Genomic DNA, 230,686 nt, shown 5'->3' with positions numbered 1-230,686 from the left:
GTGCCCTCCCGGCGGACGGCCGCGCCCTCGAGACCCGGGAGCGGTCCACCCCGGGCCTGCGGACCCTCAGTTCCAGATCGTGACGTAGACCGGCGGCCGGAACCGCGACGGCGACACCCCGGCTCCCGGCTCCCGGAGCAGCCGCATGGCCTCCGGGGTGCTGAGGAAGTTCCGCAGTGACCCGGCGCCGGCCGAGCGCCGGTCGATCGGCAGCATCGTGACGAACCAGACGACCTCCATCGGGGTCCCCGGCACGTCCAGCGGCACCAGCTCCCGGCGGCGGGTGCGGTGCACCGCCAGGTGCGCCAGCGACGGGGTGACGCCCGCCCCGCCCGCGGCGGCGTCCCAGGCGGCGGTCTGGTGCGGGAACACCCGCATCCGCGACTCCGGCACTCCGAGCGCGCGCAGCAGCCGCGCGACGTCGCTGCCCGGGTCGGTCGCGTCCGCGTCGACCAGCCACGGCCACTGCCGGGGCGAGCCGCGGAACCGGGCGCCCGGCGCGCCCAGCACCACCATCCGGCTGCGGAAGACCGGTTCGCTGACCAGCGGGATCCCCCGCTGCCCGGAGAGGTCCGGACCGAGCGCGGCGTCCGCCAGCCGCTGCGAGACCAGCGCCGCCATCTCCGAGGTGACGGCCACGCCGACCGACACCTCCACGGTTCCGGACGAGCGGGCCCCGAACGCGTCGGCCAGCGGTCCGCCGGCGAATTCGACGACCGTGTTCGACCCGATCAGCCGCAGCGGCTCCGGGGCCCCGTTCGCCGAGCGGACGGCCGCCTCCGCCTCCGCCCCGAGCGCCACCATCTGGGCGGCGATGGTGAGCAGCCGGTTCCCGCCCGCGGTCATCACCATGCCGGTCCCGCCGCGGGTCAGCAGCGGATCACCGAGGTACTTGCGCAGTGCCGCGATCGCCTGCGAGACAGCGGGCTCACTCACCGAGAGCGCGTCGGCGGCGGCCTTCACCGAGCCCAGTCGGGCCACCAGGACGAACGCGGACAACTGCGTCAACGTCATGCCGGTCAGTCTGGACCCCTGCCCGGGTCGAGCACACCTAAGTGATCGGTTATCTGCCGCTGGTCGTGCTCCGCCGGGTGCACGACGATGGGCTCCGCTGCAGGGACGCAGGAGGGAGCGGGCATGTCGTCGACGGACCACACGCACACCGGGCAGGAGGCCCGTTCACTCGAGGTGCTCCGCGACATCTGGTCGGCCAATGCGCGCACCGGTGACGAGATCGAGGACCAGCTGCGCGGGAACCGGCCCAAGGTCTGCCGCAACATGCGCTCGATCGGGTTCGGCGGGATGGACCCGGAGGTCGTCGCCCCCGGTGAGGGCACGAACACCCCGGTGGACACCGACATCCGCAGCGCCTGGCGGGCGACGCTGGAGCGCGAGGGCAAGCTGCATCCGCGGGGCACCGTCGTGGGCGAGCCGTTCGAACCGCGCACCGATGGCTGAACCCGCGACCTCGCCCGGCGCGCCCGGATCGGTGGCCGGGCTGACCGGCCTGCTGCGCGACGGCGGCTACCTGGCCGATCGTGGGCTGGCCACGGCCGTGCACGTGGCCCTGTCGCTGCGCAGGCCGATCCTGCTCGAGGGCGAGGTCGGCGTCGGTAAGACCGAGCTGGCCAAGACCCTCGCGACGGTGCTCGGGCGCCGGTTGATCCGGCTGCAGTGCTACGAGGGCATCGACACCGGCCAGGCGATGTACGAGTGGGACTACGCCCGTCAGATGCTCTACATCCGGGCGATGAGCGAGCGGGACGCGGCGTCACCCGGTGAGGTCGTCTCGGCGCTGTTCGGGCCCGACTTCCTGGTCGAACGACCGTTGCTGGACGCGGTGCGGGCCGGTTCCGGGGCGGTCCTGCTGATCGACGAGATCGACCGCGCCGACGACGAGTTCGAGGCGTTCCTGCTGGAGCTGCTCGCCGAGTTCCAGGTGACGATCCCGGAGATCGGCACGATCCGCAGCACCGATCCGCCGCTGGTGCTGCTCACCTCGAACCGGACCCGCGAGCTGCACGACGCGCTCAAGCGGCGCTGCCTCTACCACTGGCTCGGCTACCCCGACGCCGAACGCGAGATCGAGATCGTGACGGTCCGCGAGCCCGGTGTCCCGGTCGAGCTGGCCCGCAAGGTGGTGGCCGCGGTGCACCGGCTGCGCGAGCTGGACCTGGCCAAGCCGCCGGGGGTCGCCGAGAGCATCGACTGGGCCAGGACCCTGGCCTTCCTCGGCGAGGACCTCGATCCGGACGGCGCCGATCTCACGCTGGGCTGCGTCGTCAAGGACCACGACGACGCCGAGCTCGTCCGCAGCAGGCTCGACGACCTGACCGCCGGATGAGCGGAGCCGGGACGGACCTGGTCCGGGTGCTCGTCGCGTTCACCCGGCGGCTGCGTGCCGAGGGGATCCCGGCCGGCTCCGGCGACCTGCTGACGTTCACCAGGGCGGCGGCCGTGCTCGACCCGACCGATCTGACCGACCTGTACTGGGCGGGGCGGGTCTGCCTGGTCACCCGGCGCGAGCATCTGGCCGTCTACGACCGGGTGTTCGCCGCGTTCTTCCTGGACCGCTCCGATCCGGTCGACGAGCTGGTCCGGGTGCACGCGGGCGCCACCGCCGCCACCGACTCGGCCGTGCAGATCCCGGCCGCCGAGCCCGGCGACGACCGCGAGGAGGACGAGGCCGCCCGGCTCGGGCCGGTCGCGTCGAACGTGGAGCTGCTGCGCACCCGGTCGTTCGCCACCTGCACCGAGGACGAGCTGGCCGCGATCCGCCGGATCATGGCGGCGGTCCGGCTGTCCCCGCCGCGGCGGCGCACCCGCCGGACCCGCCCGGCCCGCACCGGGCCCGTCCCGCATCTGCGCGCCACGCTGCGGCGCAGCATGCGCTCGCAGGGGATCCCGATCGAGCCCGCCTGGCGGCGCCGCCGGATGCGGACCCGTCCGCTGGTGCTGCTGCTGGACGTCTCCGGGTCGATGGCCGACCACTCGCGGGCGCTGCTGCAGTTCGCCCACGGCACCCAGCACGCCGCCCGGTCGCTGTTCCGGGTCGAGGTGTTCTGCTTCGGCACCCGGCTCACCCGGCTGACCGCCGCGCTGCGCACCCGGCGTCCGGACGACGCCCTGCGACGGGCGGCCGACGAGGTCGTCGACTGGGAGGGCGGGACCCGGATCGGCGACGCGGTGGACGAGTTCGTCCGCAGGCACGGCCGGCGTGGTCTCGCCCGCGGCGCGGTCGTCCTGATCTGTTCGGACGGCCACGACCGCGGTTCGCCGGCCGTGCTGTCCGCGGCGATGGAACGCCTGGCCCGGCTCTGCCACCGGGTGGTCTGGGTCAGCCCGCACCCGGCTGCGGTGGACGGGCACGGCCCCGTCCCGGTGGGCATGATGGTGGCCGAACCGCACGTGACCGCCGTGGTGGCGGGTCACGACCTGCGCAGCCTGGAGCGGCTGGCCGAGCTGCTGCCGACGCTGCGATGACCGGAACGAGGAGCCGGGACGTGCACTGGAGCGTGAGCATCCGGACCCAGGGCGATCGGACGATCACCCACGACGAGGTGCTGCGGCTGGCCGACGCCGTCGCGGCGCACCGGGGCGTGGCCAGCGGTATCGGCACCCCGGGTTACGGCGCGCAGATCGTGGTCACCGCCGACGACGAGGAGCAGGCGCTCCGGCGGGGCCGGGAGGTGTTCGCCGAGGTCGTCGAGCGGGCCGGGTTGCCCGCCTTCGAGGTCGTCGGGGTGGACGCGGTGAGCGAGGAGGACGACGCGAACCCGGATCCGCTGCCGTGATCAGGCTCGGCTCGCTCGCCGGATACGCCTTCTCCGGCCCCCGGCTGCTCGGCGGATGGACCCCGCCGCCGCTGCCCGCGGTGTACGCGATCCTCTACCGGCCGGATCCCGATCGGGAACGGTTCGCGGTGACCTGGGTCGGGCACAGCGAGGACCTGAGCGCGGAGGGCCTGCCGTTCCGGCACCGGCGCAGCCCCTGCTGGGTGCAGCGGGCCGGATCGAAGTGGGCACTGCACATCGCGACCCTGGAGGTGCCGGGCGGCGGGCCGGGGCACCGCAGGGCGATCGCCGAGGAACTGATCGGGATGTACGAGCCGCGCTGCAACACCGAGCGGTTCGATCCGTCGTGGCGAGCCGAGTGGATCGGCGAGTACTCCGACGCGCCGTCCACCGCGCCGCTGCCCGCGCCGCAGCTCCGGAGCCCGGCCGCGGACACCGACGGGGCGCCCGGGGCGGGATGACCTCCTCGCGGGTTTCCGCTCACCAGGTGAGCGGAAACCCGCGAACAGAGTCCCGTGGGGCCGGGCCCCGGGCGGGCAGCGGCGGACAGCAGTCCGGGGCGGGGCGGGCCGGGCTCAGCCGATTCCGGCCCGGGCGGGCGATACCCGTATGGGCAGCGCCCCGGCCCGACCACCGGCACCGGCCCACTCTCACCCGGCCGGGCGGTACCCGACGGCGGCGGTGAGCCGGGAGCGGCGCCGGCCGGACGCGGGCACGGCGACCGCCGGGCGCTCCGGGACCGGGCTCGCGCCGCGCACGATCTCCTCGGCGAACCCGTAGAGCAGCGGCAGCGCCCCGGCGACCGTCCCGGCCGAGCGGTTGACGTGCCCGAGCCCGGGGCCGATCCGCTCGGCGTCGGCGTCGATCCGGCGGACCGACTCCGAGCACTCCTCCAGGATGGTCGCCACCCTGCCCAGCAGGGTGCCGACCCAGGCCAGGTAGAAGGCGAGTCCCGCGATCAGCGCGACGACCGCGAGCACCGACAGCACGATGAGCAGGGTCATCACCGACCACCTCCGTTCGTCACCGCGGCGGACCGGTCCAGCGGGACGCGGCCCAGGAACAGGTGGTGTGCCAGGCCCTCGGCCAGCACCCGGTCGACCGCGTCACCGGTCTGCGGGATCAGCGTCGTCGACGCCGTGTTCCCGGTGATCGCCTGCAGGGTGTCCCGGATCCCGGCGACCCGTCGCTCGATGATCTTCACGAACCACACCAGCAGGCTGAGCAGCGCCGCGACCGCGAGCACCACCACGAATCCGGCGATGACCGCGATCCACCACGCGGTGATCTCCTCCGACGACATTCCAGCCGCTCCGGTCATCCTCAGCCTCCCAGTCGCCCGCGACCACGCCGCAGCCCTGCGGTGATCACGTCGGCGTGCTCGACGGTCGTGGCCAGGTCGGCCAGCGGCCGGGTGTTCCGTTCGGCGTCCTGCAGTGCGGCGTCGATCGCCGGTGCCTGCTTCCCGATCCGGTGCGCGAGCACCAGGATCGGGACGACCAGTGCGACCACCACCAGGACCACCGCGATCCCGATGGCGAACCCGACGTACCAGCCGGTCATACCGACTCGCAGAAGTCGCGGACCGGCTTGAGCTCGGCGTTCACCGATCCGACCACCGCGGGAACGGTGGCGGTGGACACGGCGATCGCACGGACTCCCCCGGTCAGGTCGGCAAGCGTCCGGCTGACGTGACGCAGGTGCAGGATGACCCGGAGCAGGCCGATCCCGGTGACGGCGATGATCAGCGCCGCGATGATGAGTGTCGCCCAGGCGGCAGCGGGCATCAGGGGGTCCCTTCTCGTTCGGGGGCGCTCGGCAGCAGCGTCGCGACGCTGCCGGCGTAGCGGGTGGCGCCGGTCGCCACCTGCGCCACCGTCGCGTCGGTGGTGGCGAGCAGCTCCGGGACGGGTTCGAGCCGCCCGGCGAGCCGCACACCATCGGCCAGGATGTCGTCGGCGGCCCAGCGGATCCGCTCGACCGCGGCGAGCACGCGGTTGAGCAGCGCCACGACCACCGGGAACACGACCAGCAGCAGGATCGCGTTCCCGATCCACCAGAGAGTCATCGTCGTCCTCCTAGGAATGTCCGGGTCGGGTGCTCGGCCCGAAGAAGCGGCGCAGCACCCGCTTGAGCGCCATCACGGCGGCCGCGACGCCGATGCTCAGACCGCTCGCGGGTTTCGCCCGGACGGCGGTGGCCGTCCCCCCGCCGCCGCTGTTGATCTTCGCCTCGACGCAGTCGGCGAAGCTGCGCATCAGCACCCCGGAGACGTCGGCGATCATGCCGCGGCCGAACTGGGCCGCGGCACCGGAGACCTGCAGGTCCTGGGCGACCGAGACCTCGGTCCGCCCACCGGTCCCGGTGGACAGCCGCATGGTCATCGTCATGTCGGCGGTGCCCTTGCCCTTGTCCTCGGAGCCCGAGGCGTGCAGCACCAGGCGCCGCCCCGCCTCGTCGGCCTCGACGAGCTCGGCGACGCCGGTGAAACGCAGTGCGACCGGCCCGAGCCGGGTCACCACCTTGCCCTCGTAGCGGTCGTCGCCGAAGTCCCGGGTGAGCTCGGCCCCCGGCAGGCAGGGGACGAGGCCCGGCAGGTCCTGCAGTTCGGCCCAGACCCGGTCGGCCGGGGCGGCCACGGTGAAGCTGTTCTCGATCAGCACGGCTCAGTCCCCCTTCACCGGCGGTGCACCGGAGTAGTCGTGCCCGGTACGCAGCGCCTCCCAGACCCGGTCGGGCAGCAGCGGCATGTCGACGTTGCGGACCCCGGTGTGCCGGATCGCGTCGTGCACGGCGTTGACGAACGCGGCCGGGCCGCCCACCGTCGCGCACTCCCCGATGCCCTTGGCACCGATCGGGTGGTGCGGGCACGGGGTGACGACCTCGTGCAGCTCGAAGCCGGGTGTCTCCCAGGCGGTGGGCAGCAGGTAGTCCATGAAGTTCGAGCCGACGATGTTGCCCTCGGCGTCGTAGGTCTGGAACTGCATGCTGGCCATCGCGTAGGCCTCGGTCAGCCCGCCCATGATCTGTCCCTCGACGATCATCGGGTTGATCCGGACGCCGCAGTCGTCGACCGCGACGAACCGCAGCACGTCCCACACCCCGGTCTCCGGGTCGACCTCGACGATGGCGATGTAGCAGGCGAACGGCCAGGTCAGGTTCGGCGGGTCGTAGTAGGCGTTGCCCTCCAGGCCGGGCTCCATGCCGTCCGGCATGTTCGTGTACGCCGCGGCCGCGCACTCCTGGATGGTCACCCCGCGCTCCGGCGCGCCGCGCACGTGGAACCGGCCGAGCTCCCACTCGACGTCCTCCTCGGACACCTCCAGCAGGTGTGCGGCGAGCTTGCGCGCCTTCGCCCGGATCTTGCGCGACACCATCGACACCGCGGCCCCGGCCACCGGGGTGGAGCGCGACGCGTAGGTGCCCATCCCGTACGGCGCGGTGTCGGTGTCACCCTCCTCGACGACCACGTCGTCGGCGGGCAGCCCCAGCTCGTGCGCGACGATCTGCGCCCACGTCGTCTCGTGCCCCTGGCCCTGGCTGCGGGCACCGGTGCGGAGCATCGCCTTGCCGGTCGGGTGCACCCGCAGCTCGGCGGAGTCGAACATCTTGATGCCGAGGATGTCGTACTCGCGGCTGTTGCCGGCCCCGAGCGGCTCGGTCATGGTCGAGATGCCGATCCCGAGCAGCCTCCCGCGCGCGCGGGCCGCGGCCTGTTCGGCGACGAAGTCCTGGTAGCCGATCGCATCCAGGCCCAGCTGCAGGCACTTGCCGTACTGCCCGGAGTCGACCAGGAACCCGAACGGCGTCCTGGCCGGGAACGCGTCGTCGTGCAGCAGGTTGATCCGGCGGAACTCGGCCTGGTCCATGCCCAGGTCGTCGGCCGCGGCCTGGACCATCCGCTCCTGGAAGTACATCGCCTCGGTGACCCGGAACGAGCACCGGTAGGCGACGCCACCGGGTGCCTTGTTCGTGTAGGCCCCGTGCGCGCTGATGTGCCCGACCGGGACGTCGTAGCAGGCGAACGCCGAGTGCAGCAGGCCCACCTTGAACTTGCTGGGCTGGGCGTCGGCGAAGAACGCGCCCTGGTCGGTGGTCACGTGCATCCGGACGCCGAGGATCCTCCCGTCGCTGCGCAGCGCGAGCTCGCCGTCGAGGTACATGTCGCGGCCGAACCCGGTGGAGCTGAGGTTGCTCGACCGGTCCTCGACCCACTTGACCGGTTTCCCGGTGAGGATCGAACAGAGGATCGAGCACACGTACCCCGGATAGACCGGGACCTTGTTGCCGAACCCGCCGCCCAGGTCCGGCGAGATCACCCGGATCATGTGCTCGGGCAGCTCCGCGACCAGCGCCACCGCGGAGCGGATGATGTGCGGGGCCTGCGAGGTCATGTAGATCGTGAGCTTGCCGGTCGCCACGTCGAAGTCGGCGATCGAACCGCACGGCTCCAGCGGGGACGGGTGGCTGCGCGGATAGTGCAGCGACAGCGTCGACACCGTGTCCGCCTCGGCGAAGGCACGCTCGGTCGCCGCGGCGTCGCCGACGTCCCACCGGTAGGTCAGATTGTCGGTCTGGCCCTCCTTGTCGTCCCGGATCACCGGGGCGCCGGGTTCCATCGCCTGCTTCGGGTTGACCACCGGCGGCAGCGCCTCGTACTCGACGACGATCGCCTCCACCGCGTCCCGCGCGATGTAGGGATCGTCGGCGACCACGCAGGCCACCTCCTGGCCCTGGAAGCGCACCTTGTCGGTGGCCAGGACCGCCTGGGTGTCGTAGGACAGCGTCGGCATCCAGGCCAGGTTGCGCTGGGCCGCCATCTCCCCGGTCAGCACCAGCCGCACACCCGGGATCGCCCACGCGGCGGAGGTGTCGATGCTGGTGATCCGGGCGTGCGCCAGCGGGCTGCGCAGGATCTCCATGTGCAGCATGCCGGGCAGCACCACGTCGTCGACGTAGGTGCCGCGGCCGCGGATGAACCGGGCGTCCTCGGCCCGTCTGCGGCTCGCCCCGAGACCGCCGATCCTGACCTCGTCCAGTGTGTCGGTCATGGTCGTCGTCCCCTCAGCCGGCCGCGCCGGCGCGCTGCTTCTCGGCCGCCCAGAGCACGGCCTTGACGATGTTCTGGTAACCGGTGCAGCGGCAGAGGTTGCCCGACAACGCCCACCGGACGTCCTCCTCGGACGGATCCGGATTGCGGCGCAGCAGCTCCGTGGCGGCGAGCATCATGCCCGGCGTGCAGAACCCGCACTGCAGGCCGTGCTCCTCCCGGAACCCCTCCTGGATCGGGTCGAGCTCGCTGGGCGTGCCCAGCCCCTCGACGGTGGTCACCTCGTGCCCGTCGGCCTGGACGGCCAGCATCGTGCAGGACTTGACCGGCTCGCCGTCGTAGAGCACGGTGCACGCCCCGCAGTTGGTGGTGTCGCAACCGATGTGGGTTCCGGTCAGACCGAGTCCCTGGCGCAGCAGGTGCGCCAGCAGCAATCGCGGCTCGATCTCGGCCGAATGCGGTTCACCGTTGACCGACAGCGTGATCCGGCGCTGTTCCACGCCGTCCTCCTTGGTGGTTCGGGTGTTCTGGATGCTCATCAGGCGGCCATCCCGGCCGGCGCGAACCCGGCCAGCGCACGCCGGGTGAAGGTCGCGACGACGTGGCGCTTGTACCCGGCGCTGCCCCGGTGGTCGCTGCGCGGACGGGCGATGCCCGCGGCGAGCTCGGCGGCCCGCTCCACCGCCTCGGGCTCCAGCCGGGTACCGATCAGCGCCGCGGCGGCGTCGGTCGCGGTCAGGGTGGTCGCGCCGACCCCGGTGAGCGCGAGCCCGGCCCGGGTGACCCGGCCGTCGTCGGCGATCTCCAGCGCGACCGCGAGGCCCGCGGTGGCGAAGTCACCGACCCGGCGCTCCAGCTTCAGGAACGCCCCGTACCGGGTGTCGCGGGCCGCGGGCACCCGGGCGGCGACGGCGATCTCGTCGTGCTCGAGTGCGTTCTGGAACGGTCCGGTCGCGAACTCCCCGACCGGGATCCGGCGCTCGCCGCGGGTGCTGCGGGCGACGACCTCCCCGTCGAGGGCGATCATCGCCGCGGCCCAGTCGCCCTGCGGGTCGGCGTGACACAGCGACCCGACCAGGGTGCCGCGGCTGCGCACGATGGGATCGGCGACCAGCGGCGCGCAGGCGGCCATCGTGGGATACCGGCCGGGCAGCAGCTCGGAGCGCTCCAGGTCGACGTGCCGGCACAGCGCGCCGATCTCCAGCGCGCCGTCCGCGGTCTCCCGGTGGTGCCCCAGCCCTGGCAGGCCGTTGATGTCGACGAGCAGCGCCGGCTGGGCGAACCGGAGCTTGATCAGCGGGATCAGGCTCTGCCCGCCGGCGAGGACCTTCGCGTCGTCGTCGGCGAGCAGCGCGAGCGCCTCGTCCAGCGTCCGGGGTGCCTCGTAACGGAAGCGTGGTGGGTACACGGCGTCTACTCCTCGTGCCCGGCGCGCCGGGTGGGTCGGTCGAGTCCGGGATCCGGCGGTTCGGGGATCGCCACCGGCCCGGCATCGTCCTCCGGATCGGGTCGTGGGTGCTGGTGCGGGGGCCACGGGCCGGCCACCGGCTGGCCCGCCACCTTCATGAACTCGACCACCGCGGGGAAGGCGAAGACGGTCGGGCTCGCACCGGGGTCCGGGGAGCCCGGCGGCGCGCCGAACAGCTCGGCCATCCGGGGGTTGCGGTGGCTCCCGTCATCGGGTTCCGTCGTCATCGTCGGTCCCGCCCTTCCGGCGCGCGTACGTCATGATCAGCGGCACTCTGCCCGGACGTGGCCCAGAGCACACCCGGCTCTTAAGCGAAGGCTTAAGGTCACTTGCTCCGCGATGTGGCCGGGGACACGATGGCGCGGTACGCGCCGTCCCACCCGATCGCCACCGCACCGAGCCGGAGCCGTCCCGATGCAGGTCCCCGCCCATTTCGAGTACCGCAGGGCCACCGACGTCGATCATGCCGTCGCGCTGCTCGGCCGCTTCGGCCCGGAGGCCAGGGTGGTCGCGGGCGGGCACAGCCTGATCCCGATGATGAAGCTCCGGCTCGCCCAGCCCGAGCTGCTCGTCGACATCAACGAGCTGACCGAGCTGTCCGGGGTCCGGCTGCACAACGGGCCGGACGGGCCGGAGCTGCGGATCGGCGCGCTCACCCGGCACGCCGAACTGCTGGACTGCGCGCTCGTCGGCGAGCACGCGGCGATGCTGCACGACGCGGAACGGGTGATCGCGGATCCGGTGGTGCGCAACCGCGGGACCGTCGGCGGGTCGATCTGCCAGGCGGACCCGTCCGAGGACCTCTCCGGTGCCTTCACCGCGCTGCGCGCGGTCGCGGTGATCCGCGGCGCCGACGGCGAGCGCACGGTGCCGGTGCGGGAGTTCTTCCACGGCCCCTACGAGACCGCGGTGGGGCCGGCCGAGGTGCTGGTCGAGCTGCGGGTACCGGTCCGCGCCGGCAGCGGCAGCAGCTACCTCAAGGTCGACCGCAGGGCCGGTGACTGGGCGGTCGCCGCGGCCGGTGCCGTGCTGAACCTGCAGAACGGCCGGGTGACCGCGGCCGGTCTGGGCCTGACCGCCGTCGGCGCGCCCGGCTTCGGCGCCCCCGACGCCGAGGAGTACCTGCTCGGGCGGAGCACCGACGCCGGGACCTTCGCCGAGGCGGGCCGGATCGCGGCCCGGGCCTGCCGGCCGGTGGCCGACCAGCGCGGCCCGGTCGACTACAAGCTGCACCTGGCCGCCGAGCTGACCGCCAGGGCCCTCACCGCGGCGGCCGCGCGTGCCGCGGACCGGTGAGCCGGCCGTGCAGATCCGGGTCAGTGTGAACGCCGCCGAGCGGGTGCACGAGGTCGAGGCGCGGCTGTTGCTGGTGCACCTGCTGCGCGACGAGCTCGGCCTGACCGGCACCCACTGGGGCTGCGACACGTCCAACTGCGGGGCGTGCACCGTGTGGCTCGACGAGGTGCCGGTGAAGTCGTGCACCGTGCTCGCGGTGATGGCCGACGGGCACCGGGTGCGCACCGTCGAGGGTCTGGAGGGCCCTGGCGGCCTGGACCAGATACAGCAGTCGTTCATCGAGTGCCACGGTCTGCAGTGCGGCTTCTGCACGCCCGGGATCCTGATGACCGCCCGGTGGCTGCTGGACCGGGTGCCGGACCCGACCGAGCAGGAGATCCGGGAGACGATCAGCGGGCAGGTGTGCCGGTGCACCGGCTACGAGAACATCGTCCGGTCGGTCCGGCACGCGGCCGAGTCCGAGCAGGCCGGGTGGTCCGACGCCGAGCAGGCCGGCCGGTCCGAGGCCGGGCAGTCCGCGTGGTCCGAGCAGGCTCGGACCGGGCAGTCCGGGTGGGCCGCGTCGTGACGCCGGTCGGGTTCGGTCCGCTGCGGCGCAAGGAGGACCTGCGGCTGGTCCGCGGCCGGGGCCGGTTCGTCGACGACATCGCGCTGCCCGGGATGCTGCACGGCGCGATCCTGCGCAGCCCGTACGCGCACGCCCGGATCGTCTCGGTCGACACCAGCGCGGCCGAGTCGCACCCGAAGGTCAGGGCGGTGCTCACCGGGGCGGACCTGGCCGCCCGGGACATGGCCTGGATGCCGACCGCGTCGCACGACGTGGCAGCGGTGCTGGCCTGCGAGAAGGTGCACTTCCAGGGCCAGGAGGTGGCGTTCGTCGTCGCCGAGGACCGGTACGCGGCGCGCGACGCGCTCGCCCTGATCGAGGTCGAGTACGAGCCGCTGCCGGCCGTCGTCGACGCCCGGACCGCGCTCGATCCGGACGCCCCGCTGGTCCGCGACGAGCAGCCCGGATGCACCGACAACCACATATTCGACTGGGAGAGCGGGGACGCCGCCGCCACCGACGCGGTGTTCGCCGCCGCCGAGCACGTGTCGGACTGCGACCTGGTGTACCCACGGGTGCACCCGGCGCCCCTGGAGACCTGCGGGATCGTCGCCGACGCCGACCGGATCGAGGGCCGGCTCACCGTGCACGCCACCACCCAGGCGCCGCACACCCACCGGGTGCTCTACTCCCGGATCGCCGGGGTGCCCGAGCACCGGATCCGGGTGGTCGCGCCCGACATCGGCGGCGGCTTCGGGAACAAGGTCGCGATGTATCCGGGGTACCTGTGCGCGGTCGTCGCGTCCACCGTCACCGGGCGCCCGGTGAAGTGGGTCGAGGACCGCTCGGAGAACCTGATGGCGTCGTCGTTCGCCCGCGACTACCACATGCGCGGCGAGATCGCGGCGACCCGCGACGGCCGGATCCTCGCCGTCCGGGTCCGGGTGCTCGCCGATCACGGCGCGTTCAACGCGACCTCCCAGCCGTCCCGGTTCCCGGCCGGGTTCTTCGGCGTCTTCACCGGCTCCTACGACCTGCGGGCGGCGCACTGCCGGGTCACCGGCGTGCACACAAACAAGGCGCCCGGCGGGGTCGCGTACGCCTGCTCGTTCCGCATCACCGAGGCGTCCTACCTGGTGGAACGCCTGGTCGACGTGCTCGCCCACGATCTCGGGCTGGATCCGGCCCGGCTGCGGATGGACAACCTGCTGCGCGCCGAGCAGTTCCCGCACCCGACGCCGACCGGCTGGGAGTACGACTCCGGCGACTACCCGGCGACGCTGCGCCTCGCGCTGGAGATCGCCGGCTACGACGAGCTGCGGGCCGAGCAGGCCGCCACCCGGGCGGAGTACGAGCGCACCGGCCGGGGACGGCTGCTCGGGATCGGCCTGAGCTTCTTCACCGAGGCGGTCGGTGCCGGGCCGCGCCGGACGATGGACATCATGGGCCTGGGCATGGCCGACGGCGCCGACCTGCGGGTGCACCCGTCCGGCGGTGCGGTGCTCGCCGTGTCCTGCATGAGCCAGGGCCAGGGACACGAGACCACGTTCGCCCAGATCATCGGACACGAGCTCGGCATCCCGGCGGACCAGGTGCAGGTCGTGCAGGGTGACACCGACCGGACGCCGTTCGGGCTGGGCACCTACGGCTCGCGGTCGACCGCGGTGTCCGGGGCCGCCACCGTGGTCGCGGCCCGGCGGGTACGGGAGCGGGCCCGCCTGGTGGCCGGCGCGATGCTGGAGATCGACCCGATCGATCTGGAGTGGGTGCCCGGCCGCTGGCAGGTCCGCGGCGATCCCACCGCGGGTGCCTCGCTCACCGAGATCGCCGCCGCGGCGCACTCCGGCCTGGAGCTGCCCGACGGTGTCGAGGGCCACCTGGACGCGTCCTGTGTGTACAACCCACCGAACCTGACGTTCCCCTGCGGCGCCTACCTGTGCGTGGTGGAGGTGGATCCGGTGACCGGGGAGGTCCGGGTCCGCCGGTTCGTCGCCGTCGACGACTGCGGGGTGCGGATCAACCCGATGATCGTGGCCGGGCAGGTGCACCGCGGCCTGGCCGACGGCATCGGGATGGCGCTGATGGAGCTGATCACCTTCGACCCGGACGGCAACCACCTCGCCGCCTCGTTCATGGACTACCTGCTGCCCACCTCGATGGAGTGCCCGTCCTGGGAACTGGGAGAGACCGTGACACCCTCACCGCACCATCCGATCGGCGCCAAGGGCGTCGGTGAGTCCGCCACCGTCGGGTCCCCGGCGGCCGTCGTCAACGCCGTGCTCGACGCGATCGGTGTCCGGCACGCCGACATGCCGCTGACGCCCGCGCAGGTGTGGCGGGCCGTGCAGGGCCGTCCGCTGCGTCCCGACCTGGCGATCCGGTGAGCCCGGTGACCAGCGGCGAGATGCTGGAACGGGTCAACGACCTGCGCGCGCACCGGACACCGTTCGTGCTCGCCACCGTGGTCCGCGCCGAACGCCCGACCAGCGCGAAGCCCGGCGACCGTGCGGTCGTGCTGGCCGACGGCACGATCGACGGTTTCGTCGGCGGATCGTGCGCCGAGTCGACCGTCCGGTCGGAGGGGCTGCGGCTGCTGCAGGCCGGCGAGTCCGGGCTGCTCCGGATCACCCCGGACGGCGGCGACGGCGGCGATCCGGTCGAGGGGCTGCGCACCGTCGGCAACCCGTGCCTGTCCGGCGGGACCCTGGAGATATTCCTGGAGTCGATCGTCCCACCGACCACGGTCACCGTGCACGGCGAATCCCCGGTGGCTCGCGCACTGGCCCGGGTGGGCCGCAGCCTGGAGTTCGAGGTCACCACCTGGTCGGCGCCCGAGCCCTCGGTCGCAGCGGACACCGCGGGGGTCGTCGTCGCCTCGCACGGCCGCGACGAGATCCCGGTGCTGCGCGCGGCGCTGGCCGCAGGCGTGCCCTACGTCGCCGTCGTCGCGAGCCGGCGCCGGGCGGACGCCGTCCGCGCCGAGCTGGTCGCCGCGGGCGTCGACGAGCAGGACGTCGCCCGGCTGCACGGCCCGGCCGGGCTGGACCTCGGGTCGCGCACCGCCCCCGAGATCGCGCTGTCGGTGTTCGCCGAGCTGCTGGCCGGGCGGGCCACCGCGACACCCGCGCCCACCCCGGCGGTCACCGTCACGCCGGGTACCGCGGTCGATCCGGTGTGCGGCATGTCGGTCACCGCCGCGCCCCCGACGCTGTCCGCCGAGCAGGACGGGACGATGCACTGGTTCTGCTGCGACGGCTGCCGCCGGGCTTTCCTGGCCGGTTCCGGCGGGGCAGCCGGATGAGCACGCCACCGCCGGGCCCCGGGCCGCCGGACGACGTCGACCGGCTCCGCGCCGACCTGGACGCGGCCGGCTACCTGGCCGACGGCCCACTGGGCACCGCGATGTTCCTGGCCGTCCGGATGCGCCAGCCGCTGCTGCTCGAGGGTGAGCCCGGCGTCGGCAAGACGCACGCCGCGCGGGCACTCGCCGAGGTGCTGGACACCCCGCTGCTGCGGGTGCAGTGCCACGAGGGGATCAGCGCGGCCGAGGCGCTCTACGAGTGGAACTACCCGCGCCAGCTGCTGTCCATCCGGCTCGCCGAGTCCCGCGGGGAGCATCTGCGCGACGACGACCTGTTCACCCCCGAGCACCTGCTGGCCCGGCCGCTGCTCGCCGCGGTCGAGCATCCCGGCCCGCAGCCGGCGGTGCTGCTGATCGACGAGATCGACCGGGCCGACGACGAGTTCGAGGCGTTCCTGCTCGAGCTGCTCGCCGAGGGATCGGTGACGATCCCGGAGCTGGGGACGCGGCGGGCCCGTGTGCCGCCGGTCGCCGTCCTCACCTCGAACCGGACCCGGGACCTGCACGACGCGCTGAAGCGCCGCTGCCTCTACCACTGGATCGCCCATCCCGCCCCGGAGCGGGTCGCCGAGATCGTCCGGCGCCGGGTGCCGGGTGCCGCAGCGCCGCTGCCCGAGCAGGTCGCGATCGCGGTGCACCGGTTGCGACGGCTGGACCTGCAGAAACCGCCGGGGGTGGCGGAGGCGGTGTCCTGGGCGACGGCGCTGCACGTGCTGGGCCGGTCCGGGCTGGACACCGCGGCCGCCGAACGGACGCTCGGAGCGGTCGTCAAGTACGAGGAGGACACCGAGACGGTCCGGGCGGCCGGGCTGTCCGAGCTGGTCACCGGTGGCTGAGCCGGAACAGCCCGACGTCGCGACGCTCGCCGCGCGACTGGGGGCGGCCTGCCGTGCGGCCGGGCTGCCGGTCGGCCCGGACCGGGCCGCACGGTTCGCCGCGGCGCTGGCCGAACTCGCTCCGGTGACGGCGGAGCGGTTCCGGGACTGCGCCCGGGCGACCCTGGTCGCCGATCCGGCGGACCTGGCCGTCCTGGACCGGGTGCTGGCCGGGGCGGGCGACCAGCCGGACGTGCCCGGGCGGGACCCGGCGGCCCAGGACGCGGCCGGACGACCGGACGGGTCGGGCCCGTCCCGGTCCGGGCCGGCGGGTGCATCCGGCCGGCGGACCGTCCGGACCGGCAGGCAGGCGCCCGCACCGGTGTCCGCGACCGTGGCCATGACGGCGAGCCCCGCGGAGCGGCTGGCCGAGCGGCCCTTCGACGAGCTGACCCCCGAGGAGCTGGCCGGGCTCGCCGCGGCGATGGCCGCGTTCCGGCTGGTCACCCCGTCGCGGCGGAGCCGGCGGACGCGGCCGCACCGGCGTGGGCGGGAGATCGATCTGCAGGCCACGCTGCGCGTCGCCCGGCGCACCGGCGGTGATCCGGCCCGGCCGGTACGCCGGGCCCGGCAGCTCCGGCCGCGCCGGCTCGTGGTGCTCTGCGACGTGTCCGGATCGATGGAACCGTGGACGCGGATGCTGCTGCAGCTGCTCTGGTGCGCGCGGGCCGGGAGCCGGGCCGAGGTGTTCGCGTTCGCCACCAGACTGACCCGGCTGACCGCCGCGCTGGGCCGCGGCACCCCGGCCGTCGCACTGGACCGGGCCGCCCGCGCGGTGCGGGACCGCTCCGGCGGGACCCGGATCGGCGACGCGCTGGCGTCGTTCCTGGACGGTCCGGGTGCCCGTGGGACGGCCCGCGGGGCCGTCGTGCTGGTCGTGTCCGACGGCTGGGAGACCGGCGACCCGGAGCGGCTCGGACGGCAGATGGCCCGGTTGTCCCGGCTCGCCCACCGGATCGTCTGGTGCAACCCGCGGACCAGGGTGCCGGGTTACCGGCCGCTCGCCGGTGGGATGGCGGCGGCCTGGCCGTACTGCGACGAGATCGTCAGCGCGCACAGCCTGGACGCGCTGGGGGAACTGCTGGCCGCGCTGGCCGCGCCGCGCCCGGCCCGCCGGGGTCGCTGACCGCGCCGATCAGACGACCTCCTCCCAACCGAGCCGGTCGATCCAGCGTTCGCCGCTCCCGGCGGTGCCGTCGTGTTCCGGCTCGCGGGATGTCTCGGGCTCGGTGCCGGCAGGCACAGCTCTGTCGGGCACAGCTCTGTCGGGCACAGCGCTGCCGGGCTCGGTGCGGGTGGGCGCGATGCTTCCGGGCACGGTTCCTCCGGGGGTGCGGGTCCCGCCGTGCCCGGGGTCGAGGGCCCGGGCACGGCGGGTGTTCGGAGCCACGACCGGGGACGACGACGCCTGCCGGGGAATGTCCGGCGGCGGGGAGCAACGCCGGACGGCGGCGCCGGTGTCCGCCGCGACCCCGTTCGGGGAGCGGGTCGCGGCACCGACGGGGCAGGACGTTACGAGGTCGTGGCGGGGTGGGTTCGCTTCCTGAGAGCCCGCTCCGTCGAGCGGGTCCGGCGGGACGGCGGGCGGGTAGGCGTTCGGCCCCTCGGCGCACCGGTACCGGCCGGACGCCGCATCACCGCTCACGAGGCGGATCACCGTTCAGGCCAGCACGATCCGGTCGTTCTCGACGCGGACCGGGCGGGCCGCCAGCGGGGCGCCCGCCGGGCCCTCCAGCGGGGCACCGCCGTCGATGTCGAACACGCTGCCGTGACAGGGGCAGCTGATGCCGGTGTCGGTGACCTGGTCGACCAGGCAGCCGGCGTGCGGACAGGTTGCGTCGAACGCGGCGAACGTCCCGGCCTGCGGCTGGGTCACGACGACGCCGTCCTCGGCGAACACCCGGCCGCCGCCGACCGGGATGTCGGACGCGGCGGCGATGCCCTGCTCGGCTGCCTGCGGCTCGGCCGAGGGGACCGCGGGATCCGCTGCTGCCGGCGCCGGGCCAGCACCGGTCTCGGCCGGGCCGGCGGCTCGGGGCGTGCCGTAGGTCGAACAGCCCGCGGCGCAGCACGCCGCTGCGGCGGTGCCGACGCCGGCGAACAGCCTGCGGCGGGTGATCGGGGGCATGCGGGATCTCCTCGGGCGGATCAGGATCGGGATCGGGGCTGTGTCGTCGGCGGAGTCGGAGTCGGAGTCGGAGCTGTATCGGGGGCCGGCTGTATCGGAGTCGGGACCGGGTCGAGGTCGGGTTCGGAGCCGGATCACGAGCCGGGGCCGGGCGGGCCGGGGCCGGAGCCCGGGCCGGGCGGCCGGGCGGATCCGGGAGGTCGGCAGCCTCAGAACACGAGGCCCTGGCCGGTGAAGAACCACAGCGCGGAGGTGAGCCACACCCCGGCCAGTACGGCGAGCAGCACACCGCCGGCGACGCCGAGCACCCAGCTGGGCACCCCGCGCCGGTGCAGGAGCAGCATCTTGGTGACGAAGGCGCCGTAGAACACGCAGCCGAGCACCGAGTGCAACAGCACCGACGGGGTCGCGCCGGACCAGCCGAACGCGTACAGGCACTGCGCGGCGACCGGGACGGTCACCAGCACCGCGATCCGGCCGGACCACCGGTGCACGGTCCCGACCGACGGGTCGGCGTAACCGCGGCGCAGCATCCGGCCGGTGACGCCCTGCAGGATCGCCAGCAGCAGGGCCGCGGAGCCGAGCCACGCCTTCGCCGCGGCACCGCTGGAGAACCCGGCGAGGTTCACCGCGACCCCGGTCCCCTCGTGCTGGCGGGCCCACACGCCGAGCGCGACCGCGACCAGCGACCCGATCACCACCGGGAGGATCACCGCGCGCAGCGACGGTCCGGCCCGTTCAGTCAGGTCCGCGGGGCTCCCCCGGTGCCCGGCGGTGGCCGCGCGCCGCCGGGCACCGGTCCCGGCCGGGGACCGCTCGGTGCCGGCGTCCCGGGGCGGGCGGCCGGGCGCGACGGCTCCGGCGTCCCGCACCGGGCGGCGCGGCGGGTCCCCGACCGGTTCCTGCTCCCCCGTCCGGATCCGCGGGTCGGCGCGGTCGTCGGCCGGGTATCCCGGTGGAGCGCTCCGGACCTGCGGTTCGAAGAGCTCCGCCGGGACGCTCACGCGCCGCCGCTCGGCGGTACCCGCCCAGCGATCGGCGTCGTCCGGCGGGCCGGGGGACCACCGGTCGTCACGGGCGGGATCGGGCCAGGCGGCGCGTGGCGGGCGACGCCGGCCGGGCGCCGGTTCGAGCCACTCCCGCGGGGCGGGGACGCCCGGACCGGAGTGACCGCCGGTTTCCGGAGTCCGCGGGTGCGGGAAGCCCGGGGCCGAGCCACCGCTGGCCTCCGGGCTCCGCTGAGGCGGGACGAGGGGGGCGAAGCCGAACGGATCGGTGGTCTCGCGATCGGCATGCCGCGCGCCGCGCGCCATCAGTACCCGCCCCCGCCGTAACCGCCGCCGGTCACCGCTTCCGGGGCGGGAGCAGCGGGTTCGGCCGGCGCGGCCGGTGCTGCCGGCGAGACCGGGGCGGCTGGTGCGGCTGGGGCCTCGGTGCCGGACGAGGCCGGGGTCGGCGGCTCGGTGCCGACCGGAGCCACGGTCGCGGTGAACTCCCAGGTCCGGCCGCCGGTCGCGGCGGTGCCGGTGGCGATGCCGTCCTGCACGGTGTATTCGACGAGGCTGCCGTCGGCGGCGGTCAGCCGGGTGGGGCCGTCCTGGGCGACCGGGCCCTTCGTCCACGACTCGATGTTCGCGTCGTCGCAGACGTAGGCCTTCGCCAGGCCGTCCTCAACCATGATGTCCACGCTGACCTCGCGGTCCGCCGACCATCCCGCGTAGTGGACCGGGGCGGCCGGTGCGGCTTCGGGCAGCGGCGAGCCGAGTGCGAGCGCACCGGTGGCCTGTTCGACGGCGACCGGTTCCTCGGGCGGGGCGGTCAGGACGACGTTCGCGGTCGCCACCCCGGCACCGACGGCGGCCACCGCGGCCAGCGTCAGCAACGGTCCGGTGATCCGCATGTCAGCCCACCTCGATCCGGACCGAGTCGAACGCGGGGGTCTGGTTGGCCCGCTGCATCATCGGCGTGCGGTGCGAGCCGTCGCCGGCCCACGACGAGCACTGCAGCTCGCCGGCCTGGTCGAACCCGGGGACCTCGATGGTGACGCTGTCCGGGGTGTCGCCGCCGCCACCGTCCTCGGTGGCCTCGAAGAACAGCGGGTCGGGGGCGGAGTCGGGGGCCTCTGCGGGGTTCGACAGGATCCGGCAGGCGGTGTGGAAGTGGCCGCGCTGCAGACCCTGGCCGTCGAGCAGCGACGACTCGACGTAGTAGCCGCCCTGTGCGGCGGGCAGGAACCGGTCCCGGACCAGGTTCCGGGTGCTCACGGTCAGCGAGAACGCCTCGCCCGGGGCGACCTGGTCCGGTGCCTCGGTGATCAGCAGCGACGGGCTGCGCTCGGCATCGGCGACCTCACCGAACGCCGTGCCCACGCAGCGCGGCGCCTCCTGGAAGCCGTTGTGCGGGGTGAGCCGGCTTGCGGAGCAGTCGGACGCGAGGATCTCCAGCGCCTCCGCGGCGTCCTGGTCGGGGCCGTCGTTGTTGCCGGCGTCGTCGTCCTGGCCGTTGCCGTCGTCCTGGCCGTCCGGGGCCTGGTCCTGCCCCTCGGCCGGGGCGTCACCGGAGCCGGAGCCGTCCGAGCCGTCTGTGCCATCGGTGCCGGAGCCGCCGGTGCCGTCGGAGTCGTCCTCGGTGCCGGAGCCCTGCCCCGGCGACGACGACGTCCCGTGGTCGTGGCCGCCCGATGTCGAGCCGGAGCCCGATCCGGAGCCGGTGAGCCCGGTCCCGGTGAGCGACTCGGCGATGTTCTCGGCGGCCGGGCCGTCCCGGTCGGCGGTCGCGGCACCCGCCGCGTAGGCGGCGGGTCCGGCGACGAGCAGACAGGCGACGAAGGCGGCGGCCGCGGCCACTCGGCGGCGGTTGGTGGTGGACGGGCTCATCGGTGACGACTCCTCGGGGAGGTCCGGTCGCGGTGCGAGCCGGTGGATCGGGACCCGCGGCGGCCGAACGCGTGATCACGTTCGCGGGCGTCGGGGCCGGACGGGTGGGCGTCCTGGTCGGGATCGAGGGGATGCGCACCGGAGGCGCCGGTGCGCAGCGGATCCGGGTCGGGCGGGTCCGTGTCGGGCGGGTCCGTGTCGTAGGCATCCGGGTACCGGGCGTCCTGCGCCTCCGGGTCGTACGGGTCCGGGGCGAACAGGTCCGCGGCGTGGTCGTCCGGGCCGTACCGGCTCCCGGCGGACGGGCCCGGCGGGGAACCGTCGGGGTCCTCGGCGAGCGGGTCCGGGGCGTAACCGTCCGGTCCGTACCGGCTCCCGGCGGACGAGCCCACCGGGTAGCCGTCCGGGTCCCCGGCGAGCAGCTCGGGGTTCGTGTCCTGCCGCCCCACGGTCCGGTACGGATCCGGCTCGAGCAGGCCGGTGACCGTGTCGTCCGGCCGGGCGGCGTGCGCCGGGCCGTCGTCGGTCCGCGGGCGCACCTGGGGGGCGCGGGCGAGCTCGTCCCATGGGTCGGGCGGGCCGACAGCGAGCGCGGCCCGTGCCGGCGCCGCGCCGTCGTCCCGGGCCCGCCGCGGCCGCGGGATGCCCGCACCCGCCGGGAGCAGCCGGGACACCTCGGCCAGCGCGGACGCCCCGGCCGGACGGCCCCGCCGGTACAGCGTCATCAGCAGCCCACCGGCGGCGAGCAGCGCCACCCCGACCACGAGACCCGGGACGACCAGGTCGGACGCCGTCCGCGCGCTGTCCGGCAGCGGCGGCGCCGGCAGCGCGTCGTAGTCGACCAGGCCGGTCGACTCCAGGTAACCGATGTGCCGGGTGACGTAGGTGTCGGCCTCGGTCGCGAACTGACGCATCAGCTCGTTGCGGGTGCCGACCCGGACCTCGGTGATCACCGGCAGGACGCTGCCGTGCGCGGCCCGCAGGACCTGCACGAACTGCCGGTCGTAGTCGGTTCCGGTGCGCGCCGTCAGATCGTTCATCCAGCCGATCTGCTGGTCGTTCGGGCGGCTGGGGAGCGCGACACCGAGCTGCTCGGCGACCGTACGGACCTCCGCGTCGAGATCGTGGTGCTCGACGCCGAGCTTGCGGGCGACCTCCCGGACGGCGGGCGAGCTGGCCTGCTGCTCGCCCTGCTGCCCGGTCGGTGCCTCCCACAGGCCGGCGAGTCGGACCTTCTCCAGCAGGTCGCGATCGGCGGGGCCGAGTGGGCCCCACTGGGTCTGGGTCCACCCCTGGGCGGCGGCGAACGGTGCGGCGGCGACCCACGACTGGGCCACCGCGACGACGACGACACCGGCCAGCGCGACCAGGATCGACCAGCGAAGCGGGCCGGGAATCCGGCGGGACATCAGCTTCTCCTCGTGTTTCTCAGACCTGGGCGAACTGCTCGGTGTGCACCCGGTCCTCCGGGACGCCGAGCGAGTGCAGGGTGTCCAGCACGTCGGACACCAGCTGCGGACGACCGCAGATGAAGTAGTCGTGCCGGCAGGTGCCACCGGCGCCGTCCAGATCGGTCAGCACCGCCGACAACAGTGCGGTGTCGATCGGCCCGGTGGCGCCGGCCCAGTCCCGCGACGGACGGCGCAGGACCTCGGTGACCTGCAGGTCGAGCAGGGTCCGCAGGTGCGCGAGCTCGGCCCGGAACAACAGGTCGGCGCGGTCACGGGCGTGCACCACGAGCCGGTACGGGCGTCGGTCACCGCGATCCGCCGCGGTGCGCAGCATGCTCATCATCGGCGTGATCCCGACGCCACCGGCGATCAGGACCAATCCGGTCGAGGGCACGGCGTCGGGGGTGAAGGAACCGTACGGACCGTCCACCCACACCGGTTCGCCGCGACGCAGCTCGCGCAGCCGGGAGGCGAAGTCACCGGTGTGCCGGACGGTGAACTCGACCCGGCCGCCGTCCACCGCGGACGAGGCGATCGTGAACGGGTGCTCCTCGACCGACATCCGCTCCAGCCGCAGCCAGGCGAACTGGCCGGGCCGGAACCAGGGCCCGGAGTGCCGCCCGCGCCGCTGCAGCACCAGCGTCGACACCGTTGCGCTCTCCGGCCGCACGACGTGTACCCGGAACTCGCCGGCGTCGCCGACCGCACGCGCACCCCAGCGGATCAGGAGCACCGCGACCAGGAGCAGGCCGAGGGTCCCCAGCACCGGGCCCATCACGGCGTCGGTCACCAGGTTGTTCAGCCACAGCACGTGCAGCGACGAGGCTCCGACGACGAGCGCGGCCAGGCTCAGGTGCACCCACCGCCACACCTCGTGCGTGCCGGAGCGGACCCCGCGCACCGCGAACAGCAGCAGCACCGCGATCGCGATGGTCCCGATCGTGGCGGCCTGTCCGCGGGCCGGTGCCGACATCGGGACGAGCAGCCAGACCCGCTCCGGGTGGTCGGCGACCACGCACGCCAGGTGCAGCGCGACGAGCGCACCGGCCAGCATCCCCAGCTTGCGGTGCAGACCGAGCAGTGTCTCCAGCCCGAGCGCACCGGACAGGCCACGTACCCGGGACGGCAGCACCGCGACGACGACCAGCGCGGACAGCGCGAGCAGCCCGGTGAGCACCGACATCTGGTGCAGCAGCGGCTGCGGACCGGAGCGCAGCATCCAGATCACCGACGGCCCGACCAGGGCCGTGACCAGCACGGAACCCCAGATCAGGCGGGCACGGCGGTGCGCCAGCCACGCGTCGGCTGCGGGATCGTCGCGCCGGACGGGTGCGGTGGCCTGCTGCGGGACCGGGCGGCTCACGGCGTGCCGGGCACGCGCCCGGCGGTCGTGGCGAGTGCGCTCGGCCGGGCCGGACGCGGATGCCCGGTGCGGGACCGGACGACACGGACGCCCACGCGGGCCCGGACGGCCCGCGGGTGCGCGGTGCGCGGACGGGACGGGGCGACACGCGGGGATCGACCCGCTACGGTCGCGCGGACGTCGGGCACACGTCCGGGCAGCAGGGGACCTGGGTGGTTCATCGGGTCACTTCCGGTTCGGGGAGCGGGCCGGGCGGGGGTTCCCGGCCACCGGAGCGGCTCTGGGGGGAGCGGGCCGCCGACCGGCAGCGTCGAACATAGGAAGTGTGTGGCGCCGAGGTTGCTTTCCTGAGAGACCGCGCCGCCGTCCGGGCGGCACCGTCCGGCGAACGGCAACCGATCAGGCCGCCCGGAGTACCGGCGTCCGTCCAGATGGAGTCTTCACTCTCAGGCACCGCCGTTCACCGACGGTCAGCGCCCTGTCCCCCGCCGAGCCGTGCCGGACACCCGGCGGGCCCGCCTCGAATGCGAGACGGGCCCGGTGATCCGTGCGTCAGGCGGGCGCCGGGGTAGCCGAACGGACACCCTCGGCGAGCTCCGCCGCGAGCTCGCGCACCGCGGACGGGCCGCCGGACTCCAGCGCCTGGACGAACGCCGTCCCGACGATGACGCCGTCGGCGTACCCGGCGACGTCGGCGGCCTGCTCGGCGGTGCGCACACCCAGGCCGACGCAGACCGGCAGCGTCGCGACCTCGCGGACGCGGGCCACCAGCTCGCGGGCCTCGACACCGACCGAGCGGACCCCGGTGACCCCCATCAGCGACGCCGCGTAGAGGAAGCCACGGCTGGCCCGGGCGGTGAGCGCCATCCGCTCCGGCGTCGTCGTCTGGGCGACCAGGAAGATCCGGTCCAGGCCGTGCCGGTCGGAGGCGTCGAGCCACTCCTGGGCGTCGTCGGGCAGCAGATCCGGGGTGATCAGCCCGGAGCCGCCCGCAGCGGCCAGGTCGGCGGAGAACCGCTCGATGCCGTAGCGGTCGATCAGGTTCCAGTACGTCATGACGACGGCCGGCGCTCCGGCCTCGACCACCCCGCGGACGGCGGTGAACGCGTCCCGGCTACGGGCGCCGTTGTCCAGCGCCTGCTGGGTGGCGCGCTGGATGACCGGGCCGTCCATCAGCGGATCGGAGTACGGCAGCCCGACCTCGGCGAGGTCGACGCCGCCCTCGATCATCGCCTGCATCGCCTCGACCGATCCGGCGACGTCCGGGTAGCCGACCGGCAGGTAGCCGATCAGCGCCGCCCGGCCCTGCTCGCGGATCTCGCCGAGCCGCTGCGCCACGCTCCGCACGCCGGTCATCGGACCTCCCCGTCGGCCACCGTCTCGTCGGTGACGGCCCGGCCCTCGTCGTCGATCAGCTGGAAGTACTTCGCGGCGGTGTCGACATCCTTGTCGCCGCGGCCGGACAGGTTGACCAGGACGATCGCGCCATCACCGAGCCTGCGGCCCTCGCGCAGCGCCCCGGCCAGCGCGTGCGCGCTCTCGATCGCCGGGATGATGCCCTCGGTGCGGCAGAGCAGCCGGAAGGCCTCCATCGCCTCGGCGTCGGTGACCGACTCGTAGCGGGCACGCTTCATGTCGTGCAGCCAGGAGTGCTCGGGCCCGACGCCCGGGTAGTCCAGTCCGGCCGAGATCGAGTGCGAGTCGCGGGTCTGCCCGTCCTCGTCCTGCAGGATGAAGCTGCGCGAGCCGTGCAGCACCCCGACGTCGCCACCACCGATCGAGGACGCGTGCCGCGGGGTGTCGACGCCGTCGCCGCCGGCCTCGAAGCCGACCAGCTCGACATCGGTGTCGTCGAGGAACGCGTGGAAGATGCCCATCGCGTTCGAGCCGCCGCCGACGCAGGCGCACACCAGGTCCGGCAGCCGCCCGGTCAGCTCCTGGACCTGCTCGCGCGCCTCGACGCCGATGATCCGCTGGAAGTCGCGGACCATCGCCGGGAACGGGTGCGGCCCGGCGACCGAGCCGATCAGGTAGTGCGTGTCGGCCACGTTGGTGACCCAGTCGCGCATGGCCTCGTTCATCGCGTCCTTGAGGGTGCGCGTGCCGGAGGCGACCGGACGGACCTCGGCGCCGAGCATCCGCATCCGGGCGACGTTGAGCGCCTGGCGCTCGGTGTCGACCTCACCCATGTAGACGACGCACTCCAGGCCCATCAGCGCCGCGGCCGTGGCCGAGGCGACGCCGTGCTGGCCGGCACCGGTCTCGGCGATCACCCGGGTCTTGCCCATGCGCTTGGTGAGCAGCGCCTGGCCCAGCACATTGTTGATCTTGTGCGAGCCGGTGTGGTTGAGGTCTTCGCGCTTGAGCAGGATGCGCGCGCCACCGGCGTGCGCGGCGAACCGCGGCGCCTCGGTGATCAGGCTCGGCCTGCCGGAGTAGGTCCGGTGCAGCTCGGCGAGCTCGGCCTGGAAGGCCTCGTCGGTCATCGCCGCGTGGTAGGCCTTCTCCAGCTCGTCCAGGGCGGCGACCAGCGCCTCCGGGACGTAGCGGCCACCGAAGCGGCCGAAGTACGGGCCGGTCTGGTCGACCAGCCGCTCCGGGCCCCCGGCCGGGGGGCGGGCGGTGTCGGTCACGAGTTACTCCCTGACGGATGTGCGGAGCCCACGATCGCCGGGCGCCGCACGTCGGTGACGGACCCCGGCCCGATCGGGTGCGACCCGACCGTACACCGCGCCCACCACCGACTTTGCGCCGCACGGACGCCGCCGGGCCCGGTCGCCGGTGGTCGTCACACGAAGCGCGGGCGACCGACCACCCAGCCGAGGATCATCTCCGCGACGATCACCGCGGCCAGCAGCGCCAGCGACGCCGTCCAGGTCCCGGTGATCCCGTGCAGCACGCCGAACAGGAACGGTCCGGAGGCGCCGAGCAGGTATCCGAAGCCCTGCGCCATCGCGGACAGGTCGGTCGTCTCCGAGGTCTCCCGGGTGCGCAGCGCGATCAGCCCCAGCCCGAGCGGGAAGACCGCCATCCCGACGCCGAGCAGCACCGTCCACAGCCAGGGGGCCGCCGCCGGCGCGACGGCCAGGCCGACGATCGCCGCGAGCGAGCAGGACGCCAGCCCGACGATCCAGCCGGACTGCGAGTTGCGGTTCAGCGCGATCGGCGGGATCAGGAAGCTCAGCGGGATCCCGATGATGTTGATCAGCGCCAGCATCAGGCCTGCGGTGGTGCGCGGGATCCCCTCGGAGACGAACAGCTCCGACAGCCAGCCCATCGCGACGTAGGCGACACAGGCCTGCAACCCGAAGAACGCGGTGACCGCCCAGGCCAGCGGGCGGCGCAGCATCGACCGGCGCTCGCCGTCGGCGATCCGCGACGCGGGCGTGGCGCCGTGCCGTGCTCCGGTCGCCCAGACGACCAGCGCCCCCGCGGACAACGCCGCCCAGGCGCCGACCGCGCCGCGCCAGCCGAGCAGCGGTTCGAGCATCGGGGTGAAGGCGGCGCCGAAGCCGCCGCCCGCCGCGAGCGCCGCGGTGTAGATCCCGGTGACCCGGCCGACGGCGTGTGGGAACGACTCCTTCACCACGACCGGGATCAGCACGTTCCCGATCGCGATGCCCGACGCGGCGATGAAGGTCCCCCCGAGCACCACCCACGGCCCGTCGACGACCCGCAGCACCAGGCCCACGGTCAGCACGGCCATCGCGACCCCGATCGCGCGGGCCACGCCCAGCCGCCGCCCGAGCAGCGGTGCGATGATCGCGGCGAGACCGAAGCAGATCGTCGGCACGGCGGTGAGCAGGCTGGTCCACGACGCGGAGGCGCCGAGACCGTCCCGCACCTCCCCCAGCACCGATGACATGCTGGTCACGGCGGGACGCAGGTTCATCGCGGCCAGCGCCACGCCGACGACCAGGAGCGGAGTTCCGACCAGCGCCCCGGTCCGGCGGGACGCGGCCCGGCCGGTGGCGTCGGTCTCGTTCGCGGGTGCCCCCTGATCAGCAATGCTCACGAAACGGTATTGTTACAGACGTAGGATGTTCCGATGAAAGGATGACCCGGTGCCTCTCGTCACAGCACGTCGCGGCAGCCTCGTCGACCAGGTCATCACCCAGCTCCGGAATGCCATCTCGTCCGGGCAGTGGCCGGTCGGTCATCGCATTCCGGCCGAGGCCGAGCTCACCGCCCAGCTCGAGGTCGGCCGCAACACCGTCCGCGAGGCGGTCCGCGCGCTCGCGCACGGTGGTCTGCTGGAGGTGCGGCAGGGCGACGGCACCTACGTCCGCGCGACGTCGGAGCTGTCCGGGGCGCTGCGCACGCTGTGCGGCCCCGAGCTGCGCGAGGTGCTCGAGGTCCGGCGGACCATCGAGGTCGAGGCGGCCCGGCTGGCCGCCGCCCGGCACACCGACGAGGACCTGGCCCTGCTCCGCCGCTCGCTGACCGACCGGGACGTCGCCGTCGAGGCGGTCGCCGCCGCCACCCGCCGCGGCGAGGAGCCCGGCACCGCCGAGCTGGAACGCGCGGCCCGCGCCGACACCGACTTCCATCTCGCCGTGGTGCGCTGCTCGGGCAACAGCCTGCTCGTCGAGCTGTACCGCGGCGTGGTCGAGGCAGTCGCCGGGAGCGTCGTGACCACGATGCCCGCCACCGTCGGCACCGAGGACGACGTCTCGCACACCGGCATCGTCGAGGCGATCGAGGCGGGCGACGTGGAGCGCGCCGCCCGCGAGGCGGGCGACTTCCTGCAGCGGCTGATCGACCGCCGGGACTGAGCCCGACCGGCTGAACCCGGCCATCCGCGCGGAGCGGAAATGGTCACACGGCGCACTTCGACACATCCGCACGGGCGATGATTGGCCGGATCACGGGAGGCCTCGATGACGGTGTCGATCTCGCAAGCGTCGCTGCACGGACGCCCGGTCCGGAAGGTGCGGCTGCCGGCGATGCTCTTCGCCCTGGGCCGGGCCTGCGCCGCGGCCGGTACGCCGGATCGCGGGCCGGTTCCCGGCAGCTCGTCCACCGCTCACCGAGCCGGCGATCCACCCCGCCGAGCGACGCAGGCGGAGGGCCCGGCGGGCCGGGCACCGGAGCCGGAGCGCGGTTAGCCTGCCTCGCCGGACGCGATTCCGCCCCCGAACGACATCGAGGAGTGCTCCGGCGTGCTCAAGGGTTTCAAGGAGTTCCTGCTGCGCGGGAACGTCATCGATCTCGCGGTCGCCGTCGTCATCGGCGCCGCGTTCACCGCGGTGGTCACGGCGTTCACCAGGTCGTTCCTCGAACCACTGCTGCGGCTGTTCTCCGGCGGCGAGAACGCGGTCCCGCCGGGCACGATCCCGCTCACCGACGAGGTGCAGCTGGACTACGCCGCGTTCCTGAACGCGGTCATCCAGTTCATGATCACGGCCGCGGTGATCTACTTCCTGGTCGTGTTCCCGATGAAGTGGCTGCAGGAACGCCGGAAGAAGGACGACGAGGCCGCCCAGCAGACCGACGGCGAGCTGCTGGCCGAGATCCGGGACCTGCTCAAGGAACAGGCCGAGCGGGACCGCGACCGCGCGACGGCACTCACCCCGGCCGCCCCGGCCGGGCCCTGGTCGCCACCGGCCCCGCCGCAGGCACCGGGTCAGCAGACATCGGGTCAGCAGGCACCGGTCCCGCAGGCACCGGGTCAGCAGGCACCGGGCCCACAGGCCCAGCCGCAGCCGGTCCCGCAGGGGCGCCCCGGCTTCGCGCCGTACTCGCCGGAGGGCGCACACCGGTCCCGGCACCGCGGCTGACCGCGCGCCGTACGCCCCTCGACAGCACCTCGCAGGCGCCCCCACAACCCGCCGGCACCCCGCAGTCGCCCCCACAACCCGCCGGCCCCGCAGCCGCCTCACCGCAGCCCCATCGGCGTCCCACAGTCGCCCGACCGCAGCCCCACCGACGGCCCCCCGGCAGCTCACGGTCGCCGGTCGGCGACCTGCCGGCAGCCCGATCGCATCGAACGAGATCGGGGCGAAACGGTTTCGATTCGACACGGTGACAGAGGGCGACGAGGCTGAGCCGGTCGCGGAGGACGCCGGTCCACCGCGGGAGGGGGCGGGACCGATGGCCGAGGCCACCACGAGTGCCGGGGAGGACCCGCCCGCCCTGCGGCGGGTGATGGGCCCGAAGCTGCTGCTGCTGTTCATCATCGGCGACATCCTCGGCACCGGGATCTACGCCCTGGTCGGCCAGGTCGCCGAGGAGGTCGGCGGGGCGGCGTGGCTGCCGTTCCTGGTGGCCTTCGCGGTCGCGATGGTCACCGCGTTCTCCTATCTGGAGCTGGTCACCAAGTACCCGGCGGCCGCCGGCGCTGCGCTGTACGCGCACAAGGCCTTCGGCATCCACTTCCTGACCTTCATGGTCACCTTCGTGGTGATGTGCTCGGGGATCACCTCGGCGTCGACGGCGTCCCGGGCGTTCGCCTCGAACCTGAACGAGGGCTTCGGCCTGGACCTGGGCAACGGCGGGATCGTGCTGATCGCGCTGGCCTTCATGGTGCTGGTCGCCGCGGTCAACTTCCGCGGCGTCGGCGAGAGCGTGAAGGTCAACGTGGTGCTCACGCTGGTCGAGCTCTCCGGCCTGCTGCTGGTCATCCTGATCGGGGTGTTCGCGATCGCCGGCGGCAACGCCGACTGGGGGCGGGTGATCGCCTTCGACACCCCCGAGGACAAGGGCGTGTTCCTGGCGGTCACCTCGGCGACGTCGCTGGCGTTCTTCGCGATGGTCGGCTTCGAGGACTCGGTGAACATGGCCGAGGAGTGCCACGAACCGCGCCGGATCTTCCCGAAGATCATGATCACCGGCCTGACGATCACCGGGATCATCTACGTGCTGGTCGCGATCTGCGCCGTGGCGCTGGTTCCGGTCGGCCCGCTCGCCGCGAGCGAGACCCCGTTGGTCGAGGTGGTCCGGGCCGGCGCGCCGGGCATCCCGGCGGACGCGGTGCTGCCCTTCATCTCGATGTTCGCCGTCGCGAACTCGGCACTGATCAACATGCTGATGGCGTCCCGGCTGCTCTACGGCATGGCCAACCAGGCGGTACTGCCCAAACAGCTCGCCCGGGTGCACCCGTTCCGCCGCACCCCGTGGGTGGCGATCATCTTCACCACGCTGATCTCGTTCGCGCTGATCACCTACGTGTCGCTGGACGACGACTCCGACGTCGTGTCCGCGCTCGGCGGCACCACGTCGCTGCTGCTGCTCGCGGTGTTCACGATCGTCAACATCGCGGTGCTCGTGCTGCGCCGCGACCGGGTCGACGCCGATCACTTCCGTGCCCCGCCCGGCCTCCCGGTCGTCGGCGTGATCACCAGTGCGTACCTGGTGCTGCCGTTCTCGGGGCGGGACGCGATCCAGTACGAGCTGGCCGGCCTGCTGCTCCTGCTCGGCCTGGTCCTCTACGGCATCACGCTGCTGCTCAACCGCAGGCTGGGCGTGCGGACGAGCACTCTGGACCCCGCCGAGCTCGACGGCTGAGGGATCGGGAGGTGAGGTCGTCCGTATCCGCTCGCCAGGTGAGCGGATATCGGCGAACCGGACCCTCCCTGCTGCCGGGGGATGCACCGGGTCCGGCCGGCCCTCCTCAGACGGCCGGACCGCCCCTTTCCCGAAACCGCTCACCAAGTGAGCAATATCGGCGAACCGGACCCTCCCTGCTGCCGGGGTGTGCACCGGGTCCGGCCGGCCTTCCCCGGGCAGCCGCACCCACCCCCTACGAGGAACCGCTCACCAGATGAGCGGTTCCTCGTGGCAAGGGGTCCCAGGAGAAGCCCGGCCGGCCGGTGGCCCGGCGGCCGGCCCCGCCGGTGATCAGCCCAGGTCGACGATCGCGGCGACCGGGCCGCCGCCCTCCGGGCCCTGGTGCGCCGCGGAGACCGAGACGAACGCCGCCGGGTCACCGGTGACCGACGCGGTCACGCCGCCGACGCAGGCCTTGATCTGCCGGTGCCAGTGCACGTCGGAGTCGTCGAGCATGGCGTTGCGGCGGCCACGGACGGTGCCGTCCTGGGACGCCTCGCACTTGAGGAACACGTTGACCAGCCGGCCGTCCAGATCCGAGGTGTGCGCGCGCTCGGGCAGGTCCAGCCCGGCGTCGCGGATCGCGTTCCAGATGCCGTCGGCGTCGAGCGCGTCGGTCATCACCGAGTGCCCGATCCGGTAGCGGCCGCCGACCCCGCGCGCGTTCCCGACCACGACGACCTGCGCCCGGTCCAGCTCCACCCCGGACGAGCAGGACGCGACCGCCGAGTACAGCTCCCGGCTGTGCATCACGTCGTCGTCGGCCGGCATCTCGATCTCGCCGAGCGCGACGGCGACGCCGAGCGCGGTACAGCCGTTGGACAGGTCCATCGACTCGTGGGTGTGCTCGGTCCACACCGTCTTCCCGCGGGACTTGGCGTCGCGGATGGTGGAGATGGTGAGCAGCGGGGTCTTGGTCTGGACGTAGTGCACGTCGGCCGGGTCGGTGATGCCGGCCCGCTTCATCGCCGCCTGCACCGCGTCGGCCACCTTCGTGATCATCGGTGTGCGGCCGATGTCCTCCGGTGCGAGCTGCTCGCTCATCGCGAAGCCGACGGTCAGCCGCGGCTCCTCGGACGGCGTGACCTCCTCCGGCGGCACGGTCGCGAAGATCGTCGCGTGCGGGCTGAGCACCCCGTCGGTGCCGCCGGACCAGACGATCGGCACCTCGCGGACCTGCTCGGCCGGGGCGCCCTTCTCGATGAGCACCTCGCGGAACGCGCGATCGGCGATGATCCGGGTGTAGTCGTTCACCCCGCCGTTGCCCTCGGTCTTGCCGATGATCGCGACGACCCGTTCGGCCCGCAGCACACCCTGGTCGATCAGCGCCGCGAGCTCGCTCGCGTCGGCGACGGAGTGGATCGGGACCTTGCGTACCTCGATGGCGTCGGGCATGACGGCTCCTTCCGGTTGACGGATTTCAGTCGGGGACGACGACGGTCCCGGCCGCGCCGGCGGCGGCGTCCGGGAGATGATCGAGATCGGTGATGACGGCCCGGGTCCCGCCGGCCTCGACGAACCGGCAGGCCGCGTCGACCTTGGGGCCCATCGAGCCGCCGGCGAAATGGCCGCCGGCGGCGTGCGCACGCATCGCGCTCACCGCGACCACACCGAGCGGCTCCGCGTCCGGGGTGCCGAACCGCAGTACCGCCTGCGGCACGTCGGTGCCGATGACCAGCACGTCGGCCCGGACGGTGCGGGCGAGCAGCGCGGCACCGAGATCCTTGTCGATGACGGCCTCGACGCCGGTGAGCGATCCGTCCGGCGCACGGACGACCGGGATCCCCCCGCCACCGTTGGCGACGACGACGAAACCTGCGTCGACCAGCGCCCGGATCGCCGAGCCGTCGACGATCTCCAGCGGCTCGGGCGAGCCGACCACCCGGCGCCAGCCGCGCTCGCCGCGGTCCTCCCAGTGCTGGCCGTGCTCGACCAGCACCGCCGCCTCCGCGGCCGGGAGATAGCGCCCGATCGGCTTGCTGGGCCGGATCAGACCCGGATCGTCCCCGGCCACCACCGTACGGGTCACCACGGCGGCGCTGCGCCGGTCGATCCCGGCGCGGGTCAGCGCCGCGTCCAGCGCCGTGGTCAGGACGAACCCCAGCGTGCCCTGGGTCTGCGCGCCGCACCAGTCCAGCGGGACCGGCGGGACGACCGCCGCCGCCAGCTCGTTCTTCACCAGCAGGTTCCCGACCTGCGGGCCGTTGCCGTGGGTCAGCACCACCTCGGTGCCGGCCGCCAGCAGCCCGGCGACCGCACCCGCCGCCCGCCGCGCGGCGGCGACCTGGTCCTCGGGCCGGGCACGCCCGTCGGGCGCGGTCATCGCGTTGCCGCCCAGCGCCAGCAGCACCCTCATGACGCCCGCCCCAGCAGCGCGTCCAGGGTGCGTGTCCCAGCGGGCAGCCCGTGCGCGTCGTAGTAGCGGAACATCGCGTCGAACCAGGCACCGCGGCCGGACGGGCCGGGCACCCGCTCGGCGGTCGTCCCGGCCTCGGCGGCCAGCTGCGCGACGGTGCCGGTACGCGAGGCCAGCTCGTAGGTCGCGCCGTCGTGGCCGGGTTCGGTGAGCACCGTCGCGGCGACCGTGGCGACCTCGGCCAGATCCGCGAACCCGAACGGGGCGTGCACGTCATAGGGCACCCGGACCGGGCCGCCGAGGTCGAGATTCTGCAGGTAGGCGCCGGGCTGCAGGATCGTCCAGCGCAGCCCGGAGCGACGCACCAGATCCTCGGACCGGGCCTTGCCCAGGTGGTGCGGCATCGCCGGGACGTACGGCGACGCCACCGAGTGGTAGACGACCCGACCGACGCCGGCCGCCCGCAGCTCGTCGAGCAGGCCGGCGACGAGCGCGGGCTCGTCCGGGTGCATGTTGGGGGCGATCAGGTAGGCCGCGTCGCAACCGGCGGCCGCGTCACCGACCCGGTCGGCCCGGCCGAGCGGCACCGGTTCCGCACCGCGCTCGCGCAGCGCCGCCGCCACCGCCCGGCCGGTCACCCCGTTCCCCCCGGGGATCGCGACCCGCATCTCGGCGCCCGTCATCCCGGCGCCCCTCATCTCAGAGCCGGTCCACGTCGGCGTGCGCGGCGCCCGCCAGGGTGGCGTAGCCGGGCCCGCGGTCGAAGAACGCGTCGTCGGTCGGCGACCAGGCGGCGCGCCCGGCTCGCTCGGCGAGCGTGCCCGCGGCGTCGAACGCAAGCGTGTCGTCGTCGATCGAGCCGGTCAGCACGACGCCGTAGTCGGCCAGCGCGGACGCGGCGGAGACCTTGTGCCACAGCACGTCCCGCACGACGGCGGCGGGATCGCGGGCGAGCGGGTCGCCCCATCCCCCGCCACCGGTGGTGCGCACCCGGATGACCTCGCCCGCCGCGACGGGCTCGGCGTCGGCGAGCGCGTCGACCTCCCGCTCGTTCGGGCCGCCCGGGTCGATCACGACCTCGAACGGCCGGCCGGCCTTCCCGCCGCGCACCCCCCAGCAGGACAGGATCGAGCGGTCGGCGATGGACATGAAGTGCCCGTCGCGGAGCATCCGGATGTGCTTCTCGTAGCCGAGGCCGCCCCGGTACTCGCCCGCACCGCCGGAGTCGACGGCCAGTGACAGCGACTCGACGAGGAACGGGAACCGGGCCTCGGTGAACTCGGTCGGTAGGTTCCGCGAGTCCGGGACGACGTGGATGGTGTCCTCTCCGTCGGCGTAGTAGCGGCCGCCCGAGCCGCCGCCGAGCACCTCGCGCATGAGGTACGGGCGGCCGTCGACGTCCTCGCCGTACACCCCGGTGTAGCGGATCGTCTCCTGGTCGGCGGGCATCCGGCCGTCGACCGCCTTCGCGACGACCCCGGCAAGCACCCCGAGCAGCCGCAGGATGACGAACGTGCGGGCGTTCGTCGGGGCCGGGAACACCGGGGTGAGCAGCGTGCCGGGCGGCGGGAACCGCATCTCGATCAGCGGGACGATGCCCTCGTTGACGTCGAGCTCGGCCATCCGCTCCGGGGAGTCGGCCAGGTTGCGCAGGATCGGGGCGAGCCACTTCTTGAGGAAGACGCCGTCGGAGTAGTCGCCGCAGTGGTTGATCGGGCCCTTCGCCTGCGCGGACGTGCCGTCGAAGTCGATGATCAGGCGCTCGCCGTCCGGGTCGTCGGCGGCGGTGCGGGTCAGCGTGATCCGCTGGGTGTGCAGCCGGGGCGCGTCGACGCCGTCGTGCTCGGCGTAGTCCTCCCAGGTCCAGCTGCCGACCGGGATCCGGCCGAGGATCTCCCGGCGGTAGGTCTCGGTGGTGCGGGAGATGATCGCGTCGAAGCAGGACTCGACGGTCCGCACGCCATAGCGGTCGAACAGCTCACCGAGCCGGCGCGCACCCATCAGGCAGGCGGAGCACTCGGCGTCCAGGTCGGCCGAGAGCGACTCCGGCATCCGCGAGTTCCGGGTCATGATCGCCAGCGCGGCCCGGTTGGGGACGCCCGCGTCCCACAGCCGGATCGGCGGCACCATCAGCCCCTCGGAGAACACGCTGGTCGCGTTCGACGGCATCGAGCCGGGCACCGCGCCACCGATGTCGTCGTGGTGGCCGAACGCCTGCACGAACGCGACCACCCGGCGGTCGGAGTCCGGGCCGGCGAACACCGGCACGGTGACGCACAGGTCGGGCAGGTGCCCGATGCCGCCCTCGGAGCGGTAGACGTCGTTGTGGAAGAAGACGTCGCCCTCGCGCATCTCCTCGAGCGGGAACTCGCGGGCGATCGGGTGCACCAGCGCCGAGTAGGAGCGGCCGGTCAGCTTGCGCAGCCTGCGGTCGTGGATGCCGGCCCGGAAGTCGTGCGCGTCCCGGATCATCGGGCTGCGGCTGGTCCGGGCGATGGCGGTCTCGACCTCCATCTCGACGCTCGCCAGCGAGCCCTGGACGATCTCGACCAGCACCGGATCGGCACCGGCGCCCGCGTCGTCGGCGAGGGCACCGAACGGGAACTGGGTGGGGGCGCGACGGGAACCGGTCACGACTGGTCCTTCCGGGTCACGATGATGTTAAGGAACTCGTCGATCCGGGCGGCGAACCCCGGGTGCAGCGGGACGGTGGAACCGAACTCCTCGACGATCGCCGGGCCGTCGACACTCGCGCCGGGCACCAGATCGGTGCGCCGGTACACCGGGGTGTCGACGAAGCCGTCGGCCGCGTCGAAGCAGACCGGGCGCCGGGAGACCGCGGTGACCGACGCCGCCAGTGCCGCCGGATCGGTCACGAGCTCGTGCTTCGGGATCTCCGGGCGGCGGATCGGCCCGATCCCGGACACCCGCAGGTTGACCCACTCGACCTGCTGGTCGTCGTCCCCGGCGAAGTCGTAGCCGTAGAGCGCGCGGTGCGCGGCGTGGAACGCGGCGGCGACCTCGTCCAGGGTGGCGGCGGTGACCGGGCCGTCCGGCACCGGGACGCGCACCTCGAACGCCTGGCCGAAGTAGCGCAGGTCGGCGGAGCGGACGAAGCCGTGCTGCGCGGCGCCGAAGCCCTCCCGGGTCAGCGCGGCGGCCGCCTGCCCGGTCAGCTCGTCGACGATCCGGGCGACGTCGGCCGGATCCAGCCGGTCGGCGAGCGCGACGTGCGTCTGCACGTAGTCGTTCTTGACGTCGACGGTGAGCAGGCCGAACGCGGAGACGTTGCCCGGGTTCGGCGGCACCAGCACGGTCGGCACGCCGAGCACGTCGACCAGCCGGCACAGCAGCAGCGAGCCCGAGCCGCCGAACGTGGTGAGCGCGAAGTCCCGCACGTCCAGTCCGCGTTTCACGGTGACCTGGCGCAGCGCGTTCGCCTGGTTCCAGGCGGAGATCTCCAGGATGCCGGTGGCGCACGCCTCCGGGGACAGCTCCAGCTCCTTGGCGAGGCGCTCGATGCCGGCGCGGGCAGCCTCGACGTCCAGCGGGATCTCGCCGCCGAGCAGGTGCGGCGGGATCCGCCCGAGGAACACGTGCGCGTCGGTGATGGTGACGTCGGTGCCGCCGCGGCCGTAGCAGAGCGGGCCCGGATCGGCGCCCGCCGAGTGCGGGCCGACCTTGAGGGTCCCCTCCGGGGAGATCCAGGCGATCGAGCCGCCACCGGCGCCGACGGTGACGACGTCGATCATCGGGATCTTGGACGGGAACCGCCCGACGGTGCCCTCGGTGGTCAGCGTCGGCTCACCACCGACCACCACCGAGACGTCGGTGGAGGTGCCGCCGCCGTCGGAGGTCAGCACCTTGTCGAAGCCCGCCTCGCTGGCGATCAGTCCGGCGCCGAGCGCGCCCGCCGCCGGCCCGGAGAGGACGGTGGTGATCGGCTGGTGCACGACCTCGTCGGCGGAGAGCACGCCGCCGTTGGACTTCATCACGTAGAACGGGATCTCACGGTCGTCGTACGCGGTGAGCCGGTTCTTGATGTTCGAGACGTAGGCCGAGAGCCGGGGCTTGACCGCGGCGTCGACGAGCACGGTGGTGGCCCGCTCGAACTCGCGGTACTCGCGCAGCACCTGGCTGGACAGCGACACCACGGCGCGCGGGTGCTCCTCGGCGAGGATCTCGCGCATCCGCTCCTCGTGCGTCGGGTCGGCGTAGGCGTGCAGGAAGCAGACGCCGAGGGTGTCGACGTCGTGATCGCGGAACCAGCGGGCGACCGCGCGGGCACCGTCCTCGTCGAACGGGCGCACCTGCGCGCCGGTGTGGTCGAGCCGTCCCTCGACGCCCTTCACCAGGTCACGGGGAACGATCCGGTTCGGCTTGACCCAGAAGTAGGAGTTGCCGTAGCCGTCCGGGACGGACTGCCGGGCGATCTCCAGCATGGCCTCGTAGCCGGCGGTGGTGATGAAACCGAGCCGGCCGACCTTGCCCTCGAGCAGCTGGTTGGTCGCGACGGTGGTGCCGTGGCTGACCGCCTCGATCTGCGATCCCTCCGAGCCGAGCAGCTCCAGGACCTTGTCGATCCCGGCCAGGAAGCCGTCGGCCGGATTGGCCGGGGTGGAGGGTGTCTTGGTGGTGACGAGCTCGCCGGTCTGCTCGTCGAAGGCGACGACGTCGGTGAACGTGCCACCGGTGTCGATGCCGATCCGGATCCGCCGGGTCATGGGACTCCTCCCGCTCACGCGTCGCTGGATGAGATTCAACCGGCCGTCGCGCCGGGCTGACATGGCAACCAATGCCGAAGAACCACCGATCAACTGACAGGTTCTGCCGATGGTCGCGCGGCGCTGCCGTTCAAGATCCGCGTCTTGGGAGCGGAGGTGTTCCCCAGGTACTCGTACACTCCCAAGACGCGGATCTTGGTCGGGCGGGAGCCCCGGGATGTCGGGCGGGAGCCCCCGGCATCAGCCGGCCAGTGCCTCGACGGCGGCCGCGACCTCCAGCAGGTACCGGTCGCCGCCGTGCCGGGTGACGATCTGGATGCCGACCGGGAGCCCGTCGGGGGTCGTGCCGAACGGCACCGAGATCGCCGGGCAGCCGGTGACCGTGATCAGGTACGCCGAGCGCATCCAGTCCAGGTAGGACTCCATCGGACGGCCGTCGATCTCGGTCGGGAACTCCTGGTCGGCCGGGAACGGCGGCACCTGCGACACCGGCAGCACCAGCACGTCGTGATCGGTGAAGTACTCCCGCATCCGCTGCGCCAGCGCGGTCCGCTGCCGGTAGGCGAGCGCGACGTCGGCACCGGTCAGCGACTCGCCGGCCCGGATGTTCGCGGCGAGCGATGCCTTGAGGCCGTCCGGGTGCGCCGCGAGCAGCTCACCGAACCTGGCCTGGAAGTGCCAGGCGCGCAACGTCCGGAAGCACTCGTCGGCACCGGACAGGTCCGGCGCGGCGGCGGTGACCGACGCGCCCGCCCCGGCCAGCGCCGTCCCGGCCGCCTCGACGACGGCCGCCACCGCGGGATCGACCGCGAACGCGCCGCCCAGGTCGGTCGAGAGCGCCACCCGCAGCCCGCCGAGCGGCACCGGCACCGGCGGCGGCGCGAACACCGATCCCGGGTCGCCGAGCGCGTGCGGCGCCCGCGGATCGGGCCCGGCCAGCACCGACAGCAGCAGCGCGAGATCACCGACGGTGCGGGCCATCGGGCCACCGGTCGACGTCGTCTCCCACATGTTCTGCGACGGCCACTCCGGCACCCGCCCCCAGGACGGCCGCAACCCGACCACCCCGCAGAACGACGCCGGATTGCGCAGCGAACCGCCCATGTCCGAGCCGTCCGCGAGCGGCACCATCCCGGCGGCCAGTGCGCAGGCGGCGCCACCGGAGGAGCCGCCCGCGGACCGGGACGGGTCGTGCGGGTTGCGGGTCGTCCCGAACACCGGGTTGAACGTGTGCGAGCCGGCCGCGAACTCCGGCACGTTGGTCTTGCCGATCGGCACCGCCCCGGCCAGCCGGATCCGCTCGACGATCAGGTCGTCGGTGTCCGGGACGTGCTCGGCGTAGAGCGGCGATCCGTAGGTGGTGCGCCAGCCGGCGGCGGCGTGCGTGTCCTTGAAGGCGAACGGCAGCCCGTGCAGCGGCCCGATCCCGGCGCCGGCGGCGAGCCGCTCGTCGGCGGCCGCCGCGCCGGCCATGGCGCGGTCGGGATCCAGCGACACGATCGCGGTGAGCTCCGGGTTCCGCTCGGCGATCCGGTCCAGGTGCAGGCCGGTCAGCTCGCGGGCGGAGATCTCCTTCGCGCGCAGCGCGGCGGCCTGCTCACGAGCGGTCGAGTCGACCGACAGCCCGCTCACCGGCGCCGTCCGATCACGGCGCCGACCAGCACGCCGAGCAGCGCCACCGCGGCGCCGACCCCGACGCCCCTGGTGAAGTCACCGGACCCGGAGCCTCCCGGGCCCGGGTCGCTCCCGCCCGGCGCGGTGAACACCCCCACCGGGGCGGCGACCCCGGGGCCGCTCACGCGGCCGGTGCCCCCGGGGCCGCCCGCGAGCACCGGGTCCGCCGCGGCCACCGGCAGCGGGCCGCCGAGCGCTGCGTCCGCGATGCCACCGGGTGCCGCAGCGCCGCCGGGACCGGGCGCGCCCGGCGCGGACAGGGCCGCGCCGACGTTGCCGAAGAATTCCGCCGCCATCCGCTTCGACACGCTCGACAGCATCCGCTGCCCGACCCCGCCGACCATCCCGCCGACGGTCGCGTCGGCGGCGTAGGAGATCCGGGTGCCGGCGTCGCCGAGATCGTCGAACCCGACGTCGACGACGGCGTCGACCGTCCCCGGCCCGCCGGACCCGCGCAGCGTCATCACCAGCGACTCGTGCTCCTTCAGGTCCGACAGCGCGCAGCTGCCGGCGTAGGTGCCCTTGATCGCCGCGACGCCCGCGGTGACCGTCATCGCGTAGGCGTTCTCACCGGTGGCCTCCAGCTTCTCGCAGCCGGGGATCGTCGTGACCAGCACCCGCGGATCGAGCAGCGCCGACCAGACGTGCTCGACCGGGTGCGGGACGACGTCGGTTCCGCTGATCTTCATGGGCGGTGCTCCTCGCGCAGGGTGTGCAGGTCGGACGGCGAGATCGGCATCGCGGTGATCGGGAAGCCCTCGGCGTCGGAGATCGCCGCCGCGATCACCGCGGACACCGGGATCACCCCGGCCTCACCGGCGCCCTTGATCCCGAGCGGGTTCAGCGGCGACGGCGTCTCCAGGTGGTCGATGTCGATCGCATCCGGGATCTCGCTGACGTAGGGCATCAGGAAGTCCATGAACGAGGCGTTGAGCAGCTGGCCGGAGTCGTCGTAGGCCATCCGCTCGTACAGCGCGCCGCCGATGCCCTGGGCGACGCCGCCGTGGATCTGCCCCTCGACCACCATCGGGTTGATCAGGTTCCCGCAGTCGTGCACCACGGCGTAGCGCAGGATCCGGATCTCCGCGGTGTCCGGGTCGGTCTCCACGATCGCCGCGTGCATGCCCGACGCGAACGTGGCGTGCTCCGGGCTGTAGAAGTCGGTGCCCTCCAGGCCTGGCTGATCGCCCTCGGCGACCGGCGGCTGCTCGGAGTCCCCGACGGAGAACTGGGTGGCCGCCTTGGACGCCTCGTCGAAGGCGTAGCGCAGCGGATTGGACAGCACCGACAGCGTCCCGAGCGGGATCGACCGGTCGGTGCCGCGCACGCCGACGATCCCGTCGACGATCTCCAGGTCGTCGACCGACGCCTCCAGGGCGTCCGCGGCGAGGCGCAGCGCCTTCTCCCTGGTCCGCCGGGCCGCCTTGTGGATCGCCGAGCCGGACATCACCGCGGCCCGGGACGCGAACGTCCCGACCGCGTACGGCATCCGGCGGGTGTCCCCGGTGACCACCTCGACGTCGTCGAAGCGGACCCCCAGCTCGTCGGCGACGATCTGCGCGAACGCCGTCTGATGACTCTGCCCCTGGGTGGTCAGGCCGGTCGCGACCTTCACCTTCCCGGTGGTCTCGACGTGCACGTGCGCGCCCTCGTACGGCCCGACGCCGGTGCCCTCGACGTAACAGGCCAACCCGATGCCGACGGTGCGGCCCTGCTCGGCGCAGGCCCGCCGGAACTCGGCGAAGCCGTCCCAGTCGATCAGCTTGCGCAGCTTGTCCAGCGACGCCGGATAGTCACCGGAGTCGTACTCCAGCGCCCTGCCGTCCTGGAAGACGAGGCCGTGGTCGTAGGGGAACTCGTCGGGGCGGATGAAGTTCACCGCCCGCACCTCGGTGCGGTCACGGCCCAGGTACGCAGCGATCGCGTCCATCGTGCGCTCCATCGCGAAGCAGCCCTGCGGACGGCCGGCGCCGCGGTACGGCGTCACGATCACGGTGTTGGTGTACAGCGACTCGAACACCACCCGGTAGGCGCCCGGCTTGTACGGGCCGAGCAGCTGGGTGGAGGTGATGATCGGGACGATCAACCCGTACGGCGTGTAGGCGCCGTGGTCGTGCCAGAACTCGACGTCCAGGCCGAGCAGCCGGCCGTCGTCGTCGAACCCGACCTCGATGTGCTGGGTCTGGCCGCGCTCGTGCGCCGAGGACACGAAGTGCTCGCGGCGGTCCTCGGTGAACTTGACCGGCCGGTCCAGCGCGCGGGCCGCCATCGGCACCAGCAGCTCCTCCGGCCACGGGTGGACGATCTTGACCCCGAAGCCGCCGCCGACGTCCGGGGTGATCACGTCGACCCGGCCGATGTCCAGGCCGAGCTTCGCCGCGACGGCGGCTCGCACGCCGGTCGAGGTCTGGGTGGACGACCACAGGACCAGCCGATCGGAGTCGTGGTCCCAGCGGGCCACCGTGCCGCGGCCCTCCAACGGCATGCAGGCGCTGCGCTCGATCTCCAGGTCCAGCGCGAGCCGGTGCGGGGCGGCGGCGATCGCGGCCGGGGCGTCCCCGACGGTCTGCTCCAGGCGGGCGCCGACGTTGCCCGGGACGTCGTCGTGCACCAGCCGGTCCGCGGCCCGGGCGGCGTCCAGCCCGACGACGGCGGGCAGTACCTCGTAGTCGACGACGATCCGGTTCACCGCGTCCTCGGCGAGGTAGCGGTCCTCGGCGACGACGAACGCGATGGCCTCGCCGACGTGGTTCACCTCGTCGCGGGCCAGCGCGTACTGGGTGCGGCCGTGGGTCAGGGCAGGATGCGGGATGAGCACCGGCAGCGGCTCGGCCATCGGGCCGCTCAGGTCGTCGTAGGTGTAGACGGCGTGTACCCCGTCGACGTCGAGCACCCCGGACACGTCGATGTCGAGGATCCGGGCGTGCGCGTGCGGGGAACGCAGCACGGCCGCGTGCAGCACCGCGGGCCCGGCTCCCGGGCCGGCCAGGATGTCGTCGACGTAGCGGCCCTCGCCGTGCAGGAACCGGCGGTCCTCGACCCGCTGCACGGGCTGGCCCATCAGCTTCGTGGTCATCGGGCCGGCTCCTGGGCGGACTCCAACTCGGCCGCACGCTCCACCGCTCGCACGATGTTCTGGTAGCCGGTACATCGGCAGAGGTTCCCGGCGATCATCTCCCGGGCGGCGTCCCTGGTCGGGCAGGGATCGCGGCGCAGACCGGCGGTGACGGTCGTCAGGAAGCCGGGGGTGCAGAACCCGCACTGCAGCCCGTGGCACTCGGCGAACGCGCGTTGCACCGCGTTCGGCTCACCGTCCGGCCCGGCGAGCCCCTCGACCGTGGTGATCTCGTGCGCGGTGGCGGCGACCGCCAGCAGCAGGCAGGCCCGGACCGGTTCGCCGTCGGCCAGGATCGTGCAGGAGCCGCACACGCCGTGCTCGCAGCCGACGTGCGTGCCGGTGAGCCCCAGGTCGTGCCGCAGCGCGTCGGACAGCAGCCGCCGGGCCGGGACCCGCAGCTCGTACGTCACCCCGTTCACCCGCAGCCGGATCTCGTGCCGGGTCTCGCGCCGGATCTCGTTCATGGCGTCCCTCCCTGGGCGTTCGCGGTCGCGGCGGCCACGACCCGGTCGGTCAGCACCCGGACCAGGGTCCGCCGGTAGGCCGCCGTGGCATGGATGTCACCGGTCGGATCGAGCTGCTCGAGCGCGGCCTCGGCCCGGTCGGCGGCCGGCACCCCGGTGAGGTCGACGACCGTGGGCACGTCGCTCACCGACAGGTAACCCACCCGGATCCGCTCCCCCTCGACCAGCGCGGCCGCGCCGACCAGCGCGTAGTCGCCGTGCCGGCGGGCGATCTCGTCGAAGGCGACCCCGGCACCGGGGGGCAGCGCCGGGAAGAACGCCGAGAGCGCGATCTCGTCCGGCGCCACCGACGACTCCAGCGGGCCGACGAACAGCTCCGACGCCGCGATCGTGCGCCGGCCGGCGGGCCCGGAGACCTCGATCGACCCGCCGAGCAGGCTCAGCACCACCGGCATCTCGGCGGCGGAGTCCGCGTGCACCAGCGAGCCGACCGTCGTCCCGCGGTTGCGGACGGTGGCGTGCGCGACGTGCGCCAGCGCCATCGGGACCAGCGGCTGGACCCGGGCCACCTCGGGCGATTCCAGCACCGCGGTGTGCCGGGCCAGCGCGCCCACCTGTACGCCGCCGGACGTCACGGTGATCGCGTCCAGCCCGGGCAGGCCGTTGATGTCGACCACCAGTGACGGCGACGCGAGCCGCATCGACAGCAGCGGGACCAGGCTCTGGCCGCCGGCCATCACCTTGCTCTCCGGCGCGGCGAGCGCGGCGACGGCGTCGGCCAGCCGATCGGGACGGACGTAGTCGAAGGGCGCAGGTTTCACGGCTTCCTCCCGTCCTCCTCGTCCTGCCCCGACACCCCTGACACCTCGGACGCCCCTGACACCTGGGACGCCTCCGACACCTCTGACACGTCGGTCTCCATCCGGCCGGCGGGGACGCCCTCGGCGGGGGCCCCGGAGCCCGCCCGGCGGTCGCGCAGCGCGACGGCGTGGAAGTAGATGATCACCAGGATCGTGCCGAGCGCGATCCCGCCGATCTCGAAGCCGCCGCCGAGATCCAGGGCGACGCCGCCGATGCCGGCGACCATGCCCGCCGCGAGCCCCACCAGGTTGCGCGGCTCACCGAAGTCGATGCCGTTCTCCACCCAGATCTTGGCCCCGACCAGCGAGATCATCCCGTAGAGGACGAGCGTGATCCCGCCCAGCACCCCGCCGGGGATCGCTGCGACCAGCACCCCGAACTTCGGGCACAGGCCGAGCAGGATCGCGACGCCCGCCGCGACGTAGTACGCCGCGGTGGAGTACACCCTGGTCGCGCTCATCACGCCGATGTTCTCGGCGTAGGTGGTCGTCGGCGAGCCGCCGAACATGCTGGCCAGCGCGGTCGCGGCACCGTCGGCGCCGAGTGCGCGGCCCATGTAGGGGTCGAGATCGTCGCCGGTCATCTCGGCGACCGCCTTGACGTGCCCCAGGTTCTCCGCGATCAGCGCGATCACGCCGGGCAGCACCAGCAGCACGAACACCAGCGAGACGTTCGGGCCGTGCACGGCCGCGACGCCGTCGTCCAGGGTGCCGCTGGGCAGCCCGATCCAGGGGGCCTCGGCGAGCCCGTCGAAGCCGACCCGCAGGTGCGGCTCCGGGGTGCAACCGTCGCCGCCGCAGGAGGTGATCGGGCCGAACAGGATGTCGGACAGGTAGGAGATCACGAAGCCGAACACCAGCGCGAGGAACACCGCGATCCGTCCCCAGAAGCCGGGGAACAGCACCGCGGCGAGCACCAGGAACGTCGCGGTGAGCAGCGCCGTCCACTGGTCGACCGGCCAGTAGACCGACGCCACGACCGGGGCGAGGTTGAACCCGATCAGCATGACGACGGCGCCGGTCACCGCGGGCGGCAGCACCGCGTGCACCATCTTCGGCCCGGCGAAGTGCACGAAGACGCCGACCGCGAGCAGCACCAGACCGGCGACCATGATCGCGCCGGTGACGTCGGCCGAGTCGCCGCCCATCGCCCGGATCGCGGCGACGCCACCGACGAACGCGGCGCTCGTGCCGAGGTAGCTGGGGACCCGGTTCTTGCAGACGACCAGGAACAGGATCGTGCAGAGCCCGGAGAAGAGGATGGCGAGGTTCGGGTCGAGCCCCATCACCACCGGGAACACGAAGGTGGCGCCGAACATGGCGACCACGTGCTGGATCCCCAGCCCGGCGGTCTTCCCCCACGGGAGCCGCTGGCGGGCTCCGACCGGCTCACCGGGTGCGGGATCGACCACCTCCCACTTGAACATCGACATGATGATCCCTCCGGTCCGGTGCCTCGCGACCCGACTCAAGCTAATGAGACCCAGGTCGCACCTCGACGGCGATCCTTGCCGATCGTCCGCCGGATCCGCTGGCACGAATTGATGACGCGAACACTCTCGTCCCATGCGTTGCCGTGCAGGTTTCCGTCAGATGTCCGAGACGTCGCGCCCGGGGGCCTCAGTTCTCGATCTTGCGGGCCTGCAGCGCCACCGCCACGTCGAGGCGCAGGTTCGGGTCCGTCGACAGCGGCCCGAGGAGCCGTTCCAGCTTCGACACCCGATAGCGCATCGTGTTGTAGTGGAAGAACTGCAGCCGGGCTGCCTCGGCCACGTTGAAGTTGGTGTCGAGCAGGATCTGCAGCGTCTCCCGCAGCTCGGCCGCCTCCGCCGTCGGCTCGGCGAGCGGCCCGAGCGCGTCCCGCACGAACGAGCGCAGCTCACCGGGATCGGGGATCAGCGCGATCAACCGGTGCAGGCCCAGCTGGTCGAAGAACGTGGTGTTGCCCCCGCCCCCGATCCGGCGGCCCACCTCGACCGCGCGCCGCGCCTGCCCGTAGGCCCCGGGCAGGGCGTCGACGTCGGCGGCGATCCGGCTGACCCCGGCCGAGAACTGCCGGCGGCCGCCGCCCTTGTCCCCGGCCACCGCGGTGACCGCCCGCCGGACGATCTCCCGCCCGACCGGCCCGGCGTCGCGATCCGCGGCCACCGGCAGCAGGGTGACCACCTCCGAGGAGAAGTCGACGGTCGGGATCCCGTCCCCCAGGCCGGCGCAGACCTGCCGCCAGGCGGCGGAGAACCGCTTCTGCCAGGCCCTGCGCTGCTCGCCGGACACCGGCTCGTCGATCGGGTCCAGCTCCGCCGACACCACCACCATCGGGCGCCGCAGGTCCCAGCCGAAGGTGTCGGCGTGCTCGGCGACGTAGGCGGCATCGGCCGTGCGGCGCAGCAGCAGGTCGCGCAGGAAGTCGCCCTGGTACTTCGTCTCGACCGCGGTCACCGCCTCCTCCCGGACGATCAGCAACGCGGCGACCGCGGCAGCCCGCTCCAGCGCCCGCACGTCGTCCGGGGCGAGCCGGGCCCCCTGACGCAGGCACACCAGGCGCGCCAGGTTCGTGCCGCCGGCGGCGACCCGCAGCGTGCGGGCCTCGCCGCCGGCGACCGCGACCCCGTCGGCGCCCATCCGCTCGACCCGCAGCCGCCCGGTCGGGTCGACGAGATCCTGCTCCGCGAGCAGCGTGCGCAGCTCGTCGGAGAGCGCGGAGGCGCGCTCGCGGCCGTCGGTCGAGGTGAAGGCGATCCCGACGTCGAGGACCCGGCCGACCTCGGCGGCGATGCCCTCGAGATCCCCGCCCTCGAGGGCGATCTGGGTCAGCCCGGTGTGCAGGGCGTCGACCCTGGCGAGTGCGGCCCGCGCCGGTAGCTCCGGGTCCGAACCATCGCGCTTGAGCAAGAGTTGCCCTCCCTCGGGGCCGAAGGTGGCACAAGTTAACATCGGATCGCGGGATTGCCCAGGCTAGCGTCGGCGTCGTGATCGCCGTCAGCGCTCCCGTCCGGGTCCGGGACCGGCTCCTGGCGGCCGCCGACGGCCCGGTCCGGATCGTGCACCGCGGGCGGGACGCCGTGTACGCCGCGCTCGGCGAGGAGTGCGTCGGGATCACCGCGCGCGACGCGGTTGCCGTCCCGTGTGCGCTGCACACCCGGCTCGGACGGCTCGATGTGCGCGCGGTGGAGCTGCGCGGCGGGGTCCTGCATGTCGACGGCGAGCCGCTGCGGATCCGGCGGTTCACCGACACTCGCGTCCCGCAGCTCCCGGCCGGGGGTCTCGCGCCGGGGTCCTGCTCGGCGCAGCCCGGCTCGGCACAGCCCAGCTCGGCACAGCCCAGCTCGGTGAGGTCCAGCTCGGTGGGGTCCAGCTCGGTGGGGTCCAGCTCGGTGGGGTCCAGCTCGGTGGGGACCGGCTCGATTCCGCGGCCCGGCTCGATTCCGCGGCCCGGCTCGGCGGGGAGCGACCCGATGGTGGAGACCGGTTCGATGGCAGGGCCCGGCTCGGTGGCGGGGCCCGGCCGGGTGTGCCCGTCGACGGTGCCGGACCTCGTCGGACGTGGCGACGGGCTCACCCCGCTCGGCGACGACGTCCTCTGCGGCTGGCTGGCCCTGCACCGCGCCGCCGGTGCGGCCACCCCGGCGGTCGACGCCGCCGTCCGCGCCCACCTGCACCGCACCACGCTGCTGTCCGCGACGCTGCTGCGCTGCGCCCTCGACGGCCAGGTCGTGCCGCAGTTCGCGGCCTTCGTCGCCGCGCTCGGATCGCCGGCCGAGCTGCGCGCGACCGCTGCGCTCACCGCCGTCGGGCACACCTCCGGTGCCGGGATGCTGCACGGCGCCCGGCTCGCACTGGCGGATCTGCGCCGGCACCGCCGGGACCACGGCGAGACGCCGGGCGACCGGCACCACCTGCACCACAAAGACCAGCACCGGGACCACCAGCACCGTGAAGGGGCCGCTGCATGACCACGCACGTCGAGGTACGACCCGGCGCCTATGCCGACTCGGTCACCCTGCTCCGGGTCAGCCGCACCGCGGCGGGCCTGGACGGTGTGACCGCCGCGCAGGTCGCGATGGCGACACCGCTGAACGTCGACGTCCTCACCGGGATGGGCTTCGAGGTCCCGGCCGCGGCCGGCCCGAACGACCTGGTCGTGGCCCTGCGCCTGACCGACGACGCGGCGCTGCCCGCGGCACTGGCCGGGGTGGACACCGCGCTCGCCGAGGCGAACCGGCCCGCCGCAGGCGGGGACACCACCCTCGCCGCGCCGCGGACCACCGGTTCGGCGCTGGACCGGGCGCCCGCACCGATCGCGCTGATCTCGGTGCCCGGTCCGAACGCGACCGTCGAGGCGATGGACGCCGTCGAGGCCGGCAGCGACGTGCTGATCTTCAGCGACAACGTGCCGGTCGACCAGGAGGTCGCGCTGAAGCGGGCCGCCGCCGAGCGGTCGGTGCTGGTGATGGGCCCGGACTGCGGGACGGCCGTCGTGCACGGTCTGGGTCTGGGGTTCGCGAACACCGTGGAGCCCGGGCCGGTCGGGATCGTCGCCGCGTCCGGCACCGGTTGCCAGCAGCTGCTCGCGCTGCTCGATCACGCCGGTGTCGGGGTGACGTCGGCGCTGGGTGTCGGCGGACGGGACCTGTCGGCAGAGGTGCGCGGGCTCGCGACCCGCGAGGCGCTGCGCAGGCTCGACGCGGATCCCGCGGTCGAGCTGATCGTGCTGGTGTCCAAGCCGCCCGCCGACGACGTCGCCGCCGAGATCCGTGAGCTGGCGGACGGACTGGGTACCCCGGTCGAGTTCGCCCTGCTCGGGGCGGGGCGGCCGGATCTGACCGGGGCCGCCGAGGCGGTGCTCGCCCGGCTCGGCAGGCCGGTGCCGGACTGGCCGGTGCACGGTTCCACCCGGGCCGCGACCGGCGGCCGGTACCTGCGTGGCCTGTTCGCCGGTGGCACGCTGGCCACCGAGGCGGCCACGATCGCCGCCGGGGCCCCCTCGGCGGGCCACACCTTCGTCGACTTCGGCGACGACGCCTACACCACCGGCCGCGCCCACCCGATGATCGATCCGACGTTGCGGCTGGAGCATCTGCGCGCGGCGCTGGCCGATCCGGACACCGGCGTCGTACTGCTCGACGTGGTGCTCGGGCACGGCGCCGAGCCCGATCCGGCCGCGACTCTCGCCCCGGTGCTGGCCGGCGCCCGGCCACCGGTGGTCGTGACCGTCGTCGGCACCGCCGCCGATCCGCAGGACCTGCACCGCCAGATCGGCACGCTGGTCGCGGCGGGCTCCGAGGTCCACCTGTCCCAGGCCCGCGCCACCCGCCGGGCCCTCGAGCTGCTCGGCGAGCAGGCACCGATCGGAGCGGCCCAGTGAGCGGAGCGAACACCAACAGCACAGTGAGCGGAGCCGGCACCACGAGCACCCCGGCTTCCGTGGTGAGCACCGGCGCCGATCTGCTCGCCGACGCCGTCGAGGACCAGGCCGTCCCGGTCACCCGGGTGGACTGGCGCCCTCCGATGGACGGCACCGCCGACGACCTGGCGACGGTCGCCACCGACCCGCTGCGGACCGCCGCGAACGAGCGCGCGCTGGCCGCGATGCTCGGCGTGACGGCGACGCTGGTCGACGTCGCCCCGGCCTCCGAGGTGCTCGGTCTCGAACCCGGCCGGTTCCTGCACGCCGGGCCGCCGATCACCTGGGACCGGGCGTCCGGTCCGCTGCGCGGCGCGCTGATGGGCGCCGCGGTGCTCGACGGCCTGGTCGACGACCCGGAGCAGGCACCGGCGCTGTTCGAGTCGGGCAGATCGGTGTCGCTGGAGCCCTGCCACCACCACGCGACGGTGGGCCCGATGGCCGGGGTCGTCACGTCCGGCATGTGGATGTTCGTGCTGGAGGATCCGGCGACCGGGCGGCGCACCCACTGCTCGCTCAACGAGGGCCTCGGCAAGGTGCTGCGCTACGGGGCCTACGGCCCGGAGGTGTTGCAGCGGCTGCGCTGGCTCGGCGACGTGCTCGGCCCGCTGCTGCGGGTCGCGGTGCGTGCGACCCGCGACGCCGGCGACCCGGTCGACGTGACCGCGATCCTGACCCAGATGCTGCAGATGGGCGACGAGGCGCACAACCGCAACCGCGCGGGCACCCTGATGCTGCTGCGCGACCTGTCCCCGGCGATGGTCACCGCCGGGCCGGGCGCCGGGGCATCCGGCGACGACATCGCCGCGGCACTGCGCTTCATCGGCGGCAACGACCACTTCTTCCTGAACCTGGCGATGCCCGCCTGCAAGCTCGCGCTGGACGCGGCCCGCGGCGTCGAGGGATCGACGATGGTCGTCGCGATGGCCCGCAACGGCACCGACTTCGGCATCCAGGTCTCCGGAACCGGCGACGAGTGGTTCACCGGCCCGGCGCAGCTGGCCGACGGCCTGTTCCTCGGCGACTACGGGCCGGCGGACGCGAACCCGGACATCGGCGACTCGGCGATCACCGAGACGGCCGGGATCGGCGGCTTCGCGATGGCGACGGCACCGGCGATCGTCCGGCTCGTCGGCGGCACCGTGCCGGACGCGCTGGCCACCACCCGCCGGATGCGCGAGATCACCATCGGCACGAACCCGCGGTGGACCGTCCCGGTGCTGGAGTTCGCCGGCGTCCCCAGCGGTATCGACGTCACGAAGGTGTGCCGGACCGGGGTCCTCCCGCAGATCAACACCGGGATGGCCGGCCGGGTCGCCGGCGTCGGTCAGGTCGGCGCCGGGCTGGTGACCCCGCCCGCGGAGATCTTCCCGGCCGCGCTGGCGGGCCTCGCGGCCCGGACCAGGGCCCGCGTCACCACCTGAACACGACGGGAGGTTCCGCAGGTCGGAGGCTGGACTTCCGGTCCGCGCTCGGTACCGTGACCACATCATCCGCAGCGCCGTACCGCCCCGGTCGCACGGTCCCGCCCGCTCGGCCCGGCGGGTCCGGCGGACCTGCGCGTCCGCACCGGGGTGTGGCCGGTGAGCAGCCCCGATCCGGCTCCGGAGTGGGGAGCGTCGAAGGTGCGGCTGCGTGATCACGTCCCCCGGCCCGGGTTCACCGTGCTCGAGGTGATCGGCGAGATCGACCAGGCCGAGGCCGAGGTGATCCGGCTCCGGATGGTCGAACTGATGCAGCAGCCCGGCCGCGGGCGGGCGGTGCTCGACCTGTCGGGCGTCGGGTTCTTCGGGTCGCACGGGCTGACCGCGGTGGTCCGGTCGTCGCGCGCCGCGGACGAGCTCGGGGTGCCGCTGTCCGGGGTGACCGGGCCGGCGAACCGGGCGGTGCAGCGACCGGTCCGGATGACCGGCCTGGACCAGGTCATCCGCTGGTACCCGGATCTCGACAGCGCGCTCGCCGACGGTCTCAGCTGAGCAGCGCGACCACGCTCTGCACCCCGACGCCGCCGCCGACCAGGAGCAGCAGCACCGCGAAGGCCCGGGTCAGCGAGGTCGCCGAGAGCCGGTCGGCGACCAGCTTCCCGGCCAGCGCGCCGAGCACGGCGACCGCGACGAACGGGCCGAGCACCGCCCAGTCCGACTCCAGGTGCCCGGCCCTGGCGGCCAGCGAGCCCGCCGCGTTGAGGGTGAGCACGAGCAGCGAGGTGGCGATCGCGACGGGCATCCGCATGCCGAGCAGCACGACCAGCGCGGGCACCACCAGGAACCCACCGCCGACACCGAGGAACCCGGTCAGGAAGCCGACCAGCGACCCGGCGACCGTCACCTTGGCGGCGTGCACCACGAACGCCCGGCGACGCGACCGCACCAGCACTGAAGTACCGCCGGACGGGCCGCCGGACGGGCCGGCCGCGGCCGGTGCCGCCGGTTCATGTCCGGCACCGCCGCGGACCAGCATCAGCGCGGCGACGGCGAGGGTCAGCCCGGCGAACGACAGCATCAGCACCGGCTGCGGCACGACCCGGTTGAGCACCGAACCTGCCCACGCCGTCGGGAGTCCGACGGCGCCGAAGGCGAACCCGGTCCGCCAGTCGACCGTCCGGTCCCGCAGCCTGCTCAGCACGCCGACCACCGAGATGATCCCGACGATGACGATGCTGCCCGCGGTGGCCGCGTGCGCGTCCTGCCCGAGCGCGTAGACCAGCGCCGGGACCGACAGCACCCCGCCGCCGCCCCCGAGCGCGCCGATGACGAGGCCGACGAGCAGCCCCAGGACCCCGGCGATCATCCCGGTCACCGGCGCGGGTCCGCCCGGTCGGGGCTGCCCAGCAGCTCGAGCTGGTAGCCGTCGCGGGTGGCGAAGTCGGCGCGCAGCACGAACCGGTCACCCCGGACGAGGGTGTGCCGCCACTCGACGCGGCGTCCCTTCGCGGTGCCGAGCCGGCGGATCGAGTAGGCCGCGGTGGACGGGCTGCCGCCCAGCAGCCGGTGCTCGGCGGGGGTCGGCAGGGTCGGCCGGATCGTCTCCTCGCCGCCGGTCAGCACCACCCCGCACCGGTCGGCGTAGCGCTCGTAGAGGGCGCCGGTGCTGAAGTCGGCGTCCAGCAGCGGCGCGGCCAGCTCGTGCGGCAGCCAGAGCCGGTCCAGCGCGAGCGGTTCTCCCCCGGCGAGGCGCAGCCGTTCCAGGTGCACCAGCGGGGTGGACTCCTCCAGGCCCAGCCGGGCGGCGACGACGCCGTCCCGCCGGACGTCCAGCGCGCGCACCACGCTGCGCTGCTCGACTCCCAGCGCCAGGACCGACTCGTGCAGGCTGTACAGCGCACCGAGCCGCTGCACGATCTCGACCGGCTCGGCGGTCCGGGAGGGGCGGCCGCGGGTCCCGACGACGAGGCCCTCGTCGCGGAGCACCTTCACCGCCTGGCGGACGGTGTGCCGGCTGACGCCGTACTCCTCGGCCAGCGCGAGCTCGCCGGGGAAGCCGTGGGTGAAGGCGTCGGCGTCGAGGCGGCGGCGGAGGTCGTCGAGCAGCTGACGCCAGAGCTGACGGTCGGGACTGCGGCGCAGCGTCGCCGGTCCGTCGGTTCCCGTCACGTCCTCGAATGTACGGTCATTTGGTGCGGCCGAGCAACATCACCCGGCGTGACGAGCACGACGGTCGCGGATCAGAAGGGGACGTGCGCGGCCCGCGCGGCGCGGGCCGCGACGGCGATCCGGGTGAGCAGGCCGGGACCGCGCCCACCGTCGTCGCCGGGGGTCGTCGGCTCGGCCGGCGGCGGCGGCACCGGCCCCACAGCCGCATCGAACTCGAGACCGGACTCGGGGGTCGGCGCACCCGCGCACGGGGACAGGACGGGATTCACGGTGGATCGGCTCCGGGGGACGTCGCGACAGGGCGGCGGGCGGGGGCCGAACCGCCGTTCCGGCGGCACTCAGCCCGCGCAGGGCTCCCGGCGACAGCGACGATCGTCCACCGACAACAGCTCCACGGCGATCAGGCACACGACGAACGTGCGATCGATCGGCGCGCTGACGGGGGACACGTGTCCACTGCACCACGCTGCGGGCTCCACCGCAACGCTGCGGCGGTCACCTCCTGGACCAGGCACAGCCACCGGCGAAGGTGACGGTCTCGCCGGCGACCAACCGGACCGCCGCCGGGCCGTTCAACACGGCCCGGGCGACCTGCACGCCGTCCGCGCCGACCCGGACGTACTCGCAGGTCCGGCCCCCGTCGGGCCCCGGGGAGCCGTAGATGCCCGGCTCCAGCACGGTCCCGACCGGGAACTCGCCGTCGGCGGTCGCGACGGGTACCGGCGCGGCGGACATCCGGGTGGCGGTGGCCTCGGCCGGCCCACCCGCGACCAGGAACGAGCGGACCAGCAGCAGCGGGACGACGACGGCGAGCAGCACCCACGGCCACAGGACCGTCCGCTCCCCCGCGGCCTTCCGGTCCGCGTAGTAGCGCTCGTACGGTCCGCCGTCGTCCATCCGCCTGCCCGCCGCTCGTCGTCACTCTGCCCATCGAAGTGGCCGGGCGGGCGCGTTACGCGGCAGGTGGGTGACGTCGCAGGTGGGTGACGGCGCAGGACGGCACCGAGGACGATCGGCGACTGGCCGGGATCGTCCGATTCGTCATCGGATTAGTCTCTCCCCGCCACGATCCCGACGGAGAGGCCTCCGGCATGAAGACCTTCACCGGCCGTACCGCGGCGATCACCGGGGCCGGCTCCGGGATCGGCCGCGCGCTCGCCCTGCGCCTGTCCGGCCAGGGATGTCACCTCGCGCTCGCCGACCGGGACGCCGCCGGGCTGGCCCAGACCGCCGCGCTCGCCGGCCCGCAGATCCGGGTGACGACGGCCGAGCTCGACGTCGCCGACGAGAAGGCGGTGTACGGCTGGGCCGACACCGTCGTCGCCGAGCACGGGGTGGTCGATCTCCTCGTCAACAATGCCGGTGTCGCGCTGTCCGGGACGGTCCCCGCGCTGTCGCTGGAGGACTACCGCTGGATCATGGACATCAACTTCTGGGGCGTGGTGTACGGGACCAAGGCGTTCCTGCCGCACCTTGAGGAGTCCGGCGACGGGCACGTGGTGAACCTGTCGAGCGTGTTCGGCATCGCCGCCCAGCCGTTGATGAGCGGCTACAACGCCAGCAAGTACGCGGTGCGCGGGTTCACCGAGTCGCTGCGCCAGGACCTGGAGCTGACCGGGTCCCGGGTGTCGGCGACCTGCGTGCACCCGGGCGGGATCAAGACCAACATCGCGCGGGCCGCGCGGATGGACGCCAGCGTCGCCGAGGCCACCGGGAAGTCCGCGCAGGACGCGTCGACCGAGTTCGAGGCGCTGTTCCTGACGACACCGGACCGGGCGGCCAGGACCATCCTGGACGGGGTGCTGCGCGACCGGCGCCGGGTCCTCATCGGGCCGGACGCCTGGGCGATCGACTCGATGGTGCGCCTGCTCCCGACCACCTACCAGCGGATCGTCACCGGGGTGGTGCGGTCGCGGCGGGGCTGAGCGCCGGCCCGCGACCACCGGGAGTGACCCCACCGACCGGCCCGACCACCAGGAGCCGCACGATGAGCCCCGACCAGCCCCGTCCGGTCACCGCCTTCGGCCCGGACTTCCCGTTCCCGTTCGACGACTGGATCTCCCATCCGGCCGGGCTCGGCCGGATCCCCGCCGACCGCCTCGGCACCGAGGTCGCCGTGGTCGGCGCCGGGATCGCCGGACTGGTCGCCGCCTACGAGCTGATGCGGCTCGGCCTGCGCCCGGTCGTGTACGAGCCGTCGCACCTGGGCGGGCGGCTGCGCTCGCAGCCGTTCGAGGGTGCCGACGGGATCGTCGCCGAGCTGGGCGGCATGCGGTTCCCGATCTCCTCCACCGCGTTCCACCACTACGTGGACCTGCTGGGGCTGCGCACCGAGCCGTTCCCGAACCCGCTGACACCCGCGTCCGGCAGCACCGTGATCGATCTGCACGGACGGACGTACTACGGCACCGGCCTGGCCGATCTCCCGCCGTTCTTCACCGAGGTCGCGGACGCCTGGGCGGCCGCGCTGGAGGAGCGCACCGGGTTCGCTGCGATCCAGGAGGCGATCCGGGCGCGCGACGCGGTCACCCTGAAGCGGCTGTGGGACGAGCTGGTGCCGCAGTGGGACGACCGCACGTTCTACGACTTCGTGTCCACCTCGACGCCGTTCGCCGAGCTGAGCTTCGCGCACCGGGAGGCGTTCGGGCAGGTCGGGTTCGGCACCGGCGGGTGGGACTCGGACTTCCCGAACTCGATGCTGGAGATCCTGCGGGTGGTGACGACCGCCTGCGACGACGACCAGGTGCTCGTCGTCGGCGGGGTCGAGCAGGTTCCGCAGGGCCTGTGGCGGCGTGCCCCGGACGGGATCGCGCACTGGCCCGCCGGGACCAGCCTGTCGTCGCTGCACGGCGGCGGGACCCGGCCGGGCGTCGCCCGGATCCACCGTGTCGATGCGGGCTCCGGCTCGGCCTCGGGTTCCGCGGCGCCCGGCGCGATCCGGATCACCGACGTCTACGGCGGTGTGCGCGACTTCCCGGCCGTCCTCGCGACCTGCCAGGGCTGGCTGCTCTCGACCCAGATCGAGACCGACGAGTCGCTGTTCAGCCAGGAACTGTGGATGGCGATCGACCGGACCCGCTACATGCAGTCGACGAAGACGTTCGTGATGGTCGACCGGCCGTTCTGGCGGGACACCGATCCGGCGACCGGCCGGGACGTCATGAGCATGACGCTGACCGACCGGCTCACCCGCAGCACCTACCTGTTCGACAACGGCCCCGACCGGCCCGGCGTGATCTGCCTGTCGTACTCGTGGATGAGCGACTCGCTGAAGATGCTGCCCTACCCGGTCGAGAAGCGGGTGGAGCTGGCGTTGCGCGCGCTGCGCGAGATCTACCCGGGCGTCGACATCGCCGGGCACGTCATCGGCGACCCGATCACCGTCACCTGGGAGTCCGATCCGCACAGCCTCGGCGCGTTCAAGGGTGCGCTGCCCGGCCACTACCGCTACAACCGGCGGATGTACTGCCAGTTCATGCAGGACGACCTGCCCGCGGCCGAGCGCGGGATCTTCCTGGCCGGCGACGACGTCTCCTGGACGCCGGCCTGGGCGGAGGGTGCCGTGCAGACCGCGCTGAACGCGGTCTGGGGGATCATGCACCACCTCGGCGGGGCCTGCCACGCCGACAATCCGGGGCCCGGCGACCGGTTCGCCGAGCTCGCCCCGCTGGCCCTGCCCGACTGATGCGGCTCGCGCTCGCCCAGTGCGTCCCCGGGCCGCGGGACGTGCCGGGGAACCTGCACCGGCTGGACCGGTTCGCCGCGGCCGGCGCCGATCTCGTCGTCACCCCGGAGATGTTCCTGACCGGCTACGCGATCGACGCCGACGAGGTACGGGAACTCGCCGAACCGGCCGACGGGCCCTCGGCCGCCGCGGTCGCCACGCTGGCCCGGCGGCACCGCACGGCGATCCTCTACGGCTATCCGGAGTACGACGGCGGGCAGGTGTTCAACGCGGTCGCGCTCGTCGGGCCGGACGGCTCCCGGCTCGCCGGGTACCGCAAGACGCACCTGTTCGGCGAGCTGGACCGGGCCCGCTTCGGCGCGGGTGCGGACGCCTGCGCGGTCGTCGAGCTGGACGGCTGGCGGCTGGGCCTGCTGATCTGTTACGACGTCGAGTTCCCGGAGGCGGCTCGCGGGCTCGCCGTCGCCGGGGCGGACGCGGTGCTGGTACCGACCGCGAACATGATCGGCTACGACCGGGTGCCGGACACCCTCGTCCCGGCCAGGGCGTACGAGAACCAGCTCTACGTCGGCTACGCGAACCACACCGGCCGGGAGGGCGGGCTGGTCTACGGCGGGTTGTCCTGCATCGCCGGTCCGGACGGCGCCGACGTCGCCAGGGCCGGGCGCGGCGAGGAGCTGCTGTTCGCCCGGCTCGACCGGGAGGTGCTGGCCGCGTCGCGGCGGGACAATCCGTTCCTCGCCGACCGGCGGCCCGAGCTCTACCGCGGCCTCACCGAGCGCTGATCGACAGCCCGATCCCTGCGGGCGCCTCGCCGGCCACCCGAGCTCCATCGGCGCCGACCGGCGACCCGCGCTCTACCGGGGCCTCATCCGCCGCTGACCGGCGCGATCCGGATGCCGATCTTCGCCGCGCCGTCGCCGGCCCGCCGGGCCAGGTCCAGCGCTGCCGGTGTCTCGGTGAGCGGCAGCTCCCGCTCCAGGCACTGGTCGACCTCGATCCGCCCGCTGTCGACGAGTTCGAGCGCCTCGTGGAACGAGCGCAGCCCCGGCTCGTGCTGCGCGCCGCTGGGCCAGACGATCGTCACGTTGCGCTGGAATGCCAGGTGCGCCGGGAACGCACTCGGCTCGTTGCGCTCGGGATAGCCGAAGAAGCACACGGTGCCCGCCCAGCGCACCATGTCGATCGCGGCGGCCCGGCAGTCGTCGTAGCCGGCGGCCTCGACGACGACGTCGGCACCACGCCCGCCGGTGAGATCGGCGACCAGCTCCTCCGCCCGTTGGCCGGGCACCTGCACGGTGTGCGTCGCGCCGAGCCGTGCGGCGGTTGCCAGCCGGTCGGCGTCCCGGTCGGTGACCACGACCGTGGGGTACCCCAGCCGCCGCAGGTGCTGCACGAAGTAGCCGCCCGCGGAGCCCGCCCCGATCACCACCGCGACGTCGCCCTCGGGGCGGCCGACCCGGCGCATCGCGAACAGTGTGGTGCCGATCTGCTGGGCGGTGACCGCGCGACGCAGGTCGGCGTCCGGCGCGAGCGGGACCAGGTAGCGCTCCGGGACCGCCTGGAACTCGGCGAAGCACTGCCCGACCGGGCCGGGCGGCACGGTGAGCACCGCGGTCCCGGGTGGCAGCAACGCGTCGTCCGGTCCGACGACGATGCCGGTGCCCTCGTGACCGGGGTAGCCGGGGCGGCCGAGCATGTCCGGCCGGTGGAAGCCGTCGAACACCGAGTGCACGTCCGAGCCGCAGACCGAGGAGTACCGCATCTCGACCAGCAGCTCCCCCGGGCCGGGGACCGGGCGCGGGAACGACCCGACGACCAGCTCACCGGGCGCGGCCAGGGTCGCGGCCGTCATCGGTGCGGGCTCCGGGGCGTTCGCCGAGGTGCTCACGGGAACGCATTCCACCACATCATCTGCGCTCCGGGCACGACCTCGCAGGTAATCGACCCGGTGTGTGTGCTCGCCGATCGTGGACGACAGGCACCGGGGACGCGCCCCGGCGAGGTCCAGGAGGCGATCATGAACCACACCACGTATCCCGCCATCGCGATCCGTCCGGCACTGCGGGTCGACGCGCTGGCGTCCGGCGGGCTCGGCGCGATCACGGCCGCCGGGGCGGTCCTGCTGGCTCCGCTGCTCGGGCTGCCGATCGGGCTGCTCGTGGGGGCCGGGGCGTTCCTCGTTCTCTTCGCCGGCGCCCTGCTCGTGCTGGCCGCTCGACGCCCGGTCCCGGACGGTGCGGCGTGGGCGGTGGTCCTGGTGAACGTGCTGTGGGTCGTCGCGAGCGTCGCGCTGGTGCCGATGGCGGCGCCGACCGCGCTCGGAACGGCGTTCCTGCTGGCTCAGGCCCTGGTGGTGGTCGGTTTCGCCGGGTGGCAGTCGGCCGCGCTACGCCGTGGGGCGGTGCCGGTCGCCGGATAGCCTGCCCGACCGGCGAGTCCGGTGGTGATCGTTCTCCGGTGGAGGTCCGGTGCCACCTATGACACCGGACCTCCACGAACTGCCGATCACCACGGGTTGCGGCGCCGGGACGCCGCCGAGCGGGCCTGCAGGAGCGAGCGCGCCCGGTGGAGCAGCTCGCGTGCCTCGTCCGGCTGGAGCACCCCGGCTGCGACCGCCGCCGTCAGCCGGACCGGCATCTCCTCCACCAGCCGCGCGTGCTCGGCCAGCTCGATCTCGTCCGCCACTGCGCACCTCCCGCGGGAGCTACGTACGCCGGCGCCGATCGGTTCACCCGTCCTCGCCGGACGTCGCACGGCACCGCGGCCGGCATCGGGCCCGGAGTGGAGCAACCGGATCCGGCCGCGGGCGGCTCGCGCTACCCCTCGTCGCCCAGCCGGACGTCCGAGACCGCCGTGATGTGTTCCCCCATCGCCGCCGACGCCGCGATCGGGTCACCGGCGCGGATCGCCCGCAGCACCGCACGATGCCCGGCCAGCGACTCGCCGGGACGACCCGGCCGGCTCAGCGACTCGATCCGGGACTCCCGGACCAGCCCGGCGATCTCGCCCATCAGCGTCGCCAGCAGGCCGGAGTGGGCGGCCGCGGTGACGGCCGCGTGGAACTCCTCGTCGGCCGCGATACCGCGCCCCCCGGCCGCGATGTCGTCCGCCATGGCGTCCAGCGATCCCTCGATCCGCCGCAGGTCCTGCTCGGTGCGGCGCTGCGCGGCCAGCGCAGCGATCCGGACCTCGAGCGCCTCACGCGCCTCGATCACCTCGCGGAGCCGGTGCTCCCGGGAGCGCACCGCGGCGAGCACCTGGCGGTCGGCGGGGACCTCGCGGATCACCGCTCCGTCGCCGTGCCGGACGTCGATCACGCCCTGCACCTCCAGCGCGACCAGCGCCTGCACCACCGAGGCCCGGGAGACCCCGAGCTGACCGGCCAGCTCGCGCTCGGGCGGCAGCCGGTCGCCGGGGCCGAGCCGGTGCTCGGTGATGTGCTCCAGCAGCCGCTCGACCAGCTGCTCGTAGAGGCGCGGCCGGGTGAGCGGCTGCAGCGTCGCCGGACGCCGGGGCTCGATGGGCACCGGCACCTCCGCACGAATCGTCCCGATGGATCTCGTCGACACCCACCGTAGCGCGAGTGGATCGCGCATAAGAGTATTGGACTGTCCACTATTCCACTAGGGTCGACCAGCAGGACACCGACCGAAGGGGATCGCATGCCACCGGAACCGGTTCCGCAGCTCCGGCCGGGCCTCGGGACGCCCGGGTCCACCGCTCTGCTCACCGCGCTGCTCGATCCCGGCTCGTTCCACCCGTGGGACTCCCCCGCCGTCCCACCATCCGGTGCCGGGGCGGTATACCGGCGGGAACTCGCCGAGGCGACCCGGACCGCCGGGACCGACGAGTCGGTCGTCACCGGCGGCGGGCGGATCTTCGGGCATGCCGTCGCCGTCGTCTGCAGCGAGTTCGGGTTCCTCGCCGGCTCAGTCGGGACGGTCGCCGCCCGGCGGGTGATCGACGCGGTCGCCCGGGCGACCGCCGAGGAGCTTCCGCTGGTACTCGCCCCGGCGTCGGGCGGCACCCGGATGCAGGAGGGCAACGCCGCGTTCCTGGCGATGATCGAGATCGCCGGCCGGATCGCCGTGCACCGGGAGGCGGGTCTGCCGGTCATCGGCTACCTGCGGCACCCGACGACCGGTGGGGCCTTCGCGTCCTGGGGCTCGCTGGGCAGCGTGGTCCTCGCCGAACCCGGTGCGCTGATCGGCTTCCTCGGGCCGAAGGTCTACCGGGCCCTGCACGGCGAGCCGTTCCCGCCCGGCGTGCAGACCGCCGAGAACCTGCACGCCCATGGCCTCGTCGACGCCGTCGTCGACCAGGGCGGGCTGCGCGACCGGGTGGCCGCGATCCTGCGCACCATCGGCCGGAGCTCCGGTTCCCGGACACGCCTCGAGCCGGCCCCGGAGCCCACCGGCCCGCCGCCCGGCGCGTGGGAGGCGATCACCGCGACCCGGAGTCCCGGCCGGCCAGGGGTCCGCGAGTTGCTCGAACACGGCTGCCGCGATGTCGTCGAGCTGCACGGGACCGGCGCCGGCGAGGTCGCGGCGGCCACCGTGCTGTGCCTGGCTCGGCTCGGTGACACCGGCTGCGTGCTGGTCGGGCAGGACCGCGCCGCCACCCGGGCCCCCGGACCGGCCGATCTGCGCGTCGCGCAGCGCGGGATGGAGCTGGCCCGCGAGCTGCGGCTCCCACTGGTCACGGTGATCGACACACCGGGCGGGGAGCTCAGCCCGGCGGCCGAGAACGGCGGCCTCGCCGGCGAGATCGCCCGCTGCCTGGCCGCCATGACCCGGCTGCCCGTTCCGACCGTGTCGGTGCTGCTCGGCCGGGGCACCGGCGGGATCGCACTGGCGCTGCTCCCCGCGGACCGGGTGCTCGCCGCCGGGCACGGCTGGCTCACGCCGCTGCCGCCCGAGGGCGCGAGCGCGATCGTGCACGGCACACCGGACCGGGCCGCCGAGGTCGCCGCGACCCAGCAGGTGACGGCGTCCGACCTGGCCGGGCTGGGGGCGATCGACCGGATCGTCGCGGAGCTGCCGGACGCCGCCGACGAGCCGGTCCGGTTCGTCCGGCGGATCGCCGGGACGATCGAGGGCGAGATCGCCGTCGCGCGGACCGTGCAGGGGCTGCGCCGGACCCGCTGCGGGGAGAACCCACCCACCTAAGCTCACCGGATGAAGGACGACGGGCAGCGGCCACGCCGGTCGAACGCCGAACGGCGGGCGACGACCCGCGCCGCCGTACTGGACGCGACGATCACCGCGATCGTCCGGTACGGGTACCGCGGTGCGACGTCGGAGCGGATCGCCGAGCTGTCCGGCCTGACCCGGGGCGCGCAGAAGCACCACTGGGCCACCAAGAACGAGATGGTCGCCGAGGCACTGCTGCACCTGCACGACCGGTTGATGGTCGTCACGGTGGCCGAGCTGGAGGGCGCGTCCGGGGTCCGCCCGACACTCGAGGCGCTGTGGCGTTCCTTCCGGTCGGACCTGTTCACCGCGGCCACCGAGCTGCACCTCGCCGCACGTATCGACGACGAGCTGCGCGGCGTGCTGACCGAGGTCGAACGGGAGATCGGCCGCCGGATCCGGCGCATCACCACGCGCGCCCTCGACGACGGGGTGCATCCCCCGGAACGGCTCGACGAGATCGGCGATCACGTCGTCAACGTCATGCGCGGGATGGCGTTCCAGACATCGCTGGGTGCCCGTGCCGATCGCGAGCAGCGGCAGCTGGAGGTGCTGGAGCAGGCGGTCCACGGGCTGCTCCGGGCACATTGACATCCATCCTGGGATGTATTTAAGTTCGCGGTGCCGCCGGATCCCGGCGGTCCCTGCGAACGAGAGGGGCTCCACGGGTGTCGCTCGAACCGACCGGCCGGGAGACCTCGGCCGCCTTCGCCGGCGCCGTCCGGAGCTTCGTCGCCCGAGAGTGCGGCAGCCCCGAGCAGCGCGCGCAGCTCACCGACCACGGCCGGGAGGCGCACAGCTCGCCGATCTGCCACAAGCTCGGCGAGCTCGGCTGGGCCGGCGTGGCCTTCCCGGAGCGCTACGGCGGCAGCGGCGGCGGGGTCGCCGACGCCTGCGTGCTCCTCGAGGAGCTCGCCTACGGCCAGGTTCCGGTGTTCGGCCTGGGCATCTCGATGATCGTCGGCCGGACGGCGTTGCGGTTCGGCACCGAGCAGCAACGGCACGAGATCATCGGCAGCGTCAGCCGGGGCGAGGTGTCCGCGATCGCGATGAGCGAGCCGGAGGCGGGTTCCGACGTCGGGGCGATGCGTTGCGCAGCAAGGCACACCGGGGACGGCTACGTCGTCGACGGCCAGAAGACCTGGATCTCGTGTGCTCCGTACGCGGAACGGATCCTGCTCGTCTGCCGTACCGGCGCGACCGGCCGCAAGCACGACGGCGTCACCATGCTCGAGGTCCCGCGGGACACCCCGGGAGTCGAGATCCGGCCGATCGACACCCTGGGCGGCCGGGAGGTCAACGACGTCTTCTTCACCGGCGTCGAGGTGTCGGCCGACCGGGTGATCGGCGTCGAGCACCAGGCGTGGCGACAGCTGATGGCCGGGCTGAACTTCGAGCGACTCGTGTGCGCGGCGACGTTCCTGGGCAATGCGCGGCGCGCGTTCGACGACACGCTCGCCTACGTCAGCGGGCGCCGGCAGTTCGGTCGCCCGGTCGGTTCGTTCCAGGCCCTGAAGCACCGGCTCGCGGACCTGGCCACCGAACTCGAGTGCTGCTCGCTGCTCGTGCACGACATCGCCCGCAGAACCGACGACGACCCGGAACGACAGCTCCCCCGGGAGGCCTCGATGGCCAAGCTGAAGGCGACCGAGCTGGCGAAGGCGGTCACCGTCGAGGGGATGCAGATGATGGGCGCCGCCGGCTACACCACCGAGTACGACATGGAGCGCCAGCTACGGCAGAACATCGTCGGCACCGTCTTCGCGGGCACGAGCGAGATCCAGCGCGACATCATCGGCTCCTCCTACGGCCTGTAGCCCCGTCCGACGATCCACCTTCCCCCCACACCGAATCGAGGAGCACCCATGACGACGACGAGGTCGATCACCCGGCTCGCGACCGGCGGCCACTACTTCGAGGCACCCCGCTGGCACGACGGGCGATGGTGGGTCTCGGACATCTATGCCGGGGTGCTCTGCACCTACGACGAGGAGGGCACCCGGACCGAGGTGCTGCGGGTGGAGGGCAACCCGTCCGGTATCGGTTGGCTCCCGGACGGCTCGATGCTGGTGGTCTCGATGCACGACCGGCGGCTGCTGCGCCGCTCGCCGGACGGCGAGGTGACGGTGCACGCCGACCTGTCGAGGGTCTGCGAGCACGAGATCAACGACCTGGTGGTGACGTCCGACGGCCGGGCCTTCACCGGCACGATCGGTTTCGCGGTCGCCGCGGGTGACCCGCCGCGACCCGGTGCGGTGTTCCGCGTCGATCCGGACGGTTCGGTGCACGTCGCGGCCGAGGACGTGATCTGCCCCAACGGCATGGTCGTCACCGGCGACGGCAGCACGTTGCTCGTCGCGGAGTCGTTCGCCGGCCGGTTGACCGCGTTCACCATCGGTGCGGACGGCGAGCTGACCGACCGGCGGCTGTTCGCGCAGCTCGCCGAACCCCCGGAGCTGGGCCCGCTGCCGGAGGTCATGGCCGCGCTCGCGCTGATTCCGGACGGCTGCGCGATCGACGCCGAGGACGGACTGTGGGTGGCCGACGCCGGCCACCAGCGGGTACTGCGGTTCGACCGCACCGGCACCCTCGTCGAGGAGATCGCCGACCCGCACGGCAACGGCGTCTACGCCTGCGCGCTCGGCGGCGACGACGGCCGATCACTGCTCATCTGCACGGTGCCGGACTTCTTCGCCGCGGCCACCGGGGTCGACACCGACAAGGCGAACCTCGAGCTCACCCGGGTCGACGTGCCACACGGCACGGGCCGGCCGTAGAGGGACGCTGTGGACCCGGCGAACCTGCTCCGCAAGAGCGCTCGACTGTTCGGGCGCAACACCGCCTTCGTCTGCGAGGAACGCTCGCAGACCTACGACCAGCTGCTGGAGCGCGCGATCAGGCTGGCGAACGCGTTGCGCGCCGCGGGCGTGCAGCCCGGTGACCGGGTCGCGCTCCTGGGCGACAACGCGTTCGAGAGCCTGGAGCAGATCGCCGGGACCGCGATCGGCGGCTACGTCCGGTGTGCCCTGTACGGACACGACACCGCCGACCGGCACCACTACCTGCTCGGCCTGGTCGGTGCCCGCGCCCTGATCGTGCAGGACCGGCACCTCGCGGCGCTCCGGCCGATGCTGGCCGACCTTCCGGAGCTGACCACCGTGCTGGTCACCGGACAGGGCCCGGCCCACGGGGTGACCGGCTACGAGGACGCGCTGTCGGCGGCATCCACCGAGGACCCGCAGGTGCCACTCACCGACGATGATCCGCACGTCATCCGGTTCTCGGCGGGGACGACGGGCAAGCCGAAGGGGATCCTGCACACCGTCCGCGGCTGGATGGACATGGGCACCGAGATGGCGCTCGTCATTCCGCGCTTCACCGAGCGGGACCGCTATCTCGCACCCGCCCCGCTGAGCCACGCCGCCGGGATGTTCGCCTGGCCGCTGGTCGCGGCCGGGGCGGCGACCGTGGTCATGCCGGCCTTCGACACCGCCCGGTTCCTGGAACTGATCGAGTCCGAACGGATCACCGTGACGATGACGGTACCGACCTTGATGCGGATGATCGCCGAACATCCGGACTCCCGGACCAGGGACCTGAGCAGCCTGGTCACCGTGTTCTACGGGACCGCACCCGCACCGGAGGCCACGCTGGCCGCCGCGATCGGGGTGTGGGGCAACATCATGTACCAGATCTACGGGCAGAGCGAGTGCCTGCCGCTGACCGTTCTGACCCCGGAACACCACGTCCTCGACGGCACCGACGACCAGCGCAGATGGCTGCGCTCGGCCGGGCGCCCCACCCCGAACTCCGACGTCGCGATCCTCGACGACGACGGCAATCGGCTGCCCGACGGCGAGATCGGGGAGATCGCCGGGCGCTCGCCGGGAACGATGCGGGAGCTCTGGGCCGCCCCGGAGGCCACCGCGCAGCGGGTTACCCCGGACGGCTGGTTCCGCACCCGGGACATGGGCCGGATCTCCGATGACGGGTTCCTCCACCTGACCGACCGCAAGGAGGACACGATCATCTCCGGCGGCTACAACATCTGGCCGACCGAGCTGGAGGACGCGCTGGCCGAACATCCGGCGGTCGCCGAGGCCGCGGTCGTCGGGGTCCCGCACGCCCGGTGGGGCGAGACACCGCACGCCGCGGTGGTGCTGCGGCCGGACGCCCACGTCGACCCCGACGAGCTCATCGCGTGGAGCCGCGAGCGGGTCGGGTCGGTGAAGAAGGTGACGGCCGTGCACCTCGTCGACTCGCTGCCTCGCTCGCCGATCGGCAAGGTCCTGCGCCGCGAGGTCCGCACCATGCTGGCCACACCGGACCGCGACCGGTGAGCGGACGGCTGCAGGGCCGGGTCGCGATCGTGACCGGTGCGGCGCACGGCATCGGTGCGGCCACCGCGCGGTGCTTCGTCGCCGAGGGCGCCGCCGTGGTGCTCGCCGACGTCTCCGAACGCGGGCTGGCCGCGCTGGCCGCCGAGCTCGGCGACGCGGCGCACGCCGTGCGGTGCGACGTCGCGGTCCCGGACGACCTGGTCGCAGCCGTCGAGCAGGCGGTCACCGCGTTCGGCGGGCTCGACATCCTGTTCAACAACGCGGCCGCCGGCGCGGGCGGGCGCATCGAGGAGCTGGATCCGGCGGACTGGGACCGGGTGTTCGCGGTGAACGTCGGCGGCGTCCTGCACGGGATCCGGGCCGCGGTCCCGGCCATCCGGGAGCGGGGCGGTGGCGCGATCCTCAACACGTCGTCGGTCGCGGGTCGTTGTGCCTCGCCGGGGATCGCGGCCTATGCGGCGTCCAAGGCTGCCGTGGAGTCGCTGACCCGCACCGCGGCGCTGGAACTGCGCGCGGACGGGATCCGGGTGAACGCGATCGTCCCCGGACTGGTCAGGACCAGGGCCGCCGAGGCGAGCGCCCCCTTCCTCGTCGACGCGCTCGGCACCGATCCGGACGGTTACGTCGCGGCCAGGCAGGGCCGGTGGGGCGCTCCCGAGGAGATCGCCGCGGTCGCCGTGCACCTGGTCAGCGACGAGGCGTCGCTGACCACCGGGCAGTGCTACGTGCTGGACAACGGCGCGACGTCGAGGGCTTGACCGAACCGGAGGACCCCATGGCCGACACCGTCCGCTACGAGCAGCCGGAGCCCGCGATCGCCCGGGTGGTCCTCGCCCGCCCGGAGAAGCGCAACGCCCAGGACCGGGCGCTGCTGCACGCACTCGACGACGCCTATCGGCGTGCACTCGCCGACGAGCGGGTCCGGGTGATCATCCTGGCGGCCGACGGCCCGGACTTCTCCGCCGGGCACGACCTGGATACCGACTGGTCGATGGCCGATGTGCAACCCCGCACGCTGACCGGCGGGTTCGGCGCACCGGGTGCGGAGAGCTGGTTCGCCACCGAGGAGGAGCTGTTCACCGGGCTGTGCCTGCGCTGGCGGGACATTCCCCGGCCGACGATCGCCGAGGTGCGCGGCCGGGTGATCGGTGCCGGACTGATGCTGGTGTGGCCGTGCGACCTGATCGTCGCCGCCGAGGACGCCAGCTTCGTCGATCCGGTCGTCGCGTTCGACATGAACGGGGCCGAGTACTTCACCCATCTCTGGGAGCTCGGCGCCCGGCGGGCGAAGGAGATGCTGTTCACCGGGGAGCGGATCAGCGCCCAGGAGGCGCACGCCATCGGGATGGTCAACCGGGTCGTGCCGGGCGACCGGCTGGAAACCGCCACCCTGGAGCTCGCCCGCCGGATCGCGACCCGTCCACCGTTCGGCCTGCGGCTGGCCAAGCGCGCCGTCAACCAGGGCCTGGATCTTCAGGGACAGCGGTCGGCCGTGGAGGCCGCCTTCACCACCCACCACCTCGGACACGCCCACAACCAGCGGTTGCACGGCGGGTTCGTCGACCCGCACGGGCGCGCGGTGATCCGGGACGATGCACGGGCTCGCACCGACCGGGGATGACGGTTGCCCGAGGCCTGATCGTCCGGCTCGACGAGCCGCTCGACTCGCCGGCCGGGACCGATCATCCCGACACAGCGAACTCGTCGATACCCGACGGCCGCGCACCCGGTGGGTGACCATGCCCCCGGTCACCGGTGACATCAGGCGAACCGGCCCGGGCCCCGCCGGAACCGCGCCCACGCCTCGAGCAGCTCGGCGGCGGGATCCGTGTCACCCGCAGGCCAGGCCTGTTCCGGGATCGCGGGGCGGCACTCCGGCGACACACCGGGATCGTCCGGGGTGTCGCTGCCGGCGGCGCGCTCGTCAGGCCATCGTCGGTTCACCGGCATCGATCCCTTCGATGACACACCCCGCGGACTCACCCCGGGACCCCTCACCCGTCTTCCGATCCCGTACCGCACGGTGCCAAATTTGTCCTTACGTCTAGTCAAAATATTCCGGCTGTGAAGGTCCCGTCAAGAGATCCGACCGCCGACGTCCACTTCACGGACGGCTGTGCATCGGCCCACCGATCCGCCACCGTCATGTGCATGCGCACGAGGAGAGGCCGGACCGGTGCGGTACGAGGCACGCCGATGACCGCCCGACGGGCACGGAGCCGCGCGGGCGCCGCCGGGGTGGTGCGCGAGGCGGCGTGAGCCGCCGGGTCATCGCGAGCACCGCGCCGGACGGGTGCCGCTGATCGCCCATCGGGATGCTTGTTCCGCGCGGGGTGCGGGAGATCGAGGCACCGGTCCCGCCGCGGTACCGACCGGTCACCGCGCGATCCGCACAGGAGGCCGGAGCCGCGCGGAGGGCGCCGTACGATCGGTCTCGGAATGGTCACGACCCTGGTCCCCAGCAGGGCCGCCGACGTCCCGCTCCCCCACTGTGCGGCGCCGGCTCCTCCGGTCGATCACCGACCCTTCCGAGGAAGGACCGACCGTGCCGAGGCCTCACCCGACCGACCGCGCGACTCGCGCCCGGCGCTCCCCGAGCCGGCCCACCGCGCCCCGCCTGCACCAGCGGCCGGGTCCGCCCCGGACCGGGCGCCACAGCGCGGGCGCGGTCGGCGTGCTGACCTCGGCGCTCGTCGGCGGCGGACTCGTCGCCGGGCACGTCGCGCTCGGCGACGACACCGTGCACGTCGAGCAGCTCGCGCTGCGGGCGTTCGCCACGTCGCCGACCGAGCCGGTGGCCGAGTCCGTCGCTCCGGCTCCCACCGTCGCCGGTCCGGACGACGGTGCGGCCCGCGCACTGGCCGACCCACCACCGCCGCTCGACGTCGACGCCGTCGTCGGTGCCGCGACCGGCGCCCTCGACGACGCGGTGACGGCCCGCCGCGCGGCCGACGAGGCTGCCTCCGCGGCGGCATCGCAGGAGGAGAGCACCCCGGCGGCGGACGTCGGACCGGGCAGCTGCGCCGCCGGCAGCGACGGATTCGGTGCGGTGGCCGCGTCCACCGCCGCCGCGGGCGAGCAACTGCGGTGCATGTTCGGGATCGAGACGGTGCTCGGCGTCGCCGGACGCTCCAACGCCTCGGACCACCCCGCGGGCAAGGCACTCGACTTCATGGCCGACGGGGCCTCCGGCGAGCGCCTGGCCACCTACGCCCGCCAGAACATGGACGAGCTGGGCATCAGCTACGTGATCTACCGGCAGCGGATCGACACCGGCAGCGGCTGGGAGACGATGGAGGACCGCGGCGGCGCGACCGCGAACCACGAGGACCACGTGCACATCTCGTTCGACTGACCCTCCCACCCGCGGAGGCCGGCGGCGGGGCGGGCACACGAATCCGGCATCCGGCACCGCGCAGCGTGTCGTCGACGACCTGCCTGCCCCGCGCCGCGCGACCCGCCCGCGCTCAGCTCCCGGCGAGCGCATCGTCGAGAGCGCGACGCAGGTCGTCGAGGGACTCCGGTTCGAGCCGCTCGCCGTTGACGAAGAACGTCGGGGTCCCCCGCACCCCGAGGGTGTAGCCGTCCTGGCGGTCGGCGTCGATCCGCTCCATCGTCGCCGGGTCGTCGTAGGTCGCGTCGAAGCGCGCCAGGTCCAGGCCGAGATCGCGGGCGTAGCCGCGGAAGCGCTCGTCCATCGGGACCTGCTGCTCGCCCCACTCGATCTGGGTCTCGAACATCCGCTTGTACATCGGCTCCAGCGCACCCTGCTGAGCGGCGGCCTCGACCGCCCGCGCCGCGCGTTCGGCGTTGGCATGGCTGGCGATCGGGAAGTAGCGGATGACGAAGTTGACGCGGCCGGCGTAGTCGGCGCGGAGCTGCTCGACGGCCGGGTGGGCGGCGGCGCAGGCCTCGCACTCGAAGTCGAGGAACTCGACGAAGTCGACGGTGGCGCCGGGCGCACCGGACAGGCGCAGGCTGTTGTCGCGGACCGCGATCGACGCCGCGGCGGCCGGGTCGGAGGGGTCCTCGGCGCCGTAGCGGCTGATGCCGAACAGCACGCCGACGCAGACGACGAAGACGGCGATGATGATGAGCGAGAACTTCCGGTTCGACATCCCACCCGTCGTGGGCAGGGTCGGGTTGCGGCGCTTGCGGGCTGTTCGGGACATGTGGGCCCTTCGTAGGTGGCGGTCCACCGACCGCCGCGGTCGTGACGAGACATCGGGGCGAGGCATGGCGGCCGCTCTCACCACCCGTGTGGGCGGCCGGTCGAGCGGCGGTGATCACCAGGCCCGGTCCGCCGCCGGGCTGACGACGGGGCGACCCGGCTCCGTGGACCGGGCAGCCGGCTCCGGGGTGGTCGGTCCCGACGCCGCGCGGATCCGGCCGGGACCCGTGCCTGCCGCCGATCCGAGATCCGGCCCCGGGCCACTCGCCGCCTCATCCGGCCGGCTCCAGGCCGCGTTCGCGAAGCCATCCGGCGGGGTCGACCCTGTCCCCGGACACCGATCCCTGCCGGATCTCCAGATGCAGGTGCGGACCGGTGGACTGGCCACGGTTGCCGACCTCGGCGATCCGGTCCCCCGCCGACACCTGCTCGCCGGCGGTGACGAACGCCTGGTTGATGTGCCCGTAGACCGAGCGGGACCCGTCGGAGTGCCGGAGCACCACCCACAGGCCGAAGCCGCCGGCCGGCCCGGACTTCTCCACCACGCCGTCGGCGACGGCGAAGATCGGGGTTCCGATCCGATTGGCGATGTCGAGGCCGTAGTGCGTGGATCCCCAGCGCGGGCCCGCCGTCGAGGTGATCCGGCCTGAGACCGGCTGCACCGTCACCTCGTCGCCGTCCATCGCGGCCGCGGGGGCTCCTTCGGCACGTGCCCGGGACAGCAGGGTGGACCGCCGCTGTGCCTCCTCCCCGGCGCGGGCGCCCTTGGCCAGCGCGGCGAGGTCGTCGGACGTGGCCGCCGCCGGCAGGTCGGCATCGTTCACCGATCCGGCGGACCCGGCCGTGCTCGTGATCGGCTGGAAGGACAGCACCGCGACGGGGCGGACCTCGGCGTCGAGGACCGGGGGTGCGAGTTCGTCATAGCTGGTCTGGGCACCGGCGACGAGCGCGCCGGCGGCGAGCGCGAACAGCGCTCCACCGGTCCCCGCGGGCGGAACCGGCAGGGCAGTGGGCAGGGCGGAGAGCAGGGTCGGACACGACGGCATACGGGTATCCCGAATCTGTCAGGGGCTGCGGGCGAACGGGCACGCAGCAGCGCCTAGATCCGGAAGACCTGCAGATCAGCATTGGAGACACGGGACCCCACGACCGGCGCGGGATCGGACGCACCGCGCTCCGGGGTGCGCACCGGAGCGGGCAGCAGGCAGCCCAGGATCGGGCCCGGCGCGACGAGCGGGAGCTCGGCGTCGGCACCGCGGACCGGTGTTGCCGCGGAGTGGTGGACGTCCTGCAGAGGGGCGCCGTGGCACTCGTGGGAATGCTCCCCGGCGGCGACCGCGGCAACCGGAGCCTCGGCGAATCCCGGCCCGGCGGCCAGCACGCCGGCCGCGAGCACGGTGAGCACGACGACCGCGATCGCGGTGGACCACCGGGCGATTCGCCGCACGTGCACTCCCTCCGACGGGTCCGAGGCTAGCGGCCGCCTCCGAGCGGCCGACCGGCCGGCCACCGGTCGCCCCCACGGGCGATGCAGCTCGGCGCTCGCGTCACGCACAGCCACACCCGATCCCGAGGGGTGACAACCTTCCCTCGGGCCGTGCGTCATAGGTTACGGACGATGCCGAGCATCGTTACCCCGAGTGGCGCAGCAGCAGCGACGGACGACGCTTGCGAACAGGAGTACCGATGGTGAACCGCACGGCCGGGCGAACCCGCCGAGCCAAGATCGTCGCCGCCGTGGTGGCGGTGGCGGGCATCGGCCTGGCCGGCACCGCGCTGGCCGAGGTCGAGCAGGGTGACGTGGCCCGGCAGGCGCACGCCGAGGCGCTCACCCCCGGCACCCCGTGCTCGGTCTCGACCCGGGCGTGCGTCGATCTGGAGTCGCAGCGGGCCTGGCTGATCCGCGACGGCAAGGTGACCCGCGGGCCGGTACCGATCGCGTCCGGCGGCGCCGGGCAGGAGACCCCGGTGGGGCACTCGTTCCGCGTCTACCGCAAGAACAAGGACCATGTCAGCGGGGAGTTCAACGGACCCGACGGCAACCCGGCACCGATGCCGTGGTCGGTCTTCTTCGCCGACGGCGGCGTCGCCTTCCACGGTGGCGACCGCGAGCGCGCGTCCGCCGGTTGCGTGAAGCTGGACCTGCCCGAGGCCGAGGCGTTCTTCAACGACCTCGCCCAGGGCGACAAGGTCCAGGTCGTCAACGCCTCCGCCGAGCAGGCCGCCCGGGGCGGGGCACCCGCGAACAGCTGACCGGCAAGATTCGTCGCCGCGACCGGCCCCGGCCTCGCCGGGAGCCGCCGGGACAGTCGGCCCGCCGACTCCCAGGGGGATCGACGCTCACGGGCCGAGGACCATCGCTCCTGAGTGCGCACCACGGCGCGGTCCCTGCCCCGTTTCACAGTATTGCCTGGTGGGGGGCTTGCCACAAGACCCGCCACCGGGCGCAGGATCTGCGCCGTGGCACAGAACGACACCGACTACGACGTCGTCATCGTCGGCGGCGGCCCGACGGGCATGCTGCTCGCACGAGAACTGCGACTGCACGACGTCCGCGTCCTCGTGCTCGAACGCGACGAGGAGCCGACCACCCTGGTGCGCTCACTCGGCCTGCACGCCCGCAGCGTCGAGATCCTCGACCAGCGTGGTCTGCTGGACCGCTTTCTCGCGGCCGGAACCGTGCACCCCGGTCTCGGGAGCCTGGCCGGGATCGCCGCGCCGCCACCCCGGGACCCTGCCACCGCCCACGGCTACATCCTCGGCATCCCGCAGCCCCTCACCGATCGGCTTCTGACCGAGGCCGCGACCGAAACCGGTGCCGAGATCCGCCGAGGTGCCGAGGCAGTCGAGATCGTCCAGGACGACGACACGGTCACCATCACGCCGGCCGACGGCTCCGCCGTGCGTTGCTCATGGGCCGTGGGCTGCGACGGCGGGCGCAGCCTGGTCCGGCGCACGCTCGGGGTCGGCTTCCCCGGCGACGCCGCGACCAGGGAGTGGCTGCTCGGCGAGGTCGAGGTCACGATGCCGTCCGACGAGGTGGCAGCGGTGTCGAACGAGATCCGCAGATCCCAGCTGGGCTTCGGCATCGGCCCGGCGCCGGAGGGGCACTTCCGAGCCGTCGTGCCCGCGGCGTCGGTGTCCGAGGATCGGACGACCGGGCCGTCCTTCGACGACTTCCGAGCCCGGCTGCGGGAGGTGGCCGGAACCGACTTCGGAGCCCACTCGCCGCGCGCCCTCACCCGGTTCACCGACGCCACCCGCCTCGCCGAGCGGTACCGCGTCGGCCGGGTCCTGCTCGCCGGCGACGCCGCACACGTTCATCCCCCGCTCGGCGGGCAGGGGCTCAACCTCGGCATCCAGGACGCCTTCAACCTCGGATGGAAACTCGCGGCGGTCGTCCGTCACCGGGCGGCGCCCGACCTGCTGGACACCTACCACGACGAGCGGCATCCGGTTGCGGCCGACGTGCTGTCGCTGACGCGCGCGCAGAGCGCGCTGATCTCGGCGGACCCCGGGACGCAGGCGGTTCGCCGCCTGCTCGGGCGCCTGCTCGAATTCGACGACGTCAACTCCTACCTGACCGCCCGCATCGCCTCGATCGACATCCGCTACGACCTCGGATCCGAGGCCGACCTGGTCGGCAGGCGGCTCGCGGACCTTCCGCTGTCGCGAGGCCGCCTCTACGAACTCATGCGAGAGGGACGCTGGCTGCTCCTCGACCGGGACGGGACCCGGTCGATCCGGAATCGGGACGGCCAGGTCGACCACGTCGTCGACGACGCTGCCGATCTGACGCCGGCCGCCGTCCTGCTGCGCCCCGACGGACACGTCGCCTGGAGCAGCGACGAGCCGCGCCCGCTCGACGATGCGCTCAGCAGGTGGGAGTTGTGCTGAACCGGCCAGGGACCGTGTCCGGCCCGGCTCGCCGCGCGGGCCCCGAGGGGGACGGATCGCTCGACGCTATCTGTCCCCGGTAGCCGTCGCGCTGAGCGCAGCTGCTGCTCGCTCCGCGAAGACTCGTTGGGCATCGGCCGGCGAACAGCGCGCGGCCCGTAGCAACGTGATCAGCCGAGTGGCGTCAGGGGCGTCGTGGCCGGCTGCGTCGGCACTGCTCATGGTCTCTGCTCCTCTCGCCGCGGCCGCTCCGCGTCGTACCCGTGGGGCACGGGCAGCGGCGGATCGTCTCTCCCCCAGGAGGAATGACACCCGAAAGAGTGAGCTGCGCGCGGCCGTCGATGCCCTCGACGACACCTGACCACCACCGGGTTCGCTCACAGCAGACGCTTCGCCCACCGGCGAACCGGCACCGCCGGACCGGTTCGACGCCCCTACCGTCCTGTGGCGACTACCGCAGTCCGCCCCGAGGAGGACAAGCATGACGGCCCACACCGGCACCGCCGCAGGGGTTCCGTTCACCGCGCTGGCGCCCGAGGGGATCGACGGGCCGGCGCCGCTCCTGCTGACCTGGCACATGCTCGACGCGCCGCGCACCGACGCCGCCTTCGCCGCAGCGCTCCCGATGAGCACCGTGCCGGCCTGGCGGGTCCACCTGGCCATGCCCATGTGCGGCGCCCGGATGGTCGACGGGAGCCTCGACGCAGCCATCGCCCTGGCCCGCGACGACGTGCTCCTGTCCTTCCTCGCCCCGTTCACCCGGCAGGCCGCCGCCGAACTCCCGGACGTGGTCACCGATCTGCGCGCACAGCTGCCCACCGACGACGGCCCGGTCAGCCTGCTCGGCGGCTCCCTGGGTGGTGCCGTGGTCCTGCGTGCCCTGACCGCCGGCGAGGTCCCGGTCCGGGCCGCCGCGCTGGTCAATCCGGCTGTGCGACTGCGCTCGGTCGTCCCCCTCGTCGAGGGGCTCGCCGGCCGGCCCTACCGCTGGACCCCGGAGGCCGACCGGGTCGCGGACGAGCTGGACTTCGTCGCCCGAGCCGGCGAGCTCGCCGACCGGCCACCGCTGCTGATCGTCAGCGGCGAGGACGACCATCCCGCCCTGCGCGCCGACGCCGAGGCACTGCAGGCCGCGGTGCGCACCCGGCACGGCGACGCCCGGCTGGTGACGGTGCCGGGCCTCGCCCATCCCCTCGCCGAGGAGCCGGGCCTCGAGCCCGCGCCGCAGACCCCGGCCGCGCGGGCCGTGGACGGGATCCTCGTGAACTGGTTCAGCTCACAGCTGGAGGACGCGAGCAGTGTTCGTGGATCGTGATCGACCTCGAACCCCAGACCTTCTGATCCGTAGTTGCCGTACCACGTGGGCATGAGCGGCGACACGGGCAGAAGTGGATCGGCCGGCGACTGGATAGGGCAACACGGGCAGCAGTAGGACGCAGTTGGTGGCCAAGACCGTGGTCAGAGATCAACTGAGGCTGGGCTCGCCGTGAGTACGAGGGGGTCACGTCGGCTGACGTGGTGGATGAAGACGGCCCCTCGTGAGCCTTCATCGGTCGATCCAGGCGGTGATCGCGGTTGTAGTCATCACCTCCTGCTCGACTGCTTCGGCCTCGGGTGGTGTGAGCGCGGCCCGGGCCTTGGCCGGTGCGTCGAGGCCGATGTAGCGCCGTCCTTCGGTCCACTCGTCGGTCTGCTCGGCCAGAACGGCGCCGACCAGCCGGACGACCGCGGCGCGATCCGGGAAGATCCCGACGACGTCGGTGCGGCGCCGGATTTCTTTGTTCAGCCGCTTTTGGGGGTTGTTCGACCAGATCTGTCGCCGGACCTCGCGCGGGAACACCGCGAAGGCCGGCAGGTCCCCCTGTGCGTGGTCCAGATGCGCGGCCGCGGCCGGGAACTCGGCTTCGAGACCGTCGATGACCCGGTCCGCCGGTGCGTGCACCGACCCCACCCCGACCACCGAGGAGACCCCGCCCACCCCGACGATCCCGGCGCTGAGCGCCTGCCCCAGCAAGATCACGCGTCAGCCGTCACACACCACGCCACAGGACTTGACCACCCGGCAGCACGACTCACGCTGACCGGCGCTCCATGCCTCTGGTGTTGCCAACGACGAATAGCGGGTGCTGTGCGTTGCCTAATCGAGCTGGCGTCGCTTCAACCGGAACTCTGCGCGCGATACCGGAGGCCATCGAAGAAGATCATGGTGATGCGCACGGCTTCGTGCTGCCAGCCGTCCACCGTGCGCAAGCCACACACGCCCCCCAGCGCACGCAGAACCGTGCGCCCACCGACGTCACCGCGAACGGCGCCGGCCGCTGCAGCCGCCTCGAGCAGCTGGTCGAGGGCGTGAGCCATCTGCGCCCGGGCGTCGTCGAAGACCGGTGACTCCGTGGCCATGATGCTCTCCAGCGCGATGCCCATCCCCCTGCCCACGGCGGCGTGCTCCACGAGCAGGAGCAGGAAGCGGCGCAGCGCCTCGTCAGGGGGGTGGATGTCGCTCAGGGGCACAGCCGCGGCGCACAGTTCGTCGACCTCGTGGCGGTAGACCTCCTCCACGAGAGCCTCGCGCGTGTCGAAGTGGCGGTAGAGCGTCCCGACCGCCACACCGGCCCGCCGGGAGATCTCGTCCACGTTGGCCTCTGCATCGCCGGTGAGGAATGCCTCCCGAGCCGCAGCCAGGAGCTTCTCCCGGTTGCGGCGGGCGTCAGCACGCAGGGGACGTGACGAGGGCAAGGCCACCCCTAAGGTGAGTCGGGTTCATGTTGAGCTAGCGTATCCGGAGTCCGGTTCATATTACCCGGTGAAGGAGTTGCACCATGACGGTTCGCGACGAGGGGCTCAGCGGCCTCCGAGTGTTGGTCACCGGCGGCAGCCGGGGTTTGGGTGAAGCCACCGTCCGTCGGTTCGCCGGGGCCGGGGCAGAGGTGGTGACCGCATCGCGCAGTGCGCCCCCGGCGGACCTGCCGGCCACGTTCATCCGGGCGGATCTGGCCACCGAGCAAGATGTTGAGGACCTGGGGCGCCGAGTCCTCGACAGCATCGGCGGCGTGGACATTCTGGTCAACAACGCGGGTGCCGCCAGTGGGCCGGCCCCGACCCTGGCGCGGTCCGACGAGTCGTGGGTCTCGGATCTGGACATGAACCTGCTCGCGGCGGTGCGGCTCGACCGGGCGCTGGTGCCGGGGATGGTCGAGCGCGGGTCCGGTGTGGTCGTGCACGTGTCGTCGATCGCGAGCCGCCTCCCGCAGCGCGGCGAGGCGTCCTATGCGGCGGCGAAAGCAGCGCTCAACGCCTACAGCCGCGAGCTCGCGACCGAGGTCGGCGGGCACGGGGTGCGAGTGGTGTGCGTCCTGCCGGGCTTCGTGATCACCGACGGCGCGTTGGCTCATCTGCAGACGATGGCCGAGCAGCAGGGCATCGGTGTGGAGGAGGTGAAGCAGCAGATCGTGAACCACCTGGACCTACCGATGGGCCGGCCCGGTGATCCCGAGGACGTCGCGGAGATGATCGCGTTCTTGGCCTCGGATCGCGCGAGATGGCTCTCGGGAGCCGAGTTCCGGGTCGACGGCGGAATCCTCCCGATGGTGTGAGCCCGGTACCGACAGAGCACGAAGGACGACCATGACGACCAGACTTGTTTCAGTGATCATCGACGCAGCCGAATTGGAGCCCGAGAGCGAGTTCTGGCACCAACTGCTGGGTGGCTCCCTCACCAGAACCCCGACCCACCACTTCCTGCAGGTCGAAGGGCTTCCCGTGGTCGTCATCCAGCTGGCGCCTGGGCACGTTCAGCCGGGCTGGCCGGGCGGCGTCTCCCAGCAGATGCACGTGGACCTGGCGACGGACGACCTCATGGCCGCCGACCGGCGGGCACTCCGGGCGGGTGGGCGTCGACTGCAACCCTTGGACGACGTCGACCCTGCCGGCCCGGCGGGTAGCCGCGTCTACGCCAGCCCGGCCGGGCACCCGTTCTGCCTCCGGTCGACCTGAACCTCCTCCACCCCTGTGCGGAACTTCCTCGGGAGCGGATTGCTGATCCATCCAGCGGGAGACTGTCCTCATAGGTCAGGAGTCGACCGGGCCCTGGGCGACCCCGATCCATCCCCAGCGGATTGCGGCCGTGCAGGCACCGGACGGGATGGCGTTGATCGAACGGACACTGGATGCGGCGTAGAGCTTGCAGACATGAGGTCGGCACCCGTCCGCGACACAGTCGTGTGAACCGTCCGCGACGTGGGCCTCGATGAGAGGCTTGCCGTTGCAGAGGCCGCGGCAGCGTCGGAGGTGGGCGTAGAACGGCTCGACCCGCTCGGCGGCCCCGCGAATGAAGAGCACGAGCGGGACGTCGCCCAGCCGGGGCTTGATGTACAGCCGGATCTGGGCGTCGTACGTCATGTGAGTGGTCGGGTCGATCTCGTGCTGCGCCATCCAGCGGTCCAGGAGAGCGTCCACCGTCGCCTTCGTGCGGCCAACCTTCAGAGAGTCGACCTCGGCCTGAAGCCGCGTGAGGATCTTCTCGGCCTCTCTGTCCGCATCACGTTCGGCGCGTTCGCGGGCGGCCTTCGTACGAGCCTCCGCGATCGGCACCGTCTCGTGAAGGATGATCCGCTCGCCGGTGCTCGGATCAGTGCCGGCTGAGACTCGAGCCTGCCAACCGTTCCCGTGCCGACGGATCCCGCCACGTCGTCGGCTCACCGGTGCTTCGCTCGTCCATGGCGCGGAAGCTAACAACGTTTGTGGCCAAGACCGTGGCCAGAGATCCACTTCCGGCCGCTGGAAAAGATCTAGCCCCGACCGTTCGTGCTGGTCAGGGCTAGATCTTGTCTGGTGCGCCCGAAGGGATTCGAACCCCTAACCTTCTGATCCGTAGTCAGATGCTCTATCCGTTGAGCTACGGGCGCCTACTCATTCAGTTGTCGACCCGCCGGATCCGATCGTGCCCGCCGTGCCGCTGCGGAGGCTCCGGGATTTGAACCCGGGATGGGGGGTTACCCCAAACCGCATTAGCAGTGCGGCGCCATAGACCAGACTAGGCGAAGCCTCCTCGGTGCCTTACGGCCACCAGCGAGGACAACACTACACGGCGCCTCCCGGGCGTCGAACCGGGGTCCCCACCCGGGGCCCCGGCCGGTTCCACTCAGCGCTCCGCCAGCTCCACGAACGGGTTCAGCGACTCGGGATTCTGCAGCGCACCTGCGGAGACCGCCTTCTCCGGCGGCGTCCCGGACAGGATCTTCTTGACCGGCACCTCGCACTTCTTGCCGTTCAGCGTGCGCGGCACCGAGTCCACGACGATGAACCGGTCCGGCACGTGCCGCGGCGAGAGCTCCTTGCGCAGGGCCGTCCGCAGAGCGGGCTCGACGTCGTCGAGCGCGTACCCCGGCGCCGGCACGAGGAAGCAGAGCAGCGCGCCCTCCTCGCGGGCGCCCAGCGCGGTGGTGTCGATCACCAGCGAGTCGGCGACGCCCTCGAAGCCCTCCACGACCGAGTAGAAGTCCGCGGTCCCCATCCGGACGCCGCCGCGGTTGAGCGTCGAGTCCGAGCGGCCGTAGATGACGAACGAGTCGCGCGGGGTCCGCCGCACCCAGTCGCCGTGCCGCCAGGTGCCGGGGAAGTCCTCGAAGTAGGCCTCGCGCAGGCGGCTGCCGTCCGGGTCGTTCCAGAACATCACCGGCATCGACGGCGTCGGCTTCGTGATGATCAGCTCGCCGACGTCGTCGAGCAGGTCGGTGCCGTCCTCGGCGAAGGACCGGACGTCGGCGCCCAGCGCCGCGCAGGACAGCTCCCCCAGCCACACCGGCACGGTCGGGGCCGAGGCGAGGAACGCCGCGCACACGTCGGTGCCACCGGACACCGAGCAGATCTGGATGTGGCTCCCGGCCGCCTCACCGATCCAGCGGAATCCCTCGACCGAGAGCGGGGCGCCGGTCGAGCCCAGCGCGCGCAGCGCGGACAGGTCGTTGTCCTCGCCGGGACGCAGGCCGGCCTTCATGCAGGACTGCACGTACGGCGCGGACACCCCGAACAGCGACACCCGGTACTTCGCGGCCAGCGCCCACAGCGCGTTCAGGTCGGGATGGCCGGGACTGCCGTCGAACAGCACGATCGTGGACCCGGCCAGCAGCCCGCCGACCAGGAAGTTCCACATCATCCAGCCGGTGGTGGTGAACCAGAAGAACCGATCCCCCGGCCCGAGGCCGTGCTGCAGACGCATCGCCTTGAGGTGTTCCAGCACGATGCCGCCGTGGCCGTGCACGATGCCCTTGGGCAGGCCGGTCGTGCCCGAGGAGTAGAGCACCCACAGCGGGTGGTCGAACGGGACCGGCGTGAACTCCAGCGGGCCGGTCTCCGCGGTGAACGCGCTCCACGGCGTCGTCCCGTCGAGCGTGGCGTCCGGATCCAGGTAGGGGACGAGGACCGTCTCCCGCAGCGAGGGCATCTGCTGCTGCAGCGACGCCACGTTGGACCGGATGTCGAAGCCCTTGCCGTTGTAGCGGTAGCCGTCGACGGCGACCAGCACCGTCGGCTCGATCTGGGCGAAGCGGTCGTGCACCGCGCGGGCACCGAAGTCCGGCGAGCACGACGACCAGATCGCGCCCAGGCTCGCCGCCGCCAGGAACGCGACCAGCGTCTCGACCGAGTTCGGCGCCAGGGCGACGACCCGGTCGCCCTGCCCGACACCGGCCCGGACCAGCCCGGCCCGGGCGCGGGCGACCTGGTCGCGCAGCTCGGCGTGGGTGACGGTGCGGGTCAGACCGTCCTCCCGGACGAACTCGATCGCCACGTCGGCGTCGGCCCGGCCGGGGCCCGGGGTCAGTGCGTGCTCGGCGTAGTTCAGCGTGGAACCGGGGAACCACTCGGCCCCCGGCATGTCCCGGGAGCCGAGCACGGCGGTGGGCCGGTCGTGGAACAGCACACCGGAGAACTCGGCGACCGCACCCCAGAAGCCCTCCAGGTCCGAGACCGACCACTCGTGCAGCTGCCGGTACTCGGTGACGTCGCCGATCGGTGCGCCACGCTCGTCACGGGCCCACGTCGCGAACCGCACGATCTCGGTGTGCGGCACCTGCTCCGGGTCCGGGCGCCACAGCAGCTCGGGGGTCTCCGGATCGGTCACGGTCTGCACTGACGCCATGGCCTCAGCTTCCCTGACCGAGCCCGCCCGGCACCAGTGGTCGCGCACCACATCCCGGCGCACGCACTGGGGGTGCGCCACACCCGGCCGCGCCCGCCGGCACGGCGGTCACCGTCGGCCGGGAAGGTCCCCGAAGGCCTCGCCGGGTTGGCTCCCGAGTCAGCGCAGGTGCGAGTCGAACCAGTTCAGGACCCGCTGCCAGGCTTCGGCGGCCGACTCCGGGTCGTCGTCGAACCGGTGCCCGGTGTTCGGGTAGACCACCACGTCGGTCGCGACCCCGGAGGACTCCGCGGCGGCCCGCAGCCGCTCGACGGCGTCGCCGTCGGCCTCGGAATAGATCCCCAGCCACGGGCAGCTCAGGTCGGGTGCGGCCGCGACCAGCGCCGAGACGCTCGACGACGGCGACGACTCGATGCCCTCCCCGGCGACCGTGACCGCCGCGCCGAACCTGCGCCGGGCCGCGACCTGCAACGCGACCGTGCCACCGAGGTCGAATCCGAGCACTCCCATCCGGTCGGCCTCGATCCCGGTGTCGGCGAGCCAGCCGAACGTCGTGTCGCAGTCGTCCATCACCTGCTGGAGGGTCAGGCTGCCGACCTTCTTCTCGATCTGCGCGTCGTCCTGCTCGTCGTCACCGGCCTCGGAGTCGTCGTCGCCGCGGTAGAGGTGCGGTGCGACGGCCAGCCAGCCGTCCTCGGCGAGCCGGTCGACGATCCCCCGGACGATCTGGGTGACCCCACGTGCCTCGTGCAGCACGACGACACCACCGCGCACCGGGCCATCGGGCTCGGCGATGCTGAGCCGGAGTTCTCCCCCGTCCGTCAGCGGAACGCCTTCGATCCGGATGCCCGTCGTCATGGGCGTCACTCAACCAGAGCAGGCGTCCGCGTTTCGACCCCCGCCGGTTACCGTTGCCCACATGACGCCGATCCGTCCCGATCTGGACACTCTGCCCGCCTACGTGCCGGGCCGGACGGTTCCCGGGGCGATCAAGCTGGCCAGCAACGAGGTCACCGAACCGCCTGCGCCGCCGGTGCTCGAGGCGATCGCGCGGGCCGCCGCCGGAGCCAACCGCTACCCCGATCTCGGGGTGGTCGAGCTGACCGACCGGCTGGCCGCGGCGTACGACCTCGGGCCGGAGCGGATCGCCGTCGGCTGCGGATCGGTGACGATCTGCCAGCAGCTCGTGCAGGCCACCTGCCTCGGCCCCGGCGACGAGGTGCTGTTCGCGTGGCGCTCGTTCGAGGCGTACCCGATCGTGACCCAGATCGGCGCGGCCGCGGTCCGCACGGTGGGGCTCACCGCGGACTTCCGGCACGACCTGGACGCGATGGCCGCCGCCGTCACCGAGCGGACCCGGCTGGTGTTCGTGTGCAGCCCCAACAACCCGACCGGGCCCGCGGTGCACCGCGACGAGTTCGTGCGCTTCCTCACCGCCGTCGGCCCCGACGTGCTGGTGGCGCTCGACGAGGCGTACGCCGAGTACGTCACCGATCCGGACGCGGTCTCCGGGCGGCCGCTGCTCGACGAGTACCCGAACCTGGTGGTGCTGCGGACCTTCTCCAAGGCGTACCGGATGGCCGGCCTGCGGGTCGGCTACGCGCTCGGGTCCGCCGAGGTGACGACAGCGCTGCGCAAGGTATGCCCGCCGTTCAGCATCAGTGCGGTCGCCCAGGCCGGCGCCATCGCAGCACTGGAGCACAGCGCGGAGATCCTGGCCGGCTGCGCCGACGTCGTGCGCGAGCGGGACCGGGTAGCAGCTGCGCTGCGGGACAACGGCTTCGTCGTACCCGACAGTCAGGCCAACTTCGTCTGGCTGCCGCTCGGCGAGCGGGCCGCGGAGTTCGCCGCGCACTGCGCCGAGCAGAAGGTGATCGTGCGCCCGTTCGTCTCGGACGGCGTCCGGGTCACCGTCTCCACCCCGCAGGAGAACGACGCCCTGCTCGACGTCGCCACCGCGTTCGCGCTCTGAATCACCCCTCCAGCTGGTAACCGGTGCCGCGGACGGTGCGGATCCGCTCGGGGCCGATCTTGCGCCGCAGGTAGGAGATGTAGACCTGCACCAGGTTCGCCGACACCGGCTCCGACCAGGCACGACGCGCGAGCTCGTCGTGGGTGACGACCTCGCCGGATCGCTCGGCGAGCGCCAGCAGCAGCGCGTACTCGGTGGGCGAGAGCGCGATCCGGCGGCCGTCGGCGAACACCTGACCGGAGTCCACGTCAACCGACACCCCGCCCTGGCCGAGCACCGTCGGTGCGGGCAGGCCGACCGCGGCACGCAACCGCAGCCGGATCCGCGCGGCCAGCTCGTCGGGCACGAACGGACGGATCAGGAAGTCGTCCCGGTCGCCGCGCAGCAGCCCGAGCACACCGGCCCGCCGTTCCCGCGGGACGACGGCGATCACCGGTGTCGGTGGCGACTCGGCCTGCACCGCACCCAGCAGCACCATCGGGTCGGGCCCGGGCAGCTCCAGGTCGAGCACCACGAGATCGGCGGTGCCGGCCCGCACCACGTCGAGGACCTCCATCCCGTCGGCGGCCACCGCGAGATCGAGCCCCTCTGCGGCGAGGTCCTGGCGCAGACCACGCCCGAGCGAGGCCGAACCGGCGGACGGCGGCAGGGCGAGTACGACGGTCAGCGGCCGCGACGGGGAGCGCGGCGCCGGGATCGAGGGACGGGAGACGACGGCGCGGGGAGCGTGGTCGTTCACGGCACGGACGGTCGAGTTCGAGAAGGCGGGGAGCACATCGGTGCCACCCTCCCGCGACCGGTAGCCGGTCACAATCGGCTAACGGTGCGACACGGGGGGTCTCCGTAGGTCGAACGGGTGAACCTGAGACCCTTACTCCGCCGTTCGGCGCAGAGATGCTGCCGATTTGGTCGAATTTCGCAGATCGCCGCTGATTCGCTACCTGTCGGCGCGGAGAGGCAACCACCCTTCTCAGCGAGTCTGTTCACACTCGGTCACGCTACATAGAGTCCTCGATCATGCGACGGAAGAGTTCCGCTGCGGCTGATCAGGTCGACCCCCGCGACCTGATCGAGCGGGTCGCCGCAGAGCACAGCTCCCCCTCTGTGCACTTCGACCGGGGCAGGCATGCCGACCCCGCGGCAGCCTCGGCCGTCTCCGTGGCGACCCTGCTCGAGGACGCCCCGGTGACGGCGTCCGGGCGGCACCGCCGCGCAGCGGGCGGCACCGCGACCGCGCTCGCCATCGCCGAACTGCACGAGCCGGACGACCGGCCCGCCGGCGACGGTGGCAGCGGCAGCGGCAGTGGCGGCAGGAGCAGCGGCGACTCGACCGTGATCGAGATCGACCGCGCCGCCTCGGCGCGCCGCTCCCGGTTCCGCCGGCTGGCACCACTCGGTGTGGGAGCCGCCGCGATCCTGGCCGCGACGATGGTGCTCACGCTGCTCCAGCCCGGCACCGAGGACCCGTCGCTCAGCACCGCGTTGATCGACGACTCGTCGCGCCGGTCGGTCTCGGGCAGCACACTCGCCACCAACCCGGCGGTCGGTTCCGGCGGCGGCACCGCCCTGGGCGACGCCGCGCTGGGTGCGACCGACCGGATCGGCGAGGCGATCGCCGCCCGGGAGGCCGCCGAGCAGCGCGCCCGGGAACGCGCCCGCGCCGGCACCGACCGGCAGCAGGCGCCCGCGGGCGGGGGCGGCGGGGGCGATGCCGCCGCCGACGGCTCCGGCAACCGCGCCGCTCCCGGCGCTGCGAGCGCCCCCCAGGTCGCCGGCGACGGCGTACAGGCGGCGCTGGCCCGGGGCTGGCAGGCGGCCGGCGGCGACGAGTTCACCGGTTCGAGCCTGGGCAACGGCTGGTCCGCCTACGACAGCGCCGGCCACGACGGTCAGGGCCGCCGCACCCCGGACGCGGTGTCCGTGGAGGACGGCAACCTGGTGATCCGCGGCGACTCGCAGGGCAACACCGGCGGCATCGCCTGGGGCACCCCGCGCCAGTACGGCAAGTGGGAGGTGCGCGCCCAGTTCCCCGCCGGGGACCGGCAGTACCACCCGGTGATCCTGCTGTGGCCCAGCGAGATCGAGTGGCCGCGCGGCGGTGAGATCGACTTCGCCGAGACCACCAGCGCCAGCGACGACGTGTCGTTCTTCCTGCACTACGGGTCGGACAACTCCCAGGTCGACGCGACCCGCACGCTCGACATCACCCAGTGGAACAACTACGCCGTCGAGTGGACCCCGAACGCGGTGATCGGCTACGTCAACGGCGAGGAGTGGTTCCGCTCCGAGGACCCGCAGACACTGCCGCCGGGCCCGATGCACGCCGCGATCCAGCTGGACTACTTCCCCGGCGGGGGCGCGCCCGCGCCGAGTGAGATGCGGGTCGCCTGGATGCGCATGTACTCCTGACGTCGCACCGGCCACTCCCCCGCCATCCGGCGCTCCCCATCGGATGGCGGGGGAAGCCGTTCAGTCGTCCGCGAGGCCGAGCCGGGCGAGCAGCGGCTCGATCCGCGGGTCCCTGCCACGGAACGTGCGATACGCCGTCATCGCGTCCACCGAGCCGCCGCGGGACAGCACCTCGCGACGGAACCGGTCGCCGTTCTCCCGGCGCAGCCCGCCGTGCTCGCCGAACCAGGCGACCGTGTCGGCGTCGAGCACCTCGGCCCAGATGTAGGAGTAGTAGGCCGCCGCGTACCCGCTGCCGCCGAAGACGTGATTGAAGTACGTCGTGCGGTAGCGCGGCGGGACCAGCGGGTGCGCGATCCCGGCCGCCTCCAGCGCCTGCTGCTCGAACGCGCCGACGTCGACCACCGCCTCGGCCTCCTCCGGGGTCAGCCGGTGCCACGCCTGGTCCAGCAGCGCCGCGGCCAGGTACTCGGTGGTCGCGAAGCCCTCCCCGTAGCCGCGGGCGGCGAGCGCCGCCGAGAGCAGCTCGGCCGGCAACGGCTCGCCGGTCGCGTGGTGCCGGGCGAACGACGCCAGGATCTGCGGGTCCTCCAGCCACATCTCGTTGACCTGGCTGGGGAACTCGACGAAGTCGCGCGGCACCGACGTACCGGAGAACGTCGGGTACTCGACGTCGGAGAACAGCCCGTGCAGGGCGTGCCCGAACTCGTGGAACAGCGTCCGGACCTCGTCCAGCGACAGCAGCGCCGGCTCACCGGCGGCCGGCTTGCCCAGGTTCAGCGTGTTCAGCACCACCGGCGTCGTCCCGAGCAGCGACGACTGCGCGACCAGCGAGTTCATCCAGGCCCCGCCGCGCTTCGAGGACCGCGCCCACAGGTCGGCGCCGAACAGCCCCAGCACCGTGCCGGAGTCGTCGCTGACCTCCCACCAGCGGACGTCCGGGTGGTAGGCGGGCAGGTCGGTGCGCTCGGCGAACCGGATGCCGTAGAGCTCCCCGGCGGCCCGGAACACGCCGTCGGTGATCACCCGCTCGGCCTCCAGGTAGGGCCGCAGCGCGGCGTCGTCGACGGCGAGCCGCTCGCGGCGGTACCGCTCGGCGTGGAACGCCCGGTCCCACGGTTCGAGCCCGTCCCCGGCGAGCTCGGCCAGGCCGGCCAGCTCCCGGTCGGCGTTCGCGACGGCGCCGGGAACCAGCGACTCCAGCATCTCCCGGGCCGCCAGGGCGGTCCCGGCGGTCGCGTCGTCGATCACGTAGGACGCGTGGTCCGGGTAGCCCAGCAGCCGCGCCCGCTCGGCGCGCACCCGCACGATCCGCAGCACCGTCTCCCGGGTGTCGTGCTCGCCGCCCTGCCCGCGGGAGACCGACGCACGGTGCAGCTCCGCACGCAGGTCCCGGTCGGTCAGCGAGGCGAGCGCGGGCTGCCCGGTCGGCAACACCAGGGTGAGCAGCCAGCCGCCGTCGTACCCGCGGTCGGTGGCGGCCGCCGCGGCGGCGGCGACCGCGTCCTCGGAGAGCCCGTCGAGGCGGGACCGGTCGGTGACGTGCACCGCGGCCGCGTTCGCCCCGGCCAGCAGCATCGCGCCGAACGCCGTGGTCAGCCCGGACAGCTCCTCGTTCAGCTCCCGCAGCCGGGCCTGCTCGGCCGGGCCGAGCTGCGCACCCGCCCGGACCATGTCCCGGTGGTGCCGCTCCAGCAGCCGCAGCGACTCGGCGCCGAGCCCGAGTGCGTCCCGGCGGGTGTGCAGCGCGTCGATCCGGGCGAACAGCTCGGGATCGAGCCGGATCGCGTCGGCGTGTGCGGCGAGCAGCGGCGCGACCCGGGCCTCGATCTCCTGGACAGCGGGCGAGGTGTGCGCCGACACCCGGGTGAAGAACAGCGCCGACACCCGGTCCAGCACCGCGCCGGACCGCTCCAGCGCGGCCACCGTGTTCTCGAACGTCGGCTCGCCGGCGCCGACGATCGCGGCCACCTCGGCCCGCTGCTGCGCCATCCCGGCCTCGAAGGCCGGCAGGTAGTGGTCGTCGCGGATCCGGGTGGTGTCGGGCAGTGCGAACGGCAGCTCGCTCGGGGTGAGGAACGGATTCTCCGCGGTCGTCATGCCGGCGACACTACGAGCCGAGATCCCGGCGCATCGCCAGCCGCGGCCAGACGTCGAGGCCGCGGGCGATCTCGTCGTCCCGGATCGCCCGCAGACCCGGGCCGATCTCGATCAGCTCGCGGAACCCGAGCTGCAGCCAGTACGGCCCGTTCCACGGCACGTCCCGGTAGGTGGTGAGGGTCAGCGCGGGCAGCCGCCGGTCGCGGGCCCAGCCGGCCAGGTGCTCGACGAGCCGCTCGCCGATCCGCGACCCGCGCAACCCGGGCAGCACCGACACCTGCTCCAGATGTGCGCAGCCGTCGACGAGCTCGGTGAGCAGGTACCCGGCCGGTCGCCCGTCGCGCTCGGCGACGAACGCGCGCCCGGCCGTGGCGTAGGCGGCCAGCAGCGCCGCGGGCGGCGGTTCGTCGTCGGCGACGACGTCCAGTCCGATCTCCCGGAACGGCTCGCCCGCGGCGCGCTCGATCTCCCGCAGCGCCGGTGCGTCGGCCGGGGTGGCGAGGCGGATCACGACGCCGCCACCAGGTCGGCGGCCCGCTCACCGATCATCACGGCGGTGGCCGCCGGTCCGCGCCGTGGCACCGACGGCAGGATCGAGGTGTCCGCGACCCGCAGCCCGGCCAGGCCGTGCACCCGCAGGTCGGGGCCGACGACGGAGTCCGGCCCGGTGCCCATCGCGGCGCTCCCGGACAGGTGCACCGAGGTCGTCAGCCGCTCCTGGATCCACTCGTCGAGCCGGGTGTCGTTGCCCAGCTCCCAGCCGGCCGGGCCGCCGTCGCCGGGACCGGCCCGGTCCCAGCCGGCGACCCGCAGGATGTCCGCGCCGACCCGCACCGCGGCCCGCATCCGGTGCCGGTCGGAGGTGGTGCGCAGGTAGCGGAAGTCCAGCCGGGGCGGGTCCGCCGGATCCGGCGAGGTGACCGCGAGCATGCCGCGGCTGTCCGGCCGCTGCACGGCACACATCAGGTGCGCGGGACCGCCCGGCGCGAAGGGATGCGCGAACAACAGGACCTCCAGGTCGCCGGCCGGGTCGGTGCCCGAGTCCAGGTTCAGCGCGGCCTGCCCGGCCACCGCGTCCGGATGCGGGTCGGGCAGTCCGCTGCGCAGCGGCAGGAACACCGCGGGATGGTCCGACCAGCCGCGTCCGACGCCGGGCAACTCGTGCCGCACCGCGATCCCGGCCGCGCGCAGGGTGTCCTCCGGCCCGATCCCGGAGCGCTGCAGCAGCGCCGGTGTCCCGACCGCACCGGCGGCGACGACGACCTCACCGGCGTGCAGCTCGTCGCCCCCGATCCGGATGCCGTGCACCCGGCCGCCGGAGTGCAGCAGGGTGTCGACGGCCCGGCCCCCCAGGACGGTCAGCGCGTCGCACCACTCGGCGTCGCCCCAGGGCGGCGGCAGGTAGGCGGTCGCGGAGCTGACCCGCCGCCCGTCGACGGCATTGGTCGGGACCGGGCCGGCACCCGGCGGGCCACCGGCGTTCTTGTCCGGCTCGGCCGGATAGCCGAGTGCCGTGCAGGCCTGCAGGAACGGCTCGGTGACCGGCGCGAGGAGCGGACCGGCCGGGCGGGAGATCCGCAGCGGACCGGAGTCGCCGTGCACGTCGTCGGTGCAGAAGTCCAGGTCGCGCTCCAGCCGCCGGAAGCAGGGCAGGGTGTCCTCGTAGGACCAGCCCGGGACCGCCCAGTCGGCGAAGTCGGCGGGCACCGCACGCACGAAGTAGCCGCCGTTGATGGCGCCGGAGCCACCCAGCACCCGGCCGCGCGGCACCGTGGACTCCCGGCCGTGGGCAAGCGTCGCGTGATAGGCCCAGTTCAGCACGTGTCCCGGCGCGGTGGCGGCGAGCGAGGCGATCGGCGTCGACTCCGACGGGACGACGACGGCCCCGGCCTCCACCAGCGCCGTCCGGATCCCGCGTGCAGCGAGCCGCCCGGCCAGCGCGCAGCCCGCGGACCCGGCGCCGACCACCACCACGTCGAAGCTCTCCGTCATCACTGACAGGATGCCTCACGTGACCGACGCCGCCCGTGATCTCGCCTCGTTCCTGACCGCGAGCCCGTCGCCGTACCACGCGGTGGCCGAGGCCGTGCGCAGGCTGACCGCCGCCGGGTTCGTCGAGCAGCCCGAGGACGGCCCGTGGATCGACGGCACCGGTGGTCGCTACCTGGTGCGGGACGGCACGATCCTGGCCTGGTGGCAGCCCGCCGGTGCGCCCCGCCCGCTGCGGGTGTTCGCCGCACACACCGACTCGCCCGGGTTCAAGGTCAAGCCGAACCCGGACGTCGGGACGGCGGGCTGGCGGCAGGTCGGCGTCGAGGTCTACGGCGGTGCGCTGTGGAACTCCTGGCTGGACCGCGATCTCGGGCTGGCCGGACGGCTCGCGCTCTACGACGGCCGGATCGTCCCGGTGCTGGTGGATCGGCCGCTGCTGCGCATCCCGCAGCTCGCGATCCATCTCGACCGCGGCGTGAACCAGGGCCTCACCCTGGACCCGCAACGTCACCTCCTGCCGATCTGGGGGATCGGCGACCCGGCCGGTGGCGATCTCGTCGAGTTCCTGGCCTCGCTGACCGGTATCGATCCCCGCGACGTCGCCGCGCACGACCTGTTCACCTACGACCTCACCCCGCCCGCCACCCTCGGCCGGGACGACGAGCTGCTGGCCGCGCCGCGGCTGGACAACCTGGCGTCGGTGCATGCGGGGATCTCCGCACTGCTCACCGCGGCGCAGCGGGACCCGGCGACGGTGCCGGTGTTCGTCGGGTTCGACCACGAGGAGATCGGCTCCGACTCGGCTACCGGGGCGGCCGGGCCGCTGCTGGAGACGGTGCTGACCCGGCTCGCCGGCGGGTTCGACGAGCGCCGCACCGTGTTCGCGCGCTCGCGCTGCCTGTCCGTGGACGTCACGCACGCCGCGCACCCCAACCACCTCGACAAGCACGACACCGATCACCTGTCGCTGCCCAACCACGGGCCGTCGCTCAAGGTCAACGCGGTGCAGCGCTACGCCACCGACGCCCCCGGCGCGGCCGCCTGGAAGCGCGCCTGCCGGAGCGCCGACGTGCCGAACCAGGTGTTCGTCTCGAAGAACACCGTGCCCTGCGGATCGACCGTCGGGCCGATCATGGCGACCCGGCTGGGCATCCGGACGGTCGACGTCGGCATCCCGGTGCTGTCCATGCACTCGGCGCGCGAGCTGTGCGGGGTGCACGATCCGGAGCTGCTGGCGCGGGCCGGTGTGGAGTTCCTGACCGACCCCGAGTGAGCCGAGCCGAGCCGGGTCCCGGTGCGGCTCGGCGGCATCGGGATCAGACGGCGACGCGGGAGCCGGGCACGTAGGCGTCGGTGTCGACGATCTGCGAGCCCAGCGGGAACAGCGACACCGGGATCAGCTTCAGGTTCGCCCAGGCCAGCGGCAGGCCGATGATCGTGACGGCGAGCGCGAGCGCGGTGGCGATGTGCCCGATGATCAGCCACCAGCCGAACAGCAGGATCCAGAGCACGTTGCCGATCGTCGACGCCGCTCCCGCCGACGGCCGGCGCACCACGTCCCGGCCGAACGGCCAGAGCGCGTAGAGACCGATCCGGAACGAGGCGATGCCGAACGGGATCGTCACGACCAGGACACAGGCCACGATCCCGGCCGCCATGTAACCCAGGAACAGCCAGAAGCCCGAGAGCACCAGCCAGATGACGTTGAGGATCAGCCGCAGCATGTGTCCAGGATGCCCGGTATACGGAAGCTCGACTCAGGGTTCACCCTGATGTTCGCGCGGGTTGTGCCGGGCGGGCGCCGGCACTGGTCCGCCCGGCTCACCGCACCCCGGCGACGACCGTGTCCTCCCCGTGCTGCCAGACCACGCCCGCGCCGGAGTAGCCGCCCGCCAGCAGGAGCCGGGCGTGGTCGGCGGCGGAGAGCCGGTTGCTGCCGTCGTGGTGCTCGGACTCGCCGGCCGCGTCCTGCACCGCGGACGTCGAACGCCGCCGCCCCGCTGTCACCCCGGCGAGCCGCGGATCGTCGAGCAGCGCGTCCCACCAGTCGGTCCATCCCTCCCGCCCGGTCACGCCGGACCGCAGGGCGCGTCCGGCACCGACGGCGGCGGCCGGGCCGGCGAGCCCCTCGGCGACGGCCAGGTGATCACCGTTGGCCAGCACTCCGCCGGGTGCGGTGTGCGCGGCGAGCGTCCGGTACAGCCCGGCGAGCTGCTCGGGGAGCATCCAGTGCAGTGCGGTGGTGGAGACGGCGGCATGCACCGGTCCGGGCAGCGCGGCCGTCCAGTCGTCGGCCGCGAGATCGGCGACCTCCCAGCGCGCCAGGTCGCCGTACCGGCCGCGGGCGAGCGCGATCAGCAGCGGATCGGCATCCACCCCGATGATCACCGCGCGCGGAACCCGCTCGGCGATCCGGGCCGCGAGCGAGCCCGGGCCGCATCCGAGATCGACGACGACCGGCTCGGCCACCTCCCGCACGGCGTGCTCGACGATGTCGACCAGCACCGCGAACCGCTCCTCACGGTCGGGTACGTATCCCTCCTGCTGTGCGTCCCATCGGTCGATCCACTCGGCGGCGAGATCCGGGGCCACTGTCATCACAACGCTCCTTCAGGACAGTTCCATCACTGTTGTTATCCTGTTCGACAGTGACGACGGTAGGGATCGAGAGGTAACTGGTCAAGTGGACTTCGACAGTCACACCAGCGATGTGCTCACCGCCACGGTCGCCGCGGTCAACCTGCTGACCCCGGGCGAGGCGCGCGGCCGCGCCTACGCCGGCGACGACGAACCGGGAGTGGAGGCCGCACTCGCACCGCGCGAGGACCACTGGTTCGACGAACGGCCACCGCCCGCGGAGATGGACCTGCTGCGCGGGTGGGCCGGCCGGATGTACACCGTGTTCGCCGACGTCGAGAACGGCGATCTCGACGCCGCGGCGGCGACCGTGAACGCGCTGCTGACCGAGACCGGTGCGGTGCCGGTGCTCGCCCGGCACGGCGATCGCCCGTGGCACCTGCACTTCCACGCGGTCGACGCCGGATGGGCGCGCAGCTGGGCCGCCTCGATGGCGACCGCACTGGCGGTCGTCCTGGGCAATCCCGCGCACGAGCGGCTCGGGGTGTGTTCCGCCGACGCGTGCAACCGGGTGTTCGTCGACGTCTCACGCAACGGCACCCGCCGGTTCTGCTCGACCGCCTGTCAGAACCGGGTCAAGGCCGCCGCCTTCCGGGCCCGGCGCAGGGAGGAGGGGTGAGCCCCGCGCCTCAGCCCGGCGCGACCTCCTCCACCACGCTCGCCCCCGCGCCCGGCCGCGACTCCCAGCACCAGTCCTCGTGCGACCGCAGCCGCCCGTCCGGGAGCACCTCGAGCCGAGCCTCGCACCGGCCGGAGCTGGACTCCCCGTCGACCGAGACGTGCACGTAGCGGAACCGCAGAACGTCGCCCTCCCGGGTACCGACGATCCGCCCGAGCCGGACGGCGCCGCCGGCGTACTCGGCCCAGACCAGACCGTCCGCCTCGTGATAGGTGAACACGGTCGCCTGACCGACCTCACCGTCACCGGAGTTGCTGATCCCGGCGAACCGGCGGCCGTCGACACTGGGTGCGCTGCTCACCCGCCCAGCGTGACACGGAAGGATGGCCGCGTGGAGTTCCCCGCGACACGCCGGTGCCCGCTGGTCCGCACCGCGTCCGACACCGGCGAGGGACCGTGGAACGAGCTGCTCGGGATCATCACCCCGGCGGTGTTCGACGTCGTCACCGAGGACCTGTTCGGCGACTGGCCGGTCGATCGGGTGGTGGCGTTCGCCCTGGAGGACGGGGTCGCCGAGCGGCATCCGCTGTTGTTCGTCGTCGACGAGCGCACCCTGACCGATCACGGCTTCCCGGTGGTCGCGGCGGATCTGCGCGACGAGCCGGGCCGGACCCTGCGGATCGCGGCCATCCAGCTCTGGAGCGTCGGGACCGACGTGCCGCACGGTGCCGTGGAGTTCGCCGCGTATGCCGACCAGGCGCAGCTGCAGCCCGACCGGGTCTTCCGCGGGTTCGGCTGACCGAGCCCGGCGAGCGCACACCCGGCGCGAGCCCGCTCGATCCCGGCCTCCCACAACGCCGGCGCCTCGCGTTAGAGGATCGCCATACCGCCGACGCCGGCACCGGGGTCCGACGGTTCCGGCGCCCGCGGCGACCCCGGAGTGATCGCCTCCCGGCACGGTACGAGCTGAATCCGAGTCGCGGCTCCGCATTGGGCCCAGCAGCTCGAATGTTATCGCTAACATAACGCCGGACCTGCACACGTGCGTCGCACTGCGGCACCCACTCGACTCGAACTCGGCGACAGAGCGCTGGCCGTACAGCGAGACGCAACCCTTGACCACCCGTGGTCGAGCAGGCACCATCCGAAAATGTGAGCGCAAACATACCGCGCTCACGCTGCAGCACCGGCGCTGCGCGGCGCCTCGAGCCACCGAAGCCTCGAGACACGGGAGATCCGATGGACCGACCACGCGTCCGACCGACCGAGCGACGGCCCCCCTCCGGCCGGGCCGGGCCGGGCACTCCGAGCGGCCCACTCCCCCGATGAGCGGCCCGGCACTGAGCAGGCGCGGCTTCCTGGGCGCAGCGGGCTTCACCGCGGGGGTCCTGCTCACCGGATGTGCGACCGCGCCCTCGCCGGACGTCACGGTCGCCTACTGGAACTTCTTCGGCGGCGGCGACGGGGAGCGGATGGTCGGCCTGGTCGACCGGTTCCGGGCGGACAACCCGCGGATCGGCGTGAGCGCGACCACCCTGGAGTGGGGATCGCCCTACTACACGAAGCTCGCGATGGCCTGCGCCGGCGGCCGCGCCCCGGACCTGGCCACGCTGCACACCTCGCGCCTGGTGACCTTCGGCCGCGACCTGCTCGAACCCTGGGACCTCGCCGAGCTGGAAGCCCGCGGTGTCCGCCTCGACGACTTCCCGCCCGCGGTCACCGAGCGGCTCGCGGTCGACGGCGAGCTGGTCGGCCTCCCCCTCGACACCCACCCGATGGTCCTCTACTACAACACCGACGTCTGCGACCGGGCCGGCCTGCTCGACGCCTCCGGGGAGCTGCGCCCGCTGCACGGCCCGGACACCCTGCTCGACGCCGGTCGCCGGGCCGCCGAGGTCACCGGCGCGACCGGGATCGCGTTCGCCGCGACCGGGACGAACGAGCCGTGGATGCTGTTCTGGTCGCTGTACAACCAGGCCGGCGGCCGGATGGACCTGCCCGACGGTGGCCCGGCCCGGGTCGACCGGGACGCCATGGTCACCGCGATGGGCTACCTGCAGGCCTTCTGCGACGGCACGATCGCCTCGCCGACACTCGACTCGGACGCCGCGGTGGCCACCTTCGCGAGCGCCCAGTCCGGGTTCCTGGTGACCGGCCCGTGGGAGTACACGTCCGCGGAGACGGCCGGCATCCCGTTCTCGATGACCCGGTTCCCCGCCGTGTTCGGCGACCGGGCGATCGTCCGGGCGGACAGCCACTGCTTCGTCGTCCCGCGGCAGGACTCGGTCGATCCGACGGTCCGCGCCGCCGCCTACGACCTGGCGGTGTCGATGCTCGACGACAGTGTGTCCTGGGCCGAGGGCGGTCACGTCCCGGCGCTGGCCGCGGTGGCCGAGAGCCCCGAGTACCTGGCGATGCAGCCGCAGTCGCGCTACCGGGACGTCGTCGACGACGTCGAGTTCGACCCGGTCGCCTACTACTCCGGATCGGGGTCGACGATGATGAACCGGGCCGCACAGACCCTGCAGGCGGTCGCCGGCGGCGGGCTGACACCCGAACGCGGCGCCGACGACCTGACCGCATGGCTGGACACGCAGCTGCGGCTGGAGTCCCCGCTGTGAGCGCGCCGAGCGAGGTCCGCAGGACGGAGCAGACCGGGCCGGCCGGAGCTGCGGAGCCCGCCTCCCGCCGTCGCCGGGTCCCGCCGGGGGTCTGGTTCGTGCTGCCGTTCATGCTGAGCTACGTCGCGTTCGTGATCTGGCCGCTGACCCGCGGACTGTGGATGAGCTTCCACGACACCAGCCTGGTCCGGTCCGGTTCCGAGTTCGTCGGCCTGGACAACTACACCCGGCTGTTCGCCGATCCACTGGTGTGGTCCAGCCTGTGGACAACTCTGGTGTTCACCATCGGCTCGACGATCCCGCTGGTACTGATCGCACTGGTCATGGCGCTGCTGGTGCATGCGGGCGGGCGCGGGCAGTGGTTCTGGCGGCTGGCCTTCTTCGCCCCGTACCTGATGCCGGTGGCCACCGTGGCGCTGATCTGGAACTGGCTGTTCCAGAACGACGTCGGGCTGCTCAACGGCCTGCTCGGCGTGCTCGGCATGCAGCCCGTCGGCTGGACGAGCGACCCGTCGGTGGCGCTGTGGTCGGTGGTGCTGCTGACCGTGTGGTGGACGGTCGGGTTCAACTTCCTGCTCTACCTCGCCGCCCTGCAGGCGATCCCGCCGGACGTGCTGGAGGCCGCCGCCACCGACGGCGCCGGACGCTGGCGGACCACCCGCTCCATCGTGCTGCCGCTGATCGCGCCCACCACCGGGCTGGTGCTGGTGCTGCAGCTACTGGCCTCGCTCAAGCTGTTCGACCAGGCCTACATCCTGTTCTCCGGCGACGGCGGGCCGGAGGGCTCGGTCACCCCGGTCCTGCAGTACGTCTACGACACCGGGTTCGTCGGCTACCGGCTCGGCTACGCCTCCGCCATCTCCTACGTGTTCTTCCTGCTCATCCTGGTGATCGCGCTCGCGCACGCCTGGCTCGCCGGACGGAGGAGGTCCGCATGACCACGACCCTCGATCCGCCCGGCCCGGCCACGACGTCGCCGCCGGGCCCGGCCCGCCGCCGGATCCGGCGCAACCCGCTGGTCACCGCGACGATCTACTCGGCGCTGGCAGCACTCACCGTCATCTGGGCGGCGCCGCTGGTGTGGGCGGTACTCACCTCGCTCAAGCACGAGGGCGAGACCACCACCGTGCCGCCACAGCTGGTCCCCGACTCCGGGTTCACCGTGCAGGCCTACGTCGAGGTGCTGTCGGTCGGCGACCTCACCCGCTGGTTCGTGAACAGCACGATCGTCGCCGTCGCGGTCACCGCGCTGACCCTGGTGCTCTCGGCGGCTGCCGCCTACGGCTTCTCCCGCACCGAGTTCCGTGGCCGCCGGACGCTGTTCGCGATCACCGTCGCCGGGGTGATGGTGCCGTCGCAGATCCTGATCGTCCCGCTGTACGAGCAGATGCTGGCCGTCGGGCTGGCCGACACCTATCTCGGCGTGATCCTGCCGCAGATCGTCGTCCCGGCGATGGTGTTCATCCTGAAGCGGTTCTTCGACGCCATCCCGCACGAGCTGGAGGAGGCCGCCCGGATCGACGGCGCCGGGCCGCTGCGGATCTTCCTCACGATCGTGCTCCCGCTGTCCCGCCCGATCCTCGCCGCGGTCGCGATCTTCGTGTTCATCCAGTGCTGGAACAACTTCCTCTGGCCCTTCATCATCCTGTCCGATCCCTCGCTGATGACGCTGCCGGTCGGGCTTGTCCAGGTGCAGAGCTCGTTCGGCGTCCGCTATGCGCAGGTGATGGCGGGGGCCGTGCTCGCCGGGCTCCCGCTGGTGGTCGCGTTCCTGTTCTTCCAGCGCCAGATCGTCCAGGGCATCGCCACGACCGGCCTCGGCGGCCGGTGACCACGAGTCCGGCCTCCGAGTCCGTCCCCACCGGTCAGCCCGCACCGGTCCGTCCCGCCTGTCAGCCCCCACCTGCTCAGTCCCAACCTGCTCAGTCCCCACGAAAGGAACTCCATGGCACGCGCGCACCTCTCCGTCGGCGCCGACTTCACGGCGGGCACGGTCCCGCCCCGGCTGTTCGGCTCGTTCGTCGAGCACATGGGCCGGGGCGTCTACACCGGGATCTTCGAGCCCGGGCACCCGTCGGCCGACGAGCGCGGGTTCCGCGGCGACGTCCTCGACCGGGTCCGCGAGATCGGTCCGACCGTGGTGCGCTACCCCGGCGGCAACTACGTCTCCGGGCACAACTGGGAGGACGGGATCGGGCCGGTCGCCGACCGTCCGCGGCGGCTGGACCTGGCCTGGCGGACGATCGAGACCAACGAGTTCGGGCTGCACGAGTTCGTGCACTGGGCGCGGGCCGCCGGCACCGAGCCGATGATGGCGATCAACCTGGGGACCCGCGGCGTGCAGGAGGCCCTCGACCTGGTCGAGTACGCCAACCACCCGGGCGGGACGGCCTGGTCGGACCTGCGCCGGCGCAACGGCGACGAGGACCCGTTCGGCATCCGGCTGTGGTGCCTGGGCAACGAGATGGACGGCCCGTGGCAGGTGGGCCACAAGACGGCCGCCGAGTACGGCCGGCTGGCCGCCGAGGCCGGGCGCGCGATGCGGCTGGTCGACCCGTCGATCGAGCTGGTCGCCTGCGGGAGCTCGCACAGCGCGATGCCGACCTTCGGTGAGTGGGAGCGCACCGTCCTGGAGCTGGCCTACGACCAGGTCGACTACATCTCGGCGCACACCTACTACGAGGAGACCGACGGTCCCGGCGAGTTCCTCGCGAAGGCCGTCGACATGGACTCCTACATCGAGTCGGTGGTGGCCACCGCGGACGCCGTCCGGGCCCGTGGGCGGCACCGGAAGCGGATCCACGTCTCGTTCGACGAGTGGAACGTCTGGTATCAGAGCCGGCACCGCTCCGGCGGCATCCACCAGCAGACCGACGACTGGGCCGTGGCCCCGCGGGTGATCGAGGACGAGTACTCGGTGACCGACGCCGTCGTCGTCGCGACGATGCTGCACGCGCTGCTCCGGCACGGTGAGCGGGTGCGGATCGCCTGCCAGGCGCAGCTGGTGAACGTCATCGGGATGGTGCGCAGCGAACCCGGCGGCGCCGCGTGGACGCAGACGGTGGCGCACCCGTTCCGGGTGATGCGCGAGCACGCCCGCGGGCAGATCCTCGACGTCCGGGCCCGGGGCGACCACTACGACGCCGGCCGGCTCGGTGACGCCCCGGTGGTCGACGCCGCCGGGACCTGGGACCCGGACGGCGGGACGCTCGCGCTGTTCCTGGCCAACCGTGATCTCACCGAGCCGGCCGAGGTACGGATCGCGCTGCACGGCTTCGGGGAGCTGCGGCCCGGCCGGGCCGAGGTGCTGACCGCCGGGCCCGGCCAGGACCGGCACACCGGCAACAACGAGACCGCGCCGGAGGCGGTCGGGATGCGGCCACTGGACGGGGTGCGGATCGAGGGCGGCGAGGTGTCGGTGACTTTGCCGCCGCTGTCCTGGGCGGCCGTCCCACTGGATGTGATATGAATCACTTTCGGCGGGCATCGCCGGCTGGAACCGTGCTGTTTTGGCGCGGTGGATTCCGACGAGATCATCGCCTTTCTGGCGACCTTTCCCGACACCCGGCTGATCGAGGCGAACGGCGACGTGTTCGCCGTTCACGATCCCGATCTCGACTACGAACGACGCCCGCGGCAGGGCTGGGCCACCGTCGTGACCTCGGACGTCAACGACGCCTGTTCCGGCCTGGACCGGCCCGGGGTGTTCCGGCTGAACATCGGGCTGCCCGCGCCGCGTTTCCGGGAACTGTTCGGTGAACCGGCCGAGCACGACCCGGCCGCGCTCGACGTGCTGTTCCCGCATCCCGTCTACGCGTCGTACCGGTGGGTGTCGGTGCTCAATCCGGACACCACCTGGCCGGTGGTCCGGGAACTGCTCGGTGCCGCCCACGGGTTCGCCGTCCGCAAGCACCGCAACGCGAGTTCCCGTTCGTCCACGACATCGGGTCGGCCGCTGCCTACCGTCGGCACGGACGCGACCGGCACGGGCGAGGAGGACGGCGATGGATGAGACGGACCGGGCACCGGTGGTGCTGGGCCCCGGCGAGGGCAACTCCTACGACATGGGGCGGATCGCGGCGGTGTTCAAGGCCGACACCGCGTCGTACTCGATCTCGGAGTGGTGGCTGGAGCCGCACACCGCCGGCCCCGGCGCGCACAGCCATCCCGAGGACGACGTGTTCTACGTGCTGGACGGCACCATGTCGGTGCTGGTCGGCGATCGCTGGGTGGACGCGCCGCGGGGCGCGTTCGTCGCCGTGCCCGGCGGCGTGCGCCACGACTTCGAGAACCGCGGCGACGTGCGGGCCGGGATGCTCAACCTGTCCGCTCCGGGCGGGTTCGAGCAGCACATGCCGGGCATCGTCGAGTGGTTCACCGAGCATCCCGCGGGGGATGCGGGACCTGCCTGACCCGGCCGCCGACGCCGATCCGGTCCTCCGGCAGCAGCCGCGTCCGGATCTCCGAGCCGACGCCCTGCTGCACCGTCAGCGACCGTCCGAGCTCCGCGGTGAGCCGGAGCGCGGCGGCGCCGGTGGCCTCGTCCTCCACGATCGCGTCCCCGCGCCGGGGGAACGCCCGCGCGCGCACCAGCCCGGCCGGCTCGTCCGCCCAGGCCCAGACGTAGAGGAAGCCGCTGCCCGCCGGCGGCCCCGGGAGCGCCTCGACCTCCGCCGGTGACGCGAGCCGCTGGGTGGTCCGGCCGGTGACCCACTCCGGACGGCCGGAGACCCAGCCGAACTCACCCTCCGCCCAGGCCGGGACCGCACCGGCCGCGGGATACAGCACGTCGCAGGCCCCGAGCCGGTTCCGGAGCAGCCACGACGCCCCGACCATCGGATGCCCGGCGAACGGCAGCCGGATGCTCGGTGTGTAGATGTCGGCGACCGATCCGTCGTCGACGAACACCGTCTCGCTGTAGCCGAGTTCGGCCGCCCGGCGCTGCCGGGCCGCGGGATCGGAGGGATCGTCCAGGATCACGGCGAGCCGGTTTCCCGCCGTGTGGCCGGGTCCGCAGAAGACGTCGACGAGCAGTGGTTCTGGCACACCGGCATCCCAGCACGGGCTACTCAGCCGTCGCCCATCGCCCGCAGTGCCCGGTCGACCGTGGCGAACACCGGATCGGCGCCCTCGTCGACCGGGTATCCGGGATCGGCCTGTCCCGGCGCAGGCGCCCACAGCCACCACAGGTTCTGCCAGGGATCGAGCATCCGGCCCAGCGTCGTCTCCCCCCAGAACGGGTGCGGCTCGGTGACCACGGACGCTCCGCGCGTCACCCCGCGCTCCAGCACGGCGGCGACGTCGCGCACCCAGACCTGCAGCAGCCCGGGCCGGGACGGCCACCCGTCCATCCGATCGGCCACCATCAGCGCGACGTGGCCCATCCGCACCTCGGAGTGGATGAGCCGCCCGTCCGGCCGGGGGGTCCGCGCCTCCTCGATCTCGGCGACGCCGAAGACGCCGGCCACGAAGTCGATCAACCCCGGGGCGTCGTCCACGATCAGGAACGGGTTCAGGATGCTGCCCGCGCTCGGCACGGCACCGACCGGCAGCAGGATGTCGTCGTCGTCCATGCGGTGAGGCTCCCGCCGAATGCGGACAGGTACCGCCCGGGTCCGGTGACCCGGGTGCTGGTGCGTCGGTCCCGGCCGCGGATGCCCGGGAGCCGGCTGCGCTCAGCGGACCGTGATGTTCCCGAACCACGTCCCGCCGACGACGACCACGTGCGGCGCCCCCGGCCGGTCCGTCGCGCCCAGCTTGTCCCGGACCGACCCGAACTGGGTCCGCGCCCCGGTGAGGTCGACGGTCGCACCCGGCGGGAGCCTGATGTCCAGGTTGCCGACGGTCAGTTCCGACTCGATCACCACGTCCCCGGTGACGAACCGGGCCCGCCGCATGTCCAGCCGGGCGTTGCCGAAGTACGACCGCACGACGACACGCGGCGGCACCAGCCACTCCCCCGACCGCCGCAGTTCCCCTGCCGTGTTGGTCAGCTCCAGCACCTCGCGGACCGGAACGGCCTCGGCCGCTCCCGGCAGGTCGGCGACCACCCGGTTCAGGTCGGCGCGGGTGACCGCGGCCGTGACCAGGACCAGGCGCTCGGCGAGCTCCGCCCCGTCGAGCCTGCCGTCGACGTGGTGCCGGTCCAGCAGCGCGGAGATGTGTGCGCGGTCGGAGTGGGAGACCCGCAGGTCCCGTGGTGCGACCGATCCGTCGGGCCGTTCGGGTGCGTCCATGATTCCGACGGTATGCGGCCCACCCGCCGGGGGGGACCCGGGTTCCCCCGGACCTCGGTTCAGGGTGCCCCCGCGACGGTCGGTGGACCAGGATCCCGAGCAGCCCGGCAGGTCAGAACAACCCGTGGGAGCCGATGACGGCGACCGGCTCGGCGGCCGGAACCTGATCTCCGAGCTCCCAGCCCGGCAGCTGCTGCTGGAAGTCGCGGCAGGCCTCGATGCTCGGCAGCGGGTTCGGCATGCCGTCGTCGAGCTGGAGGATGTTGAGGAAGCTCACCCCGTCGGCGAGCTTGCAGGCGGCGAAGCGCGTCCCGGCCGGACCCTGCGTCTCGATCGCGGCACACATCCGCTCGAGCGACTGCTCCACCGCGGCCACGTCGCCCGGGTCGACCGAGAACTGAACCATCCGTACGTCCACGTCGCCTACTCCTCGCACACGGTGCCCTCGGGCACCCTTCGGGTGAGCGGTGTCCCGCGCCTGCTGCGCGGACCGTCATCCCCTATGACGGCAACGAGGATCGGGAGGGGACACGTGGACGACGACGAGCTGGCGGCCCGGTTCGAGCAGCACCGCCCGCGCCTGCGCGCCGTGGCCCGCCGCCTGCTCGGGTCCGGGTCGGACGCCGACGACGCCGTCCAGGACACCTGGCTACGGCTGCACCGCAACGGCATCGCCGGCGTCGACAGTCTCGGCGGCTGGCTGACGACCGTGACCTCCAGGATCTGCCTGGACCGTCTTCGTGCCCGCCGGGAGACCCTCCTCGGCGAGGACACTCCGGAGCACGCGTCGCCGGACGACCCCGCATCGGATGCGGTGCTCGCCGACTCCGTCGGTCACGCCCTGATGGTGGTGCTCGACAGCCTGTCGCCGGCCGAGCGGGTCGCGTTCGTCCTGCACGACGTCTTCGCCGTCCCGTTCAGCGACATCGCGCCCGTCCTGGACCGATCGACCGAGGCCACGAAGAAGCTGGCCGCCAGGGCCCGCCACCGCGCGCGTCTCGGTGCGGCGAACCCCGGTGATCTCGACGGGCGACGTCGGATCATCGAGCAGTTCCTCGGCGCCGTCCGCCGCGGCGACATGGCGGCCCTGCTCGACGTCCTCGCCCCGGACGCCGTCCGGCACGTCGACCCGGCCCTGCTCGCGCCCGGCCGGCCCACCGCCGTGCGTGGGGCGCGTTCGATCGTCGACGAGGCTCGCAGCCTCTCCGGTCCAGCCCGCGCCGCGGAGCCCGCCACCGTCGACGGCCGGCCCGGCGCCGCCGTGGTCCGCGACGGAACGGTCACCCTCGTGCTGAGATTCACCATCACCGACGGCCTCATCAGCAGCTTCGAGATCATCGCCGAGCCGGCCCGGGTCGCCGCCGTGGTCGTGCAGCTCGACGCCGGGCCGGGGCCGGAGTCGCGGACCTGAGCGGACGTCCTCACGGTGGAGCGGGCGGTAGCTCGGCATCAGCGGCCGGGGCGAAGATCAACTGCACGCAGTCGTCGTCCTCGATACGTCGCACCGACACCCCGTACACCGGTTCGAGGATCGACGGTTCGAGAACCGCAGCGGTCGGTCCGCTGCTCACGACCCGTCCGTCGTCGAGCAGGACCAGACTGTCGCAGTACCGGGCTGCGAGGTTGAGATCGTGCATGACGATCACCGTGGTGACGTCGAGCCGCCGGACGAGGCTCAGGATGCTGTGCTGGTACCGGATGTCGAGGTGGTTCGTCGGCTCGTCGAGCAGGAGATGGTCGGCCTCCTGCGCCAGGGTCCGGGCGATCAGCACCCGCTGCTTCTCCCCGCCCGACAACGAGCTGAACACCCGATCCGCGAGGTCACGGGCACCGACCCGGGTCAGGGCGGCCGCAGCGGCCCGATAGTCCTCGGCCCGGTATCCGGCGAACATCGACCGATGTGGGGACCGCCCGAGGATGACCATGTCGGCCACGGTCAGCGGGGTGTCCGGGTCGTGCTCCTGGGTGACCACGGCGAGTCGTCTCGCGCGCTCCGCGGCCCTGATCCCGTCGAGCGGACTGTCGTCGAGGGTGACCAGGCCCGCCCGGGGGGCGAGTGCTCCGTAGAGGGCCCGGAGCAACGTCGTCTTACCGCTGCCGTTGGGCCCGATGAGCCCCACCGTCCGTCCGTGGTGGGCGGTGAGCCGGACTCCGTGCAGCACCGGGGTGCCGTCGTAGTCGAACGCCAGGTCGAGAGCGGAGAGCATGGCGGCTACCTCGAAAGGGGATGGAACCGTCGGACGAGGACGAAGAGCAGCGGCGCCCCGACGGCCGCGGTGACGATCCCCAACGGCAGCTCCCGCGGCGCGAGCACGGTCCGGGCCGCCACATCGGCCCAGACCAGGAAGCTCGCTCCGATCAGGGCCGCGACCGGATAGAGGCGCCGGTGGGCGCTGCCGACGCACAGCCGCGCGACGTGCGGGATGACGAGGCCGACGAAACCGATCCCGCCGGCCACCGCGACCACGCCGCCGACACAGAGCGACACGACCACCAGCGCCTGGACGCGGAACCGGACCGGTGAGACGCCGAGCGCCCGGGCGGTGTCGTCGCCGATCGCCAGCGCGTCGAACCGGCGCCCCCACAGGATGAGCAGGAACAGCACCGATCCCACGACGATCGCGGCGGGCAGCGTCGCCTCCCACGAGGCGAGGCCGAGCGAGCCGAGCAGCCAGAACAGCACGTCGCGGGCGCCCTCGGCGGCCGACGAGGCGAAGATGAGGAACGAGGTCGCAGCGGAGAGGACGTACCCGATGGAGACCCCGGCCAGGAGCAGCCGGACCGACGTGATCTGGCCCCCGACCCGTGCCAGCAGGAAGAGTGCCCAGGTCGCCGCCACGGCCCCGATGAAAGCGCTGAGGGTCAGCGAGCCGATGCCGAACACCGCCCCGACGCCGAACCCGAACAGGATGTACGCCGCCGCCCCCGTCGATGCGCCCGCGGTCACCCCGAGGATGTAGGGGTCGGCGAGGACGTTGCGCACCATCGCCTGGAGCGCTGCGCCCGTCAGCGCCAGCCCGGCGCCGACGATCGCGCCGAGCAGCACTCGGGGAACGCGTACCTGCCACACGATGCTGTCCACCGCACCCGTCCAGTACGGCGTCCGGGGTGTGCCGAGCAGGTGGTGGGTCACCACGTCGACGACCGTCCCGGGTGGTACCCGCACCGGTCCCAGCGCGATCGCCAACGGCAGCGTCATGATCAGCGCGATCCCGAGCCCGCCGACCCAGAGCAGGGTGTGCCGCCGGTGCCTGCCGTGCTCGAGATCGTCCGCTGCCTCGTCCGGTTCGCCCGGTATGCGGCCGTTCACCGTCCGGGCACGATCAGTCCAGTGCGGCCAGTCGCTGGGCGAGCATCTCCAGCCCGTCCACGGCCAACGGCCCGCCGGCGAGGTAGCCGCTGTTCATGGCGACGACCCTGCCGTTGCGGACCGCGGCCAGCTGATCCGCTCCGGGGGTCTCCGAGAAGGCCCGCACGGCGTCCTCCTCGGTGTACCCGTGTGACGGGAGGTAGCTCACGACGATCAGATCCGGATCCTTGCCGAGGATCGCCTCGAAACTCACCGTGGGGTTCCGCGCCTCCATGTCCTCGAACATGTTCGTCAGCCCCAGTGCGGTCAGCACCGTGTTGTTGATCGACAGCGCGCCGTAGACGGACGTGACGGTCTCGCGCCCGAGCCATGCGTTCACCACCGTGCGCGGCGGCGCTCCGCTCATCTCCTGCTCGACGGCGGCGACCCGTTCCCGCAGTTCGTCGACGGTGCCGGTGGCGACATCCTCGGTTCCGAACGCCCGCCCGTACTCCTCGATCGTCGCGTAGAGCGCGTCGAACCCGACCGACGCCGCGTCGTCGTTGCCGGGGGCGACCTGGCTGCAGAACCAGGGCGGGACCACCGCCGGAACCCCGACCTGTTCGAGGGCGTCGAGGTAGTCGGCCTGGACCCGCCCCGCGACGACGAGATCGGCCTGCTCACCCAGGACGACCTCACGGTCCGGCGCGGTCATGTCGGTCTCGTTGAGCTGTGGGACGTCGGCGAGGGCGTCGGCGTAGGGGCCGAGCGGCACACCCGCCTCTCCGGCCCGCGCGACGATCCGGTCGGCTCCACCTGCGGCCGCGACCAGGGTCGACATCTCCCGGTGGACCAGGATCCGCGTCGGCGCCGCCTCGAGCGTGACATCACGCCCGCAACTCGAGATGGGTGCCGGTGCCTCACCGGGAGCGGCGGCCTGCGACGCCTCGGGTGCGCCGCAGCCGGCGAGCGCGACGAGTCCGACCACCCCGATCCCCAGAAGGCGTCGGCTGTGCGCTCGCGGACGGGCGAACGGACCTGACATCACGCGTCGTTTCACCATGTGCCAATAGATCCTTTCCGTCTCGGGCGCAACATTCGCACACCTGAACGTCTACTCACATGTGCGCTGAGTCATAGGTTTCCGGACGCGCAGTCGCGCCGAGTGGGCCCGGTTCCTGCCCTCGATCTGTCGGCCGACCTCGTCACGCCGGTCGTCGGAACCGTTGCCGTCCGCACGCGGCAGACGTTGCCTCCGGGAACGGATCCCGACAGCTCCCCGATTCACGTTCGCCGGACAACCGTTCCGGCCGGGGCCGCCCGGAACCCGGCTCTGTGGAGCAGTCGTGGAACCCGGCCGAGTCCCGGTCACGGTGTCGATCGCCCTGGACACCCGTCCGTATCCGTTCCGCCGGGCGTCACCTTCTCCGGTAGACTGCACGCGCGGTTGCGATCGGCGCGCAGTCGGAGAACTCGCACGCGCCGCGTCGATCGTCTCGCTACCGTGCGACCGTGCAGGTCACGATCACTCCTTACCGCCCCGACCATCGTCAGGCGGTCCTCGATCTCGCCATCAGGGCATGGGAGCCGGTTTTCCCGCAGACCGAACAGGCCGTGCCGGCTTTCGTCTACGAGTCCTTCTATCCCGACGGCTGGCGAACGCGGCAGCTCGCGGATCTGTCCACGGTGCTCGACGAGGAGCCGGGCTCCGTCGACATCGCGTTGATCTCCGGACGAGCCGCGGGATGGGTCTGCACCCGGCTACACCCGGAGGACGACATGGGTGAGATCTACATCCTCGCCGTCGATCCGGTTCATCAACGACAAGGCGTCGGCAGCGCCCTCACACAGCGGGCGTTCGAACGCATACGTGCCGCAGGACTTCGGATGATCATGGTGGAGACCGGCGGTGACCCCGGCCATGCGCCGGCCCGCGCTGCATACGAGGCGTCCGGATTCGTGCGCTGGCCCGTCGCTCGATATTTCCGGGATCTGCGCGAGTAGCGCGTCCTGGGACACCCGGTCACGAGTGAGCCTCGCAGCACCGGGCCGAGGCCGGCGAGCTCGGGCCCCGACCTCGTTCGCGCTGCGGTGCTCGACACCCGACTGATGAACAGCAAGGTGGTCGACCGGCGCGACGCGCTCACAGCGGAAGACCCCGGGGCGCTCGTGCAGCGCGCCGCCGATCTGCTCCACGGGCCCGTGAACGACGAGCCTTCGCCGCCAGGACTCTCGACGATCAAGACCTCGGGCGACGCGCGCTGCGCCCCAGTTCATTTCCCGGGGTTCTACGGCCTCGTCCACGCGAGAATGACGTCACGACAGCACAGCCGTGGAGAAAACCGGGGAAATGTCGCCGGTGAACTCGCCGAGCACAGCGAACATCAGGCCGGAGTAAGGACGATCAATGGAATCCGACGATCGGTTCTCGCCTGGTACCTGTCCAGTGCCGGCGTCTTCGCCGCGACGCGTGCCCATACCTCGGTCAGTTCGCTGCCCTCGGCTTCGCGTGCGGTCATCTTGCGTGTGCGGTTCCGCACCAGGATCTCCACCTCCGGGTCGGCGAGGAGGTTGAAGTACCACTGCGGGTTGGTCGGCCCGGCCGCATACGATGCCATGACGACGACCATGTCGTCCTCGACGATCGGCGCCCCGACCATCGAGGTCCGCCGCCGGCCGGACTTCCGCCCGGTCGTGGTCAGAGCCACGAGGTCGACTCCCATCATGCGGGCACCGATACGCCCCCGGCTCGCCCGGAACAGCTTCTGGTGAACCTTGTTGAAGTGTCGAGCGAAGAAGTCCAGCTTCCTGGGCATGAAATTTCTGCCTTTCATTTCCGACCACGATTCAGGCCGCCTGCTCGACGCGCTGCGAAATCGACGGTAGCGTCGTAAGTGGAAGATGAACTCCACTCCTGGAGAAGTGAGAGAAATGGCGCAGGAACCGACTCACATGTCCGGGGGCGGCGAAGGCCTGCGGTCCGACGCCGCGCTCAACCGCACGCGGATCCTGGAGGCGGCCCGCGCGGCGTTCGCGCTACGCGGGATCGACGTCCCGATGGCTGCGATCGCCCGACGGGCCGGTGTCGGCGTCGCCACGTTGTTCCGGAGATTCCCGACCAAGCAGGCCCTGGTGAGCGAGGTGTTCGCAGAGCAGGTCAAAGCCTGCGAGCTGCTGCTCGAGACCGCGCTCGCCGACCCCGATCCGTGGCGCGGGTTCTGTGACCTCCTGGAGTCGGTGCGTGCTGTCCAGATCCGGGACCGGGGATTCACCCAGGCCTTCCTGAGCGCGCATCCCGACGCCGGCCACGCCGCCGAGCGCGCCAAGGCCGAGCGGGACTTCGCCGAGGTCGTCCGGCGTGCCCAGGCCGTGGGCCGGCTGCGCGCGGACTTCTCGCCCCACGATCTGCCCCTGATCATGCTCGCGCAGGTCGGCATCACGACGACCTCCTCGGAGATCGCGGATGTCGCTTCCCGCCGCCTCCTGGCCTACCTGCTCCAGTCCTTCGCAGTGCGTCCCGACGACGGTCCGGCGCGATCCCTGCCCTCGCCTCCGGAAATGGACCTCCGAGCGGTGATCGAACTCCCGGCCGACGGCCGCGAGTGACCGGCGTCAGGGTGCGTCGTCATCCGTTGAGGCCTGGTGCGGCCCTGCGGACCAGGAGGGCGGAGCTGATCGCCAACGCCCAGCGGAAACCGCTCGGTGCGCTGGACGGGACCGATCGGACCGTGCTGGCGAGGGCACTCGACGGCGGTCCCGACGATGTGTCGCCGACTGCATCACGCCTCCCGACGGGCTGACCAGTGGACTTCCCGCGCGGACAGTCACCAGGTAGGGGTCACGGTGGGGTGATGGCGCAGCGACCTTCAGGGGCCGGGGCGATCAGGACCGCCCTTCACAGGGCTTCGCCGTCGAGAAGGGGGTCGAACCTGCGGTAGGAGGTCAGATCCCGGAAGTGACGGCTGTACAGGTCGGCGGGCGAGGTATCGGTCTCGTCCAAGGCGGGTGCTACGTCGACAACCTCCAGCAGGCGGTCCTTGATCTCCTCCCCTGCTTGATTCATGTGGGAGATCTCGGCGGCGCGGCCGTGTCGTTCTGCGCGGTCGCGTGCGCTGCGCAGGGACCGGGCCCGCAACGTGACGATGTCCTCGCGGTAGAGCGGCCGGTGGTCCGGCGCAGATGACGTCGACTCGAACAGGAGGATGGCGACGTACAGCGTTTCGGTGGCCATGTCCGCATCGTCGTCCTGCGTCGGCCGGTCCGCCTCGGGCCGATCCCGGAGGCGCACCCGGGACCGGCTCAGCGTCGTTGCCGCACCTTCGGGCGTTCCGGGGTGCGGTTTTCCCGCGTTTCGAGCTGGCCTGCGGCGAGGTCGACGACGATCACGCGGACCGGTCATGATCGCCGATCACGCCTCTGACCTGTGGCGGAAGCGGGGGGATTCGAACCCCCGGTCCTTTCGGACGCTCGCTTTCAAGGACTGCACACTACTGTTCAGCCAGCCTCGTCTCGCAGCCCCACATCACAATCGTCGTTTGCCCCACCTCCAACCATCGGGGGCGAGCACCGACGACTGCAACCACGAATGCAACCGATGCCAGGATGAGTGACGTTGCTCGGTCCAGCCCGAGTGATATCCATGCCGTGGAGCCGCTGCCGGAGTCCGCCGCGTAGAGACCTGAGCCTCGCCTACTCAAGCGGGCAGGCGACCCGATCGTCGGGCCATCTCCGCGCGGGACGTGCGCGGCGAGCGGGGGCGGTCGCCGCAGCATAGACATCGACGCGACTTATGCCGAGGCTCGGGACCAGCGTGGCCGACCTGCACCTCGGGCAGGTCAAGACCGACGCACTGTCATCGCGCATGGCGACGTTGAGTTCACCCTCGTTCACCCCACGGCAGAGAAGTCCGAGGGGCAACCGCTCATCGCCCGCGCCTGACCCGTTGGCTCGCTGATCACATCACAGTCGGGGATCTCTCTCGTCGCCACGAGGCCGATGAGGAGTCCGGAGTCTGACGAGGAGCCCGGGCCGATCCACACGCGCATCGCTGCAGCGAGCAGTGCGACGAGCAGTACCGCGGCGAGGAGGACGAGTGGCCCGCCGTTGTGCGACCACCAGGACGGTTGTCGTCTCAGCATGGCGGGTCCTCCGTGGCTGAGGCTGGGCCCCGTGCCTCAGGAATGTCGGTATCGGGTCGGAACGGGTGGTCGGTGAGCACGGCCGAGCGGGCGACCATGATCCCGCCCACCGCGGCGGTGACGATCTGCAGGACGACCGCCAGCAGCGCCTTCACGACGTCGGCGACCCCCGGCGCCACGAGCACCGACCCGACGATCACCAGGCTGATGCCGACGCCGGTGGCGGTGGCGACCGAGGAGGCCCGCATGTACACGTCGCCGAAGCGGAGAAGCCCGACCGCGGCGAGCAGCAGCGTGAGCCCCCCGGCGACGGCGACGACCTGTCCGAGGACGGCGAGGATCCCGCTCATCGGCCACCTCCGGTCAGGGCGCGGGCGAACGACACGGCGGCCAGAAACGCGACCATGGTCGCGACGAGCACGAGATCGAAGGTCGACGTGCTGCCCGAGCGGACACCACCGAGCGCGATCAGGCCGACCACGGTGACGGTGAGCAGCTCGGCGCCGATGACCCGGGAGCCGCTGTCCGGACCGCGCACGATCCGCACCACGGCGATCAGTGCGGCCAGCCCGCAGCAGGCGAGTGCGATGTCGAGGCCGATCACGTCGGCACCCCCCTCCGCAGCGGACCGAACGCCCGCAGCATGCGGGCCTCCATGTCGCGCAGCTCCGCCAACGCGGTCTCGGCGTCGTCGTGGTACATCGAGTGGACGAGCAGCTCGTGGTGGCCGTCGACGACACCGAGGGTCAGGGTCCCCGGCGTCAGCGTGATCAGCGCACCCATAACCGCGGCCCGGGAGCCGGTCTCGGAGGCGAGCGGCAGCCGGAGCACCCGCGGCGTCGCGGACGAGCCCGGGGTGAGGACGTCGACCAGCACGTCCCGGCAGCAGATCAGGACCTGGCCGGCGAACCACAGGCCGAACACGAACACGTACGGCACCCGGGCGAGGGACCGGATCATCGGAGTACCGCCTCCACGTATCCGCTGGTGTCGAGCAGGCCGGCCGCCGCCGTGGCGGACAGCCCGTACAGCAGCTCGGCGCCGAGCCCGAGGCCGAGGGTGACGGCGGCCAGCGTGAGCGCGGGCAGGGTCAGCCGCAGCCCCACCCGGGGCACCGGGGGAGCCGCGACGGCGGTCCCCCCGCCGCCGGCCGGTTCGCCGTCCTCGTCGGGCCTGCGCACCAGCGAGTTCCAGATCTTGATCATCGACAGCAGGGTGAGCAGGCTGACCACGATCGCGAGGACCGCGGCGGCGACCTGGCCGGCGTCGAGCGCCGCGAGGATCAGGGTCAGCTTCGCCACGAACCCGGAGAACGGCGGGATCCCGGCCAGGGACAGGGCGGCCACCCCGAACGCGGCGACCAGCAGCGGGTCGCGCCGGGCGACGCCGCGGATCCCGTCCAGCGCGCCGGTCCCGTGGCGCTCCTCGACCGCGCCGGTGGAGAGGAATAGCGACGCTTTGACGATCATGTGATGCAGCAGGTAGAAGATTCCCGCCGCCAGCCCGAGCGGGGTGAACAGGGCGACGCCGAGCAGGATGTAGCCGATCTGGCTGACCATGTGGAAGGCCAGGATCGAACGCATCGTGTTCTCGCCGACCGCGCCGAGGACGCCGACCAGCATCGTCGCGGAGAACAGCAGGACACCGATCCAGAGCCAGCGCGTCTCGCCGTCGAACACGACCGCGTAGATCCGGTAGATCGCGTAGATCGCGACCTTGGTGTGCAGCCCGGAGAACAGCGCCGTGACGGCCGGTGAGGTCGAGGGGTAGGCCCGGGCGAGCCAGCCGTGCACGGGAACGACCGCGGCCTTCATCGACAGCGCGGCCAGGCAGACGCCCACCGCCGCCGCGACGGTCCCGGACTCCTGCGCCGCCCCGGCGAGCTCGGCGAGGTTGACCGTGCCCGCACTGCCGTAGACGAGCGCGACACCGGCGAGGAAGACGGTGGAGACGAACAGGTTGAACGCGACGTAGAGCCGGGTGCCGCTGACCGAGCGCATCGTCCCCTGCCTGCGGTGGGCGAGCACCAGCAGCCCGTACGACGGCAGGAGCATGACCTCGATGAAGACGAAGAGGTTGAACAGGTCCGCGGTCAGCAGGGCCCCGTTGACCCCACCGAGCAGCGCCAGGACCAGGGGCGGGAATAGCCGCGCCGCCCCCGGTCCGGTCATCAGCCCGAAGGCGGTGCAGACCAGTGCCAGCAGTCCGGTCACGGCGAGCATCAGCGACGACAGCGCGTCCGCGACGAACGGGATCGCGATCCCGCCCGGCCAGGCCCCGACCGGCTCGGCGAGCACTGCGCCACCGGAGGTGGCGACGACCAGCGCGATCCCGGCGGCGAGGTTCGCGCCGAGCAGCCCGAGCAGCACCGCGCGTGCCCACGGCGCACCGGCCCTGGCCGGTGCGGTGAGCCCTGCGGCACCCAGCGGCAGCCCGACGAGCAGCGGGAGGAGGGCAGCGGTCGTCATCGGACAGGCTCCGATCGCCCGGCCGGACGTTCCCGGTCGGCCGTGTCGTCGCCGGCCCGCCCGGTCACGGCGAGCACGAGCATGACCACGGTGATCGCGAACGCGATCACGATCGCGGTCAGCACGAACGCCTGTGGCAGCGGGTCGGCCGCCGCGGCCGGGTCGGTGCCCTCCAGGGGCTCGCCGCGGCGCTGGATCCCGCCGGAGGCGAACAGCAGCAGGTTGACGGCGTGGCCGAGCATCAGGAAGCCGAGCACCGCACGCAGGTAGCTGCGGTCGAGCATGAGGTAGGCGGCTCCTGCGACGAGGAGACCGATCGTCAGGGCGAGGACCATCGCGAGGCCTCCTCGGACGCGTGGTCCTGTGCGGACCGTTCGGTCGGGGGATCGGGATCCGGCTCGTCGGCCGGCGGCGACCCGAGCAGGTTCAGTCCGGCGACCACCACTCCCAGGACCGCCAAGTACACCCCGACGTCGAACACCAGCGCGGTCGAGAGGTGGACACCGAGGACGTCGGCGTGCAGCGGCCGCAGGAACGAGCCGTCGAGCAGCCCGAGCAGCCCGGTCGCCGCCGCGACGACCGCCCCCATCCCGGCCACCAGCAGGAACGGCAGCCGGACCCGGCCGGTGGTGTCGGACGGTGCCGCGAGGTAGGCCAGCACCAGCGCCGATGCGCCGACGAGAGCGCCGATGAACCCGCCCCCGGGGGCGTTGTGCCCGCGCAGCAGCACGTAGACCGACGCGAGAAGCAGGAACGGGACGAGCACCTTCGCCGCCGTGCGCAGGAAGATCGCGTTCGCCCGTGGATCGACCACCGGGGCGGCCGGACGGGCGGGCACCTGCAACGGCTGCGAGCGGCGTGCGTCGAGCAGCGCCGTCATCACCAGGGCGGCCAGCGCGAGCACCACGAGCTCGCCGAACGTGTCGAGCGCCCGGAAGTCGACCAGGATCGTGTTGACGACGTTGGAGCCGCCGGTCTGCCCCTCCGCCTCCGCCAGGAACCAGACCGATGCCGCGGACGGGGCCCGCCATCCCGTCATCAACAGCGTCGCGGTCGTCGCGGCGACCCCCGCGCCGACCGCGAGCACGACGCGTGGGACGGCGCGACGGTCCCGGCCGCGAGCCCGGGGGAAGCCACGGGGGAGCCGGCGCAGGATCAACACGATCACGGCCACCGTCAACACCTCGACCAGGAGCTGGGTGAGGGCGACGTCCGCGGCACCGAGTCCGAAGAACCACAGGGCCACCGAGAAGCCGACCACCCCCGCGGCCAGCACCGCGGTGAGCCGGTCGCGGGCGATCAGCACGGCCCCGATCCCGGCAGCCGAGAGCAGCAGCAGGAGCACGTCCGTCGTGCGGGAAGTGTCCGGTGCGGCGGCGATGTCACCGGCCCGCAGCGCGACGGCGGCGGTTCCGCCGACCGCGATCAGCAGGATCGGGACGAGCAGGTGCCGGGCGGGTGCGTCACCGGCGGTCGGGCGGCCGGTCGTGCGGCCGAGGTCGATGATCCCGGCGCGCAGGCGCTGCACCGCGGCGACACCGGTGAACGGCCAGAGCGGACGGTCGAGCAGCCGGTCGACCCGCGCCCGTGCGAGCACCAGCCCAACGCCGGTGGCGACCGCGAGCACGGACACGAGCAGCGCCGGGGCGAGCCCGTGCCACACGTAGAAGCCGTCAACCCCGGCGGGCGGGATCCGGAGCGAGGCCGCCGCGGACGAGGTGAGCAGCGGATCGAGCACTCCGGCCGCCGGTCCGAGCACCGCACCGGCGAGCGCGGTCACCGTGACCGTCCCGGCCATCGCCCGGGCGCCGGCCGCGGGGCGCAGGACGGCGGCCGACCCGAACATGATCGGGACGACCATCCGGGCGCTGTAGGCGACGGTCAGCACCGCGGCCAGACCGAGCCCGACGGCCGCGAGCGTGCCCGGTCCGGTGCCGGCGGACAGCGCGGCGTCGAGCACGTACTCCTTGGAGACGAAGCCCAGGGTGACCGGGATCCCGGCCATGCCGGCCGCGGCGAGAACGATCATCGTCGCGGTCCATGGCATCGCCCGGAACAGGCCGCGCAGCTCACGCAGATCCCGGGTTCCCGCCCGGCGTTCGAGCAGGCCGACCGTCATGAAGCCGGCCGACTTGAACAAGGCGTGCGCCACGACGTGTGCGCTCGCGGCGAGCAGCGCCGTGGGGGTTCCGATGCCGATCACCGCCACCAGTAGGCCGAGTTGGCTCACAGTGGAGTAGGCGAGCAGCTCCTTGAGGTCATGGCGCTGCAGCGCGAACACTCCGCCGAGCAGGGAAGTGACGACTCCGACCGTCACGAGCAGCCATGGCCACACCGGTGCGGCCGCGGCCGCTCCGGAGAACCGCATCAGCAGGTAGATGCCCGCCTTCACCATGGCTGCCGCGTGCAGGTAGGCGCTCACCGGTGCCGGGGCGACCATCGCGTCCGGGAGCCAGGAGTGGAACGGGAACTGCGCCGCCTTCGTCATCGCAGCCACCGCGACGAGCACCGCGACCACCCCGGCGAACACCGGATCGGTTCCCCACGCCGGGTCGGCGAGCGCGACGGACAGCTGCGTCGTGCCGGTCCGCACCACGATCGTGCACACGGCACCGAGCAGGGCGAGCCCGCCGAAGACGGTGATCAGCAGGGTGCGGGCGGCCGGCTGGCGGCCCTTCGGGCCGACCCGCAGGATGAGCAGGTACGAGCAGACTGTCGTGATCTCCCACGCGACGAACAGCAGGACCAGGTCGTCGGCCAGGACCAGGGTCAGCATCGCCGCGGCGAACGCGGTCATCAGCGCGTAGAACCCGCCGGAGCCCCTCCCGGTCAGGTACGACGTCGAGTACGCCATGATCACGGCGCCGATGCCGAGCACGACCAGTGCGAAGAGTGCGCCGAGGCCGTCCATCCGCAGTCGCAGCATCACCTCGAGGGCCGGGATCCAGGGGAGCACCTCGTCCACCGGTTCCGGCGACGAGGCAGGACCGGCGGCGACCACGACGGTGAGCGCGCCCAGCACGGCGGCAGCCACCCAGCCGGTACGTGGTCCGAGCCGTACCGCCAGCACCGGCACGAGCAACACCAGTACCCACGCTGTGACGAGTACGGGGAGCAACGACACGAATCCTCCTCCCGGGTGTCGGGCGCATGGCGAAACAGACCGTCGAACCGGCCGGTCGTCCGACGGAGACGGGCTCGGATCAGATCACGACCGCGCCCACGCGTGTCCGGTCGCTCCAGGCAGGTTTGCCGAGCGGCGGAGTGGAGCTCAGGCGTCCGGAGCGACGCCTGCCAGCATCGGTCCCCAAGACGTCGGGTGACCGTTGGTACCAGGGTGCGAGACGAGCCACTCCATGGCGCGCAGCACGCATGCGGTGCTCATGGCCCGAGAGTGTAGACGGAGGCATCACGGGACGTGGCAGACGCCCGAGAGGGCCGGCGACGACAAGCTGAGGGACCGAAGTTCGGCACCCACGTCCGCGAACTTGTCTGCCGGGTCGCCCGGACCCCACCGCAACAGGCCGGGCTGCCGTTCACCACGTGGAGCCTGACCAAGCTGACCGCCCATCTCACCGCGGCGCACCGGGTCGTGATCAACACCGACACCGTGCACCGGATCCTGTGCGCCGCGGGGTGCGTTGGCAGGCCACCAAGACCTGGAAGGTCAGCCGCGACCCCGAGTTCCGGGCCAAATACGCCGAACCGAAGATTCGACACCATGATCCACAGTCTTGATGAACCATCCACTCCTCAACGAAGGAGCGTCTCCCTAGCATCGAACGCGCGCCGCAGAATACAGCTCCCCGGCGAAGCAACCGGTTCATCTTGCAATAAACGCCCCACGTTCGCCTCATCGAACCGGAGTCCGTCAGTCACGTTGACGACGTCCGACGAGCTGACAAGTGAGCCCTCCGAGTTGACTGAGACGGCCTCCCCGAATAGCTCGTCGAACGCGTCGTCGTCGAACACGACGACGGTCAGGATCGTCGCTGTCAGGGTGAGCGTGTCGAGCCCGACCCCGAAGCAATACGGCGTCACCCGCCCATCCTGCCGCGCTCGCTCCATGTCCCTGTAAAGCTGCCAGCCCTCGTAGACCAGTGGCTCACCGGAACTACCGTCACGCTCCGGGTCACCGAGGATCTCCTCGCTGTACTCGCGCACCATGCTGCGCCAGAGGCTGAAGTCGTTCTCGCGGTCGTGGGTGGCGACGGTCGACGGCTGGAACTCCCCTGCCGGAATGAGTCCGTAGATGCCGGCCGATGTGGCGACCTTGGCCGGGTCGCGCCAGTGCAGCAGGAACGTGGCCTCGCCGGTCTCCCGGTTGCGGCGGAGCGTGAGTGTCTCGATGGCCGGGATGATGTAGCGCCGTTCGAGGTCGAAGGGGTCCCCGATGAGCGCCCGCAACGGCAGCTCGCTCCAGTCGAGCTTCTTCCCGGCGCGCTCGGCGGCGACCGCCATCTCGTGGGCGATGGCTTCGGCGAGGTCGAGTTTGTCGAAGTAGGCGGCGAGCCCGAACGTCATGCGTGGGTCGTCGCGGAGGTCGACGTCAAGGAGGCGGTAGCTGGTGCGGTTCTCGAACAGCTTCGGCGGGTCGAGGTAGCGCACGGCTGAGGTGTAGCGCGGGAATGACTTCCCCGGTGCCCTCAGCGGCAACGTGGCCGCTGCCTCCGGCTCGCTGCCGGTGATGCTGACCGGGGGCGGGTTGTCGCTCCACTCCAGGCGGATGTCGTCGAGCGGGATCGGACGCTCCGGCGTCCACTGCGGCAGCGCCAGGAACGTCAGGTCCCCGACCCGGACGTCGGGTTGGTAGAGGTCGGCGGCCCGCTGGGCCAGCTCCCGGCGGGACCGGTTGAGCGCACGGCGCGTCCGGCGCCACTTCTCCTGGCTCACCGCGACCGGGTCGACGTCGCCGACCAACCGCGAGTCCGACGGCTCGGCCACGGGCCGCAGCAGCTCGTCCGACAGTCCGAGACGGGCCGGCGAGATGTTGAGCTGCTGGGCGATGCGCAACAGCATCTCGATGTCGGTAACCCGGCGCTTGCCTGTCTCGATCTTGGAAACGTAGGACTGATCCAGGTGCAGCAGTTGGGCCAGGTCGGCCTGGTTGATCTTGTTGGCGCGGCGGTACTCGCGCAGGACTTCGCCGAGCAGGTCGGTGTTCAGTTCCAGCTCCGATGACGCGGGGGACGACAGCCACGGCTCGTCTGGCACGAGAATTCTCCGCCTTCCTCTCGGGCGCTGGCCCCGCGGACACGGGCTCCGACCAGTGCTTATGCCTGGTAGTCCTAGCAGGTCACGGGGTAGGTCAGAGGGTCCTTGGACTCATTTGTCCGGAGACTCGATTCTCGGTTCATGGCACCGAGACGAGCACTACGAACCCGAGTCCGAACCAGACGCCGGCGCCCGGTCGAGCATCTCGCCGATGGCCCGTTCGACGTCGTTGAGCGTGGCCTTGGCCCGGCGGACCTGGTCGCGCAGCGCGGCGAGTTCGAGCCGGTCCGCCGCGGTGGTCCGGGTCGCCCCGGCCGGCTCGTCGGCGACGAACGCGCCGCTGCTGGGTCGCACGACGGCCCGGCCGGACGCGACGAGGAGCCGGACAGCCGCCTGTGCGGTGTTCACGGCGATGTCGTGGTCGGTCGCGATCTGCCGGTAGGAGGGCAGCCGCTCCCCCGGCCCGTAGGTGCCGGCGTCGATGTCACGGGCGAGCAGCTCGGCGACGCGGTGGCTCGCGTGGCGCGGCTCGGCGTCGTCGGGCTCGGAGTCGGGCGCAGCCATGCCGGCGAGGCTACTCGCCGTCTCAAGACGGCGGTTGACGTTGCGACGGTCGCGCCTTACCGTCGCAACCACAGCAACCGTATTAAGACGGATCGGAGCGTCATGCACACGGATCGACACGACACCGCCGAGCTGGACGACTGCACCGTGCCCCTGGCCGACGAGCAGCGCGATGTGCTGCACGAGTTCTGGGACCGCGTCATCGCTGAGGAGTGGGGCCCGGCCCCGGTCCCGCGGCCGGCGCCGGTGGACGGGGCGTTGGTGGAGCTGGCCGAGCGCCGGCGCCGTCGCAGCACCCGCCGGGCCATGACCCGGATGACCCGCGCTGCGCAGTCACCGCGACCGCGCCGAGCTACGGGGGTGAGGCGGCGTGATCGCGCTGCGGATCACCGTCGGCTGCGACGACTGCGCGATCGCCCTGGCCGGTACCGATCAGGTTCGGACAACGACCGATGGACTGGCGGCGGCCCGCACGGCCGGCTGGGTGGTCCGGCTGTCCGGCCGGCTGCTGTGCCCGGCCTGTGCCGACCCGGCGCTGTGCCGACTGATCGGTCACGACTTCGGCCCCGCCCCGGTGTGGCGGGCGTGCGCCTGCGACGGCTCGGTGTGGGAGCACTCGACCTGCGAGCCGTGGCAGGACCCGACCTCGTGGGAGGGCTGCGGGTGGGAGTGGCGGACGTGCCGACGCTGCGACCACGTCGACGACCGGCACGTGACCCAGGCCGACGCGGCATCGCGACGAGCCGACGGGCGCGCGGCCGACGCCTACATCGCCGCGCTCGAACGAGGCGAGCTGCGCCCGCAACCGGCACGCCGCAACGGGAACCGCAGTGAGCACCAGCCCGGCGACGGGATCTTGGCGGATGTAGCCGCCGGGCTGGCTCTCCCCCACCAGCAGAACGCACGTGAGGAGACCGCGATGGTAGAGCCGAACCGGCCCCGGCCCGCCACCCCGGCCGGGGGTGAGCAGCGATGAACGGGCAGACGATCGCCGTCGCGCTCGGCGTCCTGGCCGGGCTGGTCCTGATGTGGTCGTGGGCGGCCGGCGCACGCGCCGGGCGCAAGGTGCAGAAGTCGATCCACCACGCCGGCCGTACCGGCAACAACGCCGCCCGAATCCTGGCCACCGCCGCGGTGGTGGTCGGGGTGCAGTGGGCGATCGTGAAGCTCTCGGCCGACCCGGTCGCGTGGGTCATCGTGCTCGGTGTCCCGGCGTTGATCGCCGGGGTGACCGTGGCGCGGATGCTCGCCGGCCCCGACGACGTCGTCCGCGTCTAGTCGCGGGGTGTCCGGTGAGCGCCGCGGTGGAGCGCCTCGCCGATCAGGCCGCGGATGCGGCTCGGGTGCGGGCCCTGACGACCGATCCGGACGTGATCGCGCTGCGGGTCGAGCGGGTGCGTGCGCAGGTGGACGGGCTGCTGTGGGCCGGGATCGTCCTCGGTCTGGCGTTCACGATGGTCAACGTCCAGAGCTTCGCCGCCGCCGGTGCCCCGGCGTGGTCGGCCGCGTGGTGGGTCGCGTGGCTGCTGGACCCGATGGTGTCGCTGGTGCTGCTCGCGGTGCTGCGCGCCGAGCAGGTCACCGCCCGCTACCAGGTCGCGTTGCCGACCTGGGCACGGCGGACGAAGTGGCTGACTTTCGCCGCCACCTACGTCATGAACACCTGGACCTCGTGGGGCCTGGGCGACGCGCCGTTCTCCGCTGCCGGGGTGGTGCTGCACTCGGTGCCGCCGCTGGTGGTGTTCGCGACCGCCGAGACCGGCCCAGTCCTGCGTGACCGGCTCACCGAGGCGGTGCACCGCGCGGTGGCCGCCGGGCCGGCGCCGACCGCCGAGCAGACTCCGGTGGTTCACGACCCGGTCGAGCCGGTCGTTCACGAGCCGGCCGCCGAGCCCGCTCCGCGAATCGCGGCGGCACCGGTCCGGGCACCGCGTGGCGGTGGCCGACGGAAGGCGGCGGCCCGGCCGCGTCGGCTGCTGGCCGACTACGTCCGTGCCGCGTCCGAAGCGCTCGACACCGCCCGGGACGCCGGTGAGCAGGTCGACGTCACGCCGGCGTGGTGCCGGCAGGTGACGGGCTGCTCGGCCGGCACCAGCGTCAAGGTCGCCGCCGCCCTGCGCGCTGCGCCCGCCTCGATCGACTCCGCTCGTTCCCGCGACAGCCGGCCGTCGGCCGGCGAGGAGGTGGCTGCGTGATGACCGACCACCCGCACACCCCGAACCCCGACCAGCAGACCCAGGCGACCGTTCACGAGCCCGCGCCCGACACCGTTCACGACGGGACCGGCGCCCGGGTGCTGAACTTCCGCCCGCGTTCGGCCGACCCTGTCGAGCGCTCGGACCGCCCGACGGTGGTCGACGGCGAGATCGTCGACAGCACCGACGTGCAGCACGTCGCGGTGGACCCTCCCGCAGGCACGGACGTGGCGCTGCCGTGGCGCCGTGAGGTGTCCCGCCGCCCGGTCGTGGAACCGTGGCTGCGCAGCCGGGAGGACATCGCGGCCGCCGCCCGCTGGGCCGCCGGATGGGCGTGGCACTCCACCGGGTTCCACACCGTCCGAGCGCCCCTCTACGCCGCCCGCCTCACGGCCCGCGCCCCGCGCGGCGCGGTGACCGCGGTCGCCGGCGCCGCTCGGTGGGCCGGCGACGCCGAGTCCCGACCCTTGCGGGAGCAGGCCATCCGCTCCGGTGAGCCGGACCAGTACCTGCGTCTGACCGCCGCTCGCGCCGAGCGGATCGCGGTCCGGCGCCGGCTGCTCGCCGCCGCGGTGCTCGGCGGGGCCGGTGCCCTGGTGGCGCTGTGGACCTTCGCGCCGCCGTGGCTGCTCGCCGTCCTGGCGGTCGCCGGGGTGCTGGTGCTCGGCTGGGTCGGGTCGCCGGCCGACAAGCCGGTCACCGGGCGGTCGGTGGTCACATATGGGCCGACGCGGCTCACCTCGGAGATGGTCGTGCGAGCCCTGGGCGCGCTCGGTCTGGGTGAGATGAACAAGGCGCTCGCGAAGGGGCCGAACGGGATCACGTTTCCCGCGCCGATCACCCGTGACGGGCCGGGCTGGCGCGCGGACGTCGACCTGCCGTTCGGGGTGACGGTGACCGACATCGTCGAGCGCCGGGACCGGCTCGCCTCCGGCCTGCGTCGCCCGCTGGGCTGCGTGTGGCCCGAGCCCGCGTACGACGCCCACGCCGGCCGTCTCGTGCTGTGGGTGGGCGACCAGGACATGAGCCAGGCCAAGCCGCGCCCGTGGCCGCTCGCCGCGCACGGCGAGGTGGACCTGTTCAAGCCGGTGCCGTTCGGTGCCGACCAGCGCGGCCGGTCGGTGTCGCTGCTGCTGATGTTCTCGAACGTCCTGATCGGGGCGATGCCGCGGGTGGGGAAGACGTTCGCGCTGCGGGTGCTGCTGCTGGGCTGCGCTCTGGACCCGACAGCTCAGCTGCGGATCTTCGAGTTGAAGGGCACCGGGGACCTGTCGCCGATGGAGGGGTGCGCGCACCGGTACGCCTCCGGTGCCGACGACGCCACGCTGGAACTGGCGATGGAGTCGCTGCGCGAGCTGTACGCCGAGCTCAACACCCGGGCCACGCGCATCCGGGAGCTGCCGCGGGAGCTGTGCCCGGAGAACAAGGTCACCCCGCAGATCTCCGGGCGCCGTGACCTGGGCCTTCACCCGATCGTCCTGGCGGTCGACGAGTGCCAGGAGCTGTTCTCCCACCCCGACTTCAAGGACGAGGCCGACCGGCTCGCGACCGGCATCATCAAGCGCGGCCCGGCGATGGGGATCATCCTCATCCTCGCCACGCAGCGCCCGGACGCGAAGTCGCTGCCCACCGGGGTCAGCGCGAACGTCGGCACCCGGTTCTGCCTGCGGGTGATGGGCCAGACCGAGAACGACATGGTGCTCGGCACCAGCGCCTACAAGAACGGCATCCGGGCGACCACGTTCACCGCGAAGGACAAGGGCATCGGCTACCTCGTCGGCGCTGCCGACGAGCCGCAGATCGTGCGCTCGGCCTACATCGACGCACCCGCCGCGGAGACCATCGCCGCGCGCGCCCGCGCACTGCGGGAGGCCGCCGGCACCCTGTCCGGCCACGCTGTCGGCGAGACGGTCGAGGAGACCGGCGGGCCGTCGCGGTCCGCGCTCGGCGACGTGGCCGCGGTGTTCGCCCCCGGCGAGGACCGGCTGTGGTCCGACGTCATCGCCGCCCGGCTGGTCGAGCAGTGGCCGACCACCTACACCGGCACCACTCCGGCGACGCTCGCCGCCGCCCTGCGCCCGTACGGGGTCGAGCCCAAGCAGGTGTGGGGCACCGACCCGCAGACCGGCGACGGACGCAACCGGCGCGGCTACCACCGCGACGCCATCACGACCGCGTGGGAGACCGCAGAACGGCGGCGCCGCACCGGCACCGACGATGACACCGAGTAGCAGGCCGGGACGGCGCGGCGGCGGGTGCGACTAGCAGTGAGCCCCGCTAGACCTAGCACCCGCCGCTAGCGCGCCACACCACATCTGATCAGCCCGCTAGCAACCTAGCGCCACCAGGGCGAACACACCCGGAATCCCCTCCACACAGCATCCACGCGGGTGCTGCGGCGCTAGACCCATGCCGAAATCAGGAGCCCGAATGTCGACACAGAGTGACCGTTCCGGCAGTCCCACAGACCGTGCTCGTCTCGCCGGCTGGCTCGACCTCGCCGCCCGCGGCTGGCACCTCTTCCCAGTCCTGCCCGGCCGCAAGCAGCCCGCCATCCCGGCGTGGGAGTCCCGCGCCACCACTCACCCGGAGACCATCGTGGACTACTTCACCGCCCACCCCGACCACAACGCCGGCATCGCCTGCGGCCCCTCCCGGCTCCTGGTCGTCGACTGCGACACCCCCAAGCCGACCGACCCCGACCAGAGCCGCGACGGCGCCGCCGTGCTCGCCGGCCTCGCCGCCGGCCGGGGCGGGCTACCCGACACCTGGACCGTCGCCACACCGTCCGGCGGCCGACACCTGTACTTCCGCGCCCCTACCGATCCCGGGGTCCGGCTCGGCAACACCGCTCGCACGTTGGGACCGATGCTCGACAGTCGCGGGCACGGCGGACAGGTGCTCGCCCCCGGCAGCCGGCTCCCGAACGGCTCCTACGAACTGCTCGACGACACCGACCCGCCCCCTCTGCCGGGGTGGTTGGTCTGGCACCTGTCCGTTCGCCCCGCCACGGCCAACTCAGCGCCGTCTGAGCGGCCCACCACCACGCCGCGCGACGCCGGGGCCTACGTGTCGGCGGTGGTGCGGGCCGAGCTGCAGCGCATCGCTCAGGCCGGGCGTGGGGGCCACAACGCCGCGGTGTTCACCGCCGCCCGTGCCCTCGGACAGCTCGTCGGGGCCGGGGTGCTCGACCACCGCCAGGCCGCCGCGGACCTGACCGCTGCGGCCGGGCACATCGTCGACGGGCCGTGCGACTGCACCGCCGGCGACATCGCCGCCACGATCGCGTCCGGACTCGGCTACGGCGCCCGCCGGCCCCGTCGGCTGCCCACCCTGTCGAGCACTCGCTCCCACGGCGAGGGGCGGCGGTCGGCATGAGCACCACACCCGCCGGCCTGCGCGCCGTCCCGGACCTGCCCGCCATCGCCCCGGCCGAGCTGCTCGACCAGGTCGCCGCGTTCGTCTCCCGGTTCTCGGTGTTCCCCGACCGGCACACCGCCCCGATGCTGGCGCTCTGGTACGCCCACACCCACGCCGTCCAGCACTTCTACACGACCCCGCGCCTCATCCTCGACAGCGCCGAGCCCGGCTCCGGCAAGACCCGTGTCCTGGAAGTGGCGCAGTACCTCGTCCGCAAGCCCGAGATGACCATCTCGATCACCACCGCGGCCATCTTCCGGATGCTCTGCGACGGCCCGGTCACGCTGCTGTTCGACGAGATCGACGCCGTGTTCTCGCCCAAGGGCGGCGGGAACAACGAGGACCTGCGCGGGCTGCTCAACTCCGGATACAAGCGCTCGGCCACCGTGTCCCGCTGCGTCGGCGACGCCTCCCGGATGAAGGTCGAGCGGTTCCCGGTCTTCGCCCCGGTCGCGCTGGCCGGGATCGCCGGGGCGATGCCTGCCACGATCACCACCCGCGCGATCACCGTGCACATGCGCCGCCGCGCCCCGCACGAACGCGCCGAGGCGTTCCGCGAGCGCCGGGTCGACAACGAGGCGACGCCGCTGCGCGAGCAGCTCGCCGCCTGGCTCGACATGGTCGGCGAGGACGAGCTGGTCGGTGCCGAACCGGTCATGCCCGAACAGGTCACCGACCGCGCCGCCGAGGTCTGGGAACCCCTGCTCGCCATCGCCGACCTCGCCGGCGGGCACTGGCCCGACACCGCCCGCGCCGCCGCCATGCACTTCGTCGGGCAGGCCACCGAGACCGGCACGTCGGTCGGGACGCGGCTGCTCGCCGACCTGCGCGCCCTGTTCACCGCCCACGAAGCCGAGCGGATGGCGACCAGCGACATCATCGGCCGGCTCTGCGCCGACGAGGAAGCCGGCTGGGCCGACCTCGACGGCCGCCCTCTCGACGCCCGACGCCTCGCCCGCGAGCTGGCCCGCTACGGCGTCCGCCCCGGCCCGCTGCGCATCGGCGGGCACGTCGCCAAGGGCTACCACGTCGACGGAGCACTCTCCGACGCCTTCGCCCGCTACCTCCCACCCACCACCGAACCCGCCCCGGCAGGTGCGGTTACCACGGTTACGCCGGTTACACCGCAGGTCAGAGGCGTAACCGATCCCGACCGCGTAACCGCACCCACGGTTACACCCCCTGTCGAGCCTCTACCCGACGACCCGCCGGAGCAGATCTCCGTAACCGACGCAGCGGTTACACCCCGCTCAGCGGTTATGCCCCTGACCAGGCACGTAACCGCAGTAACCGATGTAACTGCTACCGACGGGGGTGCCCGATGACCGATGACCGCACCGCGCAGATCGGGCAGCTTCTCGCGCAGCTCGCCACCCTCATGGCCGACCAGCCGGCGCCGCGCGAGCCGGAGGCAACGCCCCGACCCAATCGCGTCCTGCTCACGGTCGGAGAAGCCGCGGACCAGCTCGGCATCGGGAAGACGACCGCGTACGCCTACGTCCGCACAGGCGAGCTGGAATCCGTCCTCATCGGCCGGCTCCGGCGCATCCACGCCGACGCCATCGCCGAGTTCGCCGCCCGACTCGTCGCCAAGCACCGCGCCGCCTGAAAGGACCGGACATGACACGCGACAAGCGCACCCGCAACGCCAACGGCCGGTCCAGCATCTACCTCGGCAGCGACGGATCGTGGCACGGCTACGTCACCGTCGGGACGAAGGACAATGGTCGTTCCGACCGACGTCACGTCCGGGGAAAGACCCAAGCCGCAGTCACCAAGAAGGTCCGGGCGTTGGAGAAGAACCGCGACGCGTGCACGATCGCGCAGCCCGGCACGAACTGGACCGTCGAGAAGTGGCTGATGCACTGGCTGGACACCATCGTGGCGCCGCCCGCGATCAGCCCGAATGCGCACGACGCGTACTCGGCCGCGGTTCGGGTCCACCTCATCCCCGGTATCGGCGCGCACAAGCTGGACAAGCTGCAACCGGAGCACCTCGAACGGCTATATCAGAAGATGATGCGGAACGGAGCCGCCCCCGGCACCGCTCACCAGGTGCACCGGACCGTCCGAACAGCGCTGAATGAGGCCGTCCGGCGTCGGCACGCCACGACCAATCCAGCGCTGCTGGCAAAGGCGCCTCGCATTCGCAGCACCGAGGTCGAGCCGTACACGGTCGACGAGGTGTCCCGGATCCTCCGGGCCGCAGCCGCGGAGCGCGAACGGTGCACGCTGGGCTGTGGCACTGGCACTCGGACTGCGCCAGGGCGAATCTCTCGGGCTCCGCTGGCAGGACGTCGACCTCGTCGACGGATTCATCGTCGTACGGCGGAACCGCCTGCGCCCGAAATGGGCGCACGGCTGCGGAGGAACCTGCGAACGGAAGCAAGCCGGCCGCTGCCCGCAGCGACAGGCGCTCCGACCCGAGACCGCAGAGACGAAATCCGAGGCCGGCCGTCGGGGAATCGGCCTGCCCGATCCGCTGGTGAAGTTGCTGCGCGAGCACGCGAACGAGCAGCACGACGAGAAGAGCCGGGCGGCTGATCTGTGGGTCGACACCGATTACGTGTTCACCACCGAGACCGGTTCCGTTCTGCATCCACGGACCGACACCAAGAAGTGGAAGCAGCTCCTCGTCCGGGCCGCGGTTCCGGAACGTCGCCTGCACGACGCCCGGCACACTGCGGCGACGGTCCTGCTCCTGCTCGGCGTGACCGAGCGGGCCGTCATGGGCGTGATGGGCGTGATGGGCTGGTCGAACACGGCGATGGCTGCGCGCTACCAGCACATCACCTCGGCTGTCCGGCAGGACGTCGCGTCCCGGGTCGGCGGGCTGCTCTGGCAGACGCCCGACGGGCCGCCGACGACCACCTGAGGAGGCGAACCGCAACCGGAACTGCAACCGTCGCGGGTTCCCCAACAGCCGGGAACGCGCGGCGGTTGCGTTCTTGCAGATCAGCGCTGGCGGAAGCGGGGGGATTCGAACCCCCGGTCCTTTCGGACGCTCGCTTTCAAGGCGAGTGCATTCGGCCGCTCTGCCACGCTTCCGCCGGGAAGGCTACCGGTCCCCCCGGACGCGCGGATCCACCCCGACGCGCCGAGCGCCCGTGTGCCGCTGAACGGCGTGTGGTGGGATCTTCCCGACTCGTCAGGGGGAGGTCGACGTGCGGTTCGACGAGAACGCTCGGCTGGACACGTCCGGGGTGGACGACCTGCGTGGATCCGGCGGTGGCCGGGCCGGCGGCGGTGTCGGCGGGCGGGTCGCCGGCGCCGGCGGCGGGCTCGGCATCGTCGGCGTGATCATCTACCTGTTGCTGTCGAACTTCGCGGGCGTCGACCTGGGCGGGATGGCCGCCGGCGGCGGTTACCCGAGCCTGGACCAGGTCGGGTCGGGCCAGACCGCGGACAACTCGTCGTTGCAGCAGAACTGCGCGACCGGGGCGTCCGCGAACGACTCGACGGACTGCCGGATGGTCGCCGTCGTGAACTCGCTGGACGACTTCTGGGCGACCCGGTTCAGCTCCGGGTTCGAGCGGCCGCGGACGAACTTCTTCTCCGGCGGCGTCAGCACCGGCGGCTGCGGGGCGGCGTCGTCGGACAGCGGGCCGTTCTACTGCCCGGCGGACTCGGAGATCTACATCGACCTGACGTTCTTCCGGGACCTGGAGACCCGCTTCGGCGCCCAGGGTGGCCCGTTCTCGCAGGCCTACGTGATGGCCCACGAGTACGGCCACCACATCCAGAACCTGACCGGCGATCTGCAGCGCGCCGGCCGGGAGACCGGGCCGGAGTCCGGTCAGGTCCGGGTCGAGCTGCAGGCCGACTGCTACGCGGGGGTCTGGACGCACCACGCGACGACCGTCCCCGGCGAGTCCGGGCGCCCGTTGATCACCGAGCTGACCCAGGCCGACATCGACGCCGCGCTGGACACCGCGTCCCGGATCGGCGACGACTTCATCCAGGAGAACCTCGGCTCCGGCCGGGTCGACGAGTCCCAGTTCTCGCACGGGAGCTCCCAGCAGCGCGAGCGGTGGTTCACGACCGGCCTGGACAGCGGCGACCCCCGGTCCTGCGACACGTTCTCCGCCCGCGACCTCGGATAGCGCCGAGCGAGGGTGAGCCGGCCGCGCTCACCCCCCGCGCGGCGGCTGTGCTCCGAGGAACCCGGCCAGCTCGTCGGTGTAGCCCCGCACGCCCAGCTCCCACCCGGGCCGGACGAACTCCTCCGGCGTGAGCAGCACCCGGTGCTGCACCGTCCGCACCTCGCGGGCCGAGTTCAGCGACGTCCCGTCGGCGCGGTAGCCGAGGCGGCGCGACACCGCGGCCGAGGCGTCGTTGCCCTCGACGTAGTCCGAGCGGGCGGTCGTCGCCCCGAGGTGGTCGAACGCGAACGCCAGCACGGCGGCCCGCATCTCGGTGCCGTACCCCGTCCCCTGGTAGCTCAGGCCCAGGTAGGAGCCGGTCTCCACGCCGCGCAGCAGACCGAACCGGTCGGCGGTCAGGCTCTGCAACCCGATCACCCGGCCCTCGCTGCGCACCACCAGGTGCAGCGCCCAGGACTCCGGCCCGGTCCGGGCCCGCTCGGACCAGAAGTACTGCACGACCCCACGTCCGAGGTAGCGGGGATCGGCGTCGGTCCACGGCACGGAGAACGGCATCGCCGACGCCGGATGGACGCCCGTCGCGTGCAGCATCGTGACCAGCTCACGCAGCGATCCGTCGTCGTCCGGACGCAGTTCGAGTCGTGGGGTCCGCAGCACCAGCCCGTGCAGCGGCCACGGGTCGGGCACCGGGTCGATCGGTGCGGGAAGCCGGTCCACGACGCGTGACCTTGCCGGATCGCCCCCCGTGGTGCGACGGAATACCGTCGTCCCCATGAAGGCGATCACCTTGGCGGAGTACGGCGGCCCCGAACAGATGACCTGGGCGGAGGTCTCGGATCCCGAGCCGGGGCCCGGCGAGGTGCTGCTCGACGTCGTCGCGTCCGCGGTGAACCGGGCCGACCTGCTCCAGGTGCAGGGGAACTATCCGGTCCCGCCGGGTGCGTCCGACATCCTCGGTCTGGAGTGTTCGGGCCGGATCGCCGCGCTCGGCGACGGCGTCACCGGCTGGAACGTCGGCGACGAGGTGTGCGCGCTGCTGGCCGGCGGCGGCTACGCGCAGAAGGTCGTCGTGCCGGCGGTACAGCTGCTCCCGATCCCGGACGGCGTGTCGATCGAGGACGCCGGCGGGTTGCCCGAGGTGGCCTGCACCGTCCGGTCGAACGTGTTCATGGAGGGCCGGCTCGCCGCCGGCGAGACGTTCCTGATCCAGGGCGGTTCGTCCGGCATCGGGACGCACGCGATCCAGGTGGCGAAGGCGTTCGGCGCCCGCGTCGCGGCGACCGCGGGCACTCCCGACCGGCTGCAGTTCTGCCGTGACCTGGGCGCGGACATCGCCATCGACTACCACGACGACGTCGCCGAGGAGCTGAAGAAGGCGACCGACGGGCGCGGCGCCGACGTCATCCTGGACAACATGGGGGCCAAGGGCCTGGCGAACAACCTGTCCGCGCTGGCCCGCGACGGCCGTCTCATGATCATCGGGATGCAGGGCGGCGTGAAGGCCGAGCTGAACATCGGTGCGCTGCTGGCCAAGCGCGGCCACATCTCCGCGATGGGCCTGCGCGGACGCCCGGTGACCGGCCCGAACTCCAAGGCCGAGATCGTCGAGCAGGTCCGGGAGCAGGTGTGGCCGCTGTTCGGGTCCGGGAGCGTCCGCCCGGTCGTCCACGAGCGGTTCTCGATGGCCGACGCCGCCGATGCGCACCGCAGGCTGGCCGATGGCGGCGTCGTCGGCAAGCTGCTGCTGCTGAACCCGGACGCCTGATCCCCGCTGCGGGGTGTGCACCGAGAGGGCCAGAATGGGGAACATGAGCGACGAGCAGGAGACCCCCGGCGAGCGGGTCGTGGTGGTCGGCGCCGACGGCCGCCCGGTGGGCATGGCGACGATCCCCTCCGGCGACGACGAGGTCGAGCAGCAGAGTCCGGCGAGCATGGTCGAGCAGCCCGCGAAGGTCATGCGGATCGGCACCATGATCAAGCAGCTGCTGGAGGAGGTGAAGGCGGCGCCGCTGGACGAGGCGTCCCGCAGCAGGCTGAAGGAGATCCACGAGAACTCCGTGAAGGAGCTCGAGGACGGGCTCGCCCCGGAGCTCCGCGAGGAGCTGCAGCGGCTCAGCCTGCCGTTCACCGCCGACGAGACGCCGTCGGAGAGCGAGCTGCGGATCGCCCAGGCGCAGCTGGTCGGGTGGCTGGAGGGGCTGTTCCACGGCATCCAGACGGCGCTGTTCGCCCAGCAGATGGCCGCCCGCGCCCAGCTGGAGCAGATGCGCCGCGGACTGCCGCCGGGCGCCGGCGGCGGGCCCGAGCAGGCCGGCGTTCCCGAGGGTCTGGGTCGGGGCACCGGTCAGTACCTCTGAGCTGCGCTTCGCGGTGCCCGGCGGGGGGCTCCCCGGCCGGGCACCGCGCAGGCCTCTGAGTACCCTCGTCGGGTGGCCGTGACCGTGACCGACAACGAGCCGGGCGATCTCATCGACCCGTCCGAGGTGTCGAGCCCGCGCAGCTGGCGCCGGGCGTTCGCGGATCTCGCCGCAGGCTGGCGTCAGCGCCCGCTGTGGGGGTACCTCGGCTGGCAGGACATCAAGCAGCGCTACCGCCGCTCGGTGCTGGGCCCGCTCTGGATCTCGATCAGCATGGGCGTCATCGCGCTCGGGCTGGGCATCCTCTACTCGGCGCTGTTCGAGATCCCGATCGCGACGTTCCTGCCGCACGTCGCCGTCGGGCTGCTGATCTGGAACTTCGTGTCCGGCTGCATCATCGAGGGCAGCGAGGTCTTCATCTCCAACGAAGGCCTGATCAAGTTCCTGCCGGCGCCACTGAGCCTGCACATCTACCGCCTGGTGTGGCGACAGACGCTGTTCTTCCTGCACAACCTGGTGGTCTGGTTGGTGCTGATGATCATCTTCCCGCACCCGCTGGGATTCTCGTCGCTGCTCGCGATCCCGGCGTTCGCGCTGCTCGCGATCAACGGCGCCTGGGTGGCGATCCTCGCCGGGATCCTCGCGACCCGGTTCCGGGACATCCCGCCGATCATCGCCAGCGTGACCCAGCTGGTCTTCTACCTGACCCCGATCGTGTGGTCGGTCGACATCCTGCGGGACAACGAGGCGGCCCGTGAGCGGGCCAGCCTGGTCGAGTTCAACCCGGTGTTCCACTTCGTGGAGATCGTCCGCCAGCCGCTGCTCGGTCAGGAGATCGTCGGCCGGTACTGGCTGGTCACCGGCGTCATCACGATCGTCGGCTGGACCGCAGCACTGGTCTGCCTGCGCAACTACCGTTCCCGCGTCGCGTACTGGGTGTGAACACCGTGCCGGAACCGTCCATCCGCATCGACAGCGCCGCCGTCGACTTCCCGATCTTCGACGCGAAGACCCGGTCACTGAAGAAGGCCGTGCTCGGCCGCGCCGGCGGCCGGATCGGCACCGCGTCGAAGGTCCCGATCATCGAGGCCCTCCGGGACATCAACCTGACCCTCTCCAAGGGCGACCGGGTCGCCCTGGTCGGGCACAACGGCGCCGGGAAGTCCACCCTGCTGCGCCTGATGGCGGGGATCTACGAGCCGACCCGGGGCCGGTCGGCGGTGCGCGGCAAGGTCGCGCCGGTCTTCGACCTGGCCGTCGGCATGGACCCGGAGATCTCCGGCTACGACAACATCCTCATCCGCGGTCTGTTCCTGGGCATGACACGCAAGCAGATGGAGGAGCGGATCGACGACATCGCCGAGTTCACCGAGCTCGGCGACTACCTCGAGATGCCGCTGCGGGCGTACTCGACGGGTATGCGGGTGCGGCTCGCGCTCGGCGTCGTCACCTCGATCGATCCGGACATCCTGCTGCTCGACGAGGGCATCGGCGCCGTCGACGCCGAGTTCCTCGACAAGGCCCGCGGCCGGCTGCACGAGCTCGTCGACCGGTCCGGGATCCTGGTGTTCGCCTCGCACTCCGACGAGTTCCTGGCCGACCTCTGCGACACCGCGCTGTGGATGGAGCACGGGACGATCAAGGAGTACGGCCCGCTGCAGGACGTGCTGGACTCCTACAAGGGCCGGACCCCCTCGTGAGCTCACGGCTCGCGCCCGGCTCGGTCGTCGGCGTGATCGTCACCCGGCACCGTGCGGAGATGCTGGTCGACTCGCTGAACGCGATGGCGAAGCAGACGCACCCGCTGGCGCACCTGATCGTCGTCGACAACGGGCCCGACCAGCCGGCCCGCGACGCCGTCGAGGCGTGCCCGCTGCCGACCACCTGGCTGCCGTCGTGGACCAACCTGGGCGGTGCGGGCGGGTTCGCGCTGGGCATGCTGCACGCACTCGCGATGGGCGCGGACTGGGTCTTCCTCGCCGACGACGACGGCCACGCCGCCGACGCCGGCACCCTCGCCACGCTGGTCGACGTCGCGCAGCGGCACGGGCTGGCGGCGGTCTCCCCGGTGGTCGCCGACAAGGCCCGGCCGGACCGGCTGGCGTTCCCGCTGCGGCGCGGCGTGACCTGGCATCGCAACCGTTCCGCGCTCGGCGACGACGATCTGCTCCCCGGCATCGCCTCGTTCTTCAACGGGGCGCTGTTCCGGGCCTCGACGCTCGAGGTGATCGGGGTGCCGGACCTGCGGCTGTTCGTCCGCGGCGACGAGGTGGAGATGCACCGCCGGATGGTGCGCTCCGGGCTGCCGTTCGGGACCGCCCTGCACGCCACCTACCTGCACCCCTACGGCTCGGACGAGTTCAAGCCGATGCTCGGCGGCCGGTTGCACGCGCAGGATCCGGGCGACGCGGTGAAGCGCTACTACACCTACCGCAACCGTGGCTACCTGATGAGCCAGCCCGGGATGCGGCGGATCGGGTTGCTGGAGCTGCCGCGGTTCGCCTGGTACTTCCTGGTCACCAAGCGGGATCCGCGCGGGTTCCGGGAGTGGCTGCGACTGCTGAAGCAGGGGCGTGCCGAGCGCTTCCACCGCGCTCCCTGATCTGCCACCGACCGCACCCCGTCGCATCGGTTCGCACCTGCTGCGGAGGGTGTGAACCGAGGCGTAGGGGTGCGAACCCCTATCTGTCCACAGCCCGGCCGGTTGTCCACAGGTCGACGGACGGTGGCTGTGGGCGCCGCTGGTGGGGTGCACGGTCGGTGGTGTGGACACCTCCTCGCTCCTGAACCCCGACGCCGACGGGCTGCTCCGCCGTACGGAGCTGCGTGCCGCCGGCTTCGACGCCGGTGAGATCGATCGGCTGCTGCGCTCCGGAGTGCTGATCCTCGTGCGGCGCGGGGTCTATCGACTGGCCGGCGAACGGTCATCGCCGTCGTCCCCGGAGGCGGACCACGCGCTGCGGGCACGCGCCGCCGCACCCGAGCTGTCGGCGGGCACCGTGTTCGCTCGTACCACGGCCGCTGCGTTGCTCGGGTTACCGTTGTGGGGGCTGCCGCTGGACCGGCTGCACGTGATCCGGGACCGATCGTCCGGTGGCCGGGTGCGCCGGGGCATGCACGTGCACTGCGCCCGGCTGCCCATCGGGGACGTGCTGGATCTCGGCGGCGTACGGGTGACGACGCCCGCGCGGACCGTCGTCGACCTCGCCCGCTCGGTGCCCCCGGAGCAGGCGCTCGTCGCGGTGGACGGGGCGCTGCACAAGGCGGTCGTCCGTGCCCGTACCGCCGTTCCCGATCCGGGCGCGGTCACGCCCGGCGAGATCGGGGCGATCGTGGCGCGGCTGCCGAGCGCACGCGGTGCCCCCGCCGCACGCAGGGTGCTCGGCCTCGCGGATCCGCTGAGCGAGAGCCCCGGAGAGTCCCGTAGCCGCTTCCGGATGCATCTGGCGGGCTTGCCCGCACCCGTCACCCAGTGGCCGGTTCCGGGCACCCGCTACCGGGTCGACTTCGCATGGCCGGATCACGGCCTGCTCGGCGAGTTCGACGGCCGGGTGAAGTACGGCCGCGCGCTGCTCCCGGGGATGGATGTGGGCGAGATCCTGTGGCGGGAGAAGCGCCGGGAGGACCGGATCCGGGCCGCGGGGTGGACGGCCGCGGGGTGTGGTCGGAGATCGGCTCCCCAGGGCCCGACGGCATGGTCGCGGGCCTGCGACGACGACTGGCGCGGTGAGTTCGCACCCCGTCGCCCCGGTTCGCACCCGCTGCGACCGGTGCGAACCGGGACGAAGGGGTGCGGTCAGTCCTTGAAGATCACGTAGCGGAGCATCACGAAGTTGATCGCCGTGGCGGTGCCCTGGGCGACCAGCCAGGCCAGCGACGTGTCGTGGTCCAGCGGCGGCAGCAGGTACAGCACGAGCGAGTTCATCCCGACGTTCACGGCGAAGGTCGTGCCGTAGAGGGCGACGAAGCCGGCGAAGCGACCCTTGCCACCGGTGTTGGCCCCGGTGAAGGTGAACCGCTTGTTGAGTAGATAGGCCGTCGTGGTGCCGAGGATGAAGCTGATCCCCTTCGACACCGGAACCCACAGGCCCAGGTTCAGCAGAAGGTGGTAGATCCCGAAGTCGACCGCCGCGGCGAGCACGCCGACGACGATGAAGCTCCCGAGCTGGCTGACCAGTCCGCGGCGCGGCGCGGGCACCGCGTCGGGCGCCGGGCTCTCGGCCCGCGAGGGCTCGGTGGCGGTCACACATCGAGGGTAGCGGCGCGCAACGCCCGCCCGTCGGCGACCCACGGGATGCCGCCGTTCGACGGCCCTCCACCTGCGCGGATGCGGTCGCCGGGCCGATCGGGATGGACACCACCAATGACTTTGCGCTACAAAGTAGCTGTGTTCGCAAATCAGTTGGTGCGATCCGCCCAGGGGGAGACGATGCAGGACCCACCGATCACCGGGCCCGACGACGACCCGCCGGCCTCACCGGCCGACGCGCTCGCGATCATCGAGCAGGAGCAGGCCCGGCAGGAGCCGGACGTCGGCCCCTACTTCCTGCTGTGGGGTGTGGCCTGGGCGCTGATGGGCGGCGCCTGGTTCGGGGCGCACCAGGGGCTCTGGTCCGCCGGTACCGCCGGGATCACGACCGGACTGCTGGTCGTCGTCGGGATCGGGACCAGCGCGTTCATGGGGACCCGGATCGGGCGTGGGGTGTCCGGACCGTCCAGCACCTTCGGCGCGATGTACGGCATCGGATGGCTCATCGCGATGATCGGGACCGGGGCACTCGGCGGGGCGCTGGTGGCCACCACCGGGCCGGCCGGCGGGAACCTGATCCCGGCCCTGTTCGTGTTCGTCGTCGGTGTGCTGTACACCGCGACCGGGGCGTTCCATCGATCCACCTTCGACTACGTCCTCGGGATCGTGGTGCAGGTGATCGCCGTCGTCACCGCCTTCACCCCGGTCCCGTGGAACTCGCTGGTGATGGGGATCGGCGGTGGCGGCGCGCTGATCGTCGCCGGGCTGCTGTCCCGGAGGGCGCGGTGACCGAGCTCGATCCGGTCATCCACGCCCAGGCGCGGCTGCGGGTCACCGCCAGCCTCGCGGCGCTGTCCGACGGTGACCGGATGACGTTCCCCCGGCTCCAGGAGCTGCTGGCGATGACCGCCGGGAACCTGTCGACCCACCTGCGGAAGCTGGAGGACGCCGGCTACGTCGCGATCACCAAGACCCACCAGCGCCGCACCCCGGTCACCTACGTCGAGCTGACGCGGGCGGGTCGCCGGGCCTTCGAGGACTACACCGCGGCGCTGCGCACCCTGCTGGCGCCACAGCCCGGAACGGAGGTCGGATCGTGACCGCACCGGTCGTACTCGCGGGGGTGAGCCGCCGCTACGGCGGCACCGTCGCACTCGACGACGTCGATCTCACGCTCGAGCCCGGCAGCCTCACCGGCCTGCTCGGACCGAACGGCGCAGGCAAGTCCACCCTGGTCAACCTGGTCGCCGGCCTCCGCCGGGCCGACTCCGGCACGGTCCGGCTGTTCGGCGGCGACCCGCGGGACGCCGCCAACCGGGTCGCGCTGGGCACCACGCCGCAGCAGACCGGGCTGCCCGAGACGCTGCGGGTCGGCGAGGTCGTCCGCTTCGTCTCCGGGCACTTCCCCGATCCGGTCCCGGCCGGCGAGCTGCTGGAACGTTTCGGCCTCGACGGTCTGGAACGGCGGCAGACCGGCGGGCTGTCCGGCGGTCAGCGGCGCCGGCTCGCCGTCGCGCTGGCCTTCTGCGGGCGGCCCCGGCTGGTGCTGCTCGACGAGCCGACCACCGGCCTCGACGTCGAGGGACGCCGGGCGCTGTGGGACGCCGTCCGCGACTTCCATGCCGGCGGCGGCACCGTGCTGCTCACCACCCACTACCTGGACGAGATCGAGAACCTCGCCGAGCGGGTGGTCGTGCTCGCCGGTGGCCGGATCCGCGCCGACGGCGACGTCGGCACCGTGCGCGGGGCGGTCCGGCGCAGCCGCGTCACGCTGCGCGCGCACCTGCTGCCCGAGCTGCCGGGCGTCGAGCACGCCGAGCAGGACGGGGACCGCTGGACCCTGCACACCCCGGACGCCGACGAGCTCGTCCGGGCGCTGGTCCGCGACGGCGTCGCGTTCTCCGATCTCGGTGTGCAGCGGGCATCGCTGGAGGACGCCTTCCTCTCCCTGACCGGACGGTCGACGACCACCGAACCGGCGACCGGAGGTTCCCGATGAGCACCCTGGCCCCGGCCCGTCCGGCCGCGTCGCTGATCGTGGCGCACATCCGATACCTGGTGCTCGAACAGCTCCGGATCCCGATCGCGGTGCTCTCGTCGGCGCTGTTCCCGGCCCTGACGCTGCTGTTCTTCGTGCTGCCGTTCGACTACTCGCAGGATCCCGCCGCCGCCACCGCGGCGGTCGCCCAGCTGGCGCTGTTCGGGGTGCTGACCGGGTTCCTGTTCACCTTCGGCGTGGGAGTCGCCGACGACCGGGAGAAGCCGTGGGACCCCTACCTCCGGACGCTCCCGGCGCCCGCCGCGGCCCGGATCGTGGCCCGGCTGGTGTGCGGCGCGTTCTTCGCGCTGCTGTCGGTGCTGCCGGTGCTCGTGGTCGGTGCGGTGTTCACCGCGGCGACCGTGCCGGCGGACCGGGTGCTCGGCGGCATCGCGATGCTGGCACTCGGCGGGTTGCCGTTCCTGCTCGGCGGGCTGGCGATCGGCTACTCGCTGCCGACGAAGGCCGCGCTGCCGGTGGTGCAGCTGGTGTTCTTCCCGATGGCATTCGGCGGCGGGCTGCTGCTGCCACCGGAGCTGTTCCCGGACTGGATGCAGATCGTGTCCTCGCTGCTCCCCACCCGCGGTGCCCGTGACCTGCTGATCCTCAGCCTCGGCGGGCCCGCACCCGGACTTCTGACGGTGCTCGCCTTCGTCGGCTGGACGGTCCTGGCGGCGCTGGTCGCCGGCTGGGCCTACCGCCGCGACGAGGGGCGCCGCTTCCGCTGACCGACTCCCCGGCGCGGCTCCGAGGGGGGTCGGGGCCGCGCCGGGGCCCTCGTGTCAGAAGTGTCGGCCGGCGAACGTGTAGCGGGTCCGGACCGTCACCGAGCCGGCGGACGTCCGGCCGTAGATCCGGAAGTGCGGACGGCCGTGCACCGGTCGCGCCGCGATCTTCGAACGGACCGAGCCGAACGACGACTCCAGGCCGTCGACGTCGGCGGTGGCGTCGTCGGGCACCAGCAGCCGGGCCGAGCCCGCGCCGAGCTCCAGCTCCACCTCGACGACGGGCGAGGGAAGCTCGGCCTCGCAGAAGTCCAGCAGGACCGGGCCGAACGAGCTCTGCACCCGCAACCGGGCCGGCACGTTCCACTGCCCGCGCCGCTTCAGTGCGCCGAGCCCGCCGCGCAGCACCGTCGGCGGACCGACCGGGGTGGCGAGGATGTCGGCGCTCAGGTTCAGCGGGTCGCCGGGCAGATCGTCGAGCACCGGCACCAGATCGGCCCCGAACCGGGCCGCGTACACGGTGCGCAGCCGCTCCTCCAGTTCGTCGACCGAGATACGGCCTTCCGCCATGGCCCGGTTGAGCCGTTCGGCGGCGCGCTCACGGTCGGCGTCGGAGATCCTGATCTCGCGCCGCTCGTCGGGAAGCCGCCGACCGTCCACGTGTCCAGGGTAAACGCCGTGCGGTGCTCAGCCGACCGGGGCGGCGACGGGGAGCCGGAACAGCCACGCGCCACCGTCGAAGCGGCCCGGATCGCCGGTCACCCGGCGGGTCCAGTCGACGACGCGGTCCTCGTCGCCGCCGTCGACCGCCCGGCCCGGCACCATCACCACCGCGGTGATCCCCAGCCGGCGCAGCTCGGCGTTCGCCTCGGCCGCGTAGCCGTCGCTGGGGTCGTTCTTCCCGTCGGCCACCCACTGCGCGCCGATCTGGTAGCGGTTCCAGCGGCTCTGCACGACGACGTCGTCGTCGGGATCGGAGGCGATGAAGTAGCCGCCGCGCATCCGGAAGTCCGGCCCGGACGCCGCCTGCCAGCGCAGACCCTGCGCGCCGTCGTCCCAGGCGGCGGTGATCCGCGGATAGATCTCGACGACGTCGGCCGGGCCGAGCCCGCCGGCGCCGGCGGTGAAGAACTCCGGGACCGGGGCCGGACGGACCTCCTGCGCGTCGGCAGGCAGCCAGCTGACGAGTGCGAAACCGGTGAGCGCGAGCGCACCGGCCCGGGTGCCCGGCGAGGTCAGCGGCATCCGGTCGATCCAGATCGCGACCACCGCCGCCACGCACAGCGCGGTGATGATCTGGATCCGCACCGGCTCGACGTCGCTCAGCAACGGCACCCGGGCGAACGCCAGCCACGGCAGCGGGATCCCGGTCTCCCGGTCGAACAGCACCAGCCCGGTGCCGAGTGAGCACAGCCAGGTCAGCGCCGCGACCGCCGCCAGCACCCGCAGCACCGTCGAGCGGACCACCACCACCGCGACGACGACCAGCGCCAGCATCGCCAGGCCGAGGTAGCCGCCCTGCTCCCCGATGTGCCCGCGCAGCTGCTCGCCGGTCACGTCCGGGGTCAGCCGCAACGCCGTCATCCGGGTCGGGACCAGCACGTTCGCCAGGTCCGCCCCGGTCGCGTGCACGTTCCGGATCGCCGAGCGCGGCCGGTTCGGACCGGCCAGCACCAGGAACAGCGGATAGGCGCCGACCACAGCGAACACGCCGATACAGGCCACCCCGGCCCGGAACAGGCCGGGCAGCTGCGCCCGCACCCGCCGTGGGTAGCGAAGCGCCAGCAGCACCGCCGTCAGCACCAGGACGATCACGCCGATCGCCAGCGTCTGGGTGTACAGCACGAGCTGCCCGGCGAACGCCAGCCCGGCCAGCCCGCCGAGCAGCCACGGCCGCGCGACCGGGCCGCGGCCGAACAGGTGGTGGGCGAGCAGGAGCAGCAGCGGCGGCAGCACCGACCAGGTGAGGTTCAGGTGCCCGGCGACGGCGTGCGCGAGATGGAACGGGGAGAACGCGTACAGCGCCCCGGCGGCACCGCGGGCGATCCAGCCGCGCGCCCCGGTGGACGTCACGAACGGGCCGAGCGCGGCGACCAGCAGCAGACCGGACACCACCGGCCCGAGGACGACACCGACGTTGAACGCGGCGATCGAACCGGCCGTCACGGTGACCGGCGCGAGCAGCACACCGAGCAGCGGGACCGCGGTGTTCCACAGCGCGTTCAGCCCGAACGGCCAGTGCATCCAGTCGGTGAGCAGCGGGTTCTCGCCGTGCGCCATCGCGAACGGGAGCCAGTTCAGCCACCAGGCGAACATGTCGGCGTCGGCGGTGACGTGCCCGATGAGCACCCCGCCCGGGTCGGCCAGCGCGCGGCGCTGCAGCCACAGCGAGCCGAGCAGGTAACCGGCGCCGAGCAGCAGGTAGCAGCCGATCGTGGCGGCGCGGGGGCGCCGCGGCGGCAGCGAGCCCAGTGCACGCGGGGCCTGCCGCTCGTCCAGCACCCGCCCAGTGTGGCGCCTCCCGCTCGCGGCCGGTCACCGCGGGCCCACCCGCTGTGCCGGACTGTGCGGTCCCACCGGAGCACCGGACTCCGCAGCGCCGGTCACCGCAGCGCCGGTCACCGCGACCCCACTCCCCCACAGTCGCACCACAGCGCCGCACCGCGCGGTTGCACCACAGCGCCGCACCGCGCGGTTGCACCGCGACGAGCCGGCGCCGGACGGGTGTCTACCCTGGGCCCGGTGACGGACACGACCGCTCCCGGCAGCATCCGGTCCGGGACACCCACCCGCCGGACCACCGCCCTGCACGGCTGGGGACGGACCGCGCCCACGATCGCGCAGCTCGTCACCCCCCGCGGTGTGGAGGACGTCGCCGAGGCCGTCCGCACCGCCGGTGAGCGGGGTGTGATCGCCCGCGGCCTGGGCCGTTCCTACGGCGACCCCGCGCAGAACGCCGGCGGCGTCGTCCTGGACATGCCGGGCATGGACCGGATCCACACGATCGACCAGGGCACCGGCGTCGCCGACGTCGACGCGGGCGTCTCGCTGGACCAGCTGATGCGTGCCGCACTGCCGCACGGGCTGTGGGTCCCGGTACTGCCCGGCACCCGCCAGGTCACCATCGGCGGTGCGATCGGCGCCGACGTGCACGGCAAGAACCACCACACCAAGGGCAGCTTCGGCAACCACGTGGAGTGGCTGCAGCTGGTCACGGCCGACGGCTCGGTGCGCGAGCTGACCCCGGACGGACCCGACGCGAAGCTGTTCTGGGCCACCGTCGGCGGCATGGGCCTGACCGGGGTGATCACCCGGGCGCGGGTGCGGCTGCACCGCACCGAGTCGGCGTACTTCGTCGTCGACACCGACCGGACCGACGACCTGGACGGCCTGCTGGAGCTGCTCACCGACGGCTCCGACGACACCTACGGCTACTCCGCCGCCTGGTTCGACACCACCGCCACCGGAGCACGGCTGGGCCGCAGCGTGCTCACCCGCGGCTCGCTCGCGACCGTCGACCAGCTGCCCGCGAATCTGCGCTGCGACCCGCTGAAGTTCGACGCGCCGCAGCTGCTGAGCTTCCCGGACGCCTTCCCGAACGGGCTGATCAACAAGCTGTCGGTGCGGGCGTTCAGCGAGCTGTGGTTCCGCAAGGCACCCCGCCGCCAGCGCGGCTCGGTGCAGAACATCACGGCCTTCTACCAGGTACTCGACGTCTTCGGCGGCTGGAACCGGGTCTACGGGTCCAAGGGGTTCCTGCAGTACCAGTTCGTGGTGCCGCGCGGCGAGGAGACCGCGCTGCGCCGGATCGTCGAGCGGATCTCGCAGTCGCCGTTCGACTCCGCACTGAACGTGTTCAAGCGCTTCGGCGCGGGCAACGACGCACCGCTGTCGTTCCCCACCGAGGGCTGGACGATCACCGTCGACTTCCCGATCACCAGCGGTCTGTCCCGGTTCTGCACCGAGCTCGACGAGCTGGTGCTGGCCACGGGCGGACGGCTGTACCTGGCGAAGGAGTCGCGGACCTCACCGGAGGCGTTCGCCGCCGGCTACCCCCGGTTCGACGAGTGGAAGGCGATCCGCGACGCTGCCGACCCGGCCGGCGTCTTCGCCTCCGACATGTCCCGCCGCCTCAAGCTCACCCTCTGACCTGGGAGTTCCCGAACGATGATCGACGCCGTGGGCAACCCGCAGAGCATCCTGCTGCTCGGTGGAACCTCCGAGATCGGCCTGGCCACCGTCCGCGCGTTCGCGTCGGACCGCCCGATGCGGGTGGTGCTGGCCGCCCGGCCGGGCCCCCGGCTGGACGCCGCCCGGACCGAGCTGGAGGCGCTGGGCTGCGGGGTGGAGACCGTCGAGTTCGACGCCGCGCAGCTCGACACGCACGCCGAGGTGGTGCGCACCGCGTTCGCCGGTGGTGACGTCGACATCGCGATCGTCGCGTTCGGTCTGCTCGGCGACAACGAGAAGGCCTGGACCGACGTCGAGCACGCCGTCGAGCTCGCCCAGGTCAACTACACCGCGACCGTCTCCACCGGGGTCGCGCTGGCCGAGCGGTTCCGCGAGCAGGGGCACGGCTCGATCGTCGCGATCTCCTCGGTCGCCGGGGAGCGGGCGCGGCGCTCGAACTTCGTCTACGGCTCCACGAAGGCCGGGATGGACGCGTTCTACACCGGTCTGACCGAGGCGCTGCGCGAGCACGGGGTGACCGTGACGATCGTCCGCCCCGGGTTCGTGCACTCGAAGATGACCGACGGCCTCGACCCTGCCCCGCTGGCGACCACGCCGCAGGCGGTCGCGGACGTGATCACCGACGCGGTGCGCAAGCACAAGGAGCTGGTGTGGGCACCGGCGCCGATGCGGTTCGTGATGAGCGCGCTGCGGCACGTGCCGCGCCCGATCTTCCGGAAGCTGCCGATCTGACCCGGCTCACCAGCCGTCGATGTGCAGGACGGTGTCGATCGGTGCCCGCTTCGCGGGCTTGAAGGTGTCCCCGGTGTAGTACGCGACGGGCAGCAGCACGCCCTGACGGACGTGATCGGGGACGCCCAGGAGCTGCGAGATCTCCTTCTCGTAGCGCAGGTGCAGGGTGGTCCACGCGCTGCCGAGCCCGCGAGCGCGCAGCGCGAGCTGCAGGCTCCACGCGGCAGGCAGCAGCGACCCCCACATACCTGCCTGGTTGGACGCCGGCAGCTCGGCCGACGCCGTCAGCGCCCCGATCACCAGAACCGGTACCTCCCCCATCTTCTCCGCGAGGTAGGTCGCGCTGTCGGAGACGCGGTTCTGGGTGGCGTCCCGCTCGGCGTCACCGGTGGACCGGTTCGCGGGGTGTGCCGAGTTGCTCCGGTACGCGGTGTAGGACTCGCGGTAGTACTCGCCGATCGCCTTCCGCTTCTCCGCGTCGGTCACGACCAGCCAGTGCCAGCCCTGCTGGTTGGAGCCGCTCGGGGCCTGCAGCGCGACCTCGAGGGCGTCGCGGACCACATCCAGCGGGACGTCACGGGTCAGGTCGAGGCGCTTGCGGACCGACCGGGTGGTGGCGAGCAGCTCGTCGGGCGTCAGGGGAAGAACGTCGCTCATATCAACCATCCTGCCCCGGTTCCCTCAGCCGGGCTTGCGGAGCACGAACACCGCCCGCTCGCCGCTGCCGACGGCCATGCTCAGGCGTCCGGACGAGCGCTGCGCCCTGGTCGCCGTCAGTCGCGGGTCGAGCAGTGCCGGGACGCCCCCGTAGGGCGGCCGGGTCAGCCCGTCGGAACCCTCGCGGACGACCTCGAACCCGGCTCCGGTGAGGATCTCCCGGATCCGGACGTGCCCCCGTGGGACGCGCGGCGGGACCCAGCGCGCACCGGCGAGCTCGCGGCCCCGTCCCTCGGCGTCGGCGGCGACGACCAGTGCGTGCCCACCCGGCTCCAGCACCCGGAACCAGCCGCCGGGCCCGGTGTCACCGGCCAGCGCGTCGTCCGGGAGCCGGTCCAGCACCTCGACGGCGGTCACCGCAGCCACCGCGCCGGGCAGCTCGTCGATCCGGCGGTGCACCGGGCATCCCGGGGCGCCCGCGCGCATCGCGTCGGCATCCGCGTCGGATCCGGCCAGACCGGACACCGGGCCGAGCCGGGCCAGACCGGCGAGCAGCAGCCCGCCGGCGCCGTCGACGTCGAGATAGGGCCCGCGGCCCAGGTGACGGCGGACCAGGCGCAGGTACCAGTGCAGGGCTGCGTCGTCCGGCGGGAGGTCGGTGCGGGAGGAGCTGGTCGGGATCATCGGTCCACAGGGGTCGGCGGGATCGGGGCGGTCGACCGGCTGGTCGGGATCAGCTGGTCGCGATCGGGCTGATCGCGATCGGGCTGGTCGCCAACAGTCGGTCGCCAACAGTCGGTCGCCAACAGTCGGTCGCCAACATTGTCCCCCGGCTCGGACCCGTTCTCGGGCCCGGCCGCCCACTGTGCGCCGCTCGCCGCGTCCCGGACCCGGCTCGGACCCCGGTTCGGGCCGCTTCCGGCCCCACTTCGGGCCCCACCTCAGGCCCCAGCTTCGGGCCCCGTTTCAGCCCTCACGTCAAGCCCCGCTTCAGGTCTCACTTCACGCCCGCTTCAGGTCCGCTTCAGGCTCCGTGCGAGGGCCGCTTGCGGCGGCGGCGCGCGGCCTCCCCCGAGGCGGCGACGATCGGGGTGGCGGCGCTGCCGTGCGCGACGTCGCGCCGGTGCGACCCGCGGCCGCAGTTCTCCGCCCCGCTGCGGGTCCCCGGCAGCGCCGACGCCGACCGGATCGCGCGCGGCGCGGGCACCACGCCACCGCGCGGGGTGTCCTTCAGCTCGCGGGCCGCCCGCTGCAGCGACCGCAGTCGCTCCACCCGGTCGGCGCCGCTGGACGGTCCCGGCCCGTCGACGACCGGACGGAAAAGTTCCGGGCCGCGCACATCGTCGTTGCGGGCGCGGGTGAGCGCGACGAGATCGGCCGCGACGCCACCGGTGAGCCCGTCTCCGCCCACGGCACGGGCGGCCGCGAGCCGGTCCAGCACCCAGCGCGCCGTACCGACCGGAACGACCTCGCCGGACGGGGCCGGGACCCGGTCGTCGAGCCGGCTCGGGAGCTCACCGTCGACGGTCGCCTCATCCGAGCCGGCCGGGGCCGGTCCGGCCGCCGGTGCCGCGGGCTCCGCGGGCCGCTCGGCACCCCGGTTGACCGGCGCAGCCGCCGGCCGCCCCGCATCCCGATTCGCCGGCACAACAGCCGGTCGCCCCGCATCCCGGCTGACCGGGGCGACAGCCGGACGTTCCGCATCCCGGCTGACCGGGACACCAGCCGGTCGCTCCGCACCGTGGTCCACCGGCGCGACAGCCGGCCGCTCCGCATCCCGGTCCACCGCAGCAACAGCAGGTCGCTCTGCCGCCCGGTTCACCGGGACCGCCGTGGGGCGCACCGCCGCCGGCCGGTCGGTCGCCCGCCCGATCACCGGGATCAGGGCGGTCTCCGGATCGACCCGGGCGTCGTCGGTGGTGACCCGGTGCCGAGCCCGACCGGCCGCAACGGGAGCCGCAACGATGGAAGCCGCAGCGACAGGAGCCGCAGAGCTGGGAGCCGCAGAGCTGGGAGCCGCGATGGCCGCGAACACGGTCGTCTCCGGGTCGCGGCGGGCCGCATCGGAGTCGACAGGCACGCCGACCCGCAGGTCGACCGGCAGACCCGCAGCGGGGCCGCTGCTCGGACCGGCGGGCACCGGCGCCGCGACGTCGGCCTGCGGGGCCGGCTCGGCACGACGGCCGGGCAGCGCCCGCATCCACCGGCGGGCGGGGCGTTCGACGAGCGTGTAGAGCAGGTGTGCCACGGGCAGTGTCCCCACGAAGACGGTGAGCGCGATCAGATGCCCGGTCTCCCCGCCAGCGGGGACGACACCGGAGTCGCTCAGGAACCAGTAGACCTCGAACATCGGGATGTGGACGAGGTAGAGCGCGTACGAGATGCGGCCCCCGTGCACCACAGGGCCCCGGGACAGCAGCCGGTGCACCGGTCCGCGGTCGGCGAGCGCGAGCGCACCGACCAGGACCGGGAACAGCAGCACGGTGAGGCCGTGCAGCCCGTGACCGGCGACGCCGCCGGCGAGCAGGACGAACGGGATCGCGGCGAAGGTGAACGTCGCCACCGACGACGCGACCGACGCGGACGAGCCCGCCGGCCGCCGGCGCAACCTGCGCACGGCCAGCATCGCCAGCACCCCCGCGGAGAACCCGCCGAGGATCCGGACCAGCCAGCTGTACGGGTAGTACGGCGACCCGACCACGACGAACGCCGACGCGAGTGGCGCCACACACAGCAGCGACCCGGCCGCCAGCACCACGAACGGCAGGTTCCGCAGCCGGAAGAACACGACCGCGAGCAGCGGGAACAACAGGTAGGCGAGCCACTCCGCGCTGACCGACCAGGTCGGCCCGACCCAGGACGCGCCGTCCAGGTACGGCTCGGTCCACATCTGGACGAGCAGCACCTGCTCCAGCCAGGCGCCGACGCTCAGCTCCGGCTGCACCGCCTGGTAGGCGATCTCGTCGGTGCCGCCGATCAGCGCCCGAGCCACCAGCCACATCCCGAACAGGTGCAGGACGACCGCGTAGGCCGGCCACATCCGGGCCACCCTGGCCCACACGAAGCCGCCCGCGTCGCGTATCCGCAACCGTGGGCCGAGCTGCTCGAGGTAGGTCCAGGCGATCACGAAACCGCTCAGGACGAAGAACAGATCCACCCCGAGCGCACCCTGCGTGACCAGCGGACCGAGCCAGTTGTTCAGTGCCTCCACGCCGGCCAGCGGGGTGAAGTGGAAGTGGAACGCCACCACCCACAGCGCCGCGACGAGCCGCAGACCGGTGAGCGCCCGCACCTCGGCCCGCCCGCCGGGGGCGGCCGGTTCGGCCCGGTCGGCGTGGGTGTCGCCGGTGCCGGACGCGCCCTGGGCCGGGATCTCCACCGGCCGGCGCTCGGAAGTGCGAATGCTCACGTGAGGGGCCAACGAAAGATCAGCACCACCGTCACCGGTGACACCTGAAGAGGGCCCGAATGTCGCATTCGGTGACAGAGTGTAATTGTCAGCCCGCTTGAGACCTCGGCAGGGCGACATCCAGGAGCGGTCATCACGGGGGTGTCACGGTCGATCTTGGGCGCCCGTCTAGCCTCGGCCGCGTGGTGAGCGTCGAGAGCGAACCCGATCAGCGGGTCGGGCCCGGGCCCGGTGATCGCGGATCCCGTGGCACCGACCGTTTCCTCGCCGCCGCACTCGGGCTCCTCTCCGCGGTGTTCGCACTGCTCATCCCGTTCCTGCCGGTCGTGCAGAGCACCGCGAGCGTGACCTGGCCGACCGCCTCGACCGGTACCGCCCCGATCGACGCGCCGCTGGTCGCGTACCGGCCGGAGGCGCTGCAGATCACCCTCACCTGCGACGCGATCCGCAGCCTCGACGAGCGCACCCCCGGGCCGGCCACGGTCCTCGCGACGGTCCCCCCGCAGGCACCGCACGGCGCGGCCGTCGGCCTGCAGGTCGGTGTCGCCGACGGCGTCCTCACCGTCGACAACCGCGGCCAGCGGGCCGTCACCGAGCCGCTCCCGGCGCCGGGCCCGGGCTGCGCGTTCACGCTGATCTCGACCGATGCCGCGACCACCGCGACGCTCGGCGGCAGCACCGTGATCGATGCGGCGGGTGACGTGCGCCCGCAGGTCGTCGGCGTCCACTCCGATCTGGACGGTGCGCTGGACCCGATGAGCGGAACGTCGGTGTCGTTCGACACCGACAACCGCTACGACACCTCCGCGACCGGGCTGAAGGCGGCGACCGGGGTGCTCGCGGCCGTCTCACTGGCCGGCTGCCTGTGGTTCCTGCGCCGGATCGACGACCGGGACGGCCGCCGGATCGTGCACGGCCGCAGGCTCGCCGGGGTGTTGCGCGGGCGCGACTCGGTGCGCGACGCCGTCGTCGTCGGGGTGCTCGCGGTATGGGCCGTGATCGGTTCCATGACCTCGGACGACGGGTACATCCTCGCGATCTCCCGGGGCAACGACGCGGCCGGCTACATCGGCAACTACTTCCGCTGGTTCAACTCGCCCGAGGCCCCGTTCGGCTGGTTCTACCAGCTCTACTCGCTCTGGAGCGGGGTCTCCGAGGCGGTTCTGTGGCTGCGGCTGCCCGCGCTCGCGATGGGCATCGCGTCCTGGTTCCTGATCAGCAGGGCGCTGCTCCCCCGGCTCGGCACCCGGGTCCGCCGCAGCCGGTCCGCCGGCTGGGCGGCGGCCGGGGTGTTCCTGTGCTTCTGGCTGCCGTTCGACAACGGCCTGCGCCCGGAGAGCGTCGTGGTGATCGCTGCGCTGGTGTCGCTGGTGATGCTGGAGCGGGCGCTGGCGACCCGGCGGCTGCTGCCGGTCGCCGGGGCACTGATCGCGGCGGCGTTCGCGGTCGCGGCGACCCCGACCGGCCTGATCGCGCTGGCACCGTTCCTCGCCGCCACCCGGCCGCTGCTGCGGCTGTTCACCGAGCGCGCCGCGCGGGCCGGCTGGGTGCCGACGCTGGCCCCGCTGCTGGCCGCCGGCCTGATCGTGCTGCTGGCCGTGTTCGGCGACCAGACCTGGGCGACGATCTCCGAGGCCACCCGGGTCCGCACCGAGCTCGGGCCGAACCTGTCCTGGTACCAGGAGCTGTCCCGCTACGACCTGCTGTTCGCCGAGTCCCGGGACGGCTCGCTGCAACGCCGGTTCCCGGTGCTGCTGCTGTGGCTGTGCACCGCGGTCGCCGGTGCCGTGCTGCTGCGCCGTGGCCGGATCCCCGGGGCCGCGCTCGGGTTCTCCCGGCGGCTGCTCGGCAGCACCGTGCTGTCGTTCGCCGTGCTGGCGCTGACCCCGACGAAGTGGACCCACCACTTCGGCGCGTTCGCCGCGCTGGCGGCGGGCGTCGCCGCGCTGGCCGCGCTGGCAACCAGCACCGGTGTGCTGCGCTCCCGGCGCAACCAGGCGTTGTTCCTCGCCGCGGTCCTCGCGGTGACCGCGCTCGCCTTCACCGGCCCGAACACCTGGTGGTACGTCTCGAACTGGGGCGTGCCGTGGTTCGACAAGCCGCCGTCGGTGGCCGGGTTCTCGGCGACCGGAATGCTGCTCGGCCTGGCCGGGATCTCGCTGGTCGTCGGCATGATCGAGCACCTGCGCACGCCCGGTGTGCCACGCCCGGTGCCGCCGTCGCAGGCCGGTGGACGCCGGTCGCGGCGGCGCGGCGGGCAGGCCCGCGCGGTCCGTCTCGGCTCGGCCCCGATCGCGCTCATCTGCGCGTTCATGGTGCTGTTCCAGGTCGCGTCGCTGGCGAAGGGCATGGAGAAGCAGGCGGGCTCCTACTCGCTCGGCGCCGACATCATCGGCGACCCGACGGGATCGCAGTGCGGCCTCGCCGGACGCCTGCTCGTCGAGACCGACCCAGCCGCGAGCGTGCTCCCGCCGGCCCCGCCCGGTGCGCTCGACGAGCCGCCGCTGGAGCAGGGCTTCGTCCGCGACGGTCTGCCGCCCACCGGTCCCGGCTCGCTGCGCGACAACGACGGCACCGGCGAGTCCCAGCCCGGGATCACCGGCACCGGACCACAGGGCGGCCCGGTGAGCGGCAGCTGGTCGCCGGATCCGGAGCACACCGGCGACTACCGTTCCGGCTGGTACACGCTGCCCGAGGCGGCCCGCCGGGGCGAGGCACCGCTGGTGCTCGGCATCGCCGGGACCATCGGCGGCGCCAACTCGCTGACCCTGGAGTTCGCCTCCGGCGACCGCCCGGTGGAGACGATCACGCCGTCCGGCAACGCGGGCACCGTCACCTCGGTGGCCGACAACGCGGGCACCGCGGCCGGCGGGACCGCGTGGCGCGACATCCGGCTCGATCTGTCCGGCACCGCCGCCGCCGAGGCGGACCGGGTCCGGGTCGTCGCGTCCGACCGGGGGCTCGGGCCGAACTCCTGGCTCGCCGTCGCGCAGCCCCGGGTCCCGCAGCTGACGCCGCTGACCGACGTCGTCGGCGGCCGTCCCGGCTACCTGGACTGGCCCACCGCGTTCGTGCACCCCTGCCTGCGCCGGTTCGACGTGAACGGCGGGATCGCCGACGTGCCGGCGTTCCGGCTGCTCGCCGACACCCAGCAGCGCTCGGTCGGCGACGAATGGGGTGCTGCCTCGGGCGGCGGGCCGCGCGGCTGGACGGCACTGGTCGGGGCCGAACGGGTGCTCCCGACGTATCTCCCGGGTGAGTGGGACTTCGACTGGGGCCAGTTCCGGATCTACGAGCCGTACACCCCGCAGTCGGTGCCCGCGCCGGTGGAACGCGGCGAGCGCACCATGTGGGGGTGGCAGCAGGTCGGCGGGATCGGCGCCGCGCCGGGTGACCCGCCGCCGCTGCCCGGCTGACCGGACGGCAGACTCTTCATCCGGCCCACCCGACCGAGAGGCACTCCCGAGACATGCTGGACACCGCGCGTCCCACCCGCGACGGAGACCCCGCTCCCGCCGCACCGCAGGGCGGTGACCCGCGACCCGGCAGGCTCGTGGTGCAACGGGGGCCGTTCACCGGCCCGACCCCGCTGGTCCCCGAGGACCTCTACGCCGAGGTGCTCCGCGGAGCCGCCCGGCGCGAGCGGGACCGGATCGAGCTGGCCCCGGCCACCCTCGTCACCACCAACACCTACTGGGGCCGGCTGCACGCCACCTACTGGCACCGGTGGACGGCGGTGCCGCAGGTCCGGGTGTCGCTGAACGCGGCGGGCCGCGGCCGGGTGTGGCTGATGGCCTCGGACACCAACAAGGTCGGCCGGGCCGTCGCCTACGCCGATGTGGACGGCTCCCGGCGGGTCGAGCTGACCGGTGCGATCGACCGGTTCATCGACGGCGGCGGGCTCTGGCTGGAGTTCGGCACCGACACCGGCGAGCTGGCCGTGTCCGGTGTGGAGTGGACCGTGCAGGTGCCGCGGCCGCCCCGCCCGACCTCGATCACGATCTGCACGCACAACCGGGTCGAGGACTGCCTCAACACCCTGCAGGCGCTGCTCGACGACCCGGCCGCGCTGGCCCGGGTCGCGCAGGTCCGGGTGGTCGACCAGGGCAGCGACCCGCTGGACGCGCACGACCGGTTCGCCGGGATTGCGGAGGACTTCGGCGCGCAGCTCGTGCACCAGCGGCAGCCGAACCTGGGCGGCGCGGGCGGATTCAGCCGCGGCCTGTACGAGGCGACCGCCGGGGACCCGGCCGACGACCACGACGTCCTGCTGATGGACGACGACGTGCTGCTCGATCCCGAGATCGTGGTGCGGCTGACCGGCTTCGCCGCCTGCACGACCACCCCGACGATCGTCGGCGGGCAGATGCTGAACCTGCTGCACCCGGGGCACGTGCACATCACCGCCGAGTACGCCGAGCCGGAGAAGCTGCGGGTCGGCAGGCCGGTGCCGGGCGCGCTCGAGGAGGGCTTCCTGCTCGGCCGCGACGAGCGGCTGCTGCCGATCGTGCAGGAACGCCGGGTCGACACCGAGTACAACGGCTGGTGGTCCTGTCTGATCCCGGCCCCGGTGGTGCGCGCGATCGGCTACCCGCTGCCGCTGTTCTTCCAGTGGGACGACGTCGAGTTCGGCTACCGCGCCCGCGAGCACGGCTTCCCCACCGTCTCCCTCCCCGGCGCCGGCGTGTGGCACGCCGACTTCGGCTGGAAGGACTGGGACGAGTGGCACCGCTACTTCAACCAGCGCAACGGTCTGATCACCGCGGCCCTGCGCACCGGTTTCGACCGGCGCACGGTCGCCTCGACGGTGGCCGAGCTGCTGGCCCAGTATCTGGTGGCGATGCAGTACGGGCTGGCCGCGACCCTGCTGACCGCCGTGGACGACTTCCTGGAGGGCCCGCGGGTCCTCGACGACGGCTCGGCCGCTGCCGCCGCCATGATCCGCCGGATCCGTGCCGCCTACCCGGAGACGACAGCCGTGCCGATCGCCGAGGCCGGGCTGGACCCGCGGGATTCCGTGGTCCACCTGGCTGGCGGCAAGCCGTCCAAGATGATCAGGACGTGGCTCAAGCGGGCCGTGCTGCAGGCGTCCGGACGGGTGCCGTTCCGCAGTGGGATGGTGCCGGCCGGCGAGGCGCACTGGTGGCACGTGGCGCTGTTCGAGCGGGCGATCGTGACCGACATGGCCGAGACCGGCGTCCGGATCCGGACCCGGGACCGCGAGCGGCTCCGCGAGCTGGCCACCCGCGGGGTGCGCACCGTGCGGCGGCTGTACAGCGAGGGCCCGGACGCGGCCCGGGCCTGGAAGGCCGCCGAGCCGCGGCTCACCGCACGCGAGACCTGGGCGCGGTTGTACGGCGAGGCCTGAGCCGACCGGCGCCCACCGGAGCGGGCGGCCCGCGCCACCGGGTCCCGGAGGAGCGGCCCGCGTGTCCCGGTGCCCGGGGTCCCGCAGCACGGTCGTGGTCAGGCCCTGCCGACGGGAGCCCGGCGGCCGTTCCCCATCCGCCCGGTCCACATCCGCCCGGTGAGCACAGCGACCAGCGCGAGCACCGACAGCACCGGCGCCGGGTTCCCGATCACGAGCCCGACGACCAGGTCGGTGACGACCGCCGTGCATCCCACCACGAACATCCACCGCGGCCCCGTCACCGGCTTCGGCCGGCCCGCCGACCACGGCGTGCGGCCCCACGGCTTGTCGATCGAGACCCAGGCCTGGAACCCGATCGCGGTCACCATGAGCAGGGTCGCCGTGAGCAGGCCGGCCGGTGGCACGGCCGCCGGATCGTCGTGCGCGGCGTCGAGGGACGCCGACAGCACGACGATCCCCAGGTAGAGCAGGGTCAGGGTGCTCGCGAACTTCACCGTGGTCCACCAGTGGTGGAAGACCCCGTAGGGGGTCGCGGCGCCAAGCACGATCCCGGTCAGGGCCGAGCCGGTGGCGAGCGGGGCGAGCAGCACCCCGTCGAGGTGGTGCGCGGCGACCAGCGCCGGTGCGCGGGCCACCGGATCGGCCGCGGCGAGCGCGAGCAGCACGGCCAGCGACGCGGCGAGCGCCATCCAGCCGACGGATGTGAGCACGTGCAGCCAGATGGTGATCCGGCGCCAGGTCCTGGTGGTGAGCACGGGTCCACCTCACCCGGCACGCCGCCCCGGCACCTCGGTCCGGGACCCGGACTTCCGCCCGGGGGTGGGTCGTCACACGGACGTAGCCGGACCCGCCGCCGAGCCGGCGGCGAGCGCGGCCCGCACATCGGCAGGTATCCACCGGGAGCCGGGCCGTGCAACCCGCTCCCTCAGCCCAGGAAGTCCCGCCCCGTGTACTCCTTGTTCGCCAGGCTCGGCAACCGCTCCCAGCCCCATCGCCACTCGGTGCCGACACTCAGGTCGTAGCCGTCGGTCGGGTGGTCGTACACCACCCGCTCGACGTGCCCCCAGCCGAACGCGGCCCGCCCGGGCGGCGGGTCCAGCCGGGTCGGCAGCTCGTCGAAGGTCGCGGTCCGCCCGATCCCGGCGAGCACGCCCCCGTTGGGGACGAAGAAGGCGTTGTCCTCGGTGGCGCCCTCCAGGCCGTCACCGACCCGCAGCCGCCACTGCGGGGTCTGCGCGATCCCGTGCCGCACGACGATCTGGTCCTCGCACGGCCACAGCAGCGCCGAGACCTGGTCGGCGAACACCGGATCACCGCGGACGACGTCGGACGCCGGACGTTCCCGGGACGGCAGCGGGGCGCCGACACCGATCAGGGCCCCCGGGGGGTTCTCGACGACCAGCCGGGCCCGGGACACCCCGGACATGCCGGACAGGTCGACCTCCAGGTCGTGCCACTCGTCGGTGCCCGAGCCGGGCAGCTGCGGCCGGATCGTGCCGTCCGTGCCGTCCGTGCCGTCCGTGCCGTCCGTGCCGTCGGCGCCGTCCGTGCCGTCGGCGCCGTCCGTGCCGTCGGTGCCGTCCGTGCCGTCGGTGCCGTCGGCGCCGACGGCGAGCTCGACGGTCACCGACGTGCCGTCGGAGAACTCACCGGTCACCGGGACGAGCAGCGCGGCGGCACCCGGCCGGACGTCGAACCATCCGGTGCGCAGTGTGCCGGCGCCGACGGCGTGCCACACCGGTCCGGGCAGCGGGGGGCGGCCCGGTGGCGGGCCCTCGGCCAGCGCGCCGGTGAGCTCGGCGGGCCCGGTCTGTGGGGGCGGTCCGTCGTCGGGCACCTGCACGGTGACGGCGTCGGCAAGTCCGCACGGCTCGCCGCCCAGCGACGCGAGGTTCATCGACGCGACCGACGCGCCGGGGGCCTGCTGCACCGGTGCGAGCGTGAACACGAGCAGCATCAGCACCACCCCACCGGCGGTGGCGGTGCGCAGCAGCACGCCGTCCGGCCCGGGACCGGACGGCCGTCCGGAGCGCCGTCGCCGGTGCGCCCAGCCCAGCGCGGCCACCGCGACCAGCAGCCACAGCAGCGGGCTGTGCAGGTAGAACGAGCCGAGGTGCGGCGCGAGCACCTGCTGGTGGATGGGCGCGTCGACCACCGAGTGGTTGCCGAACGGCTGCCCCCAGTCCCCGAACGGCCGCCACAGGTTCGGACCGGCGTAGATGACGGCGGCGACCAGGCCGAGCGCCGTCGTCCCGACCGCGATCAGCCGGCCCGGGGCGCCCCGTGGCAGCGGGCCGCGGGCCAGCGCGATCGCGAGCAGCAGGGTGGCGGGGGCGGCGACGGCACCGAAGTGGTTGACCCACTTGGTCGGGCTGAGGGCGACGGCCACCAGGGCGAGCGCGGTCGCGGCGAGCGCGAACCCGAACGCCCGCCCGAGCGGACCACCGGTGCCGCGCCGGGTGGCGAGCCGGACCACCCCCAGCACGACGACGACCACCGTCAGCAGGACCGGCAGCCGCCTGCCCCAGGCGCCCTGGTCGTCCGGGCCGAGCAGGTTGGCGTAGTGCACGATCTCCCGCCACCACGGGTACTGCAGGTAGTACCAGCGGTGCACGGCGACGGATTCCCGCACGTCGGCGAGGGTGGCGTCGGCCAGCCCGAGTGGCACGACGACGCTCGCCGCGGCGAACGCGACCGCGACCGTCGCGAACCGGGTGATCCACCCGGCGTGCACGAGATGCCACCACACCAGCGACAGCGCGAGCAGCAGCGGCACCTCGGCCGCCACCGCGGCGGGCGCGGCGGTCACGCCCAGCACGGCGACGGCCGTCGCGGGGGCGAGCAGGCCGACCGCGCCGGTGCGCAGCGCGGCGGCGACCAGCAGCAGTACCCCGGCCGCGGCGAACGTCCCGACCGGCTCCGGGCGCAGCGTGATCCCGTAGGGCAGGAACCAGGCCAGGTGGGCGACGGCGAGCGCCGCGACCACCCCGGCCCGCGCGCCGATCCGGTCGGCGAGCACCACCATCGTCAGCCGCAGCAGCACCCAGGTACCGAGGCCGAGCAGCACCGGCACGGCCCGCATCGGCAGCAGTCCCCAGCCGGCGAGGCTCCCCCAGAACTGCATCAGGTACTGGCCGGTGGTGAACGGCGCCTCGGTGACGTTGAACTGGTAGATCGCGTTGCCGATCGCGCCGGTCTCGGCGCCCTGGCGGGCCATCAGCGCGTACCAGGAGTCGTCGATGTTGACCGGTCCGAGCACCGCCCAGGCCAGTGTCACCACGACCACGACGGCGTCGGCGATCCCGGGCCGCGGGCGCACCGCGAGGATCCGCCGGGTCCCGGTCCAGGTGCGGACGGCGACCGCCAGGGTGGCCCCCAGCGCGATCAGGTGCGCGACCAGCAGGCCGATCTTGAGCGGGGTCGGCGACGACTCGTAGCGGGCGTCGGTGTCCACCCGCACCCGGAGACCGTCCAGGTCGGATCCGGTCAGCGCGGTGGACAGCTCGGCGATCTGCGGCGGGGCCAGATCGGGCCGGTCCGCGACGACCCGGCCGTCCCGGGTCAGATCGGTGCCGTCGGGACCCGAGTACAGCATCCACATGCAGCCCTCGCCGACCGGGCCGCGATACAGCTCCTCGGGCCCGGACCGGATCACCAGCGTGCCGTCGGAGACGGTCACCGACAGCCCCGGTGCGGTGATCGGGTCGTCGACGGCGGCGGGCATCGTGCGCAGCACGTCCCCCTCGCCGACGGCGCTCGCCGAGGCGCACGACATCGTCACCGTGAGCTGCAGCGGCCGGTACGGCGAGAGCGGCAGCACCGTGGACGGCGCCATCGGGTCGGCGTCGACCGACGGCCAGCTGACGGCCGGGGTGTCCGCCTGCACCGGGGCGAGCGCGGCGGCACCGCCGAGCAGGCAGGTGAGGATGCCCAGCAGCAGCAGGAGCCGCGCCCGGCGTCCGGCCCCGGGATTCACTCGAAGATGTGCTTCCAGCCGTCCCGGCCGGTCAGCGTCGGCTCCGCGGCCCGGTAGCGACCGCGCAGCGTCCCCCAGTCGGCCGCGACCGCGCGGTGCAGCCGCACCGACTCGGTGATCATCTGCTTGAACAGCAGCGGATCACGGCGCCGGAAGGTCACCCCGCGGCCGTCCGGTGTGGACACCGTCGCCGAGTCCAGTCCGGCCAGGACGAACCACTGGGCGTTCGCCCACGGGACGTTGCGCTGCGGGCGCTCGCGCAGCGCAGGATCCGGGGTGCGCAGGTTGCGCAGGACGCCGCGGGCCAGGCCGAGCGCGGCCTTCGCGCGCCCCACCGGCGGCTCCGGGAACAGCTGGGCGCCCAGCGCGTCGAGATCGGCGAGCGGGACGTCGGTGGCCGAGTTCAGCGGCCGGCCGTCGTCGTAGCGGGACCGCAGCTCGCGGATCTCGTCGAGCACCACCGGCAGCTTCGGGAACAGCGCCTCCGGCCCGGCCAGGAAGTCGGTGAACGCCTTGATCTGCAGCGCCACCGCCGAGTACTCCATCAGCATCAGGTGCCGCAGGGTGCGCTTGAAGGTCTCGCGCAACAGCGCACGCGGGTCGTCCGGGCCGCGCAGCGCGGCGGCGACCAGCCGGTTGCGGTAGTGGAAGTAGGCCTGCCAGTCGGACGAGTCGTCCTTCTCGATGAACGACATGTGCCAGATCGCGATGCCGGGCACGGTCGCCGTGCGGTAGCCGGCGGCCCTGGCGCGCAGGCCGTACTCGGCGTCGTCCCACTTGATGAACAGCGGCAGCGGCAGGCCGAGGTCCTCGGCGACCCGGCGCGGGATCAGGCACATCCACCAGGCGTTGTAGTCGACGTCGACCCGGCGGTGCAGCCACGGCGACTGGCGCAGGGTGCGCGCGGCCAGGTCGTGGTGCGACTCGGTCTCCGGCGCGGGCCGCCACATGAACTGGTTGCGGTCGACGACCTCGCCCATCGTGGACAGCTGCGAGCGGGCCTGCAGCGACAGCATCTGCCCGCCGACCAGCATCGGCTCGCGGGCGAACCGGGAGAACGCGACCGCGCGGAGCACCGAGTCGGGCTCCAGCAGGATGTCGTCGTCCATGTAGAGGATCTGCTCGCAGTCGATGCCGCCGGCGTGCGGCCCGGTGCCGTGCAGGACCTCGTACATGATCCGGGCGTAGCCGCCGGACCCGCCGAGGTTGGGCTGGTCGATGATCCGCAGCCGGTCCCCGAGCACCGCGGCGGCCTGCTCGTAGCCGGCCTCGTCGCGGACCTTGCGGGTGCCCTGGTCGGGCAGGATCACCGCGGTGACGGTGTCGAGCACCTGCGGATCGGACCCGAGCGCGGTGAGCGTGGCGACGCAGTCCGCGGGCCGGTTGAAGGTCGGCATGCCGACGACGACAGCGGCCCGGCCGGGTGCGTCGTGCGGGGCGTGCCAGCCACCGCCGTGCAGCTGCAGGCCACCCTCGGCGGCTTCATCGGTGGACAGGTCGAACCAGTACCAGCCGCCGTCCTCGAACGGCCGCAGGTCCAGCTCCAGGTTCACCTGCCTGCGGCCCTGCACGAGCTCACCGGTGACGAAGATCTGCGAGCCGTCGGCCTTGGTGCGGTACACGTCGACCCGGCCGGTGCCCTCCAGGTCCAGGCGCAGCTCGATCGCGCTCAACGTGGACCAGGCGCGCCAGTAGCCGGCGGCGAAACCGTTGAAGTAGGAGCCGAAGGACACCTCGGTGCCCGGCGGGACGGTCGCGCCGGTGCGATCGTGCACCCGGGTCCGGCGCCCGGTGGCGGTCGAGACGGTCAGCGACAGCGGGCGGTCCTGCTCGCCCCGCAGCGGCTCGACCGGGGCCAGCGTGGTGCCGGGACGCTCGTCGAGGTACAGCGCGCGCACCGCGAACGGGTCCGCCGGGCGGGGCATGATCACCCGCTGCAGCAGCGTCTCGCCGGTCGTCGGGGACTGCGCGGTCTCGGACACCTGGTGGCCTCGTCGATCCGTCGGTGCGGTCGTCATCGCAGAAACTGCCTCGGGGGTCGGCTGGTTCCGGTCGTTCCCGTACCCGGGCGGCCGCGTCGCTCGGCCCGGTAGGGGGGTCGCCCGAGCGTAGCCGCGGGCCGCGGGTGCGCCGGGAGGCGGTCGGGCGCGCCGCGCAACCGGAGTGCTACGTCCGGTTCGCCCGGGGCGGTCGTACCGGGAGTTCTCCGGACCCGATGCCCGAGTTCAGGCGCCGCAGCCGTCATGCGTGGCGCCGTCGGTGCAGAACACCAGGGTCCGGTCCCCGCTCCCGAGCAGGACGACGCCCGGCGCGGGCTCCTCGACCGGCAGCAGGTCGCCGACCGGGAACTCCGGCTCGTCGTTGCTCGCCACCACCTCGGCCACCCACGGGCCGCCGCCGACGTCGTAGATCCGCAGGTCGACCCGGCCGACCTGCTGCGGGCCGTCGGGCTCGCAGGGCACGCCGGGCCGCTGCGACGGGCAGGTCTCGTAGGTGCGGAAGGTCATCAGCCCGGTGCCGGACGGGTCGACGTCGAGCGAGCGTCCGTGCCCGTAGGACAGCCCGGCCCAGAACGGCTGCCCGGTCGGCTCCGGGACGCCGGTCGAGGTGCCCGGTGCGCGCTGCCCGACGCCGACGAACGCCAGCCGTCCGTCGGCGGCGAGCCCGAAGCCGTGGTCGCCGTCGCTGAACAGGTACGCGATCTCCGGTCGCGGCTCGGGCGGGTTGCGCAGCGCGGACGCGAGCTTCGCCTGGTTCGCGGGGTCGCTGAGCCGGTCGGCGACGACCGTCCAGGACGCCGCGCCCGGCGCCGGGGTGTAGCGGTCGCGGACCGGGGTGGGATCGCCGGAGGACAGCGCGTCGTCGAGCACCCGGGCGGTCGCGAGCACCGCGGCCGGCAGCGGCGCCCCGGTCGTGTCGGTGGTGGCGATCGCCGGCTCCGGGCTCGCCGGAGCCGCCGCCGAACTCACCGGAGGAGCGGGATCCGCCGCGGGACCCGGTGCCGCACCCGAACACCCCGCAACCAGCAGCACCCCCGCCAGCACGACCCAGCACCACCGCACCCCGGCACCCTAGTGCCCCGCCGCAAGCATCCGAGCCCGAGGTGCTCACCCGCCGAGCGTCACACCAGGGCTGTTCCGGCGGGTGTGAGGAGCGCTGGTGTACCTCTCACCAGGCCTCGGCGAGGATGTCGCGGACCTCGGCCTCGGTCGGGCGGCGCGGGGCGTTGGAGGTGACCGGATCGGCGACCGCGGCGGCGGCCAGTACCGGCAGCAGCTCGCGGGTGGCGCCCAGGTCGCGCAGTGTGCGGCGGACGCCGACGCCCTCGGCCAGCGCGGTGATCGTGCCGATCACCGCGGCCGGGTCGGCGGGGTGCGCGAGCCCCCTGCCTGCGGCACCGGGGTGCGCTGATCCCGAGCCGGCCGGATCCGCGGCGCCGGGGTGCGCTGCTCCCGAGCCGTCGGGCTGTGCGCCGACCGAACGCGCTCCCCCGCCGTCGCGCTCCAGCGCCCACCACACCCGCTCATAGGCCCCCACGGCCGCGTCCGCGCTGTACCGCATCACCTGCTCGTTCACCGCGGCCAGCGCCACCCCGTGCGGGGTGCCGAGGTGCGCCGTGACGGCGTGCGCGATGCCGTGCACGAGCCCCAGCCCGGAGACGGTGAGTGCCTGCCCGGCCAGGTGCGCCCCGAGCAGCAGCTGCGACCGGGCCTCCAGGTCGGCTCCGTGCTCGACGGCGACCGGCAGCCATCGCCCGACCAGCGCGACGGCCTGTGCCGCGGCCGCGTCGGACACCGGGTTCGCGCCGCGCGAGGCGAGCGACTCGACGCCGTGCACGAGCGCGTCGAACCCGGTGGCCGCGGTGACGGCGGCGGGCAGCCCCAGCGTCAGCTCCGGATCGAGCACCGCGATCCGCGGCCGGACCGACGGATGGCCGAGGTAGATCTTGCGCCGGGCGCAGGTGTCCTCGACGACGCCGAACCCGTTCGTCTCGGCCCCGGTCCCGGCAGTCGTCGGGACGGCGATCAGTGGCAGCCCGTCGACGGCCGAGTCCCAGAGCGGGTCGGTGGCGCGCGCGGTGGGATGCGTGGCGAGCAGTGCGATGCCCTTGGCCGCGTCGAGCACCGATCCGCCGCCGAGCCCGACCACCACGCACGGCCCGAAGTCGCGCAGCGCCGCGGCACCGGCCTCGACGACCGTCGTGGACGGGTTCGGCCCGATGCCGTCGAACACCCCGGTGCGCAGCCCGGCCGCGGCCAGCCCGGCGAGCACCCGGTCGACGATCCCGGTGCGGCGCAGGCCGGTATCGGTGACGACGAACGCTGCGTCCGCGGCCAGTCCGGCGACCAGCGCGGGCAGCCGGGACACCGATCCGGGGCCGAACTCGAGCGCGCAGGACGGCTCGATCGAGAACCCGCTCACCTGATCCGCCACCGCTGCACCGCCTCCTCGTCGAGCTCCACGCCCAGTCCGGGCGCGGACGGGACGGCGATCGCGCCGTCCTCCCCCACCACCGGGCCGCCGACGAGCGGGAAGTCCCGGCGGGCCGGTGTCCAGTCCGGCGGGTCGTACGGGAACTCGAACCACGGCCCGCCGCCGACACCGGCCGCGACGTGCAGGTTCGCCAGCACACCGATGCCGTTGGTCCAGCTGTGCGGGGTGAAGGCACGGTGCCGCAGCATCGCCAGCTCGGCGAGGGTGCGGGCCCGGCTCATCCCGACCGACAGGACGACGTCCATCTGGTAGACGTCGAGGACGTCCCGGGAGATCCAGTCCAGGATCTCGGGCACCGAGTGCGCCATCTCGCCCGCCGCGATCCGCAGGCCGGGGTTCTCGGCGCGCAACGCCCGGAACCCGTCGGTGTCGGCGTAGGGCAACGGCTCCTCGACCCAGAAGACGTCGAGCTCGGCGAGCCGGCGCACCAGCCTGCGGGTACCCGCCAGGTCGGTCGCGGGGGCGGTGTCCCCGGCCATCCGCCAGGACTGGTTGAGATCGACCATGATCGTGAAGTCCGCGCCGAGCGCGTCCCGGACCGCGGCGACGGTCGCGACGCCCTCGTCGATCCGGTCCCGGTCGATCCGGATCTTGGCCGCGCGGAAGCCCTCCTCGGCGACCCGGTGCGCGACCTCGACCCGCTCCGGGGCCGGTCGCGGCACGCAGAACGACGCGTAGGCGGGCACCCGGTCGTGGGTGCCGCCGAACAGCGTCGCGACCGGGAGCCCGGCGGCCTGCCCGGCGATGTCCCAGAGCGCGGCCTCCAGCGGCCAGTAGTTGCCGCCGTGGAAGGTGCAGGTCTCGATGGCCCTGACGTGCCGCGCGATCGCCAGCGGGTCCTGCCCGACGAACAGGTCACGGAAGGCGTCGAAGCCGTCCATCGTGTCGCCGGAGCCGATGCCGACGAGGCCGTCGTCGGTGTGTACCCGCACGATCGTGGCGTCGAAGACGCGTCGCGGGACCGGATCCCACGCGGCGTGCAGCGGCGGGTCCAGCGGCAGCCGCAGGCGGTCCAGGGTGATATCGGTGATCTTCATGGTTCCCGGGGGTCGGGCGATGGGCTCCCGGCCGGAGCGCGTTCACCGGGCGTGTGCGCCCCGGGCCGGTCGGGACCCGACGTTAGGTGCCGGCCCCGGCGTCCGACCACCCCGCACGGTGCATCGCAACCGCGGTTGCGCTCCGGGCAACCCCGCACGTCCCGGCTACTGTCGGACGGGTGACGCAGGCGCCGCACACCGGGCACGGCCTGGCCCGCGACATCGAGCTGCTGGAGGCGCTGGCCTCGCCGCAGGCACATCGCACCGGTGGTCTGGGCGTCGCGCAGGTGGCCCGGCTGACCGGGCGGGACAAGAGCCAGGTGTCGCGGACGCTGCGGGCGCTCGCCGACGCCGGGCTGGTCGAGCGGGACGCCGACAGCCTGGTCTACCGGCTCGGCTGGCGGCTGTTCTCACTGGTCGCCCGGGGTACCGACGGCCGGCTCACCGGTGTCGCGGAGCCGGTGCTGCACCGGCTCGCGGTCGCCACCGAGGAGACCGTGCACCTGTGCGTGCTGCGCGACGACGCGCTGCTGACCGTCCGCACCGTGTCCGGGCACTCGTTCCGCACGTCCGGCCGGGAGGGTCACCGCGCGCCGCTGGCCTGTACGTCGGCCGGCGGGTGCTGCTCGCCGACGCCACCCCGGACGAGCTGTACGTGCGGTTCGGCGCGGTCGACGATCTGGTGCCCGGCCACCCGGACGCGACCGTGCGGACCGTCCCGCAGCTGTGGCAGGCGATCCGGGAGGCCGCCGAGCGCGGCTGGGCCGAGGTGCGTGAGGAGTTCGAGCCCGGCGTCTGCGGGGTGTCCGCCCCGGTCCGGGACTTCCGCGGCCGGGTGGTCGCGGCGATCAACGTGATCGGGCCGAGCGGGCGGGTCGCCGACCGGCTCGGCGAGCTGGGTCGGACGACGGCCGCCGCGGCCGGTGCGGTGTCCGCGGAGCTGGGCTGGGCGCCCGGGAGCCGCACCCCCGGACCCTGAACGACCGGCGCCGCCCGGTCTCGCGACCGCTCGGCCGCCGGGGCGCTCGACCCCGACGCACACGAGCCCTCAGGACCACCCAGCCCCCGGGACCGCCCAGCCACCGGGGCCGCCCAGTTCTCAGGACCACCCAGCCCCCAGGACCGCTCAGTCCTCAGGACAGCCCAGTTCTCAGGACCACCCAGCCCCCGGGACCGCTCAGTCCTCGGCGTCGGTCCCGGAGAGCGGCTTGCCCTCGGTGAGGTGCGGGACGATGCGGTTCTCGTACATCGTCAGCGCCGACCCGATGGCCATGTGCATGTCGAGGTACTTGTAGGTCCCCAGCCGTCCGCCGAACAGCACGTTGCGGTTGGCGGTCTCCTTGCGGGCCAGCTCCCGGTAGCGCTCCAGCTTGGCCCGGTTGTCCGGGGTGTTGACCGGGTAGTACGGCTCGTCGCCTGCCTCGGCGGAGCGCGAGTACTCGCGCACGATCACCGTCTTGTCCTTCGGGTAGTCCCGCTCCGGGTGCATGTGCCGGAACTCGAGGATCCGGGTGAAGGGGACGTCGGCGTCGTTGTAGTTGATCACCGAGGTGCCCTGGAAGTCGCCGGTCGGCTCGACCGACATCTCGAAGTCCAGGGTGCGCCAGCCCAGCTCGCCCTCGGCGTGGTCGAAGTAGCGGTCCAGCGGACCGGTGTAGACGACCGGGACGTCGTCCGGGAGCTGCTCGCGGACCGCGAAGAAGTCGGTCTCCAGCACGACGTCGATGTTCTCGTGGTCGGCCATCCGCTCCAGCCACGCGGTGTAGCCGTCGACCGGCAGCCCCTCGTGGGTGTCGTTGAAGTAGCGGTTGTCGTAGGTGTAGCGGACCGGCAGCCGGGTGATGATCGACGCGTCCAGGTTCTGCGGGTCGGTCTGCCACTGCTTGGCCGTGTAGCCCTTGACGAACGCCTCGTAGAGCGGCCGACCGACCAGCGAGATGGCCTTCTCCTCCAGGTTCGCCGCGGTGCCGGTGGCCACCTCGGCGGACTGCTCGGCGATCAGCTCCCGCGCCTGGTCCGGGCTGTGCGCCTTCCCGAAGAACTGGTTGATCAGCGCGAGGTTCATCGGGAAGGCGTAGACCTGCTCGCCGACCCGGGCGAACACCCGGTGCTGGTAGTTCGTGAAGGACGTGAACCGGTTCACGTACTCCCAGACCCGCTCGTTGGACGTGTGGAACAGGTGCGCCCCGTAGCGGTGGATCTCGATCCCGGTCTCCGGCTCCGCCTCCGAGTAGGCGTTGCCGCCGATGTGGTTGCGGCGCTCCAGCACCAGGACGCGTTTCCCGAGGCCCTCGGCCACCCGCTCGGCCACGGTCAGGCCGAAGAACCCGGACCCGACGACGATCAGGTCGTAAGCGGCCGGGTCGTAGCCGGCGAGGTCGTTGCTGGCGAGACTCACGAGCCACGAGGGTAGGGCAGCCGTGATCGAGGGCACCGAGCGGCTTCGGTACCCTCTCAGGCGGGCCGCGGAAGCGGACGTAACCGGCATCCCCGCTGAGTATCGGCCCCTCGTGGCGTCGGAGAACGGGGAGGAGTCGGCCTGCGGTGAGCTGGTTGTCCGCCATTCCCCTGGTTCTGCTCGCCGCGGCCTGGGTGACGCTGCCCGGGCTCGGTGTCGGTGTGGCCGCCGGGCTGCGCGGCATCGCCGCGTGGGGTGCGGCGCCGCTGCTGTCGGTCGGGCTGATCGCCGGCTCGGCGGTCGCCGGGAGCCTGCTGGGCATCCCGTGGAGCGGCGCGGTGCCGATCGCGGCCGCGGTGCTCGCCGCGCTGCTGGTCGTCGGGACCCGGCGGCTGGTGACCCGCCGGCCGCTGCTGCCGGCACCCGCACGCGTCCGGGAGCGGGCCGTCGCCGCCTGGGCGACCCTGCGCACCGGCGGGCCGGACCGGCGCTGGACCGGGCTCGCCGCGTTCGGCGGGATGCTGATCGCCTGGGTGCTGGGCTTCCGGGCCGCGATCAGCGGGATGGACCGGCCGGACGCGCTGTCCCAGACGTTCGACTCGAACTTCCACTACAACGCCGTCGCCCGGATCCTGAACACCTCCGACGCGTCCTCGCTGACCGTCGGAGGGCTGGTGAACTCCCCCGGCTTCTACCCGTCGGCGTGGCACGACGTCGTCTCGCTGGTGGTGCCGCTGACGCCGGGGCCGGGCGAGATCGTCGTCGCGTCGAACGTGGTCGCACTGGTGACCACGCTGCTGATCTGGCCGCTGTCGGTACTGCTGCTGGTCCGCACCCTGGTCGGCCGGTCCGCCGGTGCCGCGCTCGCCGCGCCGGTGCTGGCGCTGGGCTTCATCGCGTTCCCCTGGACGCTGGTCACCTACGGCGCGCTGTGGCCGAACCTGCTGGGCGTCGCGCTGATCCCGGCGGCACTGGCGACCGTGGCCATCGCGGCCCGCCCCGGGCTGGGGCCCGATCCGGCCAGCCCGGCGCGGCGTGGCCCGTACCCACCGGGCCGGGTCGCCCGCTGGCTCCCGGTCGCGGCAGCCGTTCCCGCGCTCGGGTTCGCCCATCCCAACGCGCTGTTCGGGCTGGTCGTGGTGGCCGTGCCGCCGGTGCTGTGGGGGCTGGCCGGCGCGATCCGGCGCAGCTTCCGGTCCGGCCTGCGGGCGAACCTGCGGACGCTGGCCACGGTGCCCGTGGTCGCCGCGGTGGGCGCCGGGCTGGCCTGGTTCATGTTCGTCTCGCCGATCCTCGACGGCATCCGCGGCTACTACTGGGAGCCGCAGGTCGGACTGCTCGGCGCCGCGCGGAACGCGCTGCTGCACAGCCCGGACGGCAACGATCCGGCCTGGTCGATCGCGCTGCTCACCGTCGTCGGGTCGATCGTCGCGCTGCGCCGGTCCCGGACGGCCTGGCTGGTGCCATCGCACGTGCTGGTGTGCACGCTCTACATCATCGGGGCGAGCACGTGGTCCTCGGTGTGGACCGGGGTCTGGTACAACGACGCGCCCCGGATCGCCGCGCTGGTCCCGGTGACCGCGGCGCCGCTGGCCGCACTCGGCCTGGTCGCGCTGTGTTCGCTGGCCCGCCGGGTCGCCTGCGTCGCGCGGGACGCCCTCACCCGGGCCGCCCCCTCGGTGCAGACCCTGCCGCAGCCACGGGCCGCGGTGCTGGTGGCGGTCGGGGTGCTCGCCGTCGTCGTGACCTCGGGTGGGCTCTACCAGCGCGCACACATCGACCAGCTCGCCGGGATCTACCAGACCCCGGAGCAGGTGCTGGTCGGCCCGGAGCAGGCGCAGTTCCTCCGGTACGCAGGCGAGCTGCTGCCGCCGGACGCGGTCGTCGTGCAGAACCCGTGGGCCGGCACCGCGATGCTGTGGCCGCTGACCGACCGGAAGGTGCTGTTCCCGCACCTCACCGGGGTGTGGTCGGAGGACCAGCTGCTGATCGCCGACCGGCTGCGGGACGCCTCGACCGATCCGGCGGTGTGCGCCGCGGTCGCCGAGACCGGCGTCGGATACGTGATCACCGCGCCGCCGACGTTCTGGGAGCCGGATCCGCTGGCGTCGAACTGGCCGGGACTCGACGACCTGCAGGACGCCGACGGCTTCGAGCTGCTCGCCGAGGAGGGCGACAACGCGCTCTGGCGGATCACCGCCTGCGACGCGGGGCGCGTCGTCGGATCATGATCATCTCGATGGGTGTTCCCAGAGCACCCCGCGGCGGCCGCCGGTAGGGTTCCGTCGCCGCCGTACCGACCGGTAGCGGTCTGCACACCGGCGGCTGCGCCGGGACCGGCCGCGGGGAGAGGAGCAGCGACCCCTGATGGCCGCACCCACCTGGCTGTCCGCACTGCCCGCCGCGCTCGCCGTGGTGTTCTGGGTGGTGGTGCCGGGCCTGCTGGTGACCCGGCTGTCCGGGTTGCGCGGGATCACCGCGTGGGGCGCGGCCCCGGTCGTCTCGGTGTCGCTGATCTCGACGTCCGCGGTGCTCGGCACGATCCTCGGGATCAGCTGGGGGCCGTGGGTCCCGATCGGCGCCGCGCTGCTGGTGGCTGCGGCGGTGGTCGTCTTCCACGGGTTCCTCGCCCGGCGCCCGGCCGGGAGCGCGCTGCACCGCGGCTGGGGTCCGGCGCTGCGCACCTGGGAGCCCGCCCGCCGGGCGCGGGCCGCGCTGGTGCGGTTGCGGACTCCGCGCGGCCGGTTCGCCCGCGCCCCCGAACAGGTGACCACCGCGATGCCGCAGGTATGGCGCACCTCCGCGCAACGCGAGGGACCGGACGGCAGGTACGCCGGCACCGCCGCGCTGCTCGGCACCGCGGTCGCGGCCGCGATCTCCTGGCTGACGGTGGTACTCGGGTTCGGCCCGGTGGATCAGCTGTCGTCGACCTACGACGCCGTCTTCCACTACTCGGCGATCGCGCACGTACTGGGGACCGGGGACGCGTCGTCGCTGACCCTGGGCACGCTGACCAGCCCGACCCGGTCGGAGGCGTTCTACCCGGCCGCCTGGCACGGACTGGTCGCGCTGGTGGCGATGAGCTCCGGCTCGGGTGTCCCGGTCGCCGCGAACCTGACCGCGTGGGCGGTGCCCGCGGTGGTGTTCCCGCTGTCGGCGCTGCTGCTCACCCGGCACGTCGTCGGCCGGTCGGCGGGTGCCGCGTTCGCCGCGCCGGTGCTCGCGACCGGGTTCACCGCGTTCCCGTGGGCGCTGATGGCGTTCGGTGTGCTGTGGCCGAACCTGCTCGGCGTCGCGCTGCTGCCCGCGGTGCTCGCCGCGGTGACGGCGCTGCTGGACCTGGCCCGGGATCCGGCGCTGCGCCCCGGGGGCGCGGTCGCGCTCGGTGTCGCGGGCACCGTGGCGCTCGGGTTCGCGCATCCGAACGCGGTGTTCAGCCTGGCCGTGCTCGCGCTGTTCCCGCTGGTGTGGGCGTTGCTGGCGCTGACCCGCCGGCAGTTGTTCACCCGTCGGTTCTGGCAGCCGCTGGCCGGGCTGGTGGTGACCGGCGGCGGGATCGCGCTGGTGGGCTGGCTGATGGTGGCCTCGCCGCTGCTCGCCGGGGTGCGCAGCTTCGACTGGCCCGCCTTCACCACCGCCCCCGAGGCCGTGGCCCAGGTGCTGCTGCACTCCACGAACGTCCGGCCCGCGCTCTGGGTGCTCGCGGCGCTGGTACTCGTCGGGGCGGTCGCGTCGCTCCGCCGGTTCGCGACGTCCTGGCTGGTCCCGGCGCACGCGGCGGCGGGCGCGCTGTACGTGCTCGCCGCGTCCCAGGAGGGCGCGCTCACCGCCGGCCTGACCGGCGCCTGGTACAACGACTCGTTCCGGCTGGCCGCGATGGTGCCGGTCACCGGCGTCCCGCTGGCCGTGCTCGGCGTCCTCACCGTCGCCGGGTTGCTGCGGCGCGCGCTGCAGCGCTCCGGCGGCCCCGCGGCGGTCCGCCAGGCTGCTCCGGCACTGCTCACCGCGGGTGTCACCGCGCTGGTGCTGCTCACCTCCGGTGGGCTGTACGTCTCGACGCACGCCTCGGTGCTGGCCGGCCCGTACCAGCGGCCGGGGGACACGTTGCTCGAACCGGGCCAGCGCGAGTTCCTGGAGCGGGTCGGGACGATCGTCCCGGAAGGCGCGGTGGTCGCCGCCGACCCGTACACCGGGAACTCGCTGCTCTATCCGCTGACCGGCCGCGAGGTCCTGTTCCCGCACCTCATCGGCAGCTGGAGCCCGGACCAGACGGTGCTCGCCACCCGGCTGCGCGACGCCGCGTCCGATCCCGAGGTGTGCGCGGCCGCGGCGGCGACCCGGGTCGAGTGGCTGCTCAGCGGCCCGATCACGTTCTGGCCGTGGCACGGCGGTGCGCGCTGGTATCCCGGACTGCACGACATCGAACCGGTCGAGGGCTTCGAGTTCGTCGCCGCCGATGGCGAAACCACGCTGTGGCGGCTGACGGCCTGCGACGACCCGCAGGGCGTCGCGGAGCCGCAAGGCTGACCCTCGTACGGTGAGTGCCCCGACCGGCCGAACGGAGAGCACCCCCGACGTGGATCCGAACGAGCAGACCGACCTCCCCGAGTACGAACGCTCCCTGCGCATGGTGGAACGCCGCAGGCTCGCCACCGGCTTCGCGAAGCAGATCGCCATCACCACGGAGCCGTTCCTGGACCGGCCGTTCGCCGAGTGCCGGGTGGCCGACATCGGCTGCGGCTACGGGTACACGGCGCTGGAGCTGGCCGGCCTGTGCCGCGAGGTCGTCGGCATCGAGCCGAACGGCGCGCTCGCCGCCGAGGCGAACACGCTCGCGCAGGAGGGCGGTGCCGACAACTTCACCTTCCGCGTGCAGGGCATCGGCGAGTTCGGGCACGGTCCGGACGCCGGCGCGTTCGACGTGGCCGTGCTCGACAACGTCCTCGAGCACCTCGACGACCAGCCGGACGCGCTGGAGCGCATCTCGGCCTGCCTGCGGCCCGGCGGCGTCGCCTACATCCTGGTGCCGAACCGGTGGTGGCCGATCGAGGCGCACTACTCGCTGCCGTTCCTGGCGTGGCTGCCGCTGCCGCTGGCGAACCGCTACCTGCGGCTCTCCGGCCGCGGCAGCGACTACACCGACGCCAGCTACGCGCCCGGTTACCTGCGGATGCGCAAGCTGCTCGCGCAGCGGCCCGAGCTGGACGCCCGGTTCACCGTGCCCGGCGACGTCAGTCTCGCCGAGGGCGGCGGATCCGCGCTCTACTCGACCGGGGTGCGCGCACTGCGCCGGTTCCCCGCACTGTGGGCGATCTCGAAGGCGTTCCTGGTCGTCGCGGTGAAGAAGCCGGCCTGACCGACGTGCCGGGCGACGAGCGGGGCGGAGCGGGTGCCGACGGGTGGGGTGGGCCCCGCCCGGGCGACGCGAGCGGCCCGGGCGCGGCGCCGTGGCCCCCTGTGCAGCGGCGGCCGGCAGCGCCGGCCGACCTGCTCCTCGGCCCGGCGGTCGCGATCGCCGTGGTCGCCGGGATCGTGCTGCTGGTCGACGCCCTCCCGATCCCGGCCGGATCGAACGTCGCGCTGGCGATCACCGCGTCCGGCGGCGCCGCGATCGCCGCGCTGCTCGCCGCCGCCGCGCTGAGCCCGCGGTTCGCGGTGCCGCTGAGCTGGGTGGGGCTGGCCGCACTGCCGGCGTGGCCGCTGGCGTTGTTCCTGGCGAACACGCCGCACTACCTGTTCGGGGTCTCCGGGGACCAGCAGTTCCGGGTCCAGTTCCTGACCCGGTTCGCCGACTCGGCCCGGCTCGCCGACTTCGCCTACGCCGATCTCCCGCCGTACTACCCGGCGGCCTGGTTCTGGATCGGCGGACGCGCGTCGGCCCTGCTCGGGGTGGAGGCCTGGGCGTTCCACAAGGTGTTCTCGCTGGCGACGCTCGCCGTCACCGCGGTGCTCGCGTACGCGCTGTGGTCGCTGGTCACGACGCGGCGCCGGGCGCTGGGCGCCGCGGTCGCGACCACCCTCGCCGGGCTGGCGACGCTCGCCGCGTACACCCCGTACTCCTGGCTGACCGCGGCGCTGGTGCCGCCGCTGGCGGTGCTCGGGATGCGCCTGGTGCGCCGCCGCGCCGGGGTGCCGTGGCTGCGCACCGCCCTGCTGGTCGGCGTGGTCCTCGGGATCGCCGCGATCACGCACACCCAGATCCTGGTGTTCGCCGGGTTCGTGCTGACCGTGCTGGCCGTCGACGGTCTGCTCACCCGGACGGCCCGGCCGGTACCGCTCGCCACGACGGTCGGTGTCGTGCTCGCCGCCGCGCTGCCGCTCACCCTGGTGCACTGGCTGCCCTACCTGATCGCGTCGGCCGGCGAACCCACCCACAGCGCCGGCCAGCACTTCCTCGCCGAGACCGGGTCGCGCTGGCCGCTGCCGATGCTGGAGCCGACCGCGCTCGGCGCGCTGTGCCTGGTGGGGACGGTGTGGATCGTGGCCCGCGCCGATCGGTCGCCGGTGGCCCGCGGGCTCGGCGTGACGGCGGCCTGCGGCTACGCCTGGTACCTGCTGTCGACGCTGGTACTGGCCGCCGGGACGACGCTGCTGGCATTCCGGATCGAGCCGATCATCACCGCGGCGCTCGCCTGCGGGGCGGTGTGGGCAGCGGCCGACGCACTGCGGTGGCTGCGCGGCCGCGGCGGTGCGCCCCGCGCCGCGGCGCCGCCCGGCACCGGTCCTGCGTTCACCGGACCGGCCGCGCTCGCCACCGGTAGGCACCCGCTCACCGGACCGGCCGCGGGTGTACGCCGGGTCACCGGACCGGCCGCGCCCACCGCCGGTGTGCACCCGGGTGCCGGGGCCGACCGGCACCGGGCCCGCCCCGCCGTCGCGGTGGTCGCCGTGCTGGCGGCGATCGCCGTCGTCGCGCAGGTCCAGACCGTCCCGCAGACCTACGCGTGGGCCGGCACCGCGCAGGACCAGCGGCCCGACGGCACCCGGCCCGACGGCAGCCGCGACCCGGCCGACGCGGACGCATGGCTGGGTGAGCTGCGCGGCACGGTCGACGGGCTGACCGGGCGTCCGCCGCGGGAGGTCGTGGTGGCGAGCGCGAACCAGAAGCTGCTCACCTACACCCCCTACTTCGCGTTCCAGACCTCGGTCGCCCAGTACGCGAACCCGCTCGCGGACTTCCCGGCGCGCACCGACGAGCTGCGCCGCTGGGCGACCGCCGCCGGGCCGGGGCAGCTGCTCGCGGCGCTCGACGGGAGCCGGTTCCGCGCACCGTCGGTGTTCGTGTTCGACCGGACCCCGGACGGTGACCTGCAGCTCCCCACGTCGGTGGACCGGTTCCCGGACCCGGACGCCGGGGCCCCGCCCGCGACGTTCGACCCCCGACTGTTCGAGGATCCGGCGTGGCAGCGACGCGACGTCGGGCCGTACGCGGTGCTGGTCCGGACGGACGTCGCACCGGTGCCGTGACCGCGATACCGGCGCGGGACCGACTCGGGGCAGGGGCCCGCACAGCACCGATCCGGACCGGCGTTGCACCGGTGCGCTGACCGAGCCGGCCCCCGACTCCGGCTCGGTGCCCTGCAGCCCACCGCCGCTCGACACCGCCGCAATGCGACCGGTGCAGACTGCACGCATGCTCCGCGTCTCCCGCCCGCCCGCCGAGCGCGATCGCGGCGCCACCTCACGCCCGAGCCGGGCCCGGTCCGCGCTGTTCCTCGCAGCGCTCGCCGCGCTCGGGGTCGGCATCTGGGCATGCTGGTCGGTGACGGTCGACGACGCCTACATCACCTACCGCTACACGACGAACCTCGCCGACGGGTTCGGGCCGACCTGGAACCCCGGCGAGGACCCGGTCGAGGGCTACACCAACTTCCTCTGGATGCTCTGGCACGTCCCGTGGGTGTGGCTGGGTATCCCGCTGCCGATGATCTCGAAGCTGACCGCCGCGGCGTGCGCGGCGGCGATCGTCTGGGTCCTCGCGACCGAACCACGGAGCCGCACCGGCGCAGCCGCTGCCCTCGGCGCGTTCGTGCTCTTCCTCCCGACCTGGATCCACGTCGACAGCGGCCTGGAGACGGCGCCGTTCGCCCTCGTGGTGCTGCGTGCGGTCGTCGTCACCGCACGCCTGCTGCGGGACCGGGACACCGTCGTCCGTCCCGCTGAACTCCCGGCGCTGTTCCTGATCGCCGGGATGCTGCGGCCCGACGGCATCCTCGCCGTCGCACCGCCGCTGGCCGTGTGGCTCTGGCTGCGGCGGCGGGACCGTCGCGCCTGGACCGCACTGGCTGTGGCCGGCGCGCTCGGTGGTGCCTACATGGCATGGCGGTGGTCGTACTTCGGGCACTCACTGCCGAACACCTTCTACGTGAAGGTCGGGGTGGAGGCCGCGACCGACGGCCGCTGGATCCGCACCACCCTCGCGCTGCTGCTGCCGTTGCTCCTGCTGGCCGTCGCCGGGCTGTTCCGGCGGACGACCGCCCCGCTCGTGGCGCTGGCGCTGGCGAGCTGCCTCGCGCTGTACGCCATCCCGGCGCTCACCGCTCCGGCGATGGACTACCTGTCCCGGTTCGCGTGGCACGGGTTCCCGGTGCTCTGTCTCGCCGCCGCATGGACCCTCGATGCGGTGGGACGGCGACGGCTCGCCGTGGCAGGTGCCGCCGTCGCCGTCGCCTGGACGAGCGTCGCAGGCTTCCTGCAGCCGGACGGCCCGACGATGGTGAACTACGGCCAGGACCTCCACCGGGTCCACATCGCCATCGGCCTGGGGCTCGCCGACACCGATCTCCCGGCCGACCGGCAGACCGTCGCCATGAGCGATGCCGGCGCGATTCCCTACTTCTCCGGCTGGCGCGCGACCGACTACATCGGCCTCAACGACGAGCGCATCGGGCACGGCGCGAGCCCCACCGACGTACTGCTCGCCGACGACCCGACGGTGCTCATCGCGACCGGGCCGACCCCGGAGCTGCAAACCACGTCGTGGAACACCGACCTCCCCACCGCGGTCGGCGATCGCGAGCTCGTCGCCGTCGTACGGGCGCGGCCGGCCTACTACCAGCAGGTCTACGCCGACCGGGACGTCGCGGATCAGGTGCGGACCGCCATCGAACGCCGGATCGCCGAGGCCGACGCCGCCACCGACGGGCGGTTCGACCAGACCTACTCCCGCTGGGTGACTCGGCTGCTGGGTCTCACCGGGTGAGCAGGTGCGTCCCCAGCGCGCGCAACGCGCCGGGATCGCGCCGCAGCAGTGCCCCCGGCACCTGCACGGCCGCGTTCAGCCGGGACGACACGTGCACCCGCGCCGCACGCGCGGCCCGGTGCCAGCCACGGGCGGCCATCCGGTCGGCCTCCGCGGCGAAGAAGCGCCGCTCCTCGGCGAACCGGTTCCCGGCAGCCGCGCCGGAGCCGGAGTCGCTGGTGCGGTGCCGCCGGTAGCGGAAGCACACGTGGTCGTCGACGACCATCGAGCCGCCCTCGGCGACCACCTGCAGCGGCAGCGCCAGGTCGAACACGTCCGAGGACTCCGGCATCGTCACCCCGCGGACCGAGGCGGTACGCCAGCACAGTGACGGGTTGTAGAGCCAGTTCCCGCGCAGCAGGCTGACCGCGAGATCCTCGCCCGCGACCTCGCGGGGCCCCGACCCGGACGGCGACAGCAGCGCCTTCACCCGGTCGGCGAGCGGCCGGGCGGCCTGGTCCCGGTCGTCCATCACCGACACCCCCGGCTGGACGACGGCGGCGTCCGGCCAGCGGTCGTGCAGCGCCAGCACGGTGTCCAGGTAGTGCGGCAGCATCAGGTCGTCGGCGCCCATCATCACGAAGTACTCGAGCTCGACGTGCTCGATGCAGTACCGGTTGTTGCCCTGCGCGCCGAGCCGCTGCGGGTTGCGCCGGTAGCGGATGCGGTCGTCGCCGAGACCGGCGAACCAGGGCTCGATGGTGTCGTCGGGGTAGCCGTCGTCGACGACGGTGAGCCGCCAGCCGGCGCGGTCCTGCCGTTGCACGCTGCGGACCGCCCGGCGGAGCAGGTAGGGGTCCCCGAAGAACGGGAGCATCACGTCGACGGTCGGCGCAGGCACGCACGCGACCGTAACGGGCCGCACCGAGGCGGCCCCGGGCCGCCTCGGTGATCCGGTGTCACCCGGTGCGCCCACAGCGCCCCGAGGGCCGGGCGGTGCCTCCTGGTCAGCGGAACGTGCACGGACGGAGCGGCGGCGGAGCTGCAGCCCGGACCCCGTCGTGCCCCGCGGCCGCCGGTCGAGGGCCTCGTTAGGATCGCCCGGCGCCGACCACACCACGACCAGCAGCGATCCGGAGCACGGCCTTGGACATCCAGAACCACTACTACGGCCACTCGGCCGTGCTGGCCGCCTACGCGGGCCTGTCCCGGCCCCGGCACATCGCCGGGCTGCTGCAGCACGGCTGGACGGCGACCAGCCCGGTCGCGGCGCATTTCGCGGACTTCCCGCGCGTCGGTGAGGACCCGCGGCAGCGCAGGCTGCTGGTCTGGTCGCACGGCTGCCGCGGCTGGTCCCCCGACGACGAGACCCGGGCGACCACCGCGGTCGGCGCCCCCGTGCTGTACCTGGAACGGCTGCTGCAGGCGCAGGGCTGGTCGCGCTCGGACCGGCTGGGCCCGGTGTTCGTCCCGTTCCACGGCACCCGGCTGGTCCGGGTCACCGGCGCGCACGCCGACCTGGCCCGGCAGGTCGCGAAGGTCGACGGGCCGTCCACGGTGTGCATGCACCACGAGGACCTCACCGACCCGGAGATCACCTCGGCCTGGTCGGACGCCGGGCATCGGCTGGTCACCGCCGGCCGCCGGGACGATCCGCGGTTCCTGCTGCGGATCATGCACCTGATCGGCAACGCCAGCCGGGTGTCGTCGAACCGGCTGTCCACCGCGGTGCTCTACGCCGCCGCGATCGGCGCCCCGGCGGCCGTCTGGGGCGATCCGCTGACGTTCGGTGCGCAGTCGGCGTCGGCGGTCGACGAGCTGCGTGCGACCTGGCCGGAGTTCCACACCGCCGATCCGGCGAGCGGAGAGCGGCCGGACACCGGGGCCGCCGATGCGGACGACGCGGCGACCGCGCTGGCCCGCCGGGAGCTGGGGGCCGACGCGCTGCTGGAGCCGGACGCACTGCGCGCCGCGCTGGGCTGGGGCCGCACCCCGAACGTGGGCCCCGGAATCCAGTACTACGCGGCGTCGCCGCTGGCCAAGGCCGCGATGGTGCTGGGTCTGACGAAGCGCTCGGAACAGAGCACGCAGGCGATGTCGGCGGGCAGCTTCAGCCCGATGCTGTGGCTGCGCAACCCGCTCGCGGCGCTGCCGCGGCCGCTGCCGAAGGGCCTCCGCACACCGGTGACGACCGAGGACCCGGCGGAGGCGCTGCCGCGCCCGTGAGCAGGACCGGGACCGGGGTCGGGGCTGGGATCGGGACCGGGATCGACCCGCCGCGTCGTGGGCCGGGCGCGCCCCGGGCCGCCTGATCCGGACCGGCCGCCCCCGTCACCGCCGCCAGATCCGCCGGACCAGCCACAGCAGCACGACCCCCAGCAGCACCGCCAGCCCGAACCTGGTCGCCAGCCAGCCGGCACCCTCGGCCGGGAGCAGCGCCGCCCCGCCGCAGAGCACGAACCCGGCGACGATCGGCCCGAGCAGCGCCGCCTCCCGCCAGCGGGTCTCGGACACCCGGCGGCGCAGCAGCGACGTCCCCACGGCCAGAGCCAGGTACGTCACCGGAAACCCGATCGCGACCGCCGTCATCGATCCGGTCCAGGCCAGCGGCACCGCCGCGACCAGCCCGGCGAGCAGGCTGAGCGGGCTCGCGAACGCCAGCCCACCGCTGCGTCCGGACGCGAACACCAGGTGCACGTTCGCCAGGTAGGCGACGCTCACGACGGCGCCGATCGCCGTCACCCCGGCGACCGGGACCAGCTCGACCGGATCGAACTCGGCGGGCGCGAGGAAGCGCAGCAGGAACGGCGCCAGCAGCGCGACGCCGCCGGAGAGCGCGACGGTCACCGCGGCGACGTCCCGGGCGGTCCGCTCCACCGCCGCGCCGCGCTCCTCGGGGGCGGTCCGGTAGACGACCGGCGCCCAGGCGTTGTTCAGCGCGGACACGATCAGCGCCGGGGCCGCGCCGAGCAGCAGCGCGATCTGCATCCGGCCACCGTCCTCGGCGCCGAAGTACCGGGTCACGATCAGCACCAGCGCGTTCTGCACGAGCAGCAGCGCGACCAGGTGCGGCACCGCGGGCAGCCCGACCCGCAGCGCCTTGAGCAGGTCGCCGCGTTCGCTGCGCGGGCGGCCGCCGTGCAGGGCCAGCGCGATCCCGGCCAGACCCGCGGCGAGATAGCCGAGCAGCAGGCCGAACAGGTAGTCGTCGGCGTCACTGGCGTGCCAGCTGACCAGCGCGAGCCCGATCAGCGGGCCACCCAGCGTCGCGACGGCCGACATCACCACGAACGGCACCGGCCGGTCCTGTACCCGCAGCAGCGACTGGGCGTTCAGCACGGCGACGAATCCGGCCGCCGCCAGCGCCGCCCAGGTCAGCCCGGGCTGCCACGGGACGGACAGCACCGGCGGGCCCCACAGCGGCCCGGTGAGCATCGCGGCGACGACGAGCAGGGTGGACAGCGCGGTGCCCTGCAGCACCAGCGCGCGGGCACCGGCGACCCCGGAGCGTTCCAGGATCCCGTGCCGGGTGATCGACGCCGCCAGGCCGAACCCGACGACCATCGCGCCGACCTGCACCAGGATCAGCCCGATGGCGACCACGCCGTACTCGCCGCGGCCGAGCACCCGGGTCACGATCGGGGTGACCAGGACGTTCGCCAGGATCGGCGCGACCGTCCCGAGGGTGTAGAGCGAACCGCGGCCCAGGACCTCCCTGCTCGCGTTCACCGTGCTCACTCCCGGTGCCCGAAGAACTCCCGCACCAGCTGGGCGACCCGGTCGACGTCGGCGTCGGTCAGGTCCGGGAACAGCGGCAGCGAGATCTGCTGCGCGTAGTACTCCTCGGCGTTCGGGCACAGACCGCGGCGGTAGCCGAGATCGGCGAACACCGGGTGCCAGTAGGCGGGGATGTAGTTGACCTGCACCCCGATGCCCTGCTCGCGCAGGTACTCGAACAGCGCCCGGCGGCGGCCGTCGAGCACCCGGAGCGGGTAGAGGTGCCAGGCGGGCTCGGCGCCGTCCCGCCGGGCCGGGGTGCGCACCTCGGCGACGTCGGCGAGCGCGGCGTCGTACCGGGCGTGGATCTCCGCGCGCCGCGCGGTGAACGCCGCCAGCCGGGTGAGCTGGGACGATCCGAGCGCGGCGAGCAGGTCGGGCAGCCGGTAGTTCAGCCCGAACGCATGCACCTCCTGGTGCCACGGCCCCTCGTCCGGGAACCGCTGCGCCGCCTTGTCCCGGACGAGGCCGTGGTTGCGGAACGAGCGCGCACCCGCGACGAGATCGGCCCGCGGCGACACGACGGCGCCGCCCTCGGCGGTGGTGAGGTTCTTGGTCGGGAAGAAGCTCAGCGTCGTCAGGTCGGCGAGATCGCCGACCGGGCGGCCGTGCCAGCTCCCGCCGACCGAGTGCGCGGCGTCCTCGAGCAGCAGCGCGCCCGCCTCGTGCGCGATCTCGCGCAGCGGGTCCGCGTCGATCGGGTGGCCCGCGTAGTCGACCCCGGCGAGCACAGCGGTCGACGGCGTCATCGCGGCTTTCGCGGCGTCCGGATCGAGGTTGCCGGTGTCCGGGCTGACGTCGGCGAACACCACGTTCGCGCCGAGCAGCGCCGCGGCGCTCGCCGTCGCGACGAACGTCAGCGGGGCCACGACGACGTCGCACCCCGGCCCGACCCCGGCCGCGGCGTAGGCGACGTGCAGCGCCGCCGTGCCGGAGGTGACCGCGACCGCGGTGTTCCCGCCGGCGTGCGCGGCCAGGTCCTCCTCGAACCGGGTGACCGCGGGACCGGTGGTCAGCCAGTCGGTGCCGAGGACCGCGGTGACGGCCTCGACGTCCTCGGCCGAGATCGACTGGCGTCCGTAGGGAAGCATCTAGTCGAGCGCCTCGACCATCTCGCGAAGCTGCTGCGGGGAGAGCCACAGGTCGTTGGTGTCGCTGCGGTACGCCTGCCCGTCCGGCACCGGCTCGCCGTCGGCCGGGGAGGTGTAGCCCCAGCCGGCGATGTAGGGCTCGACCACGTAGCGGTCGTCGAGGCGCAGGGTCCGCCGCGAGTCGTCCGCGGCGATCATCTCCTCGTGCAGCTTCTCGCCGGGCCGGATCCCGATCTCGTGGGTGGCCGCGCCGGGCGCGATGGCCTCGGCCAGGTCGGTCATCCGCATCGACGGGATGCGCGGCACGTAGAGCTCGCCGCCCTGCATCCGGTCGAAGGAGTCGATGACGAACTTGACCGCGTCCGGCAGCGTGATCCAGAACCGGGTCATGCGCTTGTCGGTGATCGGCAACGACTGACCCTCGGCGGCCAGCTTCTTGAACAGCGGCACGACCGAGCCGCGCGAGCCCAGCACGTTGCCGTACCGGACGACGGCGAACCGTGTCTCGTAGGCGGCCGCGTAGTGGTTCGCGCTCACGAACAGCCGGTCGGCACACAGCTTCGTGGCGCCGTAGAGGTTGATCGGCGACGACGCCTTGTCCGTCGAGAGCGCGACGACCTTCTTCACGCCGGAGTCGATCGCGGCCTCGACGACGTTCTGCGAGCCCTCGACGTTCGTCCGGATGAACTCGAACGGGTTGTACTCGGCGGTGTCGACCTGCTTCAGCGCGGCGGCGTGCACCACGTAGTCGACGCCGTGCATGGCCCGGCGCAGACGCGCCTGGTCACGGACGTCACCGAGGAACCAGCGCAGCCGCGGGTCGTCACCGAACAGCGACCGGCATTCGTACTGCTTCAGCTCGTCCCGGGACAGAATGACCAGGCGGCGCGGGTCGTAGTGGTCCAGCAGCGTGCGCACGAACGCCTTGCCGAAGGACCCCGTCCCGCCCGTGACCAGGACCGACGAGCCCTTGAGAACCGACATCACGCCTCCAGATCCGCGGATTTCTCCCGCCCGGCATGATGGCACGCGGGTACTCGGAGGAAAGGCAGCAGGTGCGGATCAACGCGGTCGTTCAGGCCAGGACCGGCTCGACCCGGCTCCCCGGCAAGGTTCTGCGGGAACTCGGCGGACGTCCCGTGCTGGACCGGGTCGTCGATGCCGCCCGGGCCGCGCACGGCGTCGACGACGTGCTGGTCGCGACGTCCACCGCCGCCGCTGACGACGCGGTCGCCGAGCACGCATCGGGGCTCGGCGTCGGGGTGGTTCGCGGTTCCGAGGACGACGTGTTGTCCCGGTTCGTGCAGGCCGCCGGCGAGCACCCGTGCGACGCCGTGGTGCGACTCACTGCCGACTGCCCGCTGCTCGATCCCGAGCTGGTCGGCCTGGTCGCCGCGACCTGGCGGTCCGCGCCGGAGCACGACTACGTGGCGACGACGCTGGTCCGCACGCTGCCGCGGGGCCTGGACGTCGAGCTGGCCACGGTGCCCGCGCTGCGCGCGCTGGACGCCACCGCCACCGGCTACGACCGGGTGCACGTGACCTCGGGGCTCTACGGCGACCCGGAGCGGTTCCGCTGCCTCGGCCTCGTCGTCGCCCCCGCCGCCGACGACCTGCGGGTCACCCTGGACACCCCCGACGACCTGCACGCCCTCCAGGGGCTGGTGGAGGCGCTCGACGGCCGCACCGGCTGGCGTTCGGTGGTGTCGGTGCTGCGGTCCCGGCCGGATCTGGTGGAGCGCAACGCGCACGTCCGCCAGAAGTCCCTCGCGGAGGGCTGATCGCGATGCGTCTGCTGCTGCGCTGCGACGCCGGCCCGTCGACCGGTGTCGGGCACACCGTGCGGTGCGCTGCGGTCGCCGAGGCCGCCACCGCGGCCGGACACGAGGTGTTCTGGTCCGGGCGGCTCGACGGCCTGGACTGGCTGTGGGCCGGGCTCACCACCGGCCCGCCCGGCACGGTGCTGCCCCCCGCGGACGACAGCGGTGCGCTGGCCGGGCTCGCCCGCGAGCACCGGATCGACGCCGTGCACGTCGACCACTACCTGCTCGGCGACGACCTGCGCGATCCGCTGAACGCGGCCGGGATCGCGCTGTCCACCGTGGAGGACTTCGCCACCGGAAGACGGCCGGGCGACGTCGTCGTCGATCCCAATCTCGGCGCCGACGAGCAACCCCGGCCCGACGACGGCAGCTCGCTGCTGCTCCGCGGTCCCGCTTTCGCCCCGTTGCGGACGGCCGCCCGGCGGGCCCGGCAGGTCCGGAACGCCGGGGCCCCGGCCGGGGATCCGCCGCGGGTGCTCGTGGTGATGGGCGGGACCGACGCGGCGGGACTGCTCCCCCGGGTCGTCGCCGCGCTCGCCGCGGCCGGTGCGCCCGCCGAGGTCGACGTCGTCGTGCCGCCGGGCCGGTCGCCGGAGTTGCCCGCGGGCGGGGCCGCACGCTTCCGGGCGGTCGCCCCGCTGTCCGATCTGCCCGCCGCGATGGCCGCCGCCGACCTGGTGGTCAGCGCGGCCGGGACGACGGTGTGGGAGCTGTGCTGCGTCGGCGTCCCGATGGCGCTGGTGCTCGCCGCCGACAACCAGACCGACGGGTACCGGACGGTCGTCGCGAGCGGTGCCGCGGCAGGGCTGGGCGGGATCGGCGATCTCGCCGAGCCGGAGCCGGCCGGTGCGGTGTTGCGGGCGCTGCTCACCGATCCCGCCGGCCGGGACGCGCTCGCCCACCGGGCCAGGACGATCGTGGACGGCGATGGGGCCGGCCGGATCGTGGACGCGATCGCCGTCGCCATCCACCGGGTGCGGATCGAGCCGCTCGGGCACCGTCGGGACGAGGCGGGCGATCGTCCGGCGGCCGCGCCCGACGAACGGCCCGCAGCTCTGCCCGCACAAGCCCCGCACTCGCAGGCCCGACCCTCACGAGCCCTGCCCTCACAAGCCCCTCACCCGCAAGCCCAACCCTCACAAGCCCTGCCCTCACAAGCCCCTCACCCGCAAGCCCAACCCTCACAAGCCCTGCCCTCACAAGCCCCTCACCCGCAAGCCCAACCCTCACAAGCCCTGCCCTCACAAGCCCAGCAGTCACCAGCCCAGCACTCACAAGCCCTGGGCTCGCAAGCTCAGCCCGCACCAGCGCTGCGCTCACGCCTGGCGACCCTCGCCGACGCCGAGCTCCTCCTGGCCTGGCGCAACGACCCGGACACCCGTCGCAGCTCACGGTCCGGCGACGAGATCGACCTGGACACCCACCGCCGGTGGCTCGCCGGATCGCTGGACCGCGAGGACCGCCACCTGCTCGTCGTCTCCGACGCCGACGGCCCCGTCGGCACCGTCCGCTGGGACCGCGACTGCACCGGCTGGGAGGTGTCGATCACCGTCGCGCCGGAGCGACGCGGGGGCGGGCTCGCCGGGGCTCTGCTGCGGGCCGGTGAGGACGCCCTGCGGGAACGGACCGGCACCGGTACCCCGCTGATCGCGGTGGTGCACCGGGACAACACCGCCTCGGCCAGGCTGTTCGCCCGCGCCGGATATGTCGACGACGGGACCGGCCCGGACGACGACGGATTCCGTACGCTGCGCCGCATCCTCTGACCGCTGTTTCGGCCCGGTGGGGGCGTGTCGGTGCCCCCGGCCGTCGTCGGGATGGGCCGGTCTTCGTCGCTCTGCCCCTTGCCGGGGCGCCGCTGTGTCGTGCCTCAGCCTGGGATCCCGCCGACCACCTGCGGACGCAGGTTGCACCATTCGAGTGAAGTGCCCCGCGCTCGCTCCCCGACCGCCCGAAACTGTCAGGGGCACCCGCCAGAATCGACCACATGTTCGATACAGGTGCCGCCACCAGCGCTTCGAATCCCGCGACCTCGGCCCACGAGTCCGTCCGTTGGTCGGAGGTGCCACCCGATTCCACAGTGGTGGCGGTCCTCGAGCGATTACCCGAGCCCGGCGCTGCTTCCGCCGAGCGGCTGGAGCGCATCGGCGCGTTCGAGCGGGTGATCAACAGGCTGCAGGCGCTGCAGAACGGCGAGATCGCCGCCCTGGTCGACGGTGCCGAGTCCGCGATGGCCGAGCACCTCGCCCGCCACGATCCCGCCACTGATCCGCCGCTGGGGTTGTTCGACACGGTGCCCGACGCGCTCCAGTCGATCGTCGCGGAACTGCGGCTCATGCTCCGGCTGACCACCGGATCCGCCTGGTACCGGGTCGACGAGGCCCGCGGCCTGGCCGCCCCGGAGCTCGCACCGGCCGCTGAGCTCGCCCGGGCCGGCCTGCTGTCCCGGCCGAAGATCACGCTCCTGGTCGACGCGGCGGCCGATCTGACACCGGAGTTGACCGAGCAGCTCCTCACCCGCGTGCTGCCGAAGGCTCCGGAGCAGACGACCGGCCAGCTGCGTGCGGCGATCCGCCGGTTCCTGACCGGGCTTCCCGAGGCTGTGCGGGCCCGGCGCCGCGAGCGCCGGACCCTCGATCGCGGGGTGCGGGTGCAGGCCGAGGCCGACGGCATGGCCACGTTGCGGGCGTTCCTGCCCGCCGCCGCGGCGACCGGCATTCTCGCCGTGGTCGACCAGCACGCCCGCGCCTGCGGCAGCACCGATCCCCGCAGCATGGACGCCCGGCGGGCCGACGCGCTGGTAGACTTGGTGCTGCACGACACCGGCCGGGTGAGCGCCGGCACCGCACTCGCCATCGGCGCCGCACGAACGGAGCCGATCGAGATCCCTGGGGTAGCCCCCGCCCCCGCTGACGGCAGCCCGTTCGTCCGTAACGCCGTGCGAGTGAACATCCACGTGACCGTCCCGATCGACACCCTCAGCGGAGCCGGCGACGAGCCGGCCGAGCTGGCCGGTTACGGCCCGATCCCCGCCGAGGACGCCCGGGCCCTCGCCTTCGATCCCGGCTCCGTGTGGGATCGGCTCGTCACCGATCCGATCACCGGGAAGGTCCTCGACCACGGAACGCAGCGCTACCGCCCACCGGCCCACCTCGCCCGGCTGGTGCGGTCGCGGCACGGCTGCTGCGCCCACCCCGGCTGCCGGACGCCGGCGCACCGGTGCGACATCGACCACGTCGTCCCGTTCGATCCGGTGCGCGGCACCGGGCCGACGTCCGCAGCCAACACCAGCCCGCTCTGCCGGCCCCACCACCGGCTCAAGCACATGCCGGGCTGGCACGTCGAGCTGCAGCCGAACGGCACCCTCGTCTGGACGACCCCGTCCGGCCACGTCTACGAGGCGGAGCCCTCACCGGTCGGGCCGGTCCGGGCCGACGCGGCGCCGGTCCGTGGGCCGAGCCCGTGGGCCCGCGAGGCGGGCGATGCGGGCGATGCAGCGAAGGCACGGTTCACCGAGGACGTCGCGGAGCCGCCCTTCTGACCGACACGTGGGCTCAGCAGCCCTCACCCCACTCCCCGTCGCGGGGTCCACGGCACGATCGTGACGCGGTGATACCGCCCGCACGAGGTGCCGGTGACACGCCTGTGTGACCTAACCTTCGCGCGTGTCCGGATCCCGCTCCACTTTGCCCGCCGCCGATCTCGCGCGGGTCGTGGTGTTCGCCGCATTCATCGCAGTGCTCGGCCTCTTCCCCGGTTTCGGAGGTGTCGCAGGCGTCCCGATCGTGCTGCAGAACGCGGGCCCGGTCCTCGCCGGTGCCATCCTCGGCTGGAAGCTCGGCACCGCGTCGGTGGCGCTGCTCCTCGCGCTCACCGCGATCGGCCTTCCGCTGCTGTCCGGCGGCCGAGGTGGGCTGGCACCGTTCGTCGGGCCCAGCGCCGGCTTCCTCGTGGGCTGGCTGCTGTCCGCGCTGGTCACCGGCCTGATCGTGCAGCGAGTCAGGACCCGGACGCTCCCGGTGCTGCTGGTCGCCTGTCTCGCCGGGATGCTCGGGTCCTATCTGATCGGGATGCCGGTACTCGGGCTGGTGGTCGGGGACCTGTGGTCCGGCTTCATCCAGTCACTGGTCTTCGTTCCCGGTGACCTGATCAAGATCGTCCTGGCGGCGATCGTCGCCACGCTGGTGCACCGGGCGCTGCCCGATCTGCTGCCGGCGTCTACCTCCGAGCCGCGGGTCCGGTGACGACGGACCCCATCCGGGCGACAGCCGCAGACCTGCCCACCACGGCCCGGATCGCTGCAAGGCCGGTCCCGACGGCAATCCCGGACGTACCGGCCTTCGCCGCGGCCCCGGAGACGGCGCAGGCTGGAACGACCAGGTCGCTCAGGGCGACGAGAACGCCCGGGACGGCAGGGACTCCCCCGCCGACCGAACCCACCGGAACCCCTCCGACAACAGGACCTACCGACACGACAGGGCACCCTCTGACAACTGGGCCCACCGACACGACAGGGCACCCTCTGACAACAGAATCCACCGGAACGACCGGCCCCCCCAGGACGACAGGACCAGCCGGAACGACGGGGATCCCTTCGGCAACAGGACCCGCTCGAACGGCCGGGCGCCCCAGGGCCGCAGGACAGGCCGGGCCCCCCGAATCGACGGAGCCGACCGGAGCGGTCCCGCTCGTCCGGCTCCCACCGGATCTGGCCGCCGCGACGGCCACCGCCGTCGAGCACCTCCGCACCCACGGGATCGGCCCCGGGGACCGGGTGGTGATCGACGCGCCGACGCGGGCACGGTGGAGCGTCCTGCCGCAGCTGCTCGCCGTCGACCGGACCGGCGCGGCGGCGCTGATCGCCGACCCGGGCTGGTCGGACCGGGAACGCGCGGCCGTTCTGGCCGATGCGGCTCCGAGCATGGTGCTCCGCACCGACGGCCCGGTGATGGGTAACAGCGAGTCCGGCAGCGGCAGCGGAGCCCCCGATCCCCACGAACACAGCACCCCCGCCCCGTTCCTGCTCCCCACCACCTCCGGCAGCACCGGACCACCCACCGTCCTCGCCCGCACCCGTGACTCCTGGCTGATCGGCTTCGACGTCCTCGGCGCGCTGCCGGGTCCCGTCCTGATCCCGGGCCCGCCGTCGTCGACGCTCTATCTGTTCGGCGCGCTGCACGCCCTGCACCACGGTCTCCGCCTCGTCACCACCGACCGGTTCGATCCCAGGGACCTCCCCGCCGGTGGCACCGTGCACCTCGTCCCGGCGCTGCTGTCCACGCTGCTCGACGACCGGGAGCGGCATCCCGGCCGTCCGGCCCCGGGCGTGATCGTCTGCGGTGGGGCGCACGTCGCCCCGGCGCTGCGTGAACGCTGTGCGCGACTGCTCCCCGGGACCGTCCTGATCGAGTACTACGGCTCGGCCGAGCACTCGCTGATCGCACTCCGTCGCGACGGTGGCCCGCTCCGCGCGGTCCCCGGCGTCCGGCTCGCGGTGCACGACGGCGTCCTCTGGGTGGACAGCCCGCAGACCGTCCTCGGCCGGCTGCGCGACGGCGTCCTCCAGCCGATCGGCCCCGGTCCCAGCACGGTCGGTGACCGTGCCGATCTCGGCGCCGACGGCACGCTCACCGTGCACGGCCGGGCCGCCACGACGATCTCCTCCGGCGGCGCCCTGGTCGCGGTCGAGGAGGTCGAGCAGGTGCTACGCGCCGTCCCGGGGATCACCGACGTGGTCGTCGCGGGCACCCCGCATCCTGCGCTGGGGATGCTGGTCACCGCGGTGGTCGAGACCCGGGACGGCGTCGGGCCCTCTCGCCGGGAGCTACGGTCGGTGGCCCGCGAAGCGCTCTCCCCGGCGAAACGCCCGCGCCGCTGGCTGCTCACCCCGGCGCTCCCGCGCCTCGGTTCCGGCAAGCCGGCCCGGTCCCTGATCGACGCCGGCTTGCGCGACGGCACCCTCGACGCGCTGCCCCTGCCCGGATCGCCCGGTGGTCGTCCATGATCGGCGATCTCACCCCGGTCGTGATCGACGCCCGCAGGACCCCGATCGGCACCGCCGGCGGTGCGCTGCGGGCGCTCACCGTCGATGCGCTGGCCGCCCCGGTGCTCGCCGCACTCGCGGCGGGTGTCGACGGCGCCAGCCAGATCGACGCCAGCCAGATCGACGGCGTCCCGATCGACGACGTCCTGCTCGGCAACGTCTTCGGCCCCGGCGGCAACCCCGCGCGGGTCGCGGCGCTGCGGGCCGGACTCGGCGACGGGGTCCCCGGGCTGACTCTCGACCGGCAGTGCGCGAGCGGGCTCGCCGCGATCATCACCGCGGCCACTGCGATCCGGGCCGGTGACGGCTCCGCGTACCTGGCGGGGGGCGTCGAATCGCCGTCGACGGCACCGGCGCGGCTCCGGCCGGACGGCACCGCCTACACCCGCGCGCCCTTCGCCCCGGCCGGGTGGCCGGACCCGGACATGGGCCCGGCCGCCGACACGGTCGCCGCCCTGGCCGGCGTCTCCAGGGAGCGGCAGGACGCCTTCGCCGCCCGCAGCCACGCCCGCGCAGTCGCCGCACAGCGGGCCGGACGGTTCGACGGCGAGATCGTGGAGGTCGGCCGGACAGGCGAGACCGGCAAGATCGGCAGGACCTGCGCGACAGGCCGGACAGGCGAGGTCGGCGGGGCCCGCGAGGCAGGCAAGATCGGCGAGATCGGCCGGACAGGCGAGGTGGGCGGGGCCCGCGAGGCAGGCGAGATCGGCGAGATCGGCCAGGCAGGCGAGGTGGGCGGGGCCCGCGAGGCAGGCAAGACCCGCGAGGCCGGCGAGACCCACGCGGTCGGCGGCGTCAGGACCGACGAACGCCCGCGCGACCGCTTCACCCCGGAGCGGCTCGCCCGGTTCCGGCCCGCTTTCACCCCGGACGGCACCGCCACCGCCGCCAACTCCTGCGGCGTCAACGACGGCGCGGCCGCCGTGCTCGTCGTCCCGGAGGCGCGGCGCCGGGAGCTCGGCGTCCCCGGGCTCGCGCTGGAGGCGGCCGCCACCCGGGGCTGCGATCCCGCGCTGCTGGGGCTCGGCGCGGTCCCGGCCATCCAGGCGCTGCCCGGCCCCGCCCCGGACGCGGTCGAGTTCACCGAGGCGTTCGCCGGGCAGGTGCTCGCCTGCCTCGACGCCACCGGCATCGACGAGCAGACCGTGAGCCCGGACGGCGGCGCCCTGGCGCTCGGCCACCCGTGGGGCGCGTCCGGCGCGGTGCTGGTGGTGCGGCTGTTCCACCGGCTCGTCGTGCAGGGTCACGGCGAGACCGGAGTGGCCGCGCTGTCGTCCGGCGGCGGGCTCGGCGTCGCGACCCGGTGGCGGGTCGTCCGGTGAGGGGTAGGCGATGATCGAGTTCAGCCGGGTCGGGCACCGCTACGGCGAGCGGACCGTCCTCGACGGCGTCGACCTCACGCTGCCCGAGCGCCGGGTCGCGCTGATCGGCGCGAACGGCTCCGGCAAGTCGACGCTGGCCCGCACGGTGAACGGGCTCGTCACCCCCACCGAGGGGTCCGTCCGGGTCGATGGCCGCGACCCGGCCCGGCAGGGCTCCGCCGTCCGTCGCCGGGTCGGCTTCGTCTTCAGCGATCCGGACTCGCAGATCGTCATGCCGACCGCGGGCGAGGACGTCGCCTTCTCGCTGCGCCGCACCGTCCGCAACCACGCCGAACGGGCACGGCAAGCCGCCGAGGTGCTCACCGAGTTCGGCCTCGGCGATCACGTCGAGCATCCGGCACACCAGCTCTCCGGGGGACAGAAGCAGCTGCTCGCGCTGTGCTCGGTGCTGGTGCTCGATCCGGACGTCCTGGTCTGCGACGAGCCGACCACCCTGCTCGACCTGCGCAACAAGCGGGCGTTCGCACGGCGCCTGGCAGGGCTGCGCCAGCAGGTCCTGCTCGCCACCCACGATCTCGATCTGCTCGACGGCTTCGATCGGGTGGTCGTCCTCGACGAGGGCCGGGTGGTCGCCGACGACGAGCCGGGCCCGGCCGTGGCGCACTACCGGAAGATCTGCGCGGCGTGACACCGCTCGGCCTCTACGAGCCCGGCAACAGCCCACTGCACCGGATGCCTGCCGGTGCGTCGCTGCTGGCGCTGCTGGTGTTCGCCGCGGGCACCGTCGCCGTCACCGATCCGCGATTGCTCGGCGCGGCGTGCGGGCTGGTGGCACTCGGATTCGTCGTCGCCCGGATCCCGTGGCGCCGGGTCCGGCCACTGCTGCGGACGCTGCTGATCGTCCTGGTGCTCGTGGGCGGCATCCAGTGGTGGCTGCTCGGCCCCGACCGGGCCGTGGCGCTCGCGCTCCGGCTGGTCGCGGCGATCGGCGCGGCCACCCTGTTCACCCTCACGACCCGGGTGGACGACCTGGTCAGCGCCGTGCAGCGGGCGCTGGGGCCGCTGCGGCGGTTCGGCGTCGATCCGGAGACGGTCGGACTTCTCGTCGGACTGACGATCCAATCGGTGGGGACGCTGTCGGCCATCGCCGGACAGGTCAGGGCTGCCGCGAAGGCACGTGGGGCCGGCGGGTCGGTGACGGCGTTCGCGGTGCCGTTCATGGTCCGCACACTGCGGCACGCGGACGCGCTCGGCGAGGCGCTCGCCGCCCGCGGCTGGGGCGACGGCAGCGACAGCGACTCCGGCACCGACTCCGGCACGGACTCCGGCACCGACTCCGGCACGGACAACAACCCCGGCACACCACCGCGCCGCCGCACCGACTCCCCCTGACCCCTCCGACCGACCACTCCCCAACCAGCCGTCCGCCCTGCACATCTCTCTTTGCAGTTCTTGCAGTATTTACTGCAAAGACTGTACGGTCTGATTCATGGCACCCACGGAGAGCGAGCTCGACTTCGTCGACGAGGTGGCCGCGTCGTTCGAACGCGAGGGCATGCCGCTGATCACCGGCCGGGTGATCGGCTGGCTGCTGATCAGCGACCCGCCCGAGCAGTCCGCCGCGGATCTCGCCGGCGTGCTGGGCGTGAGCCGCAGCTCGATCAGCACAGCGACCCGGATGCTGATCCCCGGCGGGCTGGTCGAGCGGGTGCGGCGCCGGGGCGAGCGGGTCGAGCTGTTCCGGATCGCGCCGGACGGCTGGAGCCGGATGCTCGCCGCCCGGTACGCACGCGCGACCGAGTTCCGTGCGGTGCTCGAACACGGCCTGGCGGCGCTGACCGGCGCCCCGGCAGCCCGGCGCGAACGGCTCGCCAACGTGCACGAGCTCTACCTGTTCCTGGAGTCCGAACTGCCCGCGCTCTGGGAGCGCTGGGAAGCGCGCAACAACACCGGAGGAACCTGATGACCACGCTTCGCGAGCACGTGATCGACCGGCCGGAGGGACGCCTGCACGTCCGGCTCGCCGGCGACACCGGCCCCCCCGTGCTGTTGCTGTCCGGCGCCGGGATGGACAACGCGAGCCTCAGCTGGGCCAGGCTGATCCCGGACCTGGCCCGCGACCACCGGGTGATCGCACCGGACTGGCCGAAGCAGGGTGGCAGCCGTCCGTGGCAGGGCCGAGCGACGCACGACGTCCTGCTACGCACCATCACCGACGTGCTCGACGACCTGGGGATCGAGCGGGCCACCCTGGTCGGGCTGTCGCAGGGCGGCGCGATGACGCTGGCCTACGCGATCGAGCATCCCGAGCGGGTGGAACGCCTGGTCGCGCTGGCCCCGGGCGGGACGCTGTCGTTCCCGCCGGTCGTCCACCAGCTGCTCTGGCTGATGGCGAAGCTGCCGCTGCTGAACCGCACGCTGCCGAACCTGGCCTTCCAGTTCCGTCCGTCCGTCGCGTGGTTCGTCCGGACCGCACTGTTCGGCACCGGGCGGCCGGACGACTTCGACGCGATCGTCGACGAGTGCCTGGTCGAGGCCCGCCGCGGCGGCGCCGGCAGCTCGGACTGGCAGAACGGCTCGATCGGGTTCCGGCGGATGCGGGTCGACCTGCGGCCACGGCTGTCGGAGATCCGGTGCCCGGCGCTGTTCATCCAGGGCGACCGGGACACCGGGATCCCGGTCGCGCGGACCCGGCAGACCGCGGCCGCCGTGCCGGGGGCCCGGCTGGAGGTGCTGCCCGGGCGCGGGCACTGGTCGAACCGGGAGTCACCGGACGAGGTGAACGCGCTGATCAGAGCCTTCCTCGCGGAAGGCCGCTGATCAGATCAGGTCCCAGGTGAGCGGGGTCCCGCGGGCGACGTCGCGGGTGAACGTCCGCCCCAGCACCGTCCCGATGGTGTCGGTCGGCAGACCGCCGGCGGGCCGGATCGAGCGCACGTTCTCCTCGGTGACCTTGTCACCGGCGGCGGCGTCGGCGACGACGTAGAGCGACCGGCGCAGCGCCAGGGTGTCCCGCTCGGACTCCCGCGGACCGAACCGGGCGGGCCCCATCGCGCGCCGGGCGACGTCGGTCTCGGTGACCAGGGCGGCCAGCTCGGCGGGCTCCAGGGAGAAGTCGGAGTCGACGCCACCGTCGGCCCGCTGCAGCGTCACGTGCTTCTCGATCGCCACCGCACCGAGCGCGACGGCGGCGACCGGGACACCGATCCCCGGGGTGTGGTCGGACAGCCCGATCGGCACCCCGAACGCCTCGCGCAGCGCCGGGATGGTCTGCAGGTTCGCGTCCACCGGGTCGGCCGGGTACGACGCGGTGCAGGCGAGCAGCACGATCTCGGTCGCGCCGCCGTCGCGGGCGGCGGTGAGCGCGGCGTCGATCTCGGCCAGCGTCGCCATCCCGGTCGAGACGACCAGCGGCTTGCCGGTCGCGGCCATCGCCCGGATCAGCGGGAGGTCGACGAGCTCGGCCGAGGCGACCTTGTAGGCCGGCGCGTCGAGCGACTCGAGCAGCTCGATCGCCGTCGGGTCGAACGGCGAGGAGAACGGCACCAGGCCCAGCTCGCGGGCCCTGGTAAACAGCGGCTCGTGCCACTCCCACGGCGTGTGCGCCTGCTCGTAGAGCTGGTAGAGGTTCCGCCCGCCCCACAGGCCGTGGTCGTCGCGGATCCGGAAGGCGGGGCCGTCGGCGTCGATGGTGATCGTGTCGGCCCGGTAGGTCTGGAACTTCACCGCCTGCGCGCCGGAGCCCGCGATGGCCTCGACGATCTCCAGGGCGCGGTCCAGTGACCCGTTGTGGTTGCCGGAGACCTCGGCGATGACGAAGGGCTTCTCGCCGGGGCCCACGCGGTGGCCGCCGAGCTCGATCGGGTCCGGGGTGCGCATGGCCCCGAGGGTAGCCAGCACCCCCGACGGCGTTCCGGCCGACGGACGTGAACCGTTCGGCCCGGACCCGCCGGGCGCTACCGGAAGGGGACGCTCTGCGGTACCTCGGTCGAACGGAACGACTCGGCGGTGTCGTCGTCGGTCAGCCCGTACTGCCGGGCCGCCTCGCCCAGCCGGTCGCAGGCCTCATCGAGCTCGACGACGTACGCCCGATGCGCCGCGACTATCGTGTCGATCTTCGCCTGGAACATCCGCTGCGCATCCCGCGAGATCGGATCATCACCGCAGCGACCGATGTGGTTCAGGTCGTCGGCCTCACGGAGCGCCTGCTGGATGGAGTGGGCCTGGTCGGCCAGGGCGGCCCGGACCTGCCGGACGTTGCCGATGTGGATCTGCGTCATCAGATCGTCCGAAGCGGTCCCACGGGGCAGGCGCGCGTCGATGTCCATTCCGGCGACGGTAGGGAGCCCGACGACCGACCGGCCCGCCTCGGCGGAACTCGTTCGCATCCGGGAACGCTCAGGATCCCGCGCCGCCGAGGTTGCGCAGCGCGCTCGACACGACGGACTCGGCCCGCCCACACACTGTCTCGATCGACGGGATCCGGCCGGCGTCGTCGTTCTTGATCGCACGCACCTGCACCCGGAGCGCCTGGGTCTCCGCCACGTCCACGTACAGCGCACACCGTGGCGCCACGGTCTCCTGGGTCGTCTCCACGACCACCCCGTAGCCGTCGACGACCTGCACCGTCGACCCCGGGATCCCCACCGCGACCATCGCCCCGTCCGCGATCGTCTGAACCCCGTAGTTGTAGCCGTCGTCGAAGTTGCTCCAGCCGCAGATCCGAGTCGGGCCGTTGTTCAGCTCCGCCGTTTTCGCCTCCCCCGCCTCGACCCCCAGCTCCGCCCGCTCCTCCGCCGTCAGCGCCGTGCACAGATCCACCGTCGAGACGTCGATATCAGCCGGCCGGTCCGGAAACGGACCTTGTGGACCCCCCGAACATCCCGCGAGCACGACCCCCACCACGAACACCGCGCACACCCACGGAACAGATCGAGCCACCCCGGCCCTCCCGAAGATCATCAAGAACGTTCCAGGCCGACCCCGGTGTGCTCGCCCTGCGGGGCTCCGGTGGAACGGAACGAGTCGGCGGCCTCATCCTCGACCAAACCGTACTGCCGGGCCGCCTCACCCAGCCGGTCACACGCCTCGTCGAGCTCGGCGATGTGTGCCCTCTGGGCTGCGAAGATCTCCTCGATCTCGCGTTGGAACATCTTCTGCGCGTCCCTCGACACCGGGTCGTCGCCGCAGCGACCGATGTTCGACAGCCCGTACGCGGCCCTCAACGCCTGCTGGATGGAGCGAGACTGTTCGGCGAGGGCGTCTCGGACCTGCAGCACGTTGCCGATGTCGATCTGCGTCATCAGGCTGTCCGAGGCGGTCCCACGGGGCAGTCGTGCGTCGATGTCCATACCGGCGACCGTAGGAAGTTCGACCGCCCGCGGGGCCCGCTCCGGGGAAACCGGTTCACTCCCGCGAACGGTCATGGCGCTGCCGCGCCGAGGTTCCGGATCGCCTTCGACGCGAGGGACCTCGCCCGGCCACACACCGTCTCGAACGACGGGATGCCGGTCGCGTCGTCCTTGGTCGCCTGCGCCTGGACCCGGATCGCCTGAGCGTCGGAGACGTCGACGTAGATACTGCAACCCGGTACCGACTCGCCGTGCGCCGTCGAGACCACCACCCCGTACCCGTCGAGTACGTCAACGGTCGAGTCGACACTCCCCACCGCGACCACCGCACCGTCGGCGATCGTCTGGACGCCGTAGTTGTAGCCGTCGTCGTAGTTGCTCCACCCACAGCCGCGGGTCGGCCCGTTCGACAGCTCCCCGGTAAGCACCTCCCCCGGCTCGACCCCCAGCTCGGCCTGCTCCCCCGCGGTGAGCGCCCGGCACATGTCGACGGTGGACACGTCGATGTCGGCCGGTCGCTCCGGGAAGGGACTCGCCGGATCCGCGGCGCCGCTCCCGCATCCGGCGAGTAGAGCACCCACGGTGACCAGGGCGAACAAGAGCGGGGCTGGACGGGACACCTGGTCCTCCGGGGATCTCGGGAGATCCACAGGCTAGTGCCGCCCGCACCCCAGCGGACGCGTTCGGCGGAACCGGCGTCCACCCCTCACTTACGCGCGAGCACCATCACCTCGGACACCGTGCCCTCGGAGTCCTGGCCGTAGAGGCCCGCGTCGGAGTCGACGAGCTCGTACTGGTCGAAGAACTCCAGGTAGCGGTGGCGCAGCATCGGCTCCCGGACGTTCGGCTTACCGATCGGCGAGTTGCGCAGCAGCAGCCAGCGCGCCCCGAGATCGGTGACGAGGTTCGCGTAGTTCGCCACGACCTCGGGCTCCATCTCCTGGAACGAGATGAAGTTGGCGAACAGGTCGACGCTCCCGGTGAGCCGCGGGAGCTGCCACGGGCAGAGCACCGTCGCGGGCTCGGCGATCTCGTCGATCACGATCTTCTCGTGCTCGCGGGTCGCCGCGTAGTCGAGCACCCGGGAACCACCGAGCACCTCGCGCAGGTAGTGCGTGGCGACCGCGGCGACCGGCGGGATGTCGACGTCGATGTAGCGGATGCCGTCGTTGCGCGGAACGAGGATCTCGCCGAGCGTGCCGAACCCGCCCCCGATCTCCAGCACCGTCGAGACGTCCAGGTCGGGCACTGCGCGCTTGAGCATCACCAGGCCGCGCAGGTAGTTCAGCGACGAACGGCTGAACCGGCGGCCGTCGAACACCAGCTGCTCGGTCGGTGCGCCGGCCGTCGACTCGGAGAACCCGCCCAGGTTCGGGGCCCGGTCGGCCGGGTCGAGCGCGCGCACGGTGGCGTGGTGGGCCCGCGCCACCGGGACCTGGTCGATCCGTTCGGAGATCAGTTTCCCGGGAGTGCCCGCCACGCCGAACACCCGCGACAGTGCCGCCGCCGGACGGGAGACTGGCGCGTACCGCGGCGCGTAGAAGAAGGTCGCGCTCGGGTGCCTGCGGAACTCGGCGAAACCGCGCTCACGCAGGTCGGCAACCACCTTCTCCAGCCCCGTCTGCCAGAAGTTCGTCGGCCGGTAGAGTTCCGGCGCGCCTTCCAGATCAGACAGCATCAGCTCGAGCAGCGTCCTGGGGTCCACCGGCCCACCGTACGAAATATCACGAGAGTCCGGTTCGGTACCCCACCGTCCCCGGACGCCCCGGGCGAGGGCGATAGCCTTCCCGGGCGGCAGCGTCAGCTCGCCGTCCGGCCGTGACGAAGGAGTGGACGTGGTCGCCGACACCGGCACCTGGGTGGTGGTCCCCGTGTACAACGAGGAGACCGTCATCGCCGACGTCGTGACCGAGATCCGCACCCGGTTCCCGAACGTCGTGTGTGTGGACGACGGCAGCCGCGACGCCTCCGCCGAGCGCATCGCGAGCACCAGGGCGCATCTCGTCCGGCACCCGATCAACCTCGGCCAGGGCGCGTCCCTGCAGACCGGGATCGACTACGCGCTGCGGCAGGGCGCGAAGCGGATCGTCACGTTCGACGCCGACGGCCAGCACGACATCGACGACGCCGAGCGGATGGCCGCGATCGTCCGCGACGGCCAGGCCGACGTCGTGCTCGGATCCCGGTTCCTCGCCTCCACCGAGCCCATCCCGCTGCTCAAGCGGATCGTGCTGCGCACCGTCGCCACCCTGTCGCCCGCCAGCCGTAAGCTGAAGCTGACCGACGCGCACAACGGCCTGCGGGTGCTGTCCCGGCCGGTCGTGGAGGAGCTGCGGATCTCGATGAACGGGATGGCGCACGCGTCCGAGATCGTGGCAGCGCTGGCGGCCTCCTCGTGGCGGATCCGTGAGGAACCGGTCACGATTCGCTACACCGAGTACTCCCGGTCCAAGGGCCAGTCGTTGTTCAACGGGGTGAACATCCTGTTCGACCTCTCCGTCCGACAGAGGTGACGCCGTGATCGTGCAGATCGTCCTCGTGGCCGCGGCGCTGGCGGCGCTCGTCTACTTCGTCCGCAGCGGGCAGAACGTCGGGATCCGGGCCAGCAAGCGGCTCGCGTTCGGCCTGTTCGTGCTGCTCAACATCTACGCGGTGCTCCGCCCGCAGGACGTCACCGCGTTCGCCCAGATGGTCGGCGTCGGCCGCGGAACCGACCTGATCGTGTACCTGCTGGTCGTCGCGTTCGTGTTCGGAATGCTGAACACCTACCTGCGGGACCGGGAGATCAGCCAGCACCTGACCAACCTGGCCCGGCAGATCGCGATCCGGGACGCCGAGCTGGCCCGGCGCGAGGAGGAGCTCACCGAGCTGCTGCGCCGGCACGAGGCTGCGGACGTCGACGGGCCCGCCGACGCCGGGACCAACGGGACCCAGCCGGCCCGGGAGCACGAGCGGTCGTCCTGATCCCGGGCGCGGCCGGTCAGCAGTCGTCCTGATCCCGGGCGCGGCCGGTCAACGGTCCAGCTGGGCCGGAGGGCTCGACCGGTCGTCGCGTGCAGCCGGACCCACCACGACATTCGCGGCCGCAGCAGCGACCGATCGCAGGCTGTGGTGCTCGCGCACCCAGCGCGACAGCGCCGTCCGGCGTCCACCGTCGGGCGGCGACGACAACGCCTCGTTCATCGCCTTCGCGACCGCCGCCGGATCCCAGTCGACGGCCCAGCCGAGCTCGTGCTCCCGGATCACCGGGCCCAGCGGCCCGACGCCCGAGTAGATGACCGGCGCGCCCGCGGACAAACCGGACAGCGCCTTGGTGGCGAATGCGAAGTCGTAGCCGACCCCCGGCTTCACCGATGCCAGCGCCGCGTGGGCGACCGAGAACTCGTCGCTGAGCACGGCGGGCGATGCCGGTGACCGGATCTCGATGCGCCCGGGCACCAGCTCGTCGGCGAGCCGCTGCAGCGCGGGGACCTCGACGCCGCGGCCGAACATGACGAGTCGCGCGTCGGGATGCGTATCGGCGATCTCGGCGAAGGCCCGGACGAACACGTCGGCGCCGTGGATCTCGGACATGGTCCCGGCGTACACCAGCGTCTTGCCGTCCGGAGCAGGCAGACCGGGCCGATGGGTGAAGCGGACGGTGTCGATCCCCATCCCGACGACGTCGATCAGGTCGTCCCGCACACCGATCTCGATCAGACTCTGCCGGACACCCTCCGACACCGCGATCACGCCGCGGGAACCGTTGAGGGCCCACCGTTCGAGCGCGGCGAGCAACCGGACCACCGAGCCGTTGACACCGACCCCGGCGGCCGCGGCCGAGACCACGTCGGCGGCGAAGTAGTGGTAGGGCGTGCGGGTGAGCGCGCACATCAGCCGGGTGACCGCACCGGACGTCGGCGGGGGTTCGACCACCACCACGTCGCTGCGGGTACGGAGCAGCCGGACGAGCAACGGGATGTCGAAGGACAGGTACTGCAGGTACCCCCGCACGCTGCCGCTCCGGTCACGAAGAACCGGCCAGCGACGGACCGTGATCGCGCCGTCGTCGGTGCCCCCACCGGGCGGCACGGTCGTCAGGACGGTGACCTCGTGCCCGCGCTCGGCAAGTTCGTCCGCGAGCGCACCGAGACGGTAGGCGGCCGCCCCCGCCTCGGGCCGGAAGATCCGCGAGGCGATCGTGACCCGCATGCTCATCGGGTGACCAACGACTGCCGGCCGGACTCCTGCGCGGCCGCCAGAGCCCATTCGGCGGTCCGGAGGGTCTCCAGCCCCTGCGCCAGGTCCACGGTCCGGTCGGCGACTCCCAGCACGGCGTCGCGGAAACACTCGTGCTCGGTCCGCAACGGCTCGGGCTTGGGGATGGCGAACCGGATGACATCGCCCTCGCTGACACCGCGGAAGTTGGCGACCGACGCCCACTCGGTGTCGATCACGCCGTTGCCGTGGAAGGTGAGATCCGCGGTCAGCGTGTCGGCGACGAACGCACCCTTCTCGCCCGTCACGACGGTGACCCGCTCCTTCATCGGGGACAGCCAGTTGACCAGGTGGTTCGTGATCGTGCCGTCGGCCAGCCGGCCGGTGACGGCGATCATGTCCTCGTGCTCGCGCCCGGACCGGGTGGTGGTCTGCGCGCTGATCCCGACATAGTGCGACTGGGCCAGCCACGCCGTGAGATCGATGTCGTGGGTGGCGAGGTCCTTGACGACACCGACGTCGGCGATCCGGGCCGGGAAGGGCCCCTGCCGTCGGGTGGCGATCTGGTAGATCTCCCCGAGGTCGCCGTTCGCCATCCGGGCGCGCAGCGACTGCAGCGCCGGGTTGTACCGCTCCACGTGCCCGACGGCCCCGATCAGGCCACGCGAGGTGAACGCCTCGACGAGTCGCTCTCCCGCCTCGACGCTGTGCGCGATCGGCTTCTCGATGAGTGTGTGCACCCCGGCCTCGGCGAGCGCCAGGCCGACGTCCTCGTGCTGCGCGGTCGGCACCGCACAGACCGCCATGTCGATACCGGTAGCGATGAGCTGGTCGACGCTCTCCAGCGCGGTCAGCGATCCCGCGACACCGTGCACGTCGCCGAAGGGATCGGCGACGGCCACGAGCTCGACCCCGCTGATCTCGCGGACGACCCGGGCGTGGTGCCTGCCCATCATCCCGAGTCCGATGATGCCCACACGCAGATCGCTCATCAGGCTCCTGCCCCGGCCAGCGCGTTGACTGCGGTGACGATCCGTTCCCGGTCCTCGTCGTCGAGCGACGGATGCACCGGGAGCGACAGCACCCGGTCCTTCGCCCATTCGGTGTTCGGAAGCTCCTCGTCCCTGGCGAACGCGGGCAGCCGGTGCACCGGAATGGGGTAGTAGACGCCGGCACCGATCGCGTACTCCTCGCGGAGCGCGGCTGCGAAGCCGTCGCGGTCCTCGGGCACCGTGATCGTGTACTGGTGGTAGACGTGCACGACGCCGTCGCCGACGGTGGGGAGCCCGACTCCCCGCAGGTTCGCGTCGAAGAACTGGGCCGTCGCCCGGCGGGCCTTGGTCCGCTCCGGCAGCGCCGCGAGCTGGACCCGTCCGATCGCCGCGTGGACGTCGGTCATCCGCGCGTTGAAGCCGCGATCTCGTTCGCGTACTGCTTGGCCATGCCCTGGTTGCGCAGCAGCTGCACGGTCCGGGCCAGCTCGGCATCGCCGGTGGTGACCATGCCTCCCTCACCGGAGGTCATGTTCTTGGTCGGGTAGAGGCTGAATGCGCCGAACCGGCCGAAGGTCCCGGCGAGCCGGCCGTGCAGGCTCGCCCCGTGGGCCTGGGCCGCGTCCTCGTAGATGTCCAGCCCGTGCTCGGTCGCGATCCGCTCGAGCCCGTTCATGTCTGCCGGGTGCCCGTAGAGGTGGACCGGCATGATCCCGCGGGTCCGCTCGCCGACCAGCGATTCCACGTGCCCGGGATCGATGGTGTAGTCCGCGCGCCGGATGTCGGCGAAGACCGGGGTGGCGCCGGTGAGTGCCACCGCGTTCGCCGTCGCGGCGAACGTGAAGGACGGGACGATGACCTCGTCACCCGGTCCCACTCCCGCGGCCAGCAGACCCAGGTGCAGGGCCGAGGTGCCCGAGTTGACCGCGACCGCGGTACGACCGTCCAGCAGGTCGCGACCGAACTCCTGCTCGAACGCGGCGACCTCTGTCCCCTGGGCCAGCATGCCCGAGCGGAGCACGGCATCGACCGCGTCGCGTTCGGCGCTACCGACCACCGGCCTCGCTGCCGGGATGAACTCACTGCTCACGCGGAATCCTTGCTGCGAACGATATGGCCAAGCGACCCTAGCTCGCCGACCCCACAGTGCTTCGCAGGGTCCGGCCGACACACGCCCCTTCCTCCGTTCGGTGTCTGTCACTACAACGTGCGGATCATCGTCAGCGATACGAGCCCCGCGCGATGTCTCCGGATTAAGGTCCGGGATCCGGCGCGGCCGGTCTCGTTGACGGTGCAGCCTCCGCTCCGAAGCCTCGTGGGGACGACGCGAGCCGGACCCCTCGGCAGCTTCCGCGACGTCGGACGACCCGGTGAGCTGCTCAGGAACGTCCCGGCAGCCGGGGCCGGGGAAGCCGGGCGGCGTCGGCCCGGTTGAGGACGAGCCAGACGGCCACGAAGCCGACCGCGGCGACCGGATCCAGCCACAGCGTCAGGTCGAACCGCTCCTGCATCTCGTGCAGCAGCACCAGCAGGCCGAGTGCGAGCGCCACCCTGGCGTAGAGCCCTCCCCAGCGCTGCCGGCAGGTCCGCCACACCACCGCGACCGGGACCCCCGCGATGACGAGCGTCCCGGCCAGGTAGCCGGCCGCCACCCCGATCCCGCCGAGCGACGGCGCCACGACGAACCACACCCCCGCCCCGACCGCCATTCCGGTCAGGCTCGCCGCGACGTTGATCGCCATCCCCCGCTGCGACCGGGCCGTCATCGCGTTCACCGCGACGACGCCGAGGGTCGTGAAGAGCACCGCGACCGCGAGGACGGCGAGGATCGGCGCGGCTCCCGCGTAGGCGTCGCCCCAGACGACCCGGATCAGCAGCCGGCTGCAGAGCGCGATCGTCCCGAAGATCGCGACGACGACGACGGCCAGCGATCGGTTGGCCTGGTCGGTGCGGGACCGGAACGCCTCCTCGTCGGCCCGGCCCAGGGTCTCGGACAGCGCCGGGAGCAGCACCAGCGACAGCGACACCGCGAGCATCGACGCGGGGGTGGCGAGCGCGACCGCCGCGGCGTATACGCCGGCGCCTTCGTCGCCCGAGACCAGGCGGGTCACGATCTGAGAGAGCTGGAGGAACCCGGCGCTCGCCAGTGAACCCACCGCGCCCAGCGCGACGAACCCGTCCATCTCCCGGCGCCGGGCGGGCTCCGGCTTCCCGCCACCGCCGAACGGCCAGCCGGCGAGTGCGTAGACGCCGTAGGCCACGGCGAGCGGGAGTACCAGCGCGACGCCACGGACGCCGCTCAGCAGCATGAGCGTCAGCGTGACCAGGCCCAGGGCGACACAGAGGACGTCCCAACCGGTGGCCCGCAGGGTCTGACCGGTGCCGAACTGGACGCCCCGGGTGAAGCTGTAGCCGGAGTAGCCGATCGTGAGCAGCGCGACCGCGAGCGCTCCGGTCAAGCTCCCGCCGTCCAGGTAGACCCACACCGGGATCGCCGCGGCCGCGAGCACCAGCACCGCCAGCAACATCCGGCGTCGCAGATGGGCCGCGACCGAACGCGTCTGGTCGATCGAGCCGGCCCCGCGGGCCCGGGCGAGGAACTTCGACGCCGCGCTCCCGGTCGAGGTGGGCCACAGCAGGGCGAGGATCGTCGCAGCCGCGATCGCCGACGCCACCACCCCCAGCTCGGCCTCTCCGGCCAGGCGGCCGACCAGCCAGGACGTCGCGAACCGGAGAACCCCCTGGGCGACCAGCCCGGTCACCGCCAGCGCGCCGCCACGGGTCAGTGAGGTCGGAGTCGGATCGTCCAGCCGGACCGGGGTGAACATCCGGCCGAGCACCGGACGGATCCCGGTCATCCGCGGCTCGCCAGGACTGTCCGGTGCAGACCCGTCACCATGTCCACCGCGCTCACCACGCCGTGCACCGACCGGGTCCAGCCACGGACCGCCGCCGGATCGTGCGGGTGGTCGCCGTCGAGCACCGACGCCACCGCGTCGGCGGCCTCGCCGGCCTGCACCGCGAGCACCGGCGGGCGGTCGTAGAGCGGCAGCGGGACCGGCACGACGACCGGCGCCCCCGCGGCCAGCGCTTCCAGCTCGCTCGCAGCGAGGATTCCCGCCGACTGACCGACCACGACCGACGCCCCGGCCAGCAGGGCAAGGTAGTCCGCGTGCCCGGACCTCGGCACCAGCCGGACCCCCGCCTCGGCCGCCTCGGCCGCGCACGGACCCCAGTCGAGCCCGACGAGATCCACCCGGTCGCCGAACCGGGCGACCAGGTCACGCACGACGACGAGCTGGGTGGCGACCCCCTTATCGGGGCTCCAGCGCGACGCGAACACCACCTGCGGCCGGGCGCCGGGTGCCCACTCCGGCACCGCGTCCACGTCGATCGGCACCGGGAGATACACGGCGTCCGGCCGGTGCACCAGCACGTGCTCGGCCAGATCCGGGGTCGAGTAGAGCACCGCCTCCGCGCGGAGCAGACCGTCCACGACGGACGCCCGGCGGGCCGGGTCGTACTGGGTCGTGCGGACGTCGGTGCCGTGACAGTGCACGACGTAGCGGGGCGCACCCAGCCGCGAGTGCGCCAGGGTCGACGCCGAGTGGACGTGCACGATGTCGTGCTGGCGCGCGGCGACCGCGAGCCGCGCGACCCACGCCCCACCGATCACCGCCCGGCGCACCCGCCCGGTGATCCCGCGCCATTCCCGGGCCGGCGCCGCCTTCGGCATCAGGGACCAGTCGAGCCCGCGCCGGACCGCCTCGGTGATCATCCGCTCGGCCGTGAACGCGGCGTCGTTCACGTGCAGCACCGACGGCGACGACATGCGCGCGATCGTAGAGACAGGCAGGTCCCTAGACTCCGGCGCCATGGTCGACGGCGCGCCTCGGCGGCGGATCCTCTGCATCTCGTTCTCCGACATCACCGCCGACGCGCGGGTGCTGCGTCAGCTCGATGTCCTCGCCGAGCTCGGCGAGGTGACGACCGTCGGCTACGGCGACCGACCGGATGCGGCCACCGAGCACCTCGCGATCGATCCGGCGCTGCCGTCGCTGCCACAGACGGCGGCCGGGGTGCTGCTGCTCGCGGCCCGCCGGTTCGACCGGGTCGAGTTCGAGGGACCGGCCGTGCAGGCGGCGCTGAGCATGCTCGGCGGGAGGCGGTTCGACGTCGTCGTCGCCAACGAGGCCCGCGCGATGGCACTCGCCCACCGGGTCGCCGACGGGTCGCCGGTGCTCGCCGACCTGCACGAATGGGCTCCTGAGGAGCGCGCGCACGTGACGTCGTGGCGGCTGCTGGTCCGGCCGTTCATGTTCCACCAGTGCGCGAAGTACCTGCCGCTGATGTCGGCGGTGACGGTGGTCAACGGCTCGATCGGCGAGATGTACCGGGAACGGTTCGGTGTCCGCTGCCGGGTGGTCCGCAACGCCGGCCCCCAGCACGAACTCGAACCGCAGCCGTTGCTGGACGGCCGGATCCGGCTGGTGCACAGCGGCGGCGCGATCCCCGGCCGGAACCTGGAGGCACTGATCGAGGCGGTCCGCGGTCTCGGAGCGGGCCACACGCTCGACCTGTACCTCGTGCCCAGCCGCGACGGCGGCCGTTACCTCGGGAAGCTGCGCGAGCTGATCGGCGGCGACCCCAGGATCACGCTGCACGACCCGGTCCGGCCGCAGGAGCTCGCCCCGACCCTCAACGCCTACGACGTCGGGGTGTTCAGCCTGCCGCCGCTCACCCCGAACCACCGGCTGATGCTGCCGAACAAGATCTTCGACTTCGTCCAGGCACGTCTTGCCGTGGTGTTCAACTCGGCCCCGGAGACCGACCGGCTCATCACCGGTCACGGCTTCGGCACGATCGCCCCCGACCACACGGCGGCCGCGATGCGCGACACCCTCGCCGCGCTCACCCCCGAGCAGGTCGCCGGATACAAACAGGCCGCGCACCGCGCCGCGGCGGTGCTCAACTCCACCGAGGACGCCGCGGTCACCCGCGCCGCCGTCACCGAATTGCTCGGGGACGGCGCTCAGCCGGTCTCGCGGAGCGAGCCGCCGTCCTCGGTGTAGACCGCACCCGACGACGGGCAGCGCCACTGCCCGTCCTGCTCCACCAGTGGGACGCCCGCCCGGCCGACCCAGCCGACCCGGCGGGCCGGGACACCCACCATCAGGGCGTGTTCGGGCACGTCCCGGGTGACGACGGCACCGGCAGCCACGGTCGCCCAGGCTCCGATCCTGACCGGGGCGACACACACGGCGCGGGCACCGATCGAGGCTCCCTCGCCGATCGTGACTCCTACGGAATCCCAGTCGGACGCGCTCTTCTGCGTCCCGTCCGGATTGACCGCCCGGGGGAAGGTGTCGTTGGTGAGTACCACCGCTGGTCCGATGAAGACACCGGCGGCGAGCTCGGCCGGCTCGTAGACGAGCGCATGGTTCTGGATCTTCGAGTTCTCCCCGACCCGCACCCCCGTACCGATGTACGCCCCGCGGCCGACGATCGAGTTCGCGCCGAGTTCGACGTCCTCACGGACCTGGGCGAGGTGCCAGACCTTGACGCCGTCACCGAGCCGGGCGGAGCCGGCCACGTCGGCGCCGGGGGCGACGTAGGGCTCAGGCACGGCCGATCACCCGGTAGGTCACGCCCGGCCAGCGGTCCGCCGAGCTGATCCGCCTGCCGTCGACGAGCACCCGTAGGCCCGGCAGCCGATCCGGCCCCAGCTCGGCGTACCCGGCGTGGTCGGCCTGGATCACGGCGGCGTCGACCGGTTCGTCCAGGTGGTACGGGTCGAGCCCGAGTGCCGCCAGCTCGTCGTCGGAGTACAGCGGATCGTGCACCTGCGGCACCGCTCCCCGGTCGCGGAGTGCGGCGACCGTCGGGAAGACCCCGGAGAACGCCGTCTCCTTGACCCCACCCCGGTAGGCCGCGCCCAGCACCGCCACCCGGGCACCGGTCAGGTCACCGAAGGCGCCCTCCAGCAGTCCCACGGTGTAGGCGGGCATCGACGCGTTCGCCTCGCGCGCGGCGCGCACGACCGTCGCGTCCGGGTCGTTCCACAGGTAGAGCCGCGGGTAGACCGGGATGCAGTGCCCGCCGACGGCGATGCCCGGCTGGTGGATGTGGCTGTAGGGCTGCGAGTTCGCCGCTTCGATGACCCGCTGCACGTCGATACCGGCCGCCCCGGCGAACCGTGCGAACTGGTTGGCGAGGCCGATGTTCACGTCCCGGTAGGTGGTCTCGGCCAGCTTCGCCAGCTCGGACGCCTCGGCCGAGCCGAGGTCCCACACGCCGTTCGGCCGCGGGAGATCGGTGCGCCCGTCGAAGTCGAGTACCGCCGCGTAGAACGCGACCGCGCGCTCCGCACCCGCCGGGGAGAGGCCGCCGACCAGCTTCGGGTACTTGCGCAGGTCTGCGAACACGCGCCCGGTCAGCACGCGTTCCGGGGAGAAGACGACGTGGAAGTCGATCCCCTCCGCCAGCCCGGAGCCCTTCTCCAGCATCGGCTTCCACCGGTCGCGGGTCGTCCCGACCGGGAGCGTCGTCTCGTAGGAGACCAGAGTGCCGGGGGTCAGATGAGCCGCGAGCTCCTCGGTCGCCGCGTCCAGCGAACGGAAGTCGGGGCGTGCGTCGTCGTCGACGAACAGCGGCACGACGAGCACGACGGCGTCGGCCGTCGGGACGGCGTCGGCGTAGTCGGTCGTGGCCCGCAACGCACCGGCCGGCACGAACTCGGCGAGCGCGTCGGCGAGGCCTGCCTCGCCGGGGAACGGCTCGATGGCCTCGTTGACCAGCCGGACGACGTCCGGGGCGATGTCGACCCCGACGACGGTGTGGCCCTTCGACGCGAACTGGGCGGCCAGCGGAAGGCCGATCTTGCCCAGTCCGATGACTGCGATCTGCACGGGACAGGTCCTCCGGAAGCGCTGCGGACGTCGGCGGCGAGCCTACGGGCGGCGCCGGGCGGCGCCACCGACGGTGTGGCGGCGGGAAGCCGGCCCCGGCCGGGCGCTACCGTTCCGCGTTCGCTCCAGGCGACTCAGCACGTCTCCGTGCACCTGCACCGCCCCACCCGATCGGGTAACCGACCCCGCCTCCGTATGCTCCGCCGGGTGCATTGCCCGCGCATCGACGACCGGGGCGTGCCCGCCCGCAAGTCCGCGCGAGGGACACGCCCATGACCTGGGCTGCAGCCGTCCCCGCCGCTCTGGTCACCGCTGTCTGGTGTGTGCTCCCGGGAATGCTCGTGGCTCGAGCTGCGGGATGGCGGGGGATCGCCTGCTGGGGCTCGGCTCCGCTGATCTCGATCGCCCTGATCGCGACGACCGCGATCGGAGCCGGACGCATCGGCGTCCCCTGGGGGCCGTGGCCGGTCGTCGTCACCTCCGTCGCCGTTGCCGCCGCGGTGCTCGCCGTACGCGCCGCCGCCCGGATCTCGGCCCGGCGCCGGTCGGCTTCGCCGGAGTCGGTCGACGCCTCGCCGCCCGCAGCGGGGACCGGTTCACGGTGGGCGTTCCTGCACCGGTCCGGACCGGACGGCGGCCATGCCGGGCTCGCGCTGGCCGTCGGGATGGGCGTCACCATCGCGATCAGCTGGCTGACCGTGGTGCTGGCCTTCGGACCGGTCGATGCGATCTCTCCGACCTACGACGCGGTCCACCATTACAACGCCGTCGCCCGGATCCTGGACAGCGGTGACGGTTCGTCGCTCACCGTCGGCGAGCTGACGACCCCGGGGCAGCCGAGCGTCTACCCCGCGGCATGGCACGACCTCGTCGCGCTGGTCGTGCTCACCTCGGCGGCCGCGATCCCGGTGGCGTCCAACCTGGTCGCGCTGGCAGTCGCTGCCCTCGTCTGGCCGCTGTCGTGTGTGCTGCTGCTCCGACAGCTCGTCGGCCGCCGACCCGGCGCCTTCCTCGCCGGTCCGATCCTCGCCACCGCGTTCACCGCGATGCCGTGGATGGTGATGACCTGGGGAGTCCTGTGGCCGAACCTGCTGGGACTGGCCCTCGTCCCTGCGGGACTCGCCGCGGCCGTCACCGTCATCGGACTGACCAGGGACAGCACGATCGGCCGGCCCGCTGCGACGGTGCTCGGGGTCGTCGCTGCACCTGCCATCGCCCTCGCCCATCCGAATGCGGTCACCAGTCTGCTCGTCATCGGGTTGTCGCCGGTGGTGTGCGCTGCCGTGGTCTCCGCGGTCCGCCTGTTCCGCGAGCGGCGGCCCCTTCGTGCGGCGGCCGCGCTGATCGCCGCAGGCGCCGTGGCAATGGCCGTGCTGTGGTTCCTCGCCTGGTCACCGTTCCTCGCCGGTGTCCGTTCCTTCGACTGGCCGGCGACCATGGGCGCTCGCGAAGCCGTTCTCGGCGTGCTGTGGAACGCGATGAACCAGCGCCCGGAGCTCTTCATCGTCTCCGTTCTCGTCATCGTCGGTGCGGTGTTCGCCCTCCGGAGCCCGCTCACCGGCTGGTTGGTGCCCGCTCACGCCACCACCGGCTTCCTCTACGTGCTGGCGGTGTCCCGGGAGGGCGCGTTGACCACCGCGCTGACCGGCGCCTGGTACAACGACTCCTACCGGATCGCCGCGATGCTCCCGATCACCGGTGTTCCGCTGGCGACCATCGGCGTGCTCGGGATCGCCGGTCTGCTCGTGCGAGCAGCACTGCGGCTCCGGAGGGTCGATCCGACCGCGGAGCGGCGCCGGATGCTGGCGCTACCGGTGACGGCGGCCGTGATCGCCGCTCTGGTCCTGGCTTCCGACGGATTTCGGATCGGCGTCCACGCCTACACGGTTGCGGGCACCTACCAGCGGGAGGCGACATGGATGCTGCAACCCGGACAGCGCGAGTTCCTCGATGCGGCCGGGCAGCTCGTGCCACCGGACGGGCTGGTCGCGGCGAACCCGTGGACCGGGAACGCATTGCTGTACGCACTCACCGGCCGTGAGGTGATGTTCCCGCACATGTCCGGCCGTTGGACCCCGGACCAGCAGGTCGTCAAGGAACATCTGCGAGACGCCGGGGAAGACCGCTCGGTGTGCGAAGCAGTGCGCTCCACCGGCCTCACGCATGTGATCGACGGCCCGGTGTCGTACTGGCCGTGGGACGAGCGCGCACACGCGTTCCCCGGGCTCACCGAACTCGGACAGACACCCGGTTTCGAACCCGTCGCCTCCGGCGGAGGCAGCACCCTCTACCGGGTCACCGCCTGCGACCCCGGCCCACCGCCCGGGTGATCACCCCCGCCGGTCGGCGCCGCGGTCAGCAGATAGCGTGTCGCCGTCGACGATCCCGGGCGACCGAGTCGTCATCGCCCGGCCCGGAGGAAACATGCGCGCGCTCGTGACCGGCGGAGCCGGCTTCATCGGTTCCACCCTGGTCGACGCCCTGGTCGCCCGCGGCGACGAGATCCTCGTGGTCGACGACCTGTCGGCCGGCAAGCGAGAGAACGTGCCCGCGGGGGTCGAGCTGGTCGAGCTCGACATCCGGGACGCCGGTGCACTGGCCGGGCTCGCCGGCCGGTTCCGGCCGGACGCGGTGTATCACCTGGCCGCGCAGATCGACGTCCGCACCTCGATGGCCGATCCGCTGCACGACGCCTCGGTGAACGTCGTCGGGACGCTCTCGGTGCTGCAGGCCGCGCAGGCGTCCGGAGCGGGTGCGGTCGTGGTGTGCTCCACCGGCGGCGCGATCTACGGCGACGGCGCCCCGCTCCCGACCACCGAGAGCGAGCCGGCCGATCCGGAGTCGCCGTACGGGCTGAGCAAGCTGGCCGCCGAGCGCTACACCCGGTTCTTCGTCCGGGCACACGGGCTGCCCGCGCTGGTGCTGCGCTTCGCGAACGTCTACGGCCCGCGTCAGCACCCGGCGGGCGGCGCCGGCGTCGTCTCGCTGTTCTGTGACCGGGCGCGGACCGGCGGACGGCCGACGGTGTTCGGCGACGGCGGCCAGACCCGCGACTTCCTCTTCGTCGGCGACATCGCCCGTGCCGCACTCGCCGCCGCCGACCGGCTCGCCGCCGGGGAGCTCGCGGGCGAGGTGTTCAACGTCGGCACCGGCACCGAATCCACGATCACCGAGCTGGCCGCGACGATCGGCCGGGTCGCCGGCCTCGACCAGGCGGCCTTCGCCCCCGAGTTCGAACCGGCCCGGCCGGGCGAGCTGCGGCGCAGCTGCCTGGACCCGTCCCGCGGCCTCGCCGCGCTGGGGCTCCCGGAGCCGACCACCCTCGCCGAGGGCCTGGCCGCGACCTGGGCCTGGCACACCGCGCGCAGCTGACCGCCCTGCCGCGGGTGCCACCTCAGCTGTAGACGGCCAGCGTCAGCATCGCGAGCCAGGCCACCGCGAGCACCTGAAGCACCCGGTCGCCGAGCGCGATCTCCTCCGGCTCGCCGCCGGTGCCCCGGTCGACGTCCACCGAGTAGCGCAGCACCGCGATCACGAACGGCACGATCGAGAGCACCGACCACACCGTGTTGTGGTGGGTCTCGCGGATCTCGAACGCCCACAGGCTGTAGGTCATGATCATGACGGTCGCCGACAGCGACCAGGTGTAGCGCAGGTAGGACGACGTGTAGCTCTCCAGCGACTTGCGGATCTTCGCGCCGGTCTGCGCCGCGAGCGTCATCTCCGCGTAGCGCTTGCCCGCGACCATGAACAGCGAGCCGAACCCGGCCACCAGCAGGAACCACTGCGACAGCGGGATCGCGGTCGCGACACCACCGGCGATGGCGCGCATCAGGAAGCCGGACGCCACGATGCAGATGTCGATCACGGGCTGGTGCTTGAGCCACAGGCAGTACGAGAGCTGCACGGCGACGTACACCGCGAGCACCACGATCAGCTGCCAGGTGACCAGCACCGCCAGCCCGATCGACACCACGAACAGCACGCCCGCCGCGACGTAGGCCAGCGGCAGCGGCACGATGCCGGCCGCGATCGGGCGCCGCCGCTTGGTCGGGTGCGCCCGGTCGGCCTCGACGTCGAGCGCGTCGTTCACCAGGTAGACGCCGGACGAGGCCAGCGAGAACGCGACGAACGCGACCAGGCAGTCGATCAGGACCGACGTGTCGAACAGGCCGCCGCCGACGAACGGTGCCGCGAGCACCAGGACGTTCTTCACCCACTGCCGCGGGCGCATCGTCCTGACCAGTCCGCGGGCGACCATCGTGGGGGTCCGCTCGGACGGGTCCAGCGGGACGTGCGGCGGCGGTGCACCGCCCACGGCGTCGGCCGCGTGGCCCTCGGGGGCGCCCGCGTCGTCCGGGGCGTCCGGCTCCACCGGTGTCGTCGGGTCGGCGACCTCGGCGACGGCGGCCTTCGAGTCCGCCGGGGCGTCCCGGTCGTCGCCGGCGCTCTCGACGCGGGTGCGGTCGGTGCTGGTCATGCGCTCACCCTCCGGAGGTGGGGTTGCGACGTGCGGCGCTGCGCCGGATGACGGGGCGCGCGCCGGTGGCCACGGCCGCGCCGAGCGCGGTGCCGGTGGCGACGTCGGTCGGGTAGTGCACGCCGAGGACCAGGCGGGAGAGCGCCATCAGTCCGACGGTCGCCGCCGCAGCGGCCCGCGACCGGCCGCCGAGCAGGCCGCCGTAGAGCACCGCGGCCGCGGTCGTGGAGGTGGCGTGCGATGACGGGAAGCTGAGCCGGCTCGGGGTGCCGACCAGCACCCGGACCGACGGGTGGTCCGGGCGGCGGCGACGCACCACGCGCTTGACGCCGATCGAGGCGCCGTGCGCGAACGCGACGGCGGCCGCAGAGCCGAGCCACTCGCGCCGGCGCGGGCGATCGAGCACGGCGCCGGTGACGCCGATGGCGAGCCAGCCCGCGGCGTGCTCACCGAACAACGACATCCCCCGCGCGACGCGGACCGACGGCCCGTTCGCGAGAGCGCGCTGCACCCTCGCGAGGACGGCGGTCTCCCCGCTCGCGGGCGCGGCCGGGGCAGGGCTCGCGTCGGACGTCGGATGTGGACCGGGGCGGTCCAGGGTGTCGGCCACGGGGTGGGGCCCTCCAGGCGTGCCGCTGGCACCCGGCTCGACCCGGGCTATGACAGCAGGTGATGGTACGCCGGGGCGGCCCGGCGACGGGCCCCGGGGCGGGCCGTCGGGGCCCGTGTGAGGCCCCGGTGAACACCCGGCCACCACCACATGACCCGCTGAGGTGCACGACGCAACGCCGTCACCGGTCCGGTGCGCCGGCAGCCGGTTTCCCGCGGGCCGCGCCGCCGTGTCCGGGCCCGCCGCACCCGCGCGCGGCCCGTTCGCCGCGCGCGGATCGACGCCGGTCAGAACCAGCGTTCGAGGACCTCGGCGATGCCGTCGCGCGAGTTCGGCGCCGTCACCTCGTCGGCCAGCCCCACCAGATCCGGATGCGCGTTGCCCATCGCGACACCGATCCCCGCCCAGCGCAGCATCTCCCGGTCGTTGGGCATGTCGCCGAACGCGATCGTCTCCGCGGCGGTGACACCGAGCCGGGCCGCCACGTCGGCCAGCCCGGTCGCCTTGGTGACGCCCGGCGCGGACGCCTCCAGCAGCCCCGACGGGTGCGAGAACGTCAGATCCGCGATCCCCCCGATCTCGGGTTCGAGGGTCGTCATCATCTGCTCGCTGGTGAGCTCCGGGGCGCGGATCAGCAGCTTCGTGACCGGTCGCGCGAGCAGCTCGTCCGGGCTGACCGGACCGCCGTCGTGGTCCCCCCAGGCGTGCACGTAGCCGGGCCCGGTGAGGAACTCGTCGACGGTGCCGAGCTCGACCCGGCTGGTGGCGGAGTTGCCGACCCGCTCGACGCCCAGCCCACAGCCGGGGAACAGCTTCCCGGCCAGCGCTGCGAGCCGGCGCACCGCATCCGGCTCCAGGGTGCGTGCGCCGAGCAGGACGTCGTCGACGGCGTCGTAGAGCACGGCGCCGTTCGCGCAGACGCACAGCCGGACCATCCCGGGCGGCAGCTTCGCCACCACCGGTGGGATCCAGCGCGGCGGACGCCCGGTGACGAGCACGAAGCCGGTCCCCGCATCGACCAGTCGGGAGAGCACGGCGGCGGTGCGCGGGGAGACGTCGTCGCGGTCGTCGAGCAGGGTGCCGTCGACGTCTGTCGCGACCAGCCGGGGAGGTTTGTCGGCGATCACGGCTCGAGCGTACGGAACCCGGCCCACCGGCCGGACCCGGTCGCGACCCGCCGTGGCGGTTTGCCGACGATCACAGCCCGGGCGCACGGAACCCGGCCCACCGGCCGGACCCGGTCGCGACCCGTCCTGGCGGTTTGCCGACGATCACGGATCGGGCGGACCGGACGAGGCCCGCCGCGGGCTCCGAAGTGGTTACCCTCGGAGGGTGCGCGTACTGGTTGTCGCGGCCCCCCTGTCGGGGCACCTGACGCCGCTGCTGCCGTTCGCGCACGCACTCTGGGACTCCGGCCACGAGGTGCTGGTCGCCTGCGGCGGGGAGGCACTCCCGATCGGCGGCACCGGCCCGCTGCCGTTCATCGACGTCGCCCGGAATCTGCGGATCGGCAGGCTCGCCGCCCGTTCGCTGGTCGCGCACCCGGTCACCGCGCGGGCCGAGCTCGCCGGGCGGGGTGGCGACGCGGGCGTCCGTTCCCTGTTCGGCCCGGTCAACGAGGAGCTCACCGACGCGCTGGTGACGGTCGCCGAGCAGTGGCGGCCGGACATCGTGCTCCACGAGCCGCTGGCCGCTGCCGGCGCGCTCGCCGCCGCCCGGCACGACGTGCCCGCCGTGCTGCACGAGAACGGGCTGCTCGACGGTCTCGCGACGACCCGGGTCCTGCTCGACTCCCGTCCGCTGCAGCGGGCCAGGGCCCGGCACGGCGTGCGCGTCGTGCCGCCACCGGCGATGGTCCTGACGATCACCCCGCAGAGCCTGGCCGGGGCCCGCGACGCGCTCGCGGTGCGGCCCGGCCGGGCCGGCGGGGGTGGGCCGCTGCCGGCGTGGCTGAAGGCACCGTCGGTGCGGCCGCGGGTGCTGGTGCTGCGCGGCGGCGGGCCGATGCGGGGTGACCTGCAGGCGTCCGCGCTGCGGGTCGTCGCGGCCGCCGAGGGTCTGGACTGCGAGCTCGTGCTGGTCCGCCCGCCGGCGCGGCTGGCCCGCCGGGCCGGGCCGGGGGTCCGCTCGGTCGGCCGGGTCGCGCACGCGGAGCTGCTGCCGGCGTGCGCGGCGGTGCTGCACGGCGGCAGCGCCGGACACGTCCTCGCAGCGCTGGCGGCGGGCGTCCCGCAGCTGGTCCTGCCGGGGCCGGGTGACCGGCGGTACAACGCCGAGCTGGTCGACGCCCGCGGGGCGGGGATCGGCGGAGCCGTCACCGAGGACGCGCTGCGCCGCCTGGTGCACGACGGCGAGATCGCCGCGGCCGCGCGGGAGGTACGCGGCGAGATCGCCGCGATGCCGTCGCCGCAGGCGCGCGTGGACATCGTCGCCGCGCTGGCGTGAGCGGCCCGCGCCGCGCGGATTCGGGCCCGGAGACCTAGAAGACCGCCACCGCCACGATCAGCCCCAGCGCGACGTGCGCGGCCGCGACGACCTTCGCCGCGGCGCGCGGCTCCTCGGACTGGATGATCTCGCCGATGTCGATCCCGGTCACCCACTCCAGCAGCCGGACGGCGCCGACCTGGGCGATGATCCCGATCAGGCCGAACACCAGCGACGAGATGACGCCCTGCAACAGCGACCCGTAGGCCGAGTAGATCGCCAGCACGATGATGAACGCCATCGAGATCATCCCGGCGGCGGTGATCAGGACCGCGTTCGGCAGCCCGGCCCGCACCATCTGCGGCAGCTTGCCCGGGGTCGTGAGGTCGATCGCCCAGAAACCGATGAGCATCATCAGGGTGCCGATCACGGCGTAGAGCAGGATCGCGCCGATGCCACGGCCGAGGAAGCCCCAGTAGGTGGCGTCGAGCGCCTGGGCGAGGATCACGGTGGTACCTCCGGAGGGGAGCGGAAGGGTCGGGAGGGAGGAGATCGGGAGCAGGATCAGGACGGGATCAGGACGGGATCAGGACGGAATACGGTGCGGCACGAACGCCGCGCCGTCGTCGGTGATCAGGCCGGCGGTCTCGCGGATGCCGAGGCCGGCGGCGGTGTCACCGACCAGCCACGCACCGAGTACCGGCCGGAAGCCGTCGAACTCGGGCAACGGGTCGAACATCTGGTAGACGAAGCCCTCGTCGCCGTAGACGCCGCCGGTGGCGGTCTCGTAGCCGGGCGCGACGATCTGGATGTTCGCGCCCTCCCGTCCGAGCAGCGGCTTGCGCACGTACTCGGTGAGGATGCCGGGATTGCCCAGTGACGCGGGGAGCAGGTTCGGGTGCCCGGGGTACATCTCCCAGAGCACGGCGAGCAGTGCCTTGTTCGACAGCAGCGACTTCCACAGCGGCTCCAGCCAGAGCGTCTCCGGCAGGCTGCGGGTGACGTGCTTGCCGAACTCGTCGGACAGCACCCACTCCCAGGGGTAGAGCTTGAACACCGACGACATCGGGACCTCCTCGAGGTCCACGAACCGGTCCAGCGCGGAGTCCCAGCCGATGTCCTCGATGGACAGTCCGACGGTGTCGATGCCCGCCTCGGCAGCGGTCTCCTGCAGGTAGCCGACGGTGATGTGGTCCTCGCCGGTGGACTCGGCCCCCGACCAGGTGAAGTGCACCTCCGCCGAGGGCAGTCCGGCCTTGATCTCGGCCCAGCGCTCGACCAGCTTCTCGTGCAGCGAGTTCCACTGGTCGTCGCCGGGGTGGGTGTCCTGCAGCCAGTACCACTGCGGGATCGACGCCTCCAGCAGCGACGTCGGGGTGTCCGCGTTGTACTCGAGCAGCTTCGCCGGGCCGGAGCCGTCGTAGCGCAGGTCGAACCGGCCGTAGAGGTACGGATCGGAGCGCCGCCAGGAGTCGGTGACCGCCTGCCAGCTCCACTCGGGCAGCGCGAAGTCGGCGAACCGTTCGGTGGTCACCACGTGATCGACGGCGGACAGGCACATCGAGTGCAGGACCTCGACGTCGGCCTCCAGGGAGAGGATCTCGTCCATCTCGAAGGTGTAGTGGACCGACTCGTCCCAGTACGGGCGCTCGCCGCCGGAGCCGTCCCGGCCGGGCGATCCGAAGACCATGCCCTGATCGGCGACGATGCGCTGCCAGTCCGGGCGGGGGGTGCTGCGTTCGCGTCGCACGCCTCAGCTCCCGCTGGAGGTGCCGGAGCCGCCCGAGGACGTGCTCGACCCACCGACGCCGAGCCCGCCGCGGGAGATCGTGCTGCCGGTCGTGCCGCTGCGCACGGTGGTGCCGCGCGACGGCGGCGGGTTGACCGTGCCGCCGGTCGCGACCTGGCCGACGCTGCCGGTGCCGCCGTAGTTGTAGTGGTACTGGCGGCCGCCGCCGCCCAGGAAGATCGGCACGAAGGCGAACCCGCCACCGGTGTTGACCTGACCGTTCTGCGAGGTGCCCGCGCAGTTCTCGTCCGGGACGACCACCTGGTTCTCGTCGACGCAGCGCGCCTCGACGGTCTCGGTGCCGCCACCCGACGCCGCGTACACGGCGGCGATCAGCGCGACCACGCCGACCGTCGCGCCGGTGCCGATCAGCACCCGCTTCGTGGTCTTCGACCGGGCCTCGCGGCGGAGCACCTCCTCGCGGTCGGCGCGCAGCTTCTGCTCGCGGGCCCGCTTCTCGGCGAGCGTGGGCTCGCGCGGAGCGGTGCTGCCGTCCTGGTGCCGGATCCGGCCCCGCTGTCCTGCCGTCTCGCCCGGTTGCGGGAACGCACCGGACTCCGGCCGGTCCTCCCCACCCGAGTGCCGTCCGTCGGTCATCGCTGCCCACCCATCGCCGCATCCCCCTCCGCCACCCTAACGGTCCATCCGGGCGTCCGTCCGCGGACCGGCGACGATCTGGATCACCTGTCCGCGGCGACCGGCCCTCCCCCGCAGGACGAGCGGCCGCCGCGGCTGGCGCGTGCGGCTGTCACCTGCACGTTCACAGCACCGCGCCGACCGACCGCCGCCCCGGCACCCCGGCCGGATGAAGCCGCGGACCGGGCCGCTGCATCATGGACGGGTCATGGATCCCAGCTCCCCCACCGGCTCCGCTCCCCGCCGGCACGCCGACCCCGGGCCTGCCGACACCGGGGAGCAGGTCTACGACGGTTACGACGGCCGCTACGCCCGTGCCGCGCACGGCGGCGCCTCCTCGCACAGTGACGCCGCGCACGGCGGCGCCTCCCACAGCGGCGCCTCGCACGGTGGCGCGCCGGGCGGCACCACGTCGGTGCTGGCCCGCCCGACCGGCGGCCCGGCGAGCCCGGTGGCACCGACCCGGCGCCGTCGCGGCACCGACGACGGGGCGGGCGCCGCGGTCTCCCACGACCACGGCCGGGAGCGCGGTCCGCTCGGTGCCCGCCGGGTCGGGATCGGGATCCTGATCGGTGCCTTCCTGATGCTGACCGTCGCCTCGCTGGATTCACTGCTCGGCGCGGAGGTGCCGGTACTGGGCTCGTTCGCCTCGTCCGGGGTGCCACCGCGGGTCGAGGCACCGCCGTCGCTCCCGCCGCCACCCGACACCGCGGGCACCTGCCTGAACTGGAACCGCGACGACGCGACCGACACCGCCGCCGTCGACTGCGCGCAGCCGCATCTGTTCGAGCAGGCCGGCCGGGTCGCGCTGGCCGACCAGGCGGTGTTCCCGACCGACCAGGCCTGGCAGACGCTGGTCGCCGAACGCTGCACCCCGGTCGTCACGCAGTACCTGAACGACAAGTTCGATCCGGACGGCAAGTTCCGGGTCGGCGCACTGAAGCCCTCCCAGCAGCGGTGGGACGAGGGCGACAAGGGGATGCGCTGCGGCCTGCAGATGGCCTCGCGCAGCAGCGCGATGCTCCCGATCACCGGCCGGGTCGCCGAGCAGGACCAGTCCGCGGTCCAGCCGGCGGGGACCTGCCTGGCGATCGACGGGCGCACCGTCGGCGACCCGACCGACTGCGCCGGGCCGCACGCCGTCGAGACCGTCGGCGTGGTCGACCTCGGCACCGAGTTCCCGGAGGCGTTCCCCACCGTCGAGGACCAGGACGCCTTCCTCCAGCCCACCTGCACGGAGGCCGCGAACACCTTCGCCGGCAACGATCAGGTCATCGCCGAGAAGAAGCTGACCGTCTACTGGGGCAACCTCTCCGAGGCGTCCTGGAACGCGGGCAGCCGCAAGGTCAACTGCAACATCGGCACCCTGTTGCCGGACGGCAGCGGCTTCGCGTCGATCACCGGTTCGGTGCGCGGGAACCTGGTCGTCGGCGAGCAGCCCGCCCCGCCCGAGGCGACCGCGCCGGGCGCCCCCGCCGACCCGGCGGCACCCGCCGACCCGTCCGCTCCGGCCGATCCGTCGGCTCCCGGTGGGGACACCCCGGTCGAGCAGCCCGGATCCGGGCAGCCCGCCGCACCGGACGGCGGCGCGGAGCAGCCACCGCCGTCGGATCTCGACGTCCCGCCGGGGCTCCCCGGGCTCGGCAACTGACGCGGTGCCCGTCCCGATGACGCCGGACCGGTTCGAGGACCTGGTCGGCAACGCACTCGATCTCGTGCCCGAACAACTCGCGGCGGCGATGGACAACGTCGTCGTGCTGGTCGAGGACCGCAACCCCGACGAGCCGGACCTGCTCGGGCTCTACGAGGGGGTCGCCCTGACCGAACGGACCGCCGACTACGCGGGCGAACTCCCCGACCGGATCACGATCTACCGGGATGCGGTGCTCGACTTCTGCGACGACGAGGAGCAGGTCGTCGACGAGGTCGCGATCACCGTGGTGCACGAGATCGCGCACCACTTCGGGATCGAGGAGGAGCGGCTGCACGAGCTCGGCTGGGGCTGAGGCCGGGACTCAGACCGGAGGCCTGCCCGGGGCCGGATCGGGACCGGCCCCGAGCGGGTTCAGCCCGCCGTGGCGAGTGCGGTCCTGAAGTGCGGGACCACCTCGCTCGCGAACAGGTCGGTGTTGCGGCGCACCAGCTCGGCCGGCATGTCCCCGATCGCGAGCATGGTCATCATCTGGCCGAACCCGAGCTCGTCGCGCAGCTCCCCGATCCGGTTGCGGACCGACTCCGGCCCGCCGACGATCACGTACCCCTGCTCGACGAGCTCGGAGTAGGACAGCTCCGGATAGGGCTTGAGGTTGGCCTTGAGCAGGCCGCGCAGCGCGGGCGGGGACATGTAACCGGGCGGGAACACCATCTCCAGGCTCTGCCGCAGTCCCTTGTGGAACAGCCACTCGACGTGCCGGCGTGCCTCCTCGTGCGCGGAACGCTCGTTCTCGCCGATGAACACCGGCACCGCCAGCGCTATCTTCTCCCGCTCCACCTCGTAGCCGATGTCGGCGGCGGCACCCCGGTAGCCGTCGAACCAGGTCTTGACCACCGCGGTCGGGGCGTACACCGAGACGTAGAGGAAGCGGTTCTCGGCGACCCAGCGCATCGTCTCCGGGCTGCCCGCGCCGGGTACCGCGATCGGCGGGTGCGGCGACTGCAGCGGACGCGGCCAGACGTTCACGTACCGGTACTCGTAGTGCTCGCCCACCCACTCGAACGGGCCCGGCGTGGTCCACGCCTTCCGGATCAGGTCGAACGCCTCGTTGAACCGGGACCGCGACTCGGCCGGGCTGACACTGTGCGCGAAGTGCTCCCACCCGATCCCGCGGACGAACCCGGACACCAGACGGCCGTTCGTGAGGTGATCGAGCATCGCCACCTCCTCGGCCACCCGCAGCGGGTTCCCGCGGATCGGGATGGCGTTGCCGAGGACCAGGATCGACGAGTTCGACGTCCGCCGGGCGAGCGCCGCGGCCATGATGTTCGGTGACGGCATCATCCCGTAGCCGGACTGGTGGTGTTCGTTCACCACGATGCCGTCGAAGCCGACCGCGTCGGCGTACTCCAGCTCGTCGAGGTAGCGGTGGTAGAGCTGCACGCCGCGGGCCGGGTCGAAGTTCCCGTTCGAGTAGGTCAGCGACATCGACGGGTACTTCTCGAGGTCGTCGAAGTCGTCCGGCAGGTACGGGTAGGGCATCAGGTGGAAGAAGTTGAACTTCACGACCGGCCTCCTGCGCGCTCGGTGAGGAAGGTGCTGACCGCGTCGGCGACGGCGTCCGGGCGCTCCCCGTACAGCGCGTGCCCGCAGTCGTCGACGACGACGAGCTCGGCATCGGGGATGCCCGCTGCGTAGCGCTCGCAGTGCACCCGCGGCACGATCCGGTCCTCGCCGGCCGCGATCACCCGGGTCGGCATCGAGATCCGGTGCAGCCTGCTCTCCAGCCGCGGGTTGTTCAGGAACGGCCGCCAGCCGAACCGGGCCAGCGAACCCAGCTCCCGGTAGGTCGCGATGATCTGGTCGGTCTCCGGGGCGACCGAGAGGATCTGCTCGACCAGCGCCGGATCGTGGTAGAGCGCCGCGATCAGCTGCGGCGGTGTCATCAGGAACAGGTCGGCTACCAGGTGACCGGGGATCCGCAACCCGACCGGGCCGAGCAGCACCAGGCTGCGGAACCGCTCCGGGGAGTGCACCGCGAGCTCGGCGGCCAGCCACCCGCCGAACGACGCCCCGACCAGGTCGACCCGGTCCAGCTCGAGCCGGTCGAGCACGTCGAGGTAGTGGTAGACGAGGTCGTCCACACCGCGCAGTTCGGGCAGGTCGTCCGAGCCGCCCCAGCCGGGATGGTCGGGGGCGATGACGTCCGCCGATCCCGACAGCCGCTCGTGGAACGGTCCCCACATCCCGGCCCCACCGGCCGCGTGCAGGAAGAGCAACGGGTGCCCGCTCCCGGACCGGAAGTAGCTGATCGATCCGCTTCCGGCCGCGAGCGTTCGCGCGACGGCCGGTCCTTCCACGACATCGGTCACCGGTGTCTGCCTCCCCGGGTCGGTCGCCCCCGGCACCGTCCGGCACCGCGGGGGTGTGGCGACTGCCACAGCCACGCCTCGACGCTACGAGTGGCGTCGCGGGCCCGCGATCCGTTCACCGCCGTGCGGCGATCCGCTTCCTGCGCAGCCGCCACCGGGCCGGACGTTGACATCAGCCCTGTTCGCTGGCCACGCTGACGTCCATCGGACAGATGTCCGCCAATGGAGGCGAGCATGGCCGGATCGGCGCCGTCGGACGTGACACGCCCGGACGCCCGCCGGCTGAGCCGGGGCACCGGCTTCAGCACCCCGGATCCCCGCCGGGCCAGGACCCGGACCGAGGCGTTCCTGGACTGCGCGCACGCGATGGCGGTGCGCGACGAGTCACGGTTCCGCGCGCAGGTGCGGTTCGCCTCGGTCGGCGGGATCGGCCTGCTGGCGACCACCTACCGCACCCCGGTGGCGATCACCTGCGTGCCACCGATCCCGTGGGTCACGCTGAACTTCCTGTCCACCGGATCGGCCGTCTCGTCGGTGGAGGGCAGCCCGCCGCTCGCCCTCGATGCGGACCGCGCGACCGTGTTCACCTACGACCGTCCGCTGACCATCCGGATGTCACCGGAGGCGTACCAGCTCATGGTGCTGATCGACCGTCGCCGGCTGGAGACCGCGCTGGAGCGGATGCTCGGCCGGCGGCCGGCCGGGCCGCTGTCGTTCGAGGCGGCCCTGGATGTCGGCAGCAGCAGCGTCACGGCGGCCGTGTCGATGCTGCTCCACGTGCTGCGCACCAGTCCGAGCGGGCGGCCGCCCCCGGCCGTGGCCGCCGAGGCGGAGCGGTCGCTGGTGTCCGCGTTGCTGCTCGGCCAGCGGCACCGGCACACCCGGGCACTGTTCGCCGAACCGGAGCGTCCGCCGCCACGGACGGTGGCCCGGGTGGTCGAGCTGATCGAGTCGAGCACCGACGAGTCGCTGGGCGTCGCCGACCTGGCGCGGGAGGCCGGGATCAGCGAGCGCGCCCTGCACGCCGCGTTCCGCAGGCACACCGGCAGCACGCCGATGGCCTACCTCCGCCGGGTGCGGCTCGACCGGGTGCGGGCCGAGCTGGCCGCGGCGGATCCGGTGACCGGCTCGGTCACCGAGGTGGCCCTGCGGCACGGGTTCGGGCACCTCGGCCGGTTCGCCGCCGCCTATCGGGCGCGGTTCGGGGAGTCGCCGTCGACCACCCTGCGCCGCTGATCCGACGGCACGCCGACGGCAGGTGCCCGGCGGAGCCGGCGGCCGACGGTCCAGCAGCGATGCGCCCTCGGGAGCCGGCCCGGCGCGGGCGAGGCGGACAACCGGCCCGGCGGCGACGACACCGGCGGCCGGCCCGGCGGGACCTCAGCGGCGCAGCGTGACCGAGGGGTGCTCTCCGAACCGCGCCCGATAGGCGGCGGCGAACCGGCCGGCGTGGGCGAAGCCGTTGTCCAGCGCGATCCGGGTGACCGACGCGTGCGGGCCGCCCCCGAGCAGGTCGCGACGGGCCCGGTCCAGCCGGATCCGTCGGGAGTGCGCGGCAGGCGTCGTCCCGAGGTGCCGACGGAACACGGCGAGCAGCGTCCGCTCGCCGACCCCGGCCACCCGGGCCAGCTCGGCGACCGGGACCGCCCGGTCCGGGTTCGTGTCGAGGTGGGCCAGCGCGTCCCGCAGCACCCGTGGCGACGGCAGCGCCAGGTGCCGGGTGAGCTGCTCGGACGACGAGTGCCGGTGCTCCAGCACCAGCAGAGAGCCGATCGTCCGCTCGAACTCGGCGGCCACCGTCGGCCGGAGCCCGGCCGGCCCGGACGCCTCGACGGCACCGAACAACGCCCGGACCGCCCCGGGAAGGGCCGAGCCGGCGTCGACCGCGGGCTCGAAGACGGGATCGGCATCCACCTGCTCGCCGAGTACCGCCGCCCACCGCTCGCGCAACGCCGCCCGCTCCAAGCGCACCACCAGCAGCACCAGATCGGCGCTCCACTCCATCCGCAGCGGGGCGACGGCGGAGATCACCGCGCCACGGTCGACGCCGGCTGCCACCGACCGGCCCAGGTGCTCCAGCCGGAAGCCGCCCCGGACCGGCAGATGGATCGTCACGAAGTCGTCCAGCGGGGGCGCACCGATCTCGACCCCGGCGCCGTAGCGGAACGCCATCAGCCGCAGGCCGGCGACCTGGACACCACGGATGTCCGCACACAGCCGGGCCGCGCGGTCCGACAGCCGCATCGAATGCCCGTTGAGCAGGGCGACCGCGCGTGACCGGATCTCGTCCGGATCGGAGGAGCGCAGCAAGGGGTGGGCCGCGAGCGGACCGGTCGGACGACACGCTGCTGTGGCCTCCGGGTCGGCCATGACCCTCCACTTCCCGTGACCCAGCGGAAGGTGCCCGCTGTTCGGACAGGTGTCCGTCATCGAATCGCCAGGCAGTCCCGGTGTCAACGCCCGTCCAGACCTACCCGTTGCGGGAATCGGCCGGTGCCGGCGGATCGCGGCTCGCCGTACGGACCGGAGCCGCCCTACCGTCCGGCAACACATCTCGACCGGAGGCCGCCGATGTCCTCGACACTCGACACCGAGACCCACACAGGGACCACTCCGCTGCTGGCGGCGGTGGACGAACTCGTCCCGCTGTTGCGGGCGAATGCCGCCGAGGCCGAACGAACCCGGCGGATCCCGCAGCAGAGCATCCGGGCCCTGGCGGACGCGGGCGCCTTCCGGATGACGACGCCGCGGCGCTACGGCGGCTCGGAGACCGACATCGTCGAGCTGACCCGGGTACTCGACGCGATCGGGCGCGGCTGCGGATCGACGTCCTGGGTCACGTCGCTGCACGCCGTCGGCTCCTACTTCGTCGGCCGCTACGACGACCGCGCACAGGACGAGGTCTGGGCCGACGGCCCGGACAGCCGGGTGGCCAGCGTTTTCAGCCCCGGCGGTCTACTCACCCCGGTCGACGGCGGCTACCTGCTCAGCGGGCGCTGGCCGTTCAACACCGGCTGCCGCTCCGCCACCTGGGACGCGGTCGCCGCCCGGGTCGACGGCCCGGCGGACGGGCCGCCGGAGATCCTGCTCGCCCTGGTCCCGATGTCGGAGCTCACCATCGCCGACGACTGGCACCCCTCCGGGCTCGCCGGCACCGGCAGCAACACCACCGTGGCCGAGTCGGTGTTCGTGCCCGAGCACCGGTTGCTCCCGGTGGCCGAGGCCCTCGCCGGGGGCACCCGGTCCGTCGCGAACGCCGACGCCGACCTGTACCACTGCGCGCTCTTCCCGTTCGTCCTGGTCAGCAGCACCGGGACTCCGCTGGGGATGGCCCGGGCCGCGATGGACCACTTCCGCGAACGGGCACCGGGCCGGATGATCACCTACACCGGATGGGCGGTGGCCGAGGCCCAGACCACGCACGTCACGGTGGCCGATGCCGCCGTGAACATCCGCGCGGCCGAACTGCTCGCCCGCGACCTGACCGAGCGGCTCCGCGCCGCCGCGATCGCCCGCCGCGACCCGGGCGTGGCCGAGCGCGCGGCGATACGGGCCGAGTCGGCGCACGTCGTCCGGCTGAGCAGGCTCGCCGTGGAGGCCCTGAACAGCATCAGCGGTGCGTCGTCGATCCAGGGGGACGTGCCCATCCAGCGGGTGTTCCGCGACATCGAGGCACTGAGCCTGCACGCGGCTCTCAACCTGAACACCAATCTCGAGGTACACGGACGGGTGCTGATGGGGCAGGACCCGGCGACGCCGTTCCTCTGATCCGGGTCGGTGCGACCCGATCCGGCCGCACCGACGAGGCACGACCCCGGCAGCGTCGCCCCTCCGGGCCGGGTCAGTGCGATCCGGTCCGGCCACGCTGACGAGGCACGACCCCGGCGACGCCGCTCCTCCGAGACGGGGCAGTACGAGCCGATCCGGCCACGCTGACGAGGCACGACCCCGGCGACGCCGCTCCTCCGAGACGGGGCAGTACGAGCCGATCCGGCCACGCTGACGAGGCACGACCCCGGCGACGCCGCTCCTCCGAGACGGGTCAGTGCGAGCCGGTCCGGCCGCCCGGCATCGGGTCCCACAGCTCGACGACCCAGCCGCCGGGGTCGCGGCGCAGCACCACCCGGCCGGTGTTCGGGACGGGCCGGTCCCGGCCGAACGTCGCGGGAACCGATCCGGGCACCGCGCCTGGCCCGACATCAGGCAGGGATTCGGGCACAGCACCGGGCAGCGCACGGGACACGGCATCAGGATCGATGCCCGGCACGGCGCCCTGCCGGGCACCCAGCAGCGCGAACGTCGCCAGCCGGATCGCGGCGCCGTGACTCACCACGACGACGGCGCCGCTGTCGACACCGCCGAGCACCGCGTCCAGGTCCGGCAGGAACCGGTTCCAGACGTCGCGCGCGGACTCGCCACCGGGCATCGGCCGGTCGACGTCGCCGTCCCACCAGGCGGCGAAGACCTCGTCGAACTGCGCCCGGGCGTCGTCGTCCGCCCGGTTGTCCAGATCCCCGACGAAGATCTCGTGCGCCCCCTGGAGCAGCTGCACGTCGACCCCGAGCGCGGCGCCGATCGGGGCCGCCGTCTCACGGGCCCGGGTGGCCAGGGAGGCGTAGACCGCGCGGACCGGCCAGCCGACGAACAGCCGGCCGACCTCGGCGGCCTGCTCGTGGCCGAGCTCGTCCAGCGACGGGCCCGGGACACCGGTGTCGAGGGCGTGCCGCACGTTCGACGGGGTGCGGCCGTGCCGCACGAGCACCAGCCGGACGGCGCCGTCGTCCGGCGGGACCTCTGCGTCCCGGATCCCGCCGCCGGCTGCGGCGAACGCGGTGGCGGTGTCGTCACTCACCGGCCGGCCCCCTCGCGGATCGTGCTGAGCCAGCGCTGCGACGCGGCGTAGTCGTCGGCGCCGGCGGTGTCCGGCGGCGACACCGGGCCGCCCACGCCGCCCGGCTGCTCCGGCCGCGCGTCGGACCGCGGGAACGAGCCGAGGTAGATCAGCCGGTCGCAGCGGCGATACAGAGCCGCGAGCGCCTCCCCCATAGCCGGATCCGCGACGTGCCCGGAGCAGTCCAGGTGGAACCAGTACTCGGCGTGCCGGTCCTTGACCGGGCGCGACTCGATCCGGGTCAGGTCGATCCCGCGGACGGTCAGCTCGGTGAGCAGGCCCAGCAGCGTGCCGGGACGGTTGGTGGTGGTCGCCGCGATCATGGTGCGGTCCCAGCCGGTCGGCTCCGGCGGGAGCGCCGGCCGGGTGAGCAGCACGAACCGGGTCACGGCGCCGGGATTGTCGGCGATGTCGTCGGCGAGCACCGCGAGCCCGTGCCGGGATGCCGCGAGTGGCGCCGCAACGGCGGCGTCCACCTCGCCGCGGGCGACCTGCGCCGCGGCCTCAGCGGTGGACGAGCTGACCCGCACCTCGGCGCCGGGCAGGTGCTCGGCCAGCCAGCCCCGAGTCTGCGCGATGCCGTGCCCGTGCGAGGCGACCGTGCGGATCGCGGTGAGATCGCCGGCCGACTCGGCCCCGGGACGCCCCAGCAGGCAGAACCGGACGGCGATCCGGGCCTCCCGGGTGACCACCAGCGGTGGATCGGCGACCAGGCCGTCGAGCACCGGGGGCACCGCGCCCTCGACGGTGTTCTCGATCGGGACGCACCCGGCGTCGACCGAGCCGTCGCGGACGGCGGCGAGCACGGCCGGTGCGCCCGGCAGCGGCACCAGCTCGGCGTCCCGGGATTCGGGCAGGGTCCGCAGAGCCTGCTCGGTGAAGGTGGCGTGCGGGCCCAGGAACCCGATCCGCGGCGGGCTCGACATCGATCAGTCCAGCAGTCCGAGTGCCACGAGATCGGCGATCGGCACCGGGTCCGGATCGACGCCGCAGCGCGGCAGCACCGTGCGGACCTGCTCGACGGCGGCCGGGGGCAGCTCGTCCAGCTCGCGGGCGAGCTTCTCGCCGTCGGTGCACTCCAGCGCGTCCTGCACCGGGTCGGGCGATGCGCTCACGCCGGTCATCCGGGCGACCGCCACGATCAGGTTGAGCAGGCCGTGCCTGCCCCGGGTGAACGAACCGGACGGCTCCTCGCGGACGATCCGGTCGATCCCCTGCGCGGAGATCCCGCCGGTGCCGCTCTCCAGGCCCGCCTGCAGGAAGGCGTACACGTCGTCGACCTCGGGCACGTCGGACGGCCGCGGGCCGCCCATCCGGATCTTCGGCGTGCAGCCGTGCTCGGCGACCTTGCGGACGGCGGCCAGCCAGGCCAGCGTCCCCTCCGGGTCACCCTCGACCGGACGGCGCGGCTCGACGACCGGCGTGACCTCGTCGGGGACGAACTCGGAGACGCGCTCCAGCCAGATGCCGTCGACGTCCGGCGGCGCGGCGCACTCGACGGTGCTCGGTGTGAGCAGGCTGGATCGGGAGAACACGGTGGACAGGGCTTTGGGGACCGCCCCCAGGCCGGTGTCCACGACGAGTGCCAGCTCGGCGGGACGGCTCGGGGCGGACCTGGCCAGCTCGGTGACCACGGCGGGCAGCTGTGAGGCCGGGCAGACCAGCCGGCCGACGAGGCCTCCGTAGTGACCGTCGCGAGCAGCGAGGTAGCGCGACACCACGGCGTCGACACCCGGTGCGACGGTCCGCGGCTGCAGCAGGCTGGTGTCGTCGACCAGCGCAGCCAACAGCGGACGGATCGGCCACGGGTCGGCAGCGGAACCCGAGGGCACGGTCATCACGTCGACAGACGCTAACGGTCGGGTCACGGGCGGTGGACAACGGGGGTTGCCACCCGGCCGAACGACGCCGACATCCAGCACTGGACAGGGGACGCTCACACCTGTTTAGGTAAGGGTTACCTAATGGAGGTGACAGTGGGAACCACCCGCACGCGACGCCCGCCGACGCCCGCCACCGCCGAGCGCGCACGCAGCCTGGTCACCCGTGGCGGTCGTGCCGCGCTCGTCGGGACCGGCGAGCCGGAACCGTGTGCGCCACTGATGCACCACACGTGGCCGGACGGCACCACCGACGTGTTGCTGCCCGACGACCATCCGGTCCGGGAGAAGGCACGGCTCGCCATCGACGGTTTCCCGGTGATGCTGGAGCTGACCGGCTCGACACCGGTGCCGCTGCCCGAGCCGGTGCGCGAGCTGCTCTGGCTGCTGGGCCGCCTCCACGAACCCGACCCGCGGACGGGGCGGGACCGCGCGCTGCGGCTGGCGGAGAAGGCACCGCACCCGAACCTGCTCGACGCCGGGCGGGGCGCGACGCTGCTGCGGCTGCACCCGTCGTCGGCGGTGTACTCCGACGCCGAAGGCTGCGCACCCGTCTCACCGGTCGAGCTGTCGGCCGCCGAGCCGGATCCGTTCTGCCGGGTCGAGCAGGTGTGGCTGGAGCACCTGGACCGGGCGCACCCGGACATGCTGGCCGCCCTGCGCAGGCACCTGCCGCACGGGCTCCGGTCGCCGGGCGACGCGGCCGGGCGGATCCGGCCGATCGGCGTCGACCGGTTTGGGCTGCGGGTGCGGGTGCCCGCGTCCGGCGGCGGCACCCAGGACGTCCGGCTGGCCTTCTCCGCCGAGGCGACCACGCCGGCCGAGCTGCAGAAGCGGTTCGCCGAGCTGGTCGGCTGCCCGGTGGCGCAGCAGCCCTGAGGCCCGGTGCCCGCGGCTGTCAGCCGCTTGCAGCCGCGAGGTGCTCGGTCTGCACCTTGCGGGTGACGTGCCGCTCCGCGAAGAACGACGCCACCGGCACCGTCCCCGCCGCCAGGATGACCACCGCGAACACCGGGTTCCAGCGGCACCGTTCGGCCAGCACCAGCGTGCACACGATGTAGATCATGTAGAGGAAGCCGTGCACCATGCCGATCAGGGCGACCGGGCGCGGATCGTCGAAGATGTACTTCGCCGGCATCGCGTAGAAGGTGAGCAGGAGCAGGCCCACCCCGGTGACCCAGGCCGAGATCCGGAAGGCCTTGAGCGCGGTCGCGACGGTCACGGGGTCGCCTCCTCCTGCCGGGCCGCGAGGCGGGCCAGCTCATCGTTGTAGGCACGCAGCTGGGGATCCGCGGGCGGTGGCGCGGTCACCCCGGCGGGACGCGCGGTGAAGGGTGATGGCCGGGCAGCGGGCTCCGCGGGCGCGACCGACGCCGTGACCGGCTCGGCAGCGACCTGCTCCGCCACGGCGGCCTGCTCCGGCACGACGGCGGGCGCGGGCTCCGGTGCGGCCGGGCCGGCATCGGCCCGGGCGGCGCGCAGATCGTTGATCTCCATGCGCAGGAACCGCCACCACATGATGCCGAAGAACAGGGCGAACAGCGGCCACTGCAGCCCGTACCCGATGTTCAGGGCGGAGCCCATCGCCGATCCGGCCCGACCCCACTGCCAGGCGGCCAGCCAGCCACAGGTGACCATCGCGCCGAGCGTGAGCACATGCCAGGCCATCCACTTCGGGGACAGCAGCAACCGCAACACGCACCCAGGGTACGCACCGCCGCCGGGCGGAGCACCGGGCCTGCGAGGATCACCACCGTGACGACGGCACCGGCCACCGCGGGTGGTCTGCGTGGATGGCTGAACCCGGCGGCGCCGGCGGACCCGGTCGTCGTCACCGACCGCCGGGAACGACGGCTGATCGGCCTGGAGATCGCGGTCGTGCTGACCGTGACGCTCGGGCTCTCCGGGCTGCGCAGCGCGCTGTCCCTGCTGGAGGCGCTCCTCGCGCCGGCGCCGCTGACCGATCAGCAGGTCGCGCTGAACGCGCCGGCATCCACCGACACCTGGATCGACCTGGCATTCCAGCTGGTCCGTGCGCTGCAGCTGGCCGGATGGGGCGCGCTGGCCGCGTACCTGCTGCTGCGCGCCGGGTTCGCGCTGCGCCGGGTCGGGCTGGACGGCCGCCGGGCGGGCCGCGACACGCTGCACTCGTTCGGGCTGGCGGCGCTGATCGGGATCCCCGGGCTCGGGCTCTACCTGCTGGGCCGGGTCGCCGGGATCACCCCGGACGTCGCCCCCAGCACGCTGTCCGACGACTGGTGGCGGATCCCGATGCTGATCCTCTCCGCCGCCGCGAACTCCTGGGCGGAGGAGGTCGTCATGATCGGCTACCTGCTCACCCGGTTCCGGCAGCTCGGCTGGTCGGAGAACCGGTCCGCCCTGGTGGCCGCCGTCGTCCGCGGGTGCTACCACCTCTACCAGGGGGTCGGGGCGTTCGTCGGGAACCTCGTGATGGGCCTGGTCTTCGCCCGGTACTGGCAGCGGACCAACCGGCTCTGGCCGCTGGTCGGTGCGCACCTGGTGATCGACATCGTGGCGTTCGTCGGCTACGCGCTGCTGGTGGACGTCCTGCCGTTCTGATCCCCGGCGAGCCGCAGCGCCTGCTCCGCGGCGGCCTGCAGCGAACACCGGCCGCCGGGGCGCGAGGGCGGGCGCGGTTCAACCAGTCCCGGGGCCCGACACGAGCGCCACGACCGTCTCCCCGTCGAATGCCCCCGCACCGGCGAGCACGGACAGGCCGAACAGTGCCTTCCCGACGTAGACCGGGTCCGGGGTCCAGCCGTGCCGGTCGGCGAACCGGGCCAGGAACTCGTCGAGCGCAGCGTCCCGGCGGGCGAACCCGCCGCAGTGGAATCGGTGGTCGATCGTCCAGTTGTCCAGCGACCGGCGCAGCGCCGACCGGTGCAGCGCCGTCACCTCGGCATCGAGCGACCGGGCTCCGCGCAGCACGCTGATGCCCAGTGCCCGGCGACCGGCCGGCAGCGCGGCCGCGATCCCGGCGAGGGTGCCGCCGGTCCCCACGGCACACACGACGGCGTCGTAGGGCCGGTCCAGCTCGTGCACCAGCTCGGCGAGCCCGGGGAACGCGAACGGCGTCGTGCCGCCCTCCGGGACCACGTACGCCCCGCCGAACCGGTCGCGCAGCGCCGCCAGCACGTCCGGCTCGGTCTTGCGCCGGTAGGTCGCCCGGTCCAGATAGTGCAACGTCATGCCGCGCTCCTCGGCGCGGCGCAGACCGGGGTTCGTCGGCTGTTCCTCACCCCGGATGACGCCGACGGTCCGGAGGCCGAGCCGCTCCCCCAGTGCCGCGACGGCGCGGACGTGGTTGGAATGGGCTCCGCCGAAGGTGAGCAGGGTGCCCGCACCGCGGTCGCGGGCGTCCCGCACGAGGTACTTGAGCTTGCGCCACTTGTTCCCCGGCACGTCGGGATGGATCAGGTCGTCGCGCTTGAGCAGCACCCGGCAGCGCCCGAAGAGCGGATCGCGCAGCTCGACCAGCGGTGTCGGCAACCGCAGCTCCGCCTCCCATGCCTGGTCCACGCTCCGAAGGGTAGGGCGCCGGCGACCGTTGCTCCGCGGAACCTGACCCGCCACGATCGTCCGCATGGGACTCCGGGGGTGGCGGTGGTGGGCACGGTCGTCGGGTCCGGGTGGCGTGTGGCTCAGCCACTACACCTACGTCAGCACGTCGAGGGGTTCGATCGACCGCTACCACCACGTCGTCGTGCGGTCCGTCGGCGACCGGGTGGAGATCGGGAGCATCCCCGGGTCGAACGACTCGCGGCTCGAACTGCGACTGACCCGCGACGGCCAGATCCTCACCGGCAGCTGGACCGAGTACACCGCCGTCGACGGCCACTACCGCGGCGCCCGCTACCACGGCGCGGTCCAGCTCGTCGTCGATCCGACGGGCCGGTCCGCCCGAGGCCGCTGGGTCGGCTACGACCGATCGGGTGAAGTCGACTCCGGCCCCTGGGAGCTGCCCCTCCTGACGACCGGCTCGGGGCCCGGCGCGGTCCGCGAGCACGCCCGTCCGGCCGCTCCGCCGAGCTCAGGCGATGCACCGGAAAAGGGCCCCTCACCTGGAGAAAGGTGACCCTCTCCAACTGAGACGGACCTCAACTCTGGAATGTTTCAAGTTAAGCGTGATCGCCGCTAACCTGGATCACATGACCGACGAGACCAAGTTCCACGCCCTGCTCCGCGACCAGGTCCGCAGCGAGTTCACCGCCAGCCAGCAGTACACCGCGATCGCGGTCTGGCTGGACGACCAGGACC

Annotated in this window: 219 protein-coding genes, 3 tRNA genes and 6 pseudogenes (1 of these 228 only partly in view); 105 read left to right on the top strand and 123 right to left on the bottom strand. The window is 73.2% G+C overall.

Going from position 1 to position 230,686, the window contains the following annotated elements:
• Positions 1-66: 66 nt before the first annotated feature.
• On the bottom strand, positions 67-1,014 hold the full coding sequence (locus tag Pdca_RS01670; protein WP_085911854.1) for a LysR family transcriptional regulator: 948 nt from the start codon (positions 1,012-1,014) through the stop codon (positions 67-69).
• Positions 1,015-1,137: 123 nt separating this feature from the next.
• Between Pdca_RS01670 and Pdca_RS01665 the strand changes: the two genes are divergently transcribed.
• From Pdca_RS01665 to Pdca_RS01645, 5 genes are read left to right on the top strand one after another with little or no spacing between them, the layout of a single operon-like run.
• Complete coding sequence (locus Pdca_RS01665; protein WP_085911855.1) at positions 1,138-1,458, top strand: hypothetical protein; 321 nt, start codon at positions 1,138-1,140, stop codon at positions 1,456-1,458.
• A complete protein-coding gene (locus tag Pdca_RS01660; RefSeq protein ID WP_085911856.1) occupies positions 1,451-2,344 on the top strand; it encodes an AAA family ATPase in 894 nt (297 codons plus the stop codon). Before Pdca_RS01665 ends, Pdca_RS01660 begins: the two co-directional genes overlap by 8 nt.
• Positions 2,341-3,483 (top strand): vWA domain-containing protein, encoded by a 1,143-nt coding sequence (locus Pdca_RS01655; RefSeq protein ID WP_085911857.1) that lies wholly within the window; start codon positions 2,341-2,343, stop codon positions 3,481-3,483. Before Pdca_RS01660 ends, Pdca_RS01655 begins: the two co-directional genes overlap by 4 nt.
• Positions 3,484-3,503: 20 nt before the next feature.
• A complete protein-coding gene (locus Pdca_RS01650; protein WP_085911858.1) occupies positions 3,504-3,794 on the top strand; it encodes a hypothetical protein in 291 nt (96 codons plus the stop codon).
• The gene (locus Pdca_RS01645) at positions 3,791-4,255 is read left to right on the top strand and encodes a hypothetical protein (RefSeq protein ID WP_085911859.1); all 465 of its coding nucleotides are present in this window, start codon (positions 3,791-3,793) and stop codon (positions 4,253-4,255) included. The genes Pdca_RS01650 and Pdca_RS01645 overlap by 4 nt, the downstream gene beginning before the upstream one ends.
• Before the next feature lie 189 nt (positions 4,256-4,444).
• On the opposite strand, the gene Pdca_RS01640 is transcribed toward Pdca_RS01645, so the two are convergent.
• The 10 genes from Pdca_RS01640 to Pdca_RS01595 are packed head-to-tail and all read right to left on the bottom strand — an operon-like array spanning position 4,445 to position 10,539.
• On the bottom strand, positions 4,445-4,798 hold the full coding sequence (locus tag Pdca_RS01640; protein WP_085911860.1) for a hypothetical protein: 354 nt from the start codon (positions 4,796-4,798) through the stop codon (positions 4,445-4,447).
• Complete coding sequence (locus Pdca_RS01635; RefSeq protein WP_232021371.1) at positions 4,798-5,115, bottom strand: hypothetical protein; 318 nt, start codon at positions 5,113-5,115, stop codon at positions 4,798-4,800. Before Pdca_RS01635 ends, Pdca_RS01640 begins: the two co-directional genes overlap by 1 nt.
• A 2-nt stretch (positions 5,116-5,117) precedes the next feature.
• Positions 5,118-5,357, bottom strand: coding sequence for a hypothetical protein (locus tag Pdca_RS01630; protein ID WP_085911862.1), 240 nt, complete (start codon positions 5,355-5,357; stop codon positions 5,118-5,120).
• Positions 5,354-5,581 (bottom strand): hypothetical protein, encoded by a 228-nt coding sequence (locus Pdca_RS01625; RefSeq protein ID WP_085911863.1) that lies wholly within the window; start codon positions 5,579-5,581, stop codon positions 5,354-5,356. The genes Pdca_RS01630 and Pdca_RS01625 overlap by 4 nt, the downstream gene beginning before the upstream one ends.
• On the bottom strand, positions 5,581-5,862 hold the full coding sequence (locus Pdca_RS01620) for a hypothetical protein (RefSeq protein WP_085911864.1): 282 nt from the start codon (positions 5,860-5,862) through the stop codon (positions 5,581-5,583). The genes Pdca_RS01625 and Pdca_RS01620 overlap by 1 nt, the downstream gene beginning before the upstream one ends.
• A 10-nt stretch (positions 5,863-5,872) precedes the next feature.
• Complete coding sequence (locus Pdca_RS01615) at positions 5,873-6,457, bottom strand: SRPBCC family protein (RefSeq protein WP_085911865.1); 585 nt, start codon at positions 6,455-6,457, stop codon at positions 5,873-5,875.
• Between the two features lie 3 nt (positions 6,458-6,460).
• Positions 6,461-8,845 carry an aerobic carbon-monoxide dehydrogenase large subunit gene (locus tag Pdca_RS01610; protein WP_085911866.1) on the bottom strand — a complete coding sequence of 795 codons (2,385 nt, stop codon included), beginning with the start codon at positions 8,843-8,845 and terminating at the stop codon, positions 6,461-6,463.
• Between the two features lie 13 nt (positions 8,846-8,858).
• Positions 8,859-9,383, bottom strand: coding sequence for a (2Fe-2S)-binding protein (locus Pdca_RS01605; protein ID WP_085911867.1), 525 nt, complete (start codon positions 9,381-9,383; stop codon positions 8,859-8,861).
• Positions 9,383-10,252: an FAD binding domain-containing protein gene (locus Pdca_RS01600; RefSeq protein WP_085911868.1), complete on the bottom strand. Its 870-nt coding sequence runs from the start codon at positions 10,250-10,252 to the stop codon at positions 9,383-9,385. The genes Pdca_RS01605 and Pdca_RS01600 overlap by 1 nt, the downstream gene beginning before the upstream one ends.
• Before the next feature lie 5 nt (positions 10,253-10,257).
• The gene (locus Pdca_RS01595; protein ID WP_125911200.1) at positions 10,258-10,539 is read right to left on the bottom strand and encodes a hypothetical protein; all 282 of its coding nucleotides are present in this window, start codon (positions 10,537-10,539) and stop codon (positions 10,258-10,260) included.
• A 187-nt stretch (positions 10,540-10,726) separates the two neighbouring features.
• Between Pdca_RS01595 and Pdca_RS01590 the strand changes: the two genes are divergently transcribed.
• The 6 genes from Pdca_RS01590 to Pdca_RS01565 are packed head-to-tail and all read left to right on the top strand — an operon-like array spanning position 10,727 to position 17,517.
• The gene (locus tag Pdca_RS01590; protein WP_085911870.1) at positions 10,727-11,608 is read left to right on the top strand and encodes an FAD binding domain-containing protein; all 882 of its coding nucleotides are present in this window, start codon (positions 10,727-10,729) and stop codon (positions 11,606-11,608) included.
• 7 nt (positions 11,609-11,615) lie between these two features.
• Positions 11,616-12,176, top strand: coding sequence for a (2Fe-2S)-binding protein (locus Pdca_RS01585; protein ID WP_085912005.1), 561 nt, complete (start codon positions 11,616-11,618; stop codon positions 12,174-12,176).
• On the top strand, positions 12,161-14,539 hold the full coding sequence (locus Pdca_RS01580) for an aerobic carbon-monoxide dehydrogenase large subunit (RefSeq protein ID WP_085911871.1): 2,379 nt from the start codon (positions 12,161-12,163) through the stop codon (positions 14,537-14,539). The genes Pdca_RS01585 and Pdca_RS01580 overlap by 16 nt, the downstream gene beginning before the upstream one ends.
• Positions 14,540-14,544: 5 nt before the next feature.
• Entirely contained in the window at positions 14,545-15,456 is a 912-nt protein-coding gene (locus Pdca_RS01575; protein ID WP_307724032.1) for an XdhC family protein, read from the top strand.
• Positions 15,453-16,352 (top strand): AAA family ATPase, encoded by a 900-nt coding sequence (locus Pdca_RS01570; RefSeq protein ID WP_085911872.1) that lies wholly within the window; start codon positions 15,453-15,455, stop codon positions 16,350-16,352. The genes Pdca_RS01575 and Pdca_RS01570 overlap by 4 nt, the downstream gene beginning before the upstream one ends.
• Positions 16,345-17,517 (top strand): vWA domain-containing protein, encoded by a 1,173-nt coding sequence (locus Pdca_RS01565; RefSeq protein WP_174824276.1) that lies wholly within the window; start codon positions 16,345-16,347, stop codon positions 17,515-17,517. Before Pdca_RS01570 ends, Pdca_RS01565 begins: the two co-directional genes overlap by 8 nt.
• 9 nt (positions 17,518-17,526) lie before the next feature.
• Here Pdca_RS01565 and Pdca_RS01560 read toward each other — a convergent pair whose 3' ends face one another.
• The 10 genes from Pdca_RS01560 to Pdca_RS01515 form a co-directional block, all read right to left on the bottom strand.
• Positions 17,527-17,709 (bottom strand): hypothetical protein, encoded by a 183-nt coding sequence (locus Pdca_RS01560; RefSeq protein ID WP_125911199.1) that lies wholly within the window; start codon positions 17,707-17,709, stop codon positions 17,527-17,529.
• A gap of 342 nt (positions 17,710-18,051) precedes the next feature.
• Positions 18,052-18,519 carry a Rieske (2Fe-2S) protein gene (locus Pdca_RS01555; RefSeq protein WP_085911874.1) on the bottom strand — a complete coding sequence of 156 codons (468 nt, stop codon included), beginning with the start codon at positions 18,517-18,519 and terminating at the stop codon, positions 18,052-18,054.
• Positions 18,520-18,728: 209 nt separating this feature from the next.
• Positions 18,729-19,523, bottom strand: coding sequence for a DUF6529 family protein (locus Pdca_RS01550; RefSeq protein WP_232021370.1), 795 nt, complete (start codon positions 19,521-19,523; stop codon positions 18,729-18,731).
• A 308-nt stretch (positions 19,524-19,831) separates the two neighbouring features.
• Complete coding sequence (locus Pdca_RS35965; protein WP_085911875.1) at positions 19,832-20,419, bottom strand: hypothetical protein; 588 nt, start codon at positions 20,417-20,419, stop codon at positions 19,832-19,834.
• Position 20,420: 1 nt separating this feature from the next.
• On the bottom strand, positions 20,421-21,395 hold the full coding sequence (locus tag Pdca_RS01540; RefSeq protein ID WP_125911198.1) for a Pecanex-like protein 1: 975 nt from the start codon (positions 21,393-21,395) through the stop codon (positions 20,421-20,423).
• Entirely contained in the window at positions 21,392-22,804 is a 1,413-nt protein-coding gene (locus Pdca_RS36235; RefSeq protein ID WP_085911877.1) for a DUF4142 domain-containing protein, read from the bottom strand. The genes Pdca_RS01540 and Pdca_RS36235 overlap by 4 nt, the downstream gene beginning before the upstream one ends.
• 19 nt (positions 22,805-22,823) lie before the next feature.
• Complete coding sequence (locus tag Pdca_RS01530; protein WP_085911878.1) at positions 22,824-24,209, bottom strand: ferredoxin reductase family protein; 1,386 nt, start codon at positions 24,207-24,209, stop codon at positions 22,824-22,826.
• Between the two features lie 552 nt (positions 24,210-24,761).
• Complete coding sequence (trpA, locus tag Pdca_RS01525; protein ID WP_085911879.1) at positions 24,762-25,565, bottom strand: tryptophan synthase subunit alpha; 804 nt, start codon at positions 25,563-25,565, stop codon at positions 24,762-24,764.
• Entirely contained in the window at positions 25,562-26,842 is a 1,281-nt protein-coding gene (gene trpB, locus Pdca_RS01520) for a tryptophan synthase subunit beta (protein WP_211286603.1), read from the bottom strand. The genes trpA and trpB overlap by 4 nt, the downstream gene beginning before the upstream one ends.
• A gap of 155 nt (positions 26,843-26,997) precedes the next feature.
• The gene (locus Pdca_RS01515) at positions 26,998-28,224 is read right to left on the bottom strand and encodes a CynX/NimT family MFS transporter (protein ID WP_232021369.1); all 1,227 of its coding nucleotides are present in this window, start codon (positions 28,222-28,224) and stop codon (positions 26,998-27,000) included.
• A 49-nt stretch (positions 28,225-28,273) separates the two neighbouring features.
• On the opposite strand from Pdca_RS01515, the gene Pdca_RS01510 reads away from it, so the two are divergent.
• The 3 genes and pseudogenes from Pdca_RS01510 (at position 28,274) to Pdca_RS01500 (ending at position 31,715) form a co-directional block, all read left to right on the top strand.
• Positions 28,274-28,984: a FadR/GntR family transcriptional regulator gene (locus Pdca_RS01510; RefSeq protein WP_085911880.1), complete on the top strand. Its 711-nt coding sequence runs from the start codon at positions 28,274-28,276 to the stop codon at positions 28,982-28,984.
• A gap of 387 nt (positions 28,985-29,371) precedes the next feature.
• A pseudogene (mscL, locus tag Pdca_RS37905) lies at positions 29,372-29,746 on the top strand (large-conductance mechanosensitive channel protein MscL); the annotation flags it as partial.
• 556 nt (positions 29,747-30,302) lie between these two features.
• Positions 30,303-31,715, top strand: coding sequence for an APC family permease (locus tag Pdca_RS01500; RefSeq protein WP_085912011.1), 1,413 nt, complete (start codon positions 30,303-30,305; stop codon positions 31,713-31,715).
• A 333-nt stretch (positions 31,716-32,048) separates the two neighbouring features.
• Here the strand turns inward: Pdca_RS01500 and bar are convergent, their stop codons facing one another.
• The 12 genes from bar to Pdca_RS01440 all read right to left on the bottom strand — a co-directional run bounded on the left by bar (position 32,049) and on the right by Pdca_RS01440 (position 47,845).
• A complete protein-coding gene (gene bar, locus Pdca_RS01495) occupies positions 32,049-33,152 on the bottom strand; it encodes a barbiturase (RefSeq protein WP_085911882.1) in 1,104 nt (367 codons plus the stop codon).
• Positions 33,153-33,177: 25 nt separating this feature from the next.
• Positions 33,178-34,113, bottom strand: coding sequence for a carbamate kinase (locus tag Pdca_RS01490; protein WP_085911883.1), 936 nt, complete (start codon positions 34,111-34,113; stop codon positions 33,178-33,180).
• Positions 34,110-34,796, bottom strand: a complete 687-nt coding sequence (locus Pdca_RS01485; protein WP_197719890.1) for an SDR family oxidoreductase — start codon at positions 34,794-34,796, stop codon at positions 34,110-34,112. Before Pdca_RS01485 ends, Pdca_RS01490 begins: the two co-directional genes overlap by 4 nt.
• A gap of 16 nt (positions 34,797-34,812) precedes the next feature.
• Positions 34,813-36,747: a hydantoinase B/oxoprolinase family protein gene (locus Pdca_RS01480; protein WP_085911885.1), complete on the bottom strand. Its 1,935-nt coding sequence runs from the start codon at positions 36,745-36,747 to the stop codon at positions 34,813-34,815.
• Positions 36,744-38,837 carry a hydantoinase/oxoprolinase family protein gene (locus tag Pdca_RS01475; protein ID WP_085911886.1) on the bottom strand — a complete coding sequence of 698 codons (2,094 nt, stop codon included), beginning with the start codon at positions 38,835-38,837 and terminating at the stop codon, positions 36,744-36,746. Before Pdca_RS01475 ends, Pdca_RS01480 begins: the two co-directional genes overlap by 4 nt.
• 240 nt (positions 38,838-39,077) lie before the next feature.
• Positions 39,078-40,469 carry an amidase gene (locus Pdca_RS01470; RefSeq protein WP_085911887.1) on the bottom strand — a complete coding sequence of 464 codons (1,392 nt, stop codon included), beginning with the start codon at positions 40,467-40,469 and terminating at the stop codon, positions 39,078-39,080.
• The gene (locus Pdca_RS01465; RefSeq protein ID WP_085911888.1) at positions 40,466-41,200 is read right to left on the bottom strand and encodes an SRPBCC family protein; all 735 of its coding nucleotides are present in this window, start codon (positions 41,198-41,200) and stop codon (positions 40,466-40,468) included. Before Pdca_RS01465 ends, Pdca_RS01470 begins: the two co-directional genes overlap by 4 nt.
• Positions 41,197-43,587, bottom strand: coding sequence for an aerobic carbon-monoxide dehydrogenase large subunit (cutA, locus tag Pdca_RS01460; protein WP_085911889.1), 2,391 nt, complete (start codon positions 43,585-43,587; stop codon positions 41,197-41,199). Before cutA ends, Pdca_RS01465 begins: the two co-directional genes overlap by 4 nt.
• Entirely contained in the window at positions 43,584-44,093 is a 510-nt protein-coding gene (locus Pdca_RS01455) for a (2Fe-2S)-binding protein (protein ID WP_085911890.1), read from the bottom strand. The genes cutA and Pdca_RS01455 overlap by 4 nt, the downstream gene beginning before the upstream one ends.
• Entirely contained in the window at positions 44,090-44,914 is an 825-nt protein-coding gene (locus tag Pdca_RS01450) for an FAD binding domain-containing protein (protein ID WP_085911891.1), read from the bottom strand. Before Pdca_RS01450 ends, Pdca_RS01455 begins: the two co-directional genes overlap by 4 nt.
• Positions 44,911-46,380, bottom strand: coding sequence for a uracil-xanthine permease family protein (locus Pdca_RS01445; RefSeq protein WP_085912012.1), 1,470 nt, complete (start codon positions 46,378-46,380; stop codon positions 44,911-44,913). Before Pdca_RS01445 ends, Pdca_RS01450 begins: the two co-directional genes overlap by 4 nt.
• Before the next feature lie 193 nt (positions 46,381-46,573).
• Positions 46,574-47,845: a PucR family transcriptional regulator gene (locus Pdca_RS01440; protein ID WP_232021368.1), complete on the bottom strand. Its 1,272-nt coding sequence runs from the start codon at positions 47,843-47,845 to the stop codon at positions 46,574-46,576.
• 77 nt (positions 47,846-47,922) lie between these two features.
• On the opposite strand from Pdca_RS01440, the gene Pdca_RS01435 reads away from it, so the two are divergent.
• The 4 genes from Pdca_RS01435 (at position 47,923) to Pdca_RS01420 (ending at position 52,333) form a co-directional block, all read left to right on the top strand.
• The gene (locus tag Pdca_RS01435; protein WP_085911893.1) at positions 47,923-48,906 is read left to right on the top strand and encodes an oxamate carbamoyltransferase subunit AllH family protein; all 984 of its coding nucleotides are present in this window, start codon (positions 47,923-47,925) and stop codon (positions 48,904-48,906) included.
• The gene (locus tag Pdca_RS01430; RefSeq protein ID WP_085911894.1) at positions 48,903-50,318 is read left to right on the top strand and encodes an AllF/FdrA family protein; all 1,416 of its coding nucleotides are present in this window, start codon (positions 48,903-48,905) and stop codon (positions 50,316-50,318) included. Before Pdca_RS01435 ends, Pdca_RS01430 begins: the two co-directional genes overlap by 4 nt.
• Positions 50,319-50,377: 59 nt before the next feature.
• Complete coding sequence (locus tag Pdca_RS01425) at positions 50,378-51,781, top strand: YlbE family protein (RefSeq protein WP_232021366.1); 1,404 nt, start codon at positions 50,378-50,380, stop codon at positions 51,779-51,781.
• 159 nt (positions 51,782-51,940) lie between these two features.
• Positions 51,941-52,333 carry an STAS domain-containing protein gene (locus tag Pdca_RS01420; protein ID WP_158092100.1) on the top strand — a complete coding sequence of 131 codons (393 nt, stop codon included), beginning with the start codon at positions 51,941-51,943 and terminating at the stop codon, positions 52,331-52,333.
• Here the strand turns inward: Pdca_RS01420 and Pdca_RS01415 are convergent.
• The 4 genes from Pdca_RS01415 to Pdca_RS01400 form a co-directional block, all read right to left on the bottom strand.
• Positions 52,326-53,147, bottom strand: a complete 822-nt coding sequence (locus tag Pdca_RS01415) for a sulfite exporter TauE/SafE family protein (protein WP_232021770.1) — start codon at positions 53,145-53,147, stop codon at positions 52,326-52,328. The two genes, Pdca_RS01420 and Pdca_RS01415, sit on opposite strands and share 8 nt — an antisense overlap.
• Before the next feature lie 5 nt (positions 53,148-53,152).
• Positions 53,153-53,950 (bottom strand): GntR family transcriptional regulator, encoded by a 798-nt coding sequence (locus tag Pdca_RS01410; RefSeq protein WP_232021365.1) that lies wholly within the window; start codon positions 53,948-53,950, stop codon positions 53,153-53,155.
• A gap of 71 nt (positions 53,951-54,021) precedes the next feature.
• Positions 54,022-54,219, bottom strand: a complete 198-nt coding sequence (locus Pdca_RS01405; RefSeq protein WP_085911897.1) for a hypothetical protein — start codon at positions 54,217-54,219, stop codon at positions 54,022-54,024.
• Positions 54,220-54,445: 226 nt separating this feature from the next.
• Positions 54,446-54,847, bottom strand: a complete 402-nt coding sequence (locus Pdca_RS01400; RefSeq protein ID WP_085911898.1) for an Rv1352/Rv1906c domain-containing protein — start codon at positions 54,845-54,847, stop codon at positions 54,446-54,448.
• A 194-nt stretch (positions 54,848-55,041) separates the two neighbouring features.
• Between Pdca_RS01400 and Pdca_RS01395 the strand changes: the two genes are divergently transcribed.
• From Pdca_RS01395 to Pdca_RS01385, 3 genes are all read left to right on the top strand, one after another.
• Positions 55,042-55,875, top strand: coding sequence for an SDR family NAD(P)-dependent oxidoreductase (locus Pdca_RS01395; RefSeq protein ID WP_085911899.1), 834 nt, complete (start codon positions 55,042-55,044; stop codon positions 55,873-55,875).
• A gap of 62 nt (positions 55,876-55,937) precedes the next feature.
• Positions 55,938-57,635, top strand: coding sequence for a flavin monoamine oxidase family protein (locus tag Pdca_RS01390; RefSeq protein ID WP_085911900.1), 1,698 nt, complete (start codon positions 55,938-55,940; stop codon positions 57,633-57,635).
• Entirely contained in the window at positions 57,635-58,420 is a 786-nt protein-coding gene (locus tag Pdca_RS01385) for a carbon-nitrogen hydrolase family protein (protein ID WP_085911901.1), read from the top strand. Before Pdca_RS01390 ends, Pdca_RS01385 begins: the two co-directional genes overlap by 1 nt.
• 83 nt (positions 58,421-58,503) lie before the next feature.
• Here the strand turns inward: Pdca_RS01385 and Pdca_RS01380 are convergent, their stop codons facing one another.
• On the bottom strand, positions 58,504-59,526 hold the full coding sequence (locus tag Pdca_RS01380; protein ID WP_085911902.1) for a zinc-binding dehydrogenase: 1,023 nt from the start codon (positions 59,524-59,526) through the stop codon (positions 58,504-58,506).
• A 129-nt stretch (positions 59,527-59,655) separates the two neighbouring features.
• Between Pdca_RS01380 and Pdca_RS01375 the strand changes: the two genes are divergently transcribed.
• Positions 59,656-60,057, top strand: coding sequence for a hypothetical protein (locus Pdca_RS01375; RefSeq protein WP_085911903.1), 402 nt, complete (start codon positions 59,656-59,658; stop codon positions 60,055-60,057).
• 86 nt (positions 60,058-60,143) lie between these two features.
• On the opposite strand, the gene Pdca_RS01370 is transcribed toward Pdca_RS01375, so the two are convergent.
• Positions 60,144-60,323: a hypothetical protein gene (locus Pdca_RS01370; RefSeq protein ID WP_085911904.1), complete on the bottom strand. Its 180-nt coding sequence runs from the start codon at positions 60,321-60,323 to the stop codon at positions 60,144-60,146.
• A gap of 131 nt (positions 60,324-60,454) precedes the next feature.
• Complete coding sequence (locus Pdca_RS01365; protein WP_232021364.1) at positions 60,455-61,165, bottom strand: FadR/GntR family transcriptional regulator; 711 nt, start codon at positions 61,163-61,165, stop codon at positions 60,455-60,457.
• 135 nt (positions 61,166-61,300) lie between these two features.
• Here Pdca_RS01365 and Pdca_RS01360 point away from each other — a divergent pair, with 135 nt between their 5' ends.
• The 7 genes from Pdca_RS01360 to Pdca_RS01330 all read left to right on the top strand — a co-directional run bounded on the left by Pdca_RS01360 (position 61,301) and on the right by Pdca_RS01330 (position 68,791).
• Entirely contained in the window at positions 61,301-62,806 is a 1,506-nt protein-coding gene (locus tag Pdca_RS01360) for a carboxyl transferase domain-containing protein (protein ID WP_174824275.1), read from the top strand.
• A 9-nt stretch (positions 62,807-62,815) separates the two neighbouring features.
• Positions 62,816-63,421 (top strand): TetR/AcrR family transcriptional regulator, encoded by a 606-nt coding sequence (locus Pdca_RS01355; RefSeq protein ID WP_085911906.1) that lies wholly within the window; start codon positions 62,816-62,818, stop codon positions 63,419-63,421.
• 77 nt (positions 63,422-63,498) lie between these two features.
• Positions 63,499-64,647: an acyl-CoA dehydrogenase family protein gene (locus tag Pdca_RS01350; protein WP_085911907.1), complete on the top strand. Its 1,149-nt coding sequence runs from the start codon at positions 63,499-63,501 to the stop codon at positions 64,645-64,647.
• 48 nt (positions 64,648-64,695) lie between these two features.
• Positions 64,696-65,607 (top strand): SMP-30/gluconolactonase/LRE family protein, encoded by a 912-nt coding sequence (locus tag Pdca_RS01345; protein ID WP_085911908.1) that lies wholly within the window; start codon positions 64,696-64,698, stop codon positions 65,605-65,607.
• A gap of 9 nt (positions 65,608-65,616) precedes the next feature.
• Positions 65,617-67,170: a class I adenylate-forming enzyme family protein gene (locus tag Pdca_RS01340; RefSeq protein ID WP_085911909.1), complete on the top strand. Its 1,554-nt coding sequence runs from the start codon at positions 65,617-65,619 to the stop codon at positions 67,168-67,170.
• Positions 67,167-67,928: an SDR family NAD(P)-dependent oxidoreductase gene (locus Pdca_RS01335; RefSeq protein WP_085911910.1), complete on the top strand. Its 762-nt coding sequence runs from the start codon at positions 67,167-67,169 to the stop codon at positions 67,926-67,928. Before Pdca_RS01340 ends, Pdca_RS01335 begins: the two co-directional genes overlap by 4 nt.
• 17 nt (positions 67,929-67,945) lie before the next feature.
• Positions 67,946-68,791, top strand: a complete 846-nt coding sequence (locus tag Pdca_RS01330; RefSeq protein ID WP_085911911.1) for an enoyl-CoA hydratase — start codon at positions 67,946-67,948, stop codon at positions 68,789-68,791.
• A gap of 140 nt (positions 68,792-68,931) precedes the next feature.
• Here Pdca_RS01330 and Pdca_RS01325 read toward each other — a convergent pair whose 3' ends face one another.
• Entirely contained in the window at positions 68,932-69,114 is a 183-nt protein-coding gene (locus Pdca_RS01325) for a hypothetical protein (RefSeq protein ID WP_125911196.1), read from the bottom strand.
• A gap of 601 nt (positions 69,115-69,715) precedes the next feature.
• Between Pdca_RS01325 and Pdca_RS01320 the strand changes: the two genes are divergently transcribed.
• Complete coding sequence (locus tag Pdca_RS01320) at positions 69,716-70,525, top strand: VldE C-terminal domain-containing protein (protein WP_125911195.1); 810 nt, start codon at positions 69,716-69,718, stop codon at positions 70,523-70,525.
• A 112-nt stretch (positions 70,526-70,637) separates the two neighbouring features.
• On the opposite strand, the gene Pdca_RS01315 is transcribed toward Pdca_RS01320, so the two are convergent.
• The 3 genes from Pdca_RS01315 to Pdca_RS01305 all read right to left on the bottom strand — a co-directional run bounded on the left by Pdca_RS01315 (position 70,638) and on the right by Pdca_RS01305 (position 72,788).
• Positions 70,638-71,342, bottom strand: a complete 705-nt coding sequence (locus tag Pdca_RS01315) for a DsbA family protein (RefSeq protein WP_232021363.1) — start codon at positions 71,340-71,342, stop codon at positions 70,638-70,640.
• Between the two features lie 271 nt (positions 71,343-71,613).
• Positions 71,614-72,387, bottom strand: coding sequence for a M23 family metallopeptidase (locus Pdca_RS01310; protein ID WP_085911915.1), 774 nt, complete (start codon positions 72,385-72,387; stop codon positions 71,614-71,616).
• A 53-nt stretch (positions 72,388-72,440) separates the two neighbouring features.
• Positions 72,441-72,788, bottom strand: coding sequence for a hypothetical protein (locus Pdca_RS01305; protein WP_125911194.1), 348 nt, complete (start codon positions 72,786-72,788; stop codon positions 72,441-72,443).
• A gap of 239 nt (positions 72,789-73,027) precedes the next feature.
• Between Pdca_RS01305 and Pdca_RS01300 the strand changes: the two genes are divergently transcribed.
• The 3 genes from Pdca_RS01300 to Pdca_RS01290 all read left to right on the top strand — a co-directional run bounded on the left by Pdca_RS01300 (position 73,028) and on the right by Pdca_RS01290 (position 76,553).
• Positions 73,028-73,594 (top strand): L,D-transpeptidase, encoded by a 567-nt coding sequence (locus Pdca_RS01300; RefSeq protein ID WP_085911917.1) that lies wholly within the window; start codon positions 73,028-73,030, stop codon positions 73,592-73,594.
• A 207-nt stretch (positions 73,595-73,801) separates the two neighbouring features.
• Positions 73,802-75,238 (top strand): FAD-dependent monooxygenase, encoded by a 1,437-nt coding sequence (locus Pdca_RS01295; protein ID WP_269462830.1) that lies wholly within the window; start codon positions 73,802-73,804, stop codon positions 75,236-75,238.
• A gap of 481 nt (positions 75,239-75,719) precedes the next feature.
• The gene (locus Pdca_RS01290) at positions 75,720-76,553 is read left to right on the top strand and encodes an alpha/beta hydrolase family protein (protein WP_085911918.1); all 834 of its coding nucleotides are present in this window, start codon (positions 75,720-75,722) and stop codon (positions 76,551-76,553) included.
• A gap of 231 nt (positions 76,554-76,784) precedes the next feature.
• Here the strand turns inward: Pdca_RS01290 and Pdca_RS01285 are convergent.
• Positions 76,785-77,132: pseudogene (locus Pdca_RS01285) on the bottom strand (transposase); the annotation flags it as partial.
• A gap of 263 nt (positions 77,133-77,395) precedes the next feature.
• Entirely contained in the window at positions 77,396-77,980 is a 585-nt protein-coding gene (locus Pdca_RS01280; RefSeq protein WP_211286604.1) for a TetR/AcrR family transcriptional regulator, read from the bottom strand.
• A gap of 77 nt (positions 77,981-78,057) precedes the next feature.
• Between Pdca_RS01280 and Pdca_RS01275 the strand changes: the two genes are divergently transcribed.
• Both Pdca_RS01275 and Pdca_RS01270 read left to right on the top strand, forming a co-directional pair.
• Positions 78,058-78,831, top strand: coding sequence for an oxidoreductase (locus Pdca_RS01275; protein ID WP_085911919.1), 774 nt, complete (start codon positions 78,058-78,060; stop codon positions 78,829-78,831).
• A gap of 52 nt (positions 78,832-78,883) precedes the next feature.
• Positions 78,884-79,231, top strand: a complete 348-nt coding sequence (locus Pdca_RS01270; RefSeq protein WP_232021361.1) for a VOC family protein — start codon at positions 78,884-78,886, stop codon at positions 79,229-79,231.
• 75 nt (positions 79,232-79,306) lie between these two features.
• Here Pdca_RS01270 and Pdca_RS01265 read toward each other — a convergent pair whose 3' ends face one another.
• The 5 genes from Pdca_RS01265 to Pdca_RS01245 all read right to left on the bottom strand — a co-directional run bounded on the left by Pdca_RS01265 (position 79,307) and on the right by Pdca_RS01245 (position 83,234).
• Positions 79,307-79,828: a hypothetical protein gene (locus Pdca_RS01265; RefSeq protein ID WP_085911921.1), complete on the bottom strand. Its 522-nt coding sequence runs from the start codon at positions 79,826-79,828 to the stop codon at positions 79,307-79,309.
• A 238-nt stretch (positions 79,829-80,066) separates the two neighbouring features.
• Positions 80,067-80,142: transfer RNA gene (locus Pdca_RS01260), tRNA-Arg, on the bottom strand.
• A gap of 53 nt (positions 80,143-80,195) precedes the next feature.
• Positions 80,196-80,285, bottom strand: a tRNA-Ser gene (locus tag Pdca_RS01255).
• 93 nt (positions 80,286-80,378) lie between these two features.
• Positions 80,379-82,376, bottom strand: a complete 1,998-nt coding sequence (locus Pdca_RS01250) for an acetoacetate--CoA ligase (RefSeq protein ID WP_085911922.1) — start codon at positions 82,374-82,376, stop codon at positions 80,379-80,381.
• Between the two features lie 159 nt (positions 82,377-82,535).
• Positions 82,536-83,234: a dienelactone hydrolase family protein gene (locus Pdca_RS01245; RefSeq protein WP_085911923.1), complete on the bottom strand. Its 699-nt coding sequence runs from the start codon at positions 83,232-83,234 to the stop codon at positions 82,536-82,538.
• Positions 83,235-83,295: 61 nt separating this feature from the next.
• Here Pdca_RS01245 and hisC point away from each other — a divergent pair, with 61 nt between their 5' ends.
• Positions 83,296-84,348 (top strand): histidinol-phosphate transaminase, encoded by a 1,053-nt coding sequence (gene hisC, locus Pdca_RS01240; protein ID WP_085911924.1) that lies wholly within the window; start codon positions 83,296-83,298, stop codon positions 84,346-84,348.
• 1 nt (position 84,349) lies between these two features.
• On the opposite strand, the gene Pdca_RS01235 is transcribed toward hisC, so the two are convergent.
• Complete coding sequence (locus Pdca_RS01235; RefSeq protein ID WP_085912018.1) at positions 84,350-85,087, bottom strand: response regulator transcription factor; 738 nt, start codon at positions 85,085-85,087, stop codon at positions 84,350-84,352.
• Positions 85,088-85,365: 278 nt separating this feature from the next.
• Here Pdca_RS01235 and Pdca_RS01230 point away from each other — a divergent pair, with 278 nt between their 5' ends.
• Positions 85,366-86,757, top strand: coding sequence for a glycoside hydrolase family 16 protein (locus Pdca_RS01230; protein ID WP_125911193.1), 1,392 nt, complete (start codon positions 85,366-85,368; stop codon positions 86,755-86,757).
• A gap of 60 nt (positions 86,758-86,817) precedes the next feature.
• Here the strand turns inward: Pdca_RS01230 and Pdca_RS01225 are convergent, their stop codons facing one another.
• The 3 genes from Pdca_RS01225 to Pdca_RS01215 are packed head-to-tail and all read right to left on the bottom strand — an operon-like array spanning position 86,818 to position 90,849.
• Complete coding sequence (locus tag Pdca_RS01225; RefSeq protein WP_085911926.1) at positions 86,818-88,857, bottom strand: M3 family metallopeptidase; 2,040 nt, start codon at positions 88,855-88,857, stop codon at positions 86,818-86,820.
• A gap of 10 nt (positions 88,858-88,867) precedes the next feature.
• Positions 88,868-89,368, bottom strand: coding sequence for a GNAT family N-acetyltransferase (locus tag Pdca_RS01220; protein WP_085911927.1), 501 nt, complete (start codon positions 89,366-89,368; stop codon positions 88,868-88,870).
• Positions 89,365-90,849, bottom strand: coding sequence for a GMC family oxidoreductase (locus tag Pdca_RS01215; RefSeq protein WP_232021359.1), 1,485 nt, complete (start codon positions 90,847-90,849; stop codon positions 89,365-89,367). Before Pdca_RS01215 ends, Pdca_RS01220 begins: the two co-directional genes overlap by 4 nt.
• A gap of 19 nt (positions 90,850-90,868) precedes the next feature.
• Here Pdca_RS01215 and Pdca_RS01210 point away from each other — a divergent pair, with 19 nt between their 5' ends.
• Positions 90,869-92,122 (top strand): M18 family aminopeptidase, encoded by a 1,254-nt coding sequence (locus Pdca_RS01210; protein ID WP_197719889.1) that lies wholly within the window; start codon positions 90,869-90,871, stop codon positions 92,120-92,122.
• A gap of 43 nt (positions 92,123-92,165) precedes the next feature.
• Here Pdca_RS01210 and Pdca_RS01205 read toward each other — a convergent pair whose 3' ends face one another.
• Positions 92,166-92,570: a YccF domain-containing protein gene (locus Pdca_RS01205; RefSeq protein WP_085912020.1), complete on the bottom strand. Its 405-nt coding sequence runs from the start codon at positions 92,568-92,570 to the stop codon at positions 92,166-92,168.
• Positions 92,571-92,670: 100 nt separating this feature from the next.
• Positions 92,671-93,447, bottom strand: coding sequence for a class I SAM-dependent methyltransferase (locus Pdca_RS01200; protein WP_085911929.1), 777 nt, complete (start codon positions 93,445-93,447; stop codon positions 92,671-92,673).
• 85 nt (positions 93,448-93,532) lie between these two features.
• On the opposite strand from Pdca_RS01200, the gene Pdca_RS01195 reads away from it, so the two are divergent.
• Entirely contained in the window at positions 93,533-94,105 is a 573-nt protein-coding gene (locus Pdca_RS01195; protein WP_232021357.1) for a CGNR zinc finger domain-containing protein, read from the top strand.
• Positions 94,106-94,115: 10 nt separating this feature from the next.
• On the opposite strand, the gene Pdca_RS01190 is transcribed toward Pdca_RS01195, so the two are convergent.
• Positions 94,116-94,466, bottom strand: coding sequence for an avidin-fold protein (locus Pdca_RS01190; RefSeq protein WP_085911930.1), 351 nt, complete (start codon positions 94,464-94,466; stop codon positions 94,116-94,118).
• Between the two features lie 30 nt (positions 94,467-94,496).
• Between Pdca_RS01190 and Pdca_RS01185 the strand changes: the two genes are divergently transcribed.
• The 7 genes from Pdca_RS01185 (at position 94,497) to Pdca_RS01155 (ending at position 101,138) form a co-directional block, all read left to right on the top strand.
• Complete coding sequence (locus Pdca_RS01185) at positions 94,497-94,904, top strand: DUF6924 domain-containing protein (protein ID WP_085911931.1); 408 nt, start codon at positions 94,497-94,499, stop codon at positions 94,902-94,904.
• Positions 94,905-95,430: 526 nt separating this feature from the next.
• Positions 95,431-96,726: an extracellular solute-binding protein gene (locus Pdca_RS01180; protein ID WP_085911932.1), complete on the top strand. Its 1,296-nt coding sequence runs from the start codon at positions 95,431-95,433 to the stop codon at positions 96,724-96,726.
• Complete coding sequence (locus Pdca_RS01175) at positions 96,723-97,664, top strand: carbohydrate ABC transporter permease (protein ID WP_211286605.1); 942 nt, start codon at positions 96,723-96,725, stop codon at positions 97,662-97,664. The genes Pdca_RS01180 and Pdca_RS01175 overlap by 4 nt, the downstream gene beginning before the upstream one ends.
• A complete protein-coding gene (locus Pdca_RS01170; RefSeq protein WP_085911934.1) occupies positions 97,661-98,557 on the top strand; it encodes a carbohydrate ABC transporter permease in 897 nt (298 codons plus the stop codon). The genes Pdca_RS01175 and Pdca_RS01170 overlap by 4 nt, the downstream gene beginning before the upstream one ends.
• Before the next feature lie 114 nt (positions 98,558-98,671).
• On the top strand, positions 98,672-100,195 hold the full coding sequence (gene arfA / locus Pdca_RS01165; RefSeq protein WP_085911935.1) for an arabinosylfuranosidase ArfA: 1,524 nt from the start codon (positions 98,672-98,674) through the stop codon (positions 100,193-100,195).
• Positions 100,196-100,243: 48 nt separating this feature from the next.
• Positions 100,244-100,738 (top strand): DUF6194 family protein, encoded by a 495-nt coding sequence (locus Pdca_RS01160; protein WP_174824274.1) that lies wholly within the window; start codon positions 100,244-100,246, stop codon positions 100,736-100,738.
• Positions 100,731-101,138: a cupin domain-containing protein gene (locus Pdca_RS01155; RefSeq protein WP_166665887.1), complete on the top strand. Its 408-nt coding sequence runs from the start codon at positions 100,731-100,733 to the stop codon at positions 101,136-101,138. The genes Pdca_RS01160 and Pdca_RS01155 overlap by 8 nt, the downstream gene beginning before the upstream one ends.
• Here the strand turns inward: Pdca_RS01155 and Pdca_RS01150 are convergent.
• The 4 genes from Pdca_RS01150 to Pdca_RS01135 form a co-directional block, all read right to left on the bottom strand.
• Positions 101,101-101,772, bottom strand: a complete 672-nt coding sequence (locus Pdca_RS01150) for a PhzF family phenazine biosynthesis protein (protein WP_085911936.1) — start codon at positions 101,770-101,772, stop codon at positions 101,101-101,103. The two genes, Pdca_RS01155 and Pdca_RS01150, sit on opposite strands and share 38 nt — an antisense overlap.
• A 23-nt stretch (positions 101,773-101,795) precedes the next feature.
• The gene (locus Pdca_RS01145; protein ID WP_085911937.1) at positions 101,796-102,299 is read right to left on the bottom strand and encodes a VOC family protein; all 504 of its coding nucleotides are present in this window, start codon (positions 102,297-102,299) and stop codon (positions 101,796-101,798) included.
• A gap of 102 nt (positions 102,300-102,401) precedes the next feature.
• Positions 102,402-102,962: a DUF1707 SHOCT-like domain-containing protein gene (locus Pdca_RS01140; RefSeq protein WP_085911938.1), complete on the bottom strand. Its 561-nt coding sequence runs from the start codon at positions 102,960-102,962 to the stop codon at positions 102,402-102,404.
• A gap of 112 nt (positions 102,963-103,074) precedes the next feature.
• Positions 103,075-103,380: a hypothetical protein gene (locus Pdca_RS01135; RefSeq protein WP_085911939.1), complete on the bottom strand. Its 306-nt coding sequence runs from the start codon at positions 103,378-103,380 to the stop codon at positions 103,075-103,077.
• Positions 103,381-103,494: 114 nt separating this feature from the next.
• On the opposite strand from Pdca_RS01135, the gene Pdca_RS01130 reads away from it, so the two are divergent.
• Complete coding sequence (locus Pdca_RS01130) at positions 103,495-104,373, top strand: sigma-70 family RNA polymerase sigma factor (protein WP_232021356.1); 879 nt, start codon at positions 103,495-103,497, stop codon at positions 104,371-104,373.
• Positions 104,374-104,383: 10 nt separating this feature from the next.
• Here the strand turns inward: Pdca_RS01130 and Pdca_RS01125 are convergent, their stop codons facing one another.
• From Pdca_RS01125 to Pdca_RS01115, 3 genes are read right to left on the bottom strand one after another with little or no spacing between them, the layout of a single operon-like run.
• Positions 104,384-105,169: an ABC transporter ATP-binding protein gene (locus Pdca_RS01125; protein WP_085911941.1), complete on the bottom strand. Its 786-nt coding sequence runs from the start codon at positions 105,167-105,169 to the stop codon at positions 104,384-104,386.
• A 5-nt stretch (positions 105,170-105,174) separates the two neighbouring features.
• Positions 105,175-106,272, bottom strand: coding sequence for a FecCD family ABC transporter permease (locus Pdca_RS01120; RefSeq protein WP_307724031.1), 1,098 nt, complete (start codon positions 106,270-106,272; stop codon positions 105,175-105,177).
• Between the two features lie 13 nt (positions 106,273-106,285).
• Positions 106,286-107,239, bottom strand: coding sequence for an ABC transporter substrate-binding protein (locus Pdca_RS01115; protein ID WP_158092101.1), 954 nt, complete (start codon positions 107,237-107,239; stop codon positions 106,286-106,288).
• 524 nt (positions 107,240-107,763) lie between these two features.
• On the opposite strand from Pdca_RS01115, the gene Pdca_RS01110 reads away from it, so the two are divergent.
• Positions 107,764-108,255: a GNAT family N-acetyltransferase gene (locus Pdca_RS01110; protein WP_085911943.1), complete on the top strand. Its 492-nt coding sequence runs from the start codon at positions 107,764-107,766 to the stop codon at positions 108,253-108,255.
• Positions 108,256-108,635: 380 nt separating this feature from the next.
• On the opposite strand, the gene Pdca_RS01105 is transcribed toward Pdca_RS01110, so the two are convergent.
• A complete protein-coding gene (locus tag Pdca_RS01105) occupies positions 108,636-109,163 on the bottom strand; it encodes a nitroreductase family deazaflavin-dependent oxidoreductase (RefSeq protein ID WP_125911192.1) in 528 nt (175 codons plus the stop codon).
• Between the two features lie 40 nt (positions 109,164-109,203).
• On the opposite strand from Pdca_RS01105, the gene Pdca_RS01100 reads away from it, so the two are divergent.
• Positions 109,204-109,857 carry a TetR/AcrR family transcriptional regulator gene (locus Pdca_RS01100; RefSeq protein WP_197719888.1) on the top strand — a complete coding sequence of 218 codons (654 nt, stop codon included), beginning with the start codon at positions 109,204-109,206 and terminating at the stop codon, positions 109,855-109,857.
• 289 nt (positions 109,858-110,146) lie between these two features.
• On the opposite strand, the gene Pdca_RS01095 is transcribed toward Pdca_RS01100, so the two are convergent.
• The 9 genes from Pdca_RS01095 to Pdca_RS01050 all read right to left on the bottom strand — a co-directional run bounded on the left by Pdca_RS01095 (position 110,147) and on the right by Pdca_RS01050 (position 119,635).
• Positions 110,147-110,482, bottom strand: coding sequence for a DUF4288 domain-containing protein (locus Pdca_RS01095; protein ID WP_158092102.1), 336 nt, complete (start codon positions 110,480-110,482; stop codon positions 110,147-110,149).
• A 900-nt stretch (positions 110,483-111,382) separates the two neighbouring features.
• Positions 111,383-111,739, bottom strand: a complete 357-nt coding sequence (locus tag Pdca_RS01090; protein WP_085911948.1) for a cation:proton antiporter — start codon at positions 111,737-111,739, stop codon at positions 111,383-111,385.
• Positions 111,736-111,993: an MrpF/PhaF family protein gene (locus Pdca_RS01085; protein ID WP_085911949.1), complete on the bottom strand. Its 258-nt coding sequence runs from the start codon at positions 111,991-111,993 to the stop codon at positions 111,736-111,738. The genes Pdca_RS01090 and Pdca_RS01085 overlap by 4 nt, the downstream gene beginning before the upstream one ends.
• A complete protein-coding gene (locus tag Pdca_RS01080; protein WP_085911950.1) occupies positions 111,990-112,349 on the bottom strand; it encodes a Na+/H+ antiporter subunit E in 360 nt (119 codons plus the stop codon). The genes Pdca_RS01085 and Pdca_RS01080 overlap by 4 nt, the downstream gene beginning before the upstream one ends.
• Positions 112,346-113,857 carry a monovalent cation/H+ antiporter subunit D family protein gene (locus tag Pdca_RS01075; protein ID WP_085911951.1) on the bottom strand — a complete coding sequence of 504 codons (1,512 nt, stop codon included), beginning with the start codon at positions 113,855-113,857 and terminating at the stop codon, positions 112,346-112,348. The genes Pdca_RS01080 and Pdca_RS01075 overlap by 4 nt, the downstream gene beginning before the upstream one ends.
• Positions 113,854-114,192 carry a sodium:proton antiporter gene (locus Pdca_RS01070; RefSeq protein WP_085911952.1) on the bottom strand — a complete coding sequence of 113 codons (339 nt, stop codon included), beginning with the start codon at positions 114,190-114,192 and terminating at the stop codon, positions 113,854-113,856. The genes Pdca_RS01075 and Pdca_RS01070 overlap by 4 nt, the downstream gene beginning before the upstream one ends.
• Positions 114,177-116,981 carry a hydrogen gas-evolving membrane-bound hydrogenase subunit E gene (gene mbhE / locus Pdca_RS01065; RefSeq protein WP_197719887.1) on the bottom strand — a complete coding sequence of 935 codons (2,805 nt, stop codon included), beginning with the start codon at positions 116,979-116,981 and terminating at the stop codon, positions 114,177-114,179. Before mbhE ends, Pdca_RS01070 begins: the two co-directional genes overlap by 16 nt.
• A gap of 629 nt (positions 116,982-117,610) precedes the next feature.
• On the bottom strand, positions 117,611-119,071 hold the full coding sequence (locus Pdca_RS01055) for a helix-turn-helix domain-containing protein (RefSeq protein ID WP_085911953.1): 1,461 nt from the start codon (positions 119,069-119,071) through the stop codon (positions 117,611-117,613).
• A 159-nt stretch (positions 119,072-119,230) separates the two neighbouring features.
• On the bottom strand, positions 119,231-119,635 hold the full coding sequence (locus tag Pdca_RS01050) for a GntR family transcriptional regulator (protein ID WP_075300299.1): 405 nt from the start codon (positions 119,633-119,635) through the stop codon (positions 119,231-119,233).
• A gap of 370 nt (positions 119,636-120,005) precedes the next feature.
• Here Pdca_RS01050 and Pdca_RS01045 point away from each other — a divergent pair, with 370 nt between their 5' ends.
• The 9 genes and pseudogenes from Pdca_RS01045 to Pdca_RS36600 all read left to right on the top strand — a co-directional run bounded on the left by Pdca_RS01045 (position 120,006) and on the right by Pdca_RS36600 (position 128,125).
• Positions 120,006-120,611: a hypothetical protein gene (locus Pdca_RS01045; RefSeq protein ID WP_085911954.1), complete on the top strand. Its 606-nt coding sequence runs from the start codon at positions 120,006-120,008 to the stop codon at positions 120,609-120,611.
• A complete protein-coding gene (locus Pdca_RS01040; protein WP_085911955.1) occupies positions 120,608-120,913 on the top strand; it encodes a hypothetical protein in 306 nt (101 codons plus the stop codon). The genes Pdca_RS01045 and Pdca_RS01040 overlap by 4 nt, the downstream gene beginning before the upstream one ends.
• A gap of 14 nt (positions 120,914-120,927) precedes the next feature.
• Entirely contained in the window at positions 120,928-121,830 is a 903-nt protein-coding gene (locus Pdca_RS01035; protein WP_085911956.1) for a hypothetical protein, read from the top strand.
• Complete coding sequence (locus Pdca_RS01030; protein WP_085911957.1) at positions 121,830-124,061, top strand: FtsK/SpoIIIE domain-containing protein; 2,232 nt, start codon at positions 121,830-121,832, stop codon at positions 124,059-124,061. Before Pdca_RS01035 ends, Pdca_RS01030 begins: the two co-directional genes overlap by 1 nt.
• Before the next feature lie 199 nt (positions 124,062-124,260).
• Positions 124,261-125,208, top strand: a complete 948-nt coding sequence (locus Pdca_RS01025; RefSeq protein ID WP_085911958.1) for a bifunctional DNA primase/polymerase — start codon at positions 124,261-124,263, stop codon at positions 125,206-125,208.
• A complete protein-coding gene (locus tag Pdca_RS01020; RefSeq protein ID WP_085911959.1) occupies positions 125,205-126,575 on the top strand; it encodes a DUF3631 domain-containing protein in 1,371 nt (456 codons plus the stop codon). Before Pdca_RS01025 ends, Pdca_RS01020 begins: the two co-directional genes overlap by 4 nt.
• Complete coding sequence (locus Pdca_RS01015) at positions 126,572-126,859, top strand: helix-turn-helix domain-containing protein (RefSeq protein ID WP_085911960.1); 288 nt, start codon at positions 126,572-126,574, stop codon at positions 126,857-126,859. The genes Pdca_RS01020 and Pdca_RS01015 overlap by 4 nt, the downstream gene beginning before the upstream one ends.
• 11 nt (positions 126,860-126,870) lie before the next feature.
• A pseudogene (locus Pdca_RS37720) lies at positions 126,871-127,212 on the top strand (site-specific integrase); the annotation flags it as partial.
• A 121-nt stretch (positions 127,213-127,333) separates the two neighbouring features.
• The gene (locus Pdca_RS36600; RefSeq protein WP_232021355.1) at positions 127,334-128,125 is read left to right on the top strand and encodes a tyrosine-type recombinase/integrase; all 792 of its coding nucleotides are present in this window, start codon (positions 127,334-127,336) and stop codon (positions 128,123-128,125) included.
• 87 nt (positions 128,126-128,212) lie between these two features.
• Here the strand turns inward: Pdca_RS36600 and Pdca_RS01005 are convergent.
• A tRNA-Ser gene (locus Pdca_RS01005) sits at positions 128,213-128,298 on the bottom strand.
• Between the two features lie 116 nt (positions 128,299-128,414).
• Between Pdca_RS01005 and ypfJ the strand changes: the two genes are divergently transcribed.
• On the top strand, positions 128,415-129,353 hold the full coding sequence (gene ypfJ / locus Pdca_RS01000; RefSeq protein WP_085911961.1) for a KPN_02809 family neutral zinc metallopeptidase: 939 nt from the start codon (positions 128,415-128,417) through the stop codon (positions 129,351-129,353).
• 27 nt (positions 129,354-129,380) lie between these two features.
• Here the strand turns inward: ypfJ and Pdca_RS00995 are convergent, their stop codons facing one another.
• Positions 129,381-130,070, bottom strand: a complete 690-nt coding sequence (locus tag Pdca_RS00995) for a GNAT family N-acetyltransferase (protein WP_085911962.1) — start codon at positions 130,068-130,070, stop codon at positions 129,381-129,383.
• A 55-nt stretch (positions 130,071-130,125) separates the two neighbouring features.
• Between Pdca_RS00995 and Pdca_RS00990 the strand changes: the two genes are divergently transcribed.
• The 6 genes from Pdca_RS00990 to Pdca_RS00965 all read left to right on the top strand — a co-directional run bounded on the left by Pdca_RS00990 (position 130,126) and on the right by Pdca_RS00965 (position 135,528).
• Positions 130,126-131,118, top strand: a complete 993-nt coding sequence (locus tag Pdca_RS00990; RefSeq protein WP_085911963.1) for an NAD(P)H-quinone oxidoreductase — start codon at positions 130,126-130,128, stop codon at positions 131,116-131,118.
• A 34-nt stretch (positions 131,119-131,152) separates the two neighbouring features.
• Positions 131,153-131,710 (top strand): bacterial proteasome activator family protein, encoded by a 558-nt coding sequence (locus Pdca_RS00985; RefSeq protein ID WP_085911964.1) that lies wholly within the window; start codon positions 131,153-131,155, stop codon positions 131,708-131,710.
• A gap of 72 nt (positions 131,711-131,782) precedes the next feature.
• The gene (gene wzm, locus Pdca_RS00980; RefSeq protein ID WP_085911965.1) at positions 131,783-132,652 is read left to right on the top strand and encodes a galactan export ABC transporter permease subunit Wzm/RfbD; all 870 of its coding nucleotides are present in this window, start codon (positions 131,783-131,785) and stop codon (positions 132,650-132,652) included.
• A gap of 5 nt (positions 132,653-132,657) precedes the next feature.
• Positions 132,658-133,410: a galactan export ABC transporter ATP-binding subunit Wzt/RfbE gene (gene wzt, locus Pdca_RS00975; protein WP_085912025.1), complete on the top strand. Its 753-nt coding sequence runs from the start codon at positions 132,658-132,660 to the stop codon at positions 133,408-133,410.
• Entirely contained in the window at positions 133,407-134,312 is a 906-nt protein-coding gene (gene glfT1, locus Pdca_RS00970) for a galactofuranosyltransferase GlfT1 (protein ID WP_085911966.1), read from the top strand. The genes wzt and glfT1 overlap by 4 nt, the downstream gene beginning before the upstream one ends.
• A gap of 163 nt (positions 134,313-134,475) precedes the next feature.
• The gene (locus tag Pdca_RS00965) at positions 134,476-135,528 is read left to right on the top strand and encodes a type IV toxin-antitoxin system AbiEi family antitoxin domain-containing protein (RefSeq protein WP_125911191.1); all 1,053 of its coding nucleotides are present in this window, start codon (positions 134,476-134,478) and stop codon (positions 135,526-135,528) included.
• Here the strand turns inward: Pdca_RS00965 and Pdca_RS00960 are convergent.
• A complete protein-coding gene (locus Pdca_RS00960) occupies positions 135,507-135,956 on the bottom strand; it encodes a GtrA family protein (protein ID WP_085911968.1) in 450 nt (149 codons plus the stop codon). The genes Pdca_RS00965 and Pdca_RS00960 overlap by 22 nt on opposite strands.
• A gap of 183 nt (positions 135,957-136,139) precedes the next feature.
• Between Pdca_RS00960 and Pdca_RS00955 the strand changes: the two genes are divergently transcribed.
• Genes Pdca_RS00955 through Pdca_RS00940 form a run of 4 tightly spaced genes read left to right on the top strand, consistent with a single transcriptional unit; the run spans position 136,140 to position 138,725 of the window.
• Positions 136,140-136,748, top strand: a complete 609-nt coding sequence (locus Pdca_RS00955) for a hypothetical protein (RefSeq protein WP_125911190.1) — start codon at positions 136,140-136,142, stop codon at positions 136,746-136,748.
• Entirely contained in the window at positions 136,745-137,059 is a 315-nt protein-coding gene (locus Pdca_RS00950) for a transcriptional regulator (RefSeq protein ID WP_085911970.1), read from the top strand. The genes Pdca_RS00955 and Pdca_RS00950 overlap by 4 nt, the downstream gene beginning before the upstream one ends.
• Entirely contained in the window at positions 137,056-137,958 is a 903-nt protein-coding gene (locus Pdca_RS00945) for an ABC transporter ATP-binding protein (protein WP_085911971.1), read from the top strand. The genes Pdca_RS00950 and Pdca_RS00945 overlap by 4 nt, the downstream gene beginning before the upstream one ends.
• Positions 137,955-138,725 carry an ABC transporter permease gene (locus Pdca_RS00940; protein WP_085911972.1) on the top strand — a complete coding sequence of 257 codons (771 nt, stop codon included), beginning with the start codon at positions 137,955-137,957 and terminating at the stop codon, positions 138,723-138,725. The genes Pdca_RS00945 and Pdca_RS00940 overlap by 4 nt, the downstream gene beginning before the upstream one ends.
• Before the next feature lie 54 nt (positions 138,726-138,779).
• On the opposite strand, the gene Pdca_RS00935 is transcribed toward Pdca_RS00940, so the two are convergent.
• Entirely contained in the window at positions 138,780-139,382 is a 603-nt protein-coding gene (locus Pdca_RS00935) for a DUF1707 SHOCT-like domain-containing protein (RefSeq protein ID WP_085911973.1), read from the bottom strand.
• Positions 139,383-139,409: 27 nt separating this feature from the next.
• Entirely contained in the window at positions 139,410-141,224 is a 1,815-nt protein-coding gene (locus Pdca_RS00930) for a hypothetical protein (RefSeq protein ID WP_085911974.1), read from the bottom strand.
• A 267-nt stretch (positions 141,225-141,491) separates the two neighbouring features.
• Here Pdca_RS00930 and Pdca_RS36595 point away from each other — a divergent pair, with 267 nt between their 5' ends.
• Together Pdca_RS36595 and Pdca_RS00920 are read left to right on the top strand one after the other, a co-directional pair.
• Entirely contained in the window at positions 141,492-142,871 is a 1,380-nt protein-coding gene (locus Pdca_RS36595) for a decaprenylphosphoryl-beta-D-ribose oxidase (RefSeq protein WP_166666015.1), read from the top strand.
• An 18-nt stretch (positions 142,872-142,889) separates the two neighbouring features.
• Positions 142,890-143,645, top strand: coding sequence for a decaprenylphospho-beta-D-erythro-pentofuranosid-2-ulose 2-reductase (locus tag Pdca_RS00920; protein ID WP_085911976.1), 756 nt, complete (start codon positions 142,890-142,892; stop codon positions 143,643-143,645).
• A gap of 6 nt (positions 143,646-143,651) precedes the next feature.
• On the opposite strand, the gene Pdca_RS00915 is transcribed toward Pdca_RS00920, so the two are convergent.
• The 3 genes from Pdca_RS00915 to Pdca_RS00905 form a co-directional block, all read right to left on the bottom strand.
• A complete protein-coding gene (locus Pdca_RS00915; protein ID WP_085911977.1) occupies positions 143,652-144,302 on the bottom strand; it encodes a nitroreductase family protein in 651 nt (216 codons plus the stop codon).
• Positions 144,303-144,326: 24 nt separating this feature from the next.
• Complete coding sequence (locus Pdca_RS00910; protein ID WP_085911978.1) at positions 144,327-144,986, bottom strand: hypothetical protein; 660 nt, start codon at positions 144,984-144,986, stop codon at positions 144,327-144,329.
• 340 nt (positions 144,987-145,326) lie between these two features.
• Positions 145,327-147,711, bottom strand: coding sequence for an acyltransferase (locus Pdca_RS00905; RefSeq protein WP_158092103.1), 2,385 nt, complete (start codon positions 147,709-147,711; stop codon positions 145,327-145,329).
• Between the two features lie 182 nt (positions 147,712-147,893).
• Here Pdca_RS00905 and Pdca_RS00900 point away from each other — a divergent pair, with 182 nt between their 5' ends.
• A complete protein-coding gene (locus tag Pdca_RS00900; RefSeq protein WP_085911980.1) occupies positions 147,894-151,127 on the top strand; it encodes an arabinosyltransferase domain-containing protein in 3,234 nt (1,077 codons plus the stop codon).
• Between the two features lie 53 nt (positions 151,128-151,180).
• Positions 151,181-153,079, top strand: coding sequence for a glycosyltransferase (locus Pdca_RS00895; RefSeq protein WP_085911981.1), 1,899 nt, complete (start codon positions 151,181-151,183; stop codon positions 153,077-153,079).
• 98 nt (positions 153,080-153,177) lie between these two features.
• Here Pdca_RS00895 and Pdca_RS00890 read toward each other — a convergent pair whose 3' ends face one another.
• The 6 genes from Pdca_RS00890 to Pdca_RS00865 form a co-directional block, all read right to left on the bottom strand.
• Positions 153,178-153,837, bottom strand: coding sequence for a hypothetical protein (locus tag Pdca_RS00890; RefSeq protein WP_174824273.1), 660 nt, complete (start codon positions 153,835-153,837; stop codon positions 153,178-153,180).
• Positions 153,838-154,007: 170 nt separating this feature from the next.
• The gene (locus Pdca_RS00885) at positions 154,008-157,058 is read right to left on the bottom strand and encodes an arabinosyltransferase domain-containing protein (RefSeq protein WP_085911982.1); all 3,051 of its coding nucleotides are present in this window, start codon (positions 157,056-157,058) and stop codon (positions 154,008-154,010) included.
• Complete coding sequence (locus Pdca_RS00880) at positions 157,055-159,040, bottom strand: glycosyltransferase (protein WP_085911983.1); 1,986 nt, start codon at positions 159,038-159,040, stop codon at positions 157,055-157,057. The genes Pdca_RS00885 and Pdca_RS00880 overlap by 4 nt, the downstream gene beginning before the upstream one ends.
• 243 nt (positions 159,041-159,283) lie before the next feature.
• On the bottom strand, positions 159,284-160,027 hold the full coding sequence (locus tag Pdca_RS00875; RefSeq protein WP_085911984.1) for a hypothetical protein: 744 nt from the start codon (positions 160,025-160,027) through the stop codon (positions 159,284-159,286).
• A gap of 199 nt (positions 160,028-160,226) precedes the next feature.
• Positions 160,227-161,492: an iron-containing alcohol dehydrogenase family protein gene (locus tag Pdca_RS00870; RefSeq protein WP_085911985.1), complete on the bottom strand. Its 1,266-nt coding sequence runs from the start codon at positions 161,490-161,492 to the stop codon at positions 160,227-160,229.
• A complete protein-coding gene (locus Pdca_RS00865) occupies positions 161,477-162,589 on the bottom strand; it encodes a mandelate racemase/muconate lactonizing enzyme family protein (protein WP_085911986.1) in 1,113 nt (370 codons plus the stop codon). Before Pdca_RS00865 ends, Pdca_RS00870 begins: the two co-directional genes overlap by 16 nt.
• An 86-nt stretch (positions 162,590-162,675) precedes the next feature.
• Between Pdca_RS00865 and Pdca_RS37715 the strand changes: the two are divergent.
• Positions 162,676-162,906: pseudogene (locus Pdca_RS37715) on the top strand (hypothetical protein); the annotation flags it as partial.
• A 93-nt stretch (positions 162,907-162,999) separates the two neighbouring features.
• On the opposite strand, the gene Pdca_RS36585 reads toward Pdca_RS37715, so the two are convergent.
• On the bottom strand, positions 163,000-163,146 hold the full coding sequence (locus tag Pdca_RS36585) for a hypothetical protein (protein WP_232021773.1): 147 nt from the start codon (positions 163,144-163,146) through the stop codon (positions 163,000-163,002).
• Here Pdca_RS36585 and Pdca_RS36580 point away from each other — a divergent pair.
• Positions 163,087-163,568: pseudogene (locus Pdca_RS36580) on the top strand (IclR family transcriptional regulator). The gene Pdca_RS36585 and the pseudogene Pdca_RS36580 overlap by 60 nt on opposite strands.
• 198 nt (positions 163,569-163,766) lie before the next feature.
• On the opposite strand, the gene glf reads toward Pdca_RS36580, so the two are convergent.
• Positions 163,767-164,987: a UDP-galactopyranose mutase gene (glf, locus tag Pdca_RS00855; protein ID WP_085911987.1), complete on the bottom strand. Its 1,221-nt coding sequence runs from the start codon at positions 164,985-164,987 to the stop codon at positions 163,767-163,769.
• Positions 164,988-165,133: 146 nt separating this feature from the next.
• Between glf and Pdca_RS00850 the strand changes: the two genes are divergently transcribed.
• The 5 genes from Pdca_RS00850 to Pdca_RS00830 all read left to right on the top strand — a co-directional run bounded on the left by Pdca_RS00850 (position 165,134) and on the right by Pdca_RS00830 (position 174,189).
• Positions 165,134-167,218 carry a DUF6541 family protein gene (locus Pdca_RS00850; protein ID WP_085911988.1) on the top strand — a complete coding sequence of 695 codons (2,085 nt, stop codon included), beginning with the start codon at positions 165,134-165,136 and terminating at the stop codon, positions 167,216-167,218.
• A gap of 136 nt (positions 167,219-167,354) precedes the next feature.
• Complete coding sequence (locus Pdca_RS00845) at positions 167,355-169,514, top strand: DUF6541 family protein (protein ID WP_085911989.1); 2,160 nt, start codon at positions 167,355-167,357, stop codon at positions 169,512-169,514.
• 10 nt (positions 169,515-169,524) lie between these two features.
• Positions 169,525-170,343 carry a class I SAM-dependent methyltransferase gene (locus tag Pdca_RS00840; RefSeq protein WP_125911188.1) on the top strand — a complete coding sequence of 273 codons (819 nt, stop codon included), beginning with the start codon at positions 169,525-169,527 and terminating at the stop codon, positions 170,341-170,343.
• Positions 170,344-170,444: 101 nt separating this feature from the next.
• Entirely contained in the window at positions 170,445-172,454 is a 2,010-nt protein-coding gene (locus Pdca_RS00835; RefSeq protein ID WP_158092104.1) for an arabinofuranosyltransferase, read from the top strand.
• 166 nt (positions 172,455-172,620) lie between these two features.
• Complete coding sequence (locus tag Pdca_RS00830; RefSeq protein ID WP_085911991.1) at positions 172,621-174,189, top strand: hypothetical protein; 1,569 nt, start codon at positions 172,621-172,623, stop codon at positions 174,187-174,189.
• Here Pdca_RS00830 and Pdca_RS00825 read toward each other — a convergent pair.
• Positions 174,179-175,069: a glycosyltransferase family 2 protein gene (locus Pdca_RS00825; protein ID WP_232021353.1), complete on the bottom strand. Its 891-nt coding sequence runs from the start codon at positions 175,067-175,069 to the stop codon at positions 174,179-174,181. The genes Pdca_RS00830 and Pdca_RS00825 overlap by 11 nt on opposite strands.
• A 245-nt stretch (positions 175,070-175,314) precedes the next feature.
• On the opposite strand from Pdca_RS00825, the gene Pdca_RS00820 reads away from it, so the two are divergent.
• Entirely contained in the window at positions 175,315-176,394 is a 1,080-nt protein-coding gene (locus Pdca_RS00820; RefSeq protein WP_085911992.1) for a hypothetical protein, read from the top strand.
• Between the two features lie 105 nt (positions 176,395-176,499).
• On the opposite strand, the gene Pdca_RS00815 is transcribed toward Pdca_RS00820, so the two are convergent.
• Genes Pdca_RS00815 through pseB form a run of 3 tightly spaced genes read right to left on the bottom strand, consistent with a single transcriptional unit; the run spans position 176,500 to position 180,020 of the window.
• A complete protein-coding gene (locus Pdca_RS00815; protein ID WP_158092105.1) occupies positions 176,500-177,897 on the bottom strand; it encodes a lipopolysaccharide biosynthesis protein in 1,398 nt (465 codons plus the stop codon).
• Positions 177,898-177,902: 5 nt separating this feature from the next.
• Positions 177,903-179,036: a DegT/DnrJ/EryC1/StrS family aminotransferase gene (locus Pdca_RS00810; protein ID WP_085911994.1), complete on the bottom strand. Its 1,134-nt coding sequence runs from the start codon at positions 179,034-179,036 to the stop codon at positions 177,903-177,905.
• A complete protein-coding gene (pseB, locus tag Pdca_RS00805; protein ID WP_085911995.1) occupies positions 179,037-180,020 on the bottom strand; it encodes a UDP-N-acetylglucosamine 4,6-dehydratase (inverting) in 984 nt (327 codons plus the stop codon).
• Positions 180,021-180,091: 71 nt separating this feature from the next.
• On the opposite strand from pseB, the gene Pdca_RS00800 reads away from it, so the two are divergent.
• From Pdca_RS00800 to Pdca_RS00755, 10 genes are all read left to right on the top strand, one after another.
• Positions 180,092-180,817, top strand: coding sequence for a cytidylyltransferase domain-containing protein (locus tag Pdca_RS00800; RefSeq protein WP_232021352.1), 726 nt, complete (start codon positions 180,092-180,094; stop codon positions 180,815-180,817).
• Between the two features lie 5 nt (positions 180,818-180,822).
• Complete coding sequence (locus Pdca_RS00795; protein WP_125911185.1) at positions 180,823-182,625, top strand: bifunctional UDP-2,4-diacetamido-2,4,6-trideoxy-beta-L-altropyranose hydrolase/GNAT family N-acetyltransferase; 1,803 nt, start codon at positions 180,823-180,825, stop codon at positions 182,623-182,625.
• Positions 182,626-182,942: 317 nt separating this feature from the next.
• Entirely contained in the window at positions 182,943-184,400 is a 1,458-nt protein-coding gene (locus Pdca_RS00790; RefSeq protein ID WP_158092343.1) for an HNH endonuclease signature motif containing protein, read from the top strand.
• A 124-nt stretch (positions 184,401-184,524) separates the two neighbouring features.
• Positions 184,525-185,103 carry a biotin transporter BioY gene (locus Pdca_RS00785; RefSeq protein WP_085916324.1) on the top strand — a complete coding sequence of 193 codons (579 nt, stop codon included), beginning with the start codon at positions 184,525-184,527 and terminating at the stop codon, positions 185,101-185,103.
• Positions 185,104-185,567: 464 nt separating this feature from the next.
• Complete coding sequence (locus Pdca_RS00780; protein ID WP_373865474.1) at positions 185,568-186,863, top strand: class I adenylate-forming enzyme family protein; 1,296 nt, start codon at positions 185,568-185,570, stop codon at positions 186,861-186,863.
• Positions 186,860-188,224, top strand: coding sequence for a thiolase family protein (locus Pdca_RS00775; RefSeq protein ID WP_085916322.1), 1,365 nt, complete (start codon positions 186,860-186,862; stop codon positions 188,222-188,224). The genes Pdca_RS00780 and Pdca_RS00775 overlap by 4 nt, the downstream gene beginning before the upstream one ends.
• Positions 188,225-188,234: 10 nt before the next feature.
• Positions 188,235-188,912, top strand: coding sequence for an energy-coupling factor ABC transporter ATP-binding protein (locus Pdca_RS00770; protein WP_085916321.1), 678 nt, complete (start codon positions 188,235-188,237; stop codon positions 188,910-188,912).
• A complete protein-coding gene (locus tag Pdca_RS00765) occupies positions 188,909-189,616 on the top strand; it encodes an energy-coupling factor transporter transmembrane component T family protein (protein ID WP_307724029.1) in 708 nt (235 codons plus the stop codon). Before Pdca_RS00770 ends, Pdca_RS00765 begins: the two co-directional genes overlap by 4 nt.
• A gap of 97 nt (positions 189,617-189,713) precedes the next feature.
• Entirely contained in the window at positions 189,714-190,187 is a 474-nt protein-coding gene (locus Pdca_RS00760) for a GbsR/MarR family transcriptional regulator (RefSeq protein WP_085916320.1), read from the top strand.
• Entirely contained in the window at positions 190,187-191,044 is an 858-nt protein-coding gene (locus Pdca_RS00755; protein ID WP_085916319.1) for an alpha/beta fold hydrolase, read from the top strand. The genes Pdca_RS00760 and Pdca_RS00755 overlap by 1 nt, the downstream gene beginning before the upstream one ends.
• On the opposite strand, the gene pseI is transcribed toward Pdca_RS00755, so the two are convergent.
• The 6 genes from pseI to Pdca_RS00725 form a co-directional block, all read right to left on the bottom strand.
• Entirely contained in the window at positions 191,045-192,103 is a 1,059-nt protein-coding gene (gene pseI, locus Pdca_RS00750) for a pseudaminic acid synthase (protein ID WP_085916318.1), read from the bottom strand. It abuts the gene before it with no gap.
• A 77-nt stretch (positions 192,104-192,180) separates the two neighbouring features.
• Positions 192,181-192,552 (bottom strand): hypothetical protein, encoded by a 372-nt coding sequence (locus tag Pdca_RS00745; RefSeq protein ID WP_232021351.1) that lies wholly within the window; start codon positions 192,550-192,552, stop codon positions 192,181-192,183.
• A 70-nt stretch (positions 192,553-192,622) separates the two neighbouring features.
• A complete protein-coding gene (locus Pdca_RS00740) occupies positions 192,623-193,186 on the bottom strand; it encodes a DUF3558 family protein (RefSeq protein ID WP_085916317.1) in 564 nt (187 codons plus the stop codon).
• Positions 193,186-193,575, bottom strand: a complete 390-nt coding sequence (locus Pdca_RS00735; protein ID WP_179956591.1) for a PE domain-containing protein — start codon at positions 193,573-193,575, stop codon at positions 193,186-193,188. The genes Pdca_RS00740 and Pdca_RS00735 overlap by 1 nt, the downstream gene beginning before the upstream one ends.
• A gap of 71 nt (positions 193,576-193,646) precedes the next feature.
• Positions 193,647-194,195, bottom strand: a complete 549-nt coding sequence (locus Pdca_RS00730) for a DUF3558 family protein (RefSeq protein WP_158092341.1) — start codon at positions 194,193-194,195, stop codon at positions 193,647-193,649.
• An 86-nt stretch (positions 194,196-194,281) separates the two neighbouring features.
• On the bottom strand, positions 194,282-195,280 hold the full coding sequence (locus tag Pdca_RS00725) for a putative sugar O-methyltransferase (protein WP_158092340.1): 999 nt from the start codon (positions 195,278-195,280) through the stop codon (positions 194,282-194,284).
• Positions 195,281-195,410: 130 nt separating this feature from the next.
• Between Pdca_RS00725 and Pdca_RS00720 the strand changes: the two genes are divergently transcribed.
• The gene (locus Pdca_RS00720; protein ID WP_232021350.1) at positions 195,411-196,088 is read left to right on the top strand and encodes a glycosyltransferase family 2 protein; all 678 of its coding nucleotides are present in this window, start codon (positions 195,411-195,413) and stop codon (positions 196,086-196,088) included.
• Between the two features lie 4 nt (positions 196,089-196,092).
• On the top strand, positions 196,093-196,539 hold the full coding sequence (locus Pdca_RS00715) for a DUF2304 domain-containing protein (RefSeq protein WP_085916314.1): 447 nt from the start codon (positions 196,093-196,095) through the stop codon (positions 196,537-196,539).
• 48 nt (positions 196,540-196,587) lie between these two features.
• Here Pdca_RS00715 and Pdca_RS00710 read toward each other — a convergent pair whose 3' ends face one another.
• The 5 genes and pseudogenes from Pdca_RS00710 to Pdca_RS00690 form a co-directional block, all read right to left on the bottom strand.
• Positions 196,588-197,772, bottom strand: a complete 1,185-nt coding sequence (locus Pdca_RS00710) for a glycosyltransferase family 4 protein (RefSeq protein WP_197719884.1) — start codon at positions 197,770-197,772, stop codon at positions 196,588-196,590.
• Positions 197,769-198,764, bottom strand: coding sequence for a Gfo/Idh/MocA family protein (locus tag Pdca_RS00705; RefSeq protein ID WP_085916312.1), 996 nt, complete (start codon positions 198,762-198,764; stop codon positions 197,769-197,771). Before Pdca_RS00705 ends, Pdca_RS00710 begins: the two co-directional genes overlap by 4 nt.
• Positions 198,764-199,770, bottom strand: a pseudogene (locus Pdca_RS00700) (DegT/DnrJ/EryC1/StrS family aminotransferase). The gene Pdca_RS00705 and the pseudogene Pdca_RS00700 overlap by 1 nt, the downstream one beginning before the upstream one ends.
• Before the next feature lie 373 nt (positions 199,771-200,143).
• Complete coding sequence (locus Pdca_RS00695; protein ID WP_085916311.1) at positions 200,144-201,622, bottom strand: lipopolysaccharide biosynthesis protein; 1,479 nt, start codon at positions 201,620-201,622, stop codon at positions 200,144-200,146.
• On the bottom strand, positions 201,619-202,596 hold the full coding sequence (locus Pdca_RS00690) for a glycosyltransferase family protein (protein ID WP_085916310.1): 978 nt from the start codon (positions 202,594-202,596) through the stop codon (positions 201,619-201,621). The genes Pdca_RS00695 and Pdca_RS00690 overlap by 4 nt, the downstream gene beginning before the upstream one ends.
• Before the next feature lie 43 nt (positions 202,597-202,639).
• Here Pdca_RS00690 and Pdca_RS00685 point away from each other — a divergent pair, with 43 nt between their 5' ends.
• A complete protein-coding gene (locus Pdca_RS00685; protein ID WP_232021349.1) occupies positions 202,640-203,836 on the top strand; it encodes a glycosyltransferase family protein in 1,197 nt (398 codons plus the stop codon).
• Here Pdca_RS00685 and Pdca_RS00680 read toward each other — a convergent pair.
• Entirely contained in the window at positions 203,797-204,390 is a 594-nt protein-coding gene (locus Pdca_RS00680; protein ID WP_085916309.1) for an acyltransferase, read from the bottom strand. The genes Pdca_RS00685 and Pdca_RS00680 overlap by 40 nt on opposite strands.
• Complete coding sequence (locus tag Pdca_RS00675; RefSeq protein ID WP_085916308.1) at positions 204,383-205,672, bottom strand: nucleotide sugar dehydrogenase; 1,290 nt, start codon at positions 205,670-205,672, stop codon at positions 204,383-204,385. Before Pdca_RS00675 ends, Pdca_RS00680 begins: the two co-directional genes overlap by 8 nt.
• A 272-nt stretch (positions 205,673-205,944) precedes the next feature.
• On the opposite strand from Pdca_RS00675, the gene Pdca_RS00670 reads away from it, so the two are divergent.
• A complete protein-coding gene (locus Pdca_RS00670) occupies positions 205,945-208,002 on the top strand; it encodes a DUF6541 family protein (RefSeq protein ID WP_125911183.1) in 2,058 nt (685 codons plus the stop codon).
• Between the two features lie 94 nt (positions 208,003-208,096).
• Positions 208,097-209,044 carry an NAD-dependent epimerase/dehydratase family protein gene (locus Pdca_RS00665; protein ID WP_085916306.1) on the top strand — a complete coding sequence of 316 codons (948 nt, stop codon included), beginning with the start codon at positions 208,097-208,099 and terminating at the stop codon, positions 209,042-209,044.
• A gap of 22 nt (positions 209,045-209,066) precedes the next feature.
• Here the strand turns inward: Pdca_RS00665 and Pdca_RS00660 are convergent, their stop codons facing one another.
• The 3 genes from Pdca_RS00660 to Pdca_RS00650 all read right to left on the bottom strand — a co-directional run bounded on the left by Pdca_RS00660 (position 209,067) and on the right by Pdca_RS00650 (position 211,889).
• Positions 209,067-210,152 (bottom strand): decaprenyl-phosphate phosphoribosyltransferase, encoded by a 1,086-nt coding sequence (locus Pdca_RS00660; protein ID WP_085916305.1) that lies wholly within the window; start codon positions 210,150-210,152, stop codon positions 209,067-209,069.
• 4 nt (positions 210,153-210,156) lie between these two features.
• The gene (locus Pdca_RS00655; protein ID WP_085916304.1) at positions 210,157-210,762 is read right to left on the bottom strand and encodes a phosphatase PAP2 family protein; all 606 of its coding nucleotides are present in this window, start codon (positions 210,760-210,762) and stop codon (positions 210,157-210,159) included.
• Positions 210,763-211,049: 287 nt separating this feature from the next.
• Positions 211,050-211,889, bottom strand: a complete 840-nt coding sequence (locus Pdca_RS00650) for an HAD family hydrolase (protein ID WP_085916303.1) — start codon at positions 211,887-211,889, stop codon at positions 211,050-211,052.
• 205 nt (positions 211,890-212,094) lie between these two features.
• Between Pdca_RS00650 and Pdca_RS00645 the strand changes: the two genes are divergently transcribed.
• A complete protein-coding gene (locus tag Pdca_RS00645) occupies positions 212,095-213,207 on the top strand; it encodes a glycosyltransferase (RefSeq protein WP_085916302.1) in 1,113 nt (370 codons plus the stop codon).
• A gap of 34 nt (positions 213,208-213,241) precedes the next feature.
• Here the strand turns inward: Pdca_RS00645 and Pdca_RS00640 are convergent, their stop codons facing one another.
• The 3 genes from Pdca_RS00640 to Pdca_RS00630 all read right to left on the bottom strand — a co-directional run bounded on the left by Pdca_RS00640 (position 213,242) and on the right by Pdca_RS00630 (position 215,572).
• On the bottom strand, positions 213,242-213,694 hold the full coding sequence (locus tag Pdca_RS00640; RefSeq protein ID WP_085916301.1) for a DUF350 domain-containing protein: 453 nt from the start codon (positions 213,692-213,694) through the stop codon (positions 213,242-213,244).
• 78 nt (positions 213,695-213,772) lie between these two features.
• Positions 213,773-214,936, bottom strand: a complete 1,164-nt coding sequence (locus Pdca_RS00635) for a glutathionylspermidine synthase family protein (RefSeq protein WP_085916300.1) — start codon at positions 214,934-214,936, stop codon at positions 213,773-213,775.
• A 3-nt stretch (positions 214,937-214,939) separates the two neighbouring features.
• Entirely contained in the window at positions 214,940-215,572 is a 633-nt protein-coding gene (locus Pdca_RS00630; RefSeq protein ID WP_232021348.1) for a hypothetical protein, read from the bottom strand.
• Between the two features lie 247 nt (positions 215,573-215,819).
• Between Pdca_RS00630 and Pdca_RS00625 the strand changes: the two genes are divergently transcribed.
• Together Pdca_RS00625 and Pdca_RS00620 are read left to right on the top strand one after the other, a co-directional pair.
• Positions 215,820-217,262, top strand: coding sequence for a septum formation family protein (locus tag Pdca_RS00625; RefSeq protein ID WP_085916299.1), 1,443 nt, complete (start codon positions 215,820-215,822; stop codon positions 217,260-217,262).
• Positions 217,263-217,266: 4 nt separating this feature from the next.
• Positions 217,267-217,617, top strand: coding sequence for a metallopeptidase family protein (locus tag Pdca_RS00620; protein ID WP_166665886.1), 351 nt, complete (start codon positions 217,267-217,269; stop codon positions 217,615-217,617).
• 59 nt (positions 217,618-217,676) lie between these two features.
• Here Pdca_RS00620 and Pdca_RS00615 read toward each other — a convergent pair whose 3' ends face one another.
• Positions 217,677-218,831 (bottom strand): LLM class flavin-dependent oxidoreductase, encoded by a 1,155-nt coding sequence (locus Pdca_RS00615; protein ID WP_085916298.1) that lies wholly within the window; start codon positions 218,829-218,831, stop codon positions 217,677-217,679.
• Positions 218,828-219,637, bottom strand: coding sequence for an alpha/beta fold hydrolase (locus Pdca_RS00610; protein ID WP_085916297.1), 810 nt, complete (start codon positions 219,635-219,637; stop codon positions 218,828-218,830). Before Pdca_RS00610 ends, Pdca_RS00615 begins: the two co-directional genes overlap by 4 nt.
• A gap of 234 nt (positions 219,638-219,871) precedes the next feature.
• Between Pdca_RS00610 and Pdca_RS00605 the strand changes: the two genes are divergently transcribed.
• Positions 219,872-220,873 (top strand): AraC family transcriptional regulator, encoded by a 1,002-nt coding sequence (locus Pdca_RS00605; RefSeq protein WP_158092339.1) that lies wholly within the window; start codon positions 219,872-219,874, stop codon positions 220,871-220,873.
• Positions 220,874-221,017: 144 nt separating this feature from the next.
• On the opposite strand, the gene Pdca_RS00600 is transcribed toward Pdca_RS00605, so the two are convergent.
• Positions 221,018-222,007 carry an AraC family transcriptional regulator gene (locus Pdca_RS00600; RefSeq protein ID WP_158092338.1) on the bottom strand — a complete coding sequence of 330 codons (990 nt, stop codon included), beginning with the start codon at positions 222,005-222,007 and terminating at the stop codon, positions 221,018-221,020.
• Between the two features lie 201 nt (positions 222,008-222,208).
• Here Pdca_RS00600 and Pdca_RS00595 point away from each other — a divergent pair, with 201 nt between their 5' ends.
• A complete protein-coding gene (locus Pdca_RS00595) occupies positions 222,209-223,405 on the top strand; it encodes an acyl-CoA dehydrogenase family protein (RefSeq protein WP_085916294.1) in 1,197 nt (398 codons plus the stop codon).
• A 274-nt stretch (positions 223,406-223,679) separates the two neighbouring features.
• Here the strand turns inward: Pdca_RS00595 and Pdca_RS00590 are convergent, their stop codons facing one another.
• The 3 genes from Pdca_RS00590 to Pdca_RS00580 are packed head-to-tail and all read right to left on the bottom strand — an operon-like array spanning position 223,680 to position 226,366.
• Entirely contained in the window at positions 223,680-224,489 is an 810-nt protein-coding gene (locus tag Pdca_RS00590) for a histidine phosphatase family protein (protein WP_158092220.1), read from the bottom strand.
• Positions 224,486-225,454 (bottom strand): prephenate dehydratase, encoded by a 969-nt coding sequence (gene pheA, locus Pdca_RS00585; protein ID WP_085914156.1) that lies wholly within the window; start codon positions 225,452-225,454, stop codon positions 224,486-224,488. Before pheA ends, Pdca_RS00590 begins: the two co-directional genes overlap by 4 nt.
• A gap of 3 nt (positions 225,455-225,457) precedes the next feature.
• Positions 225,458-226,366 carry a hypothetical protein gene (locus tag Pdca_RS00580; RefSeq protein WP_085914155.1) on the bottom strand — a complete coding sequence of 303 codons (909 nt, stop codon included), beginning with the start codon at positions 226,364-226,366 and terminating at the stop codon, positions 225,458-225,460.
• A gap of 138 nt (positions 226,367-226,504) precedes the next feature.
• Here Pdca_RS00580 and Pdca_RS00575 point away from each other — a divergent pair, with 138 nt between their 5' ends.
• Positions 226,505-227,287 (top strand): DUF2470 domain-containing protein, encoded by a 783-nt coding sequence (locus Pdca_RS00575; protein WP_085914154.1) that lies wholly within the window; start codon positions 226,505-226,507, stop codon positions 227,285-227,287.
• 19 nt (positions 227,288-227,306) lie between these two features.
• Here Pdca_RS00575 and Pdca_RS00570 read toward each other — a convergent pair whose 3' ends face one another.
• Positions 227,307-227,630 (bottom strand): DUF3817 domain-containing protein, encoded by a 324-nt coding sequence (locus Pdca_RS00570; protein ID WP_085914153.1) that lies wholly within the window; start codon positions 227,628-227,630, stop codon positions 227,307-227,309.
• Positions 227,627-228,106 (bottom strand): hypothetical protein, encoded by a 480-nt coding sequence (locus tag Pdca_RS00565; protein ID WP_085914152.1) that lies wholly within the window; start codon positions 228,104-228,106, stop codon positions 227,627-227,629. Before Pdca_RS00565 ends, Pdca_RS00570 begins: the two co-directional genes overlap by 4 nt.
• Positions 228,107-228,163: 57 nt before the next feature.
• Between Pdca_RS00565 and Pdca_RS00560 the strand changes: the two genes are divergently transcribed.
• On the top strand, positions 228,164-228,988 hold the full coding sequence (locus tag Pdca_RS00560; protein ID WP_232021347.1) for a CPBP family intramembrane glutamic endopeptidase: 825 nt from the start codon (positions 228,164-228,166) through the stop codon (positions 228,986-228,988).
• Between the two features lie 78 nt (positions 228,989-229,066).
• On the opposite strand, the gene Pdca_RS00555 is transcribed toward Pdca_RS00560, so the two are convergent.
• Positions 229,067-229,948 (bottom strand): 1-aminocyclopropane-1-carboxylate deaminase/D-cysteine desulfhydrase, encoded by an 882-nt coding sequence (locus Pdca_RS00555; RefSeq protein WP_232021345.1) that lies wholly within the window; start codon positions 229,946-229,948, stop codon positions 229,067-229,069.
• A gap of 64 nt (positions 229,949-230,012) precedes the next feature.
• Here Pdca_RS00555 and Pdca_RS00550 point away from each other — a divergent pair, with 64 nt between their 5' ends.
• Positions 230,013-230,504, top strand: a complete 492-nt coding sequence (locus Pdca_RS00550) for a hypothetical protein (protein ID WP_085914150.1) — start codon at positions 230,013-230,015, stop codon at positions 230,502-230,504.
• A gap of 73 nt (positions 230,505-230,577) precedes the next feature.
• Positions 230,578-230,686: the 5' end (the start) of a ferritin gene (locus Pdca_RS00545; RefSeq protein WP_085914149.1), read on the top strand. The gene runs 428 nt beyond the window's last position; the window shows 109 of its 537 coding nt (coding positions 1-109); the start codon lies at positions 230,578-230,580; its stop codon lies beyond the right edge, outside the window.

The organism is Pseudonocardia autotrophica (assembly GCF_003945385.1).
Classification (GTDB): domain Bacteria; phylum Actinomycetota; class Actinomycetes; order Mycobacteriales; family Pseudonocardiaceae; genus Pseudonocardia; species Pseudonocardia autotrophica.
This window is presented reverse-complemented; position numbering and strand designations above follow the sequence as displayed.

Coding starts and splice junctions, on each gene's coding strand:
- Pdca_RS01670 (WP_085911854.1), bottom strand. CDS start 1,014: ATGACGTTGACGCAGTTGTCCGCGTTCGTCCTGGTGGCCCGACTGGGC.
- Pdca_RS01665 (WP_085911855.1), top strand. CDS start 1,138: ATGTCGTCGACGGACCACACGCACACCGGGCAGGAGGCCCGTTCACTC.
- Pdca_RS01660 (WP_085911856.1), top strand. CDS start 1,451: ATGGCTGAACCCGCGACCTCGCCCGGCGCGCCCGGATCGGTGGCCGGG.
- Pdca_RS01655 (WP_085911857.1), top strand. CDS start 2,341: ATGAGCGGAGCCGGGACGGACCTGGTCCGGGTGCTCGTCGCGTTCACC.
- Pdca_RS01640 (WP_085911860.1), bottom strand. CDS start 4,798: ATGACCCTGCTCATCGTGCTGTCGGTGCTCGCGGTCGTCGCGCTGATC.
- Pdca_RS01635 (WP_232021371.1), bottom strand. CDS start 5,115: ATGACCGGAGCGGCTGGAATGTCGTCGGAGGAGATCACCGCGTGGTGG.
- Pdca_RS01630 (WP_085911862.1), bottom strand. CDS start 5,357: ATGACCGGCTGGTACGTCGGGTTCGCCATCGGGATCGCGGTGGTCCTG.
- Pdca_RS01625 (WP_085911863.1), bottom strand. CDS start 5,581: ATGCCCGCTGCCGCCTGGGCGACACTCATCATCGCGGCGCTGATCATC.
- Pdca_RS01620 (WP_085911864.1), bottom strand. CDS start 5,862: ATGACTCTCTGGTGGATCGGGAACGCGATCCTGCTGCTGGTCGTGTTC.
- Pdca_RS01610 (WP_085911866.1), bottom strand. CDS start 8,845: ATGACCGACACACTGGACGAGGTCAGGATCGGCGGTCTCGGGGCGAGC.
- Pdca_RS01605 (WP_085911867.1), bottom strand. CDS start 9,383: ATGAGCATCCAGAACACCCGAACCACCAAGGAGGACGGCGTGGAACAG.
- Pdca_RS01595 (WP_125911200.1), bottom strand. CDS start 10,539: ATGACGACGGAACCCGATGACGGGAGCCACCGCAACCCCCGGATGGCC.
- Pdca_RS01590 (WP_085911870.1), top strand. CDS start 10,727: ATGCAGGTCCCCGCCCATTTCGAGTACCGCAGGGCCACCGACGTCGAT.
- Pdca_RS01570 (WP_085911872.1), top strand. CDS start 15,453: ATGAGCACGCCACCGCCGGGCCCCGGGCCGCCGGACGACGTCGACCGG.
- Pdca_RS01555 (WP_085911874.1), bottom strand. CDS start 18,519: ATGCCCCCGATCACCCGCCGCAGGCTGTTCGCCGGCGTCGGCACCGCC.
- Pdca_RS35965 (WP_085911875.1), bottom strand. CDS start 20,419: ATGCGGATCACCGGACCGTTGCTGACGCTGGCCGCGGTGGCCGCCGTC.
- Pdca_RS01540 (WP_125911198.1), bottom strand. CDS start 21,395: ATGAGCCCGTCCACCACCAACCGCCGCCGAGTGGCCGCGGCCGCCGCC.
- Pdca_RS36235 (WP_085911877.1), bottom strand. CDS start 22,804: ATGTCCCGCCGGATTCCCGGCCCGCTTCGCTGGTCGATCCTGGTCGCG.
- trpA (WP_085911879.1), bottom strand. CDS start 25,565: ATGACCGGCGTGCGGAGCGTGGCGCAGCGGCTCGGCGAGATCCGCGAG.
- Pdca_RS01500 (WP_085912011.1), top strand. CDS start 30,303: ATGGCCGAGGCCACCACGAGTGCCGGGGAGGACCCGCCCGCCCTGCGG.
- bar (WP_085911882.1), bottom strand. CDS start 33,152: ATGCCCGACGCCATCGAGGTACGCAAGGTCCCGATCCACTCCGTCGCC.
- Pdca_RS01490 (WP_085911883.1), bottom strand. CDS start 34,113: ATGAGGGTGCTGCTGGCGCTGGGCGGCAACGCGATGACCGCGCCCGAC.
- Pdca_RS01485 (WP_197719890.1), bottom strand. CDS start 34,796: ATGACGGGCGCCGAGATGCGGGTCGCGATCCCCGGGGGGAACGGGGTG.
- Pdca_RS01475 (WP_085911886.1), bottom strand. CDS start 38,837: ATGACCCGGCGGATCCGGATCGGCATCGACACCGGTGGCACGTTCACC.
- Pdca_RS01465 (WP_085911888.1), bottom strand. CDS start 41,200: ATGAAGATCAGCGGAACCGACGTCGTCCCGCACCCGGTCGAGCACGTC.
- cutA (WP_085911889.1), bottom strand. CDS start 43,587: ATGACCACGAAGCTGATGGGCCAGCCCGTGCAGCGGGTCGAGGACCGC.
- Pdca_RS01455 (WP_085911890.1), bottom strand. CDS start 44,093: ATGAACGAGATCCGGCGCGAGACCCGGCACGAGATCCGGCTGCGGGTG.
- Pdca_RS01445 (WP_085912012.1), bottom strand. CDS start 46,380: ATGTTCAAGTGGGAGGTGGTCGATCCCGCACCCGGTGAGCCGGTCGGA.
- Pdca_RS01430 (WP_085911894.1), top strand. CDS start 48,903: ATGACCACGCACGTCGAGGTACGACCCGGCGCCTATGCCGACTCGGTC.
- Pdca_RS01415 (WP_232021770.1), bottom strand. CDS start 53,147: ATGATCGCCGGGGTCCTGGGGCTGCTCGTCGGCCTCGTCATCGGCGCG.
- Pdca_RS01400 (WP_085911898.1), bottom strand. CDS start 54,847: ATGGACGACGGCGGACCGTACGAGCGCTACTACGCGGACCGGAAGGCC.
- Pdca_RS01395 (WP_085911899.1), top strand. CDS start 55,042: ATGAAGACCTTCACCGGCCGTACCGCGGCGATCACCGGGGCCGGCTCC.
- Pdca_RS01390 (WP_085911900.1), top strand. CDS start 55,938: ATGAGCCCCGACCAGCCCCGTCCGGTCACCGCCTTCGGCCCGGACTTC.
- Pdca_RS01385 (WP_085911901.1), top strand. CDS start 57,635: ATGCGGCTCGCGCTCGCCCAGTGCGTCCCCGGGCCGCGGGACGTGCCG.
- Pdca_RS01375 (WP_085911903.1), top strand. CDS start 59,656: ATGAACCACACCACGTATCCCGCCATCGCGATCCGTCCGGCACTGCGG.
- Pdca_RS01360 (WP_174824275.1), top strand. CDS start 61,301: ATGCCACCGGAACCGGTTCCGCAGCTCCGGCCGGGCCTCGGGACGCCC.
- Pdca_RS01355 (WP_085911906.1), top strand. CDS start 62,816: ATGAAGGACGACGGGCAGCGGCCACGCCGGTCGAACGCCGAACGGCGG.
- Pdca_RS01345 (WP_085911908.1), top strand. CDS start 64,696: ATGACGACGACGAGGTCGATCACCCGGCTCGCGACCGGCGGCCACTAC.
- Pdca_RS01330 (WP_085911911.1), top strand. CDS start 67,946: ATGGCCGACACCGTCCGCTACGAGCAGCCGGAGCCCGCGATCGCCCGG.
- Pdca_RS01315 (WP_232021363.1), bottom strand. CDS start 71,342: ATGTCCCGAACAGCCCGCAAGCGCCGCAACCCGACCCTGCCCACGACG.
- Pdca_RS01310 (WP_085911915.1), bottom strand. CDS start 72,387: ATGCCGTCGTGTCCGACCCTGCTCTCCGCCCTGCCCACTGCCCTGCCG.
- Pdca_RS01300 (WP_085911917.1), top strand. CDS start 73,028: ATGGTGAACCGCACGGCCGGGCGAACCCGCCGAGCCAAGATCGTCGCC.
- Pdca_RS01290 (WP_085911918.1), top strand. CDS start 75,720: ATGACGGCCCACACCGGCACCGCCGCAGGGGTTCCGTTCACCGCGCTG.
- Pdca_RS01275 (WP_085911919.1), top strand. CDS start 78,058: ATGACGGTTCGCGACGAGGGGCTCAGCGGCCTCCGAGTGTTGGTCACC.
- Pdca_RS01250 (WP_085911922.1), bottom strand. CDS start 82,376: ATGGCGTCAGTGCAGACCGTGACCGATCCGGAGACCCCCGAGCTGCTG.
- Pdca_RS01245 (WP_085911923.1), bottom strand. CDS start 83,234: ATGACGACGGGCATCCGGATCGAAGGCGTTCCGCTGACGGACGGGGGA.
- hisC (WP_085911924.1), top strand. CDS start 83,296: ATGACGCCGATCCGTCCCGATCTGGACACTCTGCCCGCCTACGTGCCG.
- Pdca_RS01230 (WP_125911193.1), top strand. CDS start 85,366: ATGCGACGGAAGAGTTCCGCTGCGGCTGATCAGGTCGACCCCCGCGAC.
- Pdca_RS01225 (WP_085911926.1), bottom strand. CDS start 88,857: ATGACGACCGCGGAGAATCCGTTCCTCACCCCGAGCGAGCTGCCGTTC.
- Pdca_RS01215 (WP_232021359.1), bottom strand. CDS start 90,849: ATGACGGAGAGCTTCGACGTGGTGGTGGTCGGCGCCGGGTCCGCGGGC.
- Pdca_RS01200 (WP_085911929.1), bottom strand. CDS start 93,447: ATGACAGTGGCCCCGGATCTCGCCGCCGAGTGGATCGACCGATGGGAC.
- Pdca_RS01180 (WP_085911932.1), top strand. CDS start 95,431: ATGAGCGGCCCGGCACTGAGCAGGCGCGGCTTCCTGGGCGCAGCGGGC.
- Pdca_RS01170 (WP_085911934.1), top strand. CDS start 97,661: ATGACCACGACCCTCGATCCGCCCGGCCCGGCCACGACGTCGCCGCCG.
- arfA (WP_085911935.1), top strand. CDS start 98,672: ATGGCACGCGCGCACCTCTCCGTCGGCGCCGACTTCACGGCGGGCACG.
- Pdca_RS01155 (WP_166665887.1), top strand. CDS start 100,731: ATGGATGAGACGGACCGGGCACCGGTGGTGCTGGGCCCCGGCGAGGGC.
- Pdca_RS01145 (WP_085911937.1), bottom strand. CDS start 102,299: ATGGACGACGACGACATCCTGCTGCCGGTCGGTGCCGTGCCGAGCGCG.
- Pdca_RS01140 (WP_085911938.1), bottom strand. CDS start 102,962: ATGGACGCACCCGAACGGCCCGACGGATCGGTCGCACCACGGGACCTG.
- Pdca_RS01125 (WP_085911941.1), bottom strand. CDS start 105,169: ATGCTCTCCGCTCTCGACCTGGCGTTCGACTACGACGGCACCCCGGTG.
- Pdca_RS01100 (WP_197719888.1), top strand. CDS start 109,204: ATGTCCGGGGGCGGCGAAGGCCTGCGGTCCGACGCCGCGCTCAACCGC.
- Pdca_RS01095 (WP_158092102.1), bottom strand. CDS start 110,482: ATGGCCACCGAAACGCTGTACGTCGCCATCCTCCTGTTCGAGTCGACG.
- Pdca_RS01090 (WP_085911948.1), bottom strand. CDS start 111,739: ATGAGCGGGATCCTCGCCGTCCTCGGACAGGTCGTCGCCGTCGCCGGG.
- Pdca_RS01080 (WP_085911950.1), bottom strand. CDS start 112,349: ATGATCCGGTCCCTCGCCCGGGTGCCGTACGTGTTCGTGTTCGGCCTG.
- Pdca_RS01075 (WP_085911951.1), bottom strand. CDS start 113,857: ATGACGACCGCTGCCCTCCTCCCGCTGCTCGTCGGGCTGCCGCTGGGT.
- Pdca_RS01070 (WP_085911952.1), bottom strand. CDS start 114,192: ATGGTCCTCGCCCTGACGATCGGTCTCCTCGTCGCAGGAGCCGCCTAC.
- Pdca_RS01050 (WP_075300299.1), bottom strand. CDS start 119,635: ATGGCTGCGCCCGACTCCGAGCCCGACGACGCCGAGCCGCGCCACGCG.
- Pdca_RS01040 (WP_085911955.1), top strand. CDS start 120,608: ATGAACGGGCAGACGATCGCCGTCGCGCTCGGCGTCCTGGCCGGGCTG.
- Pdca_RS01030 (WP_085911957.1), top strand. CDS start 121,830: ATGACCGACCACCCGCACACCCCGAACCCCGACCAGCAGACCCAGGCG.
- Pdca_RS01025 (WP_085911958.1), top strand. CDS start 124,261: ATGTCGACACAGAGTGACCGTTCCGGCAGTCCCACAGACCGTGCTCGT.
- Pdca_RS01020 (WP_085911959.1), top strand. CDS start 125,205: ATGAGCACCACACCCGCCGGCCTGCGCGCCGTCCCGGACCTGCCCGCC.
- Pdca_RS01015 (WP_085911960.1), top strand. CDS start 126,572: ATGACCGATGACCGCACCGCGCAGATCGGGCAGCTTCTCGCGCAGCTC.
- Pdca_RS36600 (WP_232021355.1), top strand. CDS start 127,334: ATGAGGCCGTCCGGCGTCGGCACGCCACGACCAATCCAGCGCTGCTGG.
- Pdca_RS00990 (WP_085911963.1), top strand. CDS start 130,126: ATGAAGGCGATCACCTTGGCGGAGTACGGCGGCCCCGAACAGATGACC.
- Pdca_RS00985 (WP_085911964.1), top strand. CDS start 131,153: ATGGGGAACATGAGCGACGAGCAGGAGACCCCCGGCGAGCGGGTCGTG.
- Pdca_RS00955 (WP_125911190.1), top strand. CDS start 136,140: ATGCAGGACCCACCGATCACCGGGCCCGACGACGACCCGCCGGCCTCA.
- Pdca_RS00940 (WP_085911972.1), top strand. CDS start 137,955: ATGAGCACCCTGGCCCCGGCCCGTCCGGCCGCGTCGCTGATCGTGGCG.
- Pdca_RS00920 (WP_085911976.1), top strand. CDS start 142,890: ATGATCGACGCCGTGGGCAACCCGCAGAGCATCCTGCTGCTCGGTGGA.
- Pdca_RS00915 (WP_085911977.1), bottom strand. CDS start 144,302: ATGAGCGACGTTCTTCCCCTGACGCCCGACGAGCTGCTCGCCACCACC.
- Pdca_RS00910 (WP_085911978.1), bottom strand. CDS start 144,986: ATGATCCCGACCAGCTCCTCCCGCACCGACCTCCCGCCGGACGACGCA.
- Pdca_RS00895 (WP_085911981.1), top strand. CDS start 151,181: ATGCTGGACACCGCGCGTCCCACCCGCGACGGAGACCCCGCTCCCGCC.
- Pdca_RS00865 (WP_085911986.1), bottom strand. CDS start 162,589: ATGAAGATCACCGATATCACCCTGGACCGCCTGCGGCTGCCGCTGGAC.
- Pdca_RS00845 (WP_085911989.1), top strand. CDS start 167,355: ATGGCCGCACCCACCTGGCTGTCCGCACTGCCCGCCGCGCTCGCCGTG.
- Pdca_RS00830 (WP_085911991.1), top strand. CDS start 172,621: ATGCTCCGCGTCTCCCGCCCGCCCGCCGAGCGCGATCGCGGCGCCACC.
- Pdca_RS00810 (WP_085911994.1), bottom strand. CDS start 179,036: ATGCTTCCCTACGGACGCCAGTCGATCTCGGCCGAGGACGTCGAGGCC.
- pseB (WP_085911995.1), bottom strand. CDS start 180,020: ATGTCGGTTCTCAAGGGCTCGTCGGTCCTGGTCACGGGCGGGACGGGG.
- Pdca_RS00795 (WP_125911185.1), top strand. CDS start 180,823: ATGCGTCTGCTGCTGCGCTGCGACGCCGGCCCGTCGACCGGTGTCGGG.
- Pdca_RS00775 (WP_085916322.1), top strand. CDS start 186,860: ATGATCGGCGATCTCACCCCGGTCGTGATCGACGCCCGCAGGACCCCG.
- Pdca_RS00770 (WP_085916321.1), top strand. CDS start 188,235: ATGATCGAGTTCAGCCGGGTCGGGCACCGCTACGGCGAGCGGACCGTC.
- Pdca_RS00760 (WP_085916320.1), top strand. CDS start 189,714: ATGGCACCCACGGAGAGCGAGCTCGACTTCGTCGACGAGGTGGCCGCG.
- Pdca_RS00755 (WP_085916319.1), top strand. CDS start 190,187: ATGACCACGCTTCGCGAGCACGTGATCGACCGGCCGGAGGGACGCCTG.
- pseI (WP_085916318.1), bottom strand. CDS start 192,103: ATGCGCACCCCGGACCCGATCGAGCTCGGCGGCCACCGCGTGGGCCCC.
- Pdca_RS00745 (WP_232021351.1), bottom strand. CDS start 192,552: ATGGACATCGACGCGCGCCTGCCCCGTGGGACCGCTTCGGACGATCTG.
- Pdca_RS00740 (WP_085916317.1), bottom strand. CDS start 193,186: ATGATCTTCGGGAGGGCCGGGGTGGCTCGATCTGTTCCGTGGGTGTGC.
- Pdca_RS00735 (WP_179956591.1), bottom strand. CDS start 193,575: ATGGACATCGACGCACGACTGCCCCGTGGGACCGCCTCGGACAGCCTG.
- Pdca_RS00710 (WP_197719884.1), bottom strand. CDS start 197,772: ATGAGCATGCGGGTCACGATCGCCTCGCGGATCTTCCGGCCCGAGGCG.
- Pdca_RS00705 (WP_085916312.1), bottom strand. CDS start 198,764: ATGAGCGATCTGCGTGTGGGCATCATCGGACTCGGGATGATGGGCAGG.
- Pdca_RS00695 (WP_085916311.1), bottom strand. CDS start 201,622: ATGACCGGGATCCGTCCGGTGCTCGGCCGGATGTTCACCCCGGTCCGG.
- Pdca_RS00690 (WP_085916310.1), bottom strand. CDS start 202,596: ATGTCGTCGCCGTCGGTGCTGCACGTGAACGACGCCGCGTTCACGGCC.
- Pdca_RS00685 (WP_232021349.1), top strand. CDS start 202,640: ATGGTCGACGGCGCGCCTCGGCGGCGGATCCTCTGCATCTCGTTCTCC.
- Pdca_RS00670 (WP_125911183.1), top strand. CDS start 205,945: ATGACCTGGGCTGCAGCCGTCCCCGCCGCTCTGGTCACCGCTGTCTGG.
- Pdca_RS00665 (WP_085916306.1), top strand. CDS start 208,097: ATGCGCGCGCTCGTGACCGGCGGAGCCGGCTTCATCGGTTCCACCCTG.
- Pdca_RS00660 (WP_085916305.1), bottom strand. CDS start 210,152: ATGACCAGCACCGACCGCACCCGCGTCGAGAGCGCCGGCGACGACCGG.
- Pdca_RS00630 (WP_232021348.1), bottom strand. CDS start 215,572: ATGACCGACGGACGGCACTCGGGTGGGGAGGACCGGCCGGAGTCCGGT.
- Pdca_RS00625 (WP_085916299.1), top strand. CDS start 215,820: ATGGATCCCAGCTCCCCCACCGGCTCCGCTCCCCGCCGGCACGCCGAC.
- Pdca_RS00605 (WP_158092339.1), top strand. CDS start 219,872: ATGGCCGGATCGGCGCCGTCGGACGTGACACGCCCGGACGCCCGCCGG.
- Pdca_RS00600 (WP_158092338.1), bottom strand. CDS start 222,007: ATGGCCGACCCGGAGGCCACAGCAGCGTGTCGTCCGACCGGTCCGCTC.
- Pdca_RS00595 (WP_085916294.1), top strand. CDS start 222,209: ATGTCCTCGACACTCGACACCGAGACCCACACAGGGACCACTCCGCTG.
- pheA (WP_085914156.1), bottom strand. CDS start 225,454: ATGTCGAGCCCGCCGCGGATCGGGTTCCTGGGCCCGCACGCCACCTTC.
- Pdca_RS00580 (WP_085914155.1), bottom strand. CDS start 226,366: ATGACCGTGCCCTCGGGTTCCGCTGCCGACCCGTGGCCGATCCGTCCG.
- Pdca_RS00550 (WP_085914150.1), top strand. CDS start 230,013: ATGGGACTCCGGGGGTGGCGGTGGTGGGCACGGTCGTCGGGTCCGGGT.